The organism is Roseicyclus marinus (assembly GCF_036322625.1).
GTDB lineage: Bacteria > Pseudomonadota > Alphaproteobacteria > Rhodobacterales > Rhodobacteraceae > Roseicyclus > Roseicyclus marinus_A.
The window spans coordinates 2,148,541-2,376,881 of the sequence record NZ_AP027266.1 but is presented as its reverse complement, the minus strand read 5'-3'; the positions used below and the strand labels follow the sequence as shown (position 1 = coordinate 2,376,881).

At 67.0% G+C, this 228,341-nt stretch carries 207 protein-coding genes and 2 tRNA genes (2 of these 209 only partly in view); 114 read left to right on the top strand and 95 right to left on the bottom strand.

Annotated features, from left to right (window positions below; translation table 11 throughout):
* Window positions 1-749, top strand: the 3' end of a protein-coding gene (xseA, locus tag AABA51_RS11290; protein WP_338271962.1) for an exodeoxyribonuclease VII large subunit. It extends 820 nt beyond the left edge of the window; 749 of the gene's 1,569 nt are visible here — the last part of the coding sequence; the start codon falls outside the window, past its left edge; it ends in the stop codon at window positions 747-749.
* A 63-nt stretch (window positions 750-812) separates the two neighbouring features.
* On the opposite strand, the gene AABA51_RS11285 is transcribed toward xseA, so the two are convergent.
* The 8 genes from AABA51_RS11285 to AABA51_RS11250 all read right to left on the bottom strand — a co-directional run bounded on the left by AABA51_RS11285 (window position 813) and on the right by AABA51_RS11250 (window position 9,832).
* Entirely contained in the window at window positions 813-3,062 is a 2,250-nt protein-coding gene (locus AABA51_RS11285) for a xanthine dehydrogenase family protein molybdopterin-binding subunit (RefSeq protein WP_338271960.1), read from the bottom strand.
* Window positions 3,063-3,065: 3 nt separating this feature from the next.
* The gene (locus tag AABA51_RS11280) at window positions 3,066-3,530 is read right to left on the bottom strand and encodes a (2Fe-2S)-binding protein (RefSeq protein ID WP_338271958.1); all 465 of its coding nucleotides are present in this window, start codon (window positions 3,528-3,530) and stop codon (window positions 3,066-3,068) included.
* Window positions 3,531-3,611: 81 nt separating this feature from the next.
* Complete coding sequence (locus AABA51_RS11275) at window positions 3,612-3,938, bottom strand: DMT family transporter (RefSeq protein WP_338271957.1); 327 nt, start codon at window positions 3,936-3,938, stop codon at window positions 3,612-3,614.
* Between the two features lie 100 nt (window positions 3,939-4,038).
* On the bottom strand, window positions 4,039-4,971 hold the full coding sequence (locus tag AABA51_RS11270) for an ABC transporter permease (protein WP_338271956.1): 933 nt from the start codon (window positions 4,969-4,971) through the stop codon (window positions 4,039-4,041).
* A complete protein-coding gene (locus tag AABA51_RS11265; protein ID WP_338271955.1) occupies window positions 4,964-5,971 on the bottom strand; it encodes an ABC transporter permease in 1,008 nt (335 codons plus the stop codon). Before AABA51_RS11265 ends, AABA51_RS11270 begins: the two co-directional genes overlap by 8 nt.
* Window positions 5,972-6,062: 91 nt before the next feature.
* The gene (locus AABA51_RS11260) at window positions 6,063-7,766 is read right to left on the bottom strand and encodes a peptide ABC transporter substrate-binding protein (protein ID WP_338271953.1); all 1,704 of its coding nucleotides are present in this window, start codon (window positions 7,764-7,766) and stop codon (window positions 6,063-6,065) included.
* A gap of 28 nt (window positions 7,767-7,794) precedes the next feature.
* Window positions 7,795-8,832, bottom strand: a complete 1,038-nt coding sequence (locus AABA51_RS11255) for an ABC transporter ATP-binding protein (RefSeq protein ID WP_338271952.1) — start codon at window positions 8,830-8,832, stop codon at window positions 7,795-7,797.
* Window positions 8,825-9,832, bottom strand: coding sequence for an ABC transporter ATP-binding protein (locus tag AABA51_RS11250; RefSeq protein WP_338271951.1), 1,008 nt, complete (start codon window positions 9,830-9,832; stop codon window positions 8,825-8,827). Before AABA51_RS11250 ends, AABA51_RS11255 begins: the two co-directional genes overlap by 8 nt.
* Before the next feature lie 223 nt (window positions 9,833-10,055).
* On the opposite strand from AABA51_RS11250, the gene argE reads away from it, so the two are divergent.
* From argE to AABA51_RS11225, 5 genes are all read left to right on the top strand, one after another.
* Window positions 10,056-11,216 carry an acetylornithine deacetylase gene (argE, locus tag AABA51_RS11245; protein WP_338271949.1) on the top strand — a complete coding sequence of 387 codons (1,161 nt, stop codon included), beginning with the start codon at window positions 10,056-10,058 and terminating at the stop codon, window positions 11,214-11,216.
* A gap of 4 nt (window positions 11,217-11,220) precedes the next feature.
* Complete coding sequence (locus AABA51_RS11240) at window positions 11,221-12,393, top strand: M20 aminoacylase family protein (protein ID WP_338271947.1); 1,173 nt, start codon at window positions 11,221-11,223, stop codon at window positions 12,391-12,393.
* A gap of 10 nt (window positions 12,394-12,403) precedes the next feature.
* The gene (locus AABA51_RS11235) at window positions 12,404-13,567 is read left to right on the top strand and encodes a M20 aminoacylase family protein (protein WP_338271945.1); all 1,164 of its coding nucleotides are present in this window, start codon (window positions 12,404-12,406) and stop codon (window positions 13,565-13,567) included.
* Window positions 13,568-13,590: 23 nt separating this feature from the next.
* Complete coding sequence (locus AABA51_RS11230; RefSeq protein WP_338271944.1) at window positions 13,591-14,754, top strand: M20 aminoacylase family protein; 1,164 nt, start codon at window positions 13,591-13,593, stop codon at window positions 14,752-14,754.
* 97 nt (window positions 14,755-14,851) lie between these two features.
* Entirely contained in the window at window positions 14,852-16,066 is a 1,215-nt protein-coding gene (locus AABA51_RS11225; protein ID WP_338271942.1) for an META domain-containing protein, read from the top strand.
* Here the strand turns inward: AABA51_RS11225 and AABA51_RS11220 are convergent.
* Together AABA51_RS11220 and moaA are read right to left on the bottom strand one after the other, a co-directional pair.
* Window positions 16,038-16,508: a hypothetical protein gene (locus AABA51_RS11220; RefSeq protein WP_338271941.1), complete on the bottom strand. Its 471-nt coding sequence runs from the start codon at window positions 16,506-16,508 to the stop codon at window positions 16,038-16,040. The two genes, AABA51_RS11225 and AABA51_RS11220, sit on opposite strands and share 29 nt — an antisense overlap.
* Window positions 16,509-16,513: 5 nt before the next feature.
* Window positions 16,514-17,518, bottom strand: a complete 1,005-nt coding sequence (gene moaA, locus AABA51_RS11215; protein WP_338276548.1) for a GTP 3',8-cyclase MoaA — start codon at window positions 17,516-17,518, stop codon at window positions 16,514-16,516.
* 97 nt (window positions 17,519-17,615) lie between these two features.
* Here moaA and AABA51_RS11210 point away from each other — a divergent pair, with 97 nt between their 5' ends.
* Both AABA51_RS11210 and AABA51_RS11205 read left to right on the top strand, forming a co-directional pair.
* Complete coding sequence (locus tag AABA51_RS11210; RefSeq protein WP_338271940.1) at window positions 17,616-18,011, top strand: hypothetical protein; 396 nt, start codon at window positions 17,616-17,618, stop codon at window positions 18,009-18,011.
* Entirely contained in the window at window positions 18,004-19,629 is a 1,626-nt protein-coding gene (locus AABA51_RS11205) for an AMP-binding protein (protein ID WP_338271938.1), read from the top strand. The genes AABA51_RS11210 and AABA51_RS11205 overlap by 8 nt, the downstream gene beginning before the upstream one ends.
* 90 nt (window positions 19,630-19,719) lie before the next feature.
* On the opposite strand, the gene AABA51_RS11200 is transcribed toward AABA51_RS11205, so the two are convergent.
* Both AABA51_RS11200 and AABA51_RS11195 read right to left on the bottom strand, forming a co-directional pair.
* Entirely contained in the window at window positions 19,720-21,003 is a 1,284-nt protein-coding gene (locus tag AABA51_RS11200; protein ID WP_338271937.1) for a DUF3422 family protein, read from the bottom strand.
* A gap of 190 nt (window positions 21,004-21,193) precedes the next feature.
* Window positions 21,194-21,955: an SDR family NAD(P)-dependent oxidoreductase gene (locus tag AABA51_RS11195; RefSeq protein ID WP_338271936.1), complete on the bottom strand. Its 762-nt coding sequence runs from the start codon at window positions 21,953-21,955 to the stop codon at window positions 21,194-21,196.
* Window positions 21,956-22,168: 213 nt separating this feature from the next.
* On the opposite strand from AABA51_RS11195, the gene AABA51_RS11190 reads away from it, so the two are divergent.
* Both AABA51_RS11190 and AABA51_RS11185 read left to right on the top strand, forming a co-directional pair.
* Window positions 22,169-23,743: a Re/Si-specific NAD(P)(+) transhydrogenase subunit alpha gene (locus AABA51_RS11190; RefSeq protein ID WP_338276546.1), complete on the top strand. Its 1,575-nt coding sequence runs from the start codon at window positions 22,169-22,171 to the stop codon at window positions 23,741-23,743.
* A gap of 19 nt (window positions 23,744-23,762) precedes the next feature.
* Window positions 23,763-25,271, top strand: coding sequence for an NAD(P)(+) transhydrogenase (Re/Si-specific) subunit beta (locus AABA51_RS11185; protein ID WP_338271934.1), 1,509 nt, complete (start codon window positions 23,763-23,765; stop codon window positions 25,269-25,271).
* Window positions 25,272-25,429: 158 nt separating this feature from the next.
* Here the strand turns inward: AABA51_RS11185 and hemP are convergent, their stop codons facing one another.
* The 3 genes from hemP to AABA51_RS11170 form a co-directional block, all read right to left on the bottom strand.
* On the bottom strand, window positions 25,430-25,615 hold the full coding sequence (gene hemP / locus AABA51_RS11180; protein ID WP_338271933.1) for a hemin uptake protein HemP: 186 nt from the start codon (window positions 25,613-25,615) through the stop codon (window positions 25,430-25,432).
* An 81-nt stretch (window positions 25,616-25,696) separates the two neighbouring features.
* A complete protein-coding gene (locus AABA51_RS11175) occupies window positions 25,697-26,836 on the bottom strand; it encodes an acetoin utilization protein AcuC (RefSeq protein ID WP_338271932.1) in 1,140 nt (379 codons plus the stop codon).
* Window positions 26,833-27,369, bottom strand: coding sequence for a glutathione peroxidase (locus AABA51_RS11170; protein WP_338271931.1), 537 nt, complete (start codon window positions 27,367-27,369; stop codon window positions 26,833-26,835). The genes AABA51_RS11175 and AABA51_RS11170 overlap by 4 nt, the downstream gene beginning before the upstream one ends.
* A gap of 99 nt (window positions 27,370-27,468) precedes the next feature.
* On the opposite strand from AABA51_RS11170, the gene AABA51_RS11165 reads away from it, so the two are divergent.
* The gene (locus tag AABA51_RS11165) at window positions 27,469-27,945 is read left to right on the top strand and encodes an NUDIX hydrolase (RefSeq protein ID WP_338271930.1); all 477 of its coding nucleotides are present in this window, start codon (window positions 27,469-27,471) and stop codon (window positions 27,943-27,945) included.
* Between the two features lie 43 nt (window positions 27,946-27,988).
* Entirely contained in the window at window positions 27,989-28,432 is a 444-nt protein-coding gene (locus tag AABA51_RS11160) for a DUF1178 family protein (protein ID WP_338271928.1), read from the top strand.
* Window positions 28,433-28,551: 119 nt separating this feature from the next.
* Here AABA51_RS11160 and AABA51_RS11155 read toward each other — a convergent pair whose 3' ends face one another.
* Genes AABA51_RS11155 through AABA51_RS11130 form a run of 5 tightly spaced genes read right to left on the bottom strand, consistent with a single transcriptional unit; the run spans window position 28,552 to window position 33,466 of the window.
* Entirely contained in the window at window positions 28,552-29,742 is a 1,191-nt protein-coding gene (locus AABA51_RS11155; RefSeq protein ID WP_338271926.1) for a glycosyltransferase family 2 protein, read from the bottom strand.
* A 5-nt stretch (window positions 29,743-29,747) separates the two neighbouring features.
* Window positions 29,748-30,629 (bottom strand): glycosyltransferase family 2 protein, encoded by an 882-nt coding sequence (locus AABA51_RS11150; RefSeq protein ID WP_338271924.1) that lies wholly within the window; start codon window positions 30,627-30,629, stop codon window positions 29,748-29,750.
* Between the two features lie 2 nt (window positions 30,630-30,631).
* Window positions 30,632-31,492, bottom strand: coding sequence for a hypothetical protein (locus AABA51_RS11145; protein ID WP_425328805.1), 861 nt, complete (start codon window positions 31,490-31,492; stop codon window positions 30,632-30,634).
* Between the two features lie 10 nt (window positions 31,493-31,502).
* Window positions 31,503-32,627, bottom strand: coding sequence for a glycosyltransferase family 61 protein (locus AABA51_RS11135; RefSeq protein WP_338271922.1), 1,125 nt, complete (start codon window positions 32,625-32,627; stop codon window positions 31,503-31,505).
* 29 nt (window positions 32,628-32,656) lie between these two features.
* Window positions 32,657-33,466, bottom strand: a complete 810-nt coding sequence (locus tag AABA51_RS11130; RefSeq protein ID WP_338271921.1) for a hypothetical protein — start codon at window positions 33,464-33,466, stop codon at window positions 32,657-32,659.
* A 258-nt stretch (window positions 33,467-33,724) separates the two neighbouring features.
* On the opposite strand from AABA51_RS11130, the gene AABA51_RS11125 reads away from it, so the two are divergent.
* A complete protein-coding gene (locus tag AABA51_RS11125; protein WP_338271920.1) occupies window positions 33,725-34,474 on the top strand; it encodes a TSUP family transporter in 750 nt (249 codons plus the stop codon).
* A 100-nt stretch (window positions 34,475-34,574) separates the two neighbouring features.
* On the opposite strand, the gene eutC is transcribed toward AABA51_RS11125, so the two are convergent.
* The 23 genes from eutC to AABA51_RS11010 form a co-directional block, all read right to left on the bottom strand.
* Window positions 34,575-35,321: an ethanolamine ammonia-lyase subunit EutC gene (gene eutC / locus AABA51_RS11120; RefSeq protein WP_338271919.1), complete on the bottom strand. Its 747-nt coding sequence runs from the start codon at window positions 35,319-35,321 to the stop codon at window positions 34,575-34,577.
* Window positions 35,318-36,694, bottom strand: a complete 1,377-nt coding sequence (locus AABA51_RS11115; RefSeq protein ID WP_338271918.1) for an ethanolamine ammonia-lyase subunit EutB — start codon at window positions 36,692-36,694, stop codon at window positions 35,318-35,320. Before AABA51_RS11115 ends, eutC begins: the two co-directional genes overlap by 4 nt.
* 49 nt (window positions 36,695-36,743) lie before the next feature.
* Window positions 36,744-37,658 (bottom strand): MFS transporter, encoded by a 915-nt coding sequence (locus AABA51_RS11110; RefSeq protein ID WP_338271917.1) that lies wholly within the window; start codon window positions 37,656-37,658, stop codon window positions 36,744-36,746.
* 72 nt (window positions 37,659-37,730) lie between these two features.
* Complete coding sequence (locus AABA51_RS11105) at window positions 37,731-38,015, bottom strand: hypothetical protein (RefSeq protein WP_338271915.1); 285 nt, start codon at window positions 38,013-38,015, stop codon at window positions 37,731-37,733.
* 300 nt (window positions 38,016-38,315) lie between these two features.
* Window positions 38,316-39,074 (bottom strand): DUF1028 domain-containing protein, encoded by a 759-nt coding sequence (locus tag AABA51_RS11100; RefSeq protein ID WP_338271914.1) that lies wholly within the window; start codon window positions 39,072-39,074, stop codon window positions 38,316-38,318.
* A gap of 12 nt (window positions 39,075-39,086) precedes the next feature.
* On the bottom strand, window positions 39,087-40,877 hold the full coding sequence (locus tag AABA51_RS11095; RefSeq protein ID WP_338271912.1) for a gamma-glutamyltransferase family protein: 1,791 nt from the start codon (window positions 40,875-40,877) through the stop codon (window positions 39,087-39,089).
* Window positions 40,878-40,901: 24 nt separating this feature from the next.
* Window positions 40,902-41,780: an ABC transporter permease gene (locus tag AABA51_RS11090; protein WP_338271911.1), complete on the bottom strand. Its 879-nt coding sequence runs from the start codon at window positions 41,778-41,780 to the stop codon at window positions 40,902-40,904.
* Window positions 41,777-42,721: an ABC transporter permease gene (locus AABA51_RS11085; RefSeq protein WP_338271910.1), complete on the bottom strand. Its 945-nt coding sequence runs from the start codon at window positions 42,719-42,721 to the stop codon at window positions 41,777-41,779. The genes AABA51_RS11090 and AABA51_RS11085 overlap by 4 nt, the downstream gene beginning before the upstream one ends.
* Before the next feature lie 70 nt (window positions 42,722-42,791).
* Window positions 42,792-44,303, bottom strand: coding sequence for an ABC transporter substrate-binding protein (locus AABA51_RS11080; RefSeq protein WP_338271909.1), 1,512 nt, complete (start codon window positions 44,301-44,303; stop codon window positions 42,792-42,794).
* Window positions 44,304-44,340: 37 nt separating this feature from the next.
* Window positions 44,341-45,420: an ABC transporter ATP-binding protein gene (locus tag AABA51_RS11075; protein ID WP_338271908.1), complete on the bottom strand. Its 1,080-nt coding sequence runs from the start codon at window positions 45,418-45,420 to the stop codon at window positions 44,341-44,343.
* The gene (locus tag AABA51_RS11070; protein WP_338271907.1) at window positions 45,417-46,421 is read right to left on the bottom strand and encodes an ABC transporter ATP-binding protein; all 1,005 of its coding nucleotides are present in this window, start codon (window positions 46,419-46,421) and stop codon (window positions 45,417-45,419) included. Before AABA51_RS11070 ends, AABA51_RS11075 begins: the two co-directional genes overlap by 4 nt.
* On the bottom strand, window positions 46,418-47,197 hold the full coding sequence (locus AABA51_RS11065) for a FadR/GntR family transcriptional regulator (protein WP_338271905.1): 780 nt from the start codon (window positions 47,195-47,197) through the stop codon (window positions 46,418-46,420). The genes AABA51_RS11070 and AABA51_RS11065 overlap by 4 nt, the downstream gene beginning before the upstream one ends.
* A gap of 117 nt (window positions 47,198-47,314) precedes the next feature.
* A complete protein-coding gene (locus tag AABA51_RS11060) occupies window positions 47,315-48,001 on the bottom strand; it encodes an ABC transporter ATP-binding protein (protein WP_338271904.1) in 687 nt (228 codons plus the stop codon).
* Window positions 47,998-48,762 carry an ABC transporter ATP-binding protein gene (locus AABA51_RS11055; protein WP_338271903.1) on the bottom strand — a complete coding sequence of 255 codons (765 nt, stop codon included), beginning with the start codon at window positions 48,760-48,762 and terminating at the stop codon, window positions 47,998-48,000. Before AABA51_RS11055 ends, AABA51_RS11060 begins: the two co-directional genes overlap by 4 nt.
* Window positions 48,755-49,738, bottom strand: a complete 984-nt coding sequence (locus AABA51_RS11050) for a branched-chain amino acid ABC transporter permease (protein ID WP_338271901.1) — start codon at window positions 49,736-49,738, stop codon at window positions 48,755-48,757. Before AABA51_RS11050 ends, AABA51_RS11055 begins: the two co-directional genes overlap by 8 nt.
* Window positions 49,735-50,658 (bottom strand): branched-chain amino acid ABC transporter permease, encoded by a 924-nt coding sequence (locus AABA51_RS11045; RefSeq protein WP_338271900.1) that lies wholly within the window; start codon window positions 50,656-50,658, stop codon window positions 49,735-49,737. Before AABA51_RS11045 ends, AABA51_RS11050 begins: the two co-directional genes overlap by 4 nt.
* Window positions 50,659-50,728: 70 nt before the next feature.
* Window positions 50,729-51,871, bottom strand: a complete 1,143-nt coding sequence (locus AABA51_RS11040) for an ABC transporter substrate-binding protein (RefSeq protein WP_338271899.1) — start codon at window positions 51,869-51,871, stop codon at window positions 50,729-50,731.
* A gap of 66 nt (window positions 51,872-51,937) precedes the next feature.
* Window positions 51,938-53,803: a 4-alpha-glucanotransferase gene (gene malQ / locus AABA51_RS11035; protein ID WP_338271898.1), complete on the bottom strand. Its 1,866-nt coding sequence runs from the start codon at window positions 53,801-53,803 to the stop codon at window positions 51,938-51,940.
* Entirely contained in the window at window positions 53,800-55,863 is a 2,064-nt protein-coding gene (glgX, locus tag AABA51_RS11030; RefSeq protein ID WP_338271897.1) for a glycogen debranching protein GlgX, read from the bottom strand. Before glgX ends, malQ begins: the two co-directional genes overlap by 4 nt.
* 14 nt (window positions 55,864-55,877) lie before the next feature.
* Complete coding sequence (gene glgA, locus AABA51_RS11025) at window positions 55,878-57,287, bottom strand: glycogen synthase GlgA (RefSeq protein WP_338271896.1); 1,410 nt, start codon at window positions 57,285-57,287, stop codon at window positions 55,878-55,880.
* Window positions 57,284-58,549, bottom strand: a complete 1,266-nt coding sequence (glgC, locus tag AABA51_RS11020) for a glucose-1-phosphate adenylyltransferase (RefSeq protein ID WP_338271895.1) — start codon at window positions 58,547-58,549, stop codon at window positions 57,284-57,286. The genes glgA and glgC overlap by 4 nt, the downstream gene beginning before the upstream one ends.
* A gap of 45 nt (window positions 58,550-58,594) precedes the next feature.
* Window positions 58,595-60,799 carry a 1,4-alpha-glucan branching protein GlgB gene (glgB, locus tag AABA51_RS11015; protein WP_338271894.1) on the bottom strand — a complete coding sequence of 735 codons (2,205 nt, stop codon included), beginning with the start codon at window positions 60,797-60,799 and terminating at the stop codon, window positions 58,595-58,597.
* 31 nt (window positions 60,800-60,830) lie between these two features.
* Window positions 60,831-63,233: a glycogen/starch/alpha-glucan phosphorylase gene (locus AABA51_RS11010; protein WP_338271893.1), complete on the bottom strand. Its 2,403-nt coding sequence runs from the start codon at window positions 63,231-63,233 to the stop codon at window positions 60,831-60,833.
* Window positions 63,234-63,423: 190 nt separating this feature from the next.
* Between AABA51_RS11010 and AABA51_RS11005 the strand changes: the two genes are divergently transcribed.
* Window positions 63,424-65,316, top strand: coding sequence for an amylosucrase (locus tag AABA51_RS11005; protein WP_338271891.1), 1,893 nt, complete (start codon window positions 63,424-63,426; stop codon window positions 65,314-65,316).
* A gap of 53 nt (window positions 65,317-65,369) precedes the next feature.
* Here the strand turns inward: AABA51_RS11005 and AABA51_RS11000 are convergent, their stop codons facing one another.
* Window positions 65,370-66,350, bottom strand: coding sequence for a 2-dehydropantoate 2-reductase (locus AABA51_RS11000; protein ID WP_338271890.1), 981 nt, complete (start codon window positions 66,348-66,350; stop codon window positions 65,370-65,372).
* Between the two features lie 93 nt (window positions 66,351-66,443).
* The gene (locus AABA51_RS10995; RefSeq protein WP_338271889.1) at window positions 66,444-67,976 is read right to left on the bottom strand and encodes an acyl--CoA ligase; all 1,533 of its coding nucleotides are present in this window, start codon (window positions 67,974-67,976) and stop codon (window positions 66,444-66,446) included.
* A 182-nt stretch (window positions 67,977-68,158) separates the two neighbouring features.
* Between AABA51_RS10995 and AABA51_RS10990 the strand changes: the two genes are divergently transcribed.
* Together AABA51_RS10990 and AABA51_RS10985 are read left to right on the top strand one after the other, a co-directional pair.
* Window positions 68,159-69,160, top strand: a complete 1,002-nt coding sequence (locus AABA51_RS10990; protein ID WP_338271887.1) for a D-cysteine desulfhydrase — start codon at window positions 68,159-68,161, stop codon at window positions 69,158-69,160.
* Window positions 69,157-69,846 (top strand): aspartate/glutamate racemase family protein, encoded by a 690-nt coding sequence (locus tag AABA51_RS10985; protein WP_338271886.1) that lies wholly within the window; start codon window positions 69,157-69,159, stop codon window positions 69,844-69,846. The genes AABA51_RS10990 and AABA51_RS10985 overlap by 4 nt, the downstream gene beginning before the upstream one ends.
* Before the next feature lie 57 nt (window positions 69,847-69,903).
* On the opposite strand, the gene AABA51_RS10980 is transcribed toward AABA51_RS10985, so the two are convergent.
* Window positions 69,904-70,818, bottom strand: a complete 915-nt coding sequence (locus AABA51_RS10980) for a hydrogen peroxide-inducible genes activator (RefSeq protein WP_338271885.1) — start codon at window positions 70,816-70,818, stop codon at window positions 69,904-69,906.
* A gap of 149 nt (window positions 70,819-70,967) precedes the next feature.
* Here AABA51_RS10980 and katG point away from each other — a divergent pair, with 149 nt between their 5' ends.
* Window positions 70,968-73,127 carry a catalase/peroxidase HPI gene (katG, locus tag AABA51_RS10975; protein ID WP_338276544.1) on the top strand — a complete coding sequence of 720 codons (2,160 nt, stop codon included), beginning with the start codon at window positions 70,968-70,970 and terminating at the stop codon, window positions 73,125-73,127.
* 370 nt (window positions 73,128-73,497) lie between these two features.
* Here the strand turns inward: katG and AABA51_RS10970 are convergent, their stop codons facing one another.
* The 3 genes from AABA51_RS10970 to AABA51_RS10960 all read right to left on the bottom strand — a co-directional run bounded on the left by AABA51_RS10970 (window position 73,498) and on the right by AABA51_RS10960 (window position 76,373).
* Complete coding sequence (locus AABA51_RS10970) at window positions 73,498-74,472, bottom strand: dihydrodipicolinate synthase family protein (protein WP_338271883.1); 975 nt, start codon at window positions 74,470-74,472, stop codon at window positions 73,498-73,500.
* 134 nt (window positions 74,473-74,606) lie between these two features.
* On the bottom strand, window positions 74,607-75,002 hold the full coding sequence (locus AABA51_RS10965; protein WP_338271882.1) for a VOC family protein: 396 nt from the start codon (window positions 75,000-75,002) through the stop codon (window positions 74,607-74,609).
* 3 nt (window positions 75,003-75,005) lie between these two features.
* Window positions 75,006-76,373, bottom strand: a complete 1,368-nt coding sequence (locus AABA51_RS10960; RefSeq protein ID WP_338276542.1) for a phosphomannomutase — start codon at window positions 76,371-76,373, stop codon at window positions 75,006-75,008.
* Between the two features lie 118 nt (window positions 76,374-76,491).
* On the opposite strand from AABA51_RS10960, the gene AABA51_RS10955 reads away from it, so the two are divergent.
* From AABA51_RS10955 to AABA51_RS10945, 3 genes are read left to right on the top strand one after another with little or no spacing between them, the layout of a single operon-like run.
* A complete protein-coding gene (locus AABA51_RS10955; RefSeq protein WP_338271881.1) occupies window positions 76,492-77,178 on the top strand; it encodes a hypothetical protein in 687 nt (228 codons plus the stop codon).
* Complete coding sequence (locus AABA51_RS10950; protein WP_338271879.1) at window positions 77,175-78,278, top strand: AAA family ATPase; 1,104 nt, start codon at window positions 77,175-77,177, stop codon at window positions 78,276-78,278. Before AABA51_RS10955 ends, AABA51_RS10950 begins: the two co-directional genes overlap by 4 nt.
* The gene (locus tag AABA51_RS10945; RefSeq protein WP_338271878.1) at window positions 78,275-79,498 is read left to right on the top strand and encodes a vWA domain-containing protein; all 1,224 of its coding nucleotides are present in this window, start codon (window positions 78,275-78,277) and stop codon (window positions 79,496-79,498) included. The genes AABA51_RS10950 and AABA51_RS10945 overlap by 4 nt, the downstream gene beginning before the upstream one ends.
* Window positions 79,499-79,561: 63 nt before the next feature.
* On the opposite strand, the gene betA is transcribed toward AABA51_RS10945, so the two are convergent.
* Genes betA through betI form a run of 4 tightly spaced genes read right to left on the bottom strand, consistent with a single transcriptional unit; the run spans window position 79,562 to window position 84,781 of the window.
* On the bottom strand, window positions 79,562-81,232 hold the full coding sequence (gene betA, locus AABA51_RS10940; RefSeq protein ID WP_338276540.1) for a choline dehydrogenase: 1,671 nt from the start codon (window positions 81,230-81,232) through the stop codon (window positions 79,562-79,564).
* Between the two features lie 11 nt (window positions 81,233-81,243).
* Window positions 81,244-82,698, bottom strand: coding sequence for a betaine-aldehyde dehydrogenase (betB, locus tag AABA51_RS10935; RefSeq protein ID WP_338271877.1), 1,455 nt, complete (start codon window positions 82,696-82,698; stop codon window positions 81,244-81,246).
* Window positions 82,695-84,203, bottom strand: a complete 1,509-nt coding sequence (betC, locus tag AABA51_RS10930) for a choline-sulfatase (protein WP_338271876.1) — start codon at window positions 84,201-84,203, stop codon at window positions 82,695-82,697. Before betC ends, betB begins: the two co-directional genes overlap by 4 nt.
* A complete protein-coding gene (gene betI, locus AABA51_RS10925; RefSeq protein WP_338271875.1) occupies window positions 84,200-84,781 on the bottom strand; it encodes a choline-binding transcriptional repressor BetI in 582 nt (193 codons plus the stop codon). The genes betC and betI overlap by 4 nt, the downstream gene beginning before the upstream one ends.
* A gap of 91 nt (window positions 84,782-84,872) precedes the next feature.
* On the opposite strand from betI, the gene choX reads away from it, so the two are divergent.
* The 4 genes from choX (at window position 84,873) to choV (ending at window position 88,264) form a co-directional block, all read left to right on the top strand.
* A complete protein-coding gene (gene choX / locus AABA51_RS10920; RefSeq protein ID WP_338271874.1) occupies window positions 84,873-85,817 on the top strand; it encodes a choline ABC transporter substrate-binding protein in 945 nt (314 codons plus the stop codon).
* Between the two features lie 70 nt (window positions 85,818-85,887).
* Window positions 85,888-86,841 carry a choline ABC transporter permease subunit gene (choW, locus tag AABA51_RS10915; protein ID WP_425328804.1) on the top strand — a complete coding sequence of 318 codons (954 nt, stop codon included), beginning with the start codon at window positions 85,888-85,890 and terminating at the stop codon, window positions 86,839-86,841.
* Complete coding sequence (locus tag AABA51_RS10910) at window positions 86,838-87,254, top strand: GFA family protein (RefSeq protein ID WP_338271873.1); 417 nt, start codon at window positions 86,838-86,840, stop codon at window positions 87,252-87,254. Before choW ends, AABA51_RS10910 begins: the two co-directional genes overlap by 4 nt.
* Window positions 87,251-88,264, top strand: a complete 1,014-nt coding sequence (gene choV, locus AABA51_RS10905; RefSeq protein ID WP_338271872.1) for a choline ABC transporter ATP-binding protein — start codon at window positions 87,251-87,253, stop codon at window positions 88,262-88,264. The genes AABA51_RS10910 and choV overlap by 4 nt, the downstream gene beginning before the upstream one ends.
* Before the next feature lie 60 nt (window positions 88,265-88,324).
* Here choV and AABA51_RS10900 read toward each other — a convergent pair whose 3' ends face one another.
* Window positions 88,325-89,539 (bottom strand): acyl-CoA dehydrogenase, encoded by a 1,215-nt coding sequence (locus AABA51_RS10900; RefSeq protein ID WP_338271870.1) that lies wholly within the window; start codon window positions 89,537-89,539, stop codon window positions 88,325-88,327.
* 211 nt (window positions 89,540-89,750) lie between these two features.
* Between AABA51_RS10900 and AABA51_RS10895 the strand changes: the two genes are divergently transcribed.
* The gene (locus tag AABA51_RS10895) at window positions 89,751-90,551 is read left to right on the top strand and encodes a creatininase family protein (protein ID WP_338271868.1); all 801 of its coding nucleotides are present in this window, start codon (window positions 89,751-89,753) and stop codon (window positions 90,549-90,551) included.
* 86 nt (window positions 90,552-90,637) lie between these two features.
* On the opposite strand, the gene AABA51_RS10890 is transcribed toward AABA51_RS10895, so the two are convergent.
* Both AABA51_RS10890 and AABA51_RS10885 read right to left on the bottom strand, forming a co-directional pair.
* Window positions 90,638-91,831: an FAD-binding domain-containing protein gene (locus tag AABA51_RS10890; RefSeq protein ID WP_338271866.1), complete on the bottom strand. Its 1,194-nt coding sequence runs from the start codon at window positions 91,829-91,831 to the stop codon at window positions 90,638-90,640.
* Between the two features lie 18 nt (window positions 91,832-91,849).
* Window positions 91,850-92,512, bottom strand: a complete 663-nt coding sequence (locus tag AABA51_RS10885) for a class I SAM-dependent methyltransferase (protein WP_338271864.1) — start codon at window positions 92,510-92,512, stop codon at window positions 91,850-91,852.
* Between the two features lie 151 nt (window positions 92,513-92,663).
* On the opposite strand from AABA51_RS10885, the gene AABA51_RS10880 reads away from it, so the two are divergent.
* A complete protein-coding gene (locus AABA51_RS10880; RefSeq protein WP_338276536.1) occupies window positions 92,664-93,296 on the top strand; it encodes an ATP-dependent Clp protease proteolytic subunit in 633 nt (210 codons plus the stop codon).
* A gap of 154 nt (window positions 93,297-93,450) precedes the next feature.
* On the top strand, window positions 93,451-94,716 hold the full coding sequence (gene clpX / locus AABA51_RS10875) for an ATP-dependent Clp protease ATP-binding subunit ClpX (RefSeq protein ID WP_338271863.1): 1,266 nt from the start codon (window positions 93,451-93,453) through the stop codon (window positions 94,714-94,716).
* 63 nt (window positions 94,717-94,779) lie between these two features.
* On the opposite strand, the gene AABA51_RS10870 is transcribed toward clpX, so the two are convergent.
* From AABA51_RS10870 to AABA51_RS10860, 3 genes are all read right to left on the bottom strand, one after another.
* A complete protein-coding gene (locus AABA51_RS10870) occupies window positions 94,780-95,787 on the bottom strand; it encodes a hypothetical protein (RefSeq protein ID WP_338271861.1) in 1,008 nt (335 codons plus the stop codon).
* Between the two features lie 67 nt (window positions 95,788-95,854).
* Entirely contained in the window at window positions 95,855-96,532 is a 678-nt protein-coding gene (locus AABA51_RS10865) for a sugar transferase (protein WP_338271860.1), read from the bottom strand.
* A 292-nt stretch (window positions 96,533-96,824) separates the two neighbouring features.
* A tRNA-Tyr gene (locus AABA51_RS10860) sits at window positions 96,825-96,908 on the bottom strand.
* 141 nt (window positions 96,909-97,049) lie between these two features.
* On the opposite strand from AABA51_RS10860, the gene rlmB reads away from it, so the two are divergent.
* From rlmB to AABA51_RS10840, 4 genes are all read left to right on the top strand, one after another.
* Entirely contained in the window at window positions 97,050-97,832 is a 783-nt protein-coding gene (gene rlmB, locus AABA51_RS10855) for a 23S rRNA (guanosine(2251)-2'-O)-methyltransferase RlmB (RefSeq protein ID WP_338271858.1), read from the top strand.
* A gap of 10 nt (window positions 97,833-97,842) precedes the next feature.
* Window positions 97,843-98,166 (top strand): hypothetical protein, encoded by a 324-nt coding sequence (locus AABA51_RS10850; RefSeq protein ID WP_338271857.1) that lies wholly within the window; start codon window positions 97,843-97,845, stop codon window positions 98,164-98,166.
* A 123-nt stretch (window positions 98,167-98,289) separates the two neighbouring features.
* Complete coding sequence (locus AABA51_RS10845; RefSeq protein WP_338271856.1) at window positions 98,290-98,751, top strand: YHS domain-containing (seleno)protein; 462 nt, start codon at window positions 98,290-98,292, stop codon at window positions 98,749-98,751.
* 181 nt (window positions 98,752-98,932) lie between these two features.
* The gene (locus AABA51_RS10840) at window positions 98,933-99,406 is read left to right on the top strand and encodes a CoA-binding protein (RefSeq protein ID WP_338271855.1); all 474 of its coding nucleotides are present in this window, start codon (window positions 98,933-98,935) and stop codon (window positions 99,404-99,406) included.
* A gap of 74 nt (window positions 99,407-99,480) precedes the next feature.
* Here the strand turns inward: AABA51_RS10840 and AABA51_RS10835 are convergent, their stop codons facing one another.
* From AABA51_RS10835 to hisA, 3 genes are all read right to left on the bottom strand, one after another.
* Window positions 99,481-99,795, bottom strand: a complete 315-nt coding sequence (locus tag AABA51_RS10835; protein ID WP_338271853.1) for a phosphoribosyl-ATP diphosphatase — start codon at window positions 99,793-99,795, stop codon at window positions 99,481-99,483.
* The gene (gene hisF / locus AABA51_RS10830) at window positions 99,792-100,553 is read right to left on the bottom strand and encodes an imidazole glycerol phosphate synthase subunit HisF (RefSeq protein ID WP_338271852.1); all 762 of its coding nucleotides are present in this window, start codon (window positions 100,551-100,553) and stop codon (window positions 99,792-99,794) included. The genes AABA51_RS10835 and hisF overlap by 4 nt, the downstream gene beginning before the upstream one ends.
* A gap of 74 nt (window positions 100,554-100,627) precedes the next feature.
* Complete coding sequence (gene hisA / locus AABA51_RS10825) at window positions 100,628-101,344, bottom strand: 1-(5-phosphoribosyl)-5-[(5-phosphoribosylamino)methylideneamino]imidazole-4-carboxamide isomerase (protein ID WP_338271851.1); 717 nt, start codon at window positions 101,342-101,344, stop codon at window positions 100,628-100,630.
* A gap of 151 nt (window positions 101,345-101,495) precedes the next feature.
* On the opposite strand from hisA, the gene AABA51_RS10820 reads away from it, so the two are divergent.
* Entirely contained in the window at window positions 101,496-101,894 is a 399-nt protein-coding gene (locus AABA51_RS10820) for a DUF2147 domain-containing protein (RefSeq protein ID WP_338271849.1), read from the top strand.
* A 28-nt stretch (window positions 101,895-101,922) separates the two neighbouring features.
* Here AABA51_RS10820 and hisH read toward each other — a convergent pair whose 3' ends face one another.
* From hisH to AABA51_RS10780, 8 genes are all read right to left on the bottom strand, one after another.
* On the bottom strand, window positions 101,923-102,561 hold the full coding sequence (hisH, locus tag AABA51_RS10815) for an imidazole glycerol phosphate synthase subunit HisH (RefSeq protein ID WP_338271848.1): 639 nt from the start codon (window positions 102,559-102,561) through the stop codon (window positions 101,923-101,925).
* 4 nt (window positions 102,562-102,565) lie between these two features.
* The gene (gene hisB, locus AABA51_RS10810) at window positions 102,566-103,153 is read right to left on the bottom strand and encodes an imidazoleglycerol-phosphate dehydratase HisB (RefSeq protein WP_338271847.1); all 588 of its coding nucleotides are present in this window, start codon (window positions 103,151-103,153) and stop codon (window positions 102,566-102,568) included.
* Window positions 103,154-103,215: 62 nt separating this feature from the next.
* The gene (locus AABA51_RS10805; protein WP_338271846.1) at window positions 103,216-103,446 is read right to left on the bottom strand and encodes a hypothetical protein; all 231 of its coding nucleotides are present in this window, start codon (window positions 103,444-103,446) and stop codon (window positions 103,216-103,218) included.
* Window positions 103,447-103,550: 104 nt separating this feature from the next.
* Window positions 103,551-104,327: a DUF1972 domain-containing protein gene (locus AABA51_RS10800; RefSeq protein WP_338271845.1), complete on the bottom strand. Its 777-nt coding sequence runs from the start codon at window positions 104,325-104,327 to the stop codon at window positions 103,551-103,553.
* 194 nt (window positions 104,328-104,521) lie between these two features.
* Window positions 104,522-104,596 (bottom strand) — tRNA-Gly (locus AABA51_RS10795).
* A gap of 94 nt (window positions 104,597-104,690) precedes the next feature.
* Window positions 104,691-105,311, bottom strand: coding sequence for a glutathione S-transferase family protein (locus AABA51_RS10790; protein WP_338271844.1), 621 nt, complete (start codon window positions 105,309-105,311; stop codon window positions 104,691-104,693).
* A gap of 59 nt (window positions 105,312-105,370) precedes the next feature.
* Window positions 105,371-108,811, bottom strand: coding sequence for a pyruvate carboxylase (locus AABA51_RS10785; protein ID WP_338271842.1), 3,441 nt, complete (start codon window positions 108,809-108,811; stop codon window positions 105,371-105,373).
* Window positions 108,812-108,943: 132 nt separating this feature from the next.
* Window positions 108,944-110,089, bottom strand: coding sequence for an alpha-hydroxy acid oxidase (locus AABA51_RS10780; RefSeq protein ID WP_338271841.1), 1,146 nt, complete (start codon window positions 110,087-110,089; stop codon window positions 108,944-108,946).
* A gap of 188 nt (window positions 110,090-110,277) precedes the next feature.
* Here AABA51_RS10780 and AABA51_RS10775 point away from each other — a divergent pair, with 188 nt between their 5' ends.
* Entirely contained in the window at window positions 110,278-112,749 is a 2,472-nt protein-coding gene (locus AABA51_RS10775; protein ID WP_338271840.1) for an ATP-dependent helicase, read from the top strand.
* 3 nt (window positions 112,750-112,752) lie between these two features.
* Here the strand turns inward: AABA51_RS10775 and AABA51_RS10770 are convergent, their stop codons facing one another.
* A complete protein-coding gene (locus AABA51_RS10770) occupies window positions 112,753-113,349 on the bottom strand; it encodes a LysE family translocator (RefSeq protein ID WP_338271839.1) in 597 nt (198 codons plus the stop codon).
* 73 nt (window positions 113,350-113,422) lie between these two features.
* Here AABA51_RS10770 and AABA51_RS10765 point away from each other — a divergent pair, with 73 nt between their 5' ends.
* Window positions 113,423-113,875, top strand: a complete 453-nt coding sequence (locus AABA51_RS10765) for an Lrp/AsnC family transcriptional regulator (protein ID WP_338271838.1) — start codon at window positions 113,423-113,425, stop codon at window positions 113,873-113,875.
* Between the two features lie 451 nt (window positions 113,876-114,326).
* Here AABA51_RS10765 and AABA51_RS10760 read toward each other — a convergent pair whose 3' ends face one another.
* Entirely contained in the window at window positions 114,327-114,551 is a 225-nt protein-coding gene (locus tag AABA51_RS10760; protein ID WP_338271837.1) for a DUF1127 domain-containing protein, read from the bottom strand.
* 166 nt (window positions 114,552-114,717) lie between these two features.
* On the opposite strand from AABA51_RS10760, the gene AABA51_RS10755 reads away from it, so the two are divergent.
* On the top strand, window positions 114,718-115,944 hold the full coding sequence (locus AABA51_RS10755) for an MFS transporter (protein ID WP_338271835.1): 1,227 nt from the start codon (window positions 114,718-114,720) through the stop codon (window positions 115,942-115,944).
* Between the two features lie 38 nt (window positions 115,945-115,982).
* Entirely contained in the window at window positions 115,983-117,056 is a 1,074-nt protein-coding gene (locus tag AABA51_RS10750; RefSeq protein WP_338271834.1) for an Mrp/NBP35 family ATP-binding protein, read from the top strand.
* A gap of 54 nt (window positions 117,057-117,110) precedes the next feature.
* On the opposite strand, the gene AABA51_RS10745 is transcribed toward AABA51_RS10750, so the two are convergent.
* The gene (locus AABA51_RS10745; RefSeq protein ID WP_338271833.1) at window positions 117,111-117,296 is read right to left on the bottom strand and encodes a hypothetical protein; all 186 of its coding nucleotides are present in this window, start codon (window positions 117,294-117,296) and stop codon (window positions 117,111-117,113) included.
* A 322-nt stretch (window positions 117,297-117,618) separates the two neighbouring features.
* Between AABA51_RS10745 and AABA51_RS10740 the strand changes: the two genes are divergently transcribed.
* The 24 genes from AABA51_RS10740 (at window position 117,619) to AABA51_RS10625 (ending at window position 144,581) form a co-directional block, all read left to right on the top strand.
* Entirely contained in the window at window positions 117,619-118,137 is a 519-nt protein-coding gene (locus AABA51_RS10740) for a division/cell wall cluster transcriptional repressor MraZ (protein ID WP_338271831.1), read from the top strand.
* On the top strand, window positions 118,134-119,129 hold the full coding sequence (gene rsmH, locus AABA51_RS10735; protein WP_338271830.1) for a 16S rRNA (cytosine(1402)-N(4))-methyltransferase RsmH: 996 nt from the start codon (window positions 118,134-118,136) through the stop codon (window positions 119,127-119,129). Before AABA51_RS10740 ends, rsmH begins: the two co-directional genes overlap by 4 nt.
* Window positions 119,129-119,491: a cell division protein FtsL gene (gene ftsL / locus AABA51_RS10730; RefSeq protein ID WP_338271829.1), complete on the top strand. Its 363-nt coding sequence runs from the start codon at window positions 119,129-119,131 to the stop codon at window positions 119,489-119,491. The genes rsmH and ftsL overlap by 1 nt, the downstream gene beginning before the upstream one ends.
* Window positions 119,488-121,269 (top strand): peptidoglycan D,D-transpeptidase FtsI family protein, encoded by a 1,782-nt coding sequence (locus AABA51_RS10725; protein WP_338271827.1) that lies wholly within the window; start codon window positions 119,488-119,490, stop codon window positions 121,267-121,269. Before ftsL ends, AABA51_RS10725 begins: the two co-directional genes overlap by 4 nt.
* Before the next feature lie 34 nt (window positions 121,270-121,303).
* The gene (locus AABA51_RS10720; RefSeq protein ID WP_338271826.1) at window positions 121,304-122,788 is read left to right on the top strand and encodes a UDP-N-acetylmuramoyl-L-alanyl-D-glutamate--2,6-diaminopimelate ligase; all 1,485 of its coding nucleotides are present in this window, start codon (window positions 121,304-121,306) and stop codon (window positions 122,786-122,788) included.
* The gene (locus AABA51_RS10715; RefSeq protein WP_338271825.1) at window positions 122,785-124,209 is read left to right on the top strand and encodes a UDP-N-acetylmuramoyl-tripeptide--D-alanyl-D-alanine ligase; all 1,425 of its coding nucleotides are present in this window, start codon (window positions 122,785-122,787) and stop codon (window positions 124,207-124,209) included. The genes AABA51_RS10720 and AABA51_RS10715 overlap by 4 nt, the downstream gene beginning before the upstream one ends.
* Entirely contained in the window at window positions 124,210-125,295 is a 1,086-nt protein-coding gene (gene mraY, locus AABA51_RS10710; protein ID WP_338271824.1) for a phospho-N-acetylmuramoyl-pentapeptide-transferase, read from the top strand. It begins immediately after the preceding gene.
* Window positions 125,295-125,966 (top strand): SDR family NAD(P)-dependent oxidoreductase, encoded by a 672-nt coding sequence (locus AABA51_RS10705; protein ID WP_338271823.1) that lies wholly within the window; start codon window positions 125,295-125,297, stop codon window positions 125,964-125,966. The genes mraY and AABA51_RS10705 overlap by 1 nt, the downstream gene beginning before the upstream one ends.
* Window positions 125,967-126,008: 42 nt before the next feature.
* Window positions 126,009-126,560, top strand: a complete 552-nt coding sequence (locus tag AABA51_RS10700) for an AAA family ATPase (RefSeq protein WP_338271822.1) — start codon at window positions 126,009-126,011, stop codon at window positions 126,558-126,560.
* 4 nt (window positions 126,561-126,564) lie between these two features.
* Window positions 126,565-127,962: a UDP-N-acetylmuramoyl-L-alanine--D-glutamate ligase gene (gene murD, locus AABA51_RS10695; protein ID WP_338271821.1), complete on the top strand. Its 1,398-nt coding sequence runs from the start codon at window positions 126,565-126,567 to the stop codon at window positions 127,960-127,962.
* 77 nt (window positions 127,963-128,039) lie between these two features.
* Complete coding sequence (locus tag AABA51_RS10690) at window positions 128,040-128,423, top strand: VOC family protein (RefSeq protein WP_338271820.1); 384 nt, start codon at window positions 128,040-128,042, stop codon at window positions 128,421-128,423.
* Window positions 128,424-128,581: 158 nt separating this feature from the next.
* Window positions 128,582-129,748 (top strand): peptidoglycan glycosyltransferase FtsW, encoded by a 1,167-nt coding sequence (locus AABA51_RS10685; protein WP_338271819.1) that lies wholly within the window; start codon window positions 128,582-128,584, stop codon window positions 129,746-129,748.
* 7 nt (window positions 129,749-129,755) lie between these two features.
* On the top strand, window positions 129,756-130,859 hold the full coding sequence (locus AABA51_RS10680; protein ID WP_338271816.1) for a UDP-N-acetylglucosamine--N-acetylmuramyl-(pentapeptide) pyrophosphoryl-undecaprenol N-acetylglucosamine transferase: 1,104 nt from the start codon (window positions 129,756-129,758) through the stop codon (window positions 130,857-130,859).
* Complete coding sequence (gene murC / locus AABA51_RS10675) at window positions 130,856-132,295, top strand: UDP-N-acetylmuramate--L-alanine ligase (protein WP_338271815.1); 1,440 nt, start codon at window positions 130,856-130,858, stop codon at window positions 132,293-132,295. Before AABA51_RS10680 ends, murC begins: the two co-directional genes overlap by 4 nt.
* A 157-nt stretch (window positions 132,296-132,452) precedes the next feature.
* Window positions 132,453-132,734, top strand: a complete 282-nt coding sequence (locus AABA51_RS10670) for a DUF2484 family protein (RefSeq protein WP_338271814.1) — start codon at window positions 132,453-132,455, stop codon at window positions 132,732-132,734.
* A 55-nt stretch (window positions 132,735-132,789) separates the two neighbouring features.
* Window positions 132,790-133,719, top strand: a complete 930-nt coding sequence (gene murB, locus AABA51_RS10665) for a UDP-N-acetylmuramate dehydrogenase (protein WP_338271812.1) — start codon at window positions 132,790-132,792, stop codon at window positions 133,717-133,719.
* Between the two features lie 83 nt (window positions 133,720-133,802).
* Window positions 133,803-134,738, top strand: a complete 936-nt coding sequence (locus AABA51_RS10660; protein ID WP_338271811.1) for a D-alanine--D-alanine ligase — start codon at window positions 133,803-133,805, stop codon at window positions 134,736-134,738.
* Window positions 134,726-135,730 carry a cell division protein FtsQ/DivIB gene (locus AABA51_RS10655; RefSeq protein WP_338271810.1) on the top strand — a complete coding sequence of 335 codons (1,005 nt, stop codon included), beginning with the start codon at window positions 134,726-134,728 and terminating at the stop codon, window positions 135,728-135,730. Before AABA51_RS10660 ends, AABA51_RS10655 begins: the two co-directional genes overlap by 13 nt.
* The gene (ftsA, locus tag AABA51_RS10650) at window positions 135,727-137,061 is read left to right on the top strand and encodes a cell division protein FtsA (RefSeq protein WP_338271809.1); all 1,335 of its coding nucleotides are present in this window, start codon (window positions 135,727-135,729) and stop codon (window positions 137,059-137,061) included. Before AABA51_RS10655 ends, ftsA begins: the two co-directional genes overlap by 4 nt.
* 197 nt (window positions 137,062-137,258) lie before the next feature.
* Window positions 137,259-138,845, top strand: coding sequence for a cell division protein FtsZ (ftsZ, locus tag AABA51_RS10645; RefSeq protein WP_338271807.1), 1,587 nt, complete (start codon window positions 137,259-137,261; stop codon window positions 138,843-138,845).
* Window positions 138,846-139,118: 273 nt separating this feature from the next.
* Window positions 139,119-140,036, top strand: coding sequence for a UDP-3-O-acyl-N-acetylglucosamine deacetylase (gene lpxC / locus AABA51_RS10640; protein WP_338271805.1), 918 nt, complete (start codon window positions 139,119-139,121; stop codon window positions 140,034-140,036).
* Window positions 140,037-140,192: 156 nt separating this feature from the next.
* A complete protein-coding gene (locus AABA51_RS10635) occupies window positions 140,193-141,047 on the top strand; it encodes an outer membrane protein assembly factor BamD (protein WP_338271804.1) in 855 nt (284 codons plus the stop codon).
* A 51-nt stretch (window positions 141,048-141,098) separates the two neighbouring features.
* Window positions 141,099-142,748 (top strand): DNA repair protein RecN, encoded by a 1,650-nt coding sequence (gene recN / locus AABA51_RS10630; RefSeq protein WP_338271802.1) that lies wholly within the window; start codon window positions 141,099-141,101, stop codon window positions 142,746-142,748.
* 177 nt (window positions 142,749-142,925) lie between these two features.
* Window positions 142,926-144,581 carry a chloride channel protein gene (locus AABA51_RS10625; RefSeq protein ID WP_416916647.1) on the top strand — a complete coding sequence of 552 codons (1,656 nt, stop codon included), beginning with the start codon at window positions 142,926-142,928 and terminating at the stop codon, window positions 144,579-144,581.
* Here the strand turns inward: AABA51_RS10625 and AABA51_RS10620 are convergent, their stop codons facing one another.
* The 3 genes from AABA51_RS10620 to cobT all read right to left on the bottom strand — a co-directional run bounded on the left by AABA51_RS10620 (window position 144,582) and on the right by cobT (window position 148,816).
* On the bottom strand, window positions 144,582-144,923 hold the full coding sequence (locus AABA51_RS10620; RefSeq protein ID WP_338271800.1) for a DUF427 domain-containing protein: 342 nt from the start codon (window positions 144,921-144,923) through the stop codon (window positions 144,582-144,584). It abuts the gene before it with no gap.
* A 93-nt stretch (window positions 144,924-145,016) separates the two neighbouring features.
* The gene (locus AABA51_RS10615; protein WP_425328841.1) at window positions 145,017-146,825 is read right to left on the bottom strand and encodes an aminopeptidase P family protein; all 1,809 of its coding nucleotides are present in this window, start codon (window positions 146,823-146,825) and stop codon (window positions 145,017-145,019) included.
* A 116-nt stretch (window positions 146,826-146,941) separates the two neighbouring features.
* Complete coding sequence (cobT, locus tag AABA51_RS10610; RefSeq protein WP_338271798.1) at window positions 146,942-148,816, bottom strand: cobaltochelatase subunit CobT; 1,875 nt, start codon at window positions 148,814-148,816, stop codon at window positions 146,942-146,944.
* 434 nt (window positions 148,817-149,250) lie between these two features.
* Here cobT and AABA51_RS10605 point away from each other — a divergent pair, with 434 nt between their 5' ends.
* The 6 genes from AABA51_RS10605 (at window position 149,251) to AABA51_RS10580 (ending at window position 154,058) form a co-directional block, all read left to right on the top strand.
* Window positions 149,251-149,814 carry a thermostable hemolysin gene (locus AABA51_RS10605; RefSeq protein WP_338271796.1) on the top strand — a complete coding sequence of 188 codons (564 nt, stop codon included), beginning with the start codon at window positions 149,251-149,253 and terminating at the stop codon, window positions 149,812-149,814.
* Window positions 149,814-151,244, top strand: coding sequence for an AMP-binding protein (locus tag AABA51_RS10600; protein WP_338271794.1), 1,431 nt, complete (start codon window positions 149,814-149,816; stop codon window positions 151,242-151,244). Before AABA51_RS10605 ends, AABA51_RS10600 begins: the two co-directional genes overlap by 1 nt.
* Window positions 151,241-152,044 (top strand): SDR family NAD(P)-dependent oxidoreductase, encoded by an 804-nt coding sequence (locus tag AABA51_RS10595; RefSeq protein WP_338271793.1) that lies wholly within the window; start codon window positions 151,241-151,243, stop codon window positions 152,042-152,044. The genes AABA51_RS10600 and AABA51_RS10595 overlap by 4 nt, the downstream gene beginning before the upstream one ends.
* 2 nt (window positions 152,045-152,046) lie before the next feature.
* Complete coding sequence (locus tag AABA51_RS10590; protein WP_338271791.1) at window positions 152,047-152,907, top strand: TauD/TfdA family dioxygenase; 861 nt, start codon at window positions 152,047-152,049, stop codon at window positions 152,905-152,907.
* A gap of 47 nt (window positions 152,908-152,954) precedes the next feature.
* Window positions 152,955-153,350, top strand: coding sequence for a DUF2147 domain-containing protein (locus AABA51_RS10585; RefSeq protein ID WP_338271788.1), 396 nt, complete (start codon window positions 152,955-152,957; stop codon window positions 153,348-153,350).
* 192 nt (window positions 153,351-153,542) lie between these two features.
* A complete protein-coding gene (locus AABA51_RS10580) occupies window positions 153,543-154,058 on the top strand; it encodes a helix-turn-helix transcriptional regulator (protein WP_338271786.1) in 516 nt (171 codons plus the stop codon).
* 260 nt (window positions 154,059-154,318) lie between these two features.
* On the opposite strand, the gene AABA51_RS10575 is transcribed toward AABA51_RS10580, so the two are convergent.
* Both AABA51_RS10575 and AABA51_RS10570 read right to left on the bottom strand, forming a co-directional pair.
* The gene (locus AABA51_RS10575) at window positions 154,319-155,119 is read right to left on the bottom strand and encodes an SDR family NAD(P)-dependent oxidoreductase (RefSeq protein WP_338271784.1); all 801 of its coding nucleotides are present in this window, start codon (window positions 155,117-155,119) and stop codon (window positions 154,319-154,321) included.
* Window positions 155,120-155,130: 11 nt separating this feature from the next.
* Complete coding sequence (locus AABA51_RS10570) at window positions 155,131-155,694, bottom strand: carboxymuconolactone decarboxylase family protein (RefSeq protein WP_338271783.1); 564 nt, start codon at window positions 155,692-155,694, stop codon at window positions 155,131-155,133.
* Between the two features lie 161 nt (window positions 155,695-155,855).
* Here AABA51_RS10570 and pcaF point away from each other — a divergent pair, with 161 nt between their 5' ends.
* From pcaF to AABA51_RS10545, 5 genes are all read left to right on the top strand, one after another.
* On the top strand, window positions 155,856-157,058 hold the full coding sequence (gene pcaF / locus AABA51_RS10565) for a 3-oxoadipyl-CoA thiolase (protein WP_338271782.1): 1,203 nt from the start codon (window positions 155,856-155,858) through the stop codon (window positions 157,056-157,058).
* A 131-nt stretch (window positions 157,059-157,189) separates the two neighbouring features.
* Complete coding sequence (locus AABA51_RS10560; RefSeq protein WP_338271781.1) at window positions 157,190-158,341, top strand: acyl-CoA dehydrogenase family protein; 1,152 nt, start codon at window positions 157,190-157,192, stop codon at window positions 158,339-158,341.
* Window positions 158,341-160,404, top strand: a complete 2,064-nt coding sequence (locus AABA51_RS10555) for an acetate--CoA ligase family protein (RefSeq protein ID WP_338271780.1) — start codon at window positions 158,341-158,343, stop codon at window positions 160,402-160,404. Before AABA51_RS10560 ends, AABA51_RS10555 begins: the two co-directional genes overlap by 1 nt.
* Window positions 160,404-162,449: a 3-hydroxyacyl-CoA dehydrogenase NAD-binding domain-containing protein gene (locus AABA51_RS10550; RefSeq protein ID WP_338271778.1), complete on the top strand. Its 2,046-nt coding sequence runs from the start codon at window positions 160,404-160,406 to the stop codon at window positions 162,447-162,449. The genes AABA51_RS10555 and AABA51_RS10550 overlap by 1 nt, the downstream gene beginning before the upstream one ends.
* Window positions 162,446-164,521 carry an acetate--CoA ligase family protein gene (locus tag AABA51_RS10545; protein WP_338271777.1) on the top strand — a complete coding sequence of 692 codons (2,076 nt, stop codon included), beginning with the start codon at window positions 162,446-162,448 and terminating at the stop codon, window positions 164,519-164,521. Before AABA51_RS10550 ends, AABA51_RS10545 begins: the two co-directional genes overlap by 4 nt.
* Before the next feature lie 6 nt (window positions 164,522-164,527).
* Here the strand turns inward: AABA51_RS10545 and AABA51_RS10540 are convergent, their stop codons facing one another.
* Window positions 164,528-164,941: a PaaI family thioesterase gene (locus AABA51_RS10540; RefSeq protein WP_338271775.1), complete on the bottom strand. Its 414-nt coding sequence runs from the start codon at window positions 164,939-164,941 to the stop codon at window positions 164,528-164,530.
* Between the two features lie 124 nt (window positions 164,942-165,065).
* On the opposite strand from AABA51_RS10540, the gene AABA51_RS10535 reads away from it, so the two are divergent.
* The 3 genes from AABA51_RS10535 to AABA51_RS10525 all read left to right on the top strand — a co-directional run bounded on the left by AABA51_RS10535 (window position 165,066) and on the right by AABA51_RS10525 (window position 168,115).
* Window positions 165,066-165,557, top strand: coding sequence for a tripartite tricarboxylate transporter TctB family protein (locus AABA51_RS10535; protein WP_338271773.1), 492 nt, complete (start codon window positions 165,066-165,068; stop codon window positions 165,555-165,557).
* Entirely contained in the window at window positions 165,557-167,089 is a 1,533-nt protein-coding gene (locus AABA51_RS10530) for a tripartite tricarboxylate transporter permease (protein WP_338271771.1), read from the top strand. The genes AABA51_RS10535 and AABA51_RS10530 overlap by 1 nt, the downstream gene beginning before the upstream one ends.
* Window positions 167,090-167,161: 72 nt before the next feature.
* Window positions 167,162-168,115 (top strand): Bug family tripartite tricarboxylate transporter substrate binding protein, encoded by a 954-nt coding sequence (locus AABA51_RS10525; protein WP_338271770.1) that lies wholly within the window; start codon window positions 167,162-167,164, stop codon window positions 168,113-168,115.
* A 52-nt stretch (window positions 168,116-168,167) separates the two neighbouring features.
* On the opposite strand, the gene AABA51_RS10520 is transcribed toward AABA51_RS10525, so the two are convergent.
* Together AABA51_RS10520 and AABA51_RS10515 are read right to left on the bottom strand one after the other, a co-directional pair.
* Window positions 168,168-169,163, bottom strand: coding sequence for a D-2-hydroxyacid dehydrogenase family protein (locus AABA51_RS10520; protein ID WP_338271769.1), 996 nt, complete (start codon window positions 169,161-169,163; stop codon window positions 168,168-168,170).
* A complete protein-coding gene (locus AABA51_RS10515) occupies window positions 169,160-170,275 on the bottom strand; it encodes an AbrB family transcriptional regulator (protein ID WP_338271768.1) in 1,116 nt (371 codons plus the stop codon). Before AABA51_RS10515 ends, AABA51_RS10520 begins: the two co-directional genes overlap by 4 nt.
* Window positions 170,276-170,390: 115 nt before the next feature.
* Between AABA51_RS10515 and AABA51_RS10510 the strand changes: the two genes are divergently transcribed.
* The 4 genes from AABA51_RS10510 (at window position 170,391) to AABA51_RS10495 (ending at window position 174,430) form a co-directional block, all read left to right on the top strand.
* Window positions 170,391-171,320: a LysR substrate-binding domain-containing protein gene (locus AABA51_RS10510; RefSeq protein WP_338271766.1), complete on the top strand. Its 930-nt coding sequence runs from the start codon at window positions 170,391-170,393 to the stop codon at window positions 171,318-171,320.
* Between the two features lie 103 nt (window positions 171,321-171,423).
* The gene (locus tag AABA51_RS10505) at window positions 171,424-172,212 is read left to right on the top strand and encodes an SDR family NAD(P)-dependent oxidoreductase (protein WP_338271764.1); all 789 of its coding nucleotides are present in this window, start codon (window positions 171,424-171,426) and stop codon (window positions 172,210-172,212) included.
* Window positions 172,213-172,216: 4 nt separating this feature from the next.
* Complete coding sequence (locus AABA51_RS10500) at window positions 172,217-173,584, top strand: MmgE/PrpD family protein (protein ID WP_338271762.1); 1,368 nt, start codon at window positions 172,217-172,219, stop codon at window positions 173,582-173,584.
* Window positions 173,585-173,611: 27 nt separating this feature from the next.
* The gene (locus AABA51_RS10495) at window positions 173,612-174,430 is read left to right on the top strand and encodes an enoyl-CoA hydratase/isomerase family protein (RefSeq protein ID WP_338271760.1); all 819 of its coding nucleotides are present in this window, start codon (window positions 173,612-173,614) and stop codon (window positions 174,428-174,430) included.
* Between the two features lie 350 nt (window positions 174,431-174,780).
* Here the strand turns inward: AABA51_RS10495 and AABA51_RS10490 are convergent, their stop codons facing one another.
* From AABA51_RS10490 to cobS, 3 genes are all read right to left on the bottom strand, one after another.
* Window positions 174,781-175,719, bottom strand: coding sequence for a threonine/serine dehydratase (locus AABA51_RS10490; protein WP_338271758.1), 939 nt, complete (start codon window positions 175,717-175,719; stop codon window positions 174,781-174,783).
* Window positions 175,720-175,795: 76 nt separating this feature from the next.
* Window positions 175,796-176,242: a thermonuclease family protein gene (locus tag AABA51_RS10485; protein WP_338271756.1), complete on the bottom strand. Its 447-nt coding sequence runs from the start codon at window positions 176,240-176,242 to the stop codon at window positions 175,796-175,798.
* Between the two features lie 92 nt (window positions 176,243-176,334).
* Complete coding sequence (cobS, locus tag AABA51_RS10480) at window positions 176,335-177,321, bottom strand: cobaltochelatase subunit CobS (protein ID WP_338271755.1); 987 nt, start codon at window positions 177,319-177,321, stop codon at window positions 176,335-176,337.
* 148 nt (window positions 177,322-177,469) lie between these two features.
* Here cobS and AABA51_RS10475 point away from each other — a divergent pair, with 148 nt between their 5' ends.
* The 3 genes from AABA51_RS10475 to AABA51_RS10465 all read left to right on the top strand — a co-directional run bounded on the left by AABA51_RS10475 (window position 177,470) and on the right by AABA51_RS10465 (window position 179,449).
* Complete coding sequence (locus AABA51_RS10475; RefSeq protein WP_338271754.1) at window positions 177,470-178,012, top strand: sigma-70 family RNA polymerase sigma factor; 543 nt, start codon at window positions 177,470-177,472, stop codon at window positions 178,010-178,012.
* The gene (locus AABA51_RS10470) at window positions 178,009-178,761 is read left to right on the top strand and encodes an anti-sigma factor (protein WP_338271752.1); all 753 of its coding nucleotides are present in this window, start codon (window positions 178,009-178,011) and stop codon (window positions 178,759-178,761) included. Before AABA51_RS10475 ends, AABA51_RS10470 begins: the two co-directional genes overlap by 4 nt.
* 133 nt (window positions 178,762-178,894) lie before the next feature.
* On the top strand, window positions 178,895-179,449 hold the full coding sequence (locus tag AABA51_RS10465) for a fasciclin domain-containing protein (protein WP_338271751.1): 555 nt from the start codon (window positions 178,895-178,897) through the stop codon (window positions 179,447-179,449).
* Between the two features lie 129 nt (window positions 179,450-179,578).
* Here the strand turns inward: AABA51_RS10465 and AABA51_RS10460 are convergent, their stop codons facing one another.
* Window positions 179,579-181,384 carry a serine protease gene (locus tag AABA51_RS10460; RefSeq protein WP_338271750.1) on the bottom strand — a complete coding sequence of 602 codons (1,806 nt, stop codon included), beginning with the start codon at window positions 181,382-181,384 and terminating at the stop codon, window positions 179,579-179,581.
* 226 nt (window positions 181,385-181,610) lie between these two features.
* Between AABA51_RS10460 and AABA51_RS10455 the strand changes: the two genes are divergently transcribed.
* The 8 genes from AABA51_RS10455 (at window position 181,611) to AABA51_RS10420 (ending at window position 191,209) form a co-directional block, all read left to right on the top strand.
* Window positions 181,611-182,549, top strand: a complete 939-nt coding sequence (locus AABA51_RS10455) for a glycine--tRNA ligase subunit alpha (RefSeq protein ID WP_338271749.1) — start codon at window positions 181,611-181,613, stop codon at window positions 182,547-182,549.
* Window positions 182,546-183,277 carry an FkbM family methyltransferase gene (locus AABA51_RS10450; protein ID WP_338271748.1) on the top strand — a complete coding sequence of 244 codons (732 nt, stop codon included), beginning with the start codon at window positions 182,546-182,548 and terminating at the stop codon, window positions 183,275-183,277. The genes AABA51_RS10455 and AABA51_RS10450 overlap by 4 nt, the downstream gene beginning before the upstream one ends.
* 4 nt (window positions 183,278-183,281) lie before the next feature.
* Window positions 183,282-183,746, top strand: a complete 465-nt coding sequence (locus AABA51_RS10445) for a DUF6446 family protein (protein WP_338271747.1) — start codon at window positions 183,282-183,284, stop codon at window positions 183,744-183,746.
* Window positions 183,747-183,749: 3 nt separating this feature from the next.
* Entirely contained in the window at window positions 183,750-184,442 is a 693-nt protein-coding gene (locus tag AABA51_RS10440; RefSeq protein WP_338271746.1) for an FkbM family methyltransferase, read from the top strand.
* 4 nt (window positions 184,443-184,446) lie between these two features.
* A complete protein-coding gene (glyS, locus tag AABA51_RS10435) occupies window positions 184,447-186,660 on the top strand; it encodes a glycine--tRNA ligase subunit beta (RefSeq protein WP_338271745.1) in 2,214 nt (737 codons plus the stop codon).
* A gap of 99 nt (window positions 186,661-186,759) precedes the next feature.
* A complete protein-coding gene (locus AABA51_RS10430) occupies window positions 186,760-189,303 on the top strand; it encodes a putative PEP-binding protein (RefSeq protein ID WP_338271744.1) in 2,544 nt (847 codons plus the stop codon).
* A 169-nt stretch (window positions 189,304-189,472) separates the two neighbouring features.
* Window positions 189,473-190,174 (top strand): cell wall hydrolase, encoded by a 702-nt coding sequence (locus tag AABA51_RS10425; RefSeq protein ID WP_338271743.1) that lies wholly within the window; start codon window positions 189,473-189,475, stop codon window positions 190,172-190,174.
* Between the two features lie 72 nt (window positions 190,175-190,246).
* Window positions 190,247-191,209 carry a dihydroneopterin aldolase gene (locus tag AABA51_RS10420; protein ID WP_338271741.1) on the top strand — a complete coding sequence of 321 codons (963 nt, stop codon included), beginning with the start codon at window positions 190,247-190,249 and terminating at the stop codon, window positions 191,207-191,209.
* Here AABA51_RS10420 and AABA51_RS10415 read toward each other — a convergent pair.
* On the bottom strand, window positions 191,139-191,633 hold the full coding sequence (locus tag AABA51_RS10415; protein WP_338271740.1) for a GNAT family N-acetyltransferase: 495 nt from the start codon (window positions 191,631-191,633) through the stop codon (window positions 191,139-191,141). The two genes, AABA51_RS10420 and AABA51_RS10415, sit on opposite strands and share 71 nt — an antisense overlap.
* 214 nt (window positions 191,634-191,847) lie before the next feature.
* On the opposite strand from AABA51_RS10415, the gene folP reads away from it, so the two are divergent.
* Both folP and glmM read left to right on the top strand, forming a co-directional pair.
* The gene (gene folP / locus AABA51_RS10410; protein WP_338271739.1) at window positions 191,848-192,873 is read left to right on the top strand and encodes a dihydropteroate synthase; all 1,026 of its coding nucleotides are present in this window, start codon (window positions 191,848-191,850) and stop codon (window positions 192,871-192,873) included.
* Window positions 192,874-192,895: 22 nt separating this feature from the next.
* The gene (gene glmM / locus AABA51_RS10405; protein ID WP_338271737.1) at window positions 192,896-194,239 is read left to right on the top strand and encodes a phosphoglucosamine mutase; all 1,344 of its coding nucleotides are present in this window, start codon (window positions 192,896-192,898) and stop codon (window positions 194,237-194,239) included.
* A gap of 83 nt (window positions 194,240-194,322) precedes the next feature.
* On the opposite strand, the gene guaD is transcribed toward glmM, so the two are convergent.
* Entirely contained in the window at window positions 194,323-195,618 is a 1,296-nt protein-coding gene (gene guaD, locus AABA51_RS10400; protein WP_338271735.1) for a guanine deaminase, read from the bottom strand.
* A 108-nt stretch (window positions 195,619-195,726) separates the two neighbouring features.
* Here guaD and mgtE point away from each other — a divergent pair, with 108 nt between their 5' ends.
* Window positions 195,727-197,133: a magnesium transporter gene (gene mgtE / locus AABA51_RS10395; protein WP_338271733.1), complete on the top strand. Its 1,407-nt coding sequence runs from the start codon at window positions 195,727-195,729 to the stop codon at window positions 197,131-197,133.
* A gap of 33 nt (window positions 197,134-197,166) precedes the next feature.
* On the opposite strand, the gene AABA51_RS10390 is transcribed toward mgtE, so the two are convergent.
* On the bottom strand, window positions 197,167-200,535 hold the full coding sequence (locus AABA51_RS10390) for a hypothetical protein (protein ID WP_338271731.1): 3,369 nt from the start codon (window positions 200,533-200,535) through the stop codon (window positions 197,167-197,169).
* Between the two features lie 189 nt (window positions 200,536-200,724).
* Window positions 200,725-202,017, bottom strand: a complete 1,293-nt coding sequence (locus AABA51_RS10385; protein WP_338271729.1) for an O-acetylhomoserine aminocarboxypropyltransferase/cysteine synthase family protein — start codon at window positions 202,015-202,017, stop codon at window positions 200,725-200,727.
* 377 nt (window positions 202,018-202,394) lie between these two features.
* Between AABA51_RS10385 and AABA51_RS10380 the strand changes: the two genes are divergently transcribed.
* From AABA51_RS10380 to AABA51_RS10370, 3 genes are all read left to right on the top strand, one after another.
* Window positions 202,395-202,772 (top strand): NADH:ubiquinone oxidoreductase subunit NDUFA12, encoded by a 378-nt coding sequence (locus tag AABA51_RS10380; protein ID WP_338271727.1) that lies wholly within the window; start codon window positions 202,395-202,397, stop codon window positions 202,770-202,772.
* A gap of 101 nt (window positions 202,773-202,873) precedes the next feature.
* On the top strand, window positions 202,874-203,332 hold the full coding sequence (gene mlaD / locus AABA51_RS10375; protein ID WP_338271726.1) for an outer membrane lipid asymmetry maintenance protein MlaD: 459 nt from the start codon (window positions 202,874-202,876) through the stop codon (window positions 203,330-203,332).
* On the top strand, window positions 203,329-203,910 hold the full coding sequence (locus tag AABA51_RS10370) for a DUF2155 domain-containing protein (protein WP_338271724.1): 582 nt from the start codon (window positions 203,329-203,331) through the stop codon (window positions 203,908-203,910). The genes mlaD and AABA51_RS10370 overlap by 4 nt, the downstream gene beginning before the upstream one ends.
* 47 nt (window positions 203,911-203,957) lie before the next feature.
* Here AABA51_RS10370 and AABA51_RS10365 read toward each other — a convergent pair whose 3' ends face one another.
* From AABA51_RS10365 to accB, 4 genes are all read right to left on the bottom strand, one after another.
* Window positions 203,958-204,893, bottom strand: coding sequence for a Hint domain-containing protein (locus AABA51_RS10365; RefSeq protein WP_338271722.1), 936 nt, complete (start codon window positions 204,891-204,893; stop codon window positions 203,958-203,960).
* 90 nt (window positions 204,894-204,983) lie between these two features.
* Window positions 204,984-205,610, bottom strand: coding sequence for a leucyl/phenylalanyl-tRNA--protein transferase (gene aat / locus AABA51_RS10360; protein WP_338276532.1), 627 nt, complete (start codon window positions 205,608-205,610; stop codon window positions 204,984-204,986).
* Between the two features lie 151 nt (window positions 205,611-205,761).
* The gene (gene accC, locus AABA51_RS10355; protein WP_338271721.1) at window positions 205,762-207,108 is read right to left on the bottom strand and encodes an acetyl-CoA carboxylase biotin carboxylase subunit; all 1,347 of its coding nucleotides are present in this window, start codon (window positions 207,106-207,108) and stop codon (window positions 205,762-205,764) included.
* 15 nt (window positions 207,109-207,123) lie between these two features.
* The gene (gene accB / locus AABA51_RS10350) at window positions 207,124-207,633 is read right to left on the bottom strand and encodes an acetyl-CoA carboxylase biotin carboxyl carrier protein (protein WP_338271720.1); all 510 of its coding nucleotides are present in this window, start codon (window positions 207,631-207,633) and stop codon (window positions 207,124-207,126) included.
* A 283-nt stretch (window positions 207,634-207,916) separates the two neighbouring features.
* Between accB and AABA51_RS10345 the strand changes: the two genes are divergently transcribed.
* Both AABA51_RS10345 and preA read left to right on the top strand, forming a co-directional pair.
* Window positions 207,917-209,251, top strand: a complete 1,335-nt coding sequence (locus tag AABA51_RS10345; RefSeq protein WP_338271717.1) for an NAD(P)-dependent oxidoreductase — start codon at window positions 207,917-207,919, stop codon at window positions 209,249-209,251.
* Between the two features lie 79 nt (window positions 209,252-209,330).
* On the top strand, window positions 209,331-210,635 hold the full coding sequence (gene preA / locus AABA51_RS10340) for an NAD-dependent dihydropyrimidine dehydrogenase subunit PreA (RefSeq protein WP_338271714.1): 1,305 nt from the start codon (window positions 209,331-209,333) through the stop codon (window positions 210,633-210,635).
* Between the two features lie 67 nt (window positions 210,636-210,702).
* On the opposite strand, the gene AABA51_RS10335 is transcribed toward preA, so the two are convergent.
* A complete protein-coding gene (locus AABA51_RS10335; protein WP_338271712.1) occupies window positions 210,703-211,338 on the bottom strand; it encodes a TetR family transcriptional regulator C-terminal domain-containing protein in 636 nt (211 codons plus the stop codon).
* A gap of 268 nt (window positions 211,339-211,606) precedes the next feature.
* Here AABA51_RS10335 and AABA51_RS10330 point away from each other — a divergent pair, with 268 nt between their 5' ends.
* Genes AABA51_RS10330 through AABA51_RS10290 form a run of 9 tightly spaced genes read left to right on the top strand, consistent with a single transcriptional unit; the run spans window position 211,607 to window position 220,065 of the window.
* Window positions 211,607-212,938, top strand: coding sequence for an aspartate aminotransferase family protein (locus AABA51_RS10330; protein ID WP_338271709.1), 1,332 nt, complete (start codon window positions 211,607-211,609; stop codon window positions 212,936-212,938).
* A gap of 37 nt (window positions 212,939-212,975) precedes the next feature.
* Window positions 212,976-214,226 (top strand): Zn-dependent hydrolase, encoded by a 1,251-nt coding sequence (locus AABA51_RS10325; protein WP_338271708.1) that lies wholly within the window; start codon window positions 212,976-212,978, stop codon window positions 214,224-214,226.
* Window positions 214,223-214,480 (top strand): hypothetical protein, encoded by a 258-nt coding sequence (locus tag AABA51_RS10320; protein ID WP_338271705.1) that lies wholly within the window; start codon window positions 214,223-214,225, stop codon window positions 214,478-214,480. Before AABA51_RS10325 ends, AABA51_RS10320 begins: the two co-directional genes overlap by 4 nt.
* A gap of 24 nt (window positions 214,481-214,504) precedes the next feature.
* Complete coding sequence (gene hydA, locus AABA51_RS10315; RefSeq protein WP_338271704.1) at window positions 214,505-215,962, top strand: dihydropyrimidinase; 1,458 nt, start codon at window positions 214,505-214,507, stop codon at window positions 215,960-215,962.
* A gap of 26 nt (window positions 215,963-215,988) precedes the next feature.
* Complete coding sequence (locus AABA51_RS10310) at window positions 215,989-216,783, top strand: ABC transporter ATP-binding protein (RefSeq protein ID WP_338271703.1); 795 nt, start codon at window positions 215,989-215,991, stop codon at window positions 216,781-216,783.
* A 9-nt stretch (window positions 216,784-216,792) separates the two neighbouring features.
* Window positions 216,793-217,128, top strand: a complete 336-nt coding sequence (locus AABA51_RS10305) for an EamA family transporter (protein WP_338271701.1) — start codon at window positions 216,793-216,795, stop codon at window positions 217,126-217,128.
* A complete protein-coding gene (locus tag AABA51_RS10300) occupies window positions 217,125-218,114 on the top strand; it encodes an ABC transporter permease (RefSeq protein ID WP_338271699.1) in 990 nt (329 codons plus the stop codon). Before AABA51_RS10305 ends, AABA51_RS10300 begins: the two co-directional genes overlap by 4 nt.
* The gene (locus tag AABA51_RS10295) at window positions 218,111-219,028 is read left to right on the top strand and encodes an ABC transporter permease (protein ID WP_338271698.1); all 918 of its coding nucleotides are present in this window, start codon (window positions 218,111-218,113) and stop codon (window positions 219,026-219,028) included. Before AABA51_RS10300 ends, AABA51_RS10295 begins: the two co-directional genes overlap by 4 nt.
* Window positions 219,029-219,081: 53 nt before the next feature.
* Window positions 219,082-220,065, top strand: coding sequence for an ABC transporter substrate-binding protein (locus AABA51_RS10290; protein WP_338271697.1), 984 nt, complete (start codon window positions 219,082-219,084; stop codon window positions 220,063-220,065).
* Window positions 220,066-220,125: 60 nt separating this feature from the next.
* On the opposite strand, the gene AABA51_RS10285 is transcribed toward AABA51_RS10290, so the two are convergent.
* Entirely contained in the window at window positions 220,126-220,434 is a 309-nt protein-coding gene (locus AABA51_RS10285) for a hypothetical protein (RefSeq protein ID WP_338271695.1), read from the bottom strand.
* A 193-nt stretch (window positions 220,435-220,627) separates the two neighbouring features.
* On the opposite strand from AABA51_RS10285, the gene AABA51_RS10280 reads away from it, so the two are divergent.
* From AABA51_RS10280 to AABA51_RS10245, 8 genes are all read left to right on the top strand, one after another.
* Window positions 220,628-221,944 (top strand): helix-turn-helix transcriptional regulator, encoded by a 1,317-nt coding sequence (locus AABA51_RS10280; protein ID WP_338271693.1) that lies wholly within the window; start codon window positions 220,628-220,630, stop codon window positions 221,942-221,944.
* A 156-nt stretch (window positions 221,945-222,100) separates the two neighbouring features.
* A complete protein-coding gene (locus AABA51_RS10275; protein ID WP_338271691.1) occupies window positions 222,101-222,496 on the top strand; it encodes a response regulator transcription factor in 396 nt (131 codons plus the stop codon).
* A gap of 10 nt (window positions 222,497-222,506) precedes the next feature.
* A complete protein-coding gene (locus AABA51_RS10270) occupies window positions 222,507-222,794 on the top strand; it encodes a hypothetical protein (RefSeq protein WP_338271690.1) in 288 nt (95 codons plus the stop codon).
* Window positions 222,794-225,478: an ATP-binding protein gene (locus tag AABA51_RS10265; RefSeq protein ID WP_338271689.1), complete on the top strand. Its 2,685-nt coding sequence runs from the start codon at window positions 222,794-222,796 to the stop codon at window positions 225,476-225,478. The genes AABA51_RS10270 and AABA51_RS10265 overlap by 1 nt, the downstream gene beginning before the upstream one ends.
* 81 nt (window positions 225,479-225,559) lie before the next feature.
* On the top strand, window positions 225,560-226,600 hold the full coding sequence (locus AABA51_RS10260; protein WP_338271688.1) for a FliM/FliN family flagellar motor switch protein: 1,041 nt from the start codon (window positions 225,560-225,562) through the stop codon (window positions 226,598-226,600).
* A 90-nt stretch (window positions 226,601-226,690) separates the two neighbouring features.
* A complete protein-coding gene (locus AABA51_RS10255) occupies window positions 226,691-227,452 on the top strand; it encodes an HpcH/HpaI aldolase family protein (protein WP_338271687.1) in 762 nt (253 codons plus the stop codon).
* Between the two features lie 189 nt (window positions 227,453-227,641).
* Window positions 227,642-228,274 (top strand): DUF6778 family protein, encoded by a 633-nt coding sequence (locus AABA51_RS10250; RefSeq protein ID WP_338271685.1) that lies wholly within the window; start codon window positions 227,642-227,644, stop codon window positions 228,272-228,274.
* A 43-nt stretch (window positions 228,275-228,317) separates the two neighbouring features.
* Window positions 228,318-228,341, top strand: the 5' end (the start) of a protein-coding gene (locus AABA51_RS10245) for an RSP_2647 family RNA methyltransferase (RefSeq protein ID WP_338276530.1). 1,179 nt of this gene lie beyond the right edge of the window; only the first 24 of its 1,203 coding nucleotides appear in the window; it begins with the start codon at window positions 228,318-228,320; its stop codon lies off the right edge, out of view.

Sequence of the window (228,341 nt, the reverse complement as noted above, 5' to 3'; positions counted from 1 at the left end):
CAGCCGAACGCGCCGTGCCGGTGCGGATGGACCTGATGGGTTGGCTGCGCCAGCAAGACGGTATCCTGACCCGTGGCATGGCACAGGCGCTGCAGCGCCGGGGTCAGCGGTTGACCGACCTGTCGCGCGCGCTGCCGCGTCCCGACAGCCTGCTCGATGCCGCCCGCCAAAGGCTCGATCTGGCGGCGGCGGGCCTTGCGCCTGCGCTGCGCCACCGCGCGACATTGGCACGGGGGCGGCTCGACACGGGCGGCGCGCGGCTGGCCCCGGCGCTTGACCGGGCCGTGGCGCGCAAACGGCTGGTGCTGGGGCAGACGGCGGCCCGGCTCAGCCCCGCCACGCTTCAGGGCCTGATCCGGCAGGGCCGCCGCGATCTGGCGGCGCTGGACCGCCGCCTCGACCCGGCGCGCCACGCCCGTCGCCTGGCCGAGGCGCGGGTGCGGCTCGATGACCTTTCGGCGCGCTTTGCCCGCATTGCGGAAACCGGCCTCGCCCAGAGACGCGAGCGTCTGGCCGCCCTTGACCGGCTGCACCAGACGCTTGGCTACACGGCGACACTTGCGCGCGGCTACGCGGTCGTGCGCGCGGGCGAGGCGCTTGTCACCCGCAAATCGGGCGCAGAAACCGAACCCGCGCTCGAGATCGAATTCGCGGATGGCAAACTTGCCGTCACCCCGCTCGGTGCTACACCCAAACCTGTCCCCAAACGTCCACCCCCAAACAAACCGGGACAAGGCAGCCTTTTCTGACCGCTTCTCTGTTTCAAAAATATCCCGGGGGAGGCCGCAGGCCGGGGGCAGAGCCCCCAACCCTCACGCCACGAACCGGACCCGGCGGTTCAGCGGCAGATCGCGGATCCGCTCGCCCCGCAGATCGTAGATCGCATTGGCAAGGGCAGGGGCTGCGGGCGGTGTGGCGGGTTCCCCGACACCGCCGACATGGCCCGTGGTCTCGAGGATGCGGACCGAAACCTCCGGCATCTGGCTGATCCTGAGCGCGTCGTAATCGGTGTAATTCCACTGCTCGACTTCGCCGCCGGCAAAGGAGATCTCCTCCATGATCGCAGCCGACAGGCCATAGACGAGGCCGCCCACCATCTGCGCCTCGATGATCGCGGGATCGAGCGCCCTGCCCACGTCGCAGGCGATCCAGGCCCGCGTCAGCGCGATATCGCCATCCCTGTCAGCAACCTCGACCACCACGGCGACGGGCGTGTGAAAGGAATGGGTCATCGCCACACCCTTTCCCGTGCCCTCGGGGCGGGGGGCGGTCCAGGCCGACATCTCGGCCACGGCGCGCAAGACGGCAGCACTCGGCCCATGTTCGCGTTCGGCCAGATCAAGGCGAAAGGCCAGCGGATCGCGCCCTGCGGCGATGGCCATTTCGTCCATGAAGCTTTCCATGAAGAAGCCGTTGAAGGAATTGCCGACCGACCGCCAGAAGCCGATGGGCACCGACAGCTCCGCCAGATGCCCTGACACGCGGTAATTCGGGATGGCATAGGGCTGGTTGAACATCCCCTCCACATGGCCCTTGTCGGGGCCGGGCGGTGCATTTCCGGTCAGGCGGGCCATGGATTGCCGCGTGACAGAGGGCGCCGCGACACGACCATCAAGCGCATGGGCAAAACCGTTCCGGATCACGCCGCGCATCCGGGCCGCGGCGGCGGGGCGGTAGAAATCGTGGCGCATGTCCTCGTCGCGGGACCATGTGACCTGAACGGGCGTGCCTTGCATGGCTTGGGCGACGCGGGCGGCCAGCACCACGAAATCATATTCTCCCCGTCGTCCAAAGCCGCCGCCCATGTAGGTCACGTGGCAGGTGACCTGTTCGGGGGACAGGCCGGTCGCCTCGGCGGCGGCGCGTTCGGCGAAACCGGGGGCTTGGCTACCGGTCCAGATCTCGAGCCTGTCGCCGGTGAAATGGGCCGCCGCACTCATCGGTTCCATCGTGGCATGCGCCAGCCATGGTACGGTGTAGTCGGCCTCGATCACGCGGTCGGTGGCCATATCGGCGGCGCTGTCCACGTCGCCGTCATCGCGGAGCGTGGAATTGGGCGGGGCATCGAGTGCCGCGCGGATCACCGCCATCAGCGCCTCGGAGGTCTCGGGATAGGGGGCTGGGCCCCAGTCGATCCGGACGGCATCGGCGGCTTGCATGGCAAGCCAAGTGTTTGATGCGACGACAGCAATTCCGGTGCCAAGGTCGATGACACGGTCTACGTCCGGCATCGCCTCGGCCTCGGTCGCGTAGAAGGACAGCATCGGCCCGCCAAGGCGCGGGTTCATCCGGACGGTGGCGAAACGCATCCCGGGCAGGCGCACATCGATCCCGAAGGTCGCGGTGCCCGTGACCTTTTCCACCATGTCGAGGCGCGGCATGGCGCGGCCGAGATACTTCCAGTCAGAGGCCGGACGCAGCGCCACGCGGCGCGGCGGGTCGATGGCGGCGGCGGCTTCTGCCAGCTCCTGGTAGGTCAGTTCGGTGCCATCTTGCGCAATGACGCGGCCATCGCGGGTTGTCAGCGTCTCGACGTCCACGGACAGGCGTCTGGCTGCGGCCTGTTTGAGGGTTTCGCGCGCCGTCGCGCCGGCTTGGCGCAGCTTGTCATGGGCATCGAGCGTGGAGGTCGAGCCGCCCGTCACCTGCAGGCCGATGGTCTTGGGGATGATCGACATCGCCTCGATCATCATCTCTTGCCATGCGGTCCGGTCATAGTCGGTGGAGGGCAGCGCGTGGCTCATAAGCCCCGCATTATAATAGGCTTTTGCCGCCGGGCCGTGGATCACGCGAACCTGGTCCCAGGCCACGTCCAGCTCTTCGGCGACCAATGCGGGCAGGGTGGTGTAGACGCCTTGCCCCATCTCGGCGCGGGCGGCGATCAGGGTCACGCCCTGGGCGTCTATGATGATCCAGGGGTTCAGCGTCACCTCGCCCTCGCCCGGCTCGAGCGGGTTGGGCAGGTCACGGCGGTATTGCCAGATGCCGAAGGCGACGCCGCCCGCGACGGCGGCCGATCCGATCAGGAAGCTGCGGCGCGCGATCTTGCCCCAATTCGGCATCCCTCAACCCTCCCGGAGCGTAGCGGCTGCCGCGTGGATCGCGGCGCGGATGCGGGGATAGGTGCCGCAGCGGCAGAGGTTTCCGGCCATGGCCTCGTCGATGTCGGCATCGGTGGGTGTGGGATTTCGGGCAACAAGATCAGCGGCTTGCAGGATCTGACCCGATTGGCAATAGCCGCATTGCGCGACCTGGTGGTCGACCCAGGCCTGTTGCAGGGCGTGGAGCGCATCGGGTGTGCCGAGCCCTTCGATCGTCGTGACCGGGCCCCAGACATCGGCTAGGGCGACCTGGCAGGAGCGGACGGCCTCGCCCTCGATATGGACGGTGCAGGCCCCGCAAGCGGCGACGCCGCAGCCGTATTTCGTGCCGGTCAGGCCCAGCTCATCCCGCAAGACCCATAAAAGTGGAACGTTATCAGGGAGTTGCACCTCGTGGGTGGTGCCGTTCACGGTCAGGGAGATGGCCATGGTTCCTCCGCCTTGGGCGTCTATGTCAGAGGCTAGAGGTGCGGGCGCATCCGTCAACCTGCAAGGTCCGGCGACGCCACGTCACGGGGTGGCGCCCGACCACAGGTTCAGAACAAGCACGCCCGCCACGATCAGGCCGATACCGAGAATGGCAGGGATATCAAGTCTTTGGCCATAGGCGAGCCAGCCGATCAGCGTGACGGCGGCCACCCCCACACCGGACCAGATCGCATAGGTGATGCCGAGCGGGATGGTGCGCAGAACCTGGGCCAGAAGGTAGAAGGCGATGCCGTAGCCCAGGATCACCAGAAGGCTGGGACCAAGCCGCGTGAAGCCGTCCGAGGCCTTGAGCGCGGTGGTTCCGACGACTTCGCCGGCGATGGCGAGGAGGAGGTAGAGCCAGGGCATGATGGGGCCTCAGTCGTTAAGAAAGGGTTGAAAAACGGCGGTGTCTCTTAACGAAACCTTGCCGCTTTTCCCCCTCGGAAGCCCGAAGGTTACCCGTTTCTTACCGTCCCCGGATGCGCGGGTCGAGCGCATCGCGCAGACCGTCGCCGATATAGTTGACAGAGAGCACCGTCAGCGAGATCGCCATGCCCGGCCAGATCACCCGTTCGGGATGCTGGGTCAGCCAATCGGTCGCGTCGAACAGGAGCCGTCCCCAGGTCGGGAAGTCGGAGGGGAAGCCCAGACCGAGGAAGGAGAGGGCAGATTCGGTGATGATCGCATTCGCGATGCCGAGCGTGGCCGAGACCATGATCGGCGACATCACGTTGGGCAGAAGGTGGCGGGTGATCATCCGGTGGCTGGGCGTGCCGATGGACTTGGCGGCCAGCACGAATTCGCGTTCCTTGAGCGCCAGAACCTCGGCGCGGACGACGCGGGCGGTCTGCATCCAGGAGGTCACGCCGATCATGACGACGATCAGGATGAAGATGCCGCCTTCGGGCCCGAAGCTGGCGCGCAGCGGATCGCGGAAGAGCATGATGGTGACAAGAAGGAGCGGCAGGAGCGGCATGGCGAGGAACAGGTCGGTCGTCCGCATCAGGAGGCCGTCGAGTTTCTTGAAATAGCCCGCGAGCACGCCGATCAGCGAGCCGAGAAACAGCGCCAGCGCCATGGCTGTCAGGCCGACCGCGATGGAGGTCTGGCCGCCCGCCATCATGCGGGCCATCGTGTCGCGGCCCAGCTGGTCGGCGCCCATCGGATGGGCGAGGCTGGGGCCGGAATTGCGGGCGCGGATGTCGATATATTGCGGATCGATCGTCCAGATCAGCGGGCCGAGAAAGACGAAGAGAAGCGTGAAGATGAAAAAGCCCAAGCCGAAGAGCGCGCCCTTGTGCGTCTTGAACTGGTCCCAGACATCCCACCATTGGTTGCGGGGGGCGCGGTAGGTCTCGAATTCCATCGCCTGGGGCTTGGAGCCGGTGGTGTCAGTCATAGCGGATCCTCGGGTCGAGCACGCCATAGAGCAAATCGGCGATGAGGCTGAACAGGACGATCAGCACGGCGAAGATGAAGGAGACGGTCTGCACCACGGGCACGTCGCCGCCCTGGATCGCGATGATCAGGAGCTGACCGATGCCGTTCACCTTGAACACCTGTTCGGTGATGATCGCGCCGCCAAAGACGGCGGGCACGTTGAGCGCGATGACGGTGACGACCGGGATCATCGAGTTCTTGAGCACATGGACCAGCACCACGGTCTTTTCGCCCAGGCCCTTGGCGCGCGCGGTGCGCACGTAATCCTGGTTGAGGTTGTCGAGCATGGAGGCGCGCAGGTAGCGGCTGATCTGGCTGGCGTTGTAGAGGCCCAGAACCATCACGGGCATGATGATCTGTTTGAGCTGGACCACGAAACTGTCCCAATCGGTGACGACATGGGTCGTGTCATAGACAGACGGGAACCAGCCGAGGTTCACCGCGAAGATCACGATGAAGAGGACGCCGGTGAAGAAGGTGGGGACCGAAAAGCCCACCATGGAGATGAAGGTGCCGACCTGGTCGAAGACGGAATATTGCCGATAGGCCGAGATGATGCCCAAGGGCAGGGCGATCAGGATGCCGACGATATAGGAGGTGCCCACCACCCAGAGCGTCTGGGGCATGCGCTGGACGATCAGGTCCATGACCGGGCTGCGGGTCTGATAGGAGATGATGCGCGGCCCGTCGGGCGCGATCTGCCAGCCGGTGGCATTCTGGATCAGGTGGAGCGGCTCGTCCCAGACCATGAGCTTGAGCCATTTGACATACTGGACCATCACCGGATCGTTCACGCCCAGGCTTTCGCGGATCTGTTCGCGGACCTCGGGCGGGATGGTGAGGGGCAGGCCCGCCGTGGGATCGGAGGGTGACAGCTTGACGATCAGGAAGATGATGAAACTGATGAACAGAAGCGTCGGGATCGCAAGGATCAGCCGTCGGATCGTGTAGGTCAGCATGGGCCAACGCCTCGGGTCATGGGTTTCGGGTCAGGTGTCGTGAAATGGCCCGCGCCACGGGGGCGGCGCGGGCCGGTGTCAGGTCAGGCCATCACTGGGCGCGACGCCAGTCCATGATGTTCCACAGTTCCGAATCCCAGTCGGACATGCGGATGCCTTCGATGGAGGCGGCATGGGCCGAGACGCCGCCACGGTGCACCAGCGGGATGATCGAATAGCTCTGGATGATCATGTCGTTCTGGGCACGTGCGATGCGGCCGCGTTCCTGAAGGTCGGCGGTCTGCGCCATTTCGGCGACCAGCGCGTCATAGGCGGGATCGCAGAAACGCTGGATGTTGGAGCCCTGCCACTGGCTGTCGGGTCCGGGGATGTCGGAGCAAAGCCAGCTTGCCATGTAGGCCTGCGGGTCCACACCGGCGAAGTTGTTGGTGTACATCTCGACATCGGCATAGAACTTCTGGAACGTGTCCGGGGAAGCCGGATCGCCGCCGAAGAAGACCGAAGCGTCGATGTTGCGCAGTTCCGCGTCGATGCCGATTTCCGCCCACCACTGCTTGATCAGCGCCTGCGTGTCCTGACGGACGGCGTTGGTCGAGGTCTGGTAGAGGACGCGGAGCGGCGTGCCTTCGTATTCGCGGATGCCGTCGCCGTCGCTGTCGACGATGCCCGCACCATCCAGAAGCGCGATGGCGCCCGGGATGTCCTGCACGAGGCAGGCGTCATTGGCGGTCGAGGCATAGAGCTCGGGCGCGGGGAGCACGTTGCAGGTGGGCTGGCCACCGGCGCCGTAGCCGATTTCCACGATTAGCGCGCGGTCGATGGCCATGGACATGGCCTGGCCGATGATCGGGTTGGTCAGGAACGGATGCGGACCGCCCTCGACGGTGGAGCGGGCATCGCCCAGCGCCGGGTCGGGGTTGGTCTGGTTGAGGTGCAGACGCTCGACCGAGGTGCCGAAGGCGGTCACGACGGTGCAATTCCCCTGCGCTGCCATGCCCGAGAGGATCGTCGGGTCGATCTGCAGGTTCCAGGCGTAGTCGAATTCGCCGGTTTCGCAGACGGAGCGTGCCGCCGCCGTCGCATCGCCGCCGCCCTTGAAGGTCACGGTCGCGAAATAGGGACGGTCGGGGAAACGGAAGTTCGGGTTCGCCGACAGTTCGATCACGTCGTTGGGGCGGAAGTCATCGACCACGAAGGGGCCGGTGCCGATCGGGCCGAAGTTGGCCTCGGTGCATTCGGGGGCGCGTGCGCCGAGGCAATCGGCGAATTGCGCGGCCTGAAGCACGGGGGATTCGGAGCCCACGAAAGCGGTATAGGGGAAGGGCGTGGAATTGGCGAAATTCACGCGCAGCGTGCGGTCATCCACGGCTTCGACACTGGTCACGCCGTCGAAATAGCTGGCCTGCGCACAGCCGCCTTCGGGATGGGTGCAATATTCCCAGGTGAAGATGAAGTCGGCGGGCGTCAGCGCCGAGCCATCCGACCAGGTCACGCCTTCGGCGATGGTCCAGGTGATCGAGGTCAGATCCTCGGACACGCCGCCATTTTCCACGGTCGGAATGCTTTCGGCGAGCCAGGGCACCATGGTGCCCGTGTCATCGAAGCGCGCGAGCGATTCGAGGATCAGCGAGGCGGATTCGACTTCCTTGGTGCCGCCCGAGAGATACGGGTTCAGCGTCGAGGGCGCCTGCCAGTAGATGATGTTGAGATGGCCCGACGAGCCGCGTTCGGCCAGTGCGGCCGCAGGGGCCAGCACCAGCGCGGTCGCGCCGAGCAGAAGGGAAGTGCGTTTCATTTTCTGTCTCTCTCTCCTTGTTGGATGCTCATGCCCCAACGGTTTGTGCCGCGTTGCCCGCGGTCTGGCTTGTTGTCTCGGTATAGAGGTGGCAGGCGACGAAGCGGCCCGGCTTGACCTCGGTCACCTCGGGGTCGAGGCGGCGGCAGATGTCCATCGCCACGGGGCAGCGGGTCGAGAAGTTGCAGCCCTTGGGCGGGTTGGCGGGGCTGGGCACATCGCCTTGCAGGATCGTGCGGTTGGCGCTGTCATGGGCCACCGGATCGGGTTCGGGCACGGCCGACAGGAGCGCCTTGGTATAGGGGTGGAGCGGATCGTCGTAGAGCCCGTCGCGGGGCCCGATCTCGGCCACCTTGCCCAGATACATCACCACGACGCGGTCGGCGATGTGGCGGACCATGGACAGATCGTGGGAGATGAAGAGATAGGTCAGGCCGAGCTTGTCCTGGAGTTCTTCCAGAAGATTGACGACCTGGGCCTGGATCGACACGTCAAGCGCGGCGATGGGTTCGTCGCAGACGATGAATTTGGGGTTGAGCGCGAGCGCGCGGGCGATGCCGATCCGCTGGCGCTGGCCGCCGGAAAACTCGTGCGGGTAGCGGTTGGCGAAATCGCGGTTGAGGCCCACGGCATCCATCAATTCGTAGATGCGGTCGAGCCGTTCCTTGGACGACATCTTGCCATGTTCCATCAGCGGTTCGCCGATGATGCCCGCCACCGTCATGCGGGGGTTGAGCGAGGCCTGGGGGTCCTGGAAGACCATCTGCATCTTGGGGCGCAGGCGGCGCAGCTTGTCGAAGGGGGCGTGGGCGATTTCCTCGCCATCGAGGATGATCGAGCCCGCGGTCGGTTCATAAAGCCGCAGGACGGCGCGGCCGCAGGTGGATTTGCCGCAACCGGATTCGCCCACAAGGCCCAGCGTCTCGCCCTCGAAAATGTCGAAGCTCACGTCATCGACGGCTTTGACCGCGCCGGTGACGCGGCGCAGGAGGCCCGAGCGGATCGGGAAATGCATCTTGAGGTTCTTGACCTCGACCAGTTTTTTCCGGGTTCCCATGTCACGCATGGCGCGGTGCCCCCGTCTTGAAATCCCAAAAACAGGCCGCGTCATGGGCGGGGCCGACATCGAAGCGGGCGGGGTTCTGGGCCGCGCAGCGGTCGAAGGCTTGCGGGCAGCGGGCGCGGAAGGGGCAGCTTTCGGGGGCCTTGGACAGGATCGGGGGCTGGCCCTGGATCACGCGCAGCTTTTCCTGCCGGTCGCCCCGGATGTTGGGGACGGTTTCCAGAAGCATCCGCGTATAGGGATGCTGGGGATTGGCGAAAAGCTCCCGCACGGGGGCCTGTTCGACGACCTGCCCGCCATACATGACCATCACACGGTCCGCGATGCCCGCGATCACGCCCAGGTCATGGGTGATCCAGACGATCGCCATGCCGAGTTTCTGGCGCAGATCCTTGATCAGTTCGAGGATCTGGGCCTGGATCGTCACGTCGAGCGCGGTGGTGGGTTCATCGGCGATCAGCACCTTGGGGTCGCAGGCCAGCGCAATGGCGATCATCACGCGCTGGCGCATGCCGCCGGAAAACTGGTGGGGATAGTCGTCGAGGCGGCGGCGGGCATCGGGGATGCCCACCAGGTCCAGCAATTCGACGGCGCGGTTGGCGGCCTGCGCCTTGGTCAGGCCCATATGGGTGCGCAAGGGCTCGGTGATCTGGTAGCCGACGGTGAAGACCGGGTTGAGGCTGGTCATCGGGTCCTGGAAGACCATGCCGATCCGCGCGCCGCGAATGGCGCGCATCGCATCCTCGGAGACGCGGGCGAGGTCCTGACCTTCGAACAGGACGCTGCCGCCCCGGATTTCGGCGGGGGGCATGGGCAGGAGGCGGATCAGCGACATCATCGTGACCGATTTGCCGGAACCGGATTCGCCCACAACCCCAAGCAATTCGCCGGGTTTGAGGGTGAAGCTCACGTCATTGACGGCATGAACCTCGCCCCGCCGGGTGCGGAAAACGGTCTTGAGGTCCTTGACATCAAGGACGAAGGGCGTGGCCCCGTCGGGCATCGTCAGATGCTCCCCTACCTGTTGGTGCGCCGCCTCTTGTCGATGCGTGGGCGGCTGCAATCTTTGGTGACGCTAACATGAAAAAAGCGGCTCGCAAGCCGCAATCGCCGGAAGTTGCACCCGGTTTCGGCAGGTGCCTAATGGTTGTGCAGCATTTCCGGCGCGGGCTTGACGGCCCGGCATGGCTGGCACAGGGTCGGCGGGCAATCACCCGGAGCATTCCATGACCGCTGTCCTCAGTCCGCGGGCCCTGCTCGACAGGCTTGTGTCCTTTCCGTCCGTCAGCCGCGACAGCAACCTGCCGCTGGTCGATTGGGTCGAAGATTATCTTGGCGGGCATGGCATCGCCTGCCACCGCGACATGGACCCGACCGGGACCAAGGCCAGTCTCTATGCCCATGTCGGCCCCGAGGTCGCGGGCGGCGTGATCTTGTCGGGTCATACCGATGTCGTGCCGGTCGATGGGCAGGCCTGGGACAGTGACCCGTTCAGCGTGGTGGAAAAGGACGGCAAGCTTTACGGGCGCGGCACCTGCGACATGAAAGGATTCGACGCGCTGGCGATCTGGGCCACGGTCGAGGCGCACAAGCGCGGCGTGAAGCGGCCGCTACAACTGTGCCTGAGCCGGGACGAGGAGATCGGCTGCACCGGCGCGCCGCCGATGATCGCGGCGATGCAGGCCCATATGCCGAAAGCCGCGCTGGCCATCATCGGGGAGCCCACCGAATGGGGCATCGTGAACGGCCACAAGGGAGGCGTGGGGTTCGACCTGCATTTCCACGGGTTCGAGGTGCATTCCTCGCTCGCCTATCGGGGCGTGTCGGCGATCATGGAAGCGGCGCGGCTGATCGACTGGGCCAACCGGGTGAATGCGGAAAACGCGGAAAAGGCCGATCCGGCGAGCGATTACGACCCGCCCTATACCTCGCTCCATGTGGGGATGATCCAGGGCGGGACGGCGCATAACATCACGGCCAAGGATTGCACGTTTGTCCTGTCGGCAAGGACGGTTCCGGCGGAGCCCAATGCCCTGTGGGCCGAGCGCATCCTGGAAGAGATCGCCCGGATCGAGGCGGGGATGAAGGCGGTGCGGCCCGAGGCGGGCATCACCGCCCTGCCGCGCTGGGACATTCCGGGGCTGCGCGCGGAACAAGATGGCGCGGCGGAAGCATTGGTGCGGCGGTTGACCGGCGAGAACGGCACGGCCGTGGTAAGCTACGGGACCGAGGCGGGGCAGTTCCAGGATGCGGGCTATTCGGCCATCGTCTGCGGCCCTGGCAATATCGCGCAGGCCCATCAACCCAATGAATACATGTATGTCGAGCAGCTGACCAAGGGCGAAGCCTTCATGGAGCGGCTGCTGGGCGTCTTGAACGAAGGATGACGACATGCCCGTGAAGAACCGTCTGGCCGATCTGCACGAGGAAATCACCGCGTGGCGGCGTGATCTGCATGAGAACCCTGAGATCCTCTATGATCTGCCGCGCACATCCGCGCTGGTGGCGGACAGGCTGCGGGACTTCGGCTGCGACGAGGTGGTGGCCGGCGTGGGCCGGTCGGGTGTCGTGGGCGTGATCCGGGGGCGGAGCGACACGCGCGGGGCCTGTATCGGGTTGCGGGCGGATATGGACGCGCTGCCGATGTCGGAAAAGACCGGGCTCCCCCATGCCTCGAAGACGGCGGGAAAGATGCATGCCTGTGGCCATGACGGGCATACGGCGATGCTTTTGGGGGCGGCGAAATACCTGGCCGAGACGCGGAATTTCGACGGGACGGTGGTCTTGCTCTTTCAACCGGCCGAGGAGGGGGGCGCGGGTGCGCTTGCCATGATCGAGGACGGGGTGATGGAGCGTTGGGGCGTCCGCGAGGTCTACGGGATGCACAATGAGCCGGGATTGCCCGTGGGCGAATTCGGCGTGGCACCCGGGCCGATCATGGCGGCGGCGGATGAATTGCGGGTCGTCGTGCGGGGGCGCGGCGGTCACGCGGCCCAGCCCCATAACGTGATCGACCCGGTGCCTGCGGCCTGTGCGACGGTCATGGCATTGCAGACGGTCGCCAGCCGGTCGGTCGATCCGCTGAAATCGGTGGTGGTGTCGATCTGCGTGATGCAGACGGAATCGGCGGCGACGAATGTGGTGGATGACAGCGTGATGCTGGCCGGAACCGTGCGGACGCTCGACGAGGGCGTGCGCGATCTGGCCGAGGCGCGGATCAAGGCCATCGTGACGGCCACGGCGGAGGCCTATGGCTGCAGCGCCGAGGTGACCTATGAGCGGGGCTATCCGGTGACGGTGAACCACGAGGAGAACGCGCGGCTTGCCGCCGAGGTCTGCGAGGCCGTGGCGGGGCAGGGGATGGTCCGCTGGGGCCGCCCGCCGCGCATGGGGGCCGAGGATTTCAGCTACATGCTGCAGGCCCGGCCCGGTGCCTTTGTCCATATCGGGAATGGGGATACGAAAAAGGTCCATCACCCGGAATATGATTTCAACGACGATGCGATCCCCTATGGCTGTTCGTTTTTCGCCGAGTTGATCGAGCGCCGGATGCCGGTGGGCTGAGGGGGGACATATGCCGATCAAGAACCGTTTCGCCGAGATGCTGCCCGAGATCGCGGGCTGGCGGCATCATCTGCATGAGAACCCCGAGCTTCTTTACGAGGTGCATGAGACGGCGGCCTTTGTCGCCGCGCGGCTGCGCGAGTTCGGCGTCGATGAGGTGGTGGAAGGCGTCGGGCGGACGGGCGTCGTGGGTGTGATCCGGGGCAAGGGGGCCTCGCGGCGCGCGATCGGGTTGCGCGCCGACATGGATGCGCTGCCGATCGAGGAGGCGACGGGGCTGCCCTATGCCTCCAAGGTGCCGGGCAAGATGCATGCCTGCGGGCATGACGGGCATACCGCGATGCTGCTGGGGGCGGCCAAGTATCTGGCCGAGACGCGGAATTTCGACGGGAGCGTCGTGGTGATCTTCCAGCCTGCCGAAGAGGGGGGCGCGGGGGCCAAGGCGATGATCGACGACGGGTTGTTCACCCGCTTTCCGGTCGACGAGATCTACGGCATCCACAATGCGCCGGGGATTCCGGTGGGGATTTTCGCGACAAGGCCCGGTCCCTTGCAGGCAAGTTCGGATGAATTCGAGATCATCGTGACGGGCAAGGGCGGCCATGCGGCGGAACCGCATCGCGCCATCGACACCACGCTGGTCGCGGCCCATATCCTGATCGCGCTGCATTCCATCGTGTCGCGCAACGTGGACCCGCTCAAGCGCGTGGTGCTGACGGTCGGCACCTTTGGCACCGACAGCGGGGCGTCGAACATCATCCCCGACGTGGCGCGGATGGAGGGGACGGTGCGCACGCTCGACCCCGAATACCGACAGCTAGCCGAGGCGCGGGTGCGCGAGGTGGCGGTGCATACGGCGGCTGCATTCGGTGCAAGCGCGGAGGTCATCTGGCACCCCGGCTATCCGGTGACGGTGAACGATGCCGAAGGCGCCGTGCGCGCCAGCGATGCCGCCCGCGCGGTGGGCCGGGGCGTGATCGAGGATACCCAACCGATCATGCCGTCCGAGGATTTCAGCTACATGCTGGAGAAGGTGCCCGGCGCCTATGTCTTCATGGGCAATGGCGACAGCGCCATGTGCCATCACCCGAAATATGCGTTCGACGACGAGGCCATCCCCTATGGATGCAGTTTCTTCGCCGAACTGGTCGAGCGACGATTGCCGACCGCCTGACGCCCTCAGAAGGAGAGAGAAAGATGCCCGTCAAGAACCGTTTCGCCGAATTGCTGCCCGAGATCACCGCGTGGCGGCGCGATCTGCACGAGAACCCCGAGATCCTGTTCGAGACGCATCGCACCAGCGCCGTGGTGGCCGAAAAGCTGCGCGAATTCGGCTGTGACGAGGTGGTGACGGGGCTGGGGCGCACGGGCGTCGTGGGGATCATCAAGGGCAAATCCGACAGGTCGGGGCGCACCATCGGGCTGCGCGCGGATATGGATGCGCTGCCGATCCACGAGGAGACGGGTCTGGACTACGCGTCGAAAACGCCGGGCGCGATGCATGCCTGCGGGCATGACGGGCATACCGCCATGCTGTTGGGCGCGGCCAAGTACCTGGCCGAGACGCGCAATTTCGACGGGACGGTGGCCGTGATCTTTCAGCCCGCCGAAGAAGGCGGCGGCGGCGGCAAGGAAATGGTCGATGACGGGATCATGGAGCGCTGGAACATCGAAGAGGTCTACGGGATGCACAATTGGCCGGGGGTTCCGACCGGCCAATTCGCGATCCGGTCCGGCCCGTTCTTTGCCGCGGCCGATCAATTCGACATCTACGTGACGGGCCGGGGCGGTCATGCGGCCAAGCCCCATGACACGCTCGATACCACGGTGATCGCGTCCCATATCGTGCTGGCGTTGCAGACGATTGCCAGCCGCAATGCGGACCCGGTGAAACAGGTGGTCGTGTCGGTGACAAGCTTCGAGACAGGGTCCAAGGCCTATAACGTCATCCCCGAGACCGTGCATCTGAAGGGCACGGTGCGCACGCTTGACCCCGGTATCCAGGACATGGCCGAGGAACGGCTGAAGGCGATTGCCGAGGGGACGGCGGCGACATTCGGGGGCGCGGCGCGGGTCGATTACCGGCGCGGCTATCCGGTGATGATCAATGCCGATGCCCAGACGGAGTTTGCCGCCGATGTCGCGCGCGCGGTTTCGGGCGATTGCGCCGAGGCGCCGCAGGTGATGGGGGGCGAGGATTTCGCCTTCATGTCGAATGCGCGGCCGGGGGCCTATATCCTTGTCGGCAATGGCGACACGGCCAATGTCCACCACCCGAAATACAATTTCAACGACGAGGCGATCCCGGCGGGCTGTTCGTGGTGGGCCGAGATCGTGGAACGGCGTCTGCCCGCCGCCTGAGGCGGGTTTTCGCGCGCGGCTTTGAGGGGCGGTGAAATCTGTTCCGGGACGGGGCGGCGGGGGTTAGGCTGACCCGGCTGCTTTTACGGAGGTTGCCATGATCCGTGCCGCCCTTGCCCTTTGCCTGATGCTGTCTGCCGGCGCTGCGCTGGCCGATCAGCGGCTGACGGGCAGCGTGACCTATCGGGACAGGATCGCGCTGCCGCAAGATGCGGTTCTGGTGGTCGAACTGACCGCGCCCGATGGGCGGCTCCTGGCCGAGGCGCGGGTGCCGAGCGACGGGCGGCAGGTGCCCATCCCCTTTTCGCTGGAGGTGCCGGGGGAGGCCGTGGGCATCCTGCGCGCAGGTCTGATGCTGGGGGCGGTTGCGGAGTGGCTGGGGGAACCTGTGGTCCTCGACGGGGCCATGGGCGATCTGGGCGAGATCGGGCTTGTCCGCCACGAGGCCGGGGTTTTTCCCGCAAGCTATCGCTGTGGCGATCTGCCCCTGCGCGTCGGGGCGGCGGAGGGGAATGTGGTGCTCGATACCGGGCGGGATTGGGTGGTGATGGCGCCTGTCCCCGCCGCCTCGGGCGCGCGCTACGAGGTGTCGGGGCAGGCGGAGACGTATTTCTGGGACAGGGCCGGCGTGGCGCAGGTGGCGCTTGACGGGGTGGCGCTGCCCGAATGCCGCGCGTCCCTGCCGCCCGAGGCGCGGGCCTATCGCGGGCGGGGCAATGAACCTTTCTGGTCGGTCGAGATCGCGTCGGGGCAGATGGTGCTGCGCCGTCTGGGGATGGAGGATGTGATCCTGCCCGTGACGGAAAGCGCCCTGACAGCCGAGGGCGCGCTGAGGGTGACGGCAGGGGACGCGGTGCTGCGGCGCAAGCCCGCGATCTGCCGCGACAGCATGACGGGGATGCCCTATCCTGAGACATTGGCGGTGGCGATGGGGGATCAGGTCCTGCAGGGCTGCGGCGGGCTGCCCGAAGACCTGCTGCGGGGGGCGTGGCGGGTCGAGAGCATCGCGGGCGATCCGGTGATCGCGGACAGCCGTCTGACGCTTGGTTTCGGGGCCGATGGGCGGGTGGCGGGATCGGGCGGGTGCAACCGCTGGTTCGCCGGTTACGATCTGACCGGCGAGGGGCTGGCGATCGGGCAGGCGGGGGCCACGATGATGGCCTGTCCCGAGCCGATCATGGCGCAGGAACAGCGGTTTTTCGCAGCGCTGGCGCAGGTGACGGGCTTCGATATCGACGGGACGGGGGGCTTGGTGCTGCTGGCGATGGAGCGGCCGATCCTGATCATGAGGGCCGCGCAGGACCGGCCATGAGCCGGTCGAGCCCGAGGCAGGCCAAAAGCCCCACGATCAGCAGGGCGGGCGTGGTGACAGGGTCCCACATCAGGACCGCGAAAGGTTGCCACCAGTGCCAGTCCGGCCCGAATTGGTCGCGGTAGCCCGAGGCGATGCCGACAAGCCCCCAGAGGTATTGCAAGACCCACAAAAGCCCCGCCCCCCAGAGCCGCGCCGGGGCATGGGGCAGGAGCGCGCCGAGGCAGGCAAGCGCAAGGCCCGCGCCGATCCCCTTGAACACGAGCCCCACGGTGATGACCGAGAGCGTCGGGCAGGGCCAATCGGGGCAGGTCACGCGCCCGATGATCCCGTGGCCGGAGCTGCCGAAGGTGAGGATTTCATGGGCCAGAAGCGCCGCGAAGAGCGACAGCGCCCCCGCGATGCCAAGCGACAGGGCGGCGCGGAGGCGGGATGCGCCCAATCCGGTCAGCCGCCGGTATGGCTCATGTGGCGGGTGACCTGGCCCGCGACGCTTTGGCGGGAATAGTCGAAATCATGCCCCTTGGGCTTGCGGGCGATGGCGGCGCGGATCGCATCCTCGAGCACGGCATCATCGGCGCTGGCGCGCAAGGGCGCGCGCAGGTCGGCCATGTCTTCCTGGCCGAGGCACATGTACAATTCGCCCGTGCAGGTCAGCCGCACGCGGTTGCAGCTTTCGCAGAAATTATGGGTGAGCGGCGTGATGAAGCCGATCTTCTGTCCCGTCTCCTCCAGCCGGACATAGCGGGCGGGGCCGCCCGTGCGCTCGGCCAGGTCGGTGAGCTGGAAGCGTTCGGCCAGACGCGCGCGCAGATCCTTGAGCGACCAATATTGGTCGAGCCGGTTCTCGTTGCCCAGATCGCCCATCGGCATCACCTCGATGAAGGTGAGGTCCATGGACCGGTCGGCGCACCAGGATTGGAGGGTGAAGAGCTCATCCTCGTTGAAATTCTTCAGCGCCACGGCGTTGATCTTGACCTTGAGGCCCGCTTTCTGCGCGGCCTCGATCCCTTCGAGCACCTGGGGCAGGCGGCCCCAGCGGGTGATGGCCGCGAATTTCGCGTCATCGAGCGTGTCGAGCGAGACATTCACCCGCCGGACGCCCGCGTCGTAGAGATCGGTGGCGAACCGCGCCAATTGGCTGCCATTGGTCGTGAGCGTCAGTTCCTTGAGCGCGCCACTATCCAGATGCCGGGTCATGGCGCGGAAAAACGTCATGATGTCACGACGCACCAGGGGTTCGCCCCCGGTGATGCGCAGTTTCTGCACCCCCATGCGGACGAAGGCGGAACAGAGCCGGTCCAGTTCCTCGAGCGTCAGCAATTCCTTCTTGGGAAGGAAGGTCATGTTCTCGGCCATGCAATAGACGCAGCGGAAATCGCAGCGGTCGGTGACCGAAACGCGCAGGTAGCTGATGGCGCGATGGAACGGGTCGATGAGGGGCGTGGTCATGGTCATGGCGCGGAGATTAGGGGCGGTGACGGCCACAGGCAAGAGAGGCTGTCGCAGCCTGTTGAAGAGGGCGCGGAATGCCCCTAGGTTGGCGCGCATGAAACATGTGATCGCCCTTTCCTGTCTCGTCTCTCTTGGTGCCTGCGCGACCGTCCCCGATGACGTGTCGCCCCAGATCGCCGCTGTCGATCCTTCGGCCACGGTCGAGGGGGGCACGGGTGCGGCCCTGCCGCAGGGCGATGGGCGCTTCATGGGCTTTTCGGTCGCAAGTCTTGGCGATGCGGCGGATCCCGGCCTGTGGATCGAGACGCCCTTGGTCAGCACCGAGCAGCCCGGGCGCGTGATCTCGGAAAACGGGTTGCAATTGTTCCTGACGCTGCGCCCCTCGGGCGGTGCGCGCAATTCGGGGTCACGGATGTCGTTGCAGGCCTTCCAGGAGCTGGGCATTCCGCTGACCGCGCTGCCGACCGTCACCGTCATCAGCGATGCCTGACATGGCCGACCGGCGGCTGTTTCAGCAGATCGCCGATTGGGACAGCCTGCGGGCAGGGTTCGGTTGGTCCATCCCCCGGCGGATGAACATCGCGCATCTGTGCTGCGACAGCTGGGCCATGGCCGATCCCGACAAGGTGGCGGTGATCCACCTGCAGGGGGATGGAACGCGCGATGTCTGGAGCTACGGGCGGCTCAAGGCGGCCTCTGACGGTTTGGCCGTGGCGCTGGCCGCGCGGGGCGTGGGGCGGGGCGACCGGGTGGCGGTTCTCTTGCCGCAGCATCCGGCGGCCCTCGTCACGCATCTGGCGGCGATGAAGCTCGGGGCGATCGGCCTGCCGCTCTTCACGCTCTTCGGGGAAGATGCGCTGCGCTACCGGCTGGGGGATGCGGGGGCCTGCGCCATCGTGACGGATGGGGCGACGCTTGACCGGGTGATGGCGCTGGAGCCCGATCTGCCCCGGTTGCGGGTGATCGTTTCGACCGGGCCCGCGCGTGCGCCGGTTCTTGGCTTCGACGATCTGGCCGCGACCCCCGGTTCCGGGTTCCGGCCCGTCGAGACGGAGGCCGAAGATCCGGCGGTGATGATCTACACCTCGGGCACGACGGGCGATCCCAAGGGCGTCTTGCACGCGCATCGGTTCCTTTATGGCCATCTGTCCTGTCTCGAACTGGCCTATGGCGGGTTCCCGCAGGCCGGCGATGTGGGCTGGACGCCCGCCGATTGGGCCTGGATCGGGGGGCTGATGGACATGGCGCTGCCCTGCCTGTTCTACGGTGTGCCGCTGGTCGCCCATCGCTTTGCCAAGTTCGATCCCGAGGCGGGCTATGAGCTGATGCGGCGCGAAAGGGTCAGTGCCGCCTTCATCCCGCCGACCGCCTTGCGGCTGATGCGGCAGGTCGCCCCGCCCGAGGGTTTGCGCCTGCGCGCCGTGGGCTCGGGGGGCGAGGCGCTGGGCGCGGATCTGCTCGATTGGGGGCAGGCGCGGCTTGGCTGCCCGATCAACGAATTCTACGGCCAGACCGAGGCGAACCTGGTGCTGGCCGCCTGCACCGGCCCGATGCCGCGCCGTCCCGGTGCCATGGGCCTGCCCGTGCCCGGCCATGATGTCAGCTTGCGCGATGCGACGGGCGAGGTCGGCACGGGCGCGGTGGGCGAGGTCTGCGTGCGCGCGCCCGATCCGGTGATGATGCTGCGCTACTGGAACAAGCCCGAGGCGACGGCGAAAAAGATCGTGGATGGCTGGCTCTACACCGGCGATCTGGCCACTCGGGATGCCTCGGGGCAGATCACCTTTCACGCGCGGGATGATGATGTGATCACCTCGGCCGGGTACCGGATCGGGCCGGTCGAGATCGAACAGGCGCTGGCCCGCCATCCCGACGTGGTCATGGCCGCCGTGGTGGGCGAACCCGACCCTTTGCGCACGGAAATCGTGGTGGCCCATGTCGTCCTGCGCGATGGCGCGGAATGGTCAGGGATGGAAGCGGCGCTCAAGGAGATCGTGCGCAGCCGCGTCTCGGCCCATTGCGTGCCGCGCAAGATCATCCGTGCGGACAGCCTGCCGATGACCGCGACCGGCAAGATCCTGCGCCGGGCTTTGCGTAGAGGCGGCTGACCCAACCCTTCTCTGTTTCATAAATATCCCGGGGGAGCGCGAGGGGGCAGGGCCCCCTCGCACGAGTCGACCGCGAAGCGGGCGAAACCCCTACTTTTCCATCGACCGCCGGATCGAACGGACCATGACCCAGACGGCCAGCACCACCGGCACGACGGCCAGCGCCGTGAGCGTGGTCTTTGACGTGCCCAGGGGTTCGGCGAGCGGGCTGATGAGATAGACGACAAGGCTCACCGCGTAATAGCTGATCGCCACGACCGACAGCCCCTCGACCGTCTTTTGCAGGCGCAGCTGCATGTCGGCGCGGCGGTCCATGCTGGCGAGGAGATCCTGGTTCTGGGCCGAGCGGTTCACATCGACCTGCGTCCGCAGGAGATCGCCCGCGCGGATCGCGCGTTCCGACATCGACAGGAGCCGCCGTTCCGTCGCCTTGATCGTGCGCATCGCGGGATCGTAGCGGCGCATCATGAATTCGGCAAAGGTCTGGCGGCCCATGAACCGGACCTCGCGCAGCACCTCGATCCTCTGGTTCACCAGCGCCTCGTAGGCCCCGGTCGCGCCGAAGCGGAAGGCGCTTTGGGTCTGGAGCTTCTCCAGCTCCGCCGAAATGGCGAGCAACTGGCCCAATGTCTCGTCGGGTTTGGCCAGATGGCCGGTCATCGCATTGACCAGTTCCGCGAGGCTTTCGTCCATCTCGCCCATGCGGGTGGAGATGTCGCGCGCCATGGGCAGGCCCAGCATCGACATGGATTTGTAGGTCTCGATCTCGCAGATGCGCTGCACGATGCGGCCGATCCGGCGGCTGTCGGTGCCTTCCTTGCAGAAGACGGCAAAGCGCATGTGGCCATTGCTGTCGATGCGGAAATCGCCCGCGATCACGGCGGTCTCGTCCAGCACATGGCTGACGGCAAGGCTTTCGGGAACCATCCATTCGGCCAGCTTGTCGGCCACGTCCTGATCCATGCCCTTGGCGGTTTCGATGCGGATCTGGGCCGAGGTGATGCGCACGCCCGGAGCCTTGGCCAGCCAATCCTCGGGAAAGACCTCCCAGGCCGAGGGGTCGAAGGGCCGTGCATCGCCCGCGGGCAGGAAGGCGGTATAGGTCACGAATTCGGTATGCTGTTCCCATTTGAGGCGGAACTTGCCCAGGTCGCCGAAGAAATGCGTGGCATCGGGGGCGGGATGGTCGGCCCCGAAGCGGTCCAGCAGCGCCAGCAGATGCGCGCGGTCAAGGCCGCGGTCGCGCTTGGCGGCATCCTTGGGCTGCTTGATCGCGAGAAAGATCGCCTGCGCGGGGGCGGCCACATTCGGGAATGGGCGCGCGTGCAATTCATTGGCAAGGCGGAAGCGCAGCGGGTGGTCTTGGATCGGCATGGTGCGGCCCTCTGGGGATCATCTTGCCAGATATAAGAAATGGCTGCCAAGTAAACGGGAAAAACACAATAAAATTCGGGGTTTGCCGGAATGCAATCGCATACGGGAAGGCTCCGGTGGCGGCAAGGGCCCGACAAGGCTGGATTTTCTGCCGCAACGCAGCATCGGTCCCGGGGCCGGGGCGTTGCCGTTATGTCACCTGTCCGCCCGCGATCTGGATCGCCTGGCCGTTCACGCTGCGCGCGGCCTCCGAACAGAGCCAGAGGGCGGCGCCTGTCACCTCTTCGGTCTGGAGGAGGATCTTGTGACGGTTGCCGCGCGCGAGATGGGCGCGGGCCTCGGCCTCGGGGATGCCTTGGCGGGTGGCGATCTCGGCGGCGTTGCGGCTGACGATGGGGGTGTCGACATAGCCGGGGCAGAGCGCGTTGAAGGTGACGGGCCCGCCCATGCGTTCCTCGCTCAAGGCCCGGATCAGGCCCAGCACGCCATGTTTGGAGGCGGTATAGGCGCTGGCCCCCTTGAGGCCGCGCAGGCCCGCGATGGAGGAGATCGCGATCATCCGGCCCCAATCCTCGCGGCCCAGGGTGGCCAGAGCCGCCTGGAAGGTCAGGAAGACGCCGTCGAGATTGGTGGTCATGATGGCGCGCCAATGGTCGAGCGTTTCGCGGTGAAAGCTCGCGCCTTCGGCGATGCCGGCATTGGCGATGCAGATGGCGATGGGCCCGCGCAGGGTGGCCGCATGTGCGATGCCGTCGCGGACCGAGACCTCGTCGCCCACATCCATGGCGAGGGGATGGAGGCGGGGGGTTCCCGCCGCGATGGTCTGGAGCCGGTCGAGATTGCGGCCCGTGATCGTCACCTCGGCCCCGGCGGCAGCGAGCGCGCGCGCGATGTCGAGCCCGATCCCCGTGCCGCCGCCCGTCACCAGCGCGTGGCGTCCTGCATGTTCCATCCCCGATCCTCCCCAACCGTACGGGCGGGAGCGTAACGCGGTCGGGGCGGGCTGCAAGGGCGGGCTTTGCGACCCGTCGCAAGGTCCTGAAATCTTCGCAAATTGTATGCCAATGTATGCGCAATAAACTGTCGCGCCTTGCCCAGTTGTGGACCGCGTCCTGTGTTGCTATGGGGCTTTCGACTAGTCCGTCACGGCAAAGAGGGGATGACTGTGAAGATAGGGGCTCCGAAGGAGATCGAGCCGGGCGAAGCACGGGTGGCGATGACCCCCGACAGCGCGCTCCAGCTTCAGAAACTCGGCTATGACTGCGTGATCGAGGCGGGTGCCGGTGGGGCCGCTGGCTTTACCGATGCCGCCTACGAGGCCGCGGGCGTCACGGTGGTGAAAACCGCCGCCGCGCTGTGGAAAGAGGCCGACATCGTCGCCAAGGTGCGCCCGCCGACCACGGCGGAGGCCAAGAAGTTCCGCGAAGGCCAGCTTGTCATCTCGTTCTTCTATCCGGGACAGAACGAAAAGCTGATGGAAGCGGCGAAAACCGCCGGGACCAACATCATCGCCATGGACATGGTGCCGCGCATTTCCCGCGCGCAGAAGATGGACGCGCTGTCGTCCATGGCCAATATCGCGGGCTATCGCGCGGTGATCGAGGCGGGCAACAATTTCGGCCGCTTCTTCACCGGCCAGGTGACGGCGGCGGGCAAGGTTCCCCCTGCCAAGGTGCTGGTCGTGGGTGCGGGTGTCGCGGGTCTGGCCGCGATCGGCACGGCGACGTCCTTGGGTGCGATCACCTATGCGTTTGACGTGCGGCCCGAAGTGGCCGAGCAGATCGAATCGATGGGCGCGGAATTCGTGTTCCTCGAGTTTTCGGCCGATGAATTGCCCGATGGCGCGGCGACGGGCGGCTATGCGCCCCCGCAAAGCCCGGAATTCCAGGCCAAGCAGCTGGCCAAGTTCCGCGAGATCGCGCCGGACATGGACATCGTGATCACCACCGCCCTGATCCCGGGCCGGCCCGCGCCGGTCCTGTGGACCAAGGACATGGTCGAGGCGATGAAGCCCGGTTCGGTCATCATCGACCTGGCCGCCGAGCGCGGCGGGAATTGCGAGCTGACCCAGAAGGACGAGCGCATCGTCACCGACAATGGCGTGATCATCGTCGGCTACACGGATTTCCCGAGCCGGATGGCCGCGCAATCCTCGACGCTCTATTCCACCAACATCCGCCACATGATGACCGACCTGACGCCCGGCAAGGACGGCGCGGTCGTGCACAACATGGAGGATGACGTGATCCGGGGGGCGACCGCCGTTTTCGCGGGCGAGATCACCTATCCGCCGCCGCCCCCCAAGGTCGCGGCCATCGCGGTGCAAAAGCGCGAGAAGCCCAAGGAGCTGACGCCCGAGGAGAAGCGCGCGCAGGAAGTCGCGGCCTTCAAGGCGCAGACCAAGAACCAGGTCACGCTTCTGGCCGTGGGCGGTGCGCTGCTTCTGGGTGTGGGCCTGATCGCGCCCGCGACCTTCATGCAGCATTTCATCGTCTTCGTGCTGTCGGTCTTCATCGGTTTCCAGGTGATCTGGAACGTGGCCCATTCGCTGCACACGCCGCTGATGGCAGTCACGAATGCCATTTCGTCGATCATCATCCTGGGGGCCTTGATGCAGATCGGGTCCAGTTCGGTGCTGATCACGGTTCTGGCGGCGCTGGGCATCTTCATGGCCGCCGTCAACATCTTCGGCGGATTCCTCGTGACACGGCGCATGCTCGCCATGTTCCAGAAATCTTGAGCGGGCAGGGGTAGAAGAGATGGATTTCGGATTCACCATTGCGGCCTATGCGGTCGCGGGCGTTCTTTTCATCCTGTCGCTGGGCGGTCTGTCGGGGCAGGAAAGCGCCAAGCGCGCGGTCTGGTACGGGATCGCGGGCATGGCGATTGCGGTTGCGGCCACGTTGATCGGGCCGGGATCGGGCCTGTGGGTCATGTCGCTGATCCTGATCGCGGGCGGGGCCGCCGTGGGCTACCAGTTGGCGACCAAGGTGCAGATGACGCAGATGCCGGAACTGGTGGCGATCATGCATTCGCTGGTTGGTCTGGCCGCCGTGTTCGTGGGCATCAACGCCCATGTGGAGATCGGCAATGTCGCCTCTGTCTTTGCGCAGGCGGGTCTGCCTTTCCCGCAGCCCGAGGGGCCGCTGACATCGCAAGCCTATGCGCTCTTGGGCACGCTGTCGAATTTCGGCGAGCTGATCGGCAAGAAGACCGGTGTCGAGATCGGCATCCTGCGGGTCGAGCTGGTGCTGGGCATCTGGATCGGTGCGGTGACCTTTACCGGGTCGGTCGTGGCCTATGGGAAGCTGTCGGGTTCCTCGAGCCTGTTGCCGTTCAAGATCGACACCTCGGCCAAGCAACTGCCCGGCGGTCACATGCTGAACGCTGCCGCCGCGGCGGGGTCGCTTGTGCTGCTGGCCATGTACCTGGGCGGCGCGGGCACCTGGGCGCTGGTTTTGCTGGCGCTTCTGGGCTTCTTCATCGGCTACCACCTGATCATGGGGATCGGCGGCGCGGACATGCCGGTCGTGGTCTCGATGCTGAACAGCTATTCGGGCTGGGCGGCGGCGGCCATCGGCTTCAGCCTTGGCAATGACCTGTTGATCGTGGTGGGCGCGCTGGTGGGCTCGTCGGGGGCGATCCTGTCCTACATCATGTGCAAGGCGATGAACCGCAGCTTCGTGTCGGTGATCCTGGGAGGGTTCGGCGGTGCGACGGGCGAGCAGCAGGCCATCGAGGGCGAGCAGATCGCCATCGACAGCGATGGTGTGGCGAGCGCCCTGAACGAGGCCGACAGCATCATCATCGTGCCGGGTTACGGCATGGCGGTGGCCCAGGCCCAGCAATCGGTCAGCGAATTGACCCGCAAGCTGCGCGCGGCTGGCAAGGAAGTGCGCTTTGCCATCCACCCCGTGGCAGGCCGTCTGCCGGGCCACATGAACGTGCTTCTGGCCGAGGCCAAGGTGCCCTATGACATCGTGCTCGAGATGGACGAGATCAACGAGGATTTCCCGAATACGGATGTCGTGATCGTCATCGGCTCGAACGATATCGTGAATCCGGCCGCACAGGACGACCCGAACAGCCCGATCGCCGGGATGCCGGTTCTGGAAGTGTGGAAGGCCAAGCAGGTCTTCGTGTCCAAGCGCGGGCAGGGGACGGGCTATTCGGGCATCGAGAACCCGCTGTTCTTCAAGGAGAACACCCGGATGTTCTATGGCGATGCGAAGAAATCGCTCGACGAGTTGCTGCCCAAGGTCGGGTGAGCGGCGTCAAGGAATTGGAAAAGGCCCCCGGGTTTCGGGGGCCTTTTTCGTTGGGGTGTTGGTAGGGGTGGTTTGGTGGCGGTGGTGCGCCGTAACAGGCGCACCCTGCCGAACCGGCCGCGTAGGGTGCGCCTTCAGGCGCACCATCCGATCCGATGTCACTTTGTCAAAATCAGCTTGCCCGCCCGCGTGATGCGCAGCTGGTAGGTCTTGTCATCGAGCACGATCATCGCCGTGCCCTCGCCATCGGTCAGGCGGCGGGCGTCGTAGACGGGCAGGGTATGGGCCGGGGCCGCGGTGCGGCTGGCCTCGGCGGTGGTGGTGATCTTTCCGTGAAAGCTCATGGCGGGGCTCCGGCATCTGTTGCGCGATCTGATGCGCCAGAAACTGACAAAAAGAATCGGATATGTCAATTCCAGAGTTTTTCACTCGGGTATCTGCCCGCGCGCGGCGGGGCGTAGGGCCAGATGGGCGAGCCGCTCGGCGATCTCGGGGCGGATCGGGCCGGGGCGGGGGGCATCGCGGAGCGTGGTGAACCAGTCTTCGGGCGGGTTGCGGCCCAGTTTGGGCGGGTTGTCCCAGCGCAGCGCGCGCAGCACCTGTTCGGCCGCCTCGGGCAGGCGTTCGGGGATCTCGTGGCCGTTGAGCGTGGCCCAGACGCCTGTCCAGAGCCGCCCGACGGACCACGGATTGTAGCCGCCGCCCCCCAGCACCAGAAGGCGCGGGCAGCCAAGCGCCTTGAGCGCCGCCACGATATCCCAATGGGCGTTGTTCGAGAGCGTGAGGCGCGACAGCGGGTCCTCGGTCACGGCATCGGCCCCGCATTGCAGGACGATGGCATCGGGCGCGAAAGCGACAAGCGCGGGCAGGATCAGCCGGTCGCGGATCGCGGCCATTTCCGTGTCGTTGAGCCCGCGCAGCACTGGCAGGTTCAGGCAGTTGCCGCCCCCGTCATCCTCGATCGGGCCGGTGAAGGGCCAGCGGCGTTCCTCGTGGACCGAGATCAGGAGGGTTTGCGGATCGCCCGCCAGACCGTGCTGGACGCCGTCCATGTGATGGGCGTCGATGTCGACATAGGCGATGCGGGCCGCACCCGCGCGGCGGAGCGACAGGATCGAGAGGACGGGATCGTTGAGGTAGCAAAAGCCGCCCGCCCGGTCGGGAAAGCCGTGATGGGTGCCGCCGCCCGGATGGTAGATCGTGCCGCCCTGCGCCAGCAATTCCCCCGCCAGAAGCGAGGCGCCTGCGGCGGTGGCGGGGCGGCGGAACATCTCGGGGTAGATCGGGTTGGCATTGGTCCCGAGCCCGTGGCGGTCGCGGACAGGGTCGGTCACGGCCTGTTCCGCCTCGGCCCGTTCGAGCGCCGCGACATAGTCGGGCGTGTGCCAGATGGTGAGCGCCTTTGGCTTGGCGCGGGGGCTGGTGCGGTATTGGCCCGCTGGCAGCCAGCCCATGGCGCGCGACAGGTCCATCACGGTCGAGACGCGCGGCACGCGGAGCGGGTGCCAGCCGCCATAGCTGGAGCCGCGATAGATCTCGGAGCCGAGGAAAAGCGGGGAGGTCACGCGCCGATCAGCGCCTCGACCTCGGCCCGGATGCGGCGGCTGGTGGGGCGGGTGTTTGAGCCGAAGGTCTGGACCAGTTGCCCCGTGCCATCGAGGAGCACCTTGTTGAAATTCCAGCCCGGTTCGAAACCGTAGGTGTCGCGCAGCCAGCGGTAGAAGGGATGCGCGCCCGACCCGCGCACCGAGGTGATCGTGGTCATGGGCAGGGTGAGGTTGAAATTCACCTCGCAGAATTCGGCAACTGCTTCGTCGCTGGCCAGTTCCTGCCGGAAATCGTCGGAAGGAACGGCAAGGACGACCAGACCACGGGGGCCGTATTCCTCGTGCAGGGTCTGCAACTCGTCATATTGGGGGGTGTAGCCGCAGAGCGAGGCGGTGTTGACGACCAGAACGGGCCGCCCGCGCCAATCGGCCATGTCGTAGCTGCCGCCGTCGATCGACTCGAAGCGGAACGTGCCCTGTGCCGTCGCGGTTCGGGCCAGGCCCAGAAGGGGCAGGGCGGACAGGGTGGCGATCAGGCTGCGGCGGTTCATCGGCGTCTCCGGTGGGCGTCGGGGCAAAGGTATGGCCGGGGGCTTGGGCGTCAAGCCGGGCTTGGCAAGGGGGCGCGGCCCATGCGATACCCCTGCGTCATGGCCCGCAGACCCACCATCCAGGCGCCCTTGCGCATTCCGACCGCCGCCAAGCGCGAGACGCGGACGCAATTCGCCGTGCTGCCCTACCGGATCAAGAAGAAGGGCGGGGTGGAGGTGATGCTGATGTCCTCGCTCGACAGCGGGCGCTGGATCATCCCCAAGGGCTGGCCGATGGACGGGATGCGCCCATCGGAGGCGGCGGCGCAGGAAGCCTGGGAAGAGGCGGGGTTGCGGGGCCGGGTGCATGACACCGTGCTGGGGCTTTATTCCTATTCCAAGTGGCTGGACGAGGAATTGTCGATCCCTTGCGTGGTCCTTGTCTTTCCCATGGAAATCTCGCAGGTGGACGAGGTTTTCCCCGAGGCGGGGCAGCGCAAGATCAAGTGGATGAGCCGCAAGAAGGCCGCGCAAAGGGTGGACGAGGCCGAGTTGAAACAGATGATCGAGACATTCGACCCAGAGGCGTTGCGCTGAGAGCGCTTGAACACGGGCCCCAACCGCATAGCTTTGACAGACGATGATCCGCTACGCGCTGAAATGTTCGCAAGATCACAGCTTTGAAAGCTGGTTCCAATCGGCCGCCGCCTATGATGCGTTGGCCGAAAAGGGGCTTGTGTCTTGTGCGATCTGTGGCGGGACGGAGGTGACCAAGGCGTTGATGGCCCCGCGTGTGTCGGGGGTGGATGCGCCCGAACCCGTCGCCGCCCCGGCACCCGCCCGGCCCCTGTCGGAACCCGCCCATCCCGCCGAGCAGATGCTGCGCGCCCTGCGCGAGCATCTGGCGAAAAACTCGACCTATGTGGGCGGGCGGTTCGCGGCCGAGGCGCGGGCGATGCATCTGGGGGAGGCCGATGCACGGCCCATCCATGGCGAGGCCAAGCCCGAAGAGGCGCGCGCCCTGATCGAGGAGGGCATTCCCATCGCCCCCCTGCCGATCCTGCCGCCCGACAAGACGAATTAGAGCATGTCGCGCAAAAGTGGGAACCGGTTTTGCGCTCCTCGGACATGCGAAATCAAAGGGTTAGAGAGCGGCGCGTGAATGCGAATGAACGCGATGCGCTCTAGGACCGTTATTTCCGTCTAGGAGAGCACACCCATGGCGCGCAGTTCGGCGCGGTCGCGGGCGTCGCGCGCGGCCTCCAGCTCGGCCACGCGGGCGGCGATCTGGCGGGCGATGTCGCGGTCGGGGATGCCTGCCGCGCGCATCCGGGCGACCAGCGCCTTGCCCTCGGGCGCGAGGGGTTGGGGGAAGAGCAGCTCATCGAGCGCCGCAATGGGTGTATCGGCGGCGCGGGCAAGATCCGCCATCTGTGCGGCAAAGCCGGGGGTGGCGCGCAACTCGTCCAGCCGGGTGCGGTGCCAGTCGCGGCTTTGGTCGTGGAGGCGGCGGAGCGTCGTGTCGGTCAACCAATCCTCCACCAGCGCGGCGATCCTGCCCGACCATGCGGACAGGTCCGGCAGAGCCACCTCGTTCCGGTCGAAGACGGCGAAATAGGTCGCGTCGTATTTGCCTTGCTTGAGGTTCACGTTGCCCCGGTCGCCCCGCAACAGATAGGCCTCGCGGCTCTGGACGGCGAAATGGGCGATCTCGGCCAGGTCGTAGCCGTGGGTCGCGGCCGATCCGCGCCAGCCATCCGCCATGAAACCGGGGGGCAGGCGCAGGCCCGATCCGTTGACCCAGTGGCGGTCGAGGAGCGTGTCGAGCCGGTCGGGGTGTTGCGCGGCCCCTTTCACGCCAGGGCGGTGGATGCCGAGTTTCAGATGCGGATAGGGTTGGAAGAGCGTCTTGACGCCCCAGCCGCGTCGGAAATCCGTGGGCGCGCCACGGGTGAATTGCGGCAGGACCGGGTCGGGCGACCATGCCACGATCTTGTTCGAGCCCATCATGCGCCAGTTGACGGCGATGCCCTGGGTCCCCGTGGGGCAGGCGGCGAGGAGGGCTGTGAGCGTGCCGTCGCCTGTCCTGACGTGCAGGAATTCGTCGGCGTCGATGGGCAGGAGCCAGTCGGTATCGAGCAGGGCGTGGTTTTTCTCGGCCAGCGTCAGGGCATGGGGTTGGGGTTTCTTGCCCGGCGGCACGGGGTTCGGGCGGTGTCGGCACAGGCCCATGGACGCGAGCCGGTCGAGCATCGCGTCGGTGCCGTCGCGGCAGTCGTTGGTATAGACCCAGACCGCATCGAAACCGATCAGCCGGTGATAGGCGAGCCATTCCAGAAGGCGGGGGCCTTCGTCCTTCATCATCGAGAGGATCGTGGCGTGGGCGTGGGCCATCGGTTTCAGGCGCCGGGCAGAGGTGGGGCCGTGCGCAGGAGCCCGCCTGCGGCGGCAAGCGCCGTGGCCTCCGCCTCGGTCAGGTGGTGGAGGCGGTCGTAGAGTGCGCGGTAGCCCGGTTCGGGGTCGGGCAGGGCGGCGATGGCGGCAAGACGGTCCTTGAGCGGTCCCGCAAAGCCATGCGCGCCCGCGCGCCAATCCATCTTGGCCCGCCACGGGGCGTAGCCGGGGGCGAAGTAATGGAGGAGATAGGCGTTTTCCGCCGCGCCCCAGAGTGCGCCGGGGAGGGTTTCGCCGGTTTCGGTTTCGGCCCAGTGGAGTTTCAGCCGCAGGCCGGGAAGCGCCGCGCGGTGGATCGATTTGCCCTCGGGATGGCCGACAAGGCCGAAGCGGGGGCGGAACAGATCGGCATCCGCGCCGTAGATCCCGTTCACCGCGGCGCGCGGGATGGGCAGGCGGAAAGCGCCTGTGCCATCGGCCAGTGTCACTTGTTCAGCGGTGGCCACACGCAGCGACAGGGTTTCGGCGGGCAGGGTCGCCAGCGCCTCGGGCAGGGTGCGGCCCGGCATCCACATCAGCTCATCCGCGTCGAGGATCATCACCCAGCCCTCTGCCACGTCGCGGTAGGCGAGGGTCATCACCGCGCGTTGGCGGCGGGTGAAGCGGGCGTCGGGCTCAAGCCCAAGGGCGGACCAGAAGGCAGGGGTGCAGAGACGGATTTCGACCCTTGGATCGCCGGTCAAATGGTGCTGCGCGGGGTCGTCCGGGTCGTCGAGAAAGAGGATGATCCGCGCGGCCCCCTGCGCCAGATGCCAGCGCAGGAAGCGGTCGAGCACGGGCAGGGGTTCGCGCGCGATGGTCGCAACGGTGAGGGGGGGCAGGGTCATGGTCAGACCAGCCCGAAGAACCGGTCGGGGATGATGACCGGCAGGCCCTTGTCGGTCGCGCGGGGATCGGTGGATTTGCGCGGGCGGGTGGCGGGGGTGCCATCGGCCTCGACCGGGAATTGCGACAGGCCTATGGCGCGCGCCTCGGCATAATCGAGGGGGGCGGGGCCTGCATCGGCGATGGCGTTGAGGCGCAGGGTCTGGTGGTCGACGAAGCTCGGGTGCTGGGCGGTGCCGCCCCGCGCCTCCATCCGCGCCTTGGCGATGGTCCGGTCGCAGAGCGCCATGTGAAAGAGCGTGAAATGCGCGCTCATCCGCACGTTGCGGTTCAAGAGCCTGTGCGCGCCGCCCGCCCAATTGGCCCAACGTGAGATGACGAAGGGTTTGGAATAGCCATCGGCGACGAACCCCTGCCGCCTTTGGCCAAGGATCGGTTGGGTCGGATCGACGGAGGCGGTTTCATCGGGCCCTTGCACCACGTCGACACCGAGCGCGAAGACATAGCCATCCTCGCCCAGTTCGGCCAAGGCTTCGGGCCAGTCGAGACCGGCCTCGGGGTCGATCACCACGTATTCGTCGCAATCGCCGCGAATGACATGTTCGTAGCGTTTGCGCAGCGTGTTGGCGCGGCCCGACATCTGCTTGGCGATGAAACGGTCGTTCTGGATGCGGCGGCGGGGCGCGTCGAGCAGCACCTCGGTCCGGATGCCGGTGAGGTCGATTGTCGGTTCCCAATCATCGCCGTCGATCACGACATGAAGGTTTTCGCGCCCGACGATCGCGCCGTAATGGGCGATCCATTTCTCGAGAAAGACATCCTCGTGCCGGACATGGGTGAGCGCGCAGGCGAATTCCTTGGGCATGGCTGGGTCCTCAGATCTCGGTCCAGTCGAGGGTGCCGTCCCGCGCCTCATGGGCGGCGGCGGCAAGGATCTCGTCGCGGGTGGGGTTCTGCCACGGGGTTTCGGAGCGGATGAAGCCGCCCGCGCGCAGGGCCGCGCCGACGGCTGCGAAATCGAGGGTGGCAAAGACCTCGCGCTTGACGACGCGCTGGCCTGCGGGGTGGAAGTAGCCGGTGAGCGCGTCGATGCGCAAAGGGTCGATCCCGGCGAAGGCGCGGAACTGGAGGATGTAATCCTCGATGTTCTGGGAGGGGCCGCGATTGAGGATCGCCACCTCGGCCCCTTCGGGCAGGAGCATGGCGCCGAAATGCAGCGCCGATCCGTCGAGCGCGATGACGCGGCGCGCGGCTTTCCAGATCTCGATCTGGCGTTCGAGCGGGTCTTCCTGCGGATGGATGATCGTGTAGCCCTCGGCCTCGAGAAGCGCCTCGAGACGATCCTCGAGCAAGATGGAGCCGCGTTTGGAGGGCAGGCGCGCGCGGGAGACATAGATCGCCTCGGGGCCGTTCGGGGCGATGGCGCGGCCCATGTTCGCGCGCATCCAGTCGCGGTATTCGGGGCGGCCCGCCATCATCTCGCCCATGCCGAAGCCGGGGGGCGGGGTCAGCAATTCGTCGATGACGACGGGTTTCTGGGGCACCCGCAAGTCCAGCGTGGCAAGGCCGCAGAGCTCGAAGAAGGGCATGGTTTCGCGGAACATGCGCCGTTCATGGGTGAGAAGCCGTTTGGGGTAGAAGACCATCCCGTCGAGATCGTCGAAGAGCCCCGTGGCCCAGAGGCGGGCGGTCGTCTCGACAAGGAAATGGCCGAAATGCCCGTAGAAAAGCCCGCCGAAAAGCCAGCGCCCCGACAGCCGTTCGATCCGCCCCTCGGTCACGGGCGGGACCGGTTCGACGGTGATCGGCTCGAACGGGTAGCGCCAGCAATGCCCCTCGGGCAGGAAGCGGTTTTCGGCATCGAACAGGCCCGCCGCGCGCCGCGCGCCGCCGGGCGGGTTTTCGCCCCAGGGCACCAGCACCACGTCGCGATGGACCACGGGTGTCCAGTCGATCGGCCGGTCGGGGGCGAAATCGAGATGCGGCTCGGGGGTGGGCATCAAGACTGCCTCCTTTGCGCCTTGTCGTGTCAGTCTTCCAACGCCTGTGCAGGATCGATGCCGACCTCCTGGCACATGCGCCAGGCATAGGAGTTTTCGAGCGGCACGTTGCGCCGCCACCATGGTTTCGTGCCGTTGGTGTAGAGATGGACGGAGAGGGTCGCGTCGGTGAACCAGCCTTCGACGCGGCCATGGGGGTCGTAGAAGATGTCGTTGAGCTGGAAGGGCACGGGGTAGAGCACATCGGGCGTCATGGCGCGGTCGAAATCGCCCGTTTGCTGCGCGAACCAGGTGAAGGCCTGCGGGCCGAAGGCGGTGCGTTCAGTGCGGTAGATGCGGACGGCATGGGGCGCGTCCTTTTGTTTTTCCAGCTTCTTGCGCTGCTGCTTGTTCCACCAGGGCGGCGCGTCGGGCAGGTTGTCGTAATAATCGAGCAGGCGGTCCATCAACTCGCAGTCGCGCGGCAGGCCCACGACACCGCAATTGAGCGCCCCGCGCATGCCGTGGCCGGCAAAGATCCAGTCCTGGTCATCGGGAAAGGGGCGGTGGCAGAAGGCGTCGCAATCGATCCAGATCGCGCCGGTCGCGCGGATCATCTTGTAGCGGAAGACATTGGACAGGAAGCTGGCGGAGGTTTCGGCCACGATATCCATGGGGATATCCATGATCTCGGAGGCGGGGCGGACCACGATGCCCTCGGGGACGTTCTGCACGGTATCGGTGCAATAGAGCGTCACGGGATGGCCGTGGCGCAGATGCGACACGAGGCAGAGCTGGTTGAGATATTGCAGCTTTTCCCCGATCCACAGGGAAGCGACGGGGCGGCGGTCGAGTTGCACGGAATGACCCTTCTTGACGGCGCGTTGAGACGGCACTTGTGACTGCTCTATGGGCGCGGGTTGGTCGCGCTCTTTGGTTGGTTTCTTGTCCCTCGTTTCGTCCATCAAGGCAAGGATTTTACCTTTCGTCCAAAGTTTGGGGGGCCTTTGGGCGTGGGCGTGGGCGCGGGGGCATTGCGGGGACTTGACTTCGCATCGGTATACCACAGTATGCAGCCAGCGCGGCGCTGCAGCCGCTTCCCCGGAGACGCCTGAGCGATGGACCTTCTTTTCGTGTTGCCCGAGGGGCTGTCGCAGCTGTCGTTCTGGGTTCTCATGGTTTCGAGCTTCATCGCCTCGCTGATCACGGTGGCGATGGGCATCGGGGGGGGCGGGCTGCTTCTGGCGATCATGGCGAGCCTTGTGCCGCCTGCGGCGCTGATCCCGGTTCACGGGGTGGTGCAGCTTGGCTCGAACGGGGGGCGGGCCATCATGCTCTGGCGCAACATCAGTTGGGCCGCCGTGATCCCCGGTTTCCTGATCGGGTCGCTGGTGGGTGCGGGGATGGGCGGCGCGGTGGTGGTGGAATTGCCGCCCAACGTGGTGCAGATCGGGGTCGGGGCCTTTGTCATCTATTCCGTCTTTGCCAAGCCGCCGCGCTGGTTGTCGCGCTGGCCGTGGCTGACGGGGGGCGTGTCGAGCTTTCTGACCATGTTCTTTGGGGCGACGGGGCTTTTCGTGGCGAATTACACCAAGTCGCTGACGCTGCCGCGTCACGATCATGTCGCCACCCATGCGGCGCTGATGACGGTGCAGCACGGGTTGAAGGTGGTGATCTTCGGGCTTTTGGGCTTTGCCTTTGGCCCTTGGGCGATGGTGATCGTGGCGCTGATCGCGGCGGGGCTGGCGGGGACGCTGATGGGGCGGTTCGTTCTGAACCGGATCAGCGATCACGGGTTCAAGCGGGCGCTCGATGCGATCCTTGTCCTGATCTCGCTCAGGCTGATCTGGCAGGGGCTGACGGGTTAGAGCGCGTCGCGTTCATTCGCAGTCACGCGCCGCTCTCTGACCTGCTGATGTCGCATGTCCGGGGAGCGCAAAACCGGTTCCCACTTTTGCGCGACATGCTCTAGGTCAGGCTGCCTGCGGCCATGGCGCGGCTGAGGGTGACGCCGCTTTGGCCCGTGGCGCGCATCGCGGCAATCAGGCGCGCGGCCTGATCGGCGGCGTCATCGACGGGAAGACCCGCGGCGCGGATGTTCGAGATGCAGTTGCGCGCGCTGTCTTGCGTGTCAGGGCGGGGCAGGTGGGTGATATAGGCCCCAAGGCTGTCTGCCGCAGATAGCCCCGGTCTTTCGCCAAGCGCCATGACCACGGTTCGCGCCCCCATGGCGCGCGCGATCCCGTCGCCGAGCGCCACCCGCGCCTGCCGGGCAAGGATGACGGGCGAGAGGCTGAGGCCCATTTCCGTCAGACGATCGGCCAGCGCGGAGAGAAAGGCCACGCCGTTCAGCGCCACCGCCGTGGCCGACAGACCGTCGCCCAGAACGAGGGCCACGTCGCAGGGGCCGATATCCGTCAGCCCCTCGGCCGCGCTGTCTGGCAGGCGGCGGCCCAGGTCGGGGCGGCGGATGAAGGTGGCCCTGTCGCCTGCGGCGCTGGTTACGGTGCGATGCGCCATCCCCAGCCGGTCCAGCGCCGCGATTAGGGCGGGCAGGTCCAGCTCCGCCGCCACCGCCGCGCGGGCGCGCGCATGGTCAAGCGCAAAGGCCAGCGCCTCGGGCGTGGCGACAGAGCGACCCCGGGGGCCGAAGGTCAGCCGCGCCTCGGTCAGGGCGCGGATCTCGTCGCGGGGGATGGGGGGCTTGGCACTCATGCGGCGGGCAGGCGCAGCCGCGCGAGGGCTGTATCGAGCGAGGGCAGATCGGCATCGGGCGTGCCGATCCCGTGCCGGGCCATCCATGCGGCGAATTCGGGGGCGGGCGGGCGGCCCAGCGTGTCGCGGATATAGGCCGCGTCATGGAAGGACAGGCTTTGGTAATTGAGCATGATGTCGTCGCCGCCGGGCACGGTGATGACGAAATTGACGCCCGCATTGGCCAGGGCGGTCAGGAGGATATCCATATCGTCCTGATCGGCCCAGGCGTGATTGGTGTAGCAGACATCGACCCCCATCGGCAGGCCCAGAAGCTTGCCGCAGAAATGATCCTCGAGCCCTGCGCGGGTGATCTGCTTGCCATCGGCAAGGTATTCCGGCCCGATGAAGCCCACGACCGTGTTGACCAGAAGCGGGCGGTAGCGGCGGGCCACGGCATAGGCGCGCGCCTCCATCGTCTGCTGGTCCATGCCGTGATGGGCATCGGCTGACACTGCCGCGCCCTGACCGGTTTCGAAATACATCAGGTTCGCGCCTTGGGGCGCACGGTTGAGCGCGGCCACGGCCTCGGCGGCTTCATCCAGCAGGGCGAGGGTGACGCCGAAGCCTGCGTTGGCCTTGTCCGAGCCTGCGACGGATTGGAAGACGAGGTCAACGGGCGCGCCTGCCTCCATCGCGGCCAGCGCCGTGGTGACATGGCCAAGGCAGCAGGTCTGCGTGGGGATGTCCAATTGGCTGCGGATCGCGTCCAGCACCTCGCAGATGCGGATGTAATCGGGCAGGCTGTCGGTGGCGGGGTTCACCCCGATCACCGCATCGCCCGCGCCCATCAAAAGCCCGTCAAGCGCCGACAAAGCGATGCCCCGGCTGTCGTCGGTCGGGTGGTTGGGCTGGTTGCGGGTCGAGAGGCGGCCGCGCAGGCCGATGGTGGAGCGAAAGCGCGTGACGACCTGCACCTTGGCGGCCACCGCGATCAGGTCCTGGGCGCGCATGATCTTGGAGGTGGCGGCGACCATTTCGGGGGTCAGGCCGGAGGCAAGCGCCGCAAGCGTCGCGCCGGTGGTCGCAGGGTCCAGGAGCCAGTCGCGGAAACCGCCCACGGTCAGCGATGCGACGGGGCCAAAGGCCTGTGCGTCGTGCGCAGCCATGATGAGGGCCGTGACGCCATCGCCCTCCACCTCCAGCACATCGGTCAGGAAATCGGACAGGGGCACATCGGCAAGGCAGTGCTGGGCCGCGATCCGTTCGAGCGGGCCATCGGCGGCAAGACCGGCCAGCGCATCGCCGCTGCGCTCGGGGGAGGCGCGGGCGAGCAGCCCCTTGAGCGAGGGAAAGCTGTAGCGCGTGGCGTTGAGGTCGATGTGATAGCCCATGGGCCAAGCTGAGCATGGGGGAAGCGTTGCGGGCAAGGGGCAAGCGGGGTCAGTCGGCCTGAACCTCCTCGAGCCCGTGGGACAGGGCCACCCCGATGGCCGCGAGTGCCGCGAAAAGCAGCACGACGAGGGCGGGGCCGAAGCTGTCGGCGATCAGGCCGAACAGACCGCCCGCCAGGAGCGCCAGACCCACCAGCGTGTTCGAGAGCGCCGTGTAGCGGGCGCGGAATGCATCCTCGGCCATGTCGGTCAGGTGCAGCTTGCGGCCCGCGCGGACGCCCTCATAGGCGATCTGGGCGGCAAAGATCGCCGCCGCCGATCCCCATGGCCCGCCGAGGCTTCCGAAGGTCAGGGCGAGGGTGGCTATGGCGGCAAAGACCAGTGCGGCCAGCGCACCCGCCGCCATCAGGGTCTGCCGGCTGGAGCGGTCCGACAGCCGCCCCCAGACATAGGAGGCCGAGATGGAGGCCGCGGTCGAGGCGATGACGAGCGGTCCCAGATCGCCAAGGGATGCCTGTGCCGAGCTGGCCGACAGGAGCACGATGAAGGGCGGGGCCAGCGCCGTGACCGAAAGCACCGCCCGCGCGGCCACGAACAGGCGCAGCTGGCTATCGTTCAGAATCGGGTCGATCAGCGCCGAAAGCCCGGCCTCCGGTTCCGTGTCGTCGGGGCTGCCGGACGGTTCGCGAAGCCGCAGGAAGATCGCTGCGGCCAAGAGAAAGGCCGCGCCCGCGATAGCGACCAGTCCGGCAAGGGGGGTGATCGCCGTCTCGAAGAGGCCCGTGGCGAGAAGCGCGCCCACGGCCAGCACGCTGGTGGCCGCGACCGATCCGGCGATGCCCGTGATGCTGCCGCGCCGCCCCTTGGCGATGGTGCGCGCGAGCGCGTCCTTTTGACTGAGCGATGCGCCCGCCCGCGCCATGGCGAGCAGCCCGAGACAGGCAAGGATCGCGGCCCCGGCCATGGCCCCGTCGAGGGTGAGGGCGGCCAGCGCGATGCCGAGCGCGGCCAGCCCCTGAAGCGCTGCGGCCGTGGCCTAGATGCGTTTGCGTTGGGGACTGGCTTCGACATATCGGGCCAGCGCCAGTTGCGGCAGGAGTGCGCCCGCCTCGCGCAGGGGGACGAGCGCGCCGATCATGGCCCCCGGCGCGCCGAGGGCGGACATGAGCCAGGACAACACCAGTTTGGGGTCGATCAGCGCATCCGCCGTCTTGGTCAGGGTCAGGGCGGCGACATGGATCATTCCGTTGCGGGCTTCGTCCTCCGGGATCGTGTCGGGGTCCGAGCCCGTCAGGCGGGCAAAGGCGGAGGTGGCGGGCATGGCGGCGCGTCCTTTCGGCTCCAAGACCTAAGGCAAAGGCGCTGTGCCGCCACCCTTGCCTGGCCCGGTCTGTGCCGAGATCGGTGGCAACGGGGCGGCTCACGCGGGCCCCGGCGCGGGGTGGCGGCGACGGGCAATCCCGGTTTTGGCGGGAGGAAGCGCCGGGTGATCGCCTGCCGCGCTGGTCGCCGCCCGCCTCCATTGCGGCCATGAGGCGCTGGGCGGTGTAGTGCGGCAGTGGCGCGTCCTATCGGCCGCACGTTTTAGGGCAAAGGCGCGGGGCCGCCCCCCTTGCGGGTCTCAGCTTGCCCCGAGATCGGTGGCGAAGGAGCGGCTCACGCGGCCCTCGGCGCGGCGCTTTGCCTCTTCGGCGGCGATGGCGGCGTCGATGCCGGTGCGGTCGGTCGTGCCCGAGAAATTGGTGCGGGTGGGCATTGCATCGGCCACATGGACGAAGCGTTCATGGGCGACATCAAAGAGGCGGCGCAATTCCCCCAGCGGGTCGAGATGGTCATCGGCGCGCAGCGACAGCCACGGGTAATCCTCGGTCCGGTGGATGACGAGGGCGGCCGATTGCGTGCCGCGCTTGTCGCCGCCGGCCGCCTCGCCCGCCTCCATCGCGGTCATCAGGCGCTGGGCGAGCGGCAGGTGCATATGCGCCTGATAGGCGGCGAGGGTTTTTGCGATGACCTGCGGTCCTGCCAGCATGTTGCCCGCGACCGAGACACCCTCCGCCGCCACATGGCCGCACCAATCGACGCAATTGGCCCCGGTATGGGCGGCCACCTTTCCCATGGCGTCGATCATGTGGATCTGGCGGATATGCTGCCCGCCGTCGCGCGCGACCATGTCGGCCAGCACATCGGCCCCGGCCTCGCCCGCCGCCATGCGGTCGGCGGCCTCGATCCCCCAGATGGGGGAGACGAAGGCCTGGGTCGCCACGGCGCATTTGCCGCCCCGAAGATGGGGGACAAGCGCGCCGACGGCGAAGAAGCGGCTGGCGACGGCGACACCGTGATGGCCGGTTTCGGGATCACGCGCGACGATGGAATAGGTCATCCGTTCCCCCCCTCAGCGGCCGATCGCATAGGCCTGCATCAGGCGCGGGGTCGCCGCCGCCCTGAGCATGCCGCCCGTATCTCGGGAGGCGGCGGTCAGGCGACCCACGGCCCAGGGTTCTGACACCTCGACCTCGTGCCCCTTGTCGCGGAGCGCCTGAAGCACGGCCTCGCCAAAGGCGGGTTCGGCCATCAGGTGGCCGGGGCGCGTGCCGCGCGGGTAGAAGGACGACTGGAAATGCCCGGTGTGGAAGAGGGGGGCGTCGATCGCTTCTTGCAGGTTCATCCGCCCGTGGACGAGGCGCAGGAACAGGATCAGCTGCCACTGGTCCTGCTGGTCGCCGCCCGGCGTGCCGAAGGCCAGTTCCGTGCCGTCGGGCGCCTGACCCATCGAGGGCGAGAGCGTCGTCCGGGGGCGACGGCCAGGTGCCAGCGATGTCGGCAGGCCCTCGTCCAGCCAGAACATCTGGGCGCGGGAATTGAGCGGCATCCCCAGGCCCGGCACGATGGGCGAGGATTGCAGCCAGCCGCCCGAAGGCGTGGCCGAGACCATGTTGCCCCAGCGGTCGATCACGTCGAGATGGACGGTATCGCCGCGCCGTTCGGTCAGATGCGCCATGGTGGGTTCGCCCCCGCCGACACCGGGGCCGGCGGCCATGTCGCGGCCTGCCCGTTCGACGGCGGCGCGCGCCCAGGCCTCGAGCCCCGCGATCTGGCCGGGGCGCTGCTCGAGCGAGGCTCTGTCGCCGATCAGCGCGCGGCGCTGGGCGGCATAGTCGCGCGAGAGCAGCGTTTCGACGGGCAGATCGGTGTGATCGGGGTCGCCGTAATAGGCCTCGCGGTCGGCAAAGGCGAGTTTCATCGTCTCGGTCACGGTATGGACGAAATCGGCCCCGCGCAGGTCCATCGCGCCCACGTCGATGCCTTCGAGCATCCGGAGCGATTGCAGGAGCGTCGGACCTTGGGTCCACATCCCGCCCTTCCAGACGGTCCAGCCGTGGTAGTCGACCGACAGCGGATCCTCGTAGCTGGCGTGCCATGTGGCCATGTCCTGACCCGTCAGCACGCCCTTGCGCCGGCCACCTGCGGCATCCATCACGCAGGCATCGCGCAGGTAGCTGTCGATCGCTTCGGCGATGAAGCCTTCGTAGAAGGCATGGCGCGCGGCCTCGATCTGCGCCTCGCGGCCGGTGGCTTTTTCCGCCTCGGTCACCAGGCGTTCCCATGTGTCGGCCAGATCGGGGTTGCAGAACAGCGCGCCCGCCGTAGGCGCGTTGCCGCCCGGCAGCCATGTCTCAAAGGAGGTCGGCCATTCGTCGCGGAAGAAATCGGCAAGGCCCGCGATGGTATTGGCCACGCGCGGCAGCATCGGGTGGCCGTGGCGCGCATAATGGATCGCGGGCTCCAGGATGTCGCGCAGGGGCAAGCTGCCGTGGTCGCGCAGCATCAGCATGAAGGCCCCGAAGGCACCGGGGATGACGGTCGCGAGCAACCCCGAACCGGGGATCAGCGTCAGCCCCTCGGATTTGTAATGCGCGATGGTGGCGCCTGCGGGCGTCGTGCCCTGACCGCAGATCATGCGCGGGGCATCGGCCCCTGCGGTGCGGATCATCAGGGGCATGTCGCCCAGCGGGCCGTTCAGATGCGGTTCCACCACGTTGAGGACAAAGCCCATCGCGGCGGCGGCATCGAAGGCATTGCCGCCCTGTTCGAGGATCTTCATCCCCACGGCGGAGGCGATCCAGTGGGTCGAGGTGGCAACCCCGAAGGTGCCGGTGATCTCGGGGCGGGTGGTGAAAGTCATGATCGGGTCCGTCTCTCTTTGTGATCAGTGGTCACGCGGGTCGAGCGCATCGCGCAACCCGTCGCCAAGCAGGTTGAATCCCAGCACCACGAGGAAAATCGCTGCACCGGGGTAAAGCGCCATCCAGGGCGCCTGTTCGAGGAAATTCTTGGCCACGTTCAGCATCGAGCCCCAGCTAGGGGCGGGCGGCTGCTGGCCGAGACCGAGAAAGGACAGCGAGGCCTCGGCGATGATCGCGGTGGCGATGGTCAGCGTCGATTGCACGAGGATCGGGGGAAAGATGTTGGGCAGGATGTAGCGCGTGATCAGCGCCAGATGCGACAGGCCCACGGCGCGCGCGCTTTCGACGTAATCCTCGGTCATCACGGCCATGGTCTGGCCGCGCGCAAGCCGGATGAAGATCGGCACGGCGGAAAGCCCGATGGCGATCATCGCATTCGTCAGCGACGGCCCGAGGAACGCCGCCAGCGCGATGGCGAGGATCAGGAAGGGCGCGGCGAGCAACGCCTCGGTCACGCGGGAAATGGCGGCATCGGTCCAGCCGCGCAGATAGCCCGAGATGACGCCCAAGGGCACGCCGATCAGGACCGCGATCGCGACCGAGATGACGCCCGCGGTGAGCGAGGCGCGCGCGCCCCAGATCATCCGGGACATCACATCGCGCCCGATCTCGTCGGTGCCGAACGGATGGGCGGCCGACGGCCCCTGCCGGACCGCGCCCCAATCGGTGACCGCAGGCCCCGGCACGGGCAGAAAGGGGGCAAGGATCGCCACCAGGACGAAGAAGCCCACGATGATGCCCCCCAGAACGGCGGCCTTGTTCGAGCGGAACTTGCGCCAGACGCGGCTTTGGCGGCGCGGCAGGGCCTCGGCCCCGGCGGGATTGGTGGCGATGCTCGTCATTCGTCCCTCATGCGCGGGTTGAGGATGCGATAGGCCGCATCGGCAAGGATGTTCATGAAGATGAAGGCGACGCCGGTGCACAGCACGATCCCCTGCACCACGGCATAATCGCGGTTGAAGACGGCATCGACCACCAGCTTGCCGAAACCGGGGATGGTGAAGATCTGTTCGGTCAGCACCGCGCCCGCCAGCAATTCCCCGAACAGAAGCGTCGTCACGGTGACGATGGGCACCAGCGCGTTGCGGAGCGCGTGTTTGATCAGCACGACGCGTTCGGCCAGACCCTTGGCGCGCGCGGTGCGGATGTAATCGGATTTCAGCACGCTCAGCATGGCCGAGCGCGTATGGCGCATCAGCGTCGCTGCCAGCCCCGTGCCCAGCACGAAAGCGGGCATCAGCATGGTGCGGATCGATTCCAGCGGATCGTCGGAGAACGGCTGATAGCCCGAGGCGGGCAGCCACCCCAGTTTCACGGAAACGAGCAGGATCAGCATGATCCCCAGCCAGAAATTCGGAACCGACAGCCCCGAGAGCGCCACGATATTGGCAAGCCAGTCGATCCAGGTGCCCTTCTTGTAGGCCGACAGGACGCCTGCGGGCACGCCGATGGCGATGGCGATGATGAGCGCCATGACCGCAAGCTGGATGGTCACGGGCAGTTTCTGGCCGATCAGTTCCAGCACCGGCTGCTGGGTGCGCAAGGAGATGCCCAGATCGCCCCGCAGCGCGTTTCCGACCCAGTGGAAATACTGGACGATGATCGGATCGTTCAGCCGGTATTGCTCGCGCAGGTATTCGAGCACCGCCGGATCGCGTTCCTCGCCCGCCAGAACCAGCACCGGATCGCCCGGCAGAAGCTTTTGCAGCGTGAAGACGAAGACCGAGATCAGGATGATCGTCGGGATCGCGATCAACAGGCGTCGTCCGAGAAAGGCGAGCATCTGGCGTCTCCGGGGGCAAGGGATGGGGCGCGCGGGCAGGGTGCCGCCCGCGCGCCGGTTCGGCTTGGGCTTATTCGGCCATGGTGACGCCAGCGAGGCGGATCATCCCGTCGGGGTAGGGCACGAAGCCTTCGATGCCGGCTTCCATCGCCCAGATCCAGACCGGGTGGTACAGGTAGACGATGGGCAGATCCTGCATCAGGATCGCGGAGGCCCCGTTATAGGCCGCGCGGCGGTCGGCCACATCGTTGGACACGCGCGCCCCGTTCAGGAAGCCATCGACCTCGGCATTGGAATAGCCCGCATCGTTGATGCCGCCATCCGTGGTGACGAACTGGTGGATGTTGCCATCGGGATCGACGCGGCCCGACCAACCCACCTGGCTGGCGGTATAGGCGCCCGCCGACTGGTCCGACAGGAGGGTGGCGAATTCCTTGGCCTCGAGCGAGATACGGATGCCCGCCTCGGAGGCCATGGCCTGCACCACCTGCATCACCTGCTGCTGCACGGGGTTGTTGGCGACCTGCACGCTGATGTCGACGCCATCGGGATAGCCCGCTTCGGCCAGAAGGGCGCGGGCGGCCTCCACGTCACGCTCCTGGATCGGGAAATCGGCGTTGTACCAGGGCGAGGTCGGCGGCCAGGGCTGGTTGCCGGGGGCGACGGCCCCTTCGAAGACGACCTGCGCGATCACCGAACGGTCGATCGAGAGCGACAGCGCCTGGCGGACGCGGGCATCCTGACCCAGCGGGTTGTCGGCGCGCTCGCCGTTGCCCACGTTGATCGTGATCGCCTGGTAGCCGAGCGAAGTCGCCTGCGTGGTTTGCAGCGCCGCGTCGGAGGAGGCCGAGGCGAGATCGGTCGCGGCCAGACGCTCGAGCATGTCCAGATCGCCCGCCCGCAGGTTGGCCAGACGCACGGTCGTGTCGGGGATCGGCAGGAAGGTCACGGTGTCGAAGGCATAGGCATCGGCATTCCAGTAATCGGCAAAGCGCGTCAGGACGATACGGTCCTGCTGGATGCGCTCGACGAAGCTGTAGGGGCCCGAGCAGACCGGGTTCAGGCCGAAATCGAGGCCCGCGGCCTCGGCGGCGGCGGGCGAGATCATCATGCCCGCGCGGTCCGACAGCTGCGCCAGAAGCGTCGCGTCGGGTGCGGACAGGGTGATGCGGATCGTCGTGTCATCGACCGCTTCGACATTCGAGATCGAGCTGACTTCGGAGGCGCGGCGGCTTTCGGGCAGATTGCGGCTGCGGTTGAGGTTGTAGACGGCGGCCTCGGCGTTGAAGGGCGTGCCGTCATGGAAGACCACGCCGTCGCGCAGCGCCATGGTGAGCGTCAGGCCATCCTCGGAAAACTCCCAGCCTGTGGCCAGTTGCGGGATGATCTCCAGATCGGGAGTGATGTCGACGAGCTTGTCGCAGAGCGACGAAAACACGATCCGCCCGACAAAGGTGCGTGCCTGATCGGGGTCGAGCACATCGGCGTCATCCTGAAGCCCGATGCGCAGATCCTGCGCCTGCACGGCGCCGGCCACCAGCCCGAAGGCCAGCGCGAGCGCGAGGTTTTTCTTGAGTGCCATCAGTTCAAGTCTCCATCTGTTGAGAGGTAAGATCGCCCTATTCCGGGCTTTTTTGGGTGGTCTTTTCCGCCATCGCCCGCGCGTAGAGCGCGAAACGGTCGCGGGCTTGGGGTGTGCGGGCCTGGGCGATGTCCTCCAGCCCGTCGAGCGACAATTCCGCCGCGCGGTGACAGGCGACGCTGCGCCCCGCGCCCAGATCGGTGAGCGTGGGTCTTTCGCTGCGGCACAGGTCCGTCGCATGGGGGCAGCGCGGGTGGAACCGGCAGCCGGGTGGCGGCGCGATGGGATTGGGGGGATCGCCCTCGACCATCGTGCGGGCGGGGCGCGCGCCGTAGCTTGCGACCGGGATCGCGGCCAGAAGCGCCTCGGTATAGGGATGCTTGGGCGCGGCGTAGAGATCGGCGGCAGGACCGCATTCCACCACCTCGCCCAGATACATCACCGCCACCCGGTCGGCCATGTGCCGGATCACGGCCAGATCATGGGCGATGACGATCAGCGTCAGGCCGAAATCCTGTTTCAGATCCTCGAGCAGGTTCACCACCTGCGCCTGGATCGACACATCGAGCGCGCTGACCGGTTCATCCCCGATCAGGACGGAGGGACCCGAGGCGAGCGCCCGCGCGATGCCGATCCGCTGGCGCTGACCGCCCGAAAATTCATGCGGATAGCGGTCGGCATGTTCGGGGCGCAGGCCCACGCGCGTCAACAGGTCGGCGACCCGCGCGCGGCGTTCGGGGGCCGTGCCGATGCCATGGGTGCGCATCGGCTCTTCGATCAGGGCACCCACCGACATCTGCGGATTGAGCGACGAAAACGGGTCCTGGAAGATGAATTGCAGCTCGCGGCGGAGCGCGCGCAGGCGCGCGGGTGGCAGGCTTGCCAGATCCTCGCCCTTGTACCAGACCTCGCCCTGCGTGGGGTCGATCAGGCGCAGCAAGAGCCGGGCGAGCGTGGATTTCCCGCAGCCGCTTTCGCCGACGATGGCAAAGGTTTCCCCCTCGGCGATGTCGAGCGAGACACCCGCCACGGCGCGCACCACGGTCGCCTCGCGGAAAAGCGGCTTGGCGGTCACGAAATCCTTGCGCAGGTCGCGGGTGGACAGGATCGCGGTCATGTTCCCGTGCTCCTCATCGGCGGGGCCGCTTCGGCGGTCAGGGGCGCATGGGCACAGGCGACGCGATGGCCCGCGCCCATGTCCGTGAGCGGGGGCACACTCGCACAGGCCCCGGTGACAAAGGGACAGCGGGTGGAAAAGCGGCAGCCGGGCGGCATCTGGGCGGCCTGCGGCACGGTGCCGGGTACCGTGACAAGCCGCCCCTCGCGCGCGCCCAGCGAGGGCATCGAGGACATGAGCCCGATCGTGTAGGGATGCTGCGGATCGGTGAAGACCTGCTCGGCGCTGCCTGCCTCGACGATGCGGCCGCCATACATGACCGCGACCTTGTCGGCCATTTCGGCCACGACACCCAGGTCATGGGTGATGAGGACCATCGCAGCACCCGTTTCCTGTTGCAGGCTGCGCATCAGCCGCAGGATCTGCGCCTGGATCGTCACGTCGAGCGCGGTGGTGGGTTCATCGGCGATCAGAAGCTCGGGATCATTGGCAAGCGCCATGGCGATCATCGCGCGCTGGCGCATGCCGCCCGACAGCTGGTGGGGGTATTCGTCGAGCCGCTTTTCCGGGGCCGGGATGCGGACGCGGCGCAGCATCTCGAGCGCGCGGGCGCGGGCGTCTGGCTGGGACAGGCCCTTGTGGCGGCGCACCGATTCCGCGATCTGTTCTCCGATCCGAAGGCCGGGGTTGAGCGATGTCATCGGCTCCTGAAAGATCATCGCCATCTTGCCGCCGCGGATCTGGCGCAGGCGCGCAGGCTCCATCGCCAGAAGATCCTCGCCCGCAAGCCGCGCGGTGCCGCCGGTCACGCGCACCGGCGGGCTTTGCAACAGGCCTATGAGCGCCAGCGATGTCAGGCTTTTGCCGCAGCCGCTTTCCCCCACGATGCACAGCGTTTCGCCGCGCGCGAGCGTGAAGCCCACGTCGTCGACGAGCGGTTGGTCCACGCCCTTGAGCGCGATGGTCAGCCCCTGCAGGTCGAGGAGCGGCGCATCGGTCATTCCTTGCCCTCCCGCCCTTGTCCGTCGCGGTCGCGCAGGCGTTCCAGATTGGCCTTGAGCGCCGACAGATGGGCGCGCATCGCGGCGCGCGCGGCATCCTCGTCGCGGGCGTCGATGGCATCGATGATGCTGTCATGCTGGCGGGCGTATTCGGCCACCAATTGGGGCGAGCGGGCCTGCTGGCGTTCCTGCTGCCAGCGCTGTTCCTGCCGGACCTCGTTGATGAGGGTAAAGGCCGTGTTGAGGATCGGGTTACCCGCGATCCGCGCGATCATGCGGTGCAGCGATCCGTCCCACAATTCGGCGGCATCGGCGTCGCGCGCATGGCCCGCGCGTTCGGCAAGCGCGCGCATGCGGGCCACATCCTCGCCCGTGGCGCGGCGGGCGGCCAGCGCGGCCAGTTCCGGCTCCAGCGCCAGACGCGCCTCCATCACGCTCAAGGGGTCGGTATCGGGGGCGATCCGGGCCGCAAGAGGCCCGTTGGGATCGGGCGGTTGGCCCGCAAAGGTGCCCTTGCCCTGACGCCGCCATACCAGCCCCTCGGCCTCCAGCGCATCAAGCGCGCGGCGCACCGAGCGGCGGCTGATGCCGAAGCGCGCGCACAGTTCGCGTTCGGTCGGCAGCTTGCCCTCGGCCTCCAGCGCGCCGGTGCGGATCAGCTCGCGGATGCGCTTGCGCGCGACCGAGGCATTGTCGGCTGCCGGATCGGAACGTGGAAGCTCGTCGCGCAAATCATCCACCTCGGGTTGAACCAAAGCCGCATAGGAGCGAACCATTTTAAGATTGGTTCACCATGACGCTGGGTCAAGCGATTCCCGCCTGCTTCCCGCATCGCGTGTGCGGTGGATGCTTGTGTGATCAAATTTTGTGCAAACGGCGCGGTTCGGGGCGGGTCAGACGCCCACATGCCGCAAGGACGTGTCGTGATCGAGCGCGGCCATCGCGCCGGTCCAGACCACCTGTCCCCGCGCAAGGATCGCCGCGCGGTCGGCCACCTGCCGCAATTCCTTGAGCGATTTGTCGATGACGAGGATCGAAAGCCCGGTTTCGGCCTTGAGCCGCGCGATCACCGCCCAGATCTCGGCCCGGATCAGGGGGGCCAGCCCCTCGGTCGCCTCGTCGAGGATCAGGAGACGGGGGTTGGTCATCAGCGCCCGCCCGATGGCCAGCATCTGCTGTTCGCCGCCCGACAGCGTCGCGGCGCGCTGGCCCTGCCGTTCGGCAAGCCGGGGAAACAGCGCACCGATCCGCGCCATGTCCCAATGCCCCGGACGGGCCGCCACGATAAGGTTTTCCGCAACGGTCAGGTCGCGGAAACAGCGCCGCCCTTCGGGCACCAATCCGATGCCGAGCTTGGCGGCCTGATGGCTCGACAGGCGGCTCAGGTCATGGTCGTCGAACACCAGCCGCCCGCCTGCGGGCAGCATCCGGCAGATCGTCTTGACCGTCGTGGATTTGCCCATGCCGTTGCGCCCCATGAGCGCCAACACCTCGCCCTCGTCCAGCGACAGATCGACACCGAAGAGCGCCTGCGCCGCCCCGTAGCTGGCCGTCACCTGTTCCAGCGTCAAAAGGCTCATGCCCCATCTCCCGGATCGGCATCCCCCAGATAGGCCTCGCGCACGGCGGCGTCCGCGCGGATCGCATCGGGCGGGCCGCTGGCGATGACGCGGCCACCGGCCAGAACGCTGATCCGGTCGGCCAGCGCAAAGACCGCGTCCATGTCGTGTTCCACCAGAAGGATCGGCGCCTCGTGCCTCAGCCTGTCGAGAAGCGCGGTCATCCGCGCGCCGCCCTCGGCGCCAAGTCCCGCCATCGGTTCATCCATGACGAAAGCCCTGGGGGTGAGCGTGAGCGCCACCGCGACCTCCAGCTGGCGGCGTTCGCCATGGGACAGTTCGGCGGTGCGATGGCCCGCCTTGTCCGACAGGCCCATGCGGTCGAGCGCGCCCTCGGCCGTCTTGCGCAGGCCCCGGTCGGACAGAACGGGGGCAAGGAACCGCCACGGGTTGCCCGCCGCCCCCAGCGCGCCGAGCATCGCGTTTTGCAGCACCGTATCCTCCATCGCCAGCGCCGAGATCTGGAAGGTGCGCGCAAGCCCCATCCGCGCCCGCGCCCGGGTCGGCAGGGCGGTGACATCGCGCCCGTTCAGGCGGATCTCCCCTGCATCCGGGGCAAGCCCGCCGCAGATCTGCGCGATGAGCGTGGATTTGCCCGCCCCGTTCGGGCCGATCACGGCATGGATTTCGCCGGGCCTGAGCGTCAGGTCGATGGCATCCGACACCACCAGCGCGCCGAAGCGCTTGGTCAGGCCGCGCACCTCGAGAACCGGGTCACTCATGGCTCTTGGCCTTTCCCGCCAAAAGCCCGATGACGCCGCCCCGCCCGAACAAGACCACCCCCAGAAGCAGACCGCCCAGCAAGATGTGCCAATGATCCCAAAGATCGCCCAGCACATGTTCCATCGCCACGAACAAAACCGCCCCCGCAACAGGCCCGAAAAGCCGCGCGACACCGCCCAGGATGATGAAGATCATGATCTCGCCCGACATGTGCCAGCTGAACATCGTGGGGCTGACGAAGCGGTTGAGATCGGCAAAAAGCGCGCCCGCCAACCCGGTGATCGCGCCCGAGATGACGAAGGCCACCAGTTTCGCGCGCTGCCCGTCGAGCCCCACCGTTTCCACCCGCGCGGGCACCTGCCGCGCGGCATTCAGCACAAGGCCGAAGGGCGACCGCGCGATCCGTGCCGACAGCCAGAGCGCCGCACACAACAGCGCGAAACACAGGCCGTAGAACTGGATCGGGTCGAGCGTGTTCAGCCCCGGAAAGCCGTTCCTGACCCAGATCGATAGACCGTCCTCTCCGCCATAGGCGCGCCAGGAGATGGCGAAATAGTAGAACATCTGCGCGAAGGCCAAGGTGATCATGATGAAATAGACGCCCGAGGTCCTGAGCGACAAAAGCCCGATCAGAAGGGCGGCAAAGGCCGATACCACGATGGCCACCAGCCAGATCACCGGCATGGATTTCGTGCCCTCGATCAGGAACAGGCCGTCGTAGAGCGGCAGGAAATTCTGCGCGTGATGGGCAAGGATGCCCATGGAATAGCCGCCCAGCCCGAAAAAGACCGCATGGCCAAAGCTGACCATGCCGCCAAGGCCCAAGGCGAGGTTCAGCCCCACGGCGGCCAGCGCGAAAATGACGGCGCGGGTGGCCAGCGTTATGGTGAAGGGCTCGCCCGACAGATGCGCCCAGAGCGGCACGGCGATCAGCCCCGCGATCAGGGCGGCGTTGACGATCCATTCCCGGCTCATGCGGTGCGCGCCCCGTAGAGGCCAGTGGGCTTCCAGATCAGCACCGCGGCCATCAACAGGTAGATCGCCATGGAGGATAGCGAGGCCCCGACCTGCGTGGCGGCTGCGGGCTCCATCACCAGCTTGAACAGCTCGGGCAGGAAGATGCCGCCCAAGGTGTCGGTCAGCCCCACGATCAGCGCGCCGACAAAGGCCCCCTTGATCGAGCCGATCCCGCCGATGACGATCACGACAAAGGCAAGGATCAGGACGGGCTCGCCCATGCCGACCTGCACCGACTGGATCGCGCCGACCAGCGCGCCCGCCAGCCCCGCCAGCGCCGCGCCGAGCGCAAAGACAAAGGTGTAGAGCGTGCGGATATCGACACCGAGCGCCGCGATCATCTCCCGGTCGTTTTCGCCCGCGCGGATCTGGATGCCGATCCGCGTCCTGGCGATCAGAAGCCAGAGGCCCACGGCGACCGCCAGACCCGCCCCGATCAGCGCAAGCCGGTAGAGCGGGTATTCGATCCCAAAGGGCAGGGTGACGGACCCCGCCAGCGCCTCGGGCCGCGAGAGGTAAAGCGGGAAGGAGCCGAAGACCCAGCGCGTGCCCTCGGAAAAGATCAGGATGAGGGCGAAGGTCGCCAGCACCTGGTCCAGGTGGTCGGTGTGATAGAGGCGGCGGATCACCGTCATCTCGATCAGCGCGCCCGCCATGGCGGCCGCAGCCATCGCCGCGATCAGCGCCAGCACGAAGGAGCCGGTCACCCCCGCCACCACCGCCGCGACAAAGCCCCCCACCATGTAGAGCGATCCATGCGCAAGATTGATCAGGCCCATCACGCCGAAGATCAGCGTCAGGCCCGCCGCCATCAGGAACAGCATCACGCCGAACTGCAATCCGTTCAGCACCTGTTCGACGATCAGGATCGTGGACATGGGAAACCCCGGTTCAAGCAAAGGGGCCGGCCCGCGCGGGACCGGCCCCGATCCGTTTCAGCCTGTAAGATCACATCCGGCATTCGCCGGCAAAGGCGTCGCCGCGATCCTCCAGCGCTGTGCCGATGATCCGGTTGGTGAAGATGTCGCCGTCCTGCACCACTTCGCGGACATAGATGTCCTGAACGGGGTGATGGTTGGGGCCAAAGGCGAAATCGCCCCGCGTGCTGGCGAAATCGGCCGCGCGCAGCGCCTCGCGGAAGGCATCGGGGCTGTCCGTCGGATGGCCGTCATCGAGCGCCGACAGGATCAGGTTCGCTGTGTCGAAGCCCTGGCTCGCGTAAAGCGAGGGGATGCGCCCGTATTCGGCGGTGAAGGCCTCGACAAAGGCGGCATTGGTCGGATTGTCCAGATCGGGCGACCATTGCGCGGTGTTGCGCACGCCGAGCGCCGCGGTTCCCACCGCCTGCAGGATGTTCTGGTCAAACGAGAATGCCGGCCCGATCACGGGAATATCCAGCCCGCTGTCTGCATATTGGCGCAAGAAGGAAATCCCCATGCCGCCGGGCAGGAAGAAGAACACGCTGTCCGCCCCCGAGGCGCGGATCTGCGCGATCTCGGCGGCGTAATCGGTCTGGCCGAGCTGGGTGTAGATCTCGCCCGCAAGCCCGCCCTCGTAGAACCGCTTGTAGCCCGCAAGCGCGTCCTGGCCTGCGGGATAATTCGGCGCAAGGATGAAGCTGTTGGCATAGCCCGCGCTGTTGGCATAGGCACCTGCCGCCTCGTGCAGGTTGTCGTTCTGCCATGCGACGTTGAAATAATTCTGGTTGCAGCCCCGCCCCGCCAGCTGCGACGGCCCCGCATTGGGCGAGAGGTAGAACAGCCCCTGCGCCGTGACCGAGGGCACGACCGCCATGGCAAGGTTCGACCAGATGATCCCGGTCAGAAGGTCCACATCATCCGATTGCACCATCCGGTCGGCCAGTTGCACGGCCACGTCGGGGGCCTGTTCGTCATCGGCGATGATCACCTCGATATCGTCGCGGCCCGATTGCGCGATGGCCAGCATGAACCCGTCGCGCACATCGATGCCGAGCGATGCGCCGCCGCCCGACAGCGTCGTGATCATGCCGATCCGCGTTTCGGCCTGTGCCGCCCCTGCCAGCGCCAGCGCCAGCACCGATGCCGACAGCGCCAAACCCTTCAAACTCATCCTCATACCCCCCTCTGTTCGGGTTGTTTCCCTGATCGCCAGATCGTCCCAAGTTTTGCGCCGGGGTCAAGCCCCGGTCGGTCCGCGCCCGGCCATCCGCATCGTTCCGGCCACCCGCGCAAGGCGGGCATCATCCCCCAGTTCTTCGCCCGCCATTGGCAGCTTGCGCCGCCAGTTGGGGTAGTCGTCGACCGTGCCGGGCAGGTTGGTCTGCTCGGGCATCTCCAGCACATCCTCGACCTGAACGGCCACCAGCGCCGATCCGGCCCGCGCGAGTGCGGCGTGCATCGAGGCCGCATCGCTGCCGCCTGCCATCCGTGCATGGGCGCGCGCCTCCTCGGCCCTTGTGGCAAGCCCATGGGCCAGCGTCGCCGCCCCGATCCGGCCGATGGCATGGCGCGCGCGGATATCGGCCCCATCGGCCCAACCGGCATGGGTGGGCAGGTCATGCGTGCCAAAGGCCGCAAGCGTCGGCGCGGGATAGGTTTCGGGGGGCGTCTGCCCTTCGAATTGCATCAGGCGACAGCCAAGGATGCCCGCCTCGGCCAGCGCGCCTTGCAACCCGTCGGGGATATTGCCCAGATCCTCGCCGATGACGGTCGCGCCGGCGCGGGCGGCCTCGATCAAGATCACGGCGAGCATCGCGTCGCGCGGCATCGCGACATAGGCCCCCGGCAGGCCGGGGGCGTCGGGCACCCAATAGGCGCGGTCAAAGCCCAGGATATGGTCGATCCGGATCAGCCGCGAATAGCGCATCTGTTGGCCCAACGTCTCGGCGAGCGGCGCGAAATGCCCCGCGATCAGCGCATGGGGGTCGAGCGGCGCAAGGCTCCAGCGCTGGCCATCGGGCGCGAAAGGATCGGGCGGCGCCCCAAGCGAGACGCCTTGCGCGAACCACTGCCGCTCGGCCCATGTCTCGGCCCCGGCGGGATGGGTGCCGACCGCCAGATCGAGGTAGAGACCATGCCGCATCCCCGCTGCGATCAGCGCGGCTTGCGTTTCGGTCAGTTGGCGATGGGCCATCCATTGCAGCCATTGGTGGTAGCGGATCGCCTCGGGCGGTGCTGCGTGGCGTGCCCCTGCGGGGTCCTGCAGCGGCAGGGGCCAGTCCGTCCAGAGCGCCCCGTGCCGCTCCGACAGGGCCTGATGCGCGGCGAAAAGCGAAAGCGATGAGCCTTCTGCCGCGCAAAAGGCGTCGAAATCGGCATCACCTGCGAAGCTTTCATAGGCGGCGCGCAGGGCAAGACGCTTGGCCGGGATCTCGGCCGCGTAATCGACCAGCGGGCCGGTCGCGACACCGCCGCCCAAGGCGATATGAAGCGGGTTCAGCCGTCGCCTGTGGCTTGGCGAATAGGGGCTCGCCCATCCGGCTTCGGTCGGAAAGCCCGCATGGATCGGGTTGATCCCAAGGAAACCCGCGCCCGCGCGCGCCAGCGACAGGCCGGTGCGCTTCAAATCCTCGAAATCGCCAAAGCCCGCGCGCCCGGGCGGGCGCAGACCCCAAAGCGGCGCGGTCACGCCCCAGTCGCGGGCAGGCAGGGGCAGGCGCGCAGGCGCCGCCAGAAGCGTCACCTCATCTTGCCCCGCGCGCAGGATGTGGCGGCCAAGTGGCAGGGGGGGCAGGTAGGGGCCGCGCCCCTCCAGCCCCGTGCCATCCTCCAGCGCAAGCGTCCAATCGCCCGGATCGGCGGGCAGCCGCGTCGGCGCATCGGGCGTCAGGATCAGGGTGCGGGGCAGAATGCGCAGCGCCTCCTTGGCGCGGTGCACGGCAAGACGGGCGGCGGCGTCATCCTCGGTCGTGATGTCGTGGCCCATGGCGCGCAAAAGCGCCAGTGCGCTCTCCCGTCCGGTTTCGCGGATGCCGCCCATCTGGTCGCTGTAGCGCGGCAAGATCCCCATGGCGCCCGCGAGTGCGCTGATTGCATCGCTCATGTCAGGGGCTCCAGCACGCAAGCCAGCACCGTCTGGGCCGTGCAGGCCAGGCTGCCCGACACGGGCTGCGCGACCGCCCCTGCGTCACGGCCCGTATCGAGGCGCAACACCCAATGCCAGCCGCTGCGGGCCGGCGGCAGACACACCTCGGCCGCGCCACCGGCGTTGAACACAAGAAACACCGCCGCCTCCGAGGCCGCGTAGCGGGGCGTTCCCGCCGCCATGCGCTTTTCCACGCAGAGCACTGTCCGGCCCGCATCCTCCCAATCGGCCTGGCCCATCTCCTGCCCGTCTTCGCGCCACCAGAACAGGTCGGGCAAACCGTCCGCCGCCCGTTCGCGCGCATGGAGAAAGCGTTTCTGACGCAAGATCGGATGCCCCTTGCGAAAGGCGATCAGCGCCGCCGTGAAATCCCGCAACCCCATGTCCGGCGCGGTCCAATCCACCCAGCCGATCTCGTTGTCCTGCGCATAGGCATTGTTGTTGCCTGATTGCGAATTGCCGATCTCGTCACCCGCAAGCAGCATCGGCGTGCCCTGCGCCAGCATCAGCGTCGCCAGCATGTTGCGCTGCCGCCTTGCGCGGGCAGCCATGATGGCGGGATCGGCGGTCGGCCCCTCGACCCCCATGTTGTCGGACCAATTGGCCGAATGCCCGTCGCGGTTGTCCTCGCCATTGGCCTCGTTGTGGCGCTGGGCGTAGCTGACCACATCGGCGAGCGTGAAGCCGTCATGGGCGGTCACGAAATTGACCGAAGTATTGGCGGGCCGCCCGGAATGGTCGAATTGCCGCGCCGATCCGGTGATCCGGTCCGCAAGCCGCGGCACCATCCCCGCATCGCCGCGCCAGAACTGGCGTATGGTATCGCGGAACCGGTCGTTCCATTCGAGAAAGGGCGGCGGAAACGCCCCGAGCTGATAGCCCCCCGGCCCGATATCCCATGGTTCCGCGATCAGCTTCACCCGTGTCAGAACCGGGTCCTGCCGGATCGCGTCGAAAAAGCTTGCGCCGGGATCGAAGCCTGTCGCCGTGCGCCCAAGGGTGGCGCACAGATCGAACCGGAACCCGTCGACATGGCCCACCTCGACCCAATAGCGCAAGCTGTCCATGATCATCCTGAGCACCATGGGATGATCCACGTTCATCGTGTTGCCGGTGCCGGTGTCGTTGACATAGCGCCGCCTGTCGGGGGCAAGGCGATAGTAGCTCGCGTTGTCGAGCCCCCGGAATGACAGGGTGGGGCCGGTCTCGTCCCCCTCGCAGCTGTGGTTGTACACCACGTCGAGGATGACCTCGATCCCCGCCGCGTGCAGGCGCGCGACCATCGACTGGAATTCCGCGATGCCCCCGCCGTCGTGATAGCGCGGATCGGGGGCGAAAAACCCAAGGCTCTGGTAGCCCCAGTAATTCGTCAGCCCCTTGTCATGCAGGAACTTGTCATCGACGAAGGCGTGGATCGGCAAAAGCTCGACCGCCGTCACGCCCAGCCCCGTCAGGTGCTCCAGCATCGGGGCGGAGGCGAGGGCCGCGAAGGTGCCCGGCGGGCTGGCCCCCGGATGCAGCCGCGTCAGCCCCTTCACATGCGCCTCGTAGATCACGCTGTCCTCGATCGGCGTGTCGGGTGGGCAGTCGCCGCCCCAGTCAAAGCGCGGGTCCACAACGATGCCCTTGGGCACATAGGGCGCGCTGTCGCGTGTCGAGAAACTGTCTGGCCCCTTGGCCGGATCATAGCCGTAAAGCGCGTCATGCCAGATCGGATGGCCGGTCAGCGCGCGGGCATAGGGATCGACCAGAAGCTTGTTGGGGTTGAACCGATGCCCGTCCTGCGGCGCATAGGGCCCGTGCGCGCGGTAGCCGTAGCGCTGGCCGGGGCGCAGCCCGGCCACATGGCCATGCCAGACATCGCCGTCCCGCTCGGGCAGGTCGATGCGCAGCGTCTCGCGCCCATCCTCGGCAAACAGGCACAGGACCATCCGCGTCGCATGGGCCGAAAAGACCGCGAAATTGACGCCATGGGCATCGGGGGTGGCCCCGAGCGGCGCGGGGCGTCCTGCGGTCATCCTGTGCGGCATGCTCAATCCTGACGGTCGAGGCTTTGGTAAAGGGCAAGGTAATCGGCCGCCGATTGGTCCCAGCCGACGGGGTGGCGCATGGCGTTTTTCTGCAGCGACAGCCACAGATCGGGTTTCGCGTAAAGATCGCAAAGCCGGTCAAGCGCGCGGGCCAGCGCATCCGCCGTGACCGGGTGGAACTGCACCCCCGTCGCCGCCCCGGCGCGCAGACCCGCAGGGGTCGCGTCGATCACCGTATCGACCAGACCCCCGGTATAGGCCACAAGCGGCAGGGTGCCGAAGCGCAACCCGTACATCTGCGTCAGGCCACAAGGCTCGAACCGCGAGGGGACAAGGATCGCATCGCCCCCTTCGATCAAGAGCCGCGCCAGCGCCGCGTCATAGCCCAGCCGCACCGCGACATGGGAATGGCCTGCGGCACGCAGGAATGCCTCCTCCAGCCCCTTTTCGCCGGCCCCGAGCAGAGCCAGCTGCCCGCCCCGGTCGATCAGCCGCGGCAGCGCATCGATGAGCAGGTCCAGCCCCTTTTGATGCGTCAGCCGCGAGACGACGACACAAAGCGGCCCGTCGCTGTCGGGCAGACCCATCTCGCCGCGCAGCTTGGCCTTGTGGCGCGCCTTGCCCGCGGGCGTCTTGTAGGGCGGGGTCCATGCCGCCAGATCGACCCCGTTCAGGATGCCCGACAAGACCCCCGACCGCGCTCTCAGCAGCCCATCCATCCCCATCCCGAAATCGGGCGTCAGCAATTCGCCCGCATAGGTCGGGCTCACGGTGGTGATCTTGTCGGCGGCGACCAGACCCGCCTTCAGCGCGCTGATATCGCCCCAGAATTCGAACCCGTCTTGCGTCATCCCCTCGGGGCGCAGCCGCAGGCCGGGCAATCTGTCCACCCCCGCCTTGCCCTGAAAGGCGATGTTGTGGATCGTCATCACCGTGCCGACCCCCGCGCCGGGATGCCGGTCACGCAGATACCAGGGCGCAAACCCCGCCTGCCAGTCATGGCCATGCAGGATATCGGGCCGCCAGCCCGCCATGGACCCGCCCGCGATCTCGGCCCCGATCCAGGACAGCGCGGCGAAGCGTTCGGGATTGTCGGGCCAGTCGCGCCCGCCCGCATCGGCATAGGGCCCGCCGGGTCGCGCGAACAGATGCGGCGCATCGAGCACCAACAGGTCAATCCCCGCCGCCTCTGCCGCGAGCACCTTGGCCGGACCGCCGAAAAGATCGGCATCTTCCAGCACCACCTTGCCCCTTGCGACCGCGCCCATCACGGCCGGATAGCCGGGCAAAAGCGTCCGCATCTCCACCCCCAAGGGCGCCAGCGCCAAGGGCAAGGCGCCCGCCACATCCGCAAGACCGCCGGTCTTGACCAGCGGCGCGCATTCCGAGGTGACGGACAGGACCTTGATCATAGGCTCGCGGCCCTCCGGTTCAGCATGTCCTGGGTGATCAGCGTCACGCCGCCGGGCGTGACATGGAACCACTTGGCGTCTTCCTCCGGGTCCTCGCCCACCACCAGCCCGCGCGGGATCACGACGCCCCGGTCGATCACCACGTTTTTCAGCCTGGCATGCCGTTCCACGACCACGTCGGGCAGAACGACCGCGCGCACCAGTTGCGAATAGGAATTGGTATGGACGCGGGTGAACAACAGCGATTGCCGCACCTCGGTGCCCGAGATGATGCAGCCCCCCGACACCATCGAGGAAATCGCGCTGCCCCGCCGGTCGGCCTCGTCATGGATGAACTTGGCGGGGGGCACGCTTTCGGAATAGGTCCAGATCGGCCAGCTCGTATCCCACAGGTCCAGCTCGGGGATGAAGCTCGTCAGATCGATATTCGCCTTCCAATAGGCATCGACCGTGCCCACGTCCCGCCAATAGGCCGGAGCCTCGGGCGAGGAGCGGACGCAAGACGCCTCGAACCTATGTGCCATCGCCTTGCCGCCCGCCACGATCTGCGGGATCAGGTCGCCGCCGAAATCGCGCCCCGAATTCGGATCCTCGGCATCGCGGGTCAGAAGATCGCGCAGGAAGGACCAGGCAAAGACGTAGATCCCCATCGAGGCGAGCGTCACATCGGGGTTTTCCGGCGTTCCCGGCGGGTCTTTCGGCTTTTCGAGGAAGGAGGTGATCCGGTCCTTGCCGTCGATGGCCATGACGCCGAAGGCAGACGCCTCGGACCTCGGCACGGTCAGGCAGCCGATGGTCACATCCGCGCCGGTGTCCACGTGTTGGCGCAGCATCACCTCGTAATCCATCTTGTAGATATGGTCGCCCGCAAGGATGACGACGTAATCCACGTCATAGCTGTCGATGATGTCGATGTTCTGGAACACCGCATCCGCCGTGCCCTGGTACCAATGCACCTCGTCCACGCGTTGGCTGGCGGGCAGGATGTCGAGGTATTCGTTGCGCTCGGCCCGGAAAAAGTTCCAGCCGCGCTGGCAATGGCGGATCAGGCTGTGCGCCTTGTATTGCGTGGCGATGGCCATCTTTCGGATGCCGGAATTCAGCGCATTGGACAGCGCGAAATCGATGATCCGGGTCTTGCCGCCGAAATAGACCGCCGGTTTCGCGCGCCGGTCGGTCAGCTGCATCAGGCGGCTGCCGCGCCCGCCCGCCAGAACGAAAGCCATGGATCGCGCCACGAGCCTTTGGGATGGTCCAGCCATTGGTGTCGTCCTCCCTGTCATGCGCCACCCTCCCGGGGCGCGGTTTCAATCGTCCGGTATCAGGAACAGCGTCGAGAGCGGCGCCAGGTAGAGGCCCGCGCTGGCGGGCTGGCCGTGGCTGGCCCCATCTTCGGCCACGATCCGGCCCATGTTGCCCCGGTTCCCGCCCCCGTAAAGGCCCGCATCGGTGTTGAGCGCCTCGCGCCACGCGCCCGCATGGGGCAGGCCGATCCGGTAGGCGGGCCGCTCCACGGGGGTGAAATTGGTCAGCATGACGACCGGCTTGTCGGCCGCGCCTCCGCGCCGCAGCCATGCGATGACGGAGTGATCCGCATCGCCCCCCACCAGCCAGTCGAACCCGTCCGCTTCGGCATCCTTGACATGCAGGGCAGGGGTGCCGCGGTAGAGCGTGTTGAGGTCGCGCACCAGCCGCTGCACCCCCTTGTGGCCCGGATCATCCAGGTGATGCCACCCGATCTCGGCGTCATGGTTCCATTCGGCGACCTGCCCGAATTCCTGCCCCATGAACAAAAGCTTCTTGCCCGGATGGCCCCACATGAACCCGTAATAGGCGCGCAGATTGGCCAGTTTCGTCGCGTGATCGCCCGGCATCCTTGTATACATGCTGCCCTTGCCGTGGACGACCTCGTCATGGCTGATGGGCAGGACGAAATTCTCGGAAAACGCGTAATGCAGGCCGAATGTCACCTTGTCGTGGTGATATTTCCGGTTCACCGGGTCCTCGGCCATGTAACGCAACGTGTCGTTCATCCAGCCCATGTTCCACTTGAACCCGAACCCGAGCCCCCCGTCATGGACCGGGGCGGAAACCTTGGGGTAGGATGTGCTTTCCTCGGCCACCGTCATCACGCCCGGATGCGCGCCATAGGCCGCGACATTCATCGCGCGCAGGAAATCCACCGCCTCGTAATTCTCGTTGCCGCCGTTCTTGTTGGGCACCCATTGCCCCGGCTCGCGGCTGTAATCGCGGTAGAGCATGGAGGCGACGGCATCCACACGCAGCCCGTCGACATGGTATTCCTCGAGCCAATAGAGCGCGTTGGCGATCAGGTAATTCCGCACCTCGCGCCGCCCGTAATTGTAGATCAGCGTGTTCCAGTCGCGGTGGAACCCTTCCTTGGGGTCGGCATGTTCGTAAAGCGCCGTGCCGTCGAACCGGCCCAGCCCATGCGCATCGGTCGGGAAATGCCCCGGCACCCAGTCGAGGATCACACCCAGCCCCGCCAGATGGGCGGCATCCACAAGGTCGCGAAACTCATGCGGGGGGCCGTGGCGGATGGTGGGCGCATAAAGCCCCACGGGCTGATAGCCCCATGAGCCGTCGAACGGGTATTCGCTGATCGGCAACAGCTCCAGATGGGTAAAGCCCATCTCGACCGCATAGCCCACCAGCTCTTCGGCGGCTTCGCGGTAGCTGATGCGCCGCCCCTCCGCCTTGCGCCGCCACGATCCCAGATGCACCTCGTAGATCGAGATCGGCGCGGTGCGGGCATGGGCCCCGGCGCGGCTGTCCATCCAATCCCCATCCCGCCAGCCATAGCCCGCGATATCCCGCACGACCGAGGCGTTCTCGGGCGGATGCTGCGATCCGAACCCCACCGGATCCGCCTTGAGCGGCAGGGCCGCGCCACCTGCCCCCGTGATCGCGTATTTGTAGGCCGCACCCTCGCCCACACCGGGCAGGAACATCTCCCACACACCGGTCGCGCCGCGCGGGCGCAGGACGTGGCGCCGTGCGTCCCAGCCGTTGAAATCGCCCACGACCGCCACCCGCCGCGCATTGGGCGCCCAGACCGCGAAATGGGTGCCCGCGACACCCTCATGGACCCGCACATGCGCGCCCAGAACCCGCCACAGCGCGTGATGCGTGCCCTCGCCGATCAGGTATTCGTCGATCTCGCCCAGAACGGGGGCGAAACGATAGGGGTCCTCCATGACCCAGACCGCGCCATCAGGGCCCGTGCCCTGCAGCAGATAGGCCCCGTCGCCCGGCACCGGCCCCGCGAAAAGGCCGCCGCCCCCGGCCACGGGGTAAAGCGCCACGCTCTCCCGGCCGATGAGCGCGGCCATCGCGACCGCGCCGGGATCGAAGGCCACGATCCAGCGCCGCCCCTCCAGCACATGGGGGCCGAGAACCGCGAAACAATCGGGATGGGTGCCTGCCCGAATGGCCTCCGCCACCCGCTCGGGCAGGTGGGCGGTCAGGGCGCTGTCGGGTCCGGTCGGCATGTCCAAGACGCTACAGGACCCCCATGTCAAATCAAGCGCCCGGCCCGACCGGGGCCGCGCCCCAGATGTCGGCCATGTAGCCCCGGATCGTCCGGTCCGAGGAAAACCACCCCGACCGCGCGGTGTTGAGCGCGGCCATCCGCGTCCAGCGACCCGGATCGCGATAGGCCGCATCGACCCCGCGCTGGGCGCGCCAGTAATCGCTGAAATCCGAACAGACGAGGAAATAATCCGGCCCCCGCAGGTTGCCGGTGATGTCATGGAACCGGCCCGGATCGTCGCTCGAAAACGCGCCCTGTTCGATGGCCTCCAGCGCCGCGGCAAGGCGCGGATCGGCGGCGATGGCCTGGGCCGCATGATCGTGAAGGCCGCGCCGCGCCACCACTTCGGGCGCGGTCATCCCGAAAAGGAAAAAGTTCTCCGCCCCCACGTGATCGCGGATTTCCACATTCGCGCCATCCAGCGTGCCCACCGTCAGCGCCCCGTTCAGGGCGAATTTCATGTTGCCTGTTCCCGACGCCTCCTTGCCCGCGGTCGAGATCTGTTCGGACAGATCGGCGGCGGGGATCAGCCGTTCGGCCAGGGTCACGTTGTAATTGGGCAGGAAAACGACCTTGAGATAGGGGCTCGTCACCGGATCGGCATTCAGCACGCGGGCCACGTCGTTGATCAGGTGGATGATCTTCTTGGCAAAGACATAGCCGGGGGCGGCCTTGCCGCCAAAGATCTTGACCCGTGGCGTCCAGCCCGCGCCCGGATTGGCCCGGATCGCCTGCCACAGCGCGATGGCTTCGAGGATGTTCAGGTGCTGGCGCTTGTATTCATGGATGCGCTTGATCTGCACGTCGAACATCGCATCGGGGTCAAGGCTCACGCCATGCGCCGCCGCGACCCAGTTCGACAGATCGACCTTGTTGGCGCGTTTCGCGCCCGCGATCTCCTCTTGCAGGCCCGCATCGCCCAGATGCGCCTCGAACTCCGACAGACGCTCCAGATCGCCGACCCAGGCCTCACCGATGGCCCCGGTGATGATCCCCGACAGCCGCGGGTTGCAGGCATGAAGCCAGCGGCGCGGCGTCACGCCATTGGTCTGGTTCACGATCCGCGCAGGATGCAGCGCATGCAGATCGGCAAAGACCGTTTCCTTCACCAATTCCGTATGCAGCGCCGAGACACCGTTGACGCGGTTGGCCATCACGAAACTGAGCGTGCCCATGTTCACCTCGCCCTCGGCGACGATGGGCACCGACCGGCCCGGATGGCGGGCGGCATGATCGGCGTCGATCCGTTCGATCAGCATCATGTGGCGCGGCAACAGCCGCCCCATCAGATCGACCGGCCATTTCTCCAGCGCCTCGGGCAACAGCGTGTGGTTGGTGTAATTCAGCGTGGCCCGCGCCAGATCGACCGCCTCGTCAAAGGGCAGGCCCCGCTCGTCATGGAGGAGCCTGACCAGCTCCGGCCCCGCAATCGCGGGATGCGTGTCGTTGAGCTGGATCGCCACCTTGTCGGGCAGCGCGCGGATATCCCCATGCTCGCTGTCGAACCGGCGCAGGATGTCGTGCAGGCTTGCGGCGGTAAAGAAATACTCCTGCTTCAGGCGCAATTCCTTGCCCGCGGGCGTCGTGTCATCGGGATAGAGCACCCGGCTGATCGAACGGGCCAGCATCTCGGGGGCCGCAGCACCCAGGTAATCGCCATAGTTGAACCGCTGCAGATCCAGAGGATCGACCGCCCGCGCCCCCCACAGCCGCAAGGTGTTGGTCCAGCGCCCCTCCCAGCCCACGACGGGCGTGTCATGCGCCTCGGCCAGCACCGCCTCGCCGGGGGTCCAGACCATCTTTCCCTCGCGCTCGGCGACATGGCCGCCGAACCCCACCGGATAGATCGCTTCGGGCCGCTCGAATTCCCAGGGGTGGCGCTGCTGCAACCAGGTCTCGGCCTCCTCGACCTGCCGTCCCCCTTCGAAACTCTGGCGAAACAGCCCGTGTTCGTAGCGGATGCCATAGCCCATGGCAGGGCAGGCCAGCGTCGACAGCGATTCCAGGAAACAGGCCGCAAGCCGCCCCAAGCCCCCATTGCCCAGCGCCGCATCGGGTTCGTCATGCAAGACCTTGTCGAAATCGAGCCCCAGCGCCTCCACGGCCGCCCTGGCCTCGGCATCGGCGCGCAGGTTCACCAAGGCATCGCCCAAAAGCCGCCCGATCAGGAATTCCATCGACAGGTAATAGACCCGCTTGGCCCCCGCCCCATAGGCCGCCCGGGTCGAGGCGAACCAGCTGTCCACGATCCGGTCGCGCACCGCGAAAGACAGCGCCATCCGCCAATCATGCAAGGTCGCGTGATCCGCATCCTTGCCGATCGTATAGGTCAGGTGCCGCAAGATCGCATCCTGCATCTCCGGCCTCGCCTGCGTCTCCTGATAGGTCATCATCCTGCCTCGATCTGGCGCAATCGTCATCGCCGGGCGCGCTTTGGCCCAGAGCGTCCGTTAGCGCTAACTAAGCCAGTTGCCCGAAAATTGAAAGCGCTTTGAGAACTTTCGTCACATTCTGTCTCTGCCGCCGCCTTGCAGGCGTCAAGGCCCTTGCATCGCGCCCCGGCGCAGGATTTTGCTCCCCCGCATGACAAAATCGCGCGAATCCGTCACCGATGCCGAGATCTTCGAGATGCGCCTTGCGCGCAGCGCCGATGACCTTTGGCCCATGCTCGACCGCCTCTATGGCCAGCACCCCGCCTATGCGGGCTTCCGCGCCGATCTGGAGACCGCGATGCGCCGCGCCTGGGCGGACCGCCCCGTGGCGCTCAAGCGCCTCGATCTCGCGCGCGATCTCGAACCCGACTGGTTCCAGCGCCCCGGCATGGTGGGCTATGTCTTCTACATCGACCGTTTCGCCACCGACCTCAAAGGCGTGCGGGACAGGCTCGACTATCTCGCCGATCTCGGCGTCACCTATATCCACCTGATGCCCTGCCTCCAGCCGCGCCCCGGCGACAGCGACGGCGGCTATTCGGTGCAGGATTACCGCGCGATCAATCCCGCCCTGGGAACCATGGCGGATTTCGAGGAAACGCTCGCCGCCGCCCGCCAACGCGGCATCAGCACCTGCATCGACCTTGTCCTGAACCACACCGCCAAGGAACACGCCTGGGCCCTGGCCGCGCGGCGCGGCGATCCCGACTATCTCGACTATTACATCACCTTTCCCGACGACACCCTGCCGCAGGAGTTCGAGAAAACCGCGCACGAGGTCTTTCCGGCCCATGCGCCCGGCAATTTCACCTTCTACGACGACATGAACCGCTGGGTCTGGACCTCGTTCAACGAACATCAATGGGACCTGAACTGGGCCAACCCCCGTGTCTTCCTCGAAATGGCCGAGATCATGCTGTTCCTCGCCAACAGAGGGGTCGAGGTGCTGCGCCTCGATGCCGTGGCCTTCTTGTGGAAACGGCTGGGCACCCGCTGCCAGTCCGAACCCGAATGCCACATGATCCTGCAGGCGCTGCGCGCCGTCACCCGCATCACCTGTCCCGCCGTCATCCACCTCGAGGAGGCGATCGTCGGCCCGGCCGAGATGCTGCCCTATCTCGGTCGCGGCGAACATGACGGCAAGGAAGGCAATCTTGCCTATCACAATTCGCTCATGGTGCAGATCTGGTCGGCCCTGGCCTCCCGCGACACGCGGATGATGAGCCATGTTCTCGCCACCCATTTCCCGCCCGTCCTCAACAACGCGACCTATGCCAATTACCTGCGCTGCCACGACGATATCGGCTGGGCCGTGACGGATGAGGATGCCGCCGCCGTGGGCCTCTCCGGCCCGCTCCACCGCGCCTTCCTCTCCGATTTCTACGAAGGCGTCTTCCCCGGCAGCTTCTCGAAAGGCGAACTCTTCCAGCACGACCCGGAAACCGGCGACAAGCGCATCAGCGGCACCTGCGCCTCGCTTGCGGGGATCGAACGCGCGCTGGCAGCGGGCGATCCCGTGGCGCTCGACCGGGCCATCGACCGCGTCCTGATGGGCCATGCGCTGATCGCAAGCTTCGGGGGCATCCCGCTCATCTACATGGGCGACGAATTGGGGATGCTGAACGATTACGGCTACAAGGACATCCCCGATCACGCCCATGACAGCCGCTGGCTGCACCGCCCCGTGATGGATTGGGGCCGCGTGGCCGAGGCAAAGGCCGATCCCGGCTCCGTCCCCGGCCGCCTTCTGGGCGGCATCGCTCATATCATGGCCCGCCGCGCCGCCACGCCCGAAATCCATGCCCGCAACCCGACCGAGATCCTCGAGACGGGCCATCGCAGCCTCTTCGCCGTCGCGCGCCGCGCCCCGACAGGGCCTTTGCTCTGCCTCTTCAACTTTTCCGAGGAATGGCGCTTCGTCTCCCGCGACTGGGCGGAACACCATGGCGTGGCGGGCTTTTTCGACGTGCTTTCGGGCGCGCCGGTGGGCGACGGCCATGACCGTCTGCCCCTGCCGCCCTATGCGCGGGTCTGGCTGCGCTAGACCGCGCCAGACCCCCGTTCAGGCCCCCGTTCAGGCCCCCGTTCAGGCCAAGTTCAGGCCCCGTAAAGCCCCGCGACCCGCGCCCTGAGCGTCACCAGCGCCAGCACCGTGTCGATGGTGGGCGTGGGCGTTTCGGTCACGCGGCCCAGCTCCTGCACCGACCCCAAAAGCGCGTCGATCTCCATCGGACGACCCGCATCGAGATCTTGCAGCATCGAGGTGCGATGCGCCCCCACGGCGGCCCCGCCATCGATCCGGCGATCCACGTCGATGGGGAATTTCACGCCCAGCTTCTCGGCGATCTCCTGCGCCTCCAGCATCATGCCGCGCGCCACGCCCCGCGTGCCGGGATCGGTGCACAGCACATCGAGCGTCGCATGGGTCAGCGCCGAGATCGGGTTGAACGACAGGTTCCCCCAGAGCTTCACCCAGATCTCGTCGCGCAGGCGCGGGCGCACGGGCGCCTTCAGTCCCGCCTTGCCCAGAGCCTCCGACAGCCGCGTCGCGCGCTCCGATTTCGACCCGTCGGGCTCGCCCAAGCTGAACCGGTTGCCCTCGATATGCTTGACCACGCCGGGCTCGATGACTTCGGCCGCCGGATAGACCACGCAGCCCAGAACCCGGTCGGGACCGAACCCGTTCCATTGCGCATCGCCCGGATCGACAGAGGCCAGCCGCGTGCCTTCCAGCGCGCCGCCCACCTTGTGGAAATACCACCACGGCACCCCGTTCACGCCCGACACGATCGTGGTCTCCGGCCCGATCAGCGGCGCCATCTTGTCCACGACGGGGGGCACCGAATGCGCCTTGAGCGTGACGATGACGTAATCCTGATGCCCGAGCGCCGCCGGATCGTCCGAGGCGTTGACGGCGAATGTCTTGGTCTCGCCCTCCTCGATCAGCGTCAGCCCCTTGTCGCGCATCGCCGCCAGATGGGGCCCGCGCGCGACAAGGCTCACCTCGGCCCCCGCTTCCGCCAGTTTCGCCCCCATGTAGCCGCCGATGGCGCCCGCGCCGAAAATGCAGATCTTCATGCTGTCCCTCACCGGGGCGATGCACCCGGCCCCTTCCTCATCTTGGCAAAAAACTCCGGGGGCTTGGGGGCAGAGCCCCCAAACCTCTCCGCCTCACGCCTCGGCGACCAGCCCCAGCTTCTCGGCCAGGCCGATCCGCTGCAGCTTGCCCGTCGCCCCCTTGGGGATCTCCGACAGGATCACCACCTTGCGCGGCACCTTGAAGCCCGCAAGCCGCTCTCCCGCGAAATCGCGGATCTGAGCCTCGGTGGCCTCCATCCCTTCCTTCAGCACCACCGCCGCGCCGACCTCCTCGCCGAGCTTGGGATGGGGAATGGCAAAGGTCACGACCTGCGCCACCGCCGGATGGGCCGACAGGACACCATCCACCTCCAGCGGCGAGACCTTTTCGCCGCCCCGGTTGATGATCTCCTTCAACCGTCCCGTCAGCGACAGGTAGCCTTCGTCGTCGAACTGGCCCTGGTCGCCGGTGCGGAACCAGCGCCGGCCCTCGGCCTCGAAAAAGCTCTTGGCATTGGCCTCGGGGTTGCCCTCGTAACCGGGTGTCACATTGGGCCCCGAGATCACGATCTCGCCCACGCCCTCGACCAGCCGGTTCTCGATCTCATGGGCGATCCGCACGAGCGGGCCCGCTTCCACGCCCACCGATCCGGGCTTTTGCGCACGCGGCGGCAGGGGATTGGACGCCATCTGGTGGGCGGCTTCCGTCATCCCGTAGCCCTCGATCACCGGCGCGTTGAAGGTCGCGGCCAGCTGCTCCATCACCGGCCCCGGCAGGCTGGCCGAGGAGGAGCGCAGGAAGCGCAGGGGCACAGTCTTGATCGTCTCCGCATTGCGCGCAGCCCGCGCAAGGATCGTCTGGTGCATGGTCGGCACGGCCGTGTACCAGCTGGGCCGCGCCTCCTCCATCCAGCCGAAGAATTTCATCGCGTCGAACCCCGGCGCGCACCAGACCGACCCGCCCGCGGCAAGGCTCGACGAGACAGCGGCGATCAGCCCGTGGATATGGAACAGGGGCATCACGTTCAGGCAGCGATCAGCCGGCGTCAGCGCCAGCGAGGCGCCGATATGCCGGGCCGAGGCCGCGACATTGGATTGCAACAGCGGCACGATCTTGGGCCGCGATGTCGTGCCCGACGTGTGCAGGATCAGCGCGACGTCATCGGGGCCGGGGGCCGCCCGGTCCGCCGTGCCCGCGCTTGTCTCTGCGCTCAAGCCGAATGTGCCCGCGGGCTGGCCCGCCTCGACCGACAGGCGGATGATCGACAGGCCCAGACCCTTGGCCGCGGCATGGGCCGGGCCGCTCTCGCCCTCGGCCAGGATGATCGCCTTGGCCTTCAGATCCTCGAGGTAAAAGGCGAATTCCTCTTCCTTGTAGGCGGGGTTCAGCGGGCAGGTGGTGGCAACACCCGCGACGGTGACAAAGGCCACGGCCATTTCCGGCCCGTTGGGCAGCACGATGGCGACCCGGTCGCCGCGCCCCACGCCCGCGTCATGCAGCTCCTGCGCGACCCGCGCGGCCTGTGCCGTCAGCCCGCCGAAACTCAGCCAGTCGCGGCCCGGTGCCCCGATCGCGGGCGCGGCCGCGTCCTGTGCGCTGATCAGCGCGGCCAAAGTATCCGTCATGTTGTCCCCTCCGATGGTGCCCGCGTCTCCTGCGCCGACATCGCGCATATAGTCCTGCGTGACGCAAGGGCGAGGGCGGACAGCTGCAATGGCGCGCGCCCTGCCGTCTTGCCGCCGGATTGTCAATTCCCGACAAAGCAGGCATGACTTGGCCCCACGCCACCCCGTCAGGAGCCAGCGCCATGCATCTCGCCCGTTTCCCCCGTGTCCATCTCGCCCATCTGCCGACGCCGCTGGAACGGATGGATCGCCTGTCCGAGGCTTTGGGCGGCCCCGAGATCTGGATCAAGCGCGACGATTGCACCGGCATGTCCACCGGGGGCAACAAGACCCGCAAGCTCGAATTCCTGATGGCCGAGGCGATGGACCAGGGCGCCGACATGGTGATGACCCAAGGCGCGACCCAATCCAACCACGCCCGCCAGACGGCGGCTTTCGCGGCCAAGCTGGGCATGGACTGCCATATCCTGCTCGAGGATCGCACCGGCTACCAGGATCCCGACTACACCCAGAACGGCAATGTTCTGCTCGATCTCCTGCACGGGGCCACGACCGAACTGCATCCCGGCGGCACCGACATGCCCGCCGCGATGGAGCAAGCCGCCGAGGCCCGGCGCGCCAAGGGCAGAAAGGTCTATGTCATCCCCGGCGGCGGCTCGAACCCGACAGGCGCGCTCGGCTACGTGAATTGCGCGCTGGAACTGCTGGGCCAGGCCAATGACAGGGGGCTGGTGATCGACCGGCTGGTCACCGCCACCGGCTCGTCGGGCACGCAGGCGGGGCTTGTGGCGGGGATGTGCGCGCTCAATGCGGGCATCCCGGTTCTGGGCATCGGCACCCGCGCCCCGCAGGAGCGTCAGGAACAGATGGTCTATGACCTCGCCTGCCGCACCGCCGAGAAACTGGGCTGCCCCGGTGTCGTGCAGCGCGGGGATGTCGTGGCCGATACCAATTACGTGGGCGCAGGCTACGGCCTTCCGCGCGAGGATACGCTCGAAGCGATCCGCCTTTTCGCCGAGCTCGAGGGCATCTTGCTCGACCCGGTCTATTCCGGAAAGGGTGCTGCGGGCCTGATCGATTGGTGCCGCAAGGGCCGCTTCAAACCGGGCGAACGCGTGGTCTTCCTGCACACCGGCGGCTCCGTCGGGCTCTTCGCCTACAAGGGGGCGCTGGCCCGGGGATGAGAACGGTCGGCATCCTTGGCGGCATGGGGCCCGAGGCGACGGTCCTCCTGATGCAAAAGGTCATCGCCGCCGTGCCCGCCACGGATGACGCCGACCATGTGCCGCTTCTCGTGGACCAGAACCCACAGGTTCCCAGCCGCATCGCCCGTCTGATCGAGGGCCGGGGCGACGATCCCGCCCCGGTGCTCGTCGCCATGGCCGAGCGGTTGCAGGCGGCCGGGGCCGCGGCGCTGGCCATGCCCTGCAACACCGCCCATCATTACGCGGGCGAGATCGAGGCTGCGGTCACCATCCCCTTTCTCGACATGGTCGCGGCCTCCGCCCGCCGCGCGCGGGCCATCGCGGGGCAGGGGGGGCGCGTGGGCCTTCTGGCCTCGCCCGCCGTGGCGCGCGTGGGCCTCTTCGACCGCGCGCTCGCCGCCGAGGGGCTCGAGGTTCTCCACCCCGAAGACGGCCCGGCGCTTCTGTCCGCGATCCGGTCCATCAAGGCCGAGGGCCCGAACGGCGCCGCACGCGCGGCGCTTATGGCCGCATCACGGGCGCTTCTGGACAAGGGCGCGCAGGTCCAGCTCATCGCCTGCACCGAATTTTCCCTCATCCCCGAGGCCACAGCCCCCGGCACCACCGCGCTCGACACGCTGGATGTTCTGGTGGACGAGATCGTGGAGTTTGCGCACGGTGCCTGACGGGGGACGCGGTTTCGAAACCGCGTCCGAAGGCCTTTCGAAAGGCCTTCCCACCGCTCAACCCGCGCGCGCCGCGTCATACATCGCTTCCGCCGATTGGCGCACCACCTCCGCCAACTCCCGCAGATCCCCGGCCAGCGGGCTTGTCCTCCGCCAGATCATGCCGACGGTGCGTGCGGGCCTTGCCCCCTCGAACCGCTGGATGGCGACGGGCGCGCCGCGCGTCTCCACCGCCACCGCCATTTCGGGGATCAGCGTCACCCCGATGCCCGCCCCCACCATCTGCACCAGCGTCGACAGCGACGAGCCGTCGAACCCCGCCCGCCTCGCGCCCCCCCGCAACCCGCAGACCTCCAGCGCCTGGTCGCGGAAACAATGTCCCTCTTCCAGCAGCAGCAATTGCATGTCCGGCAGCGCCTCGGGCGAGGGGACGGGGCGGTCGGCCTCCGTCTCGGACCGGACCAGCACGAACCCCTCCGAGAACAGCGCCACCTCGTCGAGCGACGGCTCGGACACCGGCAGCGCCACCAGCGCCGTATCCAGCCTGCCTTCGGTCAGCTCCGCGATCAGCCGCTCCGTCTGCGTCTCGCGCACCTGCAGATCCACCCCCGGATAGCGCGCCGCAAGGTCACGGATCAGCCGTGGCAACAGATAGGGCGCGATCGTGGGGATCACCCCCAGCCTCAGCCGCCCGCCGGGTCCGTCGCGGCGCGTGCGCACCACATCCGACAATTCATCCACCGCCCGCAGGATATCGCGCGCGCGCGCCACGAATTCCTCGCCCAGACCCGTCAACCGCACCTGCCGCGCGCCCCGCTCGAACAGCCGCGCGCCCAGACCCTCCTCCAACTCCTTGATCTGCATCGACAGCGCGGGCTGCGTGACCGCGCAGACCTCCGCCGCCTGCCCGAAATGGCCGTGACGGGCCAGGGCATCGACATAGCGCAGCTGCTTGAGGGTGATGTTGTTCATAACATGAACTTATCATGACAATCAGTAAATACAACTTATCCTGATGCCGCAATCTTGCTAGAACGATTCCAGACAGGCGGGAATCGGCTTTTGCCGATCCTCGGGACACGCGATCCACCTTTCGCAGCTTGCATGGGAGACAGATGATGATGGACGGTGATGACAAGGCCATGGGCAAATGCCCGGTGATGCATGGCTCGATGACGACGCATTCGGCGGGCGTGACCGATTGGTGGCCCAAGACGCTCAACCTCGACATCCTGCACCAGCAGGACAGCAAGACGACCCCGCTCAAGGGCTTCGATTACCGTGAAGCGGTCAAGACGCTCGATTTCGACGCGGTCAAGGCCGATGTCACCGCGCTCATGACCGACAGCCAGGACTGGTGGCCGGCCGATTGGGGCCATTACGGCGGCCTGATGATCCGGCTTGCCTGGCATTCCGCCGGCTCCTACCGCCTGATGGACGGCCGTGGCGGCGGCGGCGCGGGCAACATCCGCTTCGCACCGCTCAACTCCTGGCCCGACAACGGCAACCTCGACAAGGCGCGTCGCCTGCTCTGGCCGGTGAAAAAGAAATACGGCAACAAGCTCAGCTGGGCCGACCTGATCCTGCTCGCGGGCAACGTCGCCTATGAATCCATGGGGCTCAAGACCTTCGGCTTCTCCTTCGGCCGCGAAGACATCTGGCACCCGGAAAAGGACGTCTACTGGGGCTCCGAACAGGAATTCGTGGGCGATGCCGCGCAGCGCTACGAAGACATCATGAAGCCCGACACGCTGGCCAACCCGCTCGCCGCCGTCCACATGGGCCTGATCTACGTGAACCCCGAGGGCGTGAACGGCCAGCCCAACCCCCTCAACACCGCCGAGCAGGTCCGCGTGACCTTTGCCCGGATGGCCATGAACGACGAGGAAACCGCGGCACTGACCTGCGGCGGCCATACCGTCGGCAAGGCGCATGGCAATGGCGATGCGAGCGTTCTGGGCGCCGAACCCGAAGCGGCCGGCATCGAGAACCAGGGCTTTGGCTGGGTGAACCCCAACCTCGGCGGCAAGGCCACCAATGCCGTCACCTCCGGCATCGAAGGCGCCTGGACGACCCATCCCACCAAATGGGACATGGGCTATTTCAAACTGCTGTTCGGCTACGACTGGGAACTGACCAAATCGCCCGCGGGCGCATGGCAGTATCGCCCGATCGACATCCGCGAAGAGGACATGCCGGTCGATCCCACCGATCCGACCAAGCGCGTCATGCCCATGATGACCGATGCCGACATGGCGATGAAGGTCGATCCGGCCTATAACGCGATCTGCCAGAAATTCATGGCCGATCCCGAATATTTCGCCGATACCTTCGCCCGCGCCTGGTTCAAGCTGACCCACCGCGACCTCGGCCCCCGCGCCCGCTACATCGGCCCGGAAGCCCCGCAAGAAGACCTGATCTGGCAAGATCCGGTTCCCGCGGGCAACACGGGCTACGATGTCGCCGCCGTCAAGGCCAAGATCGCGGCCTCGGGTCTCTCGGTCGCCGACATGGTCGCCACCGCATGGGATTCTGCGCGGACCTTCCGCCAGTCCGACCTGCGCGGCGGTGCCAATGGCGCGCGCATCCGGCTTGCCCCCCAGAAGGATTGGGAAGGCAACGAACCCGCGCGCCTGGCCCGTGTCCTCTCGGTGCTCGAACCCATTGCGGCGGAAACCGGCGCCTCGGTCGCCGACGTGATCGTGCTGGCCGGTAACGTGGGTGTCGAACAGGCGGCCAAGGCCGCAGGTTTCGACGTGACCGTGCCCTTCCAGCCGGGCCGGGGCGATGCCACCGACGAGATGACGGATGCCGACAGCTTCGCATGGCTCGAGCCCTTGGCCGACGGCTATCGCAACTGGCTGAAAAAGGACTTCGACGTCGCGGCCGAAGAGCTGATGCTCGACCGTACCCAGCTTCTGGGCCTGACCGGCCCGGAAATGACCGTTCTTATGGGCGGCATGCGGGCCATGGGGGCCAATTATGGCGGGTCCAAGCACGGTGTCTTCACCGACCGCGAGGGCGCGTTGACCACCGACTTTTTCGTCAATCTGACGGATATGTCCTACAAATGGGTGCCGAAGGCCTCGAACCTCTACGAGATCGTCGACCGCAAGTCGGGCGCGACCAAGTGGACGGCCACCCGCGTCGACCTCGTCTTCGGCTCCAACTCGATCCTGCGCGCCTATGCCGAGGTCTATGCCCAGGACGATGCCGCCGAGAAGTTCGTGAACGACTTCGTGGCCGCATGGGCCAAGGTCATGCACAACGACATGTTCTGACCCGCCGGGATCAGGAGGCCGGGGCGGCAGCGTCCCGGCCAGGAAACGCGAAACGGCCCGGGGGAAACTCCGGGCCGTTTTCGTCCTTGGCGGGGCAGGGATGTCCTCTCCGGGTTTGTGCCGAAACCGGGACGCCCCCCAATCCGCCCCACTCCGCCCCGGAGGGCTGCGGCTGGCCGCGGCCTGCCGCCCCGCCGCCTGTGGTCAACGTTTTATCGTAACAGGTCAGGACGACCCCTGACCGCGCGCTGGTGTCCCCAAAGCGGCTGGCCGGGGGGCGGCCATCCGCTGCCCGGGCCGCATGCGCGGCTGTTCCGGGCGGGGACGGGTTCAGCCGTGGTAGGGGCAGCGGGCGCCCAGACTTCGCCCCTCACCCCAGCGCGGCCAGCCGTGCCTCCTGCCGGGCGATCAGCGTCTCGATCTCTTCCAGCGTCGCCGCACTCAGCACCGTTCCGGGGCGGCGCACCGTGGCATGGGCAATCGCGCCCCTCTTGGCCAGGATATGCTTGCGGATCGCAAGGCCCAGACCCGGCTGGCTTTCATAGCGCATCAGCGGCAGATAGGCGTCGAAGACGTCGCGCGCGCGCCCCTCGTCCTCGGCCTTCGTCAGGCGCACCACCTCGGCCATCATCTCGGGATAGGCAAAGCCCGTCATCGCCCCATCGGCCCCGCGCAGCATCTCCTCCAACAGGAACATGCCGCCATTCCCGCACAGGATCGAGATGCGCCGCGCGCCCTCGGCCTCCTGACGGCGCAGCGTCGAGATCTTCTCCAGCCCTGGCCAATCCTCGTGCTTGAGCATGACGCAAGTGGGGCAGCTGTCCATGATCGTGCGGATCACGCGGGGCGTCATCTGCACCTCTGTCACCAGCGGGAAATCCTGCAAGACCCAAGGTGTCTTGCCCAGAACCTCGGCCACCATCTGGAAATAGCCGATGATCTGGTCATCGGTCCTGAGCGTTGCGGGCGGGGCCACCATCACGCCGGCAGCACCCCGTTCCATCGCCGTGTCGGCCATGGCCTTGATGCCCGCCAGACCGGGGGCCGAAACGCCCACCACGACCGGAACGCTGGCCCTCGCCGTCACGCGGTCGATCACGATCCCGCTTTCCTTGGCCGACAGCTTGCCCGCCTCGCCCATGATGCCGAGGATCGTCAGACCCGTCGCGCCGCGCGCCTCGTAGAAATCGACCATGCTGTCTAGGCTCTCGATGTCCAGCGCGCCATCGGGCAGGAACGGGGTCGCCGCGATGGTAAAGACGCCTTGGGCGGTTTCATCAAGCAGGGTCTTTGCGGGCATCATGGCCTCCGGCTGTTGTCGGGTCTGGTCATCGGGTCTGGTCATCGGGCGGGGGCAACGGCGCGCGCCCCGGGGCACAGGTCTAGCGCGCGTCCGTGGCCCTGCCAAGCCGCGCACTCTGGCCTCCGCTCGGGCCCCCGTTCAGGCCCCCCGTTCAGGCCCCCCGTTCAGGCCCCCGTTCAGGCCCCCGCGCGGGTCGCCTGCTGGATCTCGATCTGGTAGCCCTCGGGATCGCGGCAGACAAAGGCGCGGATGCCGATCGCCTCGTTGGCAAAGATCCGCGACAGCCCCGCCACCCCCTCTGCCGCAAGATAGGCGTGCCAGCCGTCGACATCCGCCACCCGGATGCACAGCTGCACGCATTTCTCCGCCTGCCAGCGGTTCATCCCCCGCGCCTCGTCCACCAGCCCCACATGGGCGCCCGGCGCGATCTCCATGATCTTGGCCAGATCGCCCTGATCGATGGCAAGCCGCAGCCCCATCACGTCGCGGTAAAAGGCGAAAGCGCGCGGCAAATCCTTGTAATACAGGAACGTGATCGCCAGCACATGGGGCGCGGTCGGGCGCTCGGCCATCCCTCAGCCCTCGATCAGCGCGGTCAGCTCCGCCAGCTTTTCCGCCACCAGACCGGGCTTGCCCCGCGCCTCGATATTCAGCCGCAAGAGCGGCTCCGTGTTCGACGCCCGCAGGTTAAACCGCCATTCCCCAAAGGACAGCGACAGCCCGTCCGTCTCGTCGCGCGCCTGCGCTTTCGGCCCGTATTCCCCCTCGATGGCCGCGATCACCGCCTTCTGATCGGCCACCCGGAAATTCACCTCGCCCGAGGACGGATAGGCCGCCCGCCGCTCTGCCAGCAGCTCCTTCAGGCTCTGGCCCTTCCGGCAGACCAGTTCGATCATCAGCAGCATCGGGATCATGCCGCTGTCACAGGCCATGAAATCGCGGAAATAATGATGCGCCGACATCTCCCCGCCATAGACGGCGCCCGTGTCCCGCATCACCTGCTTGATGAAGGAATGGCCGCATTTCGACTGGATCGCCTGACCGCCCAGATCCGCCACGATCTCCTGCGTGGCCCAGATCACGCGCGGGTCATGCACGATCTTCTGCCCCGGCTCCTTGACGAGGAACGCCTCCGCCAAAAGGCTCACGACATATTCCCCGGGAACAAAGCCCCCCTCGTGGTCGAAAAAGAAACAGCGGTCGAAATCCCCGTCCCAGGCGACCCCCATATCCGCACCATTGGCGCGCACCGGATCGGCCGTCAGCGGCTGGTTCTCGTCCAAGAGCGGGTTGGGGATGCCCGCCGGAAAGCTGCCATCGGGCGCGTGATAGACGCGGACAAACTCGATCGGCGCGCCCGCCTGTGTCAACGCATCGGCCAGCGCGTCGAAGGTCGGCCCCGCCGCCCCGTGGCCCGCATTGACCAGAACCTTCATCGGCTTCAGCGCGCCGACATCGACGAATTCCATCAACCGTGCGACATAGGCGGCCCGCGTCCCGCTTGCATCCGTGACCTTGCCTCCCGCAATGCCCGCCGCAAACGCCCCGCTTTCGGCCAGGGCCTTGATCGCGGCCATCCCATCCGCATTGCCGATGGGCGCCGATCCGCGCTGCACCATCTTCATCCCGTTGTAATCCATGGGATTATGGCTCGCCGTCACGCAGATCCCGCCATCCGCCTCCAGATGCGTCACCGCGAAATAGGTCTCCTCCGTCCCCGACAGGCCAAGGTCCAGAACCTCCACCCCCGCCTCCATCAGCCCGCGCGCCACGGCCCCCGCCAACGCCTCCGAGGTCGGGCGCACATCCCGCCCCAGGACCACCCGCTTTGCCCCCAGAACTTGCGCAAAGGCCCGCCCGATCCGATGGGCGATCTCCTCGTTCAATTCGTCGCCCAGACGGCCCCGGATGTCATAGGCCTTGAAACAAGTCAGCGGCGGAATGCGGGTCATGCGAAAACGCTCCTTCAAGGATCACGGACTGCCCCAGACCTAGCGCATCGCCCCCAAAGACGAAAGCAGGGCCATTGGCGGCCCGCCCAAATGCGCTAGGCTGAACCCCATGCTGATCGTGAGCGACACCACCATTTCCAATCGCGGCGTTCTGGAAACCCGCAGCCTGCCCAAGAAATTCATGGGCCGGGTGCAGCTTGTGCCGCGCCGGGGGGGCTTCCGGCTCTGGACCCGGATGATCGTGGAAATCCAGATCCTGCGCTATCTCTCGGCGCTTCTGCCCTTTGTCGCCATCCCGCTCCTGTCGCGCGACCTGGCGCTGCCCGTCACGCAGGCGCCGCTCGCCATGCTCATCGTCATCGCCTTCGTCGAGATGAAGGTGCTGCGCCTGTCCAAGGCGGGCCGCGCCCGCGCCGTCGATGCGGATACGGCGGCCCGCCGCCTCGACACGCTCGCCTTCCGCGCCCGCGCGGCGCTGCGCAAGATCGCGGCCCGCCACGCCCTGACGGACGGCGAATTGCGCCTTGTCATCGAACAATCCGAACTGGCCCGCATCGCCCCCCTGACGCTCGTCTCGGTCCAGACCGACCGGCCCGCCCCCCGCCTCCTCTCGCTCGACGAGGGCGACCGCGCGGCACTCGCAGATCTTTTCGATGCCGATCTGACCGAGCGCGACCTTCTGGCGGTCAATCACCGCGACGACCTCTATATCCGTGACATCGCGCAAGAAACCCGCGCCGTTTCCGCCCATGCGCGGCTGGCGGCAGCGCTTGAAAAACGGGCAGCCAGCGCATGAGCGTGAATGCGACCACCGTCTCGGCGGGCGAGGCGCTGTCTGTCCTTCAGGCCGGATGGGCCGCGCAAAACTCCGGCGGCCTGACCGCCAGCTGGATGCTCCACGGCCGCCCCGGCGTCGGAAAAACCGAAGTCGTGCAAACCCTTGCTCATCGCATCGGGGCCGAGCTCTTCGACCTGCGCCTGACGACCATCGAACCCCAGGACCTGCGCGGCCTTCCCTATTTCGACCACGAGGCCGCGAAAACCATCTGGTACCGCCCCGAGGATCTGCCCGACACCGACGCGCCCGCGATCCTCTTCCTTGATGAGCTGACCGCCGCAGCCCCCGCCCTGCAACCCACCGTCTACGGCCTCTTGCAGGAACGCCGCGTGGGCCGCCACCGCCTGCCCGACAGCGTGATGATCATCGCCGCCGGCAACAGGATCGAGGATGGCGCCATCGCCTATGACATGGGCACGGCGCTGTCGGACCGGCTCATCCACATGATCGTGCAGGCAAATCCCGAGGATTGGCTGAAACACTACGCCATCCCCGCAGGCATCCATCCCGCCGTCGCGGCCTTCATCCGCAGCCGCCCCGATCTCTTGGAAACGACCGAGGACAGCTTGCGCCGCGGCCAGATGATCGCCTGCACCCCGCGCAGCTGGACCCGCGTCAGCCGCATCCTGCAAACCGTGCCCGACCGCGCCACGCGCTCCGTCATGATCGCGGGCACCGTGGGGGCGGCCCCCGCCGCCGAATTCGCGCTTCTGGCCGATGAAATCGCGGCCACTGTCCAGATCGGCGCGATGATGGACACCCCCCGCGCCGACCGCGCGGCCATGTATCCCCGCACGCTTCATGGCCTGACCGCGCTGGTCTATGGCCTGATCGGCGCGACACGCCGTGAAAATCTATCCACAGCGATCGAGATTCTGGCCGATCTGCGCGGGCTTGGCAGGCAAGGTTACGGTGGATTGCCGCTTGGCGAACTGGCCGCCTTCGGCTTCGAGATGCTGATCGGCCGCGCGCTCGAACAGGGGTGGGAGGATGTCTTTGCCGACAGCCCCGATTACGCCGCCTATGCCGCAGACCGGCAGGCGGCAGGGTTGCCGTGACGCGCCATTCCACCCGCGCCGCCCGCGCGCTCGCCCATCTGGGCGAGGTTGATCCGGCCCTTGCCGTCCTGGCGCTCTGGTGCCGCCACCGCGACGGCGATGGCGCGACCCGCACCGATGGCGACACCATCAGCTATGGCCCGGGCTTTGCCACCTTGGGCCTGCCCGAACAGGTGGGGCTTGTGGCCCACCACGTCCTCCATGTCGCGCTGCGCCATTCCGACCGGCAGGCAGGCTTGGCCGAACGCCTGGGCGACGGGTTCGACGCCTCGCTCTTCGGCCTTGCCGCCGACGGGATCATCAACGAGACGCTCATCCTTGCAGGCCATGCCGTCCCGCGCCCCGCCGTTCTTCTGACCGAGCTTCTGGCCGAGGCGGGCTTGCCCGCCCAATCCCCCATCGCGGCCCTTGAACGCTGGGATGCCGACAGGCTCGCCATGGCGCTCCATTCTGATCCCAAACGCGCCGAGAAACTCCGCGAATGGGGGGCGACGCGCGGCTTTGCCGTCGATCTGGGCCTTGGCGAACCCGACGACAGCGGCGAGACCCAGAAAACCGCCGATTGGCGCAACCAGATCCTCCGCGCGCTCGAAGCCGGGCGCAAGGCAGGCACCGGCATCGGCAAACTGGGCGCGATCCTGGCCGATCTCGCCCCGGCATCCGTCCCGTGGGAGGTGGTCTTGCGCGGCCTTCTGGCCCGCGCGCTCACCGAACGGCCCCATCCCAGCTGGCGCCGCCCCTCGGGCGCATGGCTGGCCCGCATGGCCGAGGCGCGCCGCAGCGGCGGCCCCGCGCCTGTCTATGAACCGGGCCGCGCCCGGATGGATGCGCGCCCCCGGCTGGTCCTGGGCCTCGATACCTCCTCCTCCGTCGATGCGCAGATGCTGCGCCTGTTCACCGCCGAGGCGCAGGGCATCGCCCGCCGCACCGGGGCCGAGGTGCATCTGATGGGTTTCGACGAGGCGGTCTTTCTTGAAAAGCGCCTCGACCCGACGGGCTGGCAGGCGCTGGGCGATCTGCCGCTGCGGACGGGCGGCGGCACGGATTACGCCGATCTCTTCGACCGGGCAGGGGCGCGTGCCCCCTCCATGCTCGTGGTCCTGACCGACCTCGACGCGGTCATCCCGCCCGCGCCGGGCTACCCCGTGCTCTGGGCCGTTCCCGCCCTGGTCGAGCCGCCGCCCCATGGCCGGGTTCTGCTCATGGGCGAGGGGCGCTGACGCGCACTACGGATGCACTACGGATGCACTACGGAAAAACGACGGTATACCGACAGCCCGTTCTCACTCCGCCGCCTCCCGCCGCCCCCCGCTCTCCCGCTGCGCGTTTTCCCAATCCGGCGCGATCCACGGCTCCAGGTTTTCCGCCGCAAGCGGCGCGCGCCCAAGGATGTGATCGGCGGCCTTCTCCCCCACCATGATCGAGGGGGCATTCAGATTTCCGTTCGGAATCAAGGGGAAAACCGAACTGTCCGCCAGCCTCAGCCCCTCCACCCCGATCACCCTCGTCTGAGGGTCCACGACCGCCATCGGATCGTCCCGCCGCCCCATCCGCGCCGTCCCGCACGGATGATAGGCGCTTTCCGCATGTTCCCGGATCACGGCGTCCAATTCCGCATCCGTTTCGGCCTTTCCGGGCTGGATTTCGTGGTCGACAAAGCCCGCCATCGGCTCGGTCCCAAAGATCTCCCGCGTGAGCCGGATCGCGCGCCGAAACTCTTCCCAATCAGAGGTTTGAGACATGTAATTGAACAAGATCCGGGGCGCCGCGCCCGGGTCTTTCGAGCGCAGGGTAACGCTGCCCCGGCTCTTGGATCGCATCGGTCCCACATGCGCCTGAAACCCATGCCCCTTGGCCGCCGTCTTGCCGTCATAGCGCACGGCGATGGGCAGGAAATGGAACTGGATATCGGGATAGTCGATCCCCGCCCGCGACCGGATGAAGCCGCAAGCCTCGAAATTGTTCGACGCGCCAAGACCTTGGCGGAAAAACAACCATTGCGCGCCCACCAGCGCCTTGCCCCAGAGCGACCAATAGGGCGCAAGGCTGACGGGCTTGGTGCAGGCATACTGGATATAAAGCTCCAGGTGATCCTGAAGGTTCGCCCCCACGCCGGGCCGATCCGCCACGACAGGAATTCCCATTTCTGTCAGATGCTTGGCCGGTCCAATTCCACTGAGCATTAGAATTTTAGGCGAATTGATCGCACCGGCGGACAAGATCACATCCCCCCGCGCGCCGATCACGCGACCGTCCGTCAACCGCACGCCCGTGGCGCGGCCCTCGACGATCTCGACCTTTTCCACCAAACCGCGCACGACCCGGCAGCGCCCGGTTTTCAGCGCAGGCCGCAGATAGGCCTTGGCCGCCGACCAGCGCTCGCCCTGCCAGACGGTCATCTCGAAGGCGCCGAACCCTTCCTGCCGCTGGCCGTTGTAATCCTCGGTCGCGCCATAGCCCGCATTCGCCCCCGCCTCGATAAAGGCTTGGAACAAGGGATTTTTTCGGGGTCCCCGCGTGATGTGCAACGGGCCGTCATGCCCCCGGAACCGCGGATCGCCCGCTTCGCCATGCCATGTTTCGGCCCGTTTGAAATAGGGCAGCACATCCGCATAGGCCCAGCCATCCGCGCCCATCTCGGCCCATGTGTCGAAGTCGCGCGCATGGCCGCGCACATAGATCATCCCGTTGATCGACGATGACCCGCCCAGCACCTTGCCGCGCGGGCAGGCCATGACGCGCCCGCCCATATGCGGCTCGGGTTCGGTCACGTAGCCCCAGTCGTAACGCTTCATCCCCATCGGGTAGGACAGGGCGGCGGGCATGTTGATGAACGGCCCCCAATCGGTGCCGCCATGTTCCACGACGATGACGGATTTCCCTGCCTCGACAAGGCGATAGGCGATGGCGCAGCCCGCGCTGCCCGCGCCGACGATGACGTGATCCGCGTCCAGTGCTTCGGGCATCAATAAGCCGCCTCCACCGGGGTCATGCCGACATAGACGGTCTTGAGCTGGCTATAGGCCTCGATCGCCGCGCGGCTGTTTTCGCGCCCCAGCCCCGAGCCCTTGATCCCGCCAAAGGGCAGTTCCACGGGCGTCAGGTTGTATTGGTTGATCCAGACGGTCCCCGCCTCGATCGCATGGATCACGCGATGGGCCCGCACGAGATCGCGGGTAAAGACTGCACCCGACAGACCCAGATCGGTCGCATTGGCGCGCGCGATCACCTCGTCCTCGGTGTCGAAATCAAGGACCGACATCACGGGGCCGAAAATTTCGTCCCGCGCGATGGTCATCTCGTCGGTCACATCGGCAAAGATCGTGGGTTCCACGAACCATCCGGGCCGGTCGAGCCTGCGCCCGCCATGCACCAGCCGCGCGCCTTCCGCCTTGCCTTTTTCGATGTAGGAACAAGTGATTGCGAGCTGTTCGGCACTGGTCATCGGGCCAAGGTTCGTGGCCTCGTCCCTTGGGTCGCCGATGGTTGCCTTGGCCACGCGCGCGACTAGGCGCGACAGGAATTCCGCCTTGACCTCGCGCTGCACGAAAACCCGCGTGCCGTTGGAACAGACCTGGCCCGTGGAAAAGAAATTGGCGTTGATCGCCGCCGAAACGGCCGAATCCAGATCGGCATCGGCAAAGATGATCAGGGGCGATTTGCCGCCCAGTTCCATCGTCACATGTTTCATCTGCGCGGCAGCGCCCGCGTAAACCTTTTTGCCGGTTTCAGCCGATCCCGTCAGCGACACCTTGGCGACGCGGGCATCCTCGACCAGCGCGCGGCCCACGGTTCCCGCCCCCTGGATCACGTTGAAAACACCCGGCGGCGCCCCCGCCTCGGTCAGGATTTCCGCGAGTTTCAGGGCACATAGCGGCGTCTGTTCGCTGGGTTTGAAAACCATCGTATTGCCGCAAACAAGGGCCGGCGCGGCCTTCCACGCGGCGACCTGCGTGGGATAGTTCCACGCGCCAAGGCCCACGCAAACCCCGAGCGGCACCCGCATCGTATAGGCCCAATCGGACCCGAGCGGCACATGTTCGCCCGTCAGCGTGCCCGCCAGACCGCCGAAATATTCCAGCGCATCGGCGGCGGATGTGGCATCTGCCACCAGCGTCTCGGAAATCGGCTTGCCGGTGTCGAGCGTTTCCAGTTCCGACAATTCCCGGTTGCGCGCGCGGATGATGTCGGCGGCACGGCGCAGGATGCGGCCCCGTTCGACGGGCATGAGCGCGGCCCAAGGCCCTTGGGCGGCCTTGGCGGCGGCAAGGGCCGCTTCGATCACGGCAGGCGTCGCCTCGTGCACCTGCGCGATCTCTTCGCCCGTGCCGGGAAAGATCACGGGCAGAGAAGCGCCCGTGGCATCCTCCAGATAGGCACCGTTCACGTAATGGCTGGCGGTCGGTTGGGCTTGCATCATTCCCCCCTCGGATAGCGTTGATTTTCCTCAAGGACATTCAGGTCCATGTGGTTGCGCATGAAGCGCTCGGAGGCGGCGCGGAGCGGCTGGAAATCCCACGGGTAATAGGCCCCGTTGCGCAAGGATTCATAAACCACCCAGCGGCGCGCCTGGCTTTCGCGGACGGAGGCGTCAAAGGTTTCGAGATCCCAGCGTTCGGCGGCCATGCGGCGGAAACGGTCCAGCGTCTTGGCATGGGCGGGGTCGTCGGCAAGGTTCACGCGTTCCTGCGGATCGGCGTCGAGGTCGAACAATTGCTCGGGGTCGGCGGCGCAATTGGTGTATTTCCAGCGGCCTTGGCGCAGGCCGATCAAGGGCGTGATGCTTGCCTCGGCGGCATATTCCATCGCGACGGGGCTGGTCCGGCTTCGGCCCTGGGCAAGGGGCAACAGGCTTTCGCCATCGGTCCAGGGCATGACATCGGCCATCGACACGCCCGCCAGATCACACAAGGTCGGGCAAAGATCGATGGTCGACACCGGATCGCCGACCAGACCGGGCGCAAGACCCGGGGCCGCGATCATCAGGGGCACGCGGGCCGAACCCTCGTAGAAGTTCATCTTGAACCACAGACCCCGCTCGCCCAGCATGTCGCCATGGTCGGAGACGAAGACCACGATCGCCTCCTGCCGGGTCCGTTCCAGCACGTCGAGGATGCTGCCGATCTTGTCGTCGAGATAGGAGATATTGGCGAAATAGGCGCGGCGTGACCGGGCGATGTCATCCTCGGTGATCTCGAAATTCCGCCAGGCATTCGCGTCGAAGATGCGCTGTGCATGGGGGTCGTGATCGTCATAGGGCAGGGCGGCCATCTCGGGCTGCAGATGCGCGCAATCCTCGTAAAGGTCCCAGTATTTGCGCCGCGCGACATAGGGATCGTGGGGATGGGTGAAGCTGACGGTCAGGCACCAGGGCCGGTCGTCGCGCCCACGCGCGAGGTCATAGAGCTTTTGCTCGGCGGCAAAGGCCACCTCGTCGTCATATTCCATCTGGTTGGTGATCTCGGCCACGCCTGCGCCCGTGACCGAGCCCATGTTGTGATACCACCAATCGATCCGCTCGCCCGGTTTGCGGTAATCGGGCGTCCAACCGAAATCGGCGGGGTAGATATCGGTCGTCAGGCGCTCTTCGAAGCCGTGCAGTTGGTCGGGGCCGACGAAATGCATCTTGCCCGAGAGGCAGGTCTGATAGCCCGCGCGGCGCAGATGATGCGCATAGGTCGGGATGGAGGAGGCGAATTCGGCGGCATTGTCATAAACCCCGGTGCGGGACGGCAATTGCCCGGACATGAAGCTGGCGCGTGCGGGCGCGCAAAGGGGGCTTGCCGTGTAGCTGTTGGCAAAGCGCAGCGACCGCGCGGCCAGCCGCTTCAGGTTCGGCGCATGCAGCCAATCGGCCGGACCGTCGGGAAAGAGCGTCCCGTTCAGCTGGTCGACCATCACGATCAGGATGTTGGGGCGGGTCAAGTGCGATCTCCGATGGCAAGCGACAGGTAGGCGTCCACCGTGGCGATGGCCTGCGCCGCATCGGGCGGTCCGGCCTCGGTCAGGGTGTGGCGGATATAAAGCCCGTCGATCAGCGCGGCGGCGGTGCGCGCGACGGTCTCGGGCTGGTCGCACAGCGGGCGCAACGCATGGGTCAGGTTCGCCACCAGACGCCTTTGGTAGATGTTCAACAGCCGCGCCGCCTTGGGCTGGGTGCGGGCCAGAACGTAGAAATTGAGCCAGGCCGCGACCACTTCGGGCAGGAAGTTCTGGCCACCGAAACTGGCGCGGACAATCGCGGCGAGCCGCGCCCTTGGGTCTTGCGCCATGGCCAGTTCGCGGCGGGCCTCGGCTCCGAATTCGGACAGAATCGCACGCATCGCGGCAAGGAACAGGTCATCCTTGGACCCGAAATAATGATGGGCCAGCGCGCTCGACACGCCAGCGGCCTTGGCGATCTGACCTACGGTCACGTCAAGCGAGCCCCTGCGCCCGATCTCTCCGATCGTGGCGTTGACAAGCGCGTCCATACGCTGTGCCATCATGCCTACGCGTGGCATCGCAAGTCCCTCGATGGTTGCATTGCCGCAGAAAACAGGTTTTTAATTGACTGGTCAATCAACAAAACGACCAGAACAGGGAGATATGACCATGAGCCTTTTGACCCGCAGCGCGGCCAGCGCGCTGGCGCTCAGCCTTGTCGCAGGCGCGGCCATGGCGCAGGACGATTGCGCCACCGTGACGTTTTCGGACGTGGGCTGGACCGACATTACCGCGACGACGGCCGCCACCACCGTGGTGCTGGAGGCGCTTGGCTATGAGACCGAGATCCGCGTCCTGTCGGTGCCGGTGACCTATACCTCGCTCGCCTCGGGCGACATCGACGTGTTTCTCGGCAACTGGATGCCCACGATGGAGGCCGATATCGCGCCCTACCGTGATGCGGGCACCGTCGATACGGTCCGTGCGAACCTGACCGGCGCGAAATACACGCTGGCCACCAATGCGCATGGCGCGGCCATGGGGATCGCCGATTTCAGCGATATCGCGGGGGCCGCCGATGCGCTGGATGGCGAGATCTACGGGATCGAGCCGGGCAATGACGGCAATCGCCTGATCCTCGACATGATCGCGGCCGATGCCTTCGGCCTTGGTGCGGCGGAATTCGACGTGGTCGAAAGCTCGGAACAAGGCATGCTGGCGCAGGTCGCCCGCGCCGTCGACCGGGGCGAGCCGATCGTGTTCCTGGCTTGGGAACCGCATCCGATGAACGCCAATTTCGATCTGACCTACCTGACGGGCGGCGACGATTGGTTCGGTCCCGATCTGGGCGGCGCGACCGTCTACACCAACACGAGCGCCGGCTATGTCGAGGCCTGCCCGAACGTGGGGCAACTGCTGACCAATCTCGAATTCACGCTGGCCATGGAAAACGAGATCATGGGCGCGATCCTGAACGATGGCACCGACCCGGACGAGGCCGCGACCGCATGGATGGCGGCCAACCCCGACACGGTCATGGGCTGGCTGGACGGCGTGACCACGATCGACGGCGGCGATGCGGCGGCGGCCGTGTCCGCGGCGCTGGGTCTCTGAGGGCTGATCGCTTGGCCGGGGCGGTGCGCGCAGGACGCGTGCCGCCCTTTCCACGACCGGAGGAACCGCTGTGTTGAACTGGCTGACCGAGTGCGATGACGGCTGGCCCGAGGGGTTGGGCCCGCTTGGGGCTGTCGCCGAATGCAAATTGCGCGTGGGCGACGCCGCCGAGGCCGGGTTCGACTGGTTGCAATCCAACCTGTCGGGCCTGTTCGATGCCGTGGCCGCGGGGCTCGAGGTCCTCATCGAGGCCATCCTCGCGCTGTTGCAGGAGCCGCCCAACACCGGCTGGTTTTACGATCTGCGCCGGTCCGAGATCGACTATCTCTACCCGCCTGATTGGCACCCCTTTCTTGTGATGCTGATTTTCGTGGGGCTGGTCTGGCGGCTCCATCATGGGTGGCGGGTGCCGGCGCTGGTCGGGGCGGGGCTCCTGTTCATCATCAACCAGGGCTATTGGGAGGAAACGACCGAAAGCCTGACGCTGGTTCTGTCGGCCTGCGTGGTCTGCATGGGGCTGGGCGTGCCCATTGGCATCGCGGCGGCCCACAGGCCAAGGCTTTATACCGGCATGCGGCCCGTGCTGGACCTGATGCAGACGCTGCCGACCTTTGTCTACCTGATCCCGGCCATCGTTTTCTTCGGCATCGGCATGGTGCCGGGGCTGATCGCCACCGTCATCTTCGTCCTGCCCGCGCCGATCCGTCTGACGCATCTGGGCATATCTTCGACGCCTGTGTCGCTGATCGAGGCCGCCGATGCCTTCGGCGCCACCCCGCGCCAGAAGCTGTGGAAGGTCGAGCTGCCCTATGCCGCGCCGCAGATCATGGCGGGGCTGAACCAGACCATCATGCTGTCGCTGTCCATGGTGGTGATCGCGGCGCTGGTCGGCGCGGATGGGCTGGGCGTGCCCGTGGTGCGGGCGCTCAACCAGGTCAACACCGGGCTCGGTTTCGAGGCGGGGTTGATCATCGTGGTCGTGGCGATCCTGCTCGACCGGGTGCTGAGGGTGGGGCGCAGATGACCGAAATCCTTGAGGCATCTTGCCATTGCGGAACCGTCCAGTTTCGCGTGACGCTGCCCGACGGTCTTGCCTCGGCACGGCGCTGCACCTGTTCCTATTGCACGATGCGGGGCGCCGTGGCCGTTTCCGCCGCGCTTGACGGGATCGAATTCGTGACGGGCGAGGACAACCTGACCCTCTACCAATTCGGCAGCAGGACCGCGCGGCACTTCTTTTGCCGGACCTGCGGGATCTATACGCATCATCAGCGCCGCTCGAATCCGAACCAATTCGGCGTCAACTTGGCCTGTCTGAAGGGTCTGTCTGTCTGGGACCTGCCGGACATCCCGGTCAATGACGGCATCAACCACCCGTCCGATGGGGCCCCGCCCCGGATCGACGGAATCCTGCGTTACGAGAAATCCCCGACATGACCCATGCTGTCCGTTTCCACGATGTCTGCATCATGTTTGGCGACCACCCCGAGGCGGCGCTGGAGCAGGCCGATGCCGGGGCAAGCCGGGCCGAGATCCAGTCCGCGACCGGGCAGGTTCTGGGGGTGCATGATTGCACGCTGGACGTGGAAGAGGGGGAAATCCTTGTTCTCATGGGGCTTTCCGGCTCGGGCAAATCCACGCTCCTGCGGGCTGTCAATGCGTTGAATCCCGTGGTGCGCGGCCATGTCGAGGTGCGCGTGGGCGACAGGATGGTCAATGTCACCGAGGCGCGGGGCGCGGCCCTGCGCGGGTTGCGGCAGACGGCCGTGACCATGGTGTTCCAGCAATTCGGCCTTTTGCCCTGGCGCAGCGTCCGCGACAACGTTGGGCTTGGCCTTGAACTCGCAGGTCTCGGGGCCGAGGAGCGCCGCGCGCGGGTCGCGCGGCAGTTGGAGCTTGTGGGCCTCGCGGACCGGGCCGATGCCCTGGTCGGGGAATTGTCGGGCGGCATGCAGCAGCGCGTGGGACTTGCGCGCGCCTTTGCGACAGAGGCCCCCATCTTGTTGATGGACGAGCCTTTTTCCGCGCTAGACCCGCTGATCCGGTCCAAGCTTCAGGATGAGCTCCTTGATCTGCAACGTGACCTGAAACGCACCATCATCTTTGTCAGCCATGACCTCGACGAGGCGTTCAAGATCGGCAATCGCATCGCCATCATGGAAGGCGGACGGATCGTGCAATGCGGCACCCCGCGCGAGATTTTCTCGGAGCCGGCCAATGAATATGTCGCGGAATTCGTGGCCAATATGAACCCTTTGGGAGTTCTGACCGCGCGCGACGTGATGCAGCCGGTGCCGGGTGCGGGTGACCGTATCGCGGCCGATCTGCCGGTGCGCGACATCCTGAAGCGGTTCGCCGAAAGCCCCGCCGCGCTGGCGGTGGAAGAGGCGGGTCGCGTGGTGGGCACGGTCACGCCCGAAAGCGTGACCGCGCGACTTGGGTCGTAATCCCCTGAATTTTCGTACGAAAATTCAGGGGAGCCGATTATTCGTACGAATAATCGGCGCTCAGAAAAACGCCTGAAGCCCGGTCTGTGCGCGGCCCAGGATCAGCGCGTGGACATCATGCGTGCCCTCGTAGGTGTTCACCGTCTCGAGGTTCTGGGCATGACGCATCACGTGGTATTCCGCCATGATCCCGTTGCCGCCATGCATGTCGCGCGCGGCGCGTGCGATATCCAGCGCCTTGCCGCAATTGTTGCGCTTTATCAGGGAGATGACCTCGGGCGCGCAGCTGCCTTCATCCATCATCCGGCCCGCGCGGAGGGCCGCCTGAAGCCCCAGCGCGATCTCGGTCTGCATGTCGGCCAGTTTCTTCTGGAACAATTGCGTCTGGGCCAAGGGGCGCCCGAATTGCACCCGGTCGAGCCCGTATTGGCGTGCGCGGTGCCAGCAGTCCTCGGCCGCGCCCATCACGCCCCAGGCAATGCCGTAGCGCGCGCGGTTGAGGCAGCCGAAGGGGCCCTTGAGCCCCTCGACACCGGGCAAAAGCGCGTCTTCGCCGACTTCCACGTCCTTCATCACGATCTCGCCCGTGACGCTGGCGCGCAAGGACAGCTTGCCGCCGATCTTGGGGGCGGACAGACCCTTCATCCCCTTTTCGAGCACGAAGCCCCGAATTTTGCCCCCATGTGCCTCGGATTTGGCCCAAACCACGAAAACATCGGCAATCGGGCTGTTGGAAATCCACATCTTGGCCCCGTTCAGCACGTAGCCGCCATCGGTTTTTTTCGCGACGGTCTTCATCCCCGCGGGGTCCGAGCCCGCGTCGGGTTCGGTGAGGCCGAAGCAGCCGATCAGCGTGCCTGCGGCGAGGCCCGGCAGGTATTTCGCCTTCTGCGCCTCGGTGCCATAGGCGTGGATCGGGTACATGACGAGCGAGGATTGGACCGACATCATCGAGCGGTAGCCGCTGTCGACGCGCTCGACCTCGCGGGCGACGAGGCCATAGGTGACATAGCCCGTGCCGATGCCGCCAAATTCCTCGGGAATGGTGACGCCCAGAAGCCCCATGGCGCCCATTTCTGCAAAGATTTCAGGGGCTACGGTCTCGTTCAGATAGGCGTCGCTGACCCGCGGCAAGAGCTTGTCCTGCGCATAGGCCCGCGCGCTTTCGGCGACCATGCGTTCCTCTTCGGACAGCTGCTCGGCAAGGTGGAACGGATCGGCCCAGTCGAAGGGCGCGAGCGAGGGGCCGGTGTGGCGGGTGTGTCCGTCGGGCATGGCGTGTCTCCTGATGGGTTGCCTCGATTCATATCATTTGCACCAGTTGTGCAACCCCGGGGCGGCGATCCTTGGGTGATGCGGGCTTGGGCGTTTGGGGATCGGGATGCCCGGAAAGCGGGCAAAGTGTCGAAAATCAGGGGCTTGGCGCTGCGCGATGGATGGACGCGGACAGCGGCTGGCCCGATCAGCGGAGGCGACGGAGGATATCATGCACCTGCCCAAACCGATCTGGCGCGAGATGACGACGCGCGATTTTTCGTCAAGCGATACAACGGGTTGGATCGCCGTTCTGCCGGTCGCGGCGATCGAGCAGCATGGGCCGCATCTGCCCGTGGGGGTCGATGCGATCCTGGCCGAAGCGATGGTGGCGCGGGTCGTGGCGGAATTGCCCGAGGAGGTTCCGGCCAGTTTCCTGCCGGTGCAGCAGGTCTGCAAATCGAACGAACATATTGAATTTGCAGGAACTTTGACGCTGACCTGGGAAACGGCGATCCGGGCCTGGATCGAGATCGGACAAAGCGTGGCGCGGGCGGGCCTGTCCAAGATGGTCATCGTGACAAGCCATGGCGGCAATGTCGCGCCGATGGAGATCGTGGCGCGCGAGTTGCGGCAGACGCTGGGGATGTCGGTCGCGACAACGGCCTGGACGCGGCTGGGTGGCGCGCGGGTCTATACCTATCCCGAAGGGCCGATGATCGATATTCATGGTGGATTATCAGAGACTTCGATGATGCTGGCCACGCGCCCCGATCTTGTGCGGGCAGAGATGGTGGAGAATTTCGAGAGCCGTCAGACGGCACTCCGGCAGGGGTCGGCGAAGCTGGGCTATCACATGGCCGATGCGAATTTGGGGTGGCTGGCCAATGACCTGAACCCAAAGGGAACGGTGGGGGATGCGTCGCGGGCGACGGCGGAGCTAGGCGAGGCGGATCTGGCGGCGCAGACGCAGGGGTTCATCGCCCTTTTGCGCGACCTGCATCGTTACGATCCGGTTAATGGCTTGTCCTAATCCGTTAAGAGAAGCCTAAAATTCAGAGCCGTTTCTTAATGGCCTATCACTAATCGAACATCATCTTAACTTATCCACAGGAAAGCTCACAACTCTGCAACAAGGGCGGGGATCGCCTCCTTGAAGCGGAAGAAGCCGTGGGTCGCGTGGGGCCATGCGGAGGCGTCGTAGGGGCGGAGCAGGCGGACGAGCGTGATCCTCTCGGCGGCCAGTGCGCGGTCGAGCCGCGAGAGGGCGGTGGCCGCCGGACCGACCGGGGCATAGGGGGTGACGAGCTGCTCGATCCCCTGGGCCTTCGCCCATGTCAGGATGTCGCCCGGATCGTCGGTCAGGGGACCGGCCGCGCCCATGCGGTCGGACCAGCGGTCACGGGCATCGGTGATGGCGGCGCGGGTGAAGTCGAGGACGCGCGGGGCGACGGGGCGGGGCGAGCGGCCCGTGACCGACAGAAGGGCGGCATGGGCCACGGGCGGGCCGTCGAGCGCGTCGAGCAGGAAGCCGGGCGAAAGGTCCTCTTCGGTCAGGAGGATCGCGGTCTTGAGGCCGGGGCGGGGCGTGTCGCCCCTGGGTGCGGGGCGCGGTTTGGGCGCATCGGGGCCGCGCAGGGGCTCGGCATCCGTGACAAGGCCCGTGGGCTGGAACCGTCCGCCGGTGTATTTCGCGATATTGTCGGGGCGGGCGAGGTAATGCTTGCCCTTGGTCTGGAGGCCCGCGACCCAGCGCCAGGAGAGCGTGTTGGAGGCCGGATCGCCGTCGAGCAGGTGGCGCAGGAAGAGATCGGCCCCTGCCTCCCACGGGAGGCGGAGGGTGAAGATCCAGATCGAGGCCGCCCACATCCGTGCGTGGTTGTGCAGGTAGCCCGTGGCGACAAGTTCCTGCATCCAGGCGTCGAAACAGGCGATGCCGGTCTGCCCGGCCTCGGCCTGTGCGAGACGATCCGTCATCGACCCATCGGCCAGAACGCGGTCAAGGCCCGCGCGGTAGTCGCCCCAGATGGCGGGGCGCAGTTCGAGCCAGCCTTTCCAATAGGTGCGCCAGTAGACTTCCTGCACGAATTTTTCGGCGGCTTGCAGGGAATGGCGACCAAGAACGGCCTCCAGAACCTCGGCCTCGGTGATCAGGCGGTGGCGCAGCCATGGCGAGAGGGTCGAGACATGGGGATGCCCCGGCAGGTCATGGTTGCGCTGCGCGGCATAATCGCGGCCGGCATGGGGCAGGAAGCGGCGGAGCCGTTCGAGCGCTTGCGTTCTGGTGGCGGGGGGGAGGGCGGTGTCGGTCATGCCGCCCGATCTAGGCGGTCAGGCGCGGCGGGCCAGTCTTTTGCGGTAGGATTGCCGCCAGCGCGACAGGACCTGCGTCACCGAAGCCTCGGCCAGATCGGTCGAGAGGATGCGCACGGGGCCAGCGGCGGGCGTCTTGCGCAGGAGGGTGAGGGTTTCGGCCTGTGTGACGCGCTCGTATCCGGGGTTGCGGACGAGGAAGCGGTCGATGGCCCAGCCCACGCCCGGAAATTTCGGGCCATTGTCATGCAGCGCGATCAGGCCGCCGGGCGTGACGAAATCGGCGAGCGCCAGATCGGCCAGAACCGGGCGATGCCGGTGATCGCCGTCGATGAAGACGAAATCGAATTGCAACCCTTCGGCGCGGGCGACGGGCAGGAAATCGGCCGAGGTGCCGATATGAAAGCGCACGCTGTCGGGGTCGATGCCCGCATTGGTCAGGTTGGTGCGGACCTTGGTCAATTGGTCGGGGAAATAGGTCATCGGGTCGATGACATGGAAGGGGGGCCGGGTCGCGGCATCGGGGTAGATGCCCATCAATTCCTTGAGCGTGCCGCCCGCCGCCGTGCCCAGTTCCAGATGCGCGCCGGTGAAGCCCGCCTGTTCCAGCGCCTGCGTCATGGCCGCGCGCTCGGCCACCGAACATTCGGAAGCCAGCGTGATCGAAGATTGCCGGACCATGACCAACCCCTTGGGACATCGAAAAGACAGGACAGCCTGTTTTCCGATAAGGTTCGACAAGTCAAGCACCGGCCCGCCCTTGCAGCCCCCCCATGCGACCACTAAGACTTAGGGCAGTGACATGAGCAATGTATCCGGGGCCGAGGCAGCGATGATTGATCCGACCGAGCACTACATGAACACCCTCGTGCCGATGGTGGTCGAACAGACCAGCCGGGGCGAGCGGGCCTATGACATCTTTTCGCGGCTTCTGAAGGAGCGGATCATCTTTGTCTCGGGTCCGGTCCATGACGGCATGGCCAGCCTGATCGTGGCACAATTGTTGCACCTTGAGGCGGAGAACCCGTCCAAGGAAATCAGCATGTACATCAACAGCCCCGGCGGCGTGGTGACGAGCGGTCTGTCGATCTATGACACGATGCAATACATCAAGCCCAAGGTGTCGACCCTTGTGATCGGGCAGGCGGCCTCGATGGGGTCCTTGCTGCTGACGGCGGGGGAAAAGGGCATGCGCTTCAGCCTGCCCAATAGCCGCATCATGGTGCACCAGCCCTCGGGCGGGTACCAGGGCCAGGCGACGGACATCATGATCCACGCCAAGGAGACCCAGAAGCTGAAGGATCGGTTGAACCAGATCTACGTCAAGCACACGGGCCAGGATTTCGAGACCGTGGTCGAGGCGCTGGAGCGGGACAATTTCATGGATCCCGAGCAGGCCAAGGAGTGGGGCCTGATCGACCAGATCGTGGAAAATCGCGTGCCTGCGGATGGCGAGGGCAAGTGACGGGTCCGGTCACAACCCTGTGGTCGCGCGATCCCTGCGGGGAATTTGACATTGTGATGACGGTTGGCCTGTTCTAGGCTTTCCTGAAATTTCGGCCCGAGGGCAATGCCTCGGGTCGGGGGCCCCCCACCCCTAGATATTCAAGGTGGACGATATGGCGACTTCTTCCGGCGGCGACTCGAAAAACACGCTCTATTGCTCGTTCTGCGGCAAGAGCCAGCACGAGGTCCGCAAGCTGATTGCGGGGCCGACGGTGTTCATCTGCGACGAATGCGTCGAGCTGTGCATGGACATCATCCGCGAGGAGACCAAGACCTCGGGGCTGAAATCCTCGGACGGGGTGCCGACGCCGCAGGAGATCTGCGACGTGCTGGACGATTACGTGATCGGCCAGATGCATGCCAAGCGCGTGCTGTCGGTGGCGGTGCACAACCATTACAAGCGCCTGAACCATTCGGGCAAATCCGACATCGAATTGTCGAAGTCGAACATCCTGCTGATCGGGCCGACGGGCTGCGGCAAGACGCTGCTCGCGCAGACGCTGGCGCGGATTCTCGATGTGCCCTTCACCATGGCGGATGCAACGACGCTGACGGAGGCCGGGTACGTGGGCGAGGATGTGGAGAACATCATCCTCAAGCTGTTGCAGGCCAGCGAATACAACGTGGAGCGCGCGCAGCGCGGCATCGTCTATATCGACGAGGTCGACAAGATCACGCGCAAGTCGGACAATCCGTCGATCACCCGCGACGTGTCGGGCGAGGGCGTGCAGCAGGCGCTGTTGAAGATCATGGAAGGCACGGTCGCCAGCGTGCCGCCGCAGGGCGGGCGCAAGCATCCGCAGCAGGAATTCCTGCAGGTGGATACGACCAATATCCTGTTCATCTGCGGGGGCGCATTCGCGGGGCTCGACAAGATCATCGCGCAGCGCGGCAAGGGATCGGCCATGGGCTTTGGCGCCGATGTGCGCGACCCGGCCTCGAAAACCGTGGGCGAGTATTTCAAGGACCTGGAGCCTGAGGATCTGCTGAAATTCGGCCTGATCCCGGAATTCGTGGGCCGTCTGCCCGTGATCGCCACGCTGGAGGATCTGGACGAGGCGGCACTGGTCACCATCCTGACCGAGCCCAAGAACGCCCTGGTCAAGCAATACCAGCGGCTGTTCGAGCTGGAGGATGTGAAGCTCAAGTTCACCGATGATGCGCTGAAGGCGATCGCCAAGCGGGCCATCGCGCGCAAGACCGGGGCGCGCGGCCTGCGGTCGATCATGGAAGACATCTTGCTCAACACGATGTTCGACCTGCCCAGCACCGAGGGCGTGGAAGAGGTTGTCGTGAACGAGGAAGCCGTGTCGTCGGAGGCCCAGCCCCTGATGATCTATTCCGAGCGCAAGAAGGAAGAGCCGGCGACGGCGGGCTGAGAGTTCACCCAGATTGCAAGCGGCCTCGCCCCATGGGCGGGGCCGTTTTCGTTTGGGGCGGTGTCAGCGCAGCCAGAGTTTTTCGCGCTTGAGCGTGTTGCGGATGACCTGTTCGCGGCGCGGCAGGTTCGCGCGGTCAAAGAGCGCGCGGGCCTGTGCGCCCTTGCCCTGGTAGATCATGCGCTTGATCGGGTCGTGGCCCTTGAGGATCTTCTTGATCTTGTTGGGGGCGCTGATGCGTTCGAGCAGGTCGATGACGTGCTGATCCTCGCGCGCATAGGCCAGCGGCAGGACGCGGTAATGACACGAATGGCTGCCGTCGAGCCAGCCCGGCGCGAGCGCGTCGCGCCCGCCGCCAAGCCCATGGATGACAAGCGGCAGGGCGATCTGGTCGAGCCAGGGGTCGAGCGATTGGCAGACCAGTTCGCGCGGGCGGTCATCGCGGATGGACAGCGCATAATCCAGGAAACGCCGCCCGAATTCCGCCGGGTCGCGGTGGTAGAAGAAACCCGCGTTGAAATAGAGGTAGCGGCGCCAGTATTCGTCGGGCTGCGACAGGTCGAGCGAGGCCTCGAAATCAAGCCCGAAGCGGTCATAGAGCGCTTTCCAGGTGGCGGTATAGCCGGGGCCGTAGAGCTGGATCTCGGGCCAGGTCGCCTCGACCCGGAGGGAGGCGGAGGGGCGGTCGAAATCGAAGGGCACCTGCGTCAGGTCGCCGGTGATGAGCGTGTCGGTGTCGAAAAAGACGAAAGGTTCACCCGCTGGCAGCGCCGAGAGCATCTCGATCTTGTTGCCATAGGGGTAGCTGTCGCCGAAATGGCGGGCGTGAAAGGGCAGGATGTCCGCGCCGAAATCCTCGGTCAGCATGGCGCGCAGATCGGGATTGGCGATGCGCGGATCGCGCGGCCAGCGATCGCCCGGCTGGGGTTCTGCGATCAGGAATCGGCCCGGAAAATCGGGGTTGAAGGCCCGAAAGGAGGCGGCAAAGAGCAACGCCTCGTAGGACAGGCGGCCGGCCTGGGCCACGATGACGACGTGGAAGCGGGCCGGTACGGGCTGGGTCGGGGACATCGGGCAAGGTCCGGCAAATCGTTAACGGACCAAGCCTAGCCCTGCCGGGGGCGGGACGCCAGATTGTTCACGCACCCCGCATGCGGAAGACGGTCACCATGGTCCGCCAGACGATCCACATGTCGAGCCGGAAGCAGCGCTGGCGGATGTATTCGAGATCTGTCCGGGTCTTGCGCCGGGTGGCGAATTGGCCCGCCGCATAGCCGTGGCGCACCTGCGCAAGGCCGCTGATGCCGGGCAGCACATCGTGGCGTTCGCGGTAGCCGGGGATGGTGCGCAGGTAGCGGCTGGCATGGCGGAAGTAATCGGGGCGGGGGCCGATCAAGCTCATCTCGCCGCGGTAGACGTTGAGGATCTGGGGCAATTCGTCGAAGCGCGATTTGCGCAGCCAGTTGCCCAAGGGGCGGATGCGATCCACCTCGATCGGGTCGTCGGGGCCACGGATGCCGCGCGGGCGGACATCCATCGTGCGGAACTTGTAGGCGCGGAAGGGTCTGCACCCCCGCCCCATCCGCTTTTGCGCGTAAAAGAGCGGGCCGGGGTTGAGGAACGGGTTCAGCACCAGAAGAGCCAGCGCCACGACGAGCACGGCGGGCAGAAGAACGATCGTGCTGAAGGACAGATCGAAGCCGCGTTTGAGGATGGTCTGGAGAAAGGCATCCCGGCGCGGCGGCGCGATGGGGCGGATGGCGGGCCGCGCCACGGAAGGCGCAGGAAAGCCATCGATCTTGGGCACATAGGACATACGCGAACCCGCACACACACAAACGAAACAACGCACTACAGGGAAAGTGGTAGGGCGCTGACCCCAAGCGGGCAAGAGACAGGCGCGCGATGCGGAGCGGTTGCATCGAATTGGAACGATAAAAGACGGCCCAAGCCCCACTTGCGGCAAAAATGCAATGGCCAAGGCGAGGGATACGCCCGGAAATACGGCTGTCAGGACCGCGCGGCGGGGCTTGCGCGGCGGTTTGGGGCGAATCGACGCCCGTCGCGCGCGACATCAGCGCGAGGGAAGGTGGGTCATGTGGGGGGAATGGTGGGCGACCCTGGAATCGAACCAGGCATGGGTCTCCCCGGCGGAGTTACAGTCCGCTGCCGCACCTTGCAGCACGTCGCCCGACGCGTGGGCTGGATAATCGGGGGTGTTGGGGCCGTCAACCGGAAAACGCCGTGGGCTTTGGCCGCTTTGCGGCGGGCCTTGGCAAGCGGGAGCGGCGCGCGTAACCCGGTGGGCAGAAGCAAGGGCCGGGGGAAGGCGCGTGGCGAAGAAACCGAGCTGGGTCATCGACAAGGAACGCGGGCGACGGGCCGCTGCGGCGGAGACCGTGTGGCTGTTCGGGCTGCATGCGGTGCGCGACGCGCTGATGAACCCCGCGCGGGTCAAGCTGCGGCTGGTGCTCACCAAGAATGCCGAGGACAAGCTGGGGGATGCCATCGCGGCGGGGGGGCTTGCGCCCGAGATCGCGGACCCGCGCAAGTTTCCCGCGCCGCTCGACCCCGGATCGGTCCACCAGGGTGCTGCGCTGGAGGTCAAGCCGCTGGATTGGGGGCGGCTGGAGGATGTGGCGCTGGGCGATGGGGCGGTGGCGCCACGGCTCGTGCTGCTCGACCAGGTGACGGACCCCCATAATGTGGGCGCGATCCTGCGCTCGGCCGAGGTGTTCGGGGCGCGCGCCGTGGTCGCGCCCGCGCGCCATGCGGCACCGGAAACCGGGGCGCTGGCCAAGACGGCGAGCGGGGCGTTGGAGCGGCAGCCCTATCTCAGGGTCCAGAACCTCGGCAATGCGATCGAGGCGTTGAAGGAGATGGGCTATACCGTCCTTGGCCTTGATGGCGAGGGGGAGGCCGAGATCGGCGCGCTGGCCGCCACGCTGACGGACCGGCCCGTGGCGTTGGTTCTGGGCGCGGAGGGGCCGGGGCTGAGGGCGCGGACGCGGGAATTGTGTGACCACCTGGTCAGGATTCCGGCTGCGGGCGGGTTCGGGTCGCTCAATGTCTCGAATGCGGCGGCGGTGTCCCTATATGCGGTGAGAAACCTGTAGGGGAGGGCCGATGCCCCATTCCACCAAGATCGCCACCTGTTCCTATTGCGGGATGCGGCAGGCGCTGCGGCTGACGGCGCGGGGCGGGCATGAATTGGCCTGCGGATCCTGTGGCGCGCCGCTCCATGAGATGAAATGGCTGAAAGCGCCCGATCCGGCCCATCCGAAAAAGCCGAGCCCGAGGGCGCGCGCGCCCCATGGTGCGCCATTGCCCCCGATGGGGCAGGACCGGCTGCCGCCCCGTCCGGTCAAGCGGAAGAAATCGCTGTGGAAGCGGGCCTTGGGCGAGGTCTGGGACATGGTGGAGGATGTGGTCGAGGAGATCTTCGACTGAGGTTCGGGGCGGGCTGCGGGCCCGGATTGCGGGCTGTCACGATCGCGTGGGCGGCTTTCGCCGCGCTTTCGGTCCGGTCGACGGTCTGGCAGGCTGGTGTGCAAAGCAGATCGGGAGAGCGTCATGTCCATGCCGAGCCGTCGTGCCATTGTCGGGTTTCTTGCCCTTGCCCCTGCGGGCCTGGTGCTGGCGCGCCCGGCCCGGGCGGCGGAGCCGAGGGTCTTTCAACCGGGTGGTGTCGCGATCCACGGGATGGATCCCGTGGCCTATTTCGCCGAACAGGGGCCGGTGCCTGGCGATCCGGCAATCACGCAAGATTGGGACGGGGCAGAATGGCGGTTTGCCACCGAGGCCAACCGCGCGGCCTTTGTCGCCGATCCTGCGCGCTATGCGCCCGCATTCGGGGGGTATTGCGCCTTTGCGGCCTCGCGCGGGTATCTGGCGCCGACGATCCCCGAGGCCTGGTCGATCCACGAGGGGCGTCTGTTCCTGAATGCAAGCCTGCGCGCGCGGCGGTTGTGGGAGGCGGAATTGCCGGGCGTCATCGCGGCGGGCGAGGCCAATTGGCCCGCGATCCTGGGCTGATCGGCGCGATCACGTTTTCGTAGGAATTCTTTAAATCCCGGGACTGTGGCCCATATGCACCTCATGACGCCTGGTTCGGAACACCTTGCGTCCATCACTGTCCCTCGTTCCGTCACTTGCGCCCGCGCCCACCCGGCTGCGGGCGCTTTTTCTTGGGCGATGGCTGTGGCAGTGTCGCGCCATGACCCAGACATATTCCGACGAACTGCTTCGTGACATTTTGCGCAAATCGCGCGTCTTTGCCTGTATCGGCGTGTCGCCCAACCCGGTGCGGCCCAGCCATTACGTGGGGCGTTACCTGACGCTGAAGGGCTACCGGGTGGTGCCGGTCAATCCGGGGCAGGCGGGCACGACACTGTGGGGCGTGGAGGTGAAGGCGCGGCTCGCGGATGTGACGGAGCCCGTCGATGTGGTCGACATCTTCCGCAAGCCCGAAGCCGTGCCCGAGATCGTGGAGGAGGCGCTGGCGCTGGCGCATCGGCCCAAGGTCATCTGGATGCAGATCGGCGTCACCCATGCGGAGGCGGCAGAGCGCGCGGAGGCGGCGGGGATCACGGTGATCCAGGACCGGTGCCCCAAGATCGAGTATCAGCGGCTGTTCGGCGAGCTCAGGATGGGCGGTTTCGCCACCGGGATCATTTCGTCGAAGCTGTGAGGAAGGCGGAAATCTGCAGATTTCCGGGTGGGAAAACTGCAGTTTTCCCGGACGAAAAACTCGAGTTTTTCGGTTCAGCGGGCGGCTTTTTCGGCGATGCCGGATTGGCCCTCGCGGCGGTCAAGCTCGGCCAGAACCTCCGACAGGGTCACGTCGCGGGCGGTGAGCATGACAAGCAGGTGGTAGAGCACATCGGCGGCCTCGGAGGTCAGGCGGTCGCGGTCGCCCTTCACGGCTTCGATGATCGCCTCCACCGCTTCTTCGCCGAATTTCTCGGCGCATTTCTCGGGGCCCCTGGAGAGGAGTTTCGCGGTCCAGGACGTGTCGGGATCGGCGCCCTTGCGCGCGGCGATGGTGGCGGCGAGGCGGGTGAGGGTGTCGTCGGTCATGTCAGCCTCACGGGGATGCCTGCGGCGGCCATATGCGCCTTGGCCTCGGCGATGGAATAGGTGCCGAAATGGAAGATGGAGGCGGCGAGAACGGCGCTGGCATGCCCTTCGGTCACGCCTTCGACGAGATGGTCGAGCGTGCCGACGCCGCCCGAGGCGATGACGGGGACGGGCACGGCATCGGCCACGGCGCGGGTGAGGGGCAGGTTGAAGCCCGATTTCGTGCCGTCGCGGTCCATCGAGGTCAGAAGGATCTCGCCCGCGCCCTTGGCCACGACCGTGCGGGCGAATTCGACCGCGTCGATGCCGGTGGGTTTGCGGCCGCCGTGGGTGAAGATCTCCCATTTGCCGGGAGCGACCGTTTTCGCGTCGATGGCCACCACGATGCATTGGCTGCCGAAGCGGTCGGCGGCGCGGGCCACGACATCGGGATCGGCCACGGCGGCGGAATTGAAGCTGACCTTGTCGGCGCCCGCGAGAAGGAGGTTCCTTACATCCTCGACCGTGCGGACGCCGCCGCCGATCGTGAGCGGCATGAAGCAATGTTCCGCCGTGCGGGTGGCCAGATCATACATCGTGCCGCGGTTTTCATGGGTGGCGTGGATGTCGAGGAAACAGAGCTCATCCGCGCCCGCCGCATCATAGGCGCGCGCCTGTTCCACCGGGTCGCCGGCATCGATGAGGTCTACGAAATTCACGCCCTTGACCACGCGGCCATCGGCGACATCGAGGCAGGGGATGATGCGGGTCTTGAGCATGGGGATTGCCTAGCCGATTGGCGGGGGTGAGGGAAGGCGGGCGTGCGATTGCATATTTTTGGAAAGATGAAGGATCAGGCGAGCGTCGCCAGCGCCTCGGCCAGGTCGAGGGCCCCGTCATAGAGCGCGCGGCCCGAGATCGCGCCGGCGATGACGCCGGTGTCGCGGAGGGCTATGAGATCTGCGAGGGACGAGACGCCGCCCGAGGCGATGACGGGGATGGAGGTGGCGCGCGCGAGATCGGCGGTCGCCTGCACATTGGGGCCGCCCATGGCCCCGTCGCGGTCGATGTCGGTGTAGATGATGGCGGCGACCCCCGCATCCTCGAAGGCGCGGGCGAGATCGGTGACCATGACATCGGTTTCCTCGGCCCAGCCCTTGGTCGCGACGCGGCCCTTGCGGGCGTCGATGCCCACGGCGACCTGTCCGGGGAAGGCGCGGGCGGCCTGCCGCACGAGGTCGGGGTTTTCGACCGCCACCGTGCCGAGGATGACGCGGGCGATGCCGCGGGTGAGCCACATCTCGATCGTTGCCATGTCGCGGATGCCGCCGCCGAGCTGGGCGGGGACGGAAGTGGCGGCGAGGATCGCCTCGACCGCGGCACCGTTCACGGGCTGGCCCGCGAAGGCGCCGTTCAGGTCGACGAGGTGGAGCCAGTGGCAGCCGGCTGCCTCGAAGGCGCGGGCCTGTGCGGCCGGATCGGTGTTGAACACCGTCGCCTGATCCATCGCGCCGCGCAGGAGCCGGACGGCCTGGCCGTCCTTGAGGTCGATGGCGGGGTAGAGGATCATGGGCGCGGGCCTTTTTGCTGCTGTCTTGCCGGGGCTTTTGGCAAAGCGCGGGGGCAGGGGCAAGGGCGGGCCGTTTCGCAACGTCACGCTGGACAAGAATCGGGACCTGTCCGAACCCTGTGGGCGGGACGTCTTGGGAGGAGTGACATCCATGCGTAAGTACCTGTTGGGCGCCGTGGCCGTGATCGTGATGGCGGGCGCGGCCGGAGCGGACGAGTTGATCGGCGATTGGCGCACCGCGCCCGACGACAATGGCAATACCGGCATCATCCGCATCACCCAGTGCGGGGCCGCGCTGTGCGGGACGCTGGTGCAGGCATTCGATTCCGCGGGCGCGAGCCTTCAGACCGACAATATCGGCCGCCAGATCATCTGGGACACCAATCCCACGGGCGAGCCGGGGCAGTATCGCGGCATGCTCTATTCGCCGGACCGGGACCGGGAATACCGCTCGCGGTTGCAGCGCACGGATGCGGGGCTGAGCGTGTCGGGCTGCGTGATGGGCGGCGCGATCTGCCGTGAAGGCGGGGTCTGGAGCCGCGTCAACTGAACCTCGAGGCGCGCGGGCGCGCTGCGTCTCAGGGTCGCCAGTCGAGGAAATTGGCGATCAGGCGCAGGCCCGCGCGCTGGCTTTTTTCCGGGTGGAATTGCGCGCCCACCACGTTGCGGGTGCCCACGATGGCCGTGACCGGCCCGCCGTAATCGACATGCGCCAGAAGATGGGCGGGTTCGGTCGGCTGCATCGCGTAGGAATGGACGAAATAGGCGTGATCGCCGGTTTCGATGCCCGAGAGCACCGGGTGGGCCTGGTCGATCACCAGGTCGTTCCAGCCCATATGCGGCACCTTGAGGGCGGGATCGGCGGGGGCGATGCGCGTGACCTCGCCCGGGACCCAGCCGAAGCCCCGCACATCCTCGTATTCGCGGCCCCATGTGGTCAGCATCTGCATGCCGACGCAGATGCCGAGGAAGGGCACGGCGCGGTTTTCGACGGCGTCGATCAGCGCCTCCTCGAGCCCGTCGATGGCCTGAAGGCCGCGACGGCAGGCGGGAAAGGCGCCGTCGCCGGGCAGGACGATCCGTTCGGCGCGGGCGACCGCATCGGGATCGGCGGTGACGAGGACGGGGCCGTGCCCGCCCTCGGCCGCCATGCGCTGGAAGGCTTTCTGCGCGGAATGCAGATTGCCCGAATCGTAGTCGATGAGGATTGTCGTCATCGGATCAGAGCGTCCCCTTGGTCGAGGGGATGGCATCGGATTGGCGGGGATCGGGTTCCACCGCCTCGCGCAGGGCGCGGGCGACCGCCTTGAAGGCGGCCTCGGCGATGTGGTGGCTGTTGATCCCCGCGAGTTTCGTCACATGCAGCGTGAGGCCGCCATGGGTCGAGAGCGCCTGGAAGAACTCGCGCACCAGTTCCGTGTCGAAACTGCCGATCTTCTGGGTGGGAAATTCCACGTCCCAGACAAGATAGGGCCGCCCCGACAGGTCGAGGGCCGCGCGGATCAGCGCGTCATCCATCGCGAGGTGGAAGCTGCCGTAGCGGCGGATGCCGCGCTTGTCGCCCAGGGCCTGGGTCAGCGCCTGGCCCAGCGCGATGCCCACATCCTCGACGCTGTGGTGGTCGTCGATGTGCAGGTCGCCGTCGCAGCGGATGGTCAGGTCAATCAGCGCATGGCGGGCCAGCTGGTCGAGCATGTGGTCGAAGAAGCCGACGCCGGTCTGGTTGTCGTGGCGTCCCGTGCCGTCGAGGGTCACCGTGATCTCGATCGCGGTCTCGTTGGTCTTGCGGGTGATGGTGGCTGTGCGCATGGCGGCCGCTCCGTCTGGTTCGGGGCTTCTATAGACGCGGGGGGCGCGCGGGGAAAGGCGCGTCAAAGGCCGAGGAGACGGAAATAGGCTTGCGTGACATCGTCCCAGCGGTAGCGGCGGCGGGCGATGGCCTGCAGTTTTGCGGCCATGGTGGGGGCCTCGGCCGGATCGGTCAGGGCGGGGAGAAGCGCGCGGAGGCTTTCGGCGCTGTCGAAATAGGCGGCGGCGTTTTCGGTCGTGGCGCGGTTGAAGGCGCAATCCCAGGCGGCGATGGGGCGGCCTGTGCCCATCATCTCGACGAGCGCGGGGTTGGTGCCGCCTGCGGAATGGCCGTGCAGGTAGAGCGTGGCGCGCGCGCGGATCGCGCGGAGGCGTCCGGGGTCGTATTCGGCCTCGATCAGGCGGATCCCGGCATGGGGCGCGTAACGGCTGCGCAGGGCGCGGCCATGGGCTGTCGCCTGCCAATTGGCGAGGACGACGAGCGGCAGGGGGGGCGGGCGATCGGTGAAGGCGGCGAGGATGGTGGCGAGGTTGTTCTCGGGTTCAGCGCGGGCCAGTGCCAGCGCATAGGCGGGCGGCAGGGCGAGGTCGTCGATGGGGGCGGGGGTGTGGAGAGCGCGTGTTCGTGGCCATAGGCGATTTCGACCGGGTCGCGCCCGTAGCTGTCGCGGATATGGGCGGCGATTGCGGGATTGTCGGCGATGACCACATCGGCGTGGCGTGCGGCCATCGCCTCGGACCGGCGCAGGATCGTGCGGGCAAGGCGGCCCCATTTGGGGCGTTGCCATTCGATCCCGTCGGGATGGGCGATGATGCGCATGGGAAAGCGCGCGCGGATGAGCGGCAGGGCCAAAGCGCCCGAGACGCCCAGAAGGAGCGCCGCGTCATGGCCGCTCCGCGCGGCCTGCCAGAGCGAGAGCGCGTCAAAGGGCACCGATTGCGCGCCATTGGCCGAGAGCGGCAGGTAGCGCAGCTCTGCACCGAGGTAGGTCGTGGGACGGGGGGCAGGGGTCTGGGGGGCGCTGCACCAGATGGTCAGGCGGTCGGACAGGCCCCGCGCCGCGGCGGCATCGGCCAGTTGGGTGGCGAGGGTTTCGAAGCCGCCATAGCGGCCGGGCACGCCCACCGTGCCGAGGATGGCGATTCGCCCTGCGCGGTCCGGGGGTGGCGTCATCGGCGGGGCCTATGGGCGGTCGGCGGCGCCCGGAACGGGATGGGCATGACACGGGCCTGACGGGTTACACGACACTACACCGCGGCAAGGCTAGAGGGGTGGGCGCGAGGGCGCAAGGACGGGGAAACCGTGGGGGCGTGTGGGGGGGTGAAAACGGAAGAAGCCGGGACCTTTCGGACCCGGCTTCTTGCGACTGGAGCGGGTGATGAGATTCGAACTCACGACCCTTACCTTGGCAAGGTAATGCTCTACCCCTGAGCTACACCCGCTCTGTGGAGGCGGTGTTTAGGGCCAAGTGCGGGGGGGTGCAAGGGGGAATTTGCGCCTTGGGGCGCGGTTTTCATGCGGGGAGCCGAAGCGGTCTCAGGCCGGGGGAAAGAAGGCTTGGGGCGCGCGCATGGCGGGCAGGGCGCGCATCCGGTCGAGCCATGCCGCCATCGCGGGCGTGGGGGTCATCCCGGCCTCGTGGAGCCATTGGGCATAGCCCCAGATGGCGCAATCGCCGATGCCGGGGGCCTGCCCGTGAAAGAAAGGATCGTTACCCAGAAGCAGGTCGAACCGGGCGCAATCGGCGCGGTAACGGGCGGTCAGCCAGTCGATCACATCGGGCGGATAGCCACGGCCTGCGTCCTGGCGGGCCTGTTTGAGCTGGGGCAGGCACATGCCGATGCGGTTCGCCTCCCACAGGAGCAATTCGCGGCCGCGGCGCAGGCCGTGCGGCGTGTCGCCGCCAAGGCAGGCAAAGCGGGTGGCAAGCTCCAGCAAGATCGCGCCCGATTGCACATGGGGTGTGCCGTCGATCATCAGGACCGGCACCTCGGCGGCGGGATTGGCGGCGAGAAAGGCCGGGGGCCGCGTGTCGGGCGGGGCCCAGATGTCGATGGTGACGGTCTCATGGGGCAGGCCCGCGAGGGACAGGGCCAGCGCCACCTTGCAGGCGTGGCCCGAGTCGGCATGGCCGTAGAGCAGGAGGTCGGTCATCATCACGCTCTTTGAGTTGGGCGCGCCCGACCGGGGGTGGTCGGTCGGGGCGCCGTGTGGGATCATTCCAGCTCGATCAAGAGGTCCTTGGCGTCGATCTGGCCGCCGGGGGTGACGTGGACGGCCTTGACCACCGCGTCGCGTTCGGCGTGGAGGCCGGTTTCCATTTTCATCGCCTCGATGGTCAGGAGAAGATCGCCGGTCTTGATCTTTGCCCCCGCCGTCACGGCGACCGAGGCCACGACACCGGGCATCGGCGCGCCGATATGGGCGGGGTTCCCGGCCTCGGCCTTGGCGCGCTTGACGCTTTTGGCCGCGATCTTGCGGTTGGGGACGCGGATCATCCGGGGTTGGCCGTTCAGTTCGAAGAAGACCTTTACCTCGCCGTCATCGGTCGTCTCGCCCACGGCCTGAAGCTGGATCACGAGGGTCACGCCGGGGTCGATTTCCGCCTCTATCTGTTCGCCGGGTTCCATCCCGTAGAAAAAGGTTCGGGTGGGCAGGGTGCGGACCGGGCCATAGATTTTGTGGCGCGCGGCATAGTCGGTGAAGACCTTGGGATACATGAGATAGCCCATCAGATCCTCGCCATCGATCTCGACCTCGAGACTGTCGGACAGATCGGCGCGCGTCTTGTCGAGATCGACGGGGGGCACGCGCAGGCCGGGGCGTTCGAGGATCGGTTGCTCGTCCTTGAGGATCTTTTTCAGGATGCCCGGGGGAAAGCCGCCCGGCGGTTGGCCGAGGTTGCCGCGCATCATGTCGATGACCGAATCCGGGAAGGCGACCTCTTTTTCCGGGTTCTCCACGTCATCGCGGGTCAGGCCCTGTGAGACCATCATGAGCGCCATGTCGCCCACGACCTTGGAGGAGGGCGTGACCTTGACGATATCGCCGAACATCCGGTTCACATCGGCATAGGTCTGGGCGACCTCGTGCCAGCGATCCTCGAGGCCCATGGAGCGCGCCTGCGCCTTGAGGTTGGTGAACTGGCCGCCCGGCATCTCGTGGAGATAGACCTCGGACGCGGGGGCCTGCATGCCGGATTCAAAAGCGGTGTAATGGGTGCGGACGGCTTCCCAGTAATCGCTGATCTCGCGGATCGCCTTGATGTCGAGGCCGGTGTCGCGGTCGGTGAATTGCAGCGCCTCGACAATGGTGCCGAGCGTGGCCTGTGACGTGTTGCCCGAGAGCGCATCCATCGCGCAATCGACGGCATCGACACCCGCGGCGGAGGCCGCAAGGATCGTGCCGCAGGCGATGCCCGCCGTGTCATGGGTGTGGAAATGGATGGGCAGGTCCACCGCATCTTTCAGCGCGGGGATCAGCACGGCGGCGGAGGCCGGTTTCAGAAGCCCCGCCATATCCTTGAGCCCCAGCACATGGGCGCCTGCGGCCTCCAGCTCCTTGGCCATCTTGACGTAGTATTTCAGGTCATACTTGGCCCGGTCGGGGTCGAGGATGTTGCCGGTATAGCAGATCGTCCCTTCGAGGATCTTGCCGGTGTCGAGCACAGCCTCCATCGAGACGCGCATGTTCTCGACCCAGTTGAGGCTGTCGAAGACGCGGAAGATATCGACGCCGGATTCTGCCGCCTGCTTGACGAAGCCCTGCACGACATTGTCGGGGTAATTGGTGTAGCCCACCCCGTTCGCGCCGCGCAAAAGCATCTGGGTCATGATGTTGGGCATGGCCGCGCGGATGTCGCGCAGGCGCTGCCACGGGCATTCCTGCAAGAAGCGGTAGGCGACATCGAAGGTCGCGCCGCCCCAGCATTCGACGCTGAAGAGCTCGGGCAGGTTGGCGGCATAGGCAGGGGCCGCCTTGATCATGTCGATCGACCGCATCCGGGTGGCGAGCAACGATTGATGGCCGTCGCGCATGGTCGTGTCGGTGATGAGAAGCTGCTTTTGCGCCTTCATCCATTGGGCCACGGCCTTGGGCCCCTCAGCGTCGAGCATCTGGCGTGTGCCGGGGCGCGGGGCATCCACCCGCAGCGCGGGCGGGCGCGGATCGCGGGCCTGGGCGGGGGGACGGGGGCGACCTTCCGTCTCGGGGTGACCGTTCACGGTGATATCGGCGATATAGGTCAGGATGCGCGTGGCGCGGTCGCGACGCGGCTTGAAATCGAACAATTCGGGCGTCTGGTCGATGAATTTCGTGTGGTACTGGTAGTTCAGGAAGGTCGGGTGCTTCAGCAGGTTCTCGACGAAGGCGATATTCGTCGACACGCCCCGGATGCGGAATTCGCGCAGCGCGCGGTCCATGCGGGCGATGGCCGCCTCGGGCGTGGGGGCCCAGGCCGTGACCTTTTCCAGCAGGCTGTCGTAATAGCGGGTGATGACGGCCCCCGAATAGGCCGTGCCGCCGTCCAGCCGGATGCCCATGCCCGTGGCCCCCCGATAGGCGGTGATGCGACCGTAATCGGGGATGAAATTGTTGGTCGGATCCTCGGTCGTGATCCGGCACTGGATGGCGTGTCCGTCGAGCTTCACGTCATATTGGCTGGCGGTTCCCGTCGCCTCGGTCAGGCTCTTGCCTTCGGCGATCAGGATCTGGGCGCGCACGATGTCGATGCCCGTCACTTCCTCGGTGACGGTATGTTCGACCTGCACGCGGGGGTTGACCTCGATGAAGTAGAATTTGCCCGTCTCCATATCCATCAGGAATTCGACGGTGCCCGCGCATTCGTAATTCACATGCTCGCAGATCTTCTTGCCCAGAAGGCAGATCTCCTCGCGCTGGGCCTCGGACAGATAGGGGGCGGGGGCGCGTTCCACGACCTTCTGGTTGCGGCGCTGGACGGAACAATCGCGCTCGTAGAGGTGGTAGATGTTGCCGTGGCTGTCGCCGAGGATCTGCACCTCGACATGGCGGGCGCGCAGGATCATCTTTTCGAGATAGCCCTCGCCATTGCCGAAGGCGGCCTCGGCCTCGCGGCGGCCCTCGCGGACCTTCTCGGCCAGTTCCTTTTCGGACTGGATCGGGCGCATGCCCCGGCCACCGCCGCCCCAGCTGGCCTTGAGCATCAGGGGATAGCCGATCTCGGCGGCTTCCTTGGCGATGGCCTCCATGTCGTCGCCCAGCACCTCCGTCGCGGGGATGACGGGCACGCCCGCCGCGATGGCGACGCGCCGCGCGCTTGCCTTGTCGCCGAGCGCGCGCATGGTTTCGGCCTTTGGCCCGATGAAGGTGATGCCGTTGGCCGCGCAGGCATCCACGAAATCGGGGTTCTCGGACAAGAGCCCGTAGCCCGGATGGATCGCATCGGCGCCGCTGGCCTTGGCCACCCGGATGATCTCGGGGATCGACAGATAGGCCGCGACCGGGCCCAGCCCCTCGCCGATCTTGTAGGCCTCGTCCGCCTTGAAACGGTGCAGGCTCAGCTTGTCCTCTTCGGCGTAGACGGCGACGGTGCGCTTGCCCAGTTCATTGGCCGCGCGCATGACGCGGATGGCGATCTCGCCGCGGTTGGCGATGAGGATCTTCTTGAATTCGGGCATGGGGAACGCGCCTTTCGCTGTGCAACCTCCACTTGTGTAAGGGTCATTCCGCACTGCGGCAATGGTTAGGTGGTCGCGGTCCGAAAGGTCGCGGGCGCATTGTTTTCATATGCAAATTGCTGTGGGCGGCGCTCAGGCCCGGTCGACAAGCCGCCCGGCAAGGTCCGAGAGCGCATGGGCCCCGATCTGCGCCATGTTGGAGGTCATATCCTTGACCAGGATGTCATGCCAATGCGCAGGCCCCGCCTGACCCAGCGCGCCAAGCGCGTAATGCCAGGGCCGCCCCATCATCACGAAATCGGCCCCAAGCGCGAGGGCCCGCATCACGTCGAGCCCGCCGGTGATGCCGCTGTCGAAAAGGATCGGCAGGGGGGTGGCGGCGCGGATGGCGGGCAGAACCTCCAGGCTTGCGGGCGCGCCGTCGAACTGGCGGCCGGCATGGTTCGAGACCCAGACGGCATCGACGCCTGCGCCCTCTGCGCGTTCGGCGACATCGGCCTCCATCACGCCCTTGATCACCAGCTTGCCCTGCCAGCGGTCGCGGAGCGCTGCGACATACTCCCAATCGGGGGCGGCGCGCAAAAGATAGCCCACATGCGCGGTCGAGGGCAGGGGGCCGGTCTTGGTCTGGTCGGCATAGCTGTCCATCAGACGCATGCGCGGCATGCCGGTGGCCTGGATGCCGAGCGCCCAGGCCGGGCAAAGCGCCACTTGGGCCAGCAAGCGCGGCGTCAGGCGCGGGGGCTGCACCAGCCCGCCGCGCGTCTGGCGTTCGCGGCGCGAGGCGGCGGGCACATCCACGGTCAGCACAAGCGTATGAAACCCCGCCTCGCGGGCGCGGCGCAGCATGTCGTCGCGCATCTCGGGGGCGCGGGGGGGATACATCTGGAACCAGCCCTGGTCCCCGATCTCGGGTGCCAGATCCTCGGGCGTGCGGGTGGCCACGGTCGACAGCGTATAGGGAATGCCCGCACGCGCGGCATGGCGGGCCAGGAGTTTCTCCGCCTCGGGCCAGATCAGCCCCGACATGCCGAGCGGCGCGATCCCGAAAGGCGCGGCATAGCTGCGGCCCATCAGCGTCGTGGACAGGTCCGGCGTGATCTCGCCCCTCAGCGCCGCGGGGCGGAACAGAACGGCGTCCAGCGCCGCGCGGTTGCGGATCGTGCTCGTCTCGGCCCCGGTCGCGCTGTCGAGATATTCCCAGACGAAATGGGGAATGCGCCGCCGGGCGCGGGATTTGAGATCGGAAAGGGCGGGGTAGCGTGCATGCAGGTCCATGGCGCGCAAGACAGCCTGACGGCGCGGAATTGTCCAGACCCGGCGAAAGCCCTGGCAGCGTCGAAGGCAAGGCGCTCCTGCCCCTTCATCTTTCCCCAAATATGCATCGCGACGCCGCCCATGGGAGAAATCGGAACATTATAAGAACAAACCTTTAAACGCGCGGCACTTGGCTATATCGTCTGCCCATGAGCAGGTTCGATGATGACATGGGTGAGTCGGACGCCTTCGAGGCCGCCGCCCGCCCCGCTTCCGCAAGATCCCTGTCCGCGCAGGCGATGGCCGCGCGGCCCATGCCCTATCTGGACGGGCTGAACCCCGAACAGCGCGCCGCGGTCGAGGCTTTGGAGGGCCCGGTCCTGATGCTGGCGGGGGCGGGCACGGGCAAGACGCGGGCGCTGACCGCGCGGATCGCGCATCTGCTCCTGACCGGCACGGCGCGGCCCAACGAGATCCTCGCCGTCACCTTCACCAACAAGGCCGCGCGCGAGATGAAGATGCGGGTGGCGAGCCTGATGGGCCAGCCGGTGGAGGGGATGCCGTGGCTCGGCACCTTCCATGCGATCTGCGTGAAGCTGTTGCGCCGTCATGCGGAACTGGCGGGGCTGAAGTCGAATTTCACCATCCTCGACACCGATGACCAGGTGCGGCTGATGAAGCAGCTGATCCTGGCCGCCGAGATCGACGAGAAACGCTGGCCCGCGCGGCAATTGGCCGGGATCATCGATGGCTGGAAGAACCGCGCGCTGACCCCAGACAAGCTACCCGCGGCGGAGGCTGGCGCCTTCAACCATCGGGGGCCCGAGCTTTACGCCCAGTACCAGACCCGTCTGCGGGAGCTGAACGCCGTCGATTTCGGCGATCTGTTGTTGCACATGGTCACGATCTTTCAGGCCCACCCGGACCTGTTGGCGCAATATCAGCGCTGGTTCCGCTATATCCTGGTCGACGAATACCAGGACACGAACGTCGCCCAATACCTGTGGCTGAGGCTTTTGGCGCAGGAGCATTCCAATATCTGCGTGGTGGGCGACGACGACCAGTCGATCTACGGCTGGCGCGGGGCCGAGGTGGGCAACATCCTGCGCTTCGAAAAGGATTTTCCGGGCGCCAAGGTGGTGCGGCTGGAACAGAATTACCGCTCGACCGTGCATATCCTGGAAGCCGCGAACGGGGTCATCGCGCACAACCGCGAGCGTCTGGGCAAATCGCTGCGCAGCGTGGGCGAGGAGGGCGCGCGCGTGCGCCTGATCGGCCATTGGGACGGCGAGGAAGAGGCGCGCTGGGTCGGCGAAGAGATCGAGGCGATGGGGCGCGGCACGCGCGGCATGGACCCGGTCAGCCCCGACGGCATCGCGATCCTTGTCCGGGCCAGCCACCAGATGCGGGCCTTCGAGGATCGGTTCCTGACCATCGGCCTGCCCTATCGCGTGATCGGCGGCCCGCGCTTCTACGAGCGGCTCGAGATCCGCGATGCGATGGCCTATTTCCGGCTGGTGGTCAGCCCCGATGACGATCTGGCCTTTGAACGGGTGGTCAACACGCCCAAGCGGGGCCTCGGCGACAAGGCGCAGCAGGTGATCCAGCGCATGGCGCGATCCAATGGCGTGAGCCTGGTCGAGGGGGCTCGGCTGGCGGTCGAGACGGGGGCCATCGGCGGCAAGGGCGCGCGCGAATTGCGCGGCTTCGTCGACGGCTTGGCGCGCTGGCGGGGCCTGATGCTGGGGGGCTTGCGCGCGGTCGGGCCCGAGGCCGACGACGATCTCCTGATCGAGGAGGGCGCGGTTCAGGACCGGCTCAGCCATATCGAACTGGCCGAGATGATCCTTGACGAAAGCGGCTACACGGCGATGTGGCAAAACGACAAGACGCCCGAGGCGCCGGGGCGGCTCGAAAACCTCAAGGAATTGGTCAAGGCGCTCGAAGGGTTCGAGAACCTGCAAGGGTTTCTCGAGCATGTCTCGCTCATCATGGACAATGAAAGCGACGACCAGGAGGAAAAGGTCACGCTGATGACGCTCCATGCCGCCAAGGGGCTGGAATTTCCCGCCGTCTTCCTGCCGGGCTGGGAGGATGGGCTGTTTCCCAGCCAGCGCGCGATGGACGAAAGCGGCATCAAGGGATTGGAGGAGGAACGGCGGCTGGCCTATGTGGGCATCACGCGGGCAGAAGAGGTCTGCACCATCAGTTTCGCCAGCAACCGCCGCGTCTATGGCCAGTGGCAGAGCCAGATGGCGAGCCGGTTCGTCGATGAATTGCCCGCCGAACATGTCGAGGTTCTGACGCCTTCGGGGCTGCATGGTCACCAGAACATGTCCTCGAGCGCGAGCCCCGTGGCGGGCATGATGCAGGGCAGCGCGCTGCACGAGGCCGCCGCGCGGGCCGATGTCTACAATTCGCCCGGCTGGCGGCGCTTGCAGCAAAACCAGGCCCGGCCCGGATTGCGCCAACCTTCCGAGGCGCGGAACATGACCATCGATGCCGAAGCCATCAGCGTCTTTGCGCTGGGCGACCGGGTGTTCCACCAGAAATTCGGCTATGGCGCGGTCATCGGGATCGAGGGCGACAAGATGGAAGTGGCCTTTGACAAGGCGGGCGAGAAGAAGGTGGTGGCCAGCTATCTGGTCAGTGCCGATGCGGCCGATGACGTGCCTTTTTGAGCCTCAAAGCCCCAGCATCGGGTAAAGCGAGGCGACAAGCAAAAGCGCCATGGTGATGTTGAAGGCGCGCAGCCGTCCCGGCACGGCGAGCCAACGCCTTAGCCCCATGCCCGCTGCCGCCCAGACCGCGACGGAGGGCAGGTTCACCAGCGCAAAGACCAGCGGCACGAAGAGCGCGCCGAGCCATCCGGCATCCTCGGGCGCATATTGCGTCTGGGCATAGATGCCCATGTACCAGGCTTTGGGGTTCACCCATTGAAAGCCTGCCGCCTGCAAAAAGCTGAAGGGCCGTCCCGTCGCGCGGGCGGCATCGGGGGCGGCGGCATTGGCGATTTTCCACGCGAGCCACAGAAGATAGGCGGCGCAGGCCGCCATGAGCGTGGGCCGAAGCCATGGCAAAAGCTCGAACAATCGCAACAGGCCCAGGCCGATCAGCGCGACCATCAGCGCATGGCCCATGGAAATGCCCAGCATGTGCGGGATCGTGCGCTTGAGGCCGAAATTCGCGCCCGAGGCCAGGAGCATGATGTTGTTCGGCCCCGGCGTGATCGAGGAGGCGAAGGCAAAGAGGATCAGGGCAAGGGTCAGGTCGAGGCTCATGGCCGCCAGATTGCGCGCGACCCGATGCAATGAAACCGCTATTCGTGAGAAAAATCACGTTACGGTGCAATGAATGACCGAAATCGACGAGAAAGATCGACAGATATTGCGCATCCTGACGCGCGAGGGGCGGATCAGCAACCTGGAGCTGGCCGAGCGCGTGGCGCTGAGCCCTTCGGCCTGTTCGCGCCGGGTGCAGGCGCTGGAGGCGGCGGGTGTCATCGCGGGCTACCGGGCGGTCCTGTCGGCCGAACGGATCGGGGTGGGGTTCACCGCCTATCTGACCGTCGGTCTGTCCGAACATACCAAGCGGGTTCAGGAGGCATTCGAGCGCGCGATGCGCGCCGCGCCGGAGGTTCGGGAATGCCACAACATCACGGGGGCGGTGGAATACCTGCTGAGGGTCGAGGTGACGGACCTGCGCGCCTACAAGCGGTTTCACACCGATATCCTTGGCGCGCTGCCACAGGTGGCGACGATCACGACCTATGTGGTCATGGGATCGCCCAAGGATGATCGCGGCTGAGGAAGGGTGTGGCGGCGGACCACAAGGGAGGAGGAGAGGTCCGCCGCCGGGTCTCAGCGCCAAGGGAGGAGGAGGCGCCGAACCGGGATGCAAAGCGCCTGTGCGCGCCTTGCGGAACATGTGGCGACGGACCCCAAGGGAGGAGGAGAGGTCCGTCGCCGGGTCTCAGCGCCAAGGGAGGAGGAGGCGCCGATCCGGGGTGCAAGGCGCGTGCCTTGCGGAATACGTGGCGGCGGGGTCAAGGGAGGAGGAGAACCCCACCGCCGGTCGTCACGGTCCCCAAGGGAGGAGGAAGGAACCGATCCGCTGGTCCGTTGCCGGACCGGGTATTTGCGAACCCACCCAAGGGAGGAGGGGATGGATCCGCGCGGGGGGCGACCTAAAGGGAGGAGGAGGGTCGCCGCGCCGTTTCGTGCCGGGCTTTTGGCCCGTTCAAGTCTTGTGCCGGGTCTCAGCCCTGCTTGCCGTAGGCCGCTTCCAGCGCGATCGCCCGCAGCATGGAGGGGTTCAGGCCCAGGTCGTTGAGTTCGCGCAGCGACAGCCCTTGCAATTCACGCAGCGTCTGCCGATAGATGCGGTGCGCGCGCCATGCGTCGGCCAGGTCCTTGCGGATGTCCGCGATACGGTCGCCCAGGCCAAGTGCGGCGGTGGTACGGTTGCTCGATACATATGCCATGTCGTTTCACTTTCTTCGGTCATCGGGGCCGCGCCGGATTGCGCTAACATCGTTCCCCGTGAGGCGCGTTTGTGTTCGCCTCTGTTGAAACCGAAGATAAGCGAATGCTGCGACTGCACAATGGCCGATGCTTCAATGCTGCTTTGCAGCGGACGCATGGCTGGAGATGACGTTGCGTAAGCCGCATCTTGACAAGAGGATGCTTGCGGGAGGGGCCTTTTCGAACCCGCAGTTCCGCCTGTTTTTCCTTGGCATCTTCTTTGCGGTGCAGGCGATCTGGGTGCAGCGGGTGACGCTGGGCTGGTTGGCCTGGGAGCGGACGGGATCGGCGGGATTCGTGGGATTGGTCGCGGGTTTGAGCCTTGCGCCGACATTGATCCTTGGACCGCTGTTCGGGGTGATGGCGGATCGGGTCGACATCCGGCGGGCCTCTTTGTCCACCAATGGGTCCATGGCGGCGGTCCTGGCGGCGCTGGCGCTGGCCTTGCCCTGGACGGGGCCTGTCGCGCTGGTTCTGGCGGCGCTGGCGATCGGGGTGATTTCCTCGGCGCATCATCCGGTGCGGATGTCGCTGGGGCCACGGCTGGTGCCGGCCGACATGGTCCAGCATGTCGTGAGCATCACGGCGCTCAATTTCAACCTGGCCCGGCTGATCGCCCCGGTGATCGCGGGCTGGGTGATCGCCACGGCGGGGGCGGAGGTCGCGCTGTGGGTTTCGGTCGCGTGCTACATGCCGATGCTGATCGTCCTGCCGCGCCTGAGCCCGCGCGCGCTGCCGCCGCGGCCCAGGGCCTCGATCCTGTCGGACCTGCTGGACGGGCTGCGCTATGCGCTGACCGCGCCGCTGGTGCGCAATGCGCTTTTGTTGACGCTGGCCTTTGCCATGGTGGTGCGCGGCGCGCTGGAGGTTTTGCCGGTTCTGGCTGACGGGGCATTCGGCCGGGGGGCTGCGGGATTGGGCATGCTGACGGCGGCGGCGGGGGCTGGCGCGATTTCGTCGGCCTTTCTGAAGGCGGTGGGATTGGGCGCGTTCGGCGCAAGGATCGCGCCCGCCGTCCTGTGGGCCGCGATGGCGGGGCAGGGGGCCGTGGTGGCGATGGGTCTTGCGCCCGTCTGGCCCATGGCGCTGGCCGCGACCGTGGTGGCGGGCTTTTGTTCTACATGGGTGGGCGTCAGCATGCAGGCCGCGATCCAGACCGATCTGCCCGATGGCTACCGGGGGCGGGTGATGAGCCTGTGGATCGTGATGGGATTTGGCAGTGTCGCGCTCGGGGCCTTTGCGGTCGGGGGGCTGGCGGAATGGATCGGCATCTCGGCGGCGCTGGTCGCGGGCGGTCTGGCCGGGGCCGTGGCGCAGGGCGCGATCATTCTGGGGATGCAGAGGCGGGGCTGAGCGCTTATGTCTGCGGCAAACACGGCAGGAGGCATGACATGACCCAGACCCGCGACACGATCCTTGAGGCGCTCCGCGGATTGACGCTGCCCGATGGCGGCGACGTGGTGAGCCGCGACATGGTGCGCGCGCTCAAAGTCGAGGGTGGGCGCATCAGTTTCGTGCTGGAGGCCGAAAGCCCCGAACAGGCAGGCAAGATGGAGCCGGTGCGGCTGGCCTGCGAGGGGATGTTGCGCAAGCTGCCCGGCGTGGAGCAGGTGAGCGTCGCGCTGACCGCGCATGGCCCCGCGCCCAAGGCCCCGCCTGCGCCGAGCCTGAAATTCGGCGGCCATCCGACGCCGCAGGCAGGCCCGATGAAACCCGCCAGCGTCAAGCGGATCATCGCCATCGGGTCGGGCAAGGGCGGCGTGGGGAAATCCACCGTCTCGTCCAACCTGGCCGTCGCGCTGGCGCGGCAGGGCAAGAAGGTGGGGCTTCTGGATGCCGATATCTACGGGCCCAGCCAACCGCGCATGATGGGCGTGAACAAGCGCCCTGCATCGCCCGACGGCAAGACGATCATCCCGCTTCAGGGGCATGGCGTGACGCTGATGTCCATCGGGTTCATGCTGGCCGAGGACAAGGCCGTGGTCTGGCGGGGGCCGATGCTGATGGGCGCCTTGCAGCAGATGCTGACGCAGGTGGAATGGGGCGATCTGGACGTGCTGTTGGTCGACCTGCCGCCGGGGACGGGCGATGTGGCGATGACGCTCTGCCAGAAATCCGAGGTGACGGGCGCGATCGTGGTCTCGACCCCGCAGGATGTGGCGCTTCTGGATGCGCGCAAGGCGCTGAACATGTTCGAGCTGTTGAAGACGCCGGTTCTGGGCCTGATCGAGAACATGGGCGTCTATTGCTGCCCCAAGTGCGGGCATGAGGCGCATATTTTCGGGCAGGGGGGCGTGAAGGCCGAGGCCGACAAGCTGGGCCTGCCCTATCTGGGATCGCTTCCCATCGACCTGGAAACCCGGGTGGCGGGCGATGCAGGCGTGCCTATCGCGGCGGGCGACAGCCCCATGGCCGAAGCCTATGCGGCGCTGGCGCGGCGCTTCATCGAGGGCGGCATCGTCTGATCCCGGGCGCGCGGCGGGGGGTGATTCGCCCAGTAACCGCCGCGATCCGCCCCATCAGGGTCCGGTTTCGGACCCGGTCTCCAGCTTTTCGGGAATTTTTTGGGCTTTTGTCCCATGCCCGCCCATGGCGGCCCAAGCCTCAATATCTTGGGCTTTCCTTAGCTTTTGCCACAACAGGTGGAAGGATTCAGGAGCTTTTGGCCCCCAGATGATGTTTTGGGGCAGGCTGAAATCCCACATCTTGGGAGTCTTTCCCAAAAAAAGGGTTTGCGTGGGAAATTGTCCCGTGGCATCTATTGTCCATCGGCAGACGAGATAAACGACGGGCCGCAACGGCCTGAACCAAAAACAAAAAACGGCAGGTTCATACAGGCATCTCCAACGCTGAAAAAAGAGATCCGGCGCGCAAGCGAGCAGACATCCCCCCAGGTGGCCTGCGCAGTCGGACACCCAGAGATGGGACGAGAGCGGCGGATCGGGCAGTGGCAGCTTGCTCGATCCGCCGTTTCCGTTCCGGCGGCCAGACTAAGGCCGGAATGAGGCAGCATAAGGGCAACGTCCCGTGGAACGCGAGTTCACCGGCATCAGCCGGAACAAGGTGGATGGAAAGGGTCGGGTGTCTATCCCGGCCAAGTTCCGTCGCGTCTTGCAGAACTGCGATGCCGAATATGCGCCGGGCGATCCGCTCAAGATGCACATCACCTTTGGCGACCCGACGAAAAAGCATCTCGAATGCTGGTCGGCGGACAGTTACGCGCGGCTGATGGGCAAGATTTCCCGGATGAAATCGGGCACCGATGCGCAGCGCATCATGGTCTATTACTACAAGTCCATGTCCGACACCGTCACGCTGGACGAGACCGGGCGCCTGGTCCTGTCGCCCGAGCTGCGCGACAAGATCGACCTGTCCGAAGAAGCGGTCTTTGAGGGGCATGGCGAGAAATTCCACATCCTGAACCCCGCCCAGGCCGATGCGCAGGCCGATGCCTTTGCCGCGATCCTCAAGGATCTGGCGCAGGGGGCTGCGCATTTCGATGCGTTGTCGCTGTTGCCTGACGACGATCCGGTCGGCGCGGAATGACGGGCGCGGAGCGGCAGACCCAAGGCGCGCCGCATGTCCCGGTCCTGTTGCGCGCGCTGCTGGAGACGGTGGCCCCGGTCACGGGTGTCTGGGTCGATGGCACCTTCGGGGCGGGTGGCTATTCGCGCGGATTGCTCGAGGCGGGGGCGGACCGGGTGATCGGGATCGACCGCGATCCCCTGGCATTCGAACTGGCGGCACCCTGGATCGGGGAATATGGCGACCGCTTGCGATTGGTGGCGGGCACGTTTTCCGATCTCGACCGGCTGGCCGGTGAGCCGCTTGACGGTGTGGCGCTGGATCTGGGGGTGTCCTCGATGCAGCTTGACCGGGCGGAGCGGGGGTTTTCCTTCATGAAGGACGGGCCGCTCGACATGCGGATGGGCCAAGCCGGGCCATCCGCCGAGGATCTGGTGAACGACGCCCCCGAGGCGCTGATCGCCGATATCCTGTTCCACTATGGCGAGGAACGCGCGGCGCGGCGCATTGCAAAGGCCATCGTGGCCGAGCGCGCCAAGGGGCGGATCGCCACCACGCTGCATCTGGCGCGGATCGTGGAGGGGTGCCTGCCGCGCAAGAAACCCGGGCAGAGCCATCCGGCGACGCGCGCCTTTCAGGCGATCCGCATCGCGGTGAACGATGAATTCCGGCAATTGGCCGAAGGGCTGGATGCCGCCGAACGCGCGCTCAAGCCCGGGGGCAAGCTGGCGGTCGTGACCTTTCATTCGCTCGAGGACCGGGTGGTGAAACGCTACCTGGCCGACCGCGCGAGCGAGGGCGGCGGCGGGTCGCGTCATGCGCCGATGGAACGGGCGCGGGTGCCGACATTCTTGCTCACGCCGAAAAAGGCCATCGCGCCGGACGAGGCGGAACTGGCCCTGAACCCGCGCGCGCGCTCGGCGCGGTTGCGGGTGGCGACCCGGACCGAGGCGCCCGCAGCCCCGGTGGACCGCTCGGTCCTTGGCCTGCCGCAACTGACGGAGGTGTTGTGATGCGCGGTCTGTCCACGTTGGTGTTTCTTCTGGGGGTCGTGGCCTTGGGCTATTGGGCCTATCACCAGACGATCCTGACCCAGCAGGCCGAGCGCCGGGTCGAGCAATTGCAGCGCGACATCGGGGACGCGCGCGAAAGGCTTGCGATCTTGCGGGCGGAATGGGCCTATCTCAACCGGCCCGACCGGCTGCGCGAGCTGGCGGATTTCAATTTCGAGCGATTGCAGCTGTTGCCATTGGCCCCCGAGCAATTCGGGCGCGCCCATCAGATCCCCTATCCCTTGCCGCCCGAACCCGAGGAATTGCTTTTGGAAAATGCCTCCGGTCCCGAGGGCGGCCCCGAAGGAGAATTGGTGCCATGAGCCTGCGCACGCCGCTACGCCCGCTGGCCCGTGTTCTTGATGCCCGCGCCAAGGGCGAGAACCCCGACGCCATCGAACGCGAGAACCTGCGCCTGCGCCACGAGGCGGGCCGCGACAAGCTGCGCCAGAGGGCGGAGAGCCGGTTGCTGCTGATGTCCCTCGTCTTCTTGTTGGCCTTCGGGGCAGTGGGGGCGCGGATGGCTGCGCTGGCCACGACCGAGGCGGAAGAGCCGCGCGTGGCCAGTTCGGGCGCCGTGATCCACACCACGCGGGCCGATATCGTGGACCGGCAGGGCCGGGTTCTGGCGACGAATTTCGCCACCAATGCGCTTTACGCCCATCCCCATGAAATCGTGGATGCCCGTGCCGCCGCCGATGGTCTGGCCGAGATCTTTCCCGAGATGGATGCCGATACGCTGCACCAACGCTTCACCTCGGAGCGGCGGTTCCTGTGGCTGCGGCGTTACCTGTCGCCCGAGCAGGAACAGGCGGTGCATGATCTGGGGGAGCCGGGCCTGTTGTTCGGTCCGCGCGAGATGCGGCTTTATCCCAACGGGGCGATTGCGGCCCATGTGCTGGGCGGTGCCGGTTTCGGGCAGGAAGCCGTGAATGCCGCCGAGGTGATCGGCATCGCGGGCGTCGAGGCGCAATTCGACGCGGCCCTGCGCGATCCCGGCCAGACCGGGCCCTTGATGCTGGCGCTCGACCTGACGGTGCAGGCCACCGTCGAGGAGGTTCTGGCAGGCGGCATGGCGCTTTTGAATGCGCAGGGCGCATCTGCGGTGATGATGGATGCCCATACCGGCGAGATCGTGGCGCTGGCGAGCCTGCCCGATTTCGACCCCAACAACCGCCCCCGCCCCGCGCTGGAGGGCGATCCGGCCGACAGCCCGCTCTTCAACCGGGCGGTGCAAGGCGTCTACGAGCTGGGATCGGTGTTCAAGGCTTTCACCGTGGCGCAGGGGCTGGAGCTGGGCCTGTTCCATCCCGGCGACATGATCGACACGCGCGGCCCGTTGCGCATGGCGGGGTTCAGCATCCGCGATTACCGCAGCCATGGGCCGTCGCAATCGGTGCATGACGTGTTCATCCATTCCTCGAACATCGGCACGGCGCGCATGGCGCAGGTGATCGGTGCGGAACGCCAGCGCGCCTTCCTCGAGCAGTTGGGCTTGCTTGTGCCGGCCCCTGTCGAGGTGATCGAGGCCGCCAATGCCCGCCCGCTCTTGCCGCCGCGTTGGGGTGATCTGGCGACGATGACGGTGTCCTATGGCCACGGGATTTCCACGTCGCCCGTGAGCCTTGCCGCCGCCTATGCCTCTCTCGTCAATGGCGGGACATTGGTGCGCCCGACGTTGTTGCGGCAAGATGCGCCGCAGCAGGGCGAACGGGTCATCTCGGAAGAGACCAGCGCGGCCCTGCGCGCCATGATGCGTGCCGTCGTGACCGAGGGCACGGCGAGTTTCGGCGAGGTCGCGGGTTATGCCGTGGGGGGCAAGACCGGCACCGCCGACATGCCGCGCCCGACGGGGGGCTATTACGAGGACCGCAACCTCGTGACCTTTGCCGCCGCCTTTCCGATGCATGATCCCCGCTACGTGCTGATCACCACCTTGCAGGAACCGGTCGAGACATCGGGGTCGGAACCGCGCCGCACGGCGGGCTGGACCGCCGTTCCGGTCGCCGCCGAGATCATCCGCCGCACCGCCCCCCTGATGGGGTTGCGGCCGGAGATTGAACCCGGCGCCATCGATGCGCTATCCAGCGCATCGAGATGAGCGCATCGCCGGGGCGATGGGCCGGGGGAATGGCATGGCGCAGAAGACACGGAGCTTGTCCGACCTTGGCCTGACGGCGCGGACGGGCGGCGATGTTGCGGTGACGGGCGTGGCGCTCGACAGCCGCAAAGTGGAACAGGGCGCATTGTTCGCGGCGCTTCCCGGCACGCGGGTGCATGGGGCGGAATTCATCCCCGCCGTTCTCAAGATGGGTGCCGGCGCGATCCTGACCGACCGGGCAGGGGCCGAGATGGCCAGGGCCGCGATGGCCGGATCGCAGGCGGCGTTGGTCGTGGTCGAAGATGCCCGCGCGGCGCTTGCCCATGCCAGCGCCCTTTGGTTCGGCGCGCAGCCCGATACGATCGTGGCCGTCACGGGCACCAACGGCAAGACGAGCGTGGCCAGTTTTACCCGCCAGATCTGGGCGGCGCTGGGCCATGAGGCGGTGAATGTCGGCACCACCGGGGTGGAGGGTGCCTTTGCCGCGCCGGGGCTGCATACGACGCCCGATCCGCTGACGCTGCACCGGGTGCTGGCCGATATGGCGGCGGCGGGCGTGAGCCATGTGGCGATGGAGGCCTCCTCGCACGGGTTGGACCAGCGCCGGATGGAAGCGGTGCGGCTGGCGGCGGCGGGCTTTACCAACCTGACGCAGGACCATCTGGATTATCACGGCGATATGGAAAGCTATTTCCAGGCCAAGCTGCGGCTGTTCACCGAGCTTTTGCCCGAAGACGGCGTGGCGGTCGTGAACCTTGACGACAGCTATGGCCCGCGCGTCCGCGACGCCTGTGCCGCGCGCGAGATCGAGGTGATCGGTGTCGCGCAATATGCCGAGGAAGCGGGGCTCAAGATCACGGGGCGCAGGCTCGACGAGACGGGGCAGGATGTGCTGTTCCGCTGGCAGGGGCAGCCGGTGCAGACGCGTCTGCCGCTGATCGGGGCGTTTCAGGCGATGAACGTCCTGACCGCCGCGGGGCTTGTCATCGCGGCGGGCGAGCAACCCGAGGCGGTCTTTGCCGTCCTGCCGCGTCTGACGGGCGTGCGCGGGCGGATGCAGATGGCTGGTCGCCGCGCCAATGGCGCGCCGGTTTTCGTCGATTACGCCCATACGCCCGATGCGCTGGAGACCGCGCTCAAGGCGTTGCGGCCGCATGTGATGGGGCGGCTGATCGTCGTTTTCGGCGCGGGCGGGGACCGGGACCGGGGCAAGAGGCCGCTCATGGGGCAGGCCGCGTCGGAGCACGCGGATATCGTTTTTGTGACAGACGACAACCCAAGATCCGAGGTTCCGGCGGCGATCCGTGCAGAAATTCTGCAAGCCTGCCCGGAGGCGATCGAGGTCGGCGACAGGGCCGAAGCCATCTTGCGCGGGGTCGATGCGCTGGAACCGGGCGATGCGCTGTTGATCGCGGGCAAGGGGCACGAGACCGGACAGATCGTGGGCGACGTGGTCTATCCCTTCGACGATGTGGAACAGGCGAGCGTCGCGGTCGCCGCTTTGGAGGGTCGCGCATGACGGCGCTTTGGACGGCGGCGGAGGCTGCGGCGGCAACGGACGGGCGCATCGCGGGCGATTGGTCGGTGACCGGCATCTCGATCGACAGCCGCAGCGTGGCGGCGGGCGATCTGTTCGTGGCGCTGTCGGCGGCGCGGGACGGGCATGATTTCGTCGCCGATGCGCTGGCGCGGGGGGCCGTTGCGGCGCTGGTGTCGCGTGTCCCCGAGGGCGTGGACCCGGCGCGCTGCCTGATTGTCGGCGACGTGATGGAGGGGTTGCGCGCGCTTGGGGCAGCGGGCCGGGCGCGCACGCAGGCCCGCGTGATCGCGGTGACGGGGTCTGTCGGCAAGACCACGGTCAAGGAAATGCTTCGCGCCGCCCTGTCGGCGCAGGGGCGCACCCATGCGGCGGAGGCCAGTTTCAACAACCATTGGGGCGTGCCGATCACTCTGGCGCGGATGCCCGCCGATACGGAATTCGCGGTGATCGAGATCGGCATGAACCATCCCGGCGAGATCGCGCCGCTGGCCCGTTTGGCGCGGCCCCATGTGGCGGTGGTGACGACCGTGGCCCCCGCCCATCTGGAGGCTTTCGGCGTGATCGAAGGCATCGCTCATGAAAAGGCCGCCATCTACGAAGGGTTGGAGCCGGGCGGCATCGCGCTGGCCCATGCCGATGTGGGCACTGCCGAGATCCTGTTCGACAAGGCACGGGCCTGTGCCGACCGATTGATCCGCTTCGGGGTGGGCAAGGGCGTCGAGGCGCGACTGATCGAGGCGCAGGTGGCCGAGGCCGCGACCGTGATCCGGGCAGAGATCCTTGGCACCGAGCGCCTGGTCAAGATCGGCGCGCCGGGGCGGCATTACGCGATGAATGCGCTGATCGCCCTGACGGCTGCAGAAGCCGCCGGCGCGGATGCGACGCAAGCGGCCCTGGCGCTGGCCGGTTGGACCCCCTTCGAGGGGCGCGGCACGCGCGAGCGCCTGATGCTGAGTGCGGCCGATGATCTGGAGATCGAGTTGATCGACGATGCGTTCAACGCCAATCCGGCCTCGGTCGCCGCATCGCTCGAGATGCTGGCCGCGGCCTTGCCGCAGGGGCAGGGGCGGCGCATCGCGGTTCTGGGCGACATGCTGGAACTGGGGCCGACGGGTCCAGCGCTGCATGCGGCCATCGCCGACAATCCCGCGCTGGCCCAGATCGCCGCGATCCACACCGTCGGCCCCTTGATGGAACATCTGCACAAGGCCCTGCCGGGGCGCGTGCGGGGCCGGCATGTCGAGACCGCCGAGGAGATGGCAGCCGCCCTGCCGCAAAAGCTGCGGCGCGGGGATGTGTTGCTGATAAAGGGCAGCAAGGGGATCAAGGTCAGCCGCGTGGTTGACGCCCTGCGCAAACTTGGGCAAGCGACAGTGGATCAGGGAAAAGGACCCCGCTAGATGTTGTATTGGCTCAGCGCGCTGTCGGATGGCGGGGATGTCTTCAACCTGTTTCGCTACATCACCTTTCGCGCGGGCGCGGCCTTTTTCACCGCGCTGATCTTTGGCTTCATCTTCGGGCGGCCCCTGATCAACGCGCTGCGCCGCAAATACGCGCAAGGTCAACCGATCCGGGAGGATGGCCCGGCCCATCACATCGCGACCAAGGCGGGCACGCCGACCATGGGCGGTTTGCTGATCCTTGCCGCGCTGACGCTGTCGACGCTCCTGTGGGCGCGGCTCGACAATGTCTATGTCTGGATCGTTCTTGGCACGACGGTCGCCTTTGGTCTTGTCGGTTTCGCCGATGATTGGGCCAAGGTGAGCCGCCAGACGAGCAAGGGCGTATCGGGCCGGGTGCGGCTGATGATCGGCTTCGGCATCGCCGCCGTTGCGGCGAGCATTGCCGTCTGGGCCCATCCCCCGGAATTGTCCGCGCAGCTGGCCGTGCCGGTCTTCAAGGACGTGCTGTTCAACATGGGCTGGCTGTTCATCCCCTTTGCCATGGTCGTGATCGTGGGATCGGCCAATGCGGTGAACCTGACCGATGGTCTGGACGGGCTGGCGATCATGCCGGTGATGATCGCGGCGGGCACGCTGGGCGTGATCGCCTATGCCGTGGGCCGGGTCGATTTCACCGAGTATCTCGATGTGCATTACGTGCCGGGCACGGGGGAATTGCTGGTGTTCGTTGCGGGCCTGATCGGTGGGGGCCTGGGCTTCTTGTGGTACAATGCGCCGCCCGCCGCCGTGTTCATGGGCGATACGGGATCGCTGGCGCTGGGGGGCGCGCTGGGCGCGATCGCGGTGTCGACCAAGCACGAGATCGTGCTGGCCATCGTGGGCGGGCTTTTCGTGGCCGAGGCCGTCAGCGTGATCGTGCAGGTCGGCTATTTCAAGGCGACGGGCAAGCGCGTCTTCCTGATGGCGCCGATCCACCATCATTTCGAGAAGAAGGGCTGGGCCGAACCGCAGGTGGTGATCCGGTTCTGGATCATTTCGTTGATCCTTGCGCTGATCGGGCTTGCCACCTTGAAGCTGCGGTGATGGGACGACCCGAGAAACCGACCGCGCTGGTCACGGGCGGCAATCGCGGCATCGGGCGTGCCATCGCGGCGGGGCTGGTGGCGCGCGGGCATCGCGTGGTGATCGGGGTGCGCGATCTCGAAGCCGGCCGTGCGGTCGCCGAGGAGATCGGCGCGCAGGCCTTTCGCATGGATGTGGCCCGGATCGAGAGCCTTGCCGCCGCCGTCGACAAGATCGGCGGCGTCGATGTCCTGGTGAACAATGCGGGCGTGTTGATCGACACGAGCATGCTGGAGGATTCGGGCGGGTTCCACATGTCGCTCGACGTGATGTTGCGCGGCCCCTACGAGCTGATCCGGGCCTGCGCGCCGCATATGGGCGCACGCGGCTGGGGCCGCATCGTCAATGTTTCCTCCGAATGGGGCAGTTTCGCGCAAGGCCTCGAAGGGCCGGGGGCCTATGGCGTGGCCAAGGCCGGGCTGAATGCCCTGACCAAGGCGTTGGTGCGCGACCTGCCCCAGGGCGTGAAGATCAACGCGGTCGATCCGGGCTGGGTCAGGACGCGAATGGGCGGAGAGGCTGCGACCCGGAGCCCCGAGAAAGGGGCGGAGACGGCGATCTGGCTGGCCGATCTGCCCGAGGACGGGCCGACGGGGCGGTTTTTCCGCGACGGGCTGCCGGTGCGCTGGTAGGGGCCATACCCCGGCGGCGCGAGGGTCGGTTGGGTGTCGGCCATGCATATTTTTGGAAAGATGAAGGGCATGGAGCGGTTTTTCGTGCTGTCGGGCTGTTCGGGCGGGGGCAAGTCGACGCTGATCGCGGCCTTGGCGGGCCGGGGGCATGCGACAATGGCCGAGCCGGGGCGGCGGGTCCTCAGCGCCGGTGGACCCAAGCCGTGGGAGGATATGGCGGGATTCCTGCGGGCCTGTCTGGCGCTGGCGGCCGAGGATCATGCGCGGGCGCTGTCCCTGGAGGGGCCGGTGATCTTCGACCGGTCCGCCATCGATGCGCTTTCGGGGCTTGCGGGTTTGGGCGAGGTCGTGGCGGCACCGGGGCTGCGCTATGCGAGCCCGGTCTTTCTGGCGCCGCCCTGGCCCGAGCTCTTCGCAAGCGATCCCGAGCGGCGGCACGGGTTCGAGGCGGCTGTCGCGGAATACGAGCGGCTCTTGGGGGCCTTTCCTGCGGCGGGATATGCGGTAGAGATCATGCCCAAGGCTTCGGTGGCCGAGCGCGTGGCCTGGATCGAGTCGCGGATCGGGCCGCCAGCGGGGGCGCAACGGGGGTGAGAGCATGATACCGGTTCAGGGGTTCGACGGGCAGCGGGTGGCGGTTCTGGGTCTGGGGCGGTCGGGGCTTGCGACGGCGCGCGCGCTCCGGGCGGGCGGGGCCGAGGCCCTGTGCTGGGACGATGGCGCGGCGGCGCGGGAGGTGGCCGCCGGCGAAGGGTTCGTCGTGCAGGACCCCTGCGCCGAGGGCGCGCTCGAAGGGGTGGCGGCGCTGATCACCTCGCCCGGTATCCCGCATCTCTACCCCAAGCCGCATCGCGCCATCGCCGCTGCCTGGGCAGCGGGCGTGCCGGTCGACAATGACGTGGGCCTGTTCTTTCGTTCGCTGGCGCTGAGCGATTGGGGCGATCTGGACGAGCCGCCCAAGGTCGTGGCCGTGACCGGCTCGAACGGGAAATCCACGACCTCGGCGCTTATCGCGCATGTGCTGGAGGCTGCAGGCCGTCCCGTGCAATTGGCGGGCAATATCGGGCGCGGCGTGCTCGACATCGACCCGCCGGGCGAGGGAGGGGTCGTGGTGCTGGAACTGTCCTCCTACCAGATCGATCTGGCCCGGGCGCTGACCCCCGATATCGCGGTTTTCACCAATCTCTCGCCCGATCACCTGGACCGGCATGGCGGGATGGGCGGTTATTTCGCGGCCAAGGCGCGGCTCTTCACCATGGGCGGGCCCGACCGGGCCGTGATCGGCGTCGACGAGGACGAGGGGCGCTACCTGGCCAACCAATTGGCCGAGGGGCCGGGCGACATGCGGTTGATCCGGGTCTCTGCGCAGAAGATCGCGGGGCCGGGCTGGGATCTCGTGGCGCGCAAGGGCTGGCTTTCGGAGATGCGCAAGGGGCGGCAGGTGGCGTCGATCGACCTGCGGCAGGTCGCGGGCCTGCCCGGCGCGCACAACCATCAGAACGCGGCTTGCGCCTATGGCGTAGCGCGTGCGCTGGGCCTGTCCCCCAAGGAGATCGAGGCGGGCTTCCACAGTTTCGAGGGGCTACCCCATCGCAGCCAGCGGGTGGCCGAGATCAACGGTGTCTCCTTCGTCAATGACAGCAAGGCCACCAATGTGGATGCCGCCGTCAAGGCGCTGGGCGCTTTCACGCGCATCCGCTGGATCTGTGGCGGGCTGGAGAAGGAGGGGGGGATGTCGGCGCTTGCCCCGGCGGCGGGCGGGGTGGTGAAGGCCTATGTGATCGGGCGCGAGGCGGCGGCTTTCGCGCTGCATCTGGGCGATGTGCCCCACGAGGTCTGCGGCGACATGGCCACAGCCGTGGCGCGCGCGGCGGCCGAGGCGGAGCCGGGCGATACGGTGCTGCTTGCCCCCGCCGCGGCGAGTTTCGATCAATACGACAGTTTCGAGCATCGTGGGCGCGATTTCATGGAGCAGGTCGCGCGGCTGCAAGGCTAGAGCATGCCCTGCAGGCTTTGACATTGGCCAAGCGTCGCAAACGGCATAGCATGGTCCCGTTCGGTAACGAGGGCCCCATGATCAGTCACATCACGCTTGGAACGAATGATACCGCCCGCGCGGCGTTGTTCTACGACGCGGTTCTGGGCATTCTTGGCTGCGCCCGTGTCCCAAAACCCGAGGGCAAGCCGCCGGCCTATGAAAAGCCCGGCATGCCGACGATCTACCTCTATCCACCCGCCGATGGCCGTCCCGCGACATGGGGGAACGGCACCCATATTGCCTTTGTCGCGCCAAGCCGCGTGGCGGTGGAGCAGTTCCATGCCGCCGCATTGCGACTGGGCGGCACGTGCGAGGGCAAGCCGGGTCCAAGGCCGCAGTATGGCGCGCATTATTACGCGGCTTATGTGCGCGATCCCGACGGGAACAAGTTGCAGGCCGTGTATTACGAGGCGACCTGACCCGACCCTGTAGGCCAGCCCTGACGCGCGAGGATCGGCGCGGCGGGGTCAAGCGAAAGGCTGGCCTCGGCGGCGGTTTCGGGTTAGGCTGTGGCCCATGACCCGGAAAACCGGGCGATCCGAGGCAGGCAACGACAAGATACGGGCGGGCAGTCCCCATGACGGAAATCGCGCATGGCACGGTGATCGTGCAATCGGGCGAGGCGGTTCTTCCACGCTGGTGGCGGACGGTCGACCGGATGACGATCTTTTGCGTGCTGACGCTGTTTGCCATCGGCATCCTTTTGGGATTCGCCGCATCCACGCCGCTTGCCGAACGCAACGGGCTCGATCCGTTCCATTATGTCATCCGGCAGGCGGCCTTCGGGGCCATGGGCCTGTCGGCGATGATCTTTGTCTCGATGTTGGGGCCGGTCACGATTCGGCGCCTGGGCGTTCTGGGCTTTTTCGGCGCGACGCTGGCGCTCGCCATGCTGCCGGCATTCGGCACGGATTTCGGGCAAGGGGCCGTCAGGTGGTATTCGCTGGGCTTTGCCTCGGTGCAGCCGGCGGAATTCCTCAAACCCGTTTTCGTCATCTTCACTGCCTGGATGGTCGCGGCAAGCCAGGAGATCGCGGGACCGCCGGGCAAGTCCGTGTCGCTTTTCGCCATGGTGGTGATCGTGGGCTTTCTGGTCATGCAGCCCGATTTCGGGCAGGCCGCGCTGATCATCTTTGCCTGGTCGGTGATCTATTTCGTGGCCGGTGCGCCGATGACGATCCTGTTTGGTCTCGTTGGGCTGGTGGCTCTGGGCGGGGTCTTTGCCTACAACAATTCCGAGCACGTGGCGCGTCGCATCGACGGATTCCTGTCGGCCGAGATCGACCCCAATACCCAGATCGCCTATGCCGCCGATGCGATCCGCAACGGCGGGGTGTTCGGTGCGGGTCTGGGCGAGGGGACGGTGCGCTGGACACTGCCCGATGCGCATACCGATTTCATCATCGCGGTCGCGGCCGAGGAATATGGCGTGGTGCTCGTGTTCCTGATCATCGCGCTGTTCGCCACGATCACGCTGCGCTCGTTTTTCCGGCTGATGCGCGAGCGGGACCCTTTCATCCGGCTGGCGGGCACGGGGCTGGCGAGCCTTCTGGCCTTGCAGGCCTTCATCAATCTGGGCGTGGCGGCGCGCATCCTGCCTGCCAAGGGGATGACGCTGCCCTTTGTCAGCTATGGCGGGTCCTCGGTCATCGCGACGGGGGTTGCGGTGGGCATGCTCCTGGCCTTCACGCGGCTCAGGCCGCAGGGCGAGATCGGCGACATCTTGCTGTCGCGGCACAGGTAGGCCCGGCATGACCCCCGCCAATCCCCATCTGATCATCGCGGCCGGTGGCACCGGGGGGCACATGTTCCCCGCCCAGGCCCTGTCCGAGGTGATGATCCGCCGCGGCTGGCGCGTCACGCTGACGACCGATGCGCGTGGCGCACGCTATACCGACGGCTATTCCCACGCGGTCGAGGTGCGGCAGGTGGCATCGGCCACATTCGCCCGCGGCGGGGTGGTGGCGAAACTGGCCGCGCCCTTCCGGATCATCGGCGGGATCGTGGCCGCAACGCTCAAGATGTGGCGCGAGCGGCCCGACGTGGTGGTGGGGTTCGGCGGCTATCCGACGATCCCCGCGCTGGCCGCGGCCTGGATCACGCGCACGCCGTGCATGATCCATGAACAAAACGGGGTTCTGGGGCGGGTGAACCGCCTCTTCGCGCGGCGGGTCGACGTGGTGGCCTGCGGGACATGGCCCACCGAATTGCCCACGGGCATCGAGGGGGTGCAGACCGGCAACCCGGTCCGCGCCGCCGTTCTGGAACGGGCGGGCGCGCCCTACATGCCGCCCGGCGACTGGCCGATGAGCCTGTTGGTCTTTGGTGGCAGCCAGGGCGCCCGCATTCTTGCCGATACCGTGCCTGCGGCTGTCGCGCTGTTGCCCGAGGGTTTGCGCGGGCAGTTGCGCATCGCCCAACAGGCCCGCCCCGAGGATCACGAGCGCGTCGCGGGGGCCTATGCGGCACTCGGCGTGCGCGCCGAGATCGAGCCGTTCTTTCGCGACATGCCGCGCCGCCTGTCCGAGGCGCAGCTGGTCATCAGCCGGGCCGGGGCGTCGTCCGTCGCCGATATCTCGGTCATCGGCAGGCCCGCGATCCTGATCCCCTATGCCGCCGCGACCGCAGATCACCAGAGCGCCAATGCGCGCGGCCTGGTCGAGGCGAATGGCGCCGTGCTGATCCCCGAATCCCGTCTGACGCCCGAGACGCTGGCGCAGGCGATCCAAACCATTCTCACCCAACCCGACGCCGCCGATACGATGGCGCGGGGGGCCCTGTCGGTCGGCGTTCCCGATGCCGCGACACGGCTTGCCGCGCTGGTCGAGGAACTGGCGCGGAAAGGAGCCTCATGAACGCCGCCGCCGTCACCAAATTGCCCACCCAGCTGGGCGCGATCCATTTCGTCGGCATCGGCGGGATCGGCATGTCGGGCATTGCCGAGGTGCTGCTCAACCATGGCTACCAGGTGCAGGGCTCCGATCTGAAGGCCAGCAAGATCACGGATCGGCTGGCCGATCTGGGCGCGCGGATCTTCATCGGGCAAAAGGCCGAGAACCTCGAGAATGCCGAGGTCGTGGTGATCTCCTCGGCGATCAAGACCGGCAATCCGGAGCTTGATGCCGCCCGTGCGCGGGGACTGCCGGTGGTGCGCCGCGCCGAGATGCTGGCCGAGTTGATGCGCCTGCGCTCGAACATCGCGGTGGCGGGCACGCATGGCAAGACGACCACGACGACGCTGGTGGCGACGCTTCTCGATGCGGGGGGCGTCGATCCGACCGTGATCAATGGCGGTGTGATCCATGCCTATGGCTCGAACGCGCGGGTGGGGCAGGGCGACTGGATGGTGGTGGAGGCCGACGAGAGCGACGGCACCTTCAACCGTCTGCCCGCGACCATTGCCATCGTCACGAACATCGACCCCGAGCACATGGAACATTGGGGCACGATCGAGAACCTGCGGCAGGGGTTCACCGATTTCGTGTCGAACATTCCTTTCTACGGGATCGCGGTCTGCTGCACCGATCACCCCGAGGTCCGCGCGCTGGTGGGCCGCGTCACGGACCGGCGGATCGTGACCTTCGGCTTCAATGCGCAGGCCGATGTGCGGGCGATCAACCTGACCTACAAGGCGGGTGTCGCGCATTTCGACATCGCGCTGCAGGCCGAGGGGCAGGTGATCGAGGGTTGCACGCTTCCGATGCCGGGCGATCACAACGTGTCGAACGCGCTGGCCGCCGTGGCCGTGGCCCGCCATCTGGGGATGAAGGGTGCCGAGATCCGCGCCGCGCTCGCGGGCTTCAAGGGCGTCAACCGCCGCTTCACCAAGGTGGGCGAGGTCGGCGGCGTGACGATCATCGACGATTACGGCCATCACCCGGTGGAAATCGCCGCCGTCTTGCGCGCGGCGCGTCAGGCCATCGGGACCGAGGGTGGCGGGCGCGTGATCGCCGTCCATCAGCCGCATCGCTATTCGCGGCTGTCGAGCCTGTTCGAGGATTTCTGCGGCTGTTTCAACGACGCCGACGTGGTCGCCATCGCCGAAGTCTATGCCGCGGGCGAGGCCCCGATCCCCGGCGCAAGCCGCGATGATCTGGTGGCCGGGTTGATCCGGCACGGTCACAGGCATGCGCGCGCCATCCTGTCGGAGGATGATCTTGAACGGCTGGTGCGCGAACAGGCCCGGCCGGGGGACATGGTGGTCTGCCTTGGCGCGGGCACGATTTCGGCATGGGCGCATGGATTGCCCGCACGCTTGAAGGATCTGGACACGCAAGCCGCTGCCGGGTGATGGTGGTGGCCGGGATGGAGGATGAACGGACCATGACGAGCTTGCCCAAGAGGACGGGCCCTCGTGCAGCCTGTGCCCCGGCCAAGGGCCGGGCTGCGGGTCCGGCGACCGATGATCCCGTGTGTTTTTGTGTTGGTCCCGTCAGGAGTGCCGCGTGATGTCCGTCGCCCTCGTTCTTGTCTGTGTGTGGGGTGCGGTCGCCTGTGCCGCAGGTCTTGCACCGCGCCGCTATCACTGGCCCTTTGCCTGGGCGCTGATCGGAACGGGCATTCCGCTTCTCGGGCTCGTCACCATGAGCATGGGGCCCGCCATGGGGCTGATCGGGCTGGTGGCCGGTGCGGTTCTCTTGCGCTGGCCGATCCTGCGGGCGGGGCAGCGTCTGGCGGGGCTTCTGGCGCCGCAAGAGGCCGAGCAGCCGCGCGAGCATCCCGGCGAATGATCCCGCGCCGCGACCCGGCTGGACAGGTGCGGGGCCTGCGGTTAGCACGCAGGCCATGACGGACATCCCCGACATTCCCCTGCGCGGCACGCGCACGCAGGACCGCCCGCTTGCCGATCTGACATGGTTGCGTGTCGGCGGACCGGCGGATTGGCTGATCCAGCCTGCCGATGAAGACGACCTTTGCAGCTTTCTGGCCGCGCTCGATCCGGCCGTTCCCGTCTTTCCGATGGGGGTGGGGTCGAACCTGATCGTACGTGACGGCGGTCTGTCGGGTGTCGTGATCCGGCTGGGGCGGGGGTTCAACGCCATAAGGGTCGAGGGCGATCTGGTGATCGCAGGGGCGGCGGCGCTCGATGCCCATGTCGCGCGCAAGGCGGCCGAGGCGGGGCGCGACCTGACCTTTCTGCGCACCATTCCCGGCTCGATCGGCGGGGCGCTCAGGATGAATGCGGGCTGTTACGGCAGCTACGTGGCGGATCATTTCGTCGCCGCCCGCGCGGTCCTGCGCGATGGCAGCGCGGTCACGCTGGGGCCCGGTGACATCGCCTTTGCCTATCGCCAGACCGACCTGCCCGAGGATGCCGTGATCACCGAGGTGACGTTTCGCGCCGACGAGGGCCAGCCCGAAACGCTGGCCGCCCGGATGGAGGACCAGATCGCGCGGCGCGACGCGTCCCAACCCACCAAGGACCGCAACGCGGGCAGCACCTTCCGCAACCCCGCCGGCTATTCCTCGACGGGTCGTGCCGATGATGTGCATGACCTGAAAGCCTGGGCCGTGATCGATGCGGCGGGCATGCGGGGCGCGCGCCGGGGGGGCGCGCAGATGTCCGAGAAACATTCCAACTTCCTGATCAACACCGGCGATGCCACGGCAGCCGATCTGGAAGCTTTGGGTGAAGAGGTCCGAAAAAGGGTTTTCGAGACACAGGGAATAGAGCTACAATGGGAAATCATGCGCGTCGGGCGACCGGGCGCGTGACACAGGCATGAACCGACCCGGAACACCGGGCGGAACACAAGCGGCCGACCGGGCAAAGAACCCGGCGGCATCGAGAGGCACAGGTGGCGGGTTCGAGCGGAAAAACCCCCCGTGTTGCGGTCCTTATGGGTGGCCCTTCGTCCGAGCGCGAGGTGTCGCTGTCCACAGGCCGTGGCTGCGTTGAGGCGCTGCGGGGCGAAGGCTACGAGGTGATCGAGGTCGATTGCGGCCCCGATCTGCCCATGCGCCTGTCCGATCTGAAGCCCGATGTCTGTTTCAATGCGCTCCATGGCCGCTGGGGCGAGGATGGCTGTGTTCAGGGCATTCTCGAATGGATGCGCATTCCCTACACCCATTCGGGCGTGCTGGCCTCGGCGCTGGCGATGGACAAGGCCCGGACCAAGGATGTCTACCGCGCCCATGGCCTGCCGGTCGTCGACAGCCTGATCCTGCCCAAGGCGCAGGTGATGGCCGCCCACGCGCTGCAACCGCCCTATGTCGTCAAACCCAACAACGAGGGCTCTTCGGTCGGCGTCTACCTTGTGACCGAGGGTGCGAATGGTCCGCCCAAGCTTTCCGACACGATGCCCGAGATGGTCATGGTCGAGGCCTATGTGCCGGGGCGCGAGCTGACCTGTTCGGTGATGGGCGCGGGGCCGGATGATCCCGGCGCGCTGACCGTCACCGATATCCTGACCGATGGCTGGTACGATTACGCCGCGAAATACGTCGCCGGCGGATCGCGCCACGTGGTGCCCGCCCAAGTCCCGCAAGAGATTTTCGACGCCTGCATGGACATGGCCGTGACGGCGCATCGCGCGCTGGGCTGCCGGGGTGTCAGCCGCACCGATTTCCGCTGGGACGAAAGCCGGGGTCTTGCGGGGCTTGTGCTCCTTGAGACCAACACCCAGCCGGGGATGACGCCCACCTCGCTCACGCCCGAACAGGCGGCGGCTTGCGGGATTTCCTTTGGCGCGCTTTGCCGCTGGCTGGTGGAGGATGCGTCATGCGACCGCTGATCGCCCGCCGCGACCCGCTCCCGCCCGGTCTGCGCCGGGAGACGGCCCAAGCGCCCCAACCCGCGCCGCGCGCGGTCGAGCCGCCGGCCGCCCGCACGATGGCCGCCGCAGCACCCGAGGCCCCGCGCGATCCCGCGCCCTCGATCTGGTCCTACCGGGTGCAGCGGCTTTGGCTGACACCCTTGTTTCGCAAGCTCGTGCGCGTAGGCGTGCCGGCCTTTGTGCTGTGTTTCGGTGGCCTCGTCTATTTCGGGGATGCCGAACGGCGCGCGGCGCTTTGGGACGCGGGTCAGGAAATCCGGCGCGAGATCGAAAGCCGCCCCGAATTCCGCATCACCGTGATGGGGGTCGAAGGCGCAAGCGACCGTGTGATCGGCGAGGTGCGGGCGGCGTTGGGGTTGCAGCTGCCCATGTCCTCCTTCGATCTCGACCTTGCGGCGCTGCGCGACCGGGTCGAGGCCCTGCCTTCGGTCGCCTCTGCCGAATTGCGCATCCAGTCGGGCGGCTATCTGGCGGTGCGCGTGGTGGAACGGGTGCCTGCCCTGATCTGGCAGACGCGCGACGGCCTCGCGCTGATCGATGCCGAGGGGCATTTCGTGGCCAGTCTTGACGATCACTTGCTGGAACGGCCCTTGCCTGCCGTGGCGGGCGATGGCGCCGATCTGGTGGTGGGCGAGGCGCTTGCGCTTCATGCCGCGGCTGCGCCGCTGGGCGATCGGCTCCGCGGCCTTGTGCGGGTGGGTGAGCGGCGCTGGGACGTGGTGCTGACCGATGGGCGGCGCATCCTCTTGCCCGAACAGGGCGCGGTGCAGGCGCTGGACCGGGCGCTGGCCCTTCAGGACGCCTCCCGCATCCTTGACCGGGATGTTCTGCGCATCGATCTGCGCAACCCCGACCGATTGACGGTGCAACTGACCCGTCCAGCGCTGGAGGAGCTCGAGCGCCTCCGCGAGATGGAACGCGACACCCTGAGCGGAGAGCGAAACGGATGACCATTCTGTACCAGTCGCAGCGAGCCATGCGGGCCAAGCGGCAGGAGGCGATGCGCCGGGGCGTGATCGCCGTGCTCGACATCGGCACCTACAAGACCTCGTGCCTGATCCTCAAATTCGACCAGTCCAACACGATGGGCCCGGCCGAAGGGATCGGTGCGATGGCGGGCCAGGCCAGTTTCCGCATCATCGGCGCGGCCACGACCCGGTCACGCGGCGTGCGCTTTGGCGAGATCGACATGGTTCAGGAAACCGAGCGCGCGATCCGAACTGCCGTTCAGGGCGCACAGAAGATGGCGCAGGTGCGCGTCGATCACGTGATCGTCGCTTTGGCGGGCGCGCGGCCGCGCAGCTACGGGCTTGATGGTGAGGTCACGCTGACGACGGGCACGGTGACCGATCAGGATGTGGCGCAGGTTCTGGCCGAATGCGACCTGCCCGATCTGGGGCAGGGCCGCGAGGTGCTGCACGCCCAGCCGGTGAATTTCTCGCTCGATCATCGCACGGGTCTGACCGATCCGCGCGGCCATGTCGGCAATCGCCTGTCGGTGGACATGCATCTGTTGACGATCGAGGCGCATGCCATCGAGACGCTGCTGCATTGCGTCAAGCGCTGCGATCTGGAATTGGCGGGTCTGGCCAGCGCGCCCTATGTCGCCGCCGTCTCGAGCCTCGTCGAGGACGAGCAGGAACTGGGGGCTGCCTGCATCGACATGGGCGGCGGCACCACCAGCCTCTCGATCTTCATGAAGAAACACATGATCTACGCCGATACGGTGCGCATGGGGGGCGACCATGTGACCGGCGACATCAGCCAGGGTCTGCATATCCCCATGGCCCATGCCGAAAAGATAAAGACCCGTTTCGGCGGCGTGATCGCCACCGGCATGGACGACCGCGAGATCATCGAACTGGAAAGCGAGACGGGCGATTGGCACCACGACCGGCGCACCGTCACGCGGGCCGAGCTGATCGGCGTGATGCGCCCGCGCGTGGAGGAGATCCTCGAAGAGGTGAAGGCGCGGCTGGATGCGGCGGGCTTCGATCATCTGCCGAGCCAGCGGATCGTTCTGACCGGCGGCGCAAGCCAGATCCCGGGGCTTGACGGGCTGGCAAGCCGCATCCTCGGCAACCAGGTGCGCCTGGGCCGACCGCTCCGCGTTCAGGGCCTGCCGCAATCGACCTGCGGGCCGGCCTTTTCGGCCTGTGTCGGTCTTGCGCTCTTTGCGGCCTATCCGCAGGACGAATGGTGGGATTTCGAGACGCCCGCCGACCGTCTGCCCGCGCGCAGCCTCAAGCGCGCCGTCAAATGGTTCCGCGACAACTGGTGACCCCCTGATCTGGTGGCCGAACCCCAAAGGCGGGGGAAATGGGCGAAATTCCGCCCCATATTTCGCGGTCTTGCCCGAATTTCCGCGTGACGTGTCCTGTGGAAACAGGTAAGTTTGGGGAAATCAGAGGCAGAAGCGGACCGTCGGCGAAAAGACTGCGGCCGGATCACAAGATCGAAATACAGGCGGACAGATCCATGACACTCAACCTGATGATGCCGAACAGCCAGCCCGACCTGAAGCCGCGGATCACCGTGTTCGGCGTGGGTGGCGCGGGCGGCAATGCCGTGAACAACATGATCGACCAGAACCTCGACGGGTGCGAGTTCGTGGTCGCCAATACCGATGCGCAGGCGCTGACCCAGTCGCGCGCCACGGCCAAGATCCAGATGGGCGCCCGCGTGACCGAGGGTCTGGGCGCAGGCGCGCGCCCCGCCGTGGGTGCGAGCGCCGCCGAGGAAAGCATCGAGGAAATCGTCGATCACCTGGCCGGCGCGCATATGTGCTTCATCACCGCCGGCATGGGCGGCGGCACCGGCACGGGCGCAGCCCCGATCATCGCGCAGGCCGCGCGCGAGCTGGGCGTTCTGACCGTCGGCGTCGTCACCAAGCCCTTCCAGTTCGAAGGCTCCAAGCGGATGCGCCAGGCCGATGAAGGCATCGAGCAGCTGCAAAAGGTCGTCGATACGCTGATCATCATTCCCAACCAGAACCTGTTCCGGCTGGCGAATGAAAAGACCACCTTTACCGAAGCTTTCGCCATGGCCGACGACGTTCTGTACCAGGGCGTCAAGGGCGTGACCGACCTGATGGTCCGTCCGGGTCTCATCAACCTCGATTTCGCCGATGTCCGCGCGGTGATGAACGAGATGGGCAAGGCGATGATGGGCACCGGCGAGGCCGAGGGCGACAGCCGTGCGCTTCAGGCCGCCGAAAAGGCCATCGCAAACCCGCTTCTGGACGAGATCAGCCTCAAGGGCGCGCGCGGTGTCCTGATCAACGTGACGGGCGGCTATGACCTGACGCTCTTCGAACTGGACGAGGCCGCCAATCGCATCCGCGAGGAAGTGGACCCGGACGCCAACATCATCGTCGGCTCGACGCTCGACCCGGACATGGAAGGCAAGATGCGCGTCAGCGTCGTCGCCACCGGCATCGACGTGGGGGAGGCACAGGTGCAGATGGCCCCCGCGCGCAGCTTTGCCGCCGCCGCCGTGGCCAGCCGCACCGCGCCCGCTCCGGTCGCCGAAGCCCCGCGCCCCGCGCCGCAGCCCGAACCCGTCGAGGAAGCGATGGAAGCGGCCGAGGAGCCCTCGCTTTTCACGAGTTTCGCTGCAGAGGAGCATGAGGACGATTTCGCCGACGATATCGTGCCGCCCCCGGCCTATCGCCCCGCGACCCATGTAGCCGCACGCCCCGATCCGCGCATGGCCGCATCGGCCGAGCCGGAATTCGTCGCGCCGCGTCCGCCCGCCGCCGGAACCCCGACGCCCGAGGCGCTGGCCCGGCTGCGCGCCGCGATCACCAAGGATACCCATCGGCCCGCCGCTGCATCCGAAGCTCAGGCCGACGCGCCCCAGCGTGGCCGTCTCGGGATCGGCTCGCTCATCAACCGCATGACCGGTCACGCCGAGGAAACCGTCGCTGCCGAGCGGCGCCAGCCGCCGATGTCGGGCGCACGTCCCGCCGCACCGGCACCGCATCGCGCGGTCGATGACGGGATCGTCGACCCCGATCAGGAACGGATCGAGATCCCTGCCTTCTTGCGCCGGCAGGCGAACTGAACCGCTTCACATGATGACAGGAAAGGCCGACGGTCCGTCGGCCTTTTTTCTTTTGGAAACAGGGAATTATTCAGGGTCAAGGGTGCAATCGGCGAAACATTGCCGATGGGTTTCGGCATTGTTGCAGGGAGTCATAAAGGTTGAATTGTCCCTGTTCCGTCCCCCCTGTATCCCATGAATGTGGCGAAAACCGGGCCACCCGTCGCAATCCGCGACTGCCCGGGTAACGCGGCCGGCACCTGCGGTGCGGGCACTACGAGGTTCGGAGATTTCATGCAGGCAACGCTGCGGCAACCGGTCAGTTTCACGGGTGTAGGACTTCACACCGGTGGGACCGTGCATATGACGGTGCGTCCTGCTGCGGCGCATATGGGCCTGTGGTTCCGGCGTACCGATCTTGATGGCAGCGCAGCGATCCCCGCGCGCTACGACGTCGTGCCCATGAGCCGTTTGTGCACCAAGTTGCAGGGCGAGGATGGGGCCGAGGTCTCGACCGTCGAGCATGTCATGGCCGCCCTTGCAGGCTGCGGCATCCACAACGCCACGGTCGAGGTCGACGGGCCCGAGATGCCGATCCTTGACGGGTCCGCCGCGCCTTTTGTGCGCGGTTTCCTCGATGCGGGCATCGTGCGCCAAGCCGCGCCGATCCACGCCATCGAGATCCTGCGCGAGGTTTCCGTGTCCGAAGGCGAAGCAACGGCCAGCTTTGCCCCCGCATCGGGGCTCGAGATGGATTTCACCATCGATTTCGAAGATGCCGCCATCGGCCGTCAGCGCCGGGTTGCGAACCTCGCCAACGGGCGCTTCGTGCGCGAGCTTTGCGACAGCCGCACCTTCTGCCGTCAGGCCGATGTGGATGCGATGTGGGCGGCGGGTCTTGCCTTGGGCGGGACCTATGAGAATGCGGTGGTCGTGGACGGCGGTGTCGTTCTCAGCCCCGGCGGTCTGCGTCATGCCGACGAGGCTGTGCGCCACAAGATGCTGGACGCGCTGGGTGATCTGGCGTTGGCCGGTGCCCCGATCCTTGGCCGCTATACCGGGGTGCGCGCCGGTCACATGTTGACCAACCAGCTTTTGCGCGCGCTTTTCGCCCGGCCCGACGCCTGGCGCTTTGTCGAGTGCACCCCCGAACAAGCCGCGCGCCTGCCCGGCATGGGCGTCAAGGTCGCAGACCTTGCCGATGTGGCCTGAGCCCCCGACAGGGTCCCGTGGCCCGGTTGCGAAAAGCGGATTTCAGGCGTTTTGCCCTATGAAAGAATATGCTAGGACCAGTCGCAGAGCGACCGGCCACGGCTGGGCGATCCTGGAAAACTTGGGGTTTCGAGCATGCAAAGCCGCGGCAACGCCATGATCCGCAAAGCGGGCCTTTTCACCGGTCTGGTGATGGTGATGGCACTTTCGGCCTGCGGTGGCGGCAATGGTGGCGGTTGGTTCGCCAGCCGCAACGCGACCGTGCCGCTCGAGGAACAGGATGCGGTCACGATCTACCAGCAGGGCGAGGCGGAACTTGAAAACGGTCGCCCCGATCGCGCCGCCGCCCTCTTCATCGAGGTGGAACGCCTCCACCCCTATTCGGAATGGGCAAGCCGTGGCCTGATCATGGCCGCCTTCGCCTATCACGAGGACGAGGATTACGAGAATGCGCGCATCGCGGCGCAGCGCTACCTCGATTTCTACCCCGGCGAGGAAGATGCCGCCTATGCACAATATCTTCTGGCGCTCAGCTATTATGACCAGATCGACGAGGTCGGCCGCGATCAGGGCGTGACCTTCCAGGCGTTGCAGGCGCTGCGCGAGGTGATCGAGCGTTATCCCGACAGCGAATACACCCAGGACGCGATCCTGCGCTTCGAAGTGGCCTTTGACCATCTTGCCGGCAAGGAGATGGAGATCGGGCGCTATTACCTGCGCCGGGGCCATCATGCCGCCGCGATCAACCGCTTCCGCGTCGTGGTCGAGCAGTTCGAGACGACCAGCCACACGCCCGAGGCGCTGATGCGTCTGGTCGAAGCCTATCTGGCGCTTGGCCTGACGGACGAGGCGCAGACAGCCGGGGCGATCCTTGGCTACAACTTCCAATCCTCGCCCTTCTACGACGATGCGTTCCGCCAGTTGACGGGTCAGAACCTTGCGCCCGAGGCGCAGGGCGAGGGCTGGCTGCGCGACATCTGGCAGCAAACCGTCCGGGGTGCCTGGTTGTGATGCGGCGCGCGCCCTTGACGGGGCGCGGGGGCTAGGGGAAACCGGGCGACGATGCTGCGTCACCTCGACATCCGCGACATGCTTATCATCGACCGGCTGGAGCTTGCCTTTCAGCCGGGTCTGAACGTGCTGACCGGCGAAACCGGCGCGGGCAAATCGATCCTTCTCGACAGTCTGGGCTTCGTGCTGGGCTGGCGCGGCCGCGCCGATCTGGTGCGCAGCGGCGCCGAGCAGGGCGAGGTCGTGGCCGAATTCCATCTTGCGCCCGGCCATCCTGCCCTTGCCCTGCTGGAGGAGGCGGGCTTCGAGCCGGACGAGACGCTGATCCTGCGCCGCGTGAACACGCCCGAGGGGCGCAAGACGGCATGGGTGAACGATCGCCGTGCCTCGGGCGATCTGCTCCGCGCGCTCTCCGACACGCTGGTCGAACTGCATGGCCAGCAAGATGACCGTGGCCTGTTGGATCCGCGCCAGCACCGGGCGCTTCTGGATCAATTCGGGGCGCTTGGTGACATGGTTGCGGCCACCCGCGCTGCATGGACCGACCGCCGCCGCGCGCTTGCCGCGCTTGAGGCCGCCGAGGCGCGGCTGGCTACGATGCGCGCGGAAGAGGATTTCCTGCGCCATGCCGTGGCCGAGCTTGACAAGCTCGACCCCCAGCCGGGCGAGGAGGAAACCCTCGACGCCCGCCGCCGCCTGATGCAGGCCGCCGAACGCATGCGCGCCGATGTCGCCCGTGCCGCGGCGGCCCTTGGGACCGAGGGGGCAGAGGGCGCGATGGGCGATGCGCGCCGCTGGCTCGACGGTGTGGCCGACCGCGCCGAAGGGGGGCTGGACGAGGCGCTTGCCGCGCTCGACCGCGCGCTCGTCGAACTGACCGAGGCGCAATCGGGCGTCGAACGCTTCGCCGAGGTGCTCAGCTTCAACCCGTCCGAGCTGGAAGAGACCGAGGAACGGCTTTTCGCCCTGCGCGCGCTTGCCCGCAAACATTCCGTCGCGCCAGATGATCTGGCGGGGCTTGCCGATACGCTTCGGACCCGACTGACCCAGCTTGATGGTGGTGCGACTGAAATCGCGGCGCTGAAGGCCGCAGCCGACAGGGCAGGGGCCGCCTTCGATACCGCCGCCGAAACACTGCGGGCCGCGCGCCGCGAGGCCGCCACCCGCCTCGATGCCGCCATGGCCGAGGAATTGGCCCCCCTCAAGATGGAGCGCGCGGTCTTCACCACCCTGATCGAGCCTGCCGCACCCGGCCCCGAAGGCATCGATCTTGTCACCTTCACCGTGGCGACCAATCCGGGCGCGCCCGCCGGTCCCTTGAACAAGATCGCCTCGGGCGGGGAATTGTCCCGCTTCCTTCTGGCGCTCAAGGTCTGCCTGACGGGCGATGACAGCGGTCTGACCATGATCTTCGACGAGATCGACCGGGGCGTGGGCGGGGCCACCGCCGATGCCGTGGGCCGCAGGCTCAAGGCGCTGGCTACGGGTGGTCAGGTTCTGGTCGTCACCCATTCGCCGCAGGTGGCAGCCCTTGGCGCGCATCACTGGCGTGTTGCCAAGCAGGTCGAAGGCGAGGTCACGCTGAGCCGCGTTGTCCCCCTCGACCCGGACGCCCGGATCGACGAGGTGGCGCGGATGCTCTCGGGCGATACGGTGACGGAGGCCGCCCGCGCCGCCGCCCGCGCACTTCTGGACGGCTGACCGTCACGTCCCGCGTTCACGAAATCCTGCATGTCCCGACACTTGGCCCCCGGATCGTGACCATCGGTGGTCTTTTCACGCGGCCACCACTCGCCTAAAGCTGGTCCTGCGCCAAAGGGCAGGGGCGCAAGGGAAGGGACAGGCGTGGCAGGGTCAGGGCGCGGCATTCCGGGGCAGGTGGCAACGCAAGCCGTCGATGCGGTGTGGCGGGGCTGGCACGTGTTGCGCCAGAAAGGACCGACCCAGATCCAGTTCTGGGTCATCGCGCTTCTGATCGGGATCGCGGCTGGTTTCGCGGCGCTTTTCTTCCGCAAGGGCATCAGCTGGCTTCAGGAAACGCTCTACGGGGTGGAGGATGTGCGGCTTCTGCATTCCTTTGCCGAAGGTCTGCCATGGCAATTGATCCTTTTGATCCCCGTGGTGGGGGGGCTTGTGGTCGGTCTGATCCTGCATTTCTTCACGCCCGATGGCCGGGTCCGCTCTGTCGCCGATGTGATCGAGGGTGCGGCGCTCGCCAACGGGCGGGTGGAGATCCGCGCGGGCCTTGCCTCCGCGCTCGCCTCGCTCATCACGCTGGGCTCGGGCGGCTCCTCCGGCCGGGAAGGGCCGGTGGTGCATCTGGCCGCTGTCATCTCCAGCTGGGTCAGCGACAGGATCAAGGCCGATGGCATCACCGGCCGCGATCTTTTGGGATGCGCGGTCGCCGCCGCCGTCTCGGCCAGCTTCAACGCCCCCATCGCAGGCGCGCTTTTCGCGCTCGAGGTGGTGTTGCGCCATTTCGCCGTCCATGCCTTTGCGCCCATCGTCATCGCCAGTGCTGCGGGCACGGTGATCAACCGGCTCGAATTCGGGGGGGTGACGGAATACAGCCTAGGCGGCGACGGCGTCTTGCAATTCTACACCGAATTGCCCGCTTTCCTGATCCTCGGCCTCCTGTGCGGGCTTGTCGCCGTCATCTTCATGCGCGCGACCTTCTGGGCCGAAGATATGGGCAATCACATCCAGCGCGCGACCGGCATGCCGCGCTGGTTGCGCCCGGCTTGTGCCGGCCTGTTGCTGGGCATGTTGGCCATCTGGTTCCCCCATATCATCGGGGTCGGCTACGAGACGACCTCCGCCGCCCTCACCGGCGAATTGCTCCTGTGGGAGGCGGTGGTCTTCACCATCCTCAAGGTCGCGGCGGCGGCCATCACCATCGGCGGACGCATGGGCGGCGGTATCTTCTCCCCCTCCCTGATGATCGGATCGATGACGGGGCTTGCCTTCGGGATCGTGGCCACCGCGATCTTTCCCGACCAATCGGGCGAGGGCACGCTTTACGCGCTCGCGGGCATGGGGGCTGTCGCCGCCGCCGTTCTCGGCGCGCCGATCTCGACCACGCTCATCGTCTTCGAATTGACCGGCGACTGGCAGACGGGGCTGGCGGTGATGGTGGCGGTCTCGATCTCGACGGCGCTGTCGTCGCGGCTGGTCGACCGGTCCTTTTTCCTTACCCAGCTGGAACGGCGCAACATCCATCTCGCCGCCGGGCCGCAGGCCTATCTTCTGGCCATGTTCCGCGTCGGCAAGGTCATGCGCCCCATGGATCACGAAAATGCCGCCCCGCAGGACCGGCTTCTCACGCTGATCGAACAGGGCATCTACACCGACACCAACGCCACGCTGGAACGCGCCCTGCCGATCTTCGAGCGTACGGGCCTCGACTACGTGCCGGTGGTCCAGCTTGCCCCCGGCGATGGCCCGCCCGCGCTCGAGGGCGCGCTGTTCCACGTCGATGCGCTCAAGGCCTATAACCGTGCCCTGGCCGCGACGGCGGCCGAGGAACACAGCTGATCAGAGCCGCTCGACCGTCACGCGGTTGGTGTAAAAGGCGATGTGGCCCTTGATCGCGGCCACGGCCTCCGACGGCTCCTCATAGGACCAGGCCGCATCCGGAATATCGCCTGCCGCGCTCGACACGGTGAAATAGCTGGCGACGCCTTTCCAGGGGCAGGTCGTCGAGCTGGTGGTCTTTTCCAGAAACGCCATGCCGATGTCTTCGCGCGGGAAATAGATCACCGGCGGATAATCCCCCTCGGTCAGCTCCAGCGCCCGGTCGCTTTCGCCCAGCACCGCGCCCCCTGCGCGCACGACCCATTTGCCGGTTGCCTTGCGGATCCTGATATGGTCGGCCATGCACGCTCCCTCCTCGTTGCTTGCGCCCCTTCTAAGGGTGCCGTGTCCCGCTTGCCAAGGCCCCGCTTGCCAAGCGTCTGTGACAGGTTGATGTCAGAGCGGCGCGCAGGCGGCCTCGAGCCAGTCGCGCACCGCACCCTCGACGAGCGGCCCGATCCGGGCCAGAACCTCCGCGTGATAGGCGTCGAGCCAGTCGCGCTCGGCCGGCGACAGCCGCTCGGCCACCACCATCCGCCGGTCGATCGGCACCCAGGTCAGCGTCTCGAAGCCCAGTTGCGCGCGATGCGCATCCCCGCCCGGCAGCGCGGGCGCCTCGGTCACCACGATCAGGTTCTCGATCCGGATCCCGAATGCCCCCTCGCGGTAATAGCCGGGCTCGTTCGACAGGATCATCCCGGGTTCCAGCGCCAGGGTCGACACCCGGCTGATGCGCTGTGGCCCTTCATGGACCGACAGGTAGACCCCCACGCCATGGCCCGTGCCATGATCGAAATCCCGCCCCGCCGCCCAGAGCGGCGCGCGCGCCAGCGCATCCAGATGCGCGCCAGCCACGCCCTTGGGAAAACGCGCCCGGTGGATCGCGATCACGCCCTGCAACACCTGGGTGAAAGCCTCGCGCGCCTCTTGCGGGACATCTCCCACCGCGATGGTGCGGGTGATGTCGGTCGTGCCGTCCTCGTATTGCCCGCCACTGTCTACCAGCAGCACCTCGCCCGGACGGACCGGGCGGTTCGTCTCCTCGCTCACCCGGTAATGCACGATCGCCCCGTTCGGCCCCGCGCCGCAGATCGTGTCGAAGGAAATGTCGCGCAGCGCGTTGGTGTCGCGCCGGAACCCTTCTAGCCGCCGCACCACGTCGATCTCGGTCAGCCCGCCCTTCGGCGCCTCGGCATCGAGCCAGCTGAGGAACCGCACCATCGCCGCCCCGTCGCGCAGATGGGCCGCGCGCGTAGCCGCGATCTCGGAAGCGGTCTTGCACGCCTTGGGCAGGATCGTCGGGTCGCGGTCATGGCTCACGCCAATCCCCGCCGCCGCCAAGAGATCGGCCAGCGCCTGTGGCGCGCTTGCCGGGTCAAGCCGCACCGGCCCGCCCAGACCTGTCAGCGCGGTCTCCATCGTCTCGGGCGCTGCCACCCGCACTTCCGCGCCCAGATGCGCAGCGAGATCCGCATCCATCCGCCCCGGGGCAAGGAACAGATCGACCCCGCCATCGACATGCAAGATCGCCATGGCCTGAACCACAGGGTTGCGCGGAATATCGCGTCCGCGAATGTTCAAGAGCCAGTTGATCCCGTCGGGCAGCGTCAGAACTGCCGCGGCTTGGCCCGCCTTGGCCAGCGCCGCCGCGCAATCCTTGCGCTTCTCGGCTCCGCTGCGTCCCGCCAGCGCGTCGGGAAAGACCTCGATCGCGCCTGCGGGCGGTTTGGGCCTGTCGGTCCAGATCGCATCGACAAGATTGCCCGTGCCGATCAGCTCCACCCCCGATCCGTGCAACCCCTTGCGAAGCGCCGCCACCTCCTCGATCGTATGGAGCCAGGGGTCAAACCCCACGCGCCCGCCCTCGGGCAGGCTCTCGCGCAGCCAATCGGCAAGCTTCACCTCCGGCCAATCGACCGGCGTGTAGACCGACAGGGCCACCTGCGCCTTCACCTGCACCCGGTAGCGTCCGTCGACGAAAACACTGGCCCGATCCGCCAGCACGGCGGCAAAGCCCGCCGATCCGGTGAACCCCGTCAGCCAGGCCAGCCGGTCGTCGCAGGGCGCCACGTATTCCCCCTGGAACCGGTCCGCGCGCGGCACGAGAAACCCGTCAAGCCCAGCCGCCGCCATCCCGGCCCTGAGCGCCGCCAGACGTGGGATCCCGTCGCCGGGCCGTGTCCTGACCTCGAAATCCTGGAACACCGCTTTCCCCTTCATCTTTCCAAAAATATGCATGCCCCGACAGTGCCACGGGCGCCGCGCGGGCCAAAGCCGCCAACCCGCCACGGGCCCCGGAAAACGCGCCGTTTTCCGCCCGCTCAGCCCGCGCGCTTCATGCCCATGACACGCGCCCGCGCCCTCGGGTCGCTGTCGAACAGGCTCGCCAGCTGCTCGGTGATCGCGCCCGCCAGCTGCTCGGCATCGGTGATCGTGACCGCGCGCTGGTAATAGCGCGTCACGTCATGACCGATCCCGATGGCCAGCAATTCCACCGCGCGCCGCTTTTCCACCATGGCGATCACGTCGCGCAGATGCTTCTCGAGGTAATTGGCCGGGTTCACGCTCAAGGTGCTGTCATCCACCGGCGCGCCGTCGGAAATCACCATCAGGATCTTGCGCGCCTCGGGCCGGCCCGCCATCCGGCGATGCGCCCATTCGAGCGCCTCGCCGTCGATGTTTTCCTTGAGAAGCCCTTCTTTCATCATCAGGCCCAGATTGTCGCGCACCCGCCGCCAGGGCGCATCGGCGCTCTTGTAGACGATGTGGCGCAGATCGTTCAGCCGCCCGGGCTGCTGCGGGCGGCCCTGGGCCAGCCATTCCTCCCGCGCCTTGCCGCCCTTCCAGGCCCGCGTGGTGAAGCCCAGGATCTCGACCTTGACCCCGCAGCGCTCCAAAGTGCGCGCCAGCACATCGGCACAGATCGCCGCGATGGAAATCGGCCGCCCGCGCATCGAACCCGAATTGTCCAGAAGCAGCGTCACCACCGTGTCGCGGAACTCGGTATCCTTCTCGATCTTGAAGGACAGGGGCGTCGTCGGGTTCGCCACGACGCGGGCCAGCCGCCCGGCATCCAGCGTGCCTTCCTCCAGGTCGAATTCCCAGCTGCGGTTCTGCTGGGCCTGCAAGCGGCGCTGCAGCTTGTTGGCCAGACGGCTCACCGCGCCCTTCAGCGGCTCCAGCTGCTGGTCGAGATAGGCGCGCAACCGCTCCAGCTCCTGCGCTTCGGCCAGATCCTCGGCGGCGATCTCCTCGTCATGGGCGGTGGTAAAGACCACGTAGGTCGGGTCCGCATCCGAATGGGGCGGAACCGGCGGCGGCTCTTGCGGGGCCTCGCCCTCGGGCAGGTCCTGTTCCTCGGCCTCGTCCATGTCGCCCTGGTCGTCCATCTGGACCTGGGCCTGGGATTGGTCCTGCTGCTGGTCCTGGCTGCGCTCGGGATCGGCCTCGGCATCCTCTTCCTGGCTGTCGTCCTCCCCGGTCGAATCGGGCTGGTCATCCTGCTCGTCCGAGGCCTCGTCCTCGCCCTCGTCATCCATCTCGTCGGGGTCGTCGCCCAGCTGGTCGCCATAGCCCAGGTCATCGATCATCCGCCGCGCAAAGCGGGCGAATGCCGCCTGGTCGCCCAGAACCTTGTCGAGATCCTCGAGCGTGCCGTCGCAGCGCTCCTCGATGAAGCCGCGCCACAGCTCCATCACGTTGGCGGCCTCGGGCGGCAGCGCGCGGCCCGTGGCCAGATGCCGGATCAGGTAGCCCGCAGCCGTGGCCAGCGGCGCATCGGCCGGGTCGCGGATATCGCCATAGCCCTTGCGCCGCGCCTCATGCCCGATCTTGGCGTCGATATTGCCCGCAGTGCCGGGCATCCAGCGCGCGCCCACCGCCTCGCAGCGCGCGATCTCCATCGCCTCCATCAGGTCGCGGGCCATGGCGCCTTGCGGGGCATAGCGCGCCGCTGTGCCCGCATCGTGATAACGGTGGCGCAGCGCCAGCGCATCCGCCGTGCCGCGCGCCAGCAGCACCTCTTCCCGGGTCATCCGGCGGCTCACCTGCGGCAGGCGGACATTGTCGCCCGAGATGCCGGGTGGATCGACCGAATAGGTGACGGCGAGGTCGGGATCATCCGCGAGAACGCGTGTCGCCTCCGCGAGCGCTTTCTTGAACGGGTCTGCCGGGTTGTCGGTAGGGTGCTTTGCCATGGCCGGGAATGTGGCGCGATGGCGGGGGAAGGGCAAGGGCCGTCGCGCGGGGCAGGGAGCGGTGGCAGGGGGCAAGCGGCCATATGGGCCGGTCGCGCGGACGATCGGTGCCGAAAGGGGCCACAAAGCTGTCGGTCCAGCGACACCCGCGCCGCCATGCCCCAGCTGTGCCATCACGGAACGCGCCGGTTTTCAGGTCTGGCGGGACGCTGGCGATCGTCGCTGCAGGCGGCATGTCGAGGTCGGGTCCCCGCGCGTGTTGACCTGCGGCTGAGCGAGGCATGTTCGGCTCTATGACTTTGGTCATAAGGACGCCGCAAAGCCCCGAGGTCCGACCAGGGTACAATTTCATTCCACGGGATTTCCGCCGATCTCACCGCAACGGCAGCCTTTATCGCTGCGTTATGCGGAGACGGACATTGCAGACCTTGGTCATGGAAGATGCAGGCGTGGGGGCGGATCGGCTCTATGAGCGCGCCCTCGATCATATGTCGACCACCTACAAAGCGGTGTTCGCGGCCGAGGTGACACAGCGCCCACCGCGTCTTGTGATCACCATGACCGACGACGGGCGCATCGCCTGCGCGGCGGGGATCAGGTGCCATGCCGATGGTTTCTTTTCGCAGCATTATCTCGACGAGACCGTCAGCGATGCCCTGACCCGGCAAGCCTCCCAGCCTGTGCTGCCCCAAGACCTGCTCGAAGTCGGCAGCCTCGCCTGCATCTCGCCCTTTTCCGCCTATCCGACCCTGCGCGCGGTTTTCGACTGGGGGCGGGCGCGCGGGATCGGCTGGGGTCTGTTCACGGCGACGGCCGAAATCCGGCGGCTGATCCTGCGGGCGCGCATCACGCCGGTGATGCTGGCCCGCGCCGAAGCCGGTCGCGTGCCGAATGCGGATGCCTGGGGCAATTACTACGATCACGACCCTTGGGTCTGCGCCTTTCGCGACCCGGCACAGGTGCCATCGACAGCCCCCCATTATGCGGAGATCGCGTGATGACGGCCCGGGTGTTTCACGCAATCGGGGCGCATGCCCGTGACCTCGGCGACAAACCTGCGTTGCGGTCCGGTGACCGGATCATCGATTATCGCCATCTTGCCGCCTTCCTGGCCGCCAGTGCGAAAACCCTGTCTGGCGCGCCTTCTGTCGTCGGCATCACGGGGGCCGATCCGTTGGAGGCTGCCCTGGCCGATCTGGCCCTGACCTACACCGGCCGCGTTTCGGTCCATCTGCCGCCGTTCTTTTCCGATGAGCAGAAGGTCCATATCATCGCCGCAGCCGGGGTCAGGGCCGTCATCGGGCCATGGGCGACCCCCGGGCAAAGGATCGCACTGCCAGCGCCCGAAACCTGCGATCTTGCCGTCGATCTGCCCGCGCCCACTGGATCGGCCAAACGCATCATCTTTACCTCGGGGTCGTCGGGACGCCCCAAAGGGGTCGTGATCGGCGCGCGCCAGATGGAAGCTGCGATTGCCGGGCTGGAACGCGCGATCCTGCCCGTGCCTTCGGATATTCACCTGTCGCTTTTGCCGATGGCGCAGCTTCTCGAACAGATCGCGGGGCTGTACCTGCCGCTTCTTGCGGGCGCACAGGTCCGCTATTGCCCCGAGGCTCTGAGCGCCCTGTTCGGGGGGGCAGTGGAACCACTTGTCCGGACGCTGGCCGAGGCGCAACCGACGACAACGATCCTTGTGCCCGCCTTGCTGTCGCGGCTTCTTGGCGGGCTCGCGATGGCGGGTGAACGCGCCCCCGACAGCCTGCGGTTCGTGGCCGTGGGCGGTGCCGCGACGGCCCCAGCATTGCTCGATGCCGCCTTGGCACATGGCATGCCGGTCCATGAGGGCTATGGCCTTTCGGAATGTTCCTCCGTCGTGGCGCTCAACCGGCCCGGCGCGAACCGCCCCGGCAGCGTCGGGCGCGTTCTGGACGGAATCAAGGTTCGCATCGACGATGGCGAAATCGTCGTCTCCGGGCCGACGGTGATGGAGGGCTATCTTGGCCAGCCTGCCGTCGAGGGGGAATGGCGCACGGGCGACCTGGGCCGGTTCGAATACGGGGTCCTGATCGTCGAGGGCCGCAAGGATTGGCTGATCGTCACGCCCGAGGGGCGCAACATCAATCCCGAATGGGTCGAAGCGCAGGTCGCCGCCGATATCCGCATTCCCGCAGCGGGCGTCCGTCTTGCCCAGGATGGGCGGCTCGAGATCATCGCGCTCGTTGCCGCCCCCGTGACACCGCAACATGTGGCCGAGCTTCTGCGCGGCTTGCCGCCCTATGCCAGACCCGCGCGCGTGATCTTCGTGCCCGCCTCGCTTCCGGGCCTGCTCAAGCCGGGCGGCGGCATGGATCGAAGCCGCCTCGGGGCCTTGGCCGCAAGTCACCCCTCCATCCGCCTGACCTATGAATTCGAGGAATTGACCGCATGACCGGACACCCCCCTGTCGCGCTGATCACCGGAGCGGGCTCCGGCATCGGCCGCGCGCTTGCCATCGCCGCGGCCCGTTCGGGATACGAGCTGGTTCTCGTGGGTCGCCGGGCCGAACAGCTCGAAGAAACCGCGGCGCTGTTGGCCCAGGCCCCCGCTCGCCTTGTCAGCGCCGATATCACCACCCCCGAGGGGCGTGCGCGCGTCGTCGAGGCGGTCGGCGCCCGGCTCGACATTCTCGTGAACAATGCAGGCACCCTGCGTGTCGGGCGTTTGACCGACATGACCGACGATGACCTGACGCAGATGATCGCCACCAATCTGACGGCGGCGGTGCAATTGACGCGCGATCTTGTGCCCGCACTGGCCCAGGCACAGGGGCGCATCGTCAATATCGGGTCGATGTTCGGGATGATCGCCTTCCCGTTCTTTGCGGCCTATTCGGCCACGAAATTCGCGATGCGGGGCCTGTCGGATGCGCTGCGGCGCGAATTGGCGGAATTCGGCATTTCCGTCACCTATGTCGCGCCGCGCGCGACCCGCACACCGGCGCAGGCCCGGTTCGCCCATCTGGTCGAACCTTTCGGCATGAAGCTCGACCCCCCAGAACAGGTCGCGCAGCGCGCCTGGGACGGCGTGCTGAAAGGCCGAAACACCGTCTATCCCGGCTTTGGCGAGCGCGTCTTCGCCACGATCCAATCGCTCTGGCCGGCCCTGATCGACAGCGCCCTGATCAAGAAGGCGCACACATCCCGAGCGCAATTCGCGCTCACGTCATTCAATGAGCACAAAGAGATCTGACCATGACCTACAACATCATCCGCCCCGATCACGGGATGCAATCGCCCTGCGATGCGACGGTTCTGGACCGCGTGCGCGGCGATCTGGAACGCGACGGCTGGACGCTCCTGCGCGGCTTCGAGACCGACATCGCCAGCTTCAGCGACCTCACCAAGGCGCTTTGCCGCAAGATCACCTTCGACCCCGCCCGTGAATATGGCGATGCAAACACCCAGAAGGTCGATGCCGGCACCGGGCCCATCGGTCTGCATATCGAAAACGGCAACACGCCGGTCTGCCCCGATATCGTGGCCTTTTTCAGCCCCGTCGCCGCCTTCGAAGGCTCGCAGACGACCGTTTGTGACGGTCGGGCCGTCTACGAGGCGATGGACGACAGCCAGAAAGAGCGTTGGTGCCGCCCGATGACCGTCGAACGCCATCTCCCCGAAGCCTTGTGGAAAAGATACCTCGCCAACGAACATCCCGCGATCTCCCGCCCCGAGGAAGTCACCCCCCGCCATGTCGAGGAATTCCGGGCCGCGATCCCCAATCAGGATTTCGACCTGCTCGAGGATGGCGGCATCAATTATCGGCTTACGGTGTCGCCGGTCCGCGCATCGGCGCTGTCGGGGGGCTTGGGATTTGCCAATGCGGTTCTGGGACCGTCGCACAATTACGCCCCGCCCCGGTACCGGCTGGACGGCAGCGACGAGGTCGGCCCGGACGAGGTCGAGACCCTGCGCGAACTGGCCGAAACCTTCACGCATGAGATCAACTGGCAGGATGGCGACATTGCCGTGCTCGACAACACCCGCGTGATGCACGGCCGTCGTGCCATCGTCGACACCAACCGCCAACTCTTCATCGGCATGGGCAACCTGTGATCGCCCTTGCCCCCGCATCCCTTGGACAAATTTCGGAGAAACCCAACATGACACGCATCTGGACCGCCATCTTCCTCACGGTTCTCTCGGTCGGCCCCGCCTTGGCCGACCCGATCGAAGGGCTGTGGCGCACCGCGCCTGACGATCACGGCGATATCGGCTACATCCGCGTCGAGCCCTGCGGGGCCACCTTTTGCGGCACCCTTGAGCGTGCCGAGAATGCCTCGGGCGAGGCCATCCAGCCCGACACTATCGGCCGGTTGATCGTCTGGAACCTCGCGCAAGAGGCTGCAGGCGAATACGAGGGCCGCATCTACGCCCCTGACCGCGACAAGGAATACATGTCACGCCTCGAGCTTTCGGGCGACGCCATCGAGGTCAACGGCTGCGTTCTGGGCGGCATCATCTGTCGTAACGGGGGCAACTGGACACGGGTCCAGTGATCCGAATTCCATCCTGATGGCGCCGCCCGGCGGGCGCATCTTGCTGACGGGCCATCCTATGGAGCGGCCCGTCAGGCTTGTCTTGTGGGCGTGGATGACGCAAAGCTTGACCAAGACAGGCATGCCGCAGCAAACGGGCGGCACGAGCGCGACGACGCGGCGCCCAAAGGCCGCGCGCAACCAAGACGGACAATGCAACCCAAAACCCTGAAATATGTCACTCTTTTCCTCGTCGGTGGTGTCGCCTTCTTTCTCTTCGACGTGGCAAGCGACATCTACGAACGCCTTGTCGCCAACAACGCGCCCGACCTGCTGGAACTGATCCATCTCCTGTTCGAGATCCTCTCGGCCGCTGCCCTGATGTTCGCGATCCGCATTCTCTTGCGGGAAATGAAAAGCCTGCGCGAACACAATGATCGGCAATCCCGGTCGCTCCTGTTCCTGCGGGGCGAAATGGACACTTTCGTGCGCGGCAAGTTCCAGGAATGGAACCTCAGCCCCGCCGAAAGCGACATCGTGATGTACATGCTCAAGGGTCTGAGCATCGCCGACATCGCCAAGGCCCGCTCGACCGCCGAGGGGACGGTCAAGGCGCAGACCACCAACATTTTCCGCAAGACCGGCGTCTCGTCCCGGACCGAGTTGATGAGCGTCTTCATGGATGAATTTCTCGATGTCGGGGCGACATTCGAACCAAACCTGCCCTGACCAGGCCTTGGGTTTTTCAAGGTGTCGCTGCTGCACCTGACCCACGCATCACGACCCCAAGGTCCGGCATGGTTCCTGCGTCGCGCGCGGCCGCGCTCGGACCCTCGCCAATTGCACGGTCGGTATCGTGAGCTTCTATTGCGCGGGCATTGATGGCCCCGCCACAGGGATGGCCGGATCGACGGGCCGCTGCCACGAACGGTATCGGGCGGGCCCTCCTCGTGCCGGGAGGACCAAGGGAGCCTTCGCGTCTTGCCGCGTCAATCGCAACGAAGGCTCATCCCCCCATCAACCACCAGTTCCGTTCCCGTGATGAATCGGGCCTCTTCGGAGGCGAGAAACAGCGCCGCATTGGCGGTATCGCGCCCGTCGCCCATCCATCCCATCGGGATGCGCCGCACCCTCGACGCGAGCAAGGCCTCGACATCGCCGCCCATGCGTTGGCCCGCCAGCCGGGTCTCGACCATGGGCGTGTGCAACTGGCCCGGCACCACCGTGTTCACCCGGATACCGCGTGCCGCATATTCCACCGCGACCACGCGGCTGAACTGGATTACGCCCGCCTTGGCCGCCGCATAGGCGCTTTGGGCGGCGCCGGTCCAGCGGATGCCAGAGGCAGAGGCAAGGTTGACGATGGCGCCCGCGCCCTGCGCCGCCATATGCGGCAACACGCTCCGGCAGGTCAGGTAGACCGAGGTCAGGTTGACGTCGATCTGGCGGTGCCATGTGGCCTCGTCCATCTCGACCGGGCCGCCGCGGGCCGATCCCCCGACATTGTTGACCAGGATGTCGATGCGCCCATGGCGGGCAAGGCAGGCCGCGACCATCCCCTCGACCGCCGCGCGGTCCGTCACGTCGCACAGATGCGTCTCGATCTCGCCGCCGACCGCGCGGACACGGTCGATGGTTTCGGCCATGGGAGCCGCCTCGCGGTCGATGGCAAAGATCCGCGCGCCTTCTTCGGCGAAGCGGACGCAGGTGGCCCGCCCGTTGCCCCAGCCGGGACCGACGCATCCCGCGCCGGTGACGATGGCGATCTTTCCCTCGAGCCGTCCCGCCATGCTGTCCTCCTTCAGCCCAGTTCCGGGGCGTGGCCCTCGGGCGGGGGCACGCGAAAGACGTTCAGGGTGATGGAGATGAGCGAATAATAGCCCAGCACCCCCACCAGATCGACGACCTGTCCCTGACCCAGAACCGCGACCGCTTCGGCATAGAGCGCATCCGGGACCTGCCGTGTTTCCAGAACCGAGCGCGCCACCGCATGGACGATGCGTTCGGCCTCGTCGGCATAGGGGGGAAGGGCATGGGTGCGGATCGCCTCGACCACCTCGGGGGACAGGCCTGCCTTCAGGGCCTCAGGCTTGTGGGCCGCCCATTCGTATTCGGCGCTCCAATGGCGCGCCATGGTCAGGATCGCCAGTTCGCTCAATCGCGGCGGCAAGGAGCTGTCATAGCGGCAGTAGCGTCCCAGTTCCTGCGCGCGGGCGGCCAGTTCGGGCCGGTGCAGCCATATGGCAAGGGGACCGCGCACATTGCCGCGCGGCCCTGATGCGATGGCATCGTGGATCTCGCGTTGGCGGGGGCTGTAGCTTGCCGGATCGGGTGCCTCGAGGCGCTGGATCGTGTCGCGGGTCACTGGGGGGTCCATCCTTCGGGCTTTGGCTTGTCTGGACGGGTTATGGCGCTGCGCGCGCACAAGGGGAACCTGACCAATCGTCGGGCTGCGCGAAACCGAGGTCCGTTGTAGCGCGTCGGTCCGAGGCTAGACTTGCCCAAACCACGCGGAGCCTGTGACCCATGCCTGATGCCTTTATCTGTGCCTATATCCGCACTCCGATCGGGCGCTATGGGGGGGCCTTGGCCTCGGTCCGTGCCGATGATCTGGGGGCGGTGCCGATCCGGGCGCTGATGGCGCGGCATGATCTTGATTGGGCGGCGCTCGACGAGGTCGTGTTCGGCTGCGCCAACCAGGCGGGCGAGGACAACCGCAACGTTGCGCGGATGTCGGCGCTTCTGGCCGGTCTGCCCGATACCGTGCCGGGGACCACGATCAACCGGCTGTGCGGTTCGGGGATGGATGCGGTGATGACGGCAGCGCGCGCCATCGCGGCAGGCGAGGCGGATCTGATCCTTGCGGGTGGCGTGGAAAGCATGTCGCGTGCGCCCTTCGTCATGCCCAAGTCGGAAAGCGCCTTTGCCCGCGCCCCCGTGATCGAGGATACGACGATCGGCTGGCGGTTCGTGAACCCCGTGATGCGGGCGCAATACGGCGTCGACAGCATGCCGGAGACGGCGGAAAACGTGGCCGAGGATCACGGGATTTCCCGTGCCGATCAGGATGCCTTTGCACTTGGGTCGCAGATCAAGGCAGGGGCAGCCATCGCGGCCGGCAGGCTGGCGCAAGAGATCACGCCGGTGACGATCCCCCGTCGCAAGGGTGATCCCCTTGTCGTGGATGCGGATGAACATCCAAGACCCGATACAACACCCCAGATGCTGGCCAAGCTGCCCACCCCGTTCCGGCCGGGCGGGTCGGTGACGGCGGGCAATGCTTCGGGCGTCAACGACGGGGCGGCAGCGCTTGTCATCGCGTCCGAGGCGGCGGCGCACAGACATGGCCTGACACCCGTCGCGCGCATCCTCGGGGGGGCGACGGCGGGTGTCGCGCCCCGGGTCATGGGCATCGGGCCTGTGCCCGCATCGCGAAAGCTGATGGCGCGGCTTGGACTTTCACAGACCGATTTCGACGTGATCGAGCTGAACGAGGCCTTCGCAAGCCAGGGGCTGGCCACGTTGCGCGCGCTGGGCATTGCGGACGATGATCCGCGCGTGAACCCCAACGGCGGCGCCATCGCGCTTGGTCACCCGCTTGGCATGTCTGGCGCGCGGATCGTGGGAACGGCGGCGCTTGAACTCGCGCTGACCGGCGGCAAGCGTGCGCTGTCGACCATGTGCGTGGGCGTAGGCCAAGGCATCGCCCTGGCCATCGAGCGGGTGTGAGTCGCCAATTTGCCTAACCAGAGGTTATCCGATCACCACAATCGGTCACTTTTCTTTACCGGTGATCTGGCTCGATAACGCGATCATCGGCGGTGCAAGACCTGTCTGCCGCCAGAGGAAGGAGCCCCGACGTGACATCCGCACTGACCCAGGACGAGGTCGAGCTTGCGCATGCCGTGCGCCGCTTCGCCGAGGGTGAACTGGCCGCCGGCGCCTTGGGCCGCGCCCATTCCAGCGCCTATCCCTGGGATGTGGCCGGCAAATTGGCCGAGATGGGCATGCTGGGCATCACCATCCCCGAGGCCGATGGCGGCATCGGCGGCACGTTGATGGATGCGGTCATCACGATCCAGGAACTGGCGATGGTCTGCCCCAAAAGCGCCGATGTGGCGCAGGCGGGCAATTTCGGGCCGATCCGCACCTTTGCGGAATTCGCCACGCCTGCCCAAAAGGAGCGCTGGTTTCCCGATCTGCTGGCCGGGCGCAAGCTGATCTCGCTGGGCATGAGCGAACCCGATGCGGGATCGGCCGTGACCGAGCTCAAGACAACTGCGCGGCCCGATGGCGATGGCTACATCCTGAACGGGTCCAAGGTGTTTTCCACCCACAGCCCGCATGCCGACCTGTTCCTGATCTATGTCCGCTTCGGGCCGGGGACGGGCGGCATCGGCTCGGTTCTCGTCGAACGCGGGACGCCGGGCTTCACCATCGGCCAGCCCGCCCCCTTCATGAGCGGGGAGGAATGGTGCCCGCTCTATTTCGAGGAATGCCGGATCCCGGCCGAAAACCTGCTGCTTGGTCCGGGCGGGTTCAAGAAACAGATCGCGGGCTTCAATGTCGAGCGCATCGGCAACGCCTCGCGCGCGCTGGCCTTGGGGCGGCACGCCTACGAGGTGGCGCGCCGCCACGTCACCGAGCGCAGCCAGTTCGGCCGCCCCCTGTGCGAGTTTCAGGGCCTGCAGTGGAGCTTCGCCGAGATGATCGTGAAGCTCGAGGCGGCGCAGCTGTTGCTCTATCGCGCCGCGCGCGACGGCGATGTCAACGGCCTGCCGTCCGCCTTCGACACGGCGGTGGCAAAGCTCGCCTGCAACGAGGCCGGTTTCGAGGTGGCCAATGCCGCCATGCAGGCCATGGGTGCCTACGGCTATTCCACCGAAAGTCTCGTGGAATATTGCGTCAAGCGCACGCGTGGCTGGCAGATCGCAGGCGGGTCGCTGGAAATGCTGAAAAACCGTATCGCGGAACATGTGTTCGAGCGCCGCTTCGACCAAAGGGCGTCGTGATGGCGGATACAGGCTGGCACGATGCGCTGCTGCGCCCTCGAAGCGTGGCCCTGGTGGGGGTGTCGGACGATCCCGCCAAGACCTCGGGGCGACCCTTGCGCTTTCTCAAGGCGGCGGGGTTTGCCGGGCGCATCCATCCCGTCAATCCCAACCGCGATACGGTGCAGGGCATGCCTGCGTTTCGGCATCTGTCCGACCTGCCCGAGGTGCCCGATCACGCCTTCGTCCTGACCGGTGCCGATGCCGCACTTGACGCGTTGGAGCAGTGCGAGGCGATGGGCATTCGCGTCGCCACGCTCCTTGCCACGGGCTTTGCCGAAGCCGGTGCCGCCGGGGCCGCCAATACCGGGCGGCTGCGGGCGCTGGTGGCGCGCGGGCGGATCCGGGTTCTGGGACCATCCTCCATCGGCTTGGCGAACCTGCACCACGGCATGGCGCTGACCGCGAATGCGGCCTTTGCCGAACCCGAACCGCCCAAGGGGGGGCTGTTCGTCGCCTCCCACAGCGGCAGCCTGATCGGCGCGCTGATGTCGCGGGGCAAGCGCAAGGGGTTGGGCTTTGCCAGCCTTGTCTCGGTGGGCGGTGAACTGGACCTGTCGATCGGGGATGTCTGCATGGCGGGTCTGCACGATCCTGCCGTCACCGGTTTTCTCCTGTTCCTTGAGCATATGGGCCATGCGGATCGGTTGCGCGCCTTCGCCGAGGAAGCTGCGCGTCACGGCAAACCCGTGGCTGCCTTCAAGCTGGGCCGGTCCGAGGCCGCCGCCGAACTGGCGCAATCCCACACCGGCGCGCTTGCGGGCGAAGATGCGGTGGCCGATGCCTTTCTCGCGGCCTGCGGCATCGCGCGGGTCGAAGGCTTCGAGACCCTGCTCGAGGTCGCGCCGCTTCTGTCGCGCGTGCCCCCTGCCACGGCCCTGCGCCGGGGGCGTGTCGGTGTCATCACCACGACCGGCGGCGGGGCGGCCATGGCGGTCGACCAGATGGCGGCACGCGGCCTCGATATCGTGGCTCCGACCGAGACGACCCGCGCACGCCTGCAGGAGGCAGGGATCGAGATGGAGCCCGGTCGCATCCTCGATCTGACGCTGGCAGGCACGAATTACCAGGTGATGCGCGCCGCGATGGACGTGTTCCGCAGCGCGCCCGAATACGATTACGTTCAGGTCTGCGTGGGGTCGTCGGCCCGGTTCAATCCCGATCTGGCGGTCCAGCCTGCGCTGGATCTGATCGGGACACCGGGCCATCCCTTCGGTGTGTTCCTCGTGCCCGACGCGCCCGGTGCCGCGCAACGACTGGCCGGAGCGGGTGTGCCCGTTTTCGAGGATCCCGAGACCTGCGCCGATGCGGTCGCCGCCGCCCTTGCGCGCCGCCATCCCAACCTGCCGCCCCCTGCACCCATGCCAACCCACGGCGCAGAACGACTGCTGGACGAGGCCGAGGCCTATCGCCGCCTGCAGGGCGTTCCCGTGGCGGATTGGGTGGCGCTCGATGCCGCGATGCCGCCCGGTGACTTGCCGTTCCCCTTTCCGGTCGTGGCCAAGGTTCTCGATGCGGCGATCCCGCACAAAAGCGATGTCGGCGGCGTGCATGTGGGTCTGAAGACGCCGGAAGACCTGGCGTCGGCCATCGCGTCCATCCGCGCCGATGTCGCCCGCGCGATGCCGGGGCATGCCGTCACGCGCGTGCTCGTGCAGCGCATGCGCGCAGGCGTGGGCGAGGTTCTGGTGGGCCTGCGCCGCGACCCGCAGATGGGCCCGGTCGTCATGCTGGCCGCGGGCGGCATCTTTGCCGAGATCACCCGCGACAGCGTGGTGCGGATGGCCCCGGTCGATCTGGACACCGCGCAGGAGATGATCGCGGACCTGCGCTACGCCCGGATACTGGCCGGGGCGAGGGGGCGCGCGCCCGGCGATCTTGCCGCGCTCGCGGAGGCGATCGTGACGCTTTCGCGGCTTGCCGCATCGCCCGATATCGTCGAGGCCGAGATCAATCCCCTGATCGTTCTGCCACAAGGGCAGGGCGTGGTGGCGGTGGATGCCTTGGTTCGGATGAGGTCGTGATGGCAGGTTCCGTGCATCTGGAAAGGGACGGCCCGATCGCCGTGCTGGTCATCGACAACCCGCCCGTCAACGCGGGCTCTCATGCCGTGCGCAAGGGCCTGCTTTCGGCGATCGCGACGGTCGAGGCGGACGAGACATGTACCGGTGCGGTGCTGATCGGGGCCGGGCGCAGCTTCATTTCGGGCTCGGACCTGCGCGAATTCGACCTTCCGCTTGATCCGCCGCAGATGCCGCAGGTGATCGCGGCCATCGAAGGGGCCACCAAGCCCTTTGTCGCGGCGCTGCACGGCGCGGCCTTGGGCGGCGGCTATGAGCTGGCGCTGGGCTGTGACGCGCGCGTCGCGGCGCAAGGGACCGTCATAGGCCTGCCCGAGACCGCCTTGGGCATCATTCCGGGCGCGGGCGGCACGCAGAAACTGCCGCGGCTCGTGGGTCGGCCCGAGGCGATCCGCCTGATCGCCGGGGCAGTGCGCGTTCCGGCCGAGCCTGCCCTGGCGCTGGGCATGATCGACGCGCTTGCGACCGGCGATCTCCGGGCCGAGGCTGTGGCCCTGGCCCTGAGCCTTGCGGGCGAGAAGCGGCGGGTCATCGACCGTCCCGTCCCCGAGACAGAAGGCCTCGAGGAGGCCGTGGCAAAGGCATCCCACCGCGCGCGACCCCATGTGCTGGCGGCCATCGCCCATGTTCGCGCCGCGGGCAATGGGCCCGTGGCGGATGGGCTGGCAGCCGAACGCGCGACCTTTCAACACCTGCGCACGGCACCCGAGGCGCGCGCGTTGCGCCATATCTTCTTTGCCGAACGCGAGGCCGCGCGCGGCAACCCCGACCGGCGCGCGAAACCCCTGCCCATCGACCGGCTGGGCGTGATCGGCAGCGGCACGATGGGCGCGGGCATCGCCACGGCGATCTTGCTGTCCGGGCGGCCCGTCTGTCTGGTCGATGCCGACGCGGCGGCGCTCGACCGGGGCATCGCGCGGATCGACGAGGCGCTGGCCGGCGCGGTCCGGCGTGGAAAGCTGACCGTTGAGACCGCCGCCAAAGCCCGCGCGCGGCTGCAGGCGGGAACCGATCTGGCGGCCCTTTCGCCTTGCGATCTGGTGATCGAGGCGGTTTTCGAGGATGCAGGTGTCAAACAGGCGCTGTTCTCGCGGCTCGACACCGTGTTGCGGCGTGACGCGGTTCTGGCGACCAACACCTCCTATCTGGACATCGATGCCATGGCGCAGGCCATCAGCCACCCCGAGCGCGTCATCGGCCTGCATTTCTTCAGCCCGGCACATGTGATGAAGCTCTTGGAGATCGTGCGCGCGACGGCAAGCAGCGATGCGGCGATGGCCACCGGTTTCGCGGTCGCGAAACTGCTGGGCAAGCAACCGGTCGAGGCGGGCAACGGGTTCGGTTTCATCGGCAACCGGATCTACGCGGCCTACAGGTCGGCGTGCGAATTCATGCTGGAGGATGGCGCGCTGCCCCATGAGGTCGATGCCGCGCTGGAGGATTTCGGCTTTGCGATGGGGCCCTTCAAGGTCGCGGATCTTTCGGGTCTCGATATCGCCTGGAACATGCGCCGCGCGCAGGCCGCCACGCGCGACCCGCGCGACCGCTATGTCACGATCCCCGACCAGCTCTGCGAGGCGGGACGGTTCGGCCGCAAAACCGGTGCGGGCTTTTACCGTTACGAGGGCGGCAACCCGCTCCCCGATCCGCAGGTCGAGACGCTGATCCTCGCAGCCTCCGACGCCAAGACCATCACGCGCCAGGCGCTTCTGCCCCAAGACATCGTGCTGCGCGCCATGGCGGCCATCGTGAACGAGGCGGCGCTGGTCGTGGCGGACGGGATCGCGCTCTGCCCCGGCGATATCGACGTGGCATTGGTGAACGGCTACGGCTTCCCGCGCTGGCGCGGGGGGCCGGTGCATTGGGCCCTTGAGCAAGATGGGCCGGCACTGGCGCAAGCCTGCGCCGATTTCGCCGCCATGGCAGGGCCGGGACGGCGCAAGGGCGACCTTGGACACTTACGCACAAACGGGAGAGTGACGCGATGACCGGTCTGCAAGAGGCGCTGACAGCCCTTTGGGCGCCCGAAAGCGTCGCCATCGTGGGGGCCTCCGCCGATCCCGCGAAAACCGGCGGGCGTCCCGTCGCCTACCTGCACAAGCACGGGTTTTCGGGCGGCATCTGGCCCGTCAATCCGCGCGTGGCCGAGATCGACGGCCTGCCGTGCTACGCCTCTGTCGCCGACCTGCCCGGCGCGCCCGATGTGGCCATCGTGCTTCTGGGGGTCGAACGCGCCGAGGCTGCGGTCCGCGATCTGGCGGCGCGGGGCTGCAAGCTCGCCATCGTTCTGGCCAGCGGCTATGGCGAAACCGGCGCGGAGGGCAAGGCCCGGCAGGATGCGCTTCGAAAGGCTGCGGGGAACATGCGGCTCCTTGGGCCCAATACGATCGGGGCGATGGACCTGTCGCGCGGTATCGTGCTGTCGGCCAGCGGCGCCCTTGAATTGCGCGACATCCCCGTGGGGGGCATCTCCGTCGCCTCCCAGAGCGGCGGCATTCTGGGTGCGCTCCTGTCGCGGGGTGCTGCGCGCGGGATCGGGTTCCGCCGCCTCGCCTCGACCGGGAACGAGGCCGATCTCGATATCGCCGATCTGATCGCGGCCTATGCCGCCGATCCCGGCACGAAGGTCATCGCCGCCTATGTCGAAGGCATACGGTCCGTCGACCGCTTCCGCGCCGCGGCGCTGGCTGCGCGGGATGCGGGCAAGCCATTGGTGGTCTACAAGGTCGGGCGGTCCGGTGCGGGCGCGCGCGCGGCCGTGTCGCACACCGGGGCCATGGCGGGCGAAGACCGGGTCTATGATGCGCTCTTCCGGCAGGTGGGGGCGATCCGTGCCCAGAGCTTTTCCGACCTGCTGGACCTGCCCGCGATGCTGGCCAGCGGACGGCGGCTGGCGGGCGGGCGCATCGCCATCCTGACCTCGACCGGCGGGGCCGGCAGCCTTGTCGCCGACAATTGCGGGATGCTCGGGCTGGAGGTGCCGGACCTCGATGCCGCCACGGCCGACACATTGGCGGGGCTTCTGGGCCATGACGCCCCGATGACCGGCAACCCGGTCGATCTGACGCTTGCAGGGGTGGAACCCGCCATCATGACCGCGGCGACACAGGCGCTTCTGGATGCGCCGGGGATCGACGGGGTGGTGGTCGTTGTCGGATCGTCGGCGCTTGCGCGCCCCGACGTGGCGGTGGGCGCGATCCGGGCAGGGGCCGCGGCAAGCCAAAAGCCCCTGATCGCCTATGTCAGCCCGCATGCCCCCCATATCGTCGACCTCTTGAACCGCGAAGGCGTGCCGGCCTTTGCCGCGCCCGAAACCTGTGCCACGGTCCTCAGCGCGGCGCTGCCGCCGCCGGCGCCGGGGCCAGCGCTGCAGCCCGTGGCCACCTGTCCCGACAATCTTCCGGGCGGCACCCTGACGGAGGTCGAGGCGCGCGCGCTCTTTGACGCCTTTGGCCTGACCAGTGCCCAAGGCCGGATGGTGCAGACCGCGACCGAGGCCCAAGAGGTTGCGCGCGATCTGGGCGGGCCGGTGGTTCTGAAGCTGGTGTCGCGCAGGATCTTGCACAAATCCGACGTGGGCGGCGTGCGGATCGGCCTGAGCGCCGAAACCATCGGCGCGGCGCTCGACGACATGGCGCGGGGGCTGGCGGCACAGGGCTTGCCCCGGCCCGAGGGATATCTCGTGCAGGCGATGGTCACCGGCGGGGTCGAGATGATCCTTGGCCTGCGCCGCGATCCGCAGCTCGGGCCGCTGATCTTGCTGGGCGCAGGCGGGGTGGAGGCAGAGCTCTGGGGCGACAGCACGATCCGGCTCCTGCCCCTTGCCGAGGGCGAGGCCGCCGGGATGGTGGCGGACCTGCGCATCGCGCAGCGCCTTGCGGGCTGGCGCGGTGCGCCTGCCCATGACGTGGCCGCGCTTGTCGGCGCGATCGAGGCCTTGGCCCGCATGGGCGTTGCCCTGGGTCACAAGCTGGAAGAGGCCGAGATCAACCCGCTTTTCGTCCTCCCCGAGGGGCGGGGCGTCGCGGCGGCGGATGGCTTGGTCGTCTTGCGCGAATGACCGCGTTCACGGGACGCTGAAGGTCACGCGCCAGACGCCCTGCGCCTGCACCACGGGTTCCTCGCCGACATGGGCCGTGCCGGTCAGGAACACCATTTTCGATGTCTGGCGAACCACCTCCGGCGTCATCACGACCAGATCGCCGATGCGGACAGGGGCAAGGAACTGGTGCGTGAGGCTGACCGTCGCGCCACGCACCGCACCCGTGACCTTGCGGGCCCTCTGGCCCATGGCGCGGTCGATGAAGGTCATCAACATGCCCCCATGCACCACCCCGTTGCGGTTCGCATGGAAGGGGCGCGCGATGAAGGCGACCTGCGTATCCGCGCCGACTTCGCGCCGCCAAAGCCCCCCCACATGCCCGACGAACCCGTCATCGGGGTCGAGCGTCCATCCCGCGGCGATCAGATCCTGTTCCATGCCCGTCTTGTTGCGCGCGACGGCGCGGCAGGCAAGCCATGCTCCCCGTGGCTTGAGCCTTACCGTTTGTTATGCTCGCCCGCTATTTCGCATGTTGTGCGCGGGGCGGGATGGCTCGAAGGTCATGATCAACGGGGCCTTGCCCCTGCCGGAGGGGAGTACGGCGGTGCTGGATCGCAATTACCGTGACATCTTTGCAGGCCTGTTTCTGATCCTCGCCGGGACCGGGGCGGCGCTCTATGCGCTGTCGCATTATGCGCTGGGAACGGTGTCAAGAATGGGACCGGGCATGATGCCCGTGTCGCTTGGCGTGATCCTCGCGGCCTTCGGCCTTGCTATTGCCCTGCCTGCGTGGGGTCAGCGGGGCGAGGCCGCCAATCTGCGCCTGCGGCCGATGGTGTTCCTGTCGGCGGCCGTTCTGGCCTTTGCGCTGATGATCGAGCCCTTCGGGCTGGTGCCTGCGGTCATGGTCACGACGGTCATCGCCACCCTTGCAGAGGTCAAGCTCTCGGCCAGCCGCGCGCTCCTTCTGGGGGCTGCCATGGCGGCGCTCACCTGGGGTGTCTTCATCGCGGGTCTGCGGTTGAGCATGCCGGCTTTCGACTGGCCGTTCTGATGGAACTGCTCGCGAATTTCGCCCTCGGCCTGGAAACGGCGCTCTCGCCGACCAACCTGCTGTTCTGTTTCCTGGGCGTGTTTCTCGGCACGTTCGTGGGCGTGATCCCCGGCGTCGGTCCGCTGGCCGCGATCTCGATGCTGTTTCCCATCACCTTCTACCTCGATCCCACCGCAGCGCTCATCATGCTGGCGGGCATCTATTACGGAACGACCTATGGCGGGTCGACCGCATCGATCCTGCTCAACATCCCCGGGGCGACCTCCTCGGCGGTGACCTGCCTCGACGGCTATCCGATGGCCCAGCAGGGGCGGGCGGGGGTTGCGCTGTTCATGACCACCATCGCGTCCTTCGCGGGCGGGTCCATCGGCATCATCATCCTGAGCCTGTTTTCCCCCATCATCGCCGATTACGCGCTGACCTTCGGCCCGGCGGAATATTTCGCGCTGATGGTGCTTGGTCTTGTGGCGGCCTCGACCATCGCCAATGCCTCGCCCGCCAAGGGCTTGGCCATGGTGATCCTCGGCATGCTGATCGCGACCGTGGGCACCGACAGCCAGAGCGGGGCGGCGCGCTTCACCTTCGGCTCCATGAGCCTTCTGGACGGTTTCGGCATCAGCGCAATGGCCATGGGCCTGTTCGGCATCGGCGAGATCCTGTCCTCGGTCGGTGCCGCGCGCAGCGACAAGATCGACAAGTCGAGCGCCAAGTGGAAGAACATGATGCCCACCCGCGACGACTGGCGCCGGTCCTGGATGCCGGGCCTGCGCGGATCCTCCATCGGGGCCTTCTTCGGCGCGCTGCCGGGCACCGGACCCTCGATCGCGGCCTTCATGGCCTATGCCGTCGAAAAGCGCGTGTCCAAGACCCCCGAACGCTTCGGCACAGGGGCTATCGAAGGCATCGTCGCGCCCGAGACGGCCAACAATTCCGCCGATCAGACAGCCTTTATCCCGACCCTGACGCTGGGCATTCCGGGCAGCGCCACCATGGCGCTGATGCTGGGCGCGCTGATGGTTCACGGCATCCAGCCGGGGCCGACGCTGATCGTGCAGCAACCCGCGCTGTTCTGGGGGCTCATCATGAGCTTCTGGATCGGCAACCTGCTCCTTTTGGTGCTGAACCTGCCGCTGATCGGTCTTTGGGTGCGGTTGTTGCTGGTGCCCTATCACTATCTCTATCCCGCCATTCTCGTGTTCATCTGCATCGGGGCCTACAGCGTGCGCACCAATCCCGCAGACGTGCTGATGGTGTTGGGCTTTGGGGTGCTGGGCTATGCCATGCGGCTGGCCAGCCTGCCTGCGGCCCCCTTGCTGCTGGGGTTCGTGCTCGGCCCCCTGCTCGAGATCCAGTTCCGCCGCGCGATGGTGCTGGCGCGCGGCGATTTCACCGCGATCCTTGAACGCCCGATGGCGGGCACTGTGCTGGCATTGGCCGCGTTGATGTTGGTCTGGACGGTTTTTGGGGCGGTGCAGCGCCACCGCCGCCGTCTGGCCGCAGCGGCTCACACATCGGTCGGGGGCAAGCGCTGAGGAGGGCGCGGACCCCTGAACCGTCTCGACACGCAGACGCGTGAAAGTTCAACCGGAGGAGGAGACCACCCCATGAAGACCCTGGCAGCCGCAGCGCTCGGCGCGCTTTTGACGACGACCGCGGCGTTCGCGCAAGACACGTTCCCGACCGGACCTGTCACGATCATCGTGCCCTATGGCACCGGCGGGTCCACCGACCTGACCGCGCGGTCCATCGCCATCGAGCTGGAACAGATCTGGGGCCAGCCCGTGGTGGTGGAAAACCGCTCCGGTGCGGGTTCCATGATCGGCACCACGGCGATGACGCAGGCCGAACCCGATGGCCATACGCTGCTGATCAACACCGCCGCGATCACGACCGCCCCCGCCATCCAGGCCGAACTGCAATACGACCCGATCGAGGATGTGACCCCCATCTCGCTCCTGATCACCAGCCCCTATGTCCTGGTCGGCGGGGCCAATGTGCAGTCCAATGACCTGACCGGCTTTCTGGCCGAGGCGCAGGAACGCCCGATGTTCCTTGGCACCGCCGGTCCCGGCAGCTCCAGCCACTTCATGTCCGAATTGCTGATCCAGGCCGCCGATCTGCCCGCCGAGGTGATCCATTTCTCCGGCGGCGGCGAGGCGCAGACCAACATGATGGGCGGCCACAGCGACACCTACATTTCGACCACGGCCAGCGTCATGCCCTATGTGAACGACGGCCGCGTCAAGGCCCTGGCGGTCCTCGCGCCCGAACGCTTCTCGCTGCTGCCCGACATCCAGTCGAGCGGCGAAGCCGGGATCGAGGGTGTGGAACTGCAAGGCTGGGTCGCGCTCTTTGGCCCCGGCGGCATGGATCCCGCGCTGGCCGACCGCATCAACGCCGATTTCGCCACCGCCATGGCGACGGACTCGATGCAGGCGCTCCTGACGGACAATTACGCGCTGGCCGGTGACTTGTCGCCGACCGAATTCCGCGAGGTCTACCTGCGCGACCTGCAGATCTGGGCCGATCTGGCCGAGGCGCGCGGCATCGGCCAGTAACCCCCAGCCGGAAAGACGAGGAAGGGGCCGGTCCTTGCGGGGGCCGGCCCTTTCACGTCGTGGACAGCAGCCGGCGCGGCGCTCCGTCCAGCCAACCGTCAAGGTTTTCGACCGTCTGCCGGTAGAAGCTTTCGAATGTTTCCTGCACCGCATAGCCAAGGTGCGGGGTCAACAATGTGCGGGGCGTGGTCCGGATCGGCGCGTCCGAAGGCAGGGGTTCGCGGTCATAGACATCGATGCCCGCCCCCGCGATCCGCCCGTCCTGCAAGGCTTGGCGCAGCGCGGCCTCGTCCACCAGCGGTCCGCGCGCCGTGTTGATCAGCAGGGCGTGGGGTTGCATCCGCGCGATATCGGCGGCCCCCACGATGCCGCGCGTGCTTGGCCCCAGCACCAGGTGAAGCGACACGATGTCGGCCGTTGCGAACAGCGTCGCCTTGTCGGCATGGGTCGCGCCACCGGCCTCGGCGCGCTCGGGCGTCAGGTTCGGGCTCCAGGCGATGACTTCCATCCCGAAGGCGCGCGCAACCATCGCCATCCGCGAGCCAAGCTTGCCCAGGCCGACCAGACCCAGTGTCCGGCCATAAAGTGCATGGCCGAGCCGCGTCTGCCAGCCGCCCGCGCGCATCGCCGCCGATTCCTCGGGGATATGGCGTGCAAGGCCCAGGATCAGACCCCAGGCCAGTTCCACCGTGGCATAGACGCCATTGCCGCTGCCATCCGTCGTCATCACCGGGATGCCCAGTTCGGCGGCGGTCGCGCTGTCGAGCGTGCGGTTCTGCCGACCGGTCGCCGCGATCGCCTTGAGGTTCGGCAGCGCGCGCAGCACGTCGCCGGGAAAGTCGGTGCGCTCGCGCAGCAGGCAGATCGCATCATAGGGGGCCAAGGTGGCCACCAGCGCCTCGGGGGCGATGGCCTTGGTCAGAAATGTCACCTCGGCCCGATCGGCAAGACGGTCCCAATCGGCCAGCCGATGGGCGACCCCCATGTAATCGTCCAGCACGGCGATGCGGGCCTTGCGCCCGACGGGTAGGGGGCGATGGGGGGTCATGTCGGTTTCTCCCTGTCGTTTCGACGGTTTTCCCAACGCAGGATCATCCGGACGATCCACGGAATGTTGGGGATGAAGATGAAGATCCGCACCAGATGGAACGTCGTGATCAGCACGACATTCTGCGCGAGAAATTTCGCGGTCAGCGCCATTTCCACGACACCGCCGGGGGCCGCGCCCAGAACCAGCACCTGCCAGTTGACGCCCGCGAGCGCGGCGATCCCCACCGCACAGGCCGAACACAGCGCCAAGAGCACCAGCGACGAGGCAAGGCTTGTCACCGTCTGCGCCAGGGCCGTGGTCAGGAAATCGCGCCGGAAGGTCGCGCCAAGCCATGTGCCCAGCACCACCTGCGCCAGCGCAAGCACCAGCGGCGGAAAGGGCGCGGGCGCGTGACCGGTGGCCGCGATGCCTGCCGCGACGGCCAAAGGCCCCAGGAAATTGGGATTGGCGATCCGCAGCCGCTTGAACCCCCAGGCGCCCACCACCCCCATCAGGACCAACAGCGCCATGCCCAAAGGGTCCGGTGCCGCAAGCGTGATGACCGGGCGCTGGCCCGCGGGCCAGCCCTCGACGGCATAAAGCGCAAAGGGCACCGTGATCACCACAAGCGCCAGCCGCAGGGTTTGCGACAAGATCACCGGCGTCACCGGCATGCCCGCGTCCTGTGCCATGTTGGCGGCTTCGACCGGGCTTGTCGGGACCGTGGACAGGAAAGCTTGCGAAAACTTCTGGCCGGTCAGGCGCATCAGGGCATAGGACACGATCACGACGCAGACGCCGGTCGTCAGCGCCATGCCGACCATCACCGGGGCCAGCTCGGCCAGCATCTGGAACGCATCGGGCGAAAAGGCCAGGCCCACCTGTGTCGCCACCACGATCTGCGCCCCGGGCCGGATCGTGGCCGGGACCGTGATGGCGGGGGCGAGCGTCATGAAGACGATGGCCGTCACGATCAGCGGCCCGATCATCCACGGCAAGGGCGCGCCAAGCCGGTCGAAAAGCCACCCGGCCAGCGCCGATAGCGTCAGCAGGGCCAAAAGGCCCGGCACCGACCGCCCGCCCCGCGGTGCAGGCGCGTCCGCCCGCGCCCTTTGCATGCCATCCGTCATTCCAAGTCTCGCTCGCGTCGACGCAGGGTTGGCTTGACGCTGATCCGGCGCGAAGTCTAGCCTGACCTGAACTTAAGATGACCGCCAAGAAATTGCGGAAGGATAACCTCAGATCATGCAACGCCGCCGCATCAACCTGCCGCTCAACCCGCTGCGGTCCTTTGCCGTCGCCTCGCGCCACAAGACCTTCACCGCGGCGGCCCGCGAACTGGGCGTCAGCCAGGTCGCGATCAGCAGGCAGATCGCGATCCTCGAGGATTTTCTGGACGTAAGCCTCTTCGAACGCGGTGTGCGGTCGGCCAAGCTGACGGATGTGGGCCGCGCCTTCGGTCAGGAAATATCGGGTCTCTTCGATGATCTCGAACGGGCGACCGAACGCATGATCAGCCACGAAACCGAGGGAACGGTGAACCTGCGCATCCACCCCACGGTCGCGCATTACTGGCTGATGCCCAAGCTGATGGATTTCACCCGCAAGCATCCCGATATCCGCGTGCGCTTCGACACCCGTGTGGAACCGCTCGATTTTCGCGGCACCCATCTGGATGTGGCCTTGCAACTGGGGCGCGATGATTGGCGCGACGCGCGCAGCCGCAAGCTCTGGGACGAGGAAGTCGACGTGGTCTGCAGCCGCGACTACCTGATGTCCATCGGGGGCCTGTCACAGCCGGCCGATGTCGTGCGGGGCGATCTCTTGCATTCGCATTACCGCCGCCGGGCTTGGGAATACTGGGCGCGCGACGTGGGCCTTGACCTCGATACGAACCGGGGCACGGATTTCGAGACATCGCTCCTGACCTATTCGGCCGCACAGCAGGGCTTTGGGCTGGCCATCGGTCAGTTGGGTCTGCTCGACGATGTGATCGCGGAGGGCAAATTGGTGCGTCCGCTCGACATGCGTCTGCCGACCGGGGCGGGGTTCTACGTGATCTGGCCCACGACCGTCTCGGTCGGGGTCAAGACCAAGCGCTTCATCGACTGGCTTCTCGACCAGGTGGGCCAGCCGCGCGAATTCTTCCGCTCGGGCAGTGCCGACAAGACCTGAGGCCGGATCAGACCGGCGCTTTGCCGAGCCTGACCTAAGCTCAGGTCTAAGGGGCGTTTGCCCCTGATAAACTGACCTCAGATTGGTTAGGGAAGGGCAGGGCATGGCCGAGCGCCTCAAGGGCAAGATCGCCATCGTGACGGGCGCGGGGCAGCAACCGGGCGCCACACCCGGCAATGGACGCGCGACCGCGATCCGCTTTGCCGAGGAAGGCGCGACCTGCGTTCTGGTCGACATCAATCGCGACTGGGCCGAGGATACGCGCGCCCTGATCGGTGGCGATGCGCTGGTGGTTCAGGCCGACGTGACGGACGAGACCGCCTGTCAGGCGGTCATCGCGCAGACACTGGACCGCTTCGGGCGGATCGATGTGCTGCACAACAACGTGGGCCTTTCCAAGGGCGACCGCGCCACCCCCGATCTCGATGCCGATGTCTGGGACCGGATCATGACGCTCAACCTCAAGAGCATGTTCATGCTGGTCAAGGCGGCGCTGCCGTCGATGCGCGCCCGCCGCGCGGGGTCGATCATCAACATCTCCTCCACCGCGTCGCTGTCCTTGCGCCCGACCGTGACCTACAAGACGTCCAAAGGCGCGGTGAATACCTTCACCCAGCATGTCGCGGGCGAGAATGCGCGCTTCGGCATCCGGGCCAATGCGATCCTGCCGGGGTTGATCGACACGCCGATGGCGATCGAACGGCGCGCGCAGGAACAGGGGCGCTCCCGGGACGAGATCCGCGCAGAACGCGACGCGCTGGTGCCCATGGGCTTCATGGGCGAGGCCTGGGATGTGGCCAATGCGGCCGTCTTCCTCGCCTCGGACGAGGCCAGGTATGTCACCGGCGTGCTCTTGCCCGTCGATGGCGGCCTCGTGCTGAAGCGGGGCTAGGGGCATGGACGGCAACCCCCTGATCCTCCTGGCGCAGGCGGCAGAGGCATGGCGCCACCGCGACATCGCGCCCGCGCTGCGCCACGACACGCGCCGCGCGGTGCTCGACTGGTTCGCCTCCATGCTGCCGGGCTGTATCGAGGGGCCCGCCGTGACCCTCGCCCATGCCCTGGCCGCCGACCGTGGGTCGGGATCCGCCGTCGCCTATACCGGCGGCCCGACCGGATCGGCGCGCTTTGCTGCGCTGATCAACGGCACGGCCAGCCACACGGTCGAGTTCGACGACATCTACCGCGACGGCGGCTACCACGCGGGCAGCCCGACGATCTCGGCGGCGCTGGCCGTGGCCCAGGCCGAAGGCGTCGATGCCGACGCATTCCACCGCGCCGTCATCGGCGGCTACGAGGTCGGCTGCCGGATCGCCATGGCCTTGCAGCCCAGCCATTACCGCGACTGGCACATCACGGCCACGGTGGGCACGATGGGGGCGGCGGTCTCGACCGCGATGCTCAAGGGCTGCGACGCGACAGGCATCGGACATGCCATCGCCATCGCTTCGAGCTTTGCGGGCGGGCATCAGGAAAACCTCCAGGGCCAGGGCCTGACCAAGCCGCTGCATTGCGGTCATGCGGCAGAGGCGGGCGTGCTGGCGGGACTTGCGGCAGCGGCGGGCATAACCGGCTCGCCCGACAGCCTGCATGCCCCGCACGGTTATGCGGCGGCCACCAGCGACGGCACCGGCGATTGGAACAGGGCCTTGGCGGGACTGGGCGACTGGACCCCGATCTCGCGCATGACCTACAAGAACCATGGCTGCTGCGGGCATATCTTTCCCACCCTCGACGGGTTGCGTGCGCTGCAGGCGCAGGTCGACTTCGCCCCCGAGGATGTCGCGCAGGTCGAGGTGGCGGGCTATGGCCCGACCAAGTCGATCTGCGACCGGATGGAGGTCAACAGCGCACGCGACGCCCGCTTCAGCGTGCAATATTGCACGGCGGCGCTTCTCCACATGGGCGGTGTGCGGTTGGCGGCTTTCGCCCCCGAGGCTCTGGCGCGCGCCGATCTGCGCGCCTTCATGCCGCGCGTGCGCGTGACCGAAGATCCCGCCATTGCCGCCGCCTATCCCGGGCGGCGTCAGGCGCGGCTGCAGGTGACGCTGACCGACGGGACGGTGCTCGATCATTTCCAACCGACCCGCAAGGGCGACCCCGACGATCCGCTGAGCGATGCGGAGCTTTTCGCGAAATACGATGAATTGGCCCTGGGCGTGCTGGCGGCGGATGATGCCCGCCGTCTCAAGGATACTGTCATGTCCTCGGGCGATCTGCCGGGGGCCGTGCCGCTGACCGGACGCCGCCCGGCCACGGCCTGAGATGCATCAACACAGGATCAAGACACGATGACCGACCAGACACCCCATGGCACCCCGTCCTTCGCCCATGTCGAGATCGAAATGCGGGGGAGTGCCGCGATCATCAGGCTGAACCGGCCCGAAGTGCGCAACGCGATCAACGACCAGATGCGGCAGGAATTGATCGCCGCCTTCGACTGGGCCGATCGGACAGCCGATGTCCGCGCCGTGATCCTCACCGGATCGGGCAAGGGATTTTGTTCCGGCGGCGATATCGGCGGCATGCGCGCCCGCCTCGATGCCCCACAGGACGAAGTGGCCTTCAACGGCTGGACCCGCCAGAAACAGACCCATCGCGGCATCTCCGTCATCCATGGATGCAGCAAGCCGGTGATCGCGGCGCTCAACGGGGCGGCCTTCGGTCTGGGTCTCGACATGGCGATGGCCTGCGATTTCATCGTGGCCTCCCAGGGCGCCAAGATGTCGATGAGCTTTCTCAAGCGCGGCCTCGTCTCGGATGGGGGCGGCATGTATTTCCTGCCCCGTCGCGTCGGGCTGTCACGGGCCAAGGAATTGATCCTGACGGGCCGCGTCGTCGAAACCGACGAGGCGCTGGCGATCGGTCTTGTCGACCGGGTCGTGGCTCCCGATGCGCTTCTGCCCGCTTGCGTCGCATGGGCGGCCGACCTCACCCAAGGCACACCCGCCGCCGTGGCCCTGACCAAGGCGATCCTCGACAAGAGCTTCGAAAGCTCGGACGAAGAAGTGTTTGCCCTGGGCCGCCAGGCGCAGGCGATCTGCTACACGACCAAGGGCCACCGCGACGCGGTCGAGGCATTCCTCGAAAAGGCCGGCCCCTCCACCTGAACAGGGGCGGTTCCTGCCGCCCGCAATAACCGGACCGCCCGCACCCCCGCCAAATGCCCGGGGCGCATGCCCCCCGCAGACCCGCTCTCCCCGGCTCCGGCACGTCAGCGCCCGAGGTCATCATGTAGGGCGCGCCCGCGATGCACCCCGCACAGGCCGATCTGCCCCGCCGCTTTCCCGGTCGGGTCGTGCACCGCCAATACATGATCGCAGCGATACCCAAGCCCGCCTCCGCGCATCAGCCTTGATGCTGGGGGGAGTCATGCCCCGGCGTTTCGGCGCAGCCGTCCCGAGCGGAGGTCGCCGCGTTGGGGGGCGTGCTGCTCCCTGTCGCTTGCAGCTCTTCGCCCTCACCCCCCAAACCAATCCGGCTCCGCATTCCCGCCGCAAAGCACCACGCAGACCCGTTCCCCCCGCTCCGGCACGTAAGCGCCCGAGGTGAGCGCCGCCAGCGCCACGGCCGCGCCCGGCTCTCCGATCAGGCGCGTGCCCTCCCACAGGCGGCGGGCGGCGTCGAAAACGGCGGCATCCTCCACCAGGACCGCCTGGTCGACGAAATCGCGGATCACCGCGTAGGACATCACGCCCAGCCGTGGCCCACCCAGCGAACTGGCCGCAATGCCCGATGGGCTCGCGCTGAACTCGGGTCCCTCGCGCAGCGAGCGTTCGAGCGTGTTGGTGTCATGGGTTTCGACCGACACGACCTTGACCCGGTCGCGCATCCATGCGGCCACGCCGCCGATCAATCCGCCCCCGCCGGTTGCGACCAGGATCGTGTCGATCCCGCCCATCTGCGCCTCGATCTCGCGCGCGATGGTGCCCTGGCCCGCCAGCGTCGGAAATGTGTCATAGGGATGGACCGACAGCGCCCCCGTGGTCTCCGCATGGGCGGCATAGGCGGCCATGCAATCGGCGACCGCGCCCTCGGTCAGGATGACCTCGCCCCCGAACATCCGCATCCGGCGCAGCTTTTCCTCCTTGGCGATGGCTTTCGGGACAAAGATCAGGGATCGGTGCCCCAATTCCGTCGCCGCATAGGCGACCGCCGCGCCATGGTTCCCGCCCGAGGCCGCGACCACGCCCGCCGCGGGCACATCGGCGGCCAGCATCGTGTTGAACGCGCCCCGCACCTTGAAGGATCCGGTGACCTGCGTCTGTTCCAGTTTCAGCGTGACGGGGCAGGGCAGGCCAAGCGCTGCCCCCTCCACCGTCAGGATGGGCGTCTGGCGCACGCGGCCCGCGATCCGGGCGGCGGCGGCTGTGATGTCGTCTGGCGTGGGATATGTCATGATGGCGCGACGATGGACCGAGCCCCGGTCGCGGTCAACCGCGCCTCATCACGGGCGCGCAGACCGAACAGCCGCTTCAGCGCAGGTGCGCGCACCAATCGGGCCTGCGCCCGCCGTCATAAGGCAGCGCCAGCCCCTCCGCGATCAGCCGCTGGCCCACGTCGCGCCCATCGACCGACAGCTGCACCAGACGCCGCTCGTAGCGGTCCCACCGGCCCAGCCGCGCCTCGAGCGCGCGCGCATCCGCGACCAGCGCCCTCAGCCGCCGCGTCGCCGCCTGCCCATGGACTGCCTCCGCCGCACAGCGGGGGTTGTGGGTCTCGGGCGTGTCATAGCCCGTCAGCCGCGCGCGGAAGCGTCCTTCGCCCAGGCAGTCCAGATCGACGGTGTCGCCATCGACCACCCGGACGACGACGCATGGGGGCGTATCGCTGCTCGCCATGGCCGGGGACATTGGCAGCGACAGCCCGCCGAACCCGAGGATCAGCACCAGCAGGACGATAGGTGAAAAAATCCTTTTCATGCCCGCTACATGGGCACGAAGTCTTAACCTGTCGAGCGAAAAATTAACCTTTGGTTAACGGTTTGGGCACGGTTTGTCCCGTGCCACCCCCGTCAGCCGAGGCTCATGCTCGCGGCACTTTCCGGCAATTCCTCGTCAAAGCAGCGCTGGTAGAATTCGGCCACCGTCTGCCGCTCCAGCTCGTCGCATTTGTTGAGGAAGGACAGCCGGAACGCATAGCCCACATCCCGGAAGATCTCGGCATTCTGCGCCCAGGTGATGACCGTGCGCGGCGACATGACGGTCGACAGCTCGCCATTCATGAAGGCCGTGCGCGTCAGATCGGCGACCGTCACCATCTGGCCCACGGTCTTGCGCCCTTTTTCCGTGTTGTAATGCGGGTTCTTGGCCAGAACGATCGCGGCCTCGGCATCATGGCGCAGGTAGTTCAGCGTGGCCACCAGCGACCAACGGTCCATCTGCGCCTGGTTGATCTGCTGCACCCCGTGGTAAAGGCCCGTCGTATCGCCAAGGCCCACGGTGTTGGCCGTTGCAAACAAACGGAAATACTTGTGCGGCGTGATGATCTCGTTCTGGTCGAGAAGCGTCAGCTTGCCATCATGTTCCAGAACCCGCTGGATCACGAACATCACGTCGGCGCGGCCCGCGTCGTATTCGTCGAAGACGATGGCGACGGGGTTGCGCAGCGCCCAGGGCAGGATGCCTTCGTGGAATTCGGTGACCTGCTTGCCGTCGCGCAGCTTGATCGCATCCTTGCCGATCAGGTCGATCCGGCTGATGTGGCTGTCGAGGTTCACGCGCACGGCGGGCCAGTTCAGGCGGGCCGCGACCTGTTCGATATGGGTCGACTTGCCGGTCCCGTGATAGCCCTGGATCATGACGCGGCGGTTGTAGCCAAAGCCTGCAAGGATCGCCATCGTGGTGTCGGGATCGAACTTGTAGGTGCTGTCGAGCTCCGGCACGCGGTCGGTGCGGTCGGCAAAGCCCTTGACCTTCATGTCGGTGTCGATGCCGAACACCTCGCGGACCGAGATTTCCTCGGTCGGTTTCGCGTCCATGCTCAAGCTGCCGTCTGCCATGAAGTCCTCGGGATTTGCTGGGATGTGGGCGTTGTCTCGGGGATGCAACATATCGCCGGGGGCCGCAAGGGGAAGGGGCAAAAACCGGGCTGGCCAAGCTTGGGGGGCACACGCTATCACCGAGCCATGGAATGCGCAGCCTGCGGCCATGTCTGACCGCGATCATCTCGAAACGCTTCTGGCCCGTATCTCCTTGCGCGACACGGCGGCCTTTTCCGAGCTCTATCGCGCCACATCCGCGAAACTCTTTGGCATCTGCCTGCGTGTCTTGGTGGACCGGGCCAAGGCCGAAGAGGCGTTGCAGGAGGTATATGTCAAGATCTGGAACCGCGCCGACCGCTACCGGGTGACCGGCCACAGCCCGATGACCTGGCTGATCACCGTGGCGCGCAACCATGCCATCGACCGGCTGCGCGCAGAGGGTCCGCCGACCGCCGATCTGGACGCCGTGGCCCCCATGGCCGCGCCCGGCCCCACGCCCGAGCAAAGCGCCATCGCGGCGGGCGAGGCGCGCCGGATCGCGGCCTGTCTTGACGAATTGCCCGCCGACCGCGCCGATGCGGTCCGGGGTGCCTATCTCGAAGGCCAGTCCTACAAGGATCTGGCCGAGCTGCACGGTGTGCCGCTCAACACGATGAAGACATGGCTGCGCCGCAGCCTCTTGAGCCTGAAGGAGTGCCTGTCGCGATGACCGGGCGGCCCGAAGACCAGATGCCCGAGGACGAGGCCCTTGCCGCGGAATACGCGCTTGGGCTGCTCGACGGGGCCGAGCGCGCGGCCTTCGAGGCGCGTCTCGCGCGCGATCCGGCGCTTGCCCGCGCGGTCGCGGCTTGGCAGGCGCATTTCGCCACCATGGCCGAGGCAGAGGTCGCGCCCGTGGCCCCGCCGCCGGGGCTGGAAGCGGCCGTGATGGCCCGGATTTTGCCCGCAAACGCCCCTGTGCCCCTGTGGGACCGGGTGGCCTTCTGGCGCGGGGTGAGTGCCCTGAGCGGTGCAATCGCCGCCGTGGCCGTGGGATTTGCCGTCCTGCCCGTGATCGAGCGACCCGATACGCCGCCAACCGACGCGGGCGCGGAGGAGGCAGCGGGCATCCCGCCCGGCACGATCCTGATGACGCATATCCTGCCGCTGGACGGATCGGGTCTGGGGCTGGCCGTGACGCGAGAGCCGAATGGCGCGCTGCAATTGCTCCGCGTCGCGGGCGGCCCGACCCAAGACCGCGCGCAAGAGGTCTGGCTGGTGCTGGACGAGGCCACGCCGCCGATTTCCCTTGGCCTTCTGGGCGAGGCGCCGCTGACCACGCTGATGCCCCCGCCCGAGGTTTCGGGGCTGTTCGGAGCAGGCGCGGCGCTTGCCATCTCGGACGAGCCCCCCGGCGGATCGCCGACGGGGCAACCCACGGGCGCGATCCTTGCGCTGGGGCGGCTGGTTGCGCTCTGAGGCACCGGGTCACGCAAGCGTGAACGCCCAAGGTTCGATCCGTCTGAAACCCATTGCCGCTTCTCTTCGTGGTTTGGTCATCGCCACCCCCGATCCCGGGCGGTGGCCGACGACCAACAGATGGAGAGACGACATGACCAAGACGACACTTGCAGCCACCCTGACCGCCACGTTGATCGCAGGCGCGGCCTTTGCCCAGACCGTGCCCATGGTCGGGGGCGCCCCGATGTTCCCCGAGCGCAACATCGTCGAAAACGCCGTGAATTCGGCAGATCACACCACGCTTGTCGCCGCCGTTCAGGCCGCGGGACTTGTCGAGACGCTGCAAAGCGCGGGGCCCTTCACCGTCTTTGCGCCGGTCAACGATGCCTTTGCCGCCCTGCCGCAGGATCAGGTCGCAGCGCTTCTCGAGCCGCGCAACCGCGACCGGCTGGTCGAGATCCTGACCTGCCATGTCGTGGGGGCCGAGGCATTTTCGACCGATATCGTCGGCATGATCCGCGCATCGGGCGGTGCCCATCCGATCGAAACCGTGGGCGGCTGCACCTTTACCGCGCGCATGGTCAATGGCCGTGTGATGATCGAGGACGAACAGGGCCGGATGGCCACGGTCACGCAGGCCGATGTGGATCAATCCAACGGCGTGATCCACGTGATCGACACGGTGCTTTTGCCCGACGCGAACTGAGCTCACCCATCGCCACGGGTCGCGCCCCGGCCCGTGGCGTCAGGCCAGCCCCGTCATGTGCCAAACCCCGGGGCTGGCCGATCTCTGAGCCTGGCGGCGCGGTGCTATCCGTGCCCGCGTCAGCAGGCCTCAGTTCCAGCAGGTGACCGTCACCGTCATGTCCGCGCCCAGCCGCGCCAGCCGCTCGCGCCCCATCGCAGTGGTGCGGCTCGACAAGGTGGGCCGGAGACCGGCGGCGGCAAAGACATCCGTCAACTGGTCCGCGCGCAGGGCAAGCGTCACCTCCGCGGGCAGGGCGCGTGCCCCGTCGAGCCCCGGAAGAACCATCCCCAAGACCGATCCGGTCTGGTCGAAGACAGGCCCGCCCGCCTCGCTGTCCGAGGTGTCGAGCGCAAGCCGCTGGATCGTCGTTTCCCCCGCGATCCCCTGAAGATCGGCGAGCGTGCCGAACACCATCGACGCCGTTCCCAGCGCCCCGTCAAAGGGGAAGCCCGCAGCCGCCACCTCGTCGCGCGGCCGTCCCGGTGCTGCGGCGATCTCGGCAAAGGCGATGGGGGCAAGGCGCTGACGCGGCCGCAGCACGGCCAGCCCAAGCGCATCGTCGCGATAGACGATGTCGGCCTCGTAGGCGTCATCGATCAGAACCTGCGTGCATTGCGCGGGGATGGCATCGGTCGTGGTCAGGACGCTGCCCTGCGCATCCACGTAAAAGCCCGAGCGCACGCGAATGGGCCTGCGCACCTCCAGCCCCGATACGGTGTCGATATCGGCTTCCTGCCCCTCGGGGATCGCGCCGGGATCGAGCACGCCGTCCAGCGCGGTGAAGCTTTGCTGCATCATCGGCAGGACGCGGGCGATTTCGGCATCGCGTTCGGGCGGCCAGACCAGCGTGAACCCCTTGACCGCGCCACCCGTGAGCCGTGCCTCGGTATGGCTGCGCAACGTGTCGGATTGCCCGGTCAGCAGGAAGCGGTCGCCCTGGCGCTGGCGTTCCCCCTCGAGCGGCACGATCTCGAGCGTCTGCATGATCTCGTAAAGACCAAACAGCGTGCTGCGGTCGCCCGGCTGGCTTATCAACAGGACCTGAACGCCGCTGTCGTCCACGGGCGCAAAGCGGGCGAAGGGGAAATTGTAATCCTGGAACCGCACCATCGCGAGCGGCAGGTCGATCTGGATGCCGGCCCGGTCGTCGCGCACGGGTTCCATCCCCAGCGCGGCAAGCTCGCTGCCATATTCGTCGAGCAGCTGCGCGCGTTGACGCGTCGTCAGGACGCCCGTCGGCTCGAAGCCGCGCGCGCTCTGCCAGTTCGACATCGCGTTGCGGGTGCCGGGACCAAAGGCCCCGTCGATGGTGGAATTGTAAAAGCCGAACCATTGCAGTGCGATCTGCAACGCGTCGCGGCCCGCGCGGTCAAGCTGCGCCTCGCTCTGGCGGGCTTGTTGCAGCGTCTCCTCGGGTTCCGGGATGACGGGCGGGGCTATCGTGGCATCCGTGGCGCCTGTGGCCGGAAGAACGCTCTGTTCGATGCTCGGCGCGCTGGCGCCTGTCTGCGGCGCGGCCCCCGGCCCGGTGGCCAAGGCATCGACGCCCACGGGATAGACCTGCGTGACATAGGGTTGGCCGGTCACGACGAAACTGTCGCGCGGCACCGCCCCTTGCGCCAGAAGCTGGCGCAACAGGGCCTCCGCATCCTGCGGCGTGTAGGGGCCAAGCGCCACGGCATAAAGCCCGGTGGTGGCCCTGAAGGCATTCACGTTTGGCACCTGCTGGGCATAGGCGCGCGCGCGGGCCTCGGCCTCGGTCAGGGCCGCGTGGCTTTCGATCTGGATGAAGACGCCTTGCTGGGCGCGCGCCGCCTGCGGGGCCAACAGGGCCGCGAAAAGGGTCGCGGCCAACATCAGCGCCAGAAGTCGACGAATTCCGTTCAGTTGCATCTTGCTCAAATTCCCTGCGTCAATCGTTTGCCCGACAGCGCCCATGGCGCAGATACCGCCGCGTCGAAAGTTATCAAAGCCATGTCGGAATGCACCATAAAAACCCTCGACTGCAAGTCGCCCGGTGCAGGCTGCGCGTTGACCGTCACGACCTGTGACACTAGAGAGACCCGGCCTCAGGCCGCAATCCCCAGCGCAACAACGCCCAGAAAGACCGGTGCCGCCCATGTCAGACACCCCCCGGAGTTTCCAGGACATCATCCTGCGCCTGCAGGCCTATTGGGCCGCAAAGGGCTGCGCGATCCTGCAACCCTATGACATGGAAGTGGGGGCAGGCACCTTTCACCCCGCGACCACGCTGCGATCCCTGGGCACGCAGGCCTGGGCTGCGGCCTATGTCCAACCCTCGCGCCGCCCGACCGACGGGCGCTACGGGGAAAACCCCAACCGGCTGCAGCATTACTACCAGTACCAGGTCATCATCAAACCCTCGCCCCCGAACCTGCAGGAGCTGTATCTCGGCTCGCTTCAGGCCATCGGGATCGACATGGCGCTCCATGACATCCGCTTTGTCGAGGATGATTGGGAAAGCCCGACCTTGGGCGCATGGGGTCTGGGCTGGGAAGTCTGGTGCGACGGCATGGAAGTGTCGCAATTCACCTATTTCCAGCAGGTGGGCGGCCATGACTGCCACCCGGTTTCGGGCGAATTGACCTACGGGTTGGAACGGCTTGCCATGTATGTGCTGGGCATCGATCACGTGATGGACATGCCCTTCAACGACCCCGCCGCTCCCATCCCGCTGAAATACGGCGACATCTTCCGCCAGACCGAAGAGGAATATTCCCGCCACAATTTCGATGCCGCCAGCACCGAGAACCTGCTGCGCCATTTCGAGGATGCCGAGGCCGAGTGCCGCCGCCTGCTCGATGCGGGGGCGGAGGATCCCAAGACCGGCAAGCGCATCATCATGGTCCATCCGGCCTATGACCAGTGCATCAAGGCCAGCCATCTCTTCAACCTGCTCGATGCACGCGGGGTCATCTCGGTCACCGAACGGCAGGCCTATATCGGCCGCGTCCGCACGCTGGCCAAGCTCTGCGCCGATGCCTTCGTCCAGACCCGCGCAGGCGGCTGGGTGCCGGAAGAGGCCGCGCAGGCATGACGACCGCGCCGCTGGCCCATTTCGCGCGACACGACCTCTGGCCGATCGGGCCGGTGGAGGGGCTGTTTGCGGCTGGCAGCGATCTGCCCATGGCGCTTGGTGCGATCTGCTTTCGCAAGCTCAAGCGCCGCCTGATGGCGCGGGCCGAAGAAAGGTTCGATGCGCTTGCGGCGGCACTCGGGCCGGGCGACATCGCGCTCGATCTCGGGGCCAATGTCGGTGACATGACGGCCAAGCTCGCCGCGACCGGGGCAGAGGTTCATGCCTTCGAACCCGAGCCCGCGACCTTTGCCCTTCTGGCCGAGCGTTTTGCCGGGCAGGCGAATGTCCATCTGCATCAGGCCGCCGTCAGCGATCGTGACGGAACCACCACCCTGATCCTGCCCGCCTCCTTTGCCGAAAGGCCGCGCAGCGCGTCCAAGGCTGCCAGCATCGCCCATGGCCGCTATGCCGTCGCGGGCCATATCGCCCACGAGGTCGAAACCCGCGACATTCGCGCGATCCTTGCCGGCCTGACCAAGCCGCCCCGACTGATCAAGATGGATATCGAAGGGGCGGAACTGGCCGTTCTGGCAGCGATGCGCGCGGCGGGGTGTTTCCATGATGGGCTGGCGGTTTTCGTCGAAACCCATGAACGGCTCGACCCCGCCACCTATGCCGATGTGCGCGCGCTGACCCTTTGGGCCCGGACGGACGCGCCGGGCTACGTGAACCTGAACTGGGGATGAGACGATGAACGGCAAGATCATCGGCATCGCCATTCTGGGCATCACCGCCATCTTCGGGGCGGTGCAATGGTATTTCCAGACGCGCGCCTATTACGAGCCCGTCAGGCTCCAGACGCTGGAGGTGACCTTTGCCGACGGCACCTTGGAAACCCTGCGCCCCCTGACGGCAGAGGCGATCGACGCCGACACCTCGCCGCTGCGGTTCCGCGCCTGCCTGACGCTTGACCCCGAAACGGCGGCGCGTCTCGTGGCAGCGGCTCCGCCCGTGGCCGAGGCCGTGCCGCTCATCGCGCCCGATTGGTTCGGCTGTTTCGATGCCGCCGCCATCGGGGACGCGCTCGCCAGCGGTGCGGCGCAGGCCGTTCTTGCCCAGACCGAGGTGCGCCCCGGTGCCGACCGCGTCATCGCCGTCTTTCCCGATGGCCGCGCCTATGTCTGGCACCAGTGGAACGGCCGGTTGGAGGGCTAGGGCATGGCAGAGCTGCAGGCCGAGTTCGAGGCGCTGAAAGCCGCCCATGACAAGCTCAAGCGCCGCGCGCAGCGCAACGAGCGCGCGCAATTCGCCCGTGGCCTGTTGCAGGGCATCCTGTCGATGCTGCGACCCGGCGACGTGGTCCTTGATTGCGGCGCGAATGTGGGGGCGGTCACCGGTCCCTTGGCCGAGACGGGGGCCACCGTTCATGCCTTCGAGCCCGACCCTTTCGCCTTTGCGCAATTGTCCGCCCGCGTCGGGGACAGGCCCAATGTGACGCTCCACAATGTCGCCGTGGGCGTGACCTCGGGCAATGTCCGCCTGATGCGCGCCGCCAATTTCGACGACAACCCGATGGGCGGTTCGGTGAAATCGACCGTCATCCCGGGCGGGCGCAACATCGACGAGGCGAAAGATGCCACCATCGAGGTCGCCATGATCGCACTGCCCGACATGATCCGCGATCTGGCCGCCAAATCGGGCCGCATCGCCTTTCTCAAGATGGATATCGAGGGGGCGGAGCTTGAGCTTCTGGAACATATGCAGGCCCATCGGCTGTTCGATCTGGTCGGCCTCACCGTGGCCGAAACCCACGAGATGAAATTCCGCGACCTGCGCCCCCGCTTTGCCGCCCTGCGCGAAACCATCGCCGCAGAATACCCTGTCACCCGCGTCAACCTCGACTGGATCTGAGACCATGCCCGATCTTCTCCTCGAACTCTTCTCCGAGGAAATCCCCGCCCGCATGCAGGCCCGTGCCGCCGATGACCTCAAGCGGCTCGTGACAGACGGTCTGGTCGAGGCCGGGCTGACCTATGCCGGTGCCGGGGCTTTCGTCACGCCGCGCCGCCTGACGCTGACCATCGAGGGTCTGACCGCCCACAGCCCCACCACGCGCGAGGAACGGCGCGGCCCCCGCACCGATGCGCCCGAACAGGCGATCGAGGGATTCCTGCGCGGTGCGGGCCTGACCCGCGACCAGCTGCAGACCCGGTCCGAGAAAAAGGGTGAGGTCTATGTCGCCGTGATCGAGAAACCGGGCCGCGCCGCGCCCGAGATCATCGCCGAGGTGGTGACCCGCGTGATCCGCGATTTCCCATGGCCCAAATCCATGCGCTGGGGCGCGGGCTCCTTGCGCTGGGTGCGGCCGCTGCAATCGATCCTGTGCATCTTGTCCTCTGAAACCGGGTCCGAGATCGTGCCGTTCGAGGTCGACGGCATCACCGCCGGCAACACGACCGAGGGGCATCGCTTCATGGCACCCGGCCGCTTCACCGTCACGGGATTTGCCGATTACGAGGCCAAGCTCAAACGCGCCCATGTGATCCTGTCCTCTGCCGACCGTGCCGCCCATATCCTGCACGAGGCCGAACAGATGGCCTTTTCCGCGGGGCTCGAACTGGTGCCCGATGCAGGGCTCCTGGCCGAGGTGGCGGGGCTGGTCGAATGGCCCGTGGTGCTGATGGGACAGATCGAGGATCGCTTCCTCGACCTGCCGCCCGAGGTGCTGCAAACCTCCATGCGCGAGCACCAGAAATTCTTTTCCGTCCGCAATCCGAAAACGGGCCGGATCGAGAGCTTCATCACGGTCGCCAACCGCGAAACCGCCGATCAGGGCGCGACGATCCTTGCGGGCAATCAAAAGGTTCTCTCGGCCCGGCTGTCGGATGCGGCGTTTTTCTGGGAAAACGATCTGCGGGTGGCCAAGGCGGGGATGGGCGAGTGGCTTGACGGGCTGGCATCGGTCACCTTCCACGCGAAACTCGGCTCGCAGGCCGCGCGGATCGACCGCATCGCCGCCTTGGCGCGCGAGATCGCGCCCCTCGTTGGCGCGGATGCGGATCAGGCGGAGGAAGCCGCCCGGATCGCCAAGGCCGATCTGCGCTCGGAAATGGTGGGGGAATTCCCCGAATTGCAGGGCGTGATGGGCCGCTACTATGCGCTCGCCGCCGGACGCGCGGCGGAAGTTGCCGATGCGGCCCGCGACCATTGGAAACCGATGGGGCAGGGGGATGAGGTGCCGACAGCCCCCGTGTCTCTCGCCGTGGCGCTGGCCGACAAGATCGACACGCTGACGGGCTTCTGGGCGATTGACGAGAAGCCCACGGGGTCGAAGGACCCCTATGCTCTTCGCCGGGCGGCGCTGGGTGTCGTGCGGATGGTGCTGGAGAATGGGGTTCGGATCGACCTAAAAGGGCGCTTTGGCAATCCGATCATCCGCAGAATTGCCATTAACGCCGGGCAGCCACTCGGGCGAGAAATGGAAGCTCTCGAGTCGCTTCGTGATCAGCGTGCGGAAAATCTCCTCGAAGCATATAAATCAGAGAATCTTGAGAAATTTAAGGAATCCCTGGGGCACTACTTTAGCGAGACAATGAATAAGTCGGATGACCTCATCGCCTTCTTCCACGACCGCCTCAAGGTCCATCTCCGCGACGAGGGCATCCGCCATGACATCATCGACGCGGCGCTGGCCAAACCGCCCGCCGACGACCTTTTCCTCGTCGTCGCCCGCGCCCGCGCGCTTGCCGCCTTCCTCGCCACGCCCGATGGCGAAAACCTTGTCCAGGGCTACCGCCGCGCGGCCAATATCCTGACCCAGGCCGAGGAAAAGGACGGCGTCGAATACCGCTACGGGGCCGATCCGAAATTCGCCGAAACGGACGAGGAACGCGCGCTCTTCGAGGCATTGGCCACGGCACAGGCCGCGATCAAACCCGCGCTCGAGGCCGAGGATTTCGCCGCTGCCATGACCCATATGGCGTCCTTGCGCGCCCCTATCGACGCGTTTTTCACCGCCGTTCAGGTCAATTCCGACAACCAGGTCGTGCGGCGCAACCGCCTGAACCTGCTCTACCGGATCGTGGAAACCTGCGGCGCGGTGGCCGATCTGTCCCGGCTGGAGGGCTGAAACGCCGCAAAATCGGGCAGATAGCGGGGCGACGTGCCGTTTCTCTGGACACTTCGCCCTTGGGTTGTATCTATTGCTGCGGATGCACAAAGGTCCCAGATGCTGAGCACGCCCGATTTCACCGAGATCACCCCCACGGCCGAGGTCCGCACCTCGACCCATGGCAACCGCGCGAAATGCCTGCAACGGCTGGTGCGGCTCGACCTGCCCGTGCCGAAAACCGTAGCACTGCGCTTCGAGACGGTGCGCGCCATCGCGGGCGGGCGGATGCCCGATATCCGCGCGCTTCTGGATGTCTTTGGCCAGGGCGCGCTTTTGTCCGTGCGCTCCTCCTCGCAGATGCCCGATTGGGGCGGGCCGGGGACGATCCTGAACATCGGGATGAACGACGAAAAGGCCACGGAACTGGCCGCGACCCACGGTCAATCGGCGGCCGATGCGCTCTATGTCAGCTTCATCCGCGCCTATGCGGTCGATGTGCTGCGCCTTGATGCCGATCCTTTCGAAGGGCCGATCACCCCCCGCCTCGCCAAATCCGCCTTCGAGGCCGAGATGGACGAACCCTTTCCCCAGGACCCCTGCGAGCAACTGGCCGAGGTTCTGAAATCCATGGCCCGGGCGTGGGAGGGGACAACCGCCCGCCTGCTCCGACAGGCACAGGGCGCGCCGGCGGATGCCGGTCTTGGCCTTGTGGTGCAGGAAATGGCGCTTGGCATCGGGCAGGGGCTGTCGGGATCGGGCGTGGTGCAATTCGCCTCTCCCGAAACCGGGGAGGCGCAGGTGACGGGCCGCTGGCTGCCGCAGGCCCAGGGCCGCGCCGCCCTGTCCGAAACCGACGCGCAATTCATCGTCTCGGACAAACGCGGCAAATCGCTCGAGGATGTGGCCCCCGAACAGGTGGCGGCGCTGAAATCCGCAGGCGCGCTGATGCGCCAACGCCTGCGCGAGGAAATGCAGATCGAATTCACGCTGATGAACGGCCATCTCTCGATCCTCGACGCCGTGAGATGCCCCCGCTCGGGCCGGGCCGAGGTCGCGGTCGCCGTGGCCCTGGCCGAAGACGGGATCATCACGACGGACGAGGCGCTGTTGCGCATCCCGCCCTTCACGCTCAACCAGCTCCTCCACCGCCAGGTCAGCCCCATCGCCGCGCGCGACGTGCTGACCCGTGGCATCGCCGCCTCGCCCGGGGCCGCGACCGGCAAGATCGTCTTTTCCGCCAGCGCGGCCCAGGCCATGGCCGCACAGGGCGAGCCCTGTATCCTTGTGCGCCGCGAAACCTCGCCCGAGGATATCCGGGGCATGCATGCGGCCCAGGCCGTTCTGACCGAACGGGGCGGCATGACCAGCCACGCCGCCGTGATCGCGCGCGGCCTTGGCCTGCCTTGCGTCACCGGGGCCACGCGCCTGATGCTCGACAGCCGCAAGAAGACGCTGACCGTGCCGGGCCGCAAGATCTTCCACGAAGGCGACGTGATCACCGTGGACGGCTCCACCGGCGATGTGCTGGCCGGGGCGGCGGAGATGGTCGAACCCGCACTCGGCGGGGCCTTTGCCACGCTGATGGATTGGGCCGATGCCGCCCGCGACATCGGCATCCGCGCCAATGCCGACACGCCCGAAGATGCGGCCATGGCGCAGCGGTTCGGCGTCGACGGGATCGGGCTCTGCCGGACCGAACACATGTTCTTCGATCCCGCCCGCCTGACCGTGATGCGCGAGATGATCTTTGCCGAGAACCCCTCCGACCGGGCGGCGGCACTCGACCGGCTGTTGCCCATGCAGCGCGCCGATTTCATCGAATTGTTCCAGATGATGCAGGGCCAGCCGGTCACGATCCGCCTGTTCGACCCGCCGCTGCACGAATTCCTGCCCGGCGACCGCGACGGCATCCGCGCGCTGGCCGAAGCGCTGGACCTGCCCGTGTCCCGCGTCCAGTCCCGGATCGAGAGCTTGCAGGAATTCAACCCGATGCTGGGCATGCGGGGTGTAAGACTGGGCGTGACCGTGCCCGAGATTTACGAAATGCAAGCGCGCGCCATTTTCGAGGCGACGATCAAGGCCTCGCGCAAGGGCGCGCCTGTCGTGCCCGAGATCATGATCCCGCTCGTCTCGGCCCGGCGCGAGGTGGAACTGGTCAAGGGACGCGTCGATGCCATCGCCGCCGAGGTCCGGTCCAAGACCGGGCAGGATTTCACCTATCGCCTCGGCGTCATGGTCGAAACGCCGCGCGCGGCCCTCAGGGCGGGCGAGATCGCGGAACATTCCGCCTTCCTGTCCTTCGGCACCAACGACCTGACCCAGATGACCTATGGCCTGTCGCGCGACGATGCGGGGCGGTTCATGTCGGCTTATGTGCAACAGGGTGTCTTTCCCGAAGACCCCTTTACCCAGCTTGATGTCGACGGGGTGGGCGAATTGATGCATCTTGGCGCGGATCGGGGCAGGCGCGCGCGCCCGGACCTGATCATCTCGATCTGCGGCGAACATGCGGGCCAGCCCTCGGCCATCGCCTTCAGCCGTAAGGCAGGGTTCGATTACGTCTCCTGCTCGCCGTTCCGGGTTCCGGTGGCCAAATTGGCAGCGGCGCAGTTGTCCATTCAGGACAAGAACTTGCCCGTCGATCCTAAGGTATCGGTTTAAGAACCAGTCCGAAGATCTGGCGATACATCAATTTCTAGTCCCCATCCCCGGCCCGGGCGCAAGACCCGGTGCCGATTTTGCCCTTCCGTCATCTGGGGGTAAAACCCGATTCGCGACCAAGGCTCGAGCAGGTCGGCACGGGGCGTAAGACCCCGGAAAGGATGACGAGATGGGAAAAACACGGATTGGCGTGGCGCTTTGCGCGGCGATGCTCGTTTTTGGGGCGGGCGCGCGTGCGGATGTGACCGCCAGCACCTCGACCCCCGGCATCGCTGTGGAAATTCTGCCCGACGTCGGCGTCGAAACCGATATCGGCAGCCGCCTCGGCGCGCTCATGGGCATCGAAACGGCCTCGCTCTCGGGCCTGTCGGGCGACCGCGTGCGCCAGATCGGTGCGCCCTTCACCGGTGGGGCCACAGGCCGCGACCGGCGCGTGATGTCGGCCAGCCGCCTTGATTCCATGCCCCGCCCGCGGGGCAATGCGCAATGGCGCTGCATGACCGAAGCGATCTATTTCGAAGCGCGCGGCGAAAGCGTCGAAGGCCAATATGCCGTGGCCGAGGTGATCCTGAACCGCGTCGATAGCCGCAATTATCCCGACAGCGTCTGCGGTGTCGTCAACCAGGGCACCGGGCGGCGCTATGCCTGCCAGTTCACCTATACCTGCGACGGTATCCCCGAGATCGTGACCGACCGCCGGGCGTGGAACCGCGCGGGCAATATCGCGCGTATCATGCTGGACGGTGCGCCGCGCGACCTGACGGCGGGGGCCACCCATTACCACGCCGATTACGTCAGCCCGCGCTGGGCGCGTGTCTATCCGCGCACGGCCCGCTACGGCACCCACATCTTCTACCGCCAGCAATACTGAGGCGTCGCGGATCGCCCCTGATCCGCCGCCCCCGGTCTTGGCGCAAGCGCATGCCCCATGCTAGGCGGGGCCATGACCGACGAGATCGCACAGGCCTTCCGCCATCCCTCCGAACGGGCCAAGGCCCTCGCCGGTGATCCGCCGCGCGACCGTATCTCCATGACCGACCACCGCCGCGAGGTCGAGATCGGTGCCTTTCAGGCCGAACGCGGCATCACCCAGACCGTGCAATTCGACGTGGTGGTCGAGGTCGAAACCCGCGCCGAACAGGCCGTCGACGATGTCGACCGCATCCTCAGCTACGACACGATCGTCGAAGCCATCGACGCGGCGCTGGCCGCCGAACGCGTCAATCTGCTCGAAACGCTCGCCGCGCGCATCGCGGACCGCATCCTTGCCCATCCGCTGGCCGCGCGCTGTTTCGTGCGGATCGGCAAGCTTGACCGTGGCCCTTATGTGCTGGGCGTCGAAATCCTGCGCAACGCGCCGCCCATGCGGGGCCGCCTGCGCCTTTTGCCCGATGATGCGCCCCATCCCCGCGTCGTCTACCTCTCGTCCGAGGCCATCGCCCGCCCCGATCTGCCCCGGTTTCTCGACCGTCTGGAGGAGGGCGGCGCGCCCATCATCCTCTGTGTCGGTCGCCCCGATCTGCCTGCGCCGCAGGCCGCCCACGCCATGCCGCAACGGCGCATCGACCTGCTGGCCATCGAGCAATCGGCCTGGGTTCTGGCCGCGCGTGATCCCCGCTGCGTTGTGGTGGACAGCCGGACCGAGCTTGATTGGGCCATGCGGCATGGGCAGATCAGCGTCTGGGCCCCGTCGAAACTGGTGCTTGATGCCCATGACGGGCCGGGGGCCTTTGTGCGTGATCCTTTCGCGCTGGCGCTTTGGCTTGCGCAGGCTTTCGTCGCGGTCGAGGTGCTGGCCTTCGGCGCGCCCGCCGATATCGTCGCCCCCCCGGGGCTCAGGCTGACAAGGCGGGACGCGTTGGCGCCCCCGCCCGATCCGGTCGACGGATCACCAGCCGCATCCTGACCGGGTCTGCCCCGTCGGGCTCTGGCCGAAAGCCCGCCTTTTCCAGAACCCGGATCGAGATCGCATTGTCCGGCGCGACCTCGGCGTGGAAATGTTCCTCGCGAAATGTCGTGATCGCGTGATCCAGCGCGGCCTGAACGAATTCGCTGGCCAGCCCCTGGCCCGCGACATCGGGCAGGAAATGGAACGACAATTCCAGCCCCTCCCCGCCAAAGCCGATGCGGAACCCCGCAACGCCCACAGCGCGTCCGGCATGAAACAGGGTCCAGGGCGCAACCCCGTGGCGCGACCAGTCGAGCAGGTCCGCGGCCAACCGGTCGCTGCCGCGCGCCGCACCGAACAAGTCCGCATAAAGCGGTGCTGCCCGCCTGTCGGGCGCATGTCCCGTAAGCCGGGCCGATCTGAAAAGCGGGGTCGTGGTCATGGCCGCCATCTGAGGGGGAAAGTGACGTTGCGTCAAGATTCGCGCCCCCGCGCAGGCTTGCGCAAATCCCCCCGCGCAGGCTTGCGCAAATCCCCCCCGCGCAGGCTTGCGCAAATCCCGCCCCGCGCAGGCCAGCGCAGAATTCGCCCCGATCCACGGGACAGCCCCAGCCGCCCCTCTTGTCACCCCGCGCTCCGCCCGCTAGGCGCGCGGCATGGATTACCTGCGCCCCATTCCCCTGACCGATCCCGCCGTTGCCCCCGGCAGCCTTGTCCTTGCCGGCGGCTGGGTGCGCTTCACCCATGTCGAGATCCTGTCGCGACACGCGCCCCCGCGCATCGTCCCCGCCAGCCAGATCGCGCCCGAGGCGCTGGCCCCCTTCACCGCCCCCCGCGCGCCCATTGCCGGTCTGACCCTCGACCGACCGCGCCTGATGGGCATTCTCAACGTCACGCCCGACAGTTTCTCGGACGGGGGCCGGCATGCCGCGACCGCCGATGCGCTGGCCGGTGCGCAGGCGATGCTGGCAGAAGGGGCCGACCTGATCGACATCGGCGGCGAATCCACCCGCCCCGGCGCGCCCGAAACCCCGGTGCCCGAGGAAATCGCCCGCGTCGAACCCGTCATCGCGGCCCTTGCAGGTCAGGGCATCACCGCCCCCCTCAGCCTCGATACCCGCAAATCCGCCGTGGCGCGGGCAGGGATCGCGGCCGGGGCCAGCATCCTCAACGATGTCTCGGGCCTGCGCCACGATCCCGATCTTGCCCGCGTCGCGGCGGAAACGGGGGCAGCACTCATCGTGATGCATTCCATCGGCACGCCCGAAACCATGCAGGGACTGGCGGCGGAGGCCTATGGCGACGTGCTTCTCGATGTCTATGACGCGCTGGCCGATTGCGTCGCCCGCGCCGAGGCGGCGGGCGTGGCGCGCGACCGCATCATGGTCGATCCCGGCATCGGTTTCGGCAAGACGCTGGACCAGAACCTCGCCCTCCTGCGCCGCCTCAGCCTCTTTCACGGGCTGGGTTGCGGCGTGCTCCTGGGCGTGTCGCGCAAGGGCCTGATCGGCACGATCGCGGGCGAACCCGTGGCCGCCGCCCGCGCGCCCGGATCGGCGGCAATCGGCCTGTGGGGTGTTGCGCAGGGCATGCAGATGCTGCGCGTTCATGATATGGGACACCACCGGCAGGCACTGGCGCTCTGGCAGGCGCTGGCCGCGACGGCCCCGACCGGGCCGTGAACAAACGAGGACGAGGGCAGAAATGACACGCAAGCTGTTCGGCACAGACGGCGTCCGGGGGCGCGCCAATTCCTATCCGATGACCGCCGAGATGGCGCTGCGCCTCGGCGCGGCGGCGGGCCGCTATTTCCGCCGCGACGGCAGCCGCGCCCATCGCGTGGTGATCGGCAAGGATACCCGGCTCTCGGGCTACATGCTGGAAAACGCGCTCACGGCGGGCTTTACCTCCACGGGCATGAACGTGCTTTTGCTCGGCCCCGTGCCCACGCCCGCGGTGGGGCTCCTGACGCCCTCGATGCGCGCCGATGTGGGCGTGATGATCTCGGCCAGCCACAACCCGGCCGAGGATAACGGGATCAAGTTCTTCGGCCCCGACGGTTTCAAGCTCTCGGACGAGGCCGAGCTCGAGATCGAGGCGCTGGTCGCCGCCGAAATCCAGCCCGCCCAGGCCCAGAACATCGGCCGCGCCAAGCGGATCGACGATGGCCGCTTCCGCTATGTCGAACGGGTCAAGGGGACCTTTCCGCAGGGCCTCACGCTCGACGGGCTCAAGGTCGTGATCGATTGCGCCAATGGCGCGGCCTATCGCGCCGCCCCCGAGGTGTTGTGGGAATTGGGGGCCGAGGTCATCGCCATCGGCGTCACCCCCGACGGGCGCAACATCAACGCAGGCGTGGGCTCGACCGCCCCCGAGGCGGCGGCGGCCAAGATCCGCGAGACGGGGGCCGATGTGGGCATCTGTCTCGATGGCGATGCCGACCGGGTGATCTTGCTCGATGAAACCGGGGCCGTGGCCGATGGCGACCAGATCATGGCGCTTTTCGCGCAGCGCTGGGCGGCAGAGGGGCGGCTCAAGGGCCAGACCCTGGCCGCCACCGTCATGTCGAACCTTGGCCTCGAACGCTTCCTCGATGCGCGCGGCGTGCGGCTGCACCGCACCCCCGTGGGCGACCGCTACGTGGTCGAGGCGATGCGCACCCATGGGCTGAACCTTGGCGGCGAGCAATCGGGCCATATCGTGATGACCGATTACGCGACCACGGGCGACGGGCTGATCGCGGGCCTCCAGTTCCTGGCCGAGATGGTGCGCACGGGCCAGCCCGCCAGCGCACTCTCGCGCAGCTTCGAAACCGTGCCGCAGCTCTTGCGCAACGTGCGCTTCGCCGCCGGTCAGGCCCCGCTCGAGGCCCCCGCCGTGCAGGCCGCCATCGCGGCGGGCGAGGCCAGGCTGAACGGGCAGGGGCGGCTCCTGATCCGCAAATCCGGGACCGAGCCGCTCATCCGCGTCATGGCCGAGGCCGAGGACGAGGCGCTGATGGTCGCCGTCGTCGAAGAGATCGTCGGCGCGGTCGAGGCGGCCTGCTGAGCCGGTGCCAGGCCCTTGTGTAAGCTTGCACAAGGGTCCAAGATCCTGATTTAAAATGAAAATCTGAATCCGTTTACCTTTGGTCAACCCGCGCGGGGCAGGGCCGGGGTGCCTGCGACATAGGTCTGACGGATGGCGCGGTCATCGCCCATCATGATCGTGGGAAAGACCGCCTGCCAGATATCCTCGGCCCGCGCCGCCGCCTGCGCGATGGCGGGGGTAGAGGCCAGGTCGAGCACCACCAGATCCGCCTCGTGCCCCACGGCCAGCCTTCCGATCTGCTCGCCCAGCCGCAAAGCCTCCGCCGAGCCGCCGGTCGCCAGCCATATCAATTCGGACGGGTGCAGCGCCTGCCCGCGCAATTGCGCGATCTCATAGGCGGCTGCCATCGTGCGCAGCATGGAAAAGGACGATCCGCCGCCCGTATCCGTGGCCAGCCCCACCCGCATCCGCGCCCGCAGCCCCATGTCGAACAGCCCCGATCCGATGAAGGTGTTGGAGGTCGGGCAATGCACCACCGCGGCCCCCACCTCGGCCAGCCGGTCGATCTCGCGCGGCTCCAGGTGGATCGCATGGCCATAAAGCCCATTGGGCCCCAAAAGCCCATGCGCCTCGTAGGTGTCCAGGTAATCGCGCGCCTGCGGGTAGAGCGATTTCACCCAGGCGATCTCGTCGGTCTGTTCGCTCAGATGCGTCTGCATCAGGCAATCGGGATTGGCCGCCCATAGCGCCCCCAGCGCCTCCAGCTGTGCTTGCGTCGACGTGGGTGAAAAGCGCGGCGTGATGATACAGGACAGCCGGTCCACCCCGTGCCAGCGCGCGATCAGGGCGGCGGTATCGTCATGGGCCGATTGCGCCGTGTCGCGCAGATAGGCGGGGGCCGTGTCGCGGTCCATGCAGGTCTTGCCCGCCAGCGCCCGCATCCCCCGCGCCTGGGCCGCCGCGAAAAAGGCCGCGACGCTTTCGGGATGGATCGTGCCGTAGCTCGCGACCGTGGTCGTGCCATGGGCAAGGATCAGGTCCAGGTATCGGCCCGCCACCTCCGCCGCATAGGCCGGATCGGCAAACCGCGCCTCCTCGGGAAAGGTGTAGCTGTTCAGCCAGTCGATCAGCCGCTTGCCCCAGCTCGCGATGATCGCGGTCTGGGGATAATGGGCATGGGCATCGACGAACCCGGGCAGGATCAGATCCGCGCCATGGTCGGTGACCTCTGCCTGCGGGTATTGCGCCCTGAGCGCCGCGCCATCGCCCATGGCCGCGATCTTTCCCTCCCGGACAAGCAGGCCACCGCGCCGCTCATGGCGCGCGGCACCGACCCCTTCGACAAAGGGATCGCCCGAAAAGGCCAGGATCTGCCCCAGGATCAGCCTGTCGGTCATCGCGCGCGCCTCTTTCCTGTCGATATCCTCTACCCCGGTGATAGCCGCCCCCCGCGTCCTATGTTAGGGGCAAACCGACGGTGCGGCACGAGCGGATTGGGGGCAGGCATGGCGGACCAGGATGACGACACGATCCTGCGCGAGCGGGAGGTGGACGAGGGCCGCGATGCCTATGCGCTGGACGAAGGCCTGCGCGGTGAGCTGAAGGCGCTTGTGGCCGCAGGCGATGTCGCGGCCATCGACGCGCTGATGGAACCGCTCCATGCCGCCGATATCGCCGACCTTCTGGAACAGGTCTCCGACGGCGAACGCGCGGCCTGGCTCGGGCTTTGGTCCAAGGGCATCGACGGCGAGGTTCTGTCCGAGCTCGACTGGGGTCTGCGCGAAGAGGTCATCGCCCTTCTGCCCGAACAGGTTCTGGCCGATGCCGTCCGCGAACTTGATTCGGACGATGTGGTCGACCTTGTCGAGGATCTCGAGGACGAGCAGATCGAGCAGATCCTCGACGCGCTCGAACCCGCCGACCGGGTCGCTGTCGAACGCGCGCTGGCCTATCCCGAGGAAACCGCCGGCCGCCTGATGCAGCGCGAGGTGGTCCATGCCCCCGAGCATTGGACCGTGGGCGAGATGATCGACCATTTGCGCGCCCACAAGCGCGACCTGCCCGAACAATTCTACCACGTGATCCTGACCGATCCGCGGATGAAACCCACGGGCTATGTCACGCTGGGACGGCTCCTGTCCTCCGCGCGCAAGACGGAATTGCGCGAGATCGTCGAGGACAGTTTCCGCACCATCCCCGCGACCCAGCACGAGGATGACGTGGCCTATGCCTTCAACCAGTACCACCTGATTTCCGCCCCCGTGGTGGACGAGGACGGGCGGCTTGTGGGGGTCATCACCATCGACGACGCGATGATCGTGCTCGATGAAGCCGCCGAGGAGGATCTTCTGAAACTCGCTGGCGTGGGCGAGGAATCGAGCCTGTCGGACCGCGTGATCGAAACCACGAAACAGCGCTTTCCCTGGCTCTTCGTGAACCTGATCACGGCGATCCTCGCCTCGCTGGTCATTTCGCAATTCGAGGCGGCCATCGCCCAGATCGTGGCGCTGGCGGTGCTGATGCCCATCGTCGCCTCGATGGGGGGCAATGCGGGCACGCAATCGCTTACGGTCGCGGTGCGCGCCATCGCGACGCGCGACCTGACGCGGTCGAACCTCGTGCGGGTCGTGTTGCGGGAGGGTGCTGTTGGGCTGATCAACGGGGCGGTTTTCGCCGTGGTGATGGGGGTGATCGGGCTGTTCTGGTTCGGTAACCCGATGCTTGGCGCGGTGATCGCGGCCGCCATGATCATCAACCTGCTGGTCGCGGGTCTGGCGGGGATCCTGATCCCCGTGGCGCTCGACCGGCTCAACATCGACCCCGCGCTCGCCTCGGGGGCTTTCGTGACCACGGTCACCGATGTGGTGGGCTTTTTCGCCTTCCTCGGCCTCGCGGTCCTGGTCCTTCTGTAGGGCGCGCCTGTCACGGCGCACCAACCCCACCCCCTAACCGGGGATTTCCAGCGTCACGTTCCGCCCGTTGAGGACATATTGCAGGGAATTCTCGCCGATCGCCGCCACCCGGCCGCCATCCAGCCGGTCGCCCACCGCCACCCGCACGAACCGACCCGACGGCAGGCGCACCAGCGCGCGGCGGTCGTTGGGGGTGCCTGTCACACCGATCAGGTTGATGTCGCGCAGCCGGATCGCGTTGCGCTCGGTCGCGGCGCGGGTGACATCGGCATTCGACGGGATGGCGGGCGCGCGCGCGATGGCCTCTTGCGGGACGGCCGGGGCGCTTTGCACGCTCTCCTCGGCGGCCGCGACCAGCGCCGCGATATTCTCGGGGCGCAGCCGCGGCGGGCGCGAGCTTGCAACCGCAAGCTCCGTGCCCTCGATCGCGGCGGCCACGGCTTCCGTCACGGCGGCCTCCACCTCGCGCGGAAAGAGCGAGGCTTGCGCCGCGCTTTCCTGCGCCGACACCGGGCGTCCCTCCGGGCGCAGCGCGGCCAGTTCGCTGGCCGAGAACCCGCCCAGCACCTGCCGTTCGCGCGTCTCCTCCAGGTCCAGCGGACGCGGCGTCGGCTGCACGGTGCGCAAGATCGCGTCATCCACATCGATCTGGGGCAGGGCAGGGGCGGTATCCGTCACCACCTCGCGCGGGCGCGGGATCGCGTCGACCGCGGGGCGGCCCGAAATGACAAAAGCCCCCTCGGGGGTCAGAACGCCCTCGGGCGTGGGGGTGACAAGTCCCCTTGCATCACGGTCGGGCGTGACGCCAAAGGGGGGCGGTGGCGGCACCCGTCGCAGCACCTCGGTCGGGTCGAGCACCGGATCGGCCAGCGCGATGGCATCGGTCACCGGCACCTCGGGGTCGATGGAGGCGAGATAGATCTCGTTCGACGTGCTGAGGGCCGCCAGCGTCGGGCGGTCCGGCGTTCTGGGCCAGATCCCGTCCTCGGCATAGATGCGCTCGGTCTCCTCCAGCGTGGGCAGCAGATCCTCGGGCAGGGGCGGCAGCGGCGGCAGGTCCAGATCGGCGTCGATATCGGGCAGGGCCGCGACCGGGGCCACCGCTTCGGCCTCGGGCGCCACATCCGGTTCGTCCGACAGGGCCGCCACATCTTCTGCAGCCACAGGTTCCGCGACGCTGACCGGCACCTCGGCCTCGGGGACGGATTCTGCGGCCGCCACAGGTTCTTCCGCCGCGCCTCCCGTATCGAGCGCGCCCATCGCAGGGGGCGCCGTGACGGCAAGCGGCGGCGGCGGCAGAGCCTCCTCCACGGCGACCGTGTCGCGATCCCCGCCACCCAGCAGCCGCGCTATGGGGCTGTCGGGCAGGAACAAGGCCGACCAGATCGCGATCAGCGCCAGCAGGACCAGCAACACGAGCGTCAGGATCAGCCCGGTCCTGAAGGACGGGCCCGCGCTCTCCACGGGTTTGCGCGCCAAAAGCCCGCTGGCAAAGGCCGCGCCGCCATCGACCTGTCCGGGCGGTGTCGTCTCCGTCTCCTCACGCTCGGCGCGACGACGGGGCAGGCCCAGCTTCAGGCCGCGCGCGGCAAGTGCCGCACCCTTCGACACAGGCGCAGGCGCAGGCGCAGCAACGCGCGCCTCTCCCGCGACATGGGTCTCCCCCGCCTCCGGAGCGAGGGCCTCCACCTTGGGCGTTGCGCGCGGGTCACTCTCGCCACGTTCACGCCCCGACAGCGGCATGGCCAGCTTGCTGGCATCGCGCACGCGGGCCAGTTGCGCGGCCAGCCTGTGGCCGGGGCGCACCGGGCCGGGTGTTGCAGGTCCCACCGTCGCATCGGGATGCAGCACCGGCGGGGTCGGCGTGGGACCGGCCGCACCGAAGCCCAGCCGCGAGGGCCGCGACGACAGGGTCTCGCCCGCGCCATTCCCCGGCTTGGCCACCTTGCCCCGGCGGGCGGAAAAGGCCGGCATCGGGCCGCCCGCCGCCTCCGCCTCGGTCTGCGTGCCTTCCTCCGTCCGGGGCGCGATCTCCGCCTCCGGATCGGTGAGGGCGCCCGCCTCGGGCGGGATCGACAGCCGACGCGCCCCCGTGGGGCGGGCTTGCGCCCCCTCGGGCCGTTCCGCATTCAGGCGCGGCTGCGACCGGGACGCGCCCTTGCCGCGCGCAGGCTTGACCGGATCGGTCGGGGTCTCCGCCTCGGCCTCATCCGCCGATGCATCCGCCAGGGGCGCTGCAGCCGACCCCGACAGGGGCAATTCCGGCTCGGCCGCGATCGGCAGCACAGGCCGCTCCAGCGTCGGATCGAGGATCGGGTTCGGCTCCGCCTGATCCGCCGCCTCCGCCGCCTTCGCGCGGGACACGTCCTCGTCCCCGTCCAACAGATCGTCTTTCACCTCGGGCGTGATCGGCGCGGCCATGTCGGCCTGCTGATCCACTTCCGCTTCCGGCTCATCACCCGCAGCATCCGCCCCGCTTGCCCCGTCGCGGGGTTTCGCCGCCACTTCCGGCTCCGCTTCCGGCGCAACTTCCGGCTCAACCTCCGGCTCCGCAGCCACAGCTTCAGCGGCTTGCGGCTCCGACGGCTTGGTCAACGCCCCGGTTTGTGCCTCCGGTTGCGCCTCATCCGCGCCGCCCGCCGGTTCCGCCGCCGCCGCATCCCCGGCGCTCTCGACGCTCTCGGACGCTTCGTCCTCCGACGACGGCGCCGCCTCTTGCGGCCCCGCCCCCTCGGCGCTCACGACCTTTGCATCGCTCCGATCCGCTGCAGCTGCGTCGGTCTCACCGTCACCAGTCGATCCGGTCGCACCATCCGCTTCCGGCTCCTCTTCCGGTGCCGCTTCCGGCTCTGCCACAGGCTCGGGCGGCGTCCAATCATCCGACCCGAACGCCATGCCGCCCCGGTCCAGCCCCAGCGCCTCGGCACTGTCGCCAAAGACCGGCATGGTCGGGAACCGCTCGGCCGGCGGCATCGCGGCAAAGCCCGCGCTCGTGAACCCGTGCGACAGCGCAAATGCGCGCGCCTCGTCCAGCGTTTCGCGTGCCACCACGGCGACCTTCACCCGGTCCTCTTCGACCGCGCACCAATCATGCACCAGGTCCTCGACCGCATAGGGTGTCAGACCGTCCAGCCCCTCGGTGATCCGCAGGGCCACAAGATCGGCGTCATGCGCCGGTGCCATGAAGGAAGTATAAAGGATCTGGTCATCGGGCAGCACAAGCAGGACCTGCGCATCGCTCCCGCCCCGCAACTCTGCGGCGCTGCGCAACGCGGCCATGGCCGGGCCCAGATCATCGCCCTCGGGCCTGGCCTCCGCCACGAGCGCCCAATGGCCGCCCTGCTGGCGATGGGCCAGCGCGATGCCCTCCGGAGACAGGAAAAGCGCGAATTCGACTGTCACATCCGACCTCGGGTCCTAGCCATCGGGGCGTGCCTGGTGCCGCACCCCTTCGTCACGCCGGTCTACATGACAAGACGCGCGGGGAAAACACTTGCCCGCAAGACGCGTCCGGTATCGGCGGAAAACAGTCTATGTCCAAACGCCGCCGGAAAAAAGGGGCGCGCAGCATGCGCACCCCCAAGGCTTCGTTCAGGCCGTGGCCTTGGCCAGCGCCTGGTCCAGATCCGCGATCAGATCGGCCGGATCCTCGATCCCGATGGACAGCCGCACCACGTTGGGTGCCGCCCCCGCCGCCACCTGCTGCTCGGGCGTCAGCTGGCGATGCGTGGTCGAGGCCGAATGGATGATCAGGCTGCGGGTATCGCCCAGGTTCGCCACATGGCTGAAGATCTGCAGCGAATCGACCAGCTTCACACAAGCCTCGTATCCGCCCTTCAGCCCAAAGGTGAACAAGGCCCCTGCGCCCTTGGGGCAAACACTCTTGGCCCGCTCGAAATAGGGCGAGGATGGCAGCCCGGCATAGGTCACGAAATCGACCCGCGGATCGGCCTCCAGCCATTTGGCCACCGTCACCGCATTCTCCACATGGCGCTGCATCCGCAAGGACAGCGTCTCGATCCCCATCAGCGTGTAATGGGCGGCCTGCGGGTTCATCGTCATGCCCAGATCACGCAGCCCGATGGCGATCCCGTGAAAAGTGAAGGCCAAGGGCCCGAAGGTCTCGTGGAACTTCAACCCGTGATAGGCAGGCTCGGGCGCCGAAAGGGACGGGAACTTGTCGCTCGCCGACCAATCGAATTTCCCCGAATCGACGATGGCCCCGCCCGTCACCGTCCCGTTGCCGGTCAGGTACTTGGTCGTCGAATGCACGACCAGCGTCGCGCCATGCTCGATGGGGCGGCACAGGTAGGGCGTGGCCGAGGTATTGTCGACGATCAGCGGCAGGCCCGCCGCATCCGCCACATCCGCGATGGCGCGCAGATCGGTGATATAGCCGCCCGGATTGGCGATCGCCTCGCAGAACACGGCGCGCGTATCCTCGTCGATGGCGGCCTTCACGGCGTCCAGATCATCGAAATCGACGAATTTCGCCGACCAGCCAAAGCGCTTGATGGTCTGGCTGAACTGCGTGACCGTGCCGCCGTAAAGCCTGGTCGAGGCGACGATGTTGCGCCCCGGCGCCATCAGCGGGAACAGCGCCATGATCTGCGCCGCATGGCCCGAGGAACAGCAGACAGCGCCCACGCCCCCTTCCAGCGTCGCGATCCGCTCCTGCAACACGGCGACGGTGGGGTTGGTGAGCCGCGAATAGATGTAGCCCACTTCCTGAAGGTTGAAGAGTGCCGCGGCATGTTCGGCATCGCGGAACACATAGGCCGTGGTCTGGTAGATCGGCGTCTGCCGCGCGCCCGTCGCCGGGTCGGGCCGCGCGCCTGCGTGGATCTGCAACGTGTCGAAACCGTAGGATGGTGCGTCGGACATCTCTCTCTCCCCCGAAATTCCGCATCTCGCGCAGCTTTAGGCAAACGAGGCCCCGCCTTCAATCGCCCCGCACAAGGAAAGGCCGCCCGTCCGCCCAATCCTGGCTCCCCACCACATATGTTCCAGCCCCGGTCCCGAAACCGAACCGCGTTTCCGCCTTCTTCGTTTCGAAAATATCCTCGGGGGGCGTGGGGGGCAGACAGCCCCCACCGTCTTGACCCATTCCACCGGAACGAGGGGCAGACAGGCCCCGCCGCCCGTCCCCGCCGCAATGAGGGGGCCCAAGCCCCCGAAGCGCGACCCCATGGCACTGGACGCCCCGCGCCACTTGGGGCAGAAGACCCCTCACAGACCCAAATGCCCCGGTGGTGCCGCCCATGCTCAGCTTTCTCAACCGCCTCGTGACCTGGTGGAACGGCCAGACGGTCGGCACCCAGCTCTGGACCGCGCGCAACGGCGTCAAGGTCGGGCAGGACGACCAGGGCAACATCTTCTACCGCTCCCGCGACGGCAAACGTCGCTGGGTGATCTTCAACGGCGAGGCCGAGGCAAGCCGCATCAGCCCCGATTGGCACGGCTGGCTGCATCACACCTGGGCCGAAACGCCCAGCGAAAAGCCCCTGCCGCACAAGGCCTGGGAAAAGCCCCATCTCGCCAATCCGACCGGCACCGCCATGGCCCATCTGCCCGCCGGTTCGATTCGCCGCGCCGATCCGGTCGAACGCCGCGATTACGAGGCCTGGACGCCCGAGTGATCGGCGCTTTGTGCCCTTCCGCCGTGCAAGACCCCTTGGATCGCCCGCGCCCAGTTGCGATAAGCGAACGGTGACAGCAGGCTGACGAGGGGGCGCAACCGATGGCCGCGCAGGACAATACGATCACCGAGGTGCTGGTGGGCGCCGCCGTCATGGCCGTCGCCGTGGGCTTTTTCTTCTATGCCGCCAGCAGCACCGGTTCGGGCCCCTCGGGCGGCAGCTACACGCTCACCGCTTCCTTCCGCTCTGCCGACGGGATCGCGGTCGGCACCGATGTGCGGCTTGCGGGCGTGCAGGTGGGCACGGTCACGGCCATGACGCTCAACCCCGAAACCTTCCGCGCCGAAACCACCTTCACCCTGCGCGACGACATCGAATTGCCCGATGACAGCGCCATCGCCATCTCCTCCGAAGGCCTGCTTGGCGGCAATTTCGTCGAGATCCTGCCCGGCGGCTCGCCCTTCACCTATGGCCCCGGCGACCAGATCATGGATACGCAAGGCTCGGTCAGCCTCGTGACGCTCCTGATGCGCTTCGTCTCGGGCAGCGACGCGGAATGAGGGCAGGGGGCCTCTTTCTCGTCTGCGCCCTCGTTCTGGCGGGCCTGCCGGGTGCCACCCCCGCGCAGCAATTCGACAGCCTCGGCGGGGGCACGACGCTCGACGGTTTCGCCCTGAACCCCGATACCCCGATCGATCCCGATCTCCCCTCGCTCGGCGCCGAAGGGGGGCTTGTCACCCCCGGTCCCGAAATCCAGCTGCAGATCACCGACGGCCAGCCCGACGTGACGCTGCGCAGCTTTCCCGGAACCGGCTCGCCCGTCACCTCGGTCTTCCAGCCCGAAACGGCTCAGGCCCCGCGCGTGATCCTGCGCGCGCTCGACAAGGTGCTGGGCCGGCCCACCGACATCGACCTTGCCATGGGCGAAACCGTGATCTTCGGGCGGCTCGCGATCCGGGCCGTCGAATGCCGCTACCCGGTCGAGGATCCCTCGTCGGACGCTTTCGCCCATCTCGAGGTCCTGACCGATGCGGGCGCAACGATCTTCGACGGCTGGATGATCGCCTCCTCGCCCGCGCTCGTGGCGCTCGAACACCCCCGCTACGATCTGTGGGTGCTGCGCTGCACAGACGATTGATCGGGCGATTGATCGGGCGGCTGATCGGGCGCGGCTGAGGCTGCGGTTCAGGCCGCCCGTTCGATCCCGAGCCTCGCCCGCAGGTCCATGGGCAGCATCCGGGCACTGGTGACGCGCGGCGCAGCGCTTTCCGCGATGGGCCGCGCCGTGCCGTAAAGCGCCACATATTCCGCATGATTGTCAAAGGCTTGCCGCCCGACATAATCGACAAAAGTCTCGGCCGCCACGCCTTCGGCAAGGATCACGTCATGGCGCTGGGTCTCGACATGATGGACCGTCATCTCCGCCTTGACCGGCTCCAGCGTGATCGTCGCGCCATTCACCAGCACGCCCGCATTGACCAACAGCCCCTCGATCCGGATCGCGTGATCGGGCGTCACCCACAGATCGCGCAGGGGCAGCCCCGCGCCAAGCGCGCCTGCCGCGATCCGCACCAGCCGCGCCTTGCCTGGCCCGCCCAACCAGGGCCTGAGCCTCTGCCGCCCGATCCAGACCACGGGCGTCACACCGCCATCCGCGCGCGACACCAGATCGCCGATGCGCAGCGCCTCGACCGGGCGCGGCCCATCGGGCGTCATGATCGCCGTGCCCGCCGCGAAACAGACCGTCGCGAAATCGGTAAAGGGGTCGGTCGTGTTCAGACGCGGCAGGACAGTGTCCACCGTCGGATATTCCGCCGGGTCGAGCGCGATGCCCACCACCAGCCAGCCCGCGCTCTCGAGGAAGAACACCGGGTAATCCACGCCGTTGAACGACAGGAAGCCGATGTATTGATAGGCGACCGTGAACGTCGTTCCCCCGAAATCGAACGCGACATCGACCGTCTCGCCCTGCGTCAGTTCGCTGTTCTGCGACCCCGGCTGCTCGGCCACGGTCACCTCGTCTTCGAAGGTGCCGGAAATATCGATCTGCCGGTCCGTCGCCCCGCCCGAGGTGAAGGTCGTGACCGGGGTGTCATTGGCGGTGATGGTGATCTGTGCCACGGAATGCTACCTTGCCCTGCGCGCGCGGAATGACGCTGCTCCCACCCGCAGCTGCAAGATCCGTACCAGGCCGAGGTTAAAATTCCCCCCTCAGCCCGCCCGGTCCATCGCAAAGAAATCCGCCTCGCTCGCCAGCGCCAGCTGCAATTGCCGCCGGTATTCCGCGCGCGGCAGTTCGACCGCGCCAAGGCTCTCCAGATGCGAGGTGGTGAATTGCGTGTCGAAAAGCTGGAACCCGCCCCCCCGCAGCCGCTCGATCAGATGTGCGAGCGCCAGCTTCGATCCATCCGTCCGGCGCGAGAACATCGATTCCCCGAAAAACGCGGCCCCCAGCGTCACGCCAAAGACGCCGCCCGCAAGCAGGCCCTCCATCCAGACCTCGACCGAATGGGCCCGGCCCATCGCATGCAGCGCCATGTAGGTGTTGTGGATATCGGCATTGATCCATGTCTCGGGCCGGTCGGCGCAGGCCGCGACCACGGCGCCGAAATCGCGGTTGATCGCGATCTCGAAACCGCCCTGCCGGATGCGCCGGGACAGCGAGCGCGACACATGGAACCGGTCCAGCGGAAAGACACCCCGCCTTTGCGGGTCGACCCAGAAAATGCTGTCATCCTCTGCACCGTCCGACATCGGGAAGATGCCGGCCGCATAGGCCCGTATCATCAGCTCCGGGGTCAGCGCCGGACGGGCCGGCGCGAACATGTCATGTGCCATGGAAAGGGATATGGCGCTCTTTCCCGGAAAGTCATGGGGGAAGCGCAAAAGTCTTGCCGGTGGCAATCCCGCGCCCAACTCCACCACCGGCCCGCCCTCGGGCAGGGCCGGGATCGTCTCGGGCGGATAGGCGCTCGAGACGGGCCAATCCTCAGCCGAGGTTTTCGGCAAGCCAGCCTTCCAGCCAATGGATCGTGTAATCGCCCGATTGCACCGCCGGTTCCTCCAGCAGCGCATGGAACAGCGGCACGGTCGTGTCCACGCCATCCACGATCAATTCACCCAAGGCCCGCTTGAGCCGCGCCAGCGCTTCGGGCCGGTCGCGGCCATGCACGATCAGCTTGCCGATCAGGCTGTCGTAATAGGGCGGGATGCGGTAGCCGTCGTAGATCGCGCTGTCCATCCGAACGCCCAATCCGCCCGGCGCGTGATATTGCGTGATCCGCCCCGGCGAGGGCGAGAAATTGGGCAGTTTCTCGGCATTGATGCGCACTTCGATCGCATGCCCGTTGACCTCCAGATCCCCCTGTTCGAAGGACATGGGCAGGCCCGCCGCCACGCGGATCTGCTCGCGCACGAGGTCCACGCCGAAAATCGCCTCCGTCACCGGATGTTCGACCTGAAGCCGCGTGTTCATCTCGATGAAAAAGAACTCGCCATCCTCATACAGGAATTCGATCGTGCCCGCGCCCTCGTAGCCCAGATCGGCGACCGCCTTGGCACAGGTCGCCCCGATCCGGTCGCGCGTCTCGCGGTCGATGGCGGGGCCGGGGGCCTCCTCGAACACCTTCTGGTGGCGGCGCTGCAACGAACAATCCCGCTCGCCCAGATGCACGGCGCGGCCCTTGCCGTCGCCGAAAACCTGCACCTCGATATGCCGGGGCCGCCCGAGATATTTCTCGATATAGACCTCGTCATTGCCGAAAGCCGCCTTGGCCTCGCTCCGCGCGGTGCGAAAGGCCGTTTCCAGCTCCGCCTCGGTCCGCGCCAGCTTCATGCCGCGCCCGCCGCCGCCCGCCGTGGCCTTCACGATGACCGGATAGCCCGCTTCCTTGGCGACCGCATAGGCGGTGTCCAGGTGATGAACGCCGCCCTCCGATCCCGGAACGCAGGGCACGCCCAGCTTCTTCATCGTGTCCTTGGCGGTGATCTTGTCGCCCATCAGGCGGATATGTTCCGCCGAGGGGCCGATGAACTTGATCCCGTGATCCTCGACCGCCTGCACGAAATTGGCGTTTTCCGACAAGAAGCCGTAGCCGGGATGGATCGCTTCCGCGCCGGTGATCTCGCAGGCCGAAATCAGCGCGGGCATCGACAGGTAGGATTGACCCGACGGCGGCGGCCCGATGCAGATCGCCTCGTCGGCCATGCGCACATGCATCGCGTCGCTGTCGGCGGTGGAATGGACCGCGACGGTCGCCACCCCCATCTCGCGCGCGGCCCGGATGACACGCAGCGCGATCTCGCCGCGGTTGGCGATGAGGATCTTGTTGAACATTGCGCTACGCCCCGCTCACTCGATGATCATGAGCGGCGCGCCGTATTCGACGGGCGCGCCATCCTCGACGAGGATGCGCTTGACGGTGCCCGCGCGCGGCGCGGGGATCTGGTTCATCGTCTTCATCGCCTCGACGATCAGCAGCGTCTGACCCTCGGCCACCTGGTCGCCCACCGCGACAAAGGGCTTCGATCCCGGTTCCGCCTGCAGATAGACCGTGCCCACCATGGGCGAGGTCACGGCGCCGGGCGCCTGCGCCGGATCGCCGGTCGGCGCGGCGGCGGCGCTGGCTGCGGCAGCGGCGGGGGCCGGGGCGACCTGCGGGGCCAGCATCTGCGGGGCGGCCATCTGCATCGGCGCCTGCACCATCACGCCGCCACGCGCCACGCGCACGTTGAGCCAGTCGTTCTCGCCGTATTCCCGCTTCACCTGGATCTCGGTCAGGTCATTGCTGTCCAGCAGCTCCGCAAGGGCCTTGATGAAGGCCACGTCACTGGCGCGGGTCGCATCGGTCTTGTCGCTCATGTCTGTCCTCGCAGCTCGGCGGCGGGACCAAACCCTTGCCGCGCTCCGCCCGGTCGTACGGGCCGTCTGGCTGACGCGTATAGCGCAGGCATCGTGCGGGGAAAACCCGCCCCGTGCATCCGTCGTCATCCTCCCTCTGCCCGTTTTTTCGGCAGCCTGACCGGGACGCGCCATTAAGACTTGCGAAACATATGGCTCCAGAAATTTACCATTTGATAAAATTTGGGACCCGTGCCAGCCTCGACCCAGATCACAGCCATTCGCTCGCAGGGAGATGCGCCCGATGACGAACAGCCCTTTCACCCCCGGCATCGCCGCCGCCCGGCTCGATGCCGCGACGCTCGCCGAAAACTTCGCCGATCTGCACGCGCCGCTCGATGCGCATGAGGCGCTGGTGGCCGCCGACCGCTGCTATTTCTGCCATGATGCGCCCTGCATCACGGCCTGTCCCACCTCGATCGACATCCCGCTTTTCATCCGCCAGATCGCCACCGGCACGCCCGAGGCGGCGGCGAAAACCATTTTCGATCAGAACATTCTGGGCGGCATGTGCGCCCGCGTCTGCCCGACCGAGACACTCTGCGAAGAAGCCTGCGTCCGCGAAACCGCCGAGGGCAAACCGGTCGAGATCGGCCGCCTGCAACGCTTTGCCACCGATACGCTGATGGAACAGGGCATCCACCCCTTCACCCGCGCAGCCCCCACGGGCAAACGCGTGGCGATCGTGGGCGCGGGTCCTGCGGGGCTCGCCTGCGCGCATCGCCTTGCGATGCATGGCCATGACGTGACGATCTATGATGCGCGGCCCAAGGGCGGCGGCCTCAACGAATACGGCATCGCCTATTACAAATCCGTTGGAAATTTCGCCAAGGCCGAGGTCGATTGGCTGCTCAAGATCGGCGGCATCACGATGGAAACCGGCAAGGCGCTGGGCCGTGACATCACGCTTGACGCGCTCAGCTCCGGCTTCGACGCCGTCTTTCTCGGCATGGGTCTGGCGGGGGTGAATGCCCTCCGCGCGGCGGGAGAGGACCGTTCAGGCGTCCGCGATGCCGTTGATTTCATTTCGGATCTGCGCCAATCCGGCGATCTGTCCGCGCTGCCTGTCGGGCGCAACGTGGTGGTCATCGGCGGCGGCATGACCGCCATCGACGCGGCGGTCCAATCCAAGCTTCTGGGGGCCGAAAGCGTGACGATCCTGTACCGGCGCGGCCGCGACGCGATGCCCGCCAGCCGCTACGAACAGGATCTGGCAGCCTCCAAGGGGGTGCGCTTCATCTTCAACGCCATGCCCGTCGCAATCCTCGGCAATGGCGCGGTCACGGGGGTGCGGGTCGAATACACGCGGTCCGAGGGTCGGTCGCTTGTCGGCACCGGCGAAACCTTCGACATTCCCGCCGATCAGGTGCTCAAAGCCATCGGCCAGACCCTCGACGGCGCGCCCGATGGGCTGGAAATCACGGGCGGCAAGATCGCGGTCAGCGGTTCGGGCCGCACGAGCAAGGCGGGCATCTGGGCCGGCGGCGATTGCGCGGCGGGGGGCGAGGACCTGACCGTCACCGCCGTCGCAGAGGGCCGGGACGCTGCCGAAGACATCCACGCCACGCTGACCACCTAACGCGATTATTCGTACGAATAATCGCAACCCCCGAATTTTCGGACGAAAATTCGGGCTCGCAAACAGGGAGACCGGGACCATGGCAGATCTTACCTCCACCTTCCTCGGCATCAAATCGCCCAACCCGTTCTGGCTGGCCTCGGCCCCGCCGACCGACAAGGCCTATAATGTCGAACGCGCCTTTCAGGCCGGCTGGGGCGGTGTCGTCTGGAAAACGCTGGGCGAGGCCGGGCCGCCCGTCGTCAACGTCAACGGCCCGCGCTACGGCGCGATCTGGGGCGCGGACCGGCGGCTTCTGGGGCTCAACAACATCGAATTGATCACCGACCGCCCGCTCGAGGTGAACCTGCGCGAGATCAAGGAGGTCAAGCGCAAATGGCCCGACCGCGCCATGATCGTCTCGCTCATGGTGCCCTGCGAGGAACAGGCGTGGAAGGCGATCTTGCCGCTTGTCGAGGAAACCGGTGCCGACGGGATCGAGCTCAATTGCGGCTGCCCGCACGGCATGAGCGAACGCGGCATGGGCAGCGCCGTTGGCCAGGCCCCCGACCTGATCGAGGCGATCACCCGCTGGTGCAAGCAGACCACCCGCATGCCCGTCATCGTGAAACTGACGCCCAACATCACCGATATCCGGGGGCCTGCGCGGGCGGCGAAACAGGGCGGGGCGGATGCCGTGTCGCTCATCAACACCGTCTCCTCCATCACCTCCGTCAATCTCGACAGTTTCAGCCCCGAACCTTCCATCGACGGCAAGGGCAGCCATGGCGGCTATTGCGGCCCGGCGGTCAAGCCCATCGCGCTCAACATGGTGGCTGAGATCGCGCGCGACCCCGAAACCCGTGGCCTGCCGATTTCGGGCATCGGCGGCGTCACCACCTGGCGCGATGCGGCCGAATTCCTGGCGCTGGGCGCGGGCAATGTGCAGGTCTGCACCGCGGCCATGACCTATGGGTTCAAGATCGTGCAGGAAATGATCTCGGGCCTGTCGCAATACCTCGATGACAAGGACATGGCGCTGTCCGATCTGATCGGGCGCGCCACCCCCAATGTCACCGATTGGCAGCACCTGAACCTCAATTACGTGACCAAGGCCCGCATCGACCAGGACGCCTGCATCAAATGCGGGCGCTGCTATGCGGCCTGCGAGGATACGAGCCACCAGGCCATCACCATGTCGCCCGACCGCGTTTTCGAGGTGCAGGATGACGAATGCGTCGCCTGCAACCTGTGCGTGAACGTCTGCCCGGTCGAGGGCTGCATCACGATGGAGCGGATGGAGGCGGGCACGGTCGATCCGCGCACGGGCGTGACCGTGTCCGATGATTATGCCAACTGGACCACGCATCCCAACAATCCCGCGGCCCGCACCGCAGCGGAATAGGACGGGACCGAGGGGGCTGTCTGCCCCCTCGGGCTCCCCCGAGCATATTTGTGGAAAGATGAAGGGATCAGGGGGCGAGAAGCCGGCGGAACAGCGTGTCGAGAAACACTTCCGCCTCGGCGATCGGGTCGCGCGCGCCGCCCAGGACCGCGCGGACCTGCACGTCGAAATCGGCGTAATGCTGCGTCAGCGCCCAGATCGAGAAGATCAGGTGATGCGGATCGACATCGGCGATCTTTCCCTGCGCGGCCCAGCCCCGGATCACGGCGGATTTTTCGTCGACCAGCGTCTTGAGATCGCTGGCCAGCGCCGCCTGCATCCGGGGCGCGCCCTGCACGATCTCGTTGGCGAAGAGCCGCGATTCGCGGGGGAAATCCCGGCTCATCTCCAGCTTGCGCCGCGCATAGCCCAGGATCTCGGCCACCGGATCGCCGCCGGGATCGAGCGCGCGCAACGGGTCGAGCCAGGTGTTCATCAACTGGCTCAGAAGCGTCACGTGGATCGCCTCCTTGGAGGGGAAGTAATAGAGCAGGTTGGGTTTCGACAGCCCCGCCTCGGCCGCGATCATGTCGAGCGTCGCCCCCCTGAACCCATGCTGCGAAAACACCTCGAGCGCGGCTTCGAGGATGGTTTCGCGGTTCTTTGTCTGGATCCGGGTCCGGGTCCGGGGGCGGGCCGGGGTTCGGGGAGATGCGACTGCCATGGCTCCATCAGACCCAAGCGCGCGGCCCGAGACAAGAGGCGCTTTCGCGCAACGCCCAGCAGGCAGGCAAAGCCGGGGCCGCGCCGATCATTTGCCCATCATAAGCCTTGTCTTTGTGCAGGGCCTCGGGGACAATTCATTGACTGGCACAGCGCCTCTGCTAGCGTAGCCTTGACCGTTTGGTCAAAAACCAATCCGTGACCGCAAGGTCCGATAACCCGAGCCTCCGGCGGCGCGCGACCGGGGGCGCAAGACAGGGAAAGCCGCCATGGCGCTCGACCGTTCCAACCCGGTGCCCAATGATCTGTCCGCTTTTTGGATGCCCTTCACCGCGAACCGGCAATTCAAGAAGACGCCCCGGATGTTCGTCAGCGCCGACCGCATGCATTACAAGACGGCGGACGGGCGCGAGGTGCTGGACGGCACGGCGGGTCTTTGGTGCTGCAACGCAGGCCACAACCGCCCCAAGATCGTCGAGGCGATCCGCCAGCAGGCGGGCGAACTCGATTACGCGCCGGCCTTCCAGATGGGCCATCCCAAGGCCTTCGATCTGGCCAACCGCCTGCGCGACCTGGCGCCCCCGCCGTTCGAGCATGTGTTCTTCACCAATTCCGGCTCCGAGGCGGTGGATACCGCGCTCAAGATCGCCATCGCCTACCAGCGCGCGATCGGGCAGGGCACGCGCACGCGGCTGATCGGGCGCGAACGCGGCTATCACGGCGTGGGCTTTGGCGGCATTTCGGTGGGCGGCATCGTCAACAACCGCAAGTTCTTCGGCACGCTGATGACGGGCGTCGACCATCTGCCGCACACCCATCTGCCCGCGCAGAACGCGTTTTCGCGCGGGCAGCCGGACCATGGCGCGCATCTGGCCGATGAGCTGGAGCGTATCGTGGCGCTGCATGGCCCCGAAACCATCGCCGCCGTGATCGTCGAACCCATGGCGGGCTCGACCGGGGTTCTGATGCCGCCCAAGGGCTACCTGGAAAAGCTGCGCGAGATCTGCACCAGGCACGGCATCTTGCTCATCTTCGACGAGGTCATCACCGGGTTCGGTCGCCTGGGAAGCCCCTTTGCCGCCGATCATTTCGGGGTCATGCCCGACATGATCACCTGCGCCAAGGGCCTGACCAATGGCGTCATTCCGATGGGGGCCGTGCTGGCGACCAAGGACATCCACGATGCCTTCATGCAGGGCCCCGAGCATCTGATCGAGCTCTTCCACGGCTACACCTATTCGGGCAATCCCATCGCCTCGGCCGCGGGTCTCGCCACGCTCGAAACCTACCGCGAGGAAGGGTTGTTCGAACGCGCCGCCGAGATGGCCCCCTATTGGGAGGACGCGGTGCATTCCTTGCGCGACTGCCCGCATGTGATCGACATCCGCAACATGGGTCTGATCGCGGGGATCGAGCTGGAACCCATCCCGGGCGAGCCGACGAAACGCGCCTTCAGCGCCTTCCTCGAAGCCTATGAAAAGGGCGTCCTGATCCGCACCACGGGCGATATCATCGCCATGTCGCCGCCCTTGATCATCGAAAAGGCGCATATCGACCAGCTTGTCGGCACCTTGCGCGACATTCTTCACAGGCTGCATTAAGAACGGCCCGTAAAATACTGACAGGGAAGGATCATCCATGCCGGCACCAGCCGAGAACATGAGGATCGACGGCGAACGGCTGTGGAATTCGCTGATGGATATGGCCAGGATCGGGCCGGGTGTGGCGGGCGGCAACAACCGCCAGACCCTGACCGACGAGGATGCCGAGGGTCGCGCGCTCTTTCAATCCTGGTGCGAGGCTGCAGGCTGCACCATGGGCGTAGACCAGATCGGCAACATGTTCGCTCGCCGCGAAGGCACCGACCCGGATGCCCTGCCGGTCTATGTCGGCAGCCACCTCGACACCCAGCCCACGGGCGGCAAATACGACGGGGTTCTGGGTGTTCTGGGCGGGCTTGAGGTCATCCGCACCCTCAACGATCTGAACATCAAGACCAAACACCCCATCGTCGTCGTCAACTGGACGAACGAGGAAGGCACGCGCTTTGCCCCCGCCATGCTTGCCTCGGGCGTTTTCGCGGGGCGGCATACGCTCGACTGGGCCTATGATCGGGTGGATGCCAAGGGCAAACGCTTCGGCGACGAGCTGGAGCGAATCGGCTGGAAAGGCTCCGAACCCGTCGGCGCGCGCAAGATGCATGCGATGTTCGAACTCCACATCGAACAGGGCCCGATCCTCGAGGCCGAGGGCAAGGATATCGGCGTCGTCACCCATGGGCAGGGCCTGCGCTGGATCGAATGCACCGTGACGGGCAAGGAAAGCCACACAGGCTCCACCCCCATGCACATGCGCAAGAACGCGGGACGGGGCCTCGCGCTTGTGACCGAACTGGTCCACGAGATCGCGATGAAGAACCAGCCGGGCGCGGTGGGGGCCATCGGCCATATCGATGTCTACCCCAACTCGCGCAACATCATCCCCGGCAAGGTCGTCTTTACCGTCGACATGCGCAGCCATCTTCTGGACAAGCTCAACGCCATGGTCGACGAATTGCTCGACCGCGCCCCCGCGCTCTGCGAGGGGATCGGCGTGAACTTCGAGGCCAGGATCGTTGGTCAGTTCGATCCGCCCGCCTTTGACGAGGGCTGCGTGAACACCATCCGCCAAGCCGCCGAGCGCCTTGGATATTCCCACATGGACATCGTCTCGGGCGCGGGCCATGACGCCTGCTGGATCAATGACCTTGCGCCCACGGCCATGGTTATGTGCCCCTGTGTCGACGGGCTGTCCCATAACGAAGCCGAGGAGATCAGCCCCGAATGGGCCGCTGCCGGCTGCAACGTCCTGTTCCACGCTGTCGTGGACACTGCGGAGATTGTCGAATGATCCTGATGCGCATGGCCGGTCTGGCCGGAATTCTCGTCCTGTCGGCCTGTGCCACGACGACGCCCGACGGCCAGACCGAGGAGTTGAGCGAAGAGGTGCGCGCGCTGGCTGCGCCCGGTCAGGACCTGACGCAGGTGCGCATCGAAAGCGACGGCTGCTACTGGTACCGCTACGAGGGGCGGGTGGAGACCACCTTCCTGCCGCTGATGACGCGCGACAACCGGATGATCTGCGTCCGGACACCCACGACCTGACACCACGCCAAACGGGGGAAAACGATGAGCAGCACGGTTATCAAGGGCGGCACGATCGTCACCGGCGATCTGAGCTACGCGGCCGATGTCCGCATCGAGGGCGGCCGCATCACCGAGATCGGTCCGAACCTTTCGGGCGACACGGTGCTCGATGCCACGGGCGCCTATGTCATGCCGGGCGGCATCGACCCCCATACCCATCTCGAAATGCCTTTCATGGGCACCTATTCCGCCGATGACTTTGAATCCGGCACCCGCGCGGCCCTGTCGGGCGGGACCACGATGGTCGTGGATTTCGCGCTGCCCTCGCCCGGTCAGGGCCTGCTCGACGCGCTCCAGATGTGGGACAACAAGGCGGGCCGCGCCAATTGCGACTATTCCTACCACATGGCCGTGACCTGGTGGGGCGAGCAGGTGTTCGACGAGATGAAGACCGTGATCGAGGATCGCGGGATCAACACCTTCAAGCATTTCATGGCCTACAAGGGCGCGCTCATGGTCAATGACGATGAGCTGTTCGCCTCCTTCAACCGCTTGGCGGAACTGGGCGGGATCGCCATGGTCCATGCCGAAAACGGCGATGTGGTGGCCGAACTGACCGCCAAGCTTCTGGCCGAGGGCAATACCGGCCCCGAGGCGCATGCCTATTCCCGCCCCGCGCAAGTCGAGGGGGAGGCGACGAACCGCGCCATCATGATCGCCGACATGGCGGGCGTGCCGCTCTACGTCGTTCACGTTTCCTCCGAGGATGCGCATGAGGCGATCCGGCGCGCGCGGTCCCTGGGCAAACGTGTCTGGGGCGAGCCGCTGATCCAGCACCTGACACTTGATGAAAGCGAATATTTCCACCCCGATTGGGACCATGCCGCGCGCCGCGTGATGTCGCCGCCCTTCCGCAACAAGAAGCATCAGGACAGCCTCTGGGCGGGCCTCATGTCGGGCTCGCTCTCGGTCGTGGCGACGGACCATTGCGCCTTCACCACCGAGCAGAAACGCTACGGGATCGGCGATTTCTCCAAGATCCCCAATGGCACCGGCGGGCTCGAGGACCGGATGCCGATGCTCTGGACGCATGGGGTGGCGACGGGCCGGATCACGCCCAACGAATTCGTGGCGATCACCTCAACGAATATCGCCAAGATCCTGAATTGCTACCCGAAAAAGGGCGCGATCCTGGTCGGTGCCGATGCCGATATCGTCGTCTGGGACCCGACCAAGGAAAAGACGATCACGGCGGGCAGCCAGCAATCGGCCATCGATTACAACGTCTTCGAAGGGCACAAGGTCAAGGGCCTGCCGCGCTTCACGCTCACCCGTGGCCATGTGGCCGTCCATGACGGCGAAATCCGCACCCAAGAAGGGCATGGCCAATTTGTCAAGCGCCCCGGCAACGGCACGGTCAACCGCGCGCTCTCGACGTGGAAAGATCTCACCGCGCCCCGGCCCGTGGAACGGACGGGCATTCCCGCAACGGGGGTGTGATGGCCCAAGCCGCGCGCGCAACCAAGATGAATACCGCCCCGCAAAGCCCCGTGATCGCGGCAGAAAACCTCGATCTGGTGTTCCAGACCGCCGATGGCCCGGTGCAGGCGCTCCGCGATGTCTCCCTCACCATCGACAAGGGCGATTTCGTCAGCTTCATCGGCCCCTCGGGCTGCGGCAAGACCACGTTTTTGCGGGTCATCGCGGCGCTCGAACATCCCACGGGCGGCACGATCACCGTCAACGGCATGTCCCCCGAAGAGGCGCGCCTGAACCGCGCCTATGGCTATGTCTTTCAGGCGGCGGGCCTTTACCCGTGGCGCACGATCGAAAAGAACATCGCCCTGCCGCTCGAGATCATGGGCTTTGATCGGGCCGAACAGGAAAAGCGCGTGAACAACGTGCTGCAACTTGTTGATCTTGCAGGGTTCGGCAAGAAATTTCCCTGGCAGCTTTCGGGGGGCATGCAGCAGCGCGCCTCCATCGCCCGCGCGCTCGCCTTCGACGCCGATATCCTGCTGATGGACGAACCCTTCGGCGCGCTCGACGAGATCGTGCGCGACCACCTGAACGAACAGCTTCTCAAGCTCTGGGCGCGGACCGAGAAAACCATCGGCTTCGTCACCCATTCGATCCCCGAGGCGGTCTACCTGTCCACCAAGATCGTCGTCATGTCGCCGCGTCCGGGGCGCATCACCGATGTGATCGAAAGCGATCTGCCGCGCGAGCGCCCGCTCGATATCCGCGACACGCCCGAATTCCTCGCCATCGCCCATCGCGTCCGCGAAGGGCTGCGCGCAGGTCACGCCTATGACGATTGAGGGGATAGCATGAGCGCGGGACTGACCCTTTGGCTTGGCGGGGCGATGCTGGTCTTTCTGGCGGCCAGCGCCACGCTCCGCCACTATGTCGACAATTCGAAATTCTGGGTGCTGCTCATCGCGCTTTGCCTCTACACGCTGGGCAATCTGATGATGGTGCGGCTCATGCGCGAAAGCGGGATGGCGGTCGCCATTTCCGTCTCGGCCGTCCTGCAACTGGTGCTGGCCAGCGCCGTTGGCCTGACCGTCTTTGGCGAACGTCCGACGTTGCAACAGGCCGCGGGGCTGGCGCTTGGCATCGTGGCGGTCGCGCTGATCGTCTGGCCGCACCGGGGGCAGGGATGAGCGCCCTGGCCGATACCGCCCGCCCGCGCGCCCCCGGCGCGCTTTCGGCGCTGGCCTCGGCCGTCCTGCCTGTCCTGACCATCGTTCTGGCCATCGTGGCGATCTGGTATGCGGCCAGCGTGATGATGAACCGCGCCTGGACGCTCGACCAGATTGCGCGCCAGAACCTCGAGATGACGACGATGGAGATCGTCGCCGCCACCATGAACCAGGAACGCCCCGTCCTGCCCACGCCGCACCAGGTGTTCAATGAACTCTGGTCCACCACGGCGGGCGAACCGATCATGCGGGAACGCCGGGGCGAGATGCAGGGCAATCCCCGCAACCTGATCTTTCACGCCTATCACACGCTCTGGCCCACGATCCTGGGCTTTGGCATCGGCAGTTTCCTCGGCATCCTCCTGGCCGTGGGCATTGTGCATTCGCGCGCCATGGACATGAGCGTCATGCCCTGGGCCATCGCCAGCCAGACCATCCCGATCCTTGCCATCGCGCCCATCATCGTCGTCGTGGTCTCGAACCTGCCCGCGCTCAACAACGCGGTCGATCAAGGCTGGATCTCCGAGGATACCAAGCTTCTGGTGCCCAAGGCGCTGATCTCCTCCTATCTCAGCTTCTTTCCCGTCGTTGTCGGCATGGTGGCGGGCCTGCGCAGCCCCAATGCGATGGACCTCGACCTGATGCGCACATGGTCGGCCAGCCGGGGACAGACCTTCTGGAAACTGCGCCTGCCGGCCTCGGTGCCCTTCCTCTTCACCTCGCTCAAGGTCTCGATCGCGGCGGCACTTGTCGGCACGATCGTCGCCGAATTGCCCACCGGCGCGCGCTTCGGCCTTGGCGCGCGGCTTTTGACGGGCAGCTATTACGGCCAGACGATCCAGATCTGGTCGGCGCTCTTCATGGCGGCGATCTGTGCGGCGGCGCTCGTGATCTTGCTCGGCGCGCTGGAAAAGCTCGTCCTCAGACGCATGGGGGCGCGGCCATGAAAGCGACCGCCATCCCCCCGTGGGGCCTGCCCGCCCTTGGCGCCGCCCTCATTGCCCTTGCAGCGCTCACCGATACGCGGCTGGCCCTCATCCTTGCCGTCTGGTTCGGCGCATGGGCGCTCAACGCCACCCTCGCCGACCGCGCGCGGGGCAGGGGCAGCCGGTTCCTCGTCCCCCTCATCTTCGGGGTGACGCTTCTGGCGCTCTGGGAAATGGCGGTGCAGCTCTACGACATCTCCTTCGTCATCCTGCCTGCGCCCTCCGCGATCTGGGCGCGCATGGTAACGGAAACAGCAACCCTTTGGGCCGATTTCCAGCAGACCATCCTCAAGGGCGCGCTTGCGGGCTACATCATGGGCTGCGGCGCGGCCTTTCTCGCGGCCTTGGCCGTCGACCGCTCCCCCTTCTTGCAAAAGGGGCTTTTGCCCGTCGGCAATTTCATCGCGGCGCTCCCCATCGTCGGCACCGCCCCCATCTTCGTCATGTGGTTCGGCTTTGGCTGGCAATCCAAATCCGCGGTCGTGGTCGCCATGGTCTTTTTCCCCATGCTCGTGAATTGCGTGCAGGGGCTGAAAGCCAGCGACCAGATGCAGCGCGACCTGATGCGCACCTATGCCGCCAGCTACGGCCAGACGCTCGTCAAACTGCGCCTGCCCACCGCCATGCCCTTCATCTTCAACGGGTTGAAGATCTGCACGACCCTTGCGCTCATCGGGGCCATCGTTGCCGAATTTTTCGGCTCTCCCACCGTCGGCATGGGCTTTCGCATCAAGATCGAGATGGGACGCCTTGCCATGGATATGGTCTGGGCGGAAATCGCGGTGGCGGCGCTTGCGGGCTCGGGCTTTTACGGCCTCGTGGCCCTGATCGAGAAACGGCTGACCTTCTGGCATCCCTCGCAACGGCGCGGGTGACGGCACGAACGACCAAGACCAAGACCAAGACCACGACCAACAGGAGAACCAAGATGAAAAAGACATTGATCCCGGCCATCGCCCTTGGCCTCGCCGCCACCACGGCACAGGCGCAGGACGAGGTGCGCCTGCAACTGCAATGGGTCACCCAATCCCAGTTCGCGGGCTATTACGTCGCGCTCGAGAACGGCTATTACGAGGAAGAAAACCTCGATGTCACCATCCTGCCCGGCGGCCCCGACATCGCCCCCCCGCAGGTTCTGGCCGGTGGCGGCGCGGATGCCATGCTCAACTGGATGCCCTCGGCCCTTGCCGCCCGTGAACGCGGCCTGCCCGTCGTGAACATCGCCCAGCCCTTCGTGCGCTCGGGCCTGATGCTGTCGTGCTGGGCCGATGCGGGCATCGCCGAACCTGCCGATCTGGCGGGCCATACGGTCGCGCATTGGTTCTTCGGCAACGAATATCCGTTCATGGGCTGGATGAACCAGCTGGGCATCCCGGTCGACGGGTCGGAAAACGGCGTCACGCTCCTGCAGGCAGGCTTCAACGTCGATCCGCTTCTCCAGCGTCAGGCCGATTGCATCTCGACCATGACCTACAACGAATACTGGCAGATCATCGATGCCGGCGTCTCGCCCGAGGAACTGGTGACCTTCCGCTATTCCGATTACGGCGTCGACACGCTCGAAGACGGGATCTGGGTGCTCGAGGAAAATCTCGATGATCCCGCCTTCTTCGACAAGATGGTCCGCTTCGTCCGCGCCTCCATGCGCGGCTGGGAATGGGCCGCCGCCAACCCGACCGAAGCCGCGATGATCGTGCTCGACTACGATGAAACCGGCGCCCAGACCGAACAGCACCAGCTCCGCATGATGGGCGAAGTCGCGCTGCTCGTCGAAGGCGGCAACGGCACGCTCGATGTCGAAAGCTACGAGCGCACCGTGCGCACCCTTCTCGAAGGCGGCGATGCCGTCATCACCACCGAGCCCATGGGCGCATGGACCCATGCCGTGACCGAGGCGGCCTTGGGCAACTGAGCCCGCCCCGATCCACAAGCCCTTGCCACGGCCCCGGACCCCTCCGGGGCCGTGCGCGTTTCACCGCCGCAGGTCCAGCGCGGGCCGCAGGCCGCCATCGGGCCGGTCCTGATCGCCCACCTGCCGCGTGTCGAGCGGCAAGACCCCCAATCCCTTGATCGGCGCGGGCAGGGGCCTTGCGGGCGGCAGGGGGGCCGGATCATGGCGCGCCGCCTTGCCCTTGGTCGCGGCCGTGACCGCCTGCGCCCCCAGGTCGGGCAAGCCCCCCGCCGGCGCGCCCCCGCCATCGGCCGGCCGCGCCGCCTCCTGTGTCGCGGGCGTCTGCGCCCCAAGGCTCTGCGCCACCGGGGCAAGACTGACATTCACCATCTCGGGCCTCCGTTCCGGAACGGCCCCCACCGCCCACAAGATGCCAGCCGCACCCCGCCCCCGCCAACCCGACCCGTCAATTGCCCCGCATTTTGCGGGCGCGCGCGGGCGGGGCGCTTGTAAATCTCTGGACAAACCCCGTTCTAACATGGATTTTCCTGTCAAACGGGCCCCCGCCCGCACAGGTCGCCCCATGGTTCAGGCCAGCCCCACACCGCGCCGCGCGCAATTGACCGGCTCCCGCATCCGCGAGCGGCGTCTGGTCATGGGACTGAAACAGGCCGATCTCGCCCGGCAGGTCGCGATCTCGCCCTCCTATCTCAACCTGATCGAACACAATCGGCGCCGGATCGGGGGCAAGCTTCTGGTTTCCATCGCCCGCGCCTTGGCGGTGGAGCCTGCGCATCTCTCCGAAGGGGCGGATGCGAGCCTGCAAGATGCCCTGCAGTCCTCGGCGGCGGCGCTGCCCACCAGCTTCGGCCCCGCCCCCGAAACCGACCGGATCGATGAACTGGCAGGCCGCTTTCCCGGCTGGGCCGGCCTGATTGCCGCCCAACAGCGCCGCAACGCCGGCCTCGAGGCCCTGGTCGAAGGGTTGCGCGACCGGCTCGGCCATGATCCGGTGCTGGCCGATGCGATGCACGAGGTTCTCTCGACAGTCGCGGCCATCCGCTCGACCGCCGACATCCTCGTGCGCGAACCCGACATCGACCCGGCATGGCGCACCCGCTTTCACCGCAACCTCCACGAAGAGGCCGAGCGCCTGTCGCTCAGGGCCACGGCCCTTCTGGGCCATTTCGAGGCGGAGGAGGAAACCGGCCCGCGCGCGGCCTCCACCCCCATCGAGACGGTGGAGGCGATGTTCGAAGCCGCCGATCATCATTTCCCCCGGATCGAGACGATGGGCGCGGCGGCGATCCCCGCCGTGCTCGGTCGGGCGGCGGGGATGGATGATCCCGCCACGCGGGCCTTGGCCGAACGCTGGCTGCGGGCCTATGCGGCCGATGCCGCGCGCCTGCCGCTCGCCGTGATCCAACCCGCCGCCGAGGCGTCCGGCCATGACCCGGCCGCGCTCTTGCACCTGGGGCAGGGGGATGTCGCGCTGGTCCTGCGCCGTCTGGCCACGCTGCCCCGGCAGACCATGACGGGCGAGGGCGCGCCGCCCTTCGGTCTTGCGGTCTGCGATGCGGCGGGTGCGCTCATCTTCCGCCGTCGCCTGACGGCCTTTTCCATCCCGCGCTTCGGGGCGGGCTGCCCGCTCTGGCCGCTCTATCGCGCCCTGTCGCGCCCCGGCCAGCCCGAAGCGGCGCTGATCGAGATGCCGCAAGGCGCGCGCTTCCGGGCCTGGGCCGTCAGCCAACCCGTGGCCCCTGCGGGGTTCGGCGCGGTGCCGGTGATGCAGGCGGTGATGCTGGTCGCGCCTGCCCCGCCCGGAACTGCGGGGGACGCCATCGCCGCTGGTCCAGGCTGCCACCTCTGCCCAAGGCGCGACTGCCCCGCGCGCCGCTGACGCCCGGCCCCGCACCGTGGCTGGGGGCGGCTGGGGGCGGAACAGGCCCGGTCCGACACGCCATCGCGCCGCGCCGTCATGCCCGCCGTCATGCCCATTGCCTAATTCCCCGCCGCGCTGCACACTCCCTCAACCCAAGGCGGAGGGAGGACAGCCGTGGGCGGACGGATCCTGTTGATCGAGGATGAGGGAAACATCCTCGAGGCCATCACCTTCATCCTGTCCCGTGCGGGATGGGACGTGCAGGGCCATGGCAATGGCGCAACCGCCTTTGACGCGGTGCGCCGGATCATTCCCGATATCGTGGTGCTGGACGTGATGCTGCCGGGGCGCTCGGGTCTCGACATCCTGCGCGACCTGCGCGCCGATCCCCGGACCGAGCATCTTCCGGTCTTGATGCTGACCGCCCGGGGCCAGGCGCGCGACCGCGACACCGCGCTGGAACTGGGGGCCTCGGCCTACCTGACCAAACCCTTTTCGAACGCCGATCTCGTGGCCACCATCGAGCAGCTGGCTGCGGGTGCGCTCGACCGGGCGCGCGGCGCGGGCTAGGGCGACCCTCGTGCCGCGGCGGCTCTTCCTCGAACGTCGGACCTACCGGCAGGCGCGCCTGCAAGATGCCGCGCGGCTCTTGCCGGTTCTGGGCCTCGTGCTCTTCTTCGGTCCCAGCTTCATCCGCGGCGAGGATCCGGCAGGCAGCGGCCTTCTGTCGGGCTGGCTCATCTATTATTTCAGCGTCTGGCTGGGTCTGATCGTTCTGGCCGGTATCCTGTCGCAGGCGCTGATGCGCACCGACCGCCCCGACCCGACCGCCGCGCCGCCCGTCCCCGACCGCGAAGGGGGCAGCTGATGCTCAGCTTCGACGGTCTTGTCGCGGTCTGCGTGCTCTATGTGCTGATGCTGTTCGGCATCGCCTTTCTGGCCGAGAAACGCGCCGCCGAAGGCAAGGCGGGCTGGCTCAATTCGCCCATCACCTACACGCTGTCCCTGTCGATCTACACCACCGCCTGGACATTCTACGGCGCGGTCGGATCGGCGGTGCGCACGGGTCTTGAATTTCTCACGATCTATCTCGGGCCGACGCTGATCTTCATCGGCTGGTTCTGGCTGCTCAGGAAAATGGTGCGGATCGGGCGCGCGCAGCGGATCACCTCCATCGCCGACATGATTTCCAGCCGCTACGGCAAATCGGGCGCGCTTGCGGCGCTGGTCACGGCCCTCTCGGTGCTGGGGGCAACCCCCTATATCGCGCTGCAGCTGCAATCGGTCACGCTCTCCTTTTCCGTCTTCGCAAGCCCCGGGGCTTTCGGCACACCCGATGCCGACCAGACCGCGATCTGGGTCGCCGCCGGTCTCGCGCTCTTCACCATCATCTTCGGAACACGCTCGCTCGACGTGAACGAACGCCATCCCGGCCTCGTCTCGGCCATCGCGCTCGAGGCGATCGTCAAGCTGACCGCGATCCTTGCCGTGGGCATCTTCGTGGTCTGGGGGGTCGCGGACGGACCTGTCGACATGCTCGCCCGGATCGAAGCGAGCCCCGTCTCTCAGGCCAGCTGGAACGGGGCGCGCTGGCTGGGGCTGACCGTGCTCGCGGGCACGGCCATCTTGTGCCTGCCGCGCATGTTCCAGGTTCTCGTGGTGGAAAATTCCGACGAACGCCATCTGGCCACGGCGGCTTGGGCCTTTCCGCTCTACCTGCTGCTCATCAGCCTGTTCGTCGTGCCCATCGCCGTCGTGGGGCTCGAAACCTTTGGCACCTCGAGCAACCCCGATCTCTTCGTGCTGACCCTGCCCCTCACCCTCGGGCAGGAGGGGTTGGCGCTTCTGGTCTTTCTGGGCGGGTTTTCCGCCGCCACCTCGATGGTCATCGTGGCCGCGCTGGCCCTGTCCACGATGCTGTCCAACCATATCATCATGCCGCTCTGGCTGCGCCTGACGCGCCACGACGATCCGATGTCGGGCGACATGCGGCGCGTGGCGCTGATGGCGCGGCGCCTGTCGATCGGCGGCGTCCTGTTCCTGGGCTATGGCTATTACCGGCTGTCGGGCGGGGCGGATGCGCTGGCCGATATCGGGCTGATCGCCTTTCTGGGCGTGGCGCAGATCCTGCCCGCGCTTCTGGGGGGGATCTTGTGGCGGGGGGCGACCCGGATCGGGGCGGCGCTGGGCATCGGCTCGGGCTTTGCGATCTGGGCATGGCTTTTGCTCATCCCCAATGTCGCCGAAACCGGCGGCCTGATCGCGCCCGTGCTTCAGGCGGGCCCCTTCGGCATCGGCTGGCTCAGCCCCGCCACCCCCTTGGGCCTGCAGGCGACCGATCCGCTCCTGACCGCGATGATCCTCTCGCTCGGGGTCAATACGCTGCTGTTCATCCTCGGCTCGCTCCTGTCCTTTCCCGGCCCGCTCGAACGCCTGCAGGGCGCGCAATTCGTCAATGTCTATGACCATTCCCGCCCGCTCTACGGCTGGCAAGGCGCGGTGGGCATGGCCGATGACCTGTTGATCATGGCCCAACGCATCCTTGGGGCGGGCCGGGCCGGGCGGCTCTTCCAATCGGCGGCCGAGGCGCAGGGGCGCACCGGCGGCCTGCCCGAATTGACGCCCGATTTCCTGCAGCGGCTGGAACGCGAGATGGCCGGTTCCGTGGGCGCCGCCACCGCCCATGCCATGGTCGCCCAGATCATCGGCGGGGCCAGCGTGTCGGTCCGCGATCTTCTGGCCGTGGCCGATGAAACCGCCCAGATCATGGAATATTCCAGCCAGCTCGAGGCGAAATCCACCGAACTCGCCCAGACCGCCGCCCGCCTGCGCGAAGCCAATGCCAAGCTCACCGAATTGTCCCGGCAAAAGGACGCCTTTCTTGGCCAGATCAGCCATGAATTGCGCACGCCCATGACCTCGATCCGGGCCTTTTCCGAAATCCTGATGCAGGCCGATCCCGTCGACGATGCCGCCCGAGCGCGGTTCTCGCGCATCATCCATGACGAAAGCCTGCGGCTCACGCGGCTTCTCGATGATCTCCTCGATCTGGCCGTTCTCGAACATGGCCGCGTGACGCTCCACGAGGGCGAGACAAGCCTCGGCGATGTGCTGGACCGCGCGATCCGCTCGGCGGGGGCGCAGACCGGCACAGGGCGTCTGGCCATCCGCCGCGATCCCGCCGCCGAGGCGGTGACCCTCTGGACCGATGCCGACCGCCTTGCGCAGGTCTTCATCAACCTGATCTCGAACGCGCAGAAATATTGCGATGCCGACGCGCCCGAACTCACCATCGCTGTCCAGCAGCGCCCCGGGCGCGTGGAGGTGGAATTCGTCGACAATGGCACCGGCATTCCCAGCGGGCAGCGCGCCCTGATCTTCGAGAAATTCGCCCGCGCCGATACCGCAAGGGGGGCGCCGGGGGCAGGCCTCGGGCTCGCCATCAGCCGCGAGATCATGGCGCGTCTTGGCGGCGGGCTCAGCTACGTGCCCAGCGAAAGCGGCGTGCGCTTCCGGGTGCGTCTGCCCGCCCGCGCCCTGCGCGCGGCCTGAGGCGCCCTTCACCTTTCGTTAAGCGCCCGCGTGGCAGGCTCGGGCCCTGTTTGCACCCCGGCCCGAGATCCCTGTCCCACCATGCCATCCCCCGTCGACCCCAGCGTCCTGCGCCGCAAGATCGCGGCCTGTCGAAAACCCCCCGCCGACAGGCCCGATCCGGCGCCCCTTGCCGCCCGCGCCCTCGGGCGCGCGCTGCGCCATGCCGCCGTCCCGTTCGAGGGCCTGGGCATCCTGCCCGATGCCTGCGCGCTCGGGGGGGCGGTCGATCTCGATGGCGCGCTCCCCGCGCTCCCCGATCAGGGCCTTCTGGCCGTGATCGAGGATGCGACCGGCCTTTCGGGGCTGATCGCGCTCGGTCCCGGCCTTGTCGATGCGCTGGTCGAGGTGCAGACCACGGGCCGCGTCGAACCGACCGAGGGGCCGGTGCGCCCCGTCACCCGCATAGACGAGGCTTTGGCCCGCGATTTCGTCGATCTGGCCCTCGCGGCGCTCGGCCGCGAATTGACCGGCATCCCCGGTCGCGACTGGCCTGCGCGCTTCACCTATGCCAACCGTGTCAAGGATCGGGGGCAGGTGGGTCTGCTCCTGCCCGAGGGGCGCTATCGTCTCCTGTCGGCCGATGTCGGCTTTGACGGGGTCGCCCGTCGCGCGCCCGTGCGGCTGGTCCTGCCCGTCACCGATGCGACCCTCACGGGCGATCCGGCCAGCCCCGCGCCCGCCGCCGATCCGGCCTGGGTCGCGGCCCGCACCCGCATCCTCGAGGCTCTCGAACTGCCGCTCGAGGCGGTCTTGCTCCGCCTGCGCCGCCCCTTGGCCGAGGTGCAGGGCCTCGCCCCCGGCGATCTCATCCGCTTCGATCCCGCCGATCTTCACTCCGTCACGCTGGAAACGCGCGGGGGGCGGGCCTTGGCCAGGGGTCGACTTGGCCGCAAGGGCGGGCGACGGGCGATCTGCCTCGCTGCGCAGGAGGGCGGCACAACCGACCCGGCCGATCCGGCCCCCGCCCGCCCTCAGGCCGCGGCCACACCGCAGGCGGGACCCCACCCGCCCGATCCGGCCACTACGCCCGCACGCCCCCCCTCCGCTGCCGTCCCCGGTATCCCCGCCGTCCCCGGCTGACCCCGTCCCCCGCCATCCCCCGCGCAGGATTGCAAAGCCCGCCTCCGGGTTGCACTCTGCCCGCAGCCGTTGCGGACAGGGGATCACCACATGCGTCACACGACATTCCGGCGCGCCCTTCGGGGCGGCGAGCCCCTCGTCGGCACCTTCATGAAAACGCCCGCGCTCGACGTGCTCGAGGTGCTGATCCACGCCGGGCTCGATTTCGTCTGCCTCGACGCGGAACATGGCCCCTTCGACCGGGCCGCCATCAATGCCTGTGGCGCCTTGGCCCGCGCGACCGGCTTTCCCCTTCTGGTGCGCGTGCCCTCCGCCGCGCCCGACCACATCGGGGCAGCGCTCGACATGGGGGCGACCGGGGTGGTCGTGCCGCATGTGACCGATGCCGCCATGGCCGCACGGGTGGCCCGCGCCGCCCGCTTCGGCCCCGACGGGCGCGGCTTTGCCGGATCGACGCGCTGGGCGGGTCTTGGCGGCACGAACATGGCCGATCTTCTGGCGCGCTCCGAACACGAAACCGTGGTCATCGCCCAGATCGAAGACCCGGACGCCGTCGCCGCCGCCCCCGCCATCGCGGCCACCGACGGGATCGACGCGCTCTTTCTCGGCCCGGCCGACCTGTCCGTGGCCTTGGGCAAGACCGACCAATCCAGCCCCGAACTCCACGACGCCTTTGCCCGCGTGGGGCAGGCGGCAAAAGCCGCGGGCAAGGGCTATGCGACCTTCGTCACGGATGCCCCCGCCGGGCACGCGCTGGCCAAGCACGGGGTGAACCTCTGGTTCGTCGCCTCCGAACAGGCCTGGATCATCGCAGGCGCACGGGCCGCCAAGGCAGGGCTTGCGCCCGATTGAGGGCCCATCCGCCCCGGCGCTGTCCGGCCATCCGCCGAAGAATCGTCACAAAGCGGACTTGAAATCACCGCCGGAATTCCGCTGCGGTGCCGCCAGCCGACCCTTCTTTCGCCGCCCTGCCGGCCGAGATTGCCCCCAATCGATCCCATCATCCGATCAAGCCGCCCAAAGCGGCAAGGAGGCACGGCCATGATGCGCAGCTTGTTGAAAACCACCCTGATCCTCGCGGCTCTTGCGGGTCTTTCGGCCTGCTCCGCCCCGTCCGGCGTGTCGCGCAACGTCACCCTCGAAACCGTCTCGCCCGTGCTCGAGGGGCCAAGACAGGATTGGTCCATCGTGGATCTGCGCGTCGATGTGCCCCGCACGCTCACCGTGTCCGAGGCGAATTCGATCCGCCCCAACGCCGATATCGTCTGGCGCGGCGATCCGTTGGGCGACCGTTATGACCAGGTCGATGCCCTGATGACATCGGCACTGGCCCCCGTCCTGCGCCCGCGCGACGGCGCCTCGACCCCGGTCATCGTCACCATCGAGCTGCAGCAATTCCACGCCGTGAGCGAGCTTGCCCGCTACACGATCGGCGGTTCGCATGAATTCGTCTTCACCCTCACCGTCACCCATGCCGAAACCGGCGAGATCCTGTCCGGCCCGCGCCCCGTCGATCTGACCTATCGCGTGGCCGGTGGTCAGGCCGCGCTCGACGAAGAGGCACAGGGCATCACCCAGCGCACCCGGGTCATCGAACGGCTGCAAGGCTGGGCGCGCGCCGAATTCCCCGTGCCTGCCGCCGATCTTCTCGCCGTGGCGCAGGCGCAGAACTGATCTTCCACTGACGCCCGCGCAAGGATAGAGGGGGGGCATGACCATGTCCCCCCATTCCCATCCGGTG

Coding starts and splice junctions, on each gene's coding strand:
- AABA51_RS10685 (WP_338271819.1), top strand. CDS start 128,582: ATGACGGAAATCGCGCATGGCACGGTGATCGTGCAATCGGGCGAGGCG.
- glgC (WP_338271895.1), bottom strand. CDS start 58,549: ATGGCTGGACCATCCCAAAGGCTCGTGGCGCGATCCATGGCTTTCGTT.
- AABA51_RS10535 (WP_338271773.1), top strand. CDS start 165,066: ATGATCAACGGGGCCTTGCCCCTGCCGGAGGGGAGTACGGCGGTGCTG.
- hisF (WP_338271852.1), bottom strand. CDS start 100,553: ATGCTCAAGACCCGCATCATCCCCTGCCTCGATGTCGCCGATGGCCGC.
- AABA51_RS10835 (WP_338271853.1), bottom strand. CDS start 99,795: ATGACCGACGACACCCTCACCCGCCTCGCCGCCACCATCGCCGCGCGC.
- AABA51_RS10295 (WP_338271698.1), top strand. CDS start 218,111: ATGAAAGCGACCGCCATCCCCCCGTGGGGCCTGCCCGCCCTTGGCGCC.
- aat (WP_338276532.1), bottom strand. CDS start 205,610: ATGGCACATGACATGTTCGCGCCGGCCCGTCCGGCGCTGACCCCGGAG.
- AABA51_RS10800 (WP_338271845.1), bottom strand. CDS start 104,327: ATGACGCCACCCCCGGACCGCGCAGGGCGAATCGCCATCCTCGGCACG.
- glgB (WP_338271894.1), bottom strand. CDS start 60,799: ATGCCGACCGGACCCGACAGCGCCCTGACCGCCCACCTGCCCGAGCGG.
- AABA51_RS10510 (WP_338271766.1), top strand. CDS start 170,391: ATGCAACGCCGCCGCATCAACCTGCCGCTCAACCCGCTGCGGTCCTTT.
- AABA51_RS11110 (WP_338271917.1), bottom strand. CDS start 37,658: ATGGCCGGGGCCGCGATCCTTGCCTGTCTCGGGCTGCTCGCCATGGCG.
- AABA51_RS11065 (WP_338271905.1), bottom strand. CDS start 47,197: ATGGTTCGCTCCTATGCGGCTTTGGTTCAACCCGAGGTGGATGATTTG.
- AABA51_RS10715 (WP_338271825.1), top strand. CDS start 122,785: ATGACGGCGCTTTGGACGGCGGCGGAGGCTGCGGCGGCAACGGACGGG.
- guaD (WP_338271735.1), bottom strand. CDS start 195,618: ATGACCGACAGGCTGATCCTGGGGCAGATCCTGGCCTTTTCGGGCGAT.
- AABA51_RS10430 (WP_338271744.1), top strand. CDS start 186,760: ATGCTGAGCACGCCCGATTTCACCGAGATCACCCCCACGGCCGAGGTC.
- cobS (WP_338271755.1), bottom strand. CDS start 177,321: ATGGCAGACGGCAGCTTGAGCATGGACGCGAAACCGACCGAGGAAATC.
- AABA51_RS11115 (WP_338271918.1), bottom strand. CDS start 36,694: ATGGGCTATCACATCGACCTCAACGCCACGCGCTACAGCTTTCCCTCG.
- AABA51_RS10440 (WP_338271746.1), top strand. CDS start 183,750: ATGGCAGAGCTGCAGGCCGAGTTCGAGGCGCTGAAAGCCGCCCATGAC.
- AABA51_RS10250 (WP_338271685.1), top strand. CDS start 227,642: ATGATGCGCAGCTTGTTGAAAACCACCCTGATCCTCGCGGCTCTTGCG.
- katG (WP_338276544.1), top strand. CDS start 70,968: ATGGACGGTGATGACAAGGCCATGGGCAAATGCCCGGTGATGCATGGC.
- AABA51_RS10865 (WP_338271860.1), bottom strand. CDS start 96,532: ATGTCCTATGTGCCCAAGATCGATGGCTTTCCTGCGCCTTCCGTGGCG.
- AABA51_RS11080 (WP_338271909.1), bottom strand. CDS start 44,303: ATGGCACTCAAGAAAAACCTCGCGCTCGCGCTGGCCTTCGGGCTGGTG.
- AABA51_RS11000 (WP_338271890.1), bottom strand. CDS start 66,350: ATGAAGATCTGCATTTTCGGCGCGGGCGCCATCGGCGGCTACATGGGG.
- AABA51_RS10420 (WP_338271741.1), top strand. CDS start 190,247: ATGACCGACGAGATCGCACAGGCCTTCCGCCATCCCTCCGAACGGGCC.
- AABA51_RS11265 (WP_338271955.1), bottom strand. CDS start 5,971: ATGCTGACCTACACGATCCGACGGCTGATCCTTGCGATCCCGACGCTT.
- AABA51_RS11150 (WP_338271924.1), bottom strand. CDS start 30,629: ATGACCCTGCCCCCCCTCACCGTTGCGACCATCGCGCGCGAACCCCTG.
- AABA51_RS10465 (WP_338271751.1), top strand. CDS start 178,895: ATGACCAAGACGACACTTGCAGCCACCCTGACCGCCACGTTGATCGCA.
- hemP (WP_338271933.1), bottom strand. CDS start 25,615: ATGAGCTTTCACGGAAAGATCACCACCACCGCCGAGGCCAGCCGCACC.
- murB (WP_338271812.1), top strand. CDS start 132,790: ATGACGGACATCCCCGACATTCCCCTGCGCGGCACGCGCACGCAGGAC.
- AABA51_RS10555 (WP_338271780.1), top strand. CDS start 158,341: ATGGCGGATACAGGCTGGCACGATGCGCTGCTGCGCCCTCGAAGCGTG.
- AABA51_RS11240 (WP_338271947.1), top strand. CDS start 11,221: ATGCCCGTGAAGAACCGTCTGGCCGATCTGCACGAGGAAATCACCGCG.
- AABA51_RS11085 (WP_338271910.1), bottom strand. CDS start 42,721: ATGCTCGCCTTTCTCGGACGACGCCTGTTGATCGCGATCCCGACGATC.
- AABA51_RS10595 (WP_338271793.1), top strand. CDS start 151,241: ATGACCGGACACCCCCCTGTCGCGCTGATCACCGGAGCGGGCTCCGGC.
- choX (WP_338271874.1), top strand. CDS start 84,873: ATGAGCCTTTTGACCCGCAGCGCGGCCAGCGCGCTGGCGCTCAGCCTT.
- AABA51_RS10325 (WP_338271708.1), top strand. CDS start 212,976: ATGCCGGCACCAGCCGAGAACATGAGGATCGACGGCGAACGGCTGTGG.
- AABA51_RS11200 (WP_338271937.1), bottom strand. CDS start 21,003: ATGCCGATCCAAGACCACCCGCTGCGCTTCCGCCTTGCCAATGAATTG.
- folP (WP_338271739.1), top strand. CDS start 191,848: ATGGATTACCTGCGCCCCATTCCCCTGACCGATCCCGCCGTTGCCCCC.
- AABA51_RS11135 (WP_338271922.1), bottom strand. CDS start 32,627: ATGCCCACCCCCGAGCCGCATCTCGATTTCGCCCCCGACCGGCCGATC.
- AABA51_RS11050 (WP_338271901.1), bottom strand. CDS start 49,738: ATGAGCCGGGAATGGATCGTCAACGCCGCCCTGATCGCGGGGCTGATC.
- glyS (WP_338271745.1), top strand. CDS start 184,447: ATGCCCGATCTTCTCCTCGAACTCTTCTCCGAGGAAATCCCCGCCCGC.
- AABA51_RS11075 (WP_338271908.1), bottom strand. CDS start 45,420: ATGACCGCGATCCTGTCCACCCGCGACCTGCGCAAGGATTTCGTGACC.
- AABA51_RS11005 (WP_338271891.1), top strand. CDS start 63,424: ATGACAAAATCGCGCGAATCCGTCACCGATGCCGAGATCTTCGAGATG.
- AABA51_RS10305 (WP_338271701.1), top strand. CDS start 216,793: ATGAGCGCGGGACTGACCCTTTGGCTTGGCGGGGCGATGCTGGTCTTT.
- AABA51_RS10455 (WP_338271749.1), top strand. CDS start 181,611: ATGTCAGACACCCCCCGGAGTTTCCAGGACATCATCCTGCGCCTGCAG.
- AABA51_RS10580 (WP_338271786.1), top strand. CDS start 153,543: ATGCAACCCAAAACCCTGAAATATGTCACTCTTTTCCTCGTCGGTGGT.
- AABA51_RS10765 (WP_338271838.1), top strand. CDS start 113,423: ATGACCGAAATCGACGAGAAAGATCGACAGATATTGCGCATCCTGACG.
- AABA51_RS10655 (WP_338271810.1), top strand. CDS start 134,726: ATGCGACCGCTGATCGCCCGCCGCGACCCGCTCCCGCCCGGTCTGCGC.
- AABA51_RS10425 (WP_338271743.1), top strand. CDS start 189,473: ATGGGAAAAACACGGATTGGCGTGGCGCTTTGCGCGGCGATGCTCGTT.
- AABA51_RS11145 (WP_425328805.1), bottom strand. CDS start 31,492: ATGCCCAAGGAATTCGCCTGCGCGCTCACCCATGTCCGGCACGAGGAT.
- preA (WP_338271714.1), top strand. CDS start 209,331: ATGGCAGATCTTACCTCCACCTTCCTCGGCATCAAATCGCCCAACCCG.
- AABA51_RS10805 (WP_338271846.1), bottom strand. CDS start 103,446: ATGATGGGCACAGGCCGCCCCATCGCCGCCTGGGATTGCGCCTTCAAC.
- AABA51_RS10840 (WP_338271855.1), top strand. CDS start 98,933: ATGACCCAGACATATTCCGACGAACTGCTTCGTGACATTTTGCGCAAA.
- AABA51_RS10820 (WP_338271849.1), top strand. CDS start 101,496: ATGCGTAAGTACCTGTTGGGCGCCGTGGCCGTGATCGTGATGGCGGGC.
- AABA51_RS10950 (WP_338271879.1), top strand. CDS start 77,175: ATGAGCGTGAATGCGACCACCGTCTCGGCGGGCGAGGCGCTGTCTGTC.
- AABA51_RS10575 (WP_338271784.1), bottom strand. CDS start 155,119: ATGGCGGGACGGCTCGAGGGAAAGATCGCCATCGTCACCGGCGCGGGA.
- AABA51_RS10300 (WP_338271699.1), top strand. CDS start 217,125: ATGAGCGCCCTGGCCGATACCGCCCGCCCGCGCGCCCCCGGCGCGCTT.
- AABA51_RS10755 (WP_338271835.1), top strand. CDS start 114,718: ATGACGTTGCGTAAGCCGCATCTTGACAAGAGGATGCTTGCGGGAGGG.
- AABA51_RS11100 (WP_338271914.1), bottom strand. CDS start 39,074: ATGACCTATTCCATCGTCGCGCGTGATCCCGAAACCGGCCATCACGGT.
- cobT (WP_338271798.1), bottom strand. CDS start 148,816: ATGGCAAAGCACCCTACCGACAACCCGGCAGACCCGTTCAAGAAAGCG.
- AABA51_RS11260 (WP_338271953.1), bottom strand. CDS start 7,766: ATGAAACGCACTTCCCTTCTGCTCGGCGCGACCGCGCTGGTGCTGGCC.
- AABA51_RS10780 (WP_338271841.1), bottom strand. CDS start 110,089: ATGGACCTGCATGCACGCTACCCCGCCCTTTCCGATCTCAAATCCCGC.
- recN (WP_338271802.1), top strand. CDS start 141,099: ATGCTGCGTCACCTCGACATCCGCGACATGCTTATCATCGACCGGCTG.
- AABA51_RS10955 (WP_338271881.1), top strand. CDS start 76,492: ATGCTGATCGTGAGCGACACCACCATTTCCAATCGCGGCGTTCTGGAA.
- AABA51_RS10280 (WP_338271693.1), top strand. CDS start 220,628: ATGGTTCAGGCCAGCCCCACACCGCGCCGCGCGCAATTGACCGGCTCC.
- clpX (WP_338271863.1), top strand. CDS start 93,451: ATGGCGACTTCTTCCGGCGGCGACTCGAAAAACACGCTCTATTGCTCG.
- AABA51_RS11255 (WP_338271952.1), bottom strand. CDS start 8,832: ATGCGTGACATGGGAACCCGGAAAAAACTGGTCGAGGTCAAGAACCTC.
- AABA51_RS10970 (WP_338271883.1), bottom strand. CDS start 74,472: ATGACCAGACCCGATGACCAGACCCGACAACAGCCGGAGGCCATGATG.
- AABA51_RS10490 (WP_338271758.1), bottom strand. CDS start 175,719: ATGACATATCCCACGCCAGACGACATCACAGCCGCCGCCGCCCGGATC.
- AABA51_RS10750 (WP_338271834.1), top strand. CDS start 115,983: ATGACCCAGACCCGCGACACGATCCTTGAGGCGCTCCGCGGATTGACG.
- AABA51_RS10290 (WP_338271697.1), top strand. CDS start 219,082: ATGAAAAAGACATTGATCCCGGCCATCGCCCTTGGCCTCGCCGCCACC.
- AABA51_RS10445 (WP_338271747.1), top strand. CDS start 183,282: ATGAACGGCAAGATCATCGGCATCGCCATTCTGGGCATCACCGCCATC.
- AABA51_RS10385 (WP_338271729.1), bottom strand. CDS start 202,017: ATGTCCGACGCACCATCCTACGGTTTCGACACGTTGCAGATCCACGCA.
- AABA51_RS11165 (WP_338271930.1), top strand. CDS start 27,469: ATGGCCCGCAGACCCACCATCCAGGCGCCCTTGCGCATTCCGACCGCC.
- AABA51_RS10895 (WP_338271868.1), top strand. CDS start 89,751: ATGCACCTGCCCAAACCGATCTGGCGCGAGATGACGACGCGCGATTTT.
- AABA51_RS10890 (WP_338271866.1), bottom strand. CDS start 91,831: ATGACCGACACCGCCCTCCCCCCCGCCACCAGAACGCAAGCGCTCGAA.
- AABA51_RS10530 (WP_338271771.1), top strand. CDS start 165,557: ATGGAACTGCTCGCGAATTTCGCCCTCGGCCTGGAAACGGCGCTCTCG.
- ftsL (WP_338271829.1), top strand. CDS start 119,129: ATGCGCGGTCTGTCCACGTTGGTGTTTCTTCTGGGGGTCGTGGCCTTG.
- hydA (WP_338271704.1), top strand. CDS start 214,505: ATGAGCAGCACGGTTATCAAGGGCGGCACGATCGTCACCGGCGATCTG.
- AABA51_RS10495 (WP_338271760.1), top strand. CDS start 173,612: ATGACCGACCAGACACCCCATGGCACCCCGTCCTTCGCCCATGTCGAG.
- AABA51_RS10310 (WP_338271703.1), top strand. CDS start 215,989: ATGAATACCGCCCCGCAAAGCCCCGTGATCGCGGCAGAAAACCTCGAT.
- AABA51_RS10550 (WP_338271778.1), top strand. CDS start 160,404: ATGGCAGGTTCCGTGCATCTGGAAAGGGACGGCCCGATCGCCGTGCTG.
- AABA51_RS11285 (WP_338271960.1), bottom strand. CDS start 3,062: ATGCCGAATTGGGGCAAGATCGCGCGCCGCAGCTTCCTGATCGGATCG.
- AABA51_RS10330 (WP_338271709.1), top strand. CDS start 211,607: ATGGCGCTCGACCGTTCCAACCCGGTGCCCAATGATCTGTCCGCTTTT.
- argE (WP_338271949.1), top strand. CDS start 10,056: ATGACCGCTGTCCTCAGTCCGCGGGCCCTGCTCGACAGGCTTGTGTCC.
- AABA51_RS10380 (WP_338271727.1), top strand. CDS start 202,395: ATGCTCAGCTTTCTCAACCGCCTCGTGACCTGGTGGAACGGCCAGACG.
- choV (WP_338271872.1), top strand. CDS start 87,251: ATGACCCATGCTGTCCGTTTCCACGATGTCTGCATCATGTTTGGCGAC.
- AABA51_RS10760 (WP_338271837.1), bottom strand. CDS start 114,551: ATGGCATATGTATCGAGCAACCGTACCACCGCCGCACTTGGCCTGGGC.
- AABA51_RS10720 (WP_338271826.1), top strand. CDS start 121,304: ATGGCGCAGAAGACACGGAGCTTGTCCGACCTTGGCCTGACGGCGCGG.
- AABA51_RS10980 (WP_338271885.1), bottom strand. CDS start 70,818: ATGAACAACATCACCCTCAAGCAGCTGCGCTATGTCGATGCCCTGGCC.
- hisA (WP_338271851.1), bottom strand. CDS start 101,344: ATGATCCTCTACCCCGCCATCGACCTCAAGGACGGCCAGGCCGTCCGG.
- AABA51_RS11170 (WP_338271931.1), bottom strand. CDS start 27,369: ATGAACCGCCGCAGCCTGATCGCCACCCTGTCCGCCCTGCCCCTTCTG.
- AABA51_RS10670 (WP_338271814.1), top strand. CDS start 132,453: ATGTCCGTCGCCCTCGTTCTTGTCTGTGTGTGGGGTGCGGTCGCCTGT.
- AABA51_RS10500 (WP_338271762.1), top strand. CDS start 172,217: ATGGACGGCAACCCCCTGATCCTCCTGGCGCAGGCGGCAGAGGCATGG.
- malQ (WP_338271898.1), bottom strand. CDS start 53,803: ATGAGCGATGCAATCAGCGCACTCGCGGGCGCCATGGGGATCTTGCCG.
- AABA51_RS11270 (WP_338271956.1), bottom strand. CDS start 4,971: ATGACTGACACCACCGGCTCCAAGCCCCAGGCGATGGAATTCGAGACC.
- rsmH (WP_338271830.1), top strand. CDS start 118,134: ATGACGGGCGCGGAGCGGCAGACCCAAGGCGCGCCGCATGTCCCGGTC.
- AABA51_RS11225 (WP_338271942.1), top strand. CDS start 14,852: ATGATCCGTGCCGCCCTTGCCCTTTGCCTGATGCTGTCTGCCGGCGCT.
- AABA51_RS11045 (WP_338271900.1), bottom strand. CDS start 50,658: ATGTCCACGATCCTGATCGTCGAACAGGTGCTGAACGGATTGCAGTTC.
- accC (WP_338271721.1), bottom strand. CDS start 207,108: ATGTTCAACAAGATCCTCATCGCCAACCGCGGCGAGATCGCGCTGCGT.
- AABA51_RS10585 (WP_338271788.1), top strand. CDS start 152,955: ATGACACGCATCTGGACCGCCATCTTCCTCACGGTTCTCTCGGTCGGC.
- AABA51_RS10475 (WP_338271754.1), top strand. CDS start 177,470: ATGTCTGACCGCGATCATCTCGAAACGCTTCTGGCCCGTATCTCCTTG.
- AABA51_RS10635 (WP_338271804.1), top strand. CDS start 140,193: ATGATCCGCAAAGCGGGCCTTTTCACCGGTCTGGTGATGGTGATGGCA.
- murC (WP_338271815.1), top strand. CDS start 130,856: ATGAACGCCGCCGCCGTCACCAAATTGCCCACCCAGCTGGGCGCGATC.
- AABA51_RS10265 (WP_338271689.1), top strand. CDS start 222,794: ATGCTCAGCTTCGACGGTCTTGTCGCGGTCTGCGTGCTCTATGTGCTG.
- AABA51_RS10790 (WP_338271844.1), bottom strand. CDS start 105,311: ATGATGACCGACCTCCTGCTCTACGGCCATGCCGACTCGGGCCACGCC.
- AABA51_RS11070 (WP_338271907.1), bottom strand. CDS start 46,421: ATGACCGATGCGCCGCTCCTCGACCTGCAGGGGCTGACCATCGCGCTC.
- glmM (WP_338271737.1), top strand. CDS start 192,896: ATGACACGCAAGCTGTTCGGCACAGACGGCGTCCGGGGGCGCGCCAAT.
- AABA51_RS10990 (WP_338271887.1), top strand. CDS start 68,159: ATGCATCTCGCCCGTTTCCCCCGTGTCCATCTCGCCCATCTGCCGACG.
- AABA51_RS11235 (WP_338271945.1), top strand. CDS start 12,404: ATGCCGATCAAGAACCGTTTCGCCGAGATGCTGCCCGAGATCGCGGGC.
- AABA51_RS10520 (WP_338271769.1), bottom strand. CDS start 169,163: ATGACCCCCCATCGCCCCCTACCCGTCGGGCGCAAGGCCCGCATCGCC.
- AABA51_RS10525 (WP_338271770.1), top strand. CDS start 167,162: ATGAAGACCCTGGCAGCCGCAGCGCTCGGCGCGCTTTTGACGACGACC.
- AABA51_RS11275 (WP_338271957.1), bottom strand. CDS start 3,938: ATGCCCTGGCTCTACCTCCTCCTCGCCATCGCCGGCGAAGTCGTCGGA.
- AABA51_RS10900 (WP_338271870.1), bottom strand. CDS start 89,539: ATGCCCGACGGACACACCCGCCACACCGGCCCCTCGCTCGCGCCCTTC.
- AABA51_RS11250 (WP_338271951.1), bottom strand. CDS start 9,832: ATGCCCGACGGGGCCACGCCCTTCGTCCTTGATGTCAAGGACCTCAAG.
- AABA51_RS10870 (WP_338271861.1), bottom strand. CDS start 95,787: ATGTCCCCGACCCAGCCCGTACCGGCCCGCTTCCACGTCGTCATCGTG.
- murD (WP_338271821.1), top strand. CDS start 126,565: ATGATACCGGTTCAGGGGTTCGACGGGCAGCGGGTGGCGGTTCTGGGT.
- eutC (WP_338271919.1), bottom strand. CDS start 35,321: ATGAGTGCCAAGCCCCCCATCCCCCGCGACGAGATCCGCGCCCTGACC.
- AABA51_RS11185 (WP_338271934.1), top strand. CDS start 23,763: ATGGATTTCGGATTCACCATTGCGGCCTATGCGGTCGCGGGCGTTCTT.
- AABA51_RS10850 (WP_338271857.1), top strand. CDS start 97,843: ATGCCCCATTCCACCAAGATCGCCACCTGTTCCTATTGCGGGATGCGG.
- AABA51_RS10415 (WP_338271740.1), bottom strand. CDS start 191,633: ATGACCACGACCCCGCTTTTCAGATCGGCCCGGCTTACGGGACATGCG.
- AABA51_RS10785 (WP_338271842.1), bottom strand. CDS start 108,811: ATGCCCGAATTCAAGAAGATCCTCATCGCCAACCGCGGCGAGATCGCC.
- AABA51_RS10605 (WP_338271796.1), top strand. CDS start 149,251: ATGGAAGATGCAGGCGTGGGGGCGGATCGGCTCTATGAGCGCGCCCTC.
- AABA51_RS10590 (WP_338271791.1), top strand. CDS start 152,047: ATGACCTACAACATCATCCGCCCCGATCACGGGATGCAATCGCCCTGC.
- AABA51_RS11155 (WP_338271926.1), bottom strand. CDS start 29,742: ATGGCCCACGCCCACGCCACGATCCTCTCGATGATGAAGGACGAAGGC.
- AABA51_RS11195 (WP_338271936.1), bottom strand. CDS start 21,955: ATGGAACATGCAGGACGCCACGCGCTGGTGACGGGCGGCGGCACGGGG.
- AABA51_RS10450 (WP_338271748.1), top strand. CDS start 182,546: ATGACGACCGCGCCGCTGGCCCATTTCGCGCGACACGACCTCTGGCCG.
- AABA51_RS11060 (WP_338271904.1), bottom strand. CDS start 48,001: ATGAGCCTTTTGACGCTGGAACAGGTGACGGCCAGCTACGGGGCGGCG.
- AABA51_RS10285 (WP_338271695.1), bottom strand. CDS start 220,434: ATGGTGAATGTCAGTCTTGCCCCGGTGGCGCAGAGCCTTGGGGCGCAG.
- AABA51_RS10770 (WP_338271839.1), bottom strand. CDS start 113,349: ATGAGCCTCGACCTGACCCTTGCCCTGATCCTCTTTGCCTTCGCCTCC.
- AABA51_RS10700 (WP_338271822.1), top strand. CDS start 126,009: ATGCATATTTTTGGAAAGATGAAGGGCATGGAGCGGTTTTTCGTGCTG.
- betB (WP_338271877.1), bottom strand. CDS start 82,698: ATGATGCAAGCCCAACCGACCGCCAGCCATTACGTGAACGGTGCCTAT.
- AABA51_RS11160 (WP_338271928.1), top strand. CDS start 27,989: ATGATCCGCTACGCGCTGAAATGTTCGCAAGATCACAGCTTTGAAAGC.
- AABA51_RS10705 (WP_338271823.1), top strand. CDS start 125,295: ATGGGACGACCCGAGAAACCGACCGCGCTGGTCACGGGCGGCAATCGC.
- mgtE (WP_338271733.1), top strand. CDS start 195,727: ATGGCGGACCAGGATGACGACACGATCCTGCGCGAGCGGGAGGTGGAC.
- AABA51_RS11205 (WP_338271938.1), top strand. CDS start 18,004: ATGCCTGACATGGCCGACCGGCGGCTGTTTCAGCAGATCGCCGATTGG.
- AABA51_RS10485 (WP_338271756.1), bottom strand. CDS start 176,242: ATGAAAAGGATTTTTTCACCTATCGTCCTGCTGGTGCTGATCCTCGGG.
- AABA51_RS10775 (WP_338271840.1), top strand. CDS start 110,278: ATGAGCAGGTTCGATGATGACATGGGTGAGTCGGACGCCTTCGAGGCC.
- AABA51_RS10965 (WP_338271882.1), bottom strand. CDS start 75,002: ATGGCCGAGCGCCCGACCGCGCCCCATGTGCTGGCGATCACGTTCCTG.
- glgX (WP_338271897.1), bottom strand. CDS start 55,863: ATGACCGCAGGACGCCCCGCGCCGCTCGGGGCCACCCCCGATGCCCAT.
- AABA51_RS10545 (WP_338271777.1), top strand. CDS start 162,446: ATGACCGGTCTGCAAGAGGCGCTGACAGCCCTTTGGGCGCCCGAAAGC.
- AABA51_RS11105 (WP_338271915.1), bottom strand. CDS start 38,015: ATGCCCGCCACCTCCGCCTTTGCCCGCCTGACGGGCTCGGACCCCGAC.
- mlaD (WP_338271726.1), top strand. CDS start 202,874: ATGGCCGCGCAGGACAATACGATCACCGAGGTGCTGGTGGGCGCCGCC.
- AABA51_RS10725 (WP_338271827.1), top strand. CDS start 119,488: ATGAGCCTGCGCACGCCGCTACGCCCGCTGGCCCGTGTTCTTGATGCC.
- lpxC (WP_338271805.1), top strand. CDS start 139,119: ATGCAGGCAACGCTGCGGCAACCGGTCAGTTTCACGGGTGTAGGACTT.
- AABA51_RS10540 (WP_338271775.1), bottom strand. CDS start 164,941: ATGGAACAGGATCTGATCGCCGCGGGATGGACGCTCGACCCCGATGAC.
- AABA51_RS10680 (WP_338271816.1), top strand. CDS start 129,756: ATGACCCCCGCCAATCCCCATCTGATCATCGCGGCCGGTGGCACCGGG.
- AABA51_RS11230 (WP_338271944.1), top strand. CDS start 13,591: ATGCCCGTCAAGAACCGTTTCGCCGAATTGCTGCCCGAGATCACCGCG.
- AABA51_RS10460 (WP_338271750.1), bottom strand. CDS start 181,384: ATGCAACTGAACGGAATTCGTCGACTTCTGGCGCTGATGTTGGCCGCG.
- AABA51_RS10910 (WP_338271873.1), top strand. CDS start 86,838: ATGACCGAAATCCTTGAGGCATCTTGCCATTGCGGAACCGTCCAGTTT.
- AABA51_RS10745 (WP_338271833.1), bottom strand. CDS start 117,296: ATGTGGGATTTCAGCCTGCCCCAAAACATCATCTGGGGGCCAAAAGCT.
- AABA51_RS10690 (WP_338271820.1), top strand. CDS start 128,040: ATGATCAGTCACATCACGCTTGGAACGAATGATACCGCCCGCGCGGCG.
- AABA51_RS11095 (WP_338271912.1), bottom strand. CDS start 40,877: ATGACTTTCACCACCCGCCCCGAGATCACCGGCACCTTCGGGGTTGCC.
- AABA51_RS10880 (WP_338276536.1), top strand. CDS start 92,664: ATGATTGATCCGACCGAGCACTACATGAACACCCTCGTGCCGATGGTG.
- AABA51_RS10885 (WP_338271864.1), bottom strand. CDS start 92,512: ATGGTCCGGCAATCTTCGATCACGCTGGCTTCCGAATGTTCGGTGGCC.
- AABA51_RS10505 (WP_338271764.1), top strand. CDS start 171,424: ATGGCCGAGCGCCTCAAGGGCAAGATCGCCATCGTGACGGGCGCGGGG.
- mraY (WP_338271824.1), top strand. CDS start 124,210: ATGTTGTATTGGCTCAGCGCGCTGTCGGATGGCGGGGATGTCTTCAAC.
- AABA51_RS10985 (WP_338271886.1), top strand. CDS start 69,157: ATGAGAACGGTCGGCATCCTTGGCGGCATGGGGCCCGAGGCGACGGTC.
- pcaF (WP_338271782.1), top strand. CDS start 155,856: ATGCCTGATGCCTTTATCTGTGCCTATATCCGCACTCCGATCGGGCGC.
- AABA51_RS10255 (WP_338271687.1), top strand. CDS start 226,691: ATGCGTCACACGACATTCCGGCGCGCCCTTCGGGGCGGCGAGCCCCTC.
- AABA51_RS10370 (WP_338271724.1), top strand. CDS start 203,329: ATGAGGGCAGGGGGCCTCTTTCTCGTCTGCGCCCTCGTTCTGGCGGGC.
- moaA (WP_338276548.1), bottom strand. CDS start 17,518: ATGACCACGCCCCTCATCGACCCGTTCCATCGCGCCATCAGCTACCTG.
- AABA51_RS11280 (WP_338271958.1), bottom strand. CDS start 3,530: ATGGCCATCTCCCTGACCGTGAACGGCACCACCCACGAGGTGCAACTC.
- ftsA (WP_338271809.1), top strand. CDS start 135,727: ATGACCATTCTGTACCAGTCGCAGCGAGCCATGCGGGCCAAGCGGCAG.
- AABA51_RS10620 (WP_338271800.1), bottom strand. CDS start 144,923: ATGGCCGACCATATCAGGATCCGCAAGGCAACCGGCAAATGGGTCGTG.
- AABA51_RS10335 (WP_338271712.1), bottom strand. CDS start 211,338: ATGGCAGTCGCATCTCCCCGAACCCCGGCCCGCCCCCGGACCCGGACC.
- AABA51_RS10320 (WP_338271705.1), top strand. CDS start 214,223: ATGATCCTGATGCGCATGGCCGGTCTGGCCGGAATTCTCGTCCTGTCG.
- AABA51_RS11055 (WP_338271903.1), bottom strand. CDS start 48,762: ATGAGTGACCCGGTTCTCGAGGTGCGCGGCCTGACCAAGCGCTTCGGC.
- AABA51_RS10515 (WP_338271768.1), bottom strand. CDS start 170,275: ATGACGGATGGCATGCAAAGGGCGCGGGCGGACGCGCCTGCACCGCGG.
- hisH (WP_338271848.1), bottom strand. CDS start 102,561: ATGACGACAATCCTCATCGACTACGATTCGGGCAATCTGCATTCCGCG.
- ftsZ (WP_338271807.1), top strand. CDS start 137,259: ATGACACTCAACCTGATGATGCCGAACAGCCAGCCCGACCTGAAGCCG.
- AABA51_RS10345 (WP_338271717.1), top strand. CDS start 207,917: ATGACGAACAGCCCTTTCACCCCCGGCATCGCCGCCGCCCGGCTCGAT.
- AABA51_RS10600 (WP_338271794.1), top strand. CDS start 149,814: ATGACGGCCCGGGTGTTTCACGCAATCGGGGCGCATGCCCGTGACCTC.
- AABA51_RS10845 (WP_338271856.1), top strand. CDS start 98,290: ATGTCCATGCCGAGCCGTCGTGCCATTGTCGGGTTTCTTGCCCTTGCC.
- AABA51_RS11040 (WP_338271899.1), bottom strand. CDS start 51,871: ATGAGTTTGAAGGGTTTGGCGCTGTCGGCATCGGTGCTGGCGCTGGCG.
- AABA51_RS10470 (WP_338271752.1), top strand. CDS start 178,009: ATGACCGGGCGGCCCGAAGACCAGATGCCCGAGGACGAGGCCCTTGCC.
- AABA51_RS11210 (WP_338271940.1), top strand. CDS start 17,616: ATGAAACATGTGATCGCCCTTTCCTGTCTCGTCTCTCTTGGTGCCTGC.
- AABA51_RS10995 (WP_338271889.1), bottom strand. CDS start 67,976: ATGACGGATACTTTGGCCGCGCTGATCAGCGCACAGGACGCGGCCGCG.
- accB (WP_338271720.1), bottom strand. CDS start 207,633: ATGAGCGACAAGACCGATGCGACCCGCGCCAGTGACGTGGCCTTCATC.
- AABA51_RS11010 (WP_338271893.1), bottom strand. CDS start 63,233: ATGATGACCTATCAGGAGACGCAGGCGAGGCCGGAGATGCAGGATGCG.
- betI (WP_338271875.1), bottom strand. CDS start 84,781: ATGCCACGCGTAGGCATGATGGCACAGCGTATGGACGCGCTTGTCAAC.
- AABA51_RS11090 (WP_338271911.1), bottom strand. CDS start 41,780: ATGACGAGCATCGCCACCAATCCCGCCGGGGCCGAGGCCCTGCCGCGC.
- AABA51_RS10260 (WP_338271688.1), top strand. CDS start 225,560: ATGCCATCCCCCGTCGACCCCAGCGTCCTGCGCCGCAAGATCGCGGCC.
- glgA (WP_338271896.1), bottom strand. CDS start 57,287: ATGATCAAGGTCCTGTCCGTCACCTCGGAATGCGCGCCGCTGGTCAAG.
- AABA51_RS11125 (WP_338271920.1), top strand. CDS start 33,725: ATGGACCTTCTTTTCGTGTTGCCCGAGGGGCTGTCGCAGCTGTCGTTC.
- hisB (WP_338271847.1), bottom strand. CDS start 103,153: ATGCGCACAGCCACCATCACCCGCAAGACCAACGAGACCGCGATCGAG.